The 225,209-nt window shown below is 59.8% G+C and carries 219 protein-coding genes, 2 tRNA genes and 4 pseudogenes (1 of these 225 cut by a window edge); 142 read left to right on the forward strand and 83 right to left on the reverse strand.

All coding sequences use genetic code 11. From position 1 onward, the window contains the following. A protein-coding gene (locus BM174_RS09510; RefSeq protein ID WP_093923624.1) for an Lrp/AsnC family transcriptional regulator crosses the window boundary here: on the forward strand, positions 1 to 290 show its 3' portion. The gene continues 166 nt to the left of window position 1, outside the view; only the last 290 of its 456 coding nucleotides appear in the window; the start codon falls outside the window, past its left edge; the stop codon is at positions 288 to 290. Continuing rightward, a complete protein-coding gene (locus BM174_RS09515) occupies positions 287 to 742 on the forward strand; it encodes an Lrp/AsnC family transcriptional regulator (protein WP_093923625.1) in 456 nt (151 codons plus the stop codon). The genes BM174_RS09510 and BM174_RS09515 overlap by 4 nt, the downstream gene beginning before the upstream one ends. Before the next feature lie 22 nt (positions 743 to 764). On the opposite strand, the gene BM174_RS09520 is transcribed toward BM174_RS09515, so the two are convergent. Beyond that, complete coding sequence (locus tag BM174_RS09520; protein WP_093923626.1) at positions 765 to 1,853, reverse strand: Hint domain-containing protein; 1,089 nt, start codon at positions 1,851 to 1,853, stop codon at positions 765 to 767. Positions 1,854 to 2,064: 211 nt separating this feature from the next. Here BM174_RS09520 and BM174_RS09525 point away from each other — a divergent pair, with 211 nt between their 5' ends. Next, a complete protein-coding gene (locus BM174_RS09525; protein WP_093923627.1) occupies positions 2,065 to 3,192 on the forward strand; it encodes an aminotransferase class V-fold PLP-dependent enzyme in 1,128 nt (375 codons plus the stop codon). Positions 3,193 to 3,210: 18 nt separating this feature from the next. Here the strand turns inward: BM174_RS09525 and BM174_RS09530 are convergent, their stop codons facing one another. Further along, positions 3,211 to 4,407, reverse strand: coding sequence for a UbiH/UbiF family hydroxylase (locus BM174_RS09530; RefSeq protein WP_093923628.1), 1,197 nt, complete (start codon positions 4,405 to 4,407; stop codon positions 3,211 to 3,213). Positions 4,408 to 4,416: 9 nt separating this feature from the next. Then, on the reverse strand, positions 4,417 to 5,064 hold the full coding sequence (locus tag BM174_RS09535) for a pyrimidine 5'-nucleotidase (protein WP_093923629.1): 648 nt from the start codon (positions 5,062 to 5,064) through the stop codon (positions 4,417 to 4,419). Between the two features lie 99 nt (positions 5,065 to 5,163). On the opposite strand from BM174_RS09535, the gene BM174_RS09540 reads away from it, so the two are divergent. Further along, entirely contained in the window at positions 5,164 to 5,817 is a 654-nt protein-coding gene (locus BM174_RS09540) for a GntR family transcriptional regulator (RefSeq protein ID WP_093923630.1), read from the forward strand. An 18-nt stretch (positions 5,818 to 5,835) separates the two neighbouring features. Here BM174_RS09540 and BM174_RS09545 read toward each other — a convergent pair whose 3' ends face one another. Both BM174_RS09545 and carA read right to left on the reverse strand, forming a co-directional pair. Then, a complete protein-coding gene (locus BM174_RS09545; protein WP_093923631.1) occupies positions 5,836 to 7,734 on the reverse strand; it encodes a glycosyltransferase family 2 protein in 1,899 nt (632 codons plus the stop codon). 94 nt (positions 7,735 to 7,828) lie between these two features. After that, positions 7,829 to 9,004, reverse strand: a complete 1,176-nt coding sequence (gene carA / locus BM174_RS09550; RefSeq protein ID WP_093923632.1) for a glutamine-hydrolyzing carbamoyl-phosphate synthase small subunit — start codon at positions 9,002 to 9,004, stop codon at positions 7,829 to 7,831. A 193-nt stretch (positions 9,005 to 9,197) separates the two neighbouring features. Between carA and BM174_RS09555 the strand changes: the two genes are divergently transcribed. Continuing rightward, complete coding sequence (locus BM174_RS09555) at positions 9,198 to 9,656, forward strand: GatB/YqeY domain-containing protein (protein ID WP_093923633.1); 459 nt, start codon at positions 9,198 to 9,200, stop codon at positions 9,654 to 9,656. 35 nt (positions 9,657 to 9,691) lie between these two features. Here BM174_RS09555 and BM174_RS09560 read toward each other — a convergent pair whose 3' ends face one another. From BM174_RS09560 to BM174_RS09575, 4 genes are all read right to left on the reverse strand, one after another. Next, on the reverse strand, positions 9,692 to 10,105 hold the full coding sequence (locus tag BM174_RS09560; RefSeq protein WP_093923634.1) for a response regulator: 414 nt from the start codon (positions 10,103 to 10,105) through the stop codon (positions 9,692 to 9,694). Beyond that, entirely contained in the window at positions 10,071 to 11,501 is a 1,431-nt protein-coding gene (locus BM174_RS09565; RefSeq protein WP_093923635.1) for a sensor histidine kinase, read from the reverse strand. Before BM174_RS09565 ends, BM174_RS09560 begins: the two co-directional genes overlap by 35 nt. Before the next feature lie 179 nt (positions 11,502 to 11,680). Next, positions 11,681 to 12,163, reverse strand: a complete 483-nt coding sequence (locus tag BM174_RS09570) for a DUF2244 domain-containing protein (protein WP_093923834.1) — start codon at positions 12,161 to 12,163, stop codon at positions 11,681 to 11,683. Between the two features lie 156 nt (positions 12,164 to 12,319). Then, entirely contained in the window at positions 12,320 to 15,760 is a 3,441-nt protein-coding gene (locus tag BM174_RS09575; RefSeq protein WP_093923636.1) for a pyruvate carboxylase, read from the reverse strand. A gap of 244 nt (positions 15,761 to 16,004) precedes the next feature. Here BM174_RS09575 and BM174_RS09580 point away from each other — a divergent pair, with 244 nt between their 5' ends. Further along, the gene (locus BM174_RS09580; RefSeq protein WP_093923637.1) at positions 16,005 to 18,440 is read left to right on the forward strand and encodes a UvrD-helicase domain-containing protein; all 2,436 of its coding nucleotides are present in this window, start codon (positions 16,005 to 16,007) and stop codon (positions 18,438 to 18,440) included. Positions 18,441 to 18,728: 288 nt separating this feature from the next. Here the strand turns inward: BM174_RS09580 and BM174_RS09585 are convergent, their stop codons facing one another. Then, positions 18,729 to 18,950, reverse strand: a complete 222-nt coding sequence (locus tag BM174_RS09585) for a DUF1127 domain-containing protein (RefSeq protein WP_093923638.1) — start codon at positions 18,948 to 18,950, stop codon at positions 18,729 to 18,731. 572 nt (positions 18,951 to 19,522) lie between these two features. Between BM174_RS09585 and BM174_RS09590 the strand changes: the two genes are divergently transcribed. After that, entirely contained in the window at positions 19,523 to 20,587 is a 1,065-nt protein-coding gene (locus BM174_RS09590) for an Mrp/NBP35 family ATP-binding protein (protein WP_093923639.1), read from the forward strand. A 2-nt stretch (positions 20,588 to 20,589) separates the two neighbouring features. On the opposite strand, the gene BM174_RS09595 is transcribed toward BM174_RS09590, so the two are convergent. Continuing rightward, positions 20,590 to 21,393, reverse strand: coding sequence for a hypothetical protein (locus BM174_RS09595; protein WP_093923640.1), 804 nt, complete (start codon positions 21,391 to 21,393; stop codon positions 20,590 to 20,592). A gap of 841 nt (positions 21,394 to 22,234) precedes the next feature. On the opposite strand from BM174_RS09595, the gene mraZ reads away from it, so the two are divergent. From mraZ to mraY, 7 genes are read left to right on the forward strand one after another with little or no spacing between them, the layout of a single operon-like run. After that, positions 22,235 to 22,726: a division/cell wall cluster transcriptional repressor MraZ gene (gene mraZ, locus BM174_RS09600; RefSeq protein ID WP_093923641.1), complete on the forward strand. Its 492-nt coding sequence runs from the start codon at positions 22,235 to 22,237 to the stop codon at positions 22,724 to 22,726. Positions 22,727 to 22,731: 5 nt separating this feature from the next. Next, positions 22,732 to 23,742 (forward strand): 16S rRNA (cytosine(1402)-N(4))-methyltransferase RsmH, encoded by a 1,011-nt coding sequence (rsmH, locus tag BM174_RS09605; protein WP_093923642.1) that lies wholly within the window; start codon positions 22,732 to 22,734, stop codon positions 23,740 to 23,742. 2 nt (positions 23,743 to 23,744) lie between these two features. Further along, on the forward strand, positions 23,745 to 24,098 hold the full coding sequence (ftsL, locus tag BM174_RS09610) for a cell division protein FtsL (protein WP_093923643.1): 354 nt from the start codon (positions 23,745 to 23,747) through the stop codon (positions 24,096 to 24,098). Next, positions 24,095 to 25,891, forward strand: a complete 1,797-nt coding sequence (locus tag BM174_RS09615; protein WP_093923644.1) for a peptidoglycan D,D-transpeptidase FtsI family protein — start codon at positions 24,095 to 24,097, stop codon at positions 25,889 to 25,891. The genes ftsL and BM174_RS09615 overlap by 4 nt, the downstream gene beginning before the upstream one ends. Positions 25,892 to 25,907: 16 nt before the next feature. Beyond that, positions 25,908 to 27,389 carry a UDP-N-acetylmuramoyl-L-alanyl-D-glutamate--2,6-diaminopimelate ligase gene (locus BM174_RS09620; RefSeq protein ID WP_093923645.1) on the forward strand — a complete coding sequence of 494 codons (1,482 nt, stop codon included), beginning with the start codon at positions 25,908 to 25,910 and terminating at the stop codon, positions 27,387 to 27,389. Next, positions 27,386 to 28,813, forward strand: coding sequence for a UDP-N-acetylmuramoyl-tripeptide--D-alanyl-D-alanine ligase (locus tag BM174_RS09625; protein WP_093923646.1), 1,428 nt, complete (start codon positions 27,386 to 27,388; stop codon positions 28,811 to 28,813). The genes BM174_RS09620 and BM174_RS09625 overlap by 4 nt, the downstream gene beginning before the upstream one ends. Positions 28,814 to 28,845: 32 nt before the next feature. Next, positions 28,846 to 29,928: a phospho-N-acetylmuramoyl-pentapeptide-transferase gene (gene mraY / locus BM174_RS09630; RefSeq protein ID WP_093923647.1), complete on the forward strand. Its 1,083-nt coding sequence runs from the start codon at positions 28,846 to 28,848 to the stop codon at positions 29,926 to 29,928. Between the two features lie 78 nt (positions 29,929 to 30,006). On the opposite strand, the gene BM174_RS09635 is transcribed toward mraY, so the two are convergent. Beyond that, on the reverse strand, positions 30,007 to 30,918 hold the full coding sequence (locus BM174_RS09635; protein WP_093923835.1) for a glutaminase: 912 nt from the start codon (positions 30,916 to 30,918) through the stop codon (positions 30,007 to 30,009). A 74-nt stretch (positions 30,919 to 30,992) separates the two neighbouring features. Between BM174_RS09635 and murD the strand changes: the two genes are divergently transcribed. After that, entirely contained in the window at positions 30,993 to 32,390 is a 1,398-nt protein-coding gene (gene murD, locus BM174_RS09640) for a UDP-N-acetylmuramoyl-L-alanine--D-glutamate ligase (protein WP_093923648.1), read from the forward strand. Here murD and BM174_RS09645 read toward each other — a convergent pair whose 3' ends face one another. Beyond that, positions 32,391 to 33,566 carry a BaiN/RdsA family NAD(P)/FAD-dependent oxidoreductase gene (locus tag BM174_RS09645; RefSeq protein WP_093923649.1) on the reverse strand — a complete coding sequence of 392 codons (1,176 nt, stop codon included), beginning with the start codon at positions 33,564 to 33,566 and terminating at the stop codon, positions 32,391 to 32,393. It lies immediately after the preceding gene. Between the two features lie 119 nt (positions 33,567 to 33,685). On the opposite strand from BM174_RS09645, the gene BM174_RS09650 reads away from it, so the two are divergent. From BM174_RS09650 to BM174_RS09730, 17 genes are all read left to right on the forward strand, one after another. Beyond that, positions 33,686 to 34,213, forward strand: a complete 528-nt coding sequence (locus BM174_RS09650) for a peroxiredoxin-like family protein (protein WP_093923650.1) — start codon at positions 33,686 to 33,688, stop codon at positions 34,211 to 34,213. A gap of 279 nt (positions 34,214 to 34,492) precedes the next feature. Next, entirely contained in the window at positions 34,493 to 35,662 is a 1,170-nt protein-coding gene (gene ftsW, locus BM174_RS09655) for a putative lipid II flippase FtsW (RefSeq protein ID WP_093923651.1), read from the forward strand. A gap of 25 nt (positions 35,663 to 35,687) precedes the next feature. Continuing rightward, on the forward strand, positions 35,688 to 36,788 hold the full coding sequence (locus BM174_RS09660; RefSeq protein WP_093923652.1) for a UDP-N-acetylglucosamine--N-acetylmuramyl-(pentapeptide) pyrophosphoryl-undecaprenol N-acetylglucosamine transferase: 1,101 nt from the start codon (positions 35,688 to 35,690) through the stop codon (positions 36,786 to 36,788). After that, complete coding sequence (murC, locus tag BM174_RS09665) at positions 36,785 to 38,203, forward strand: UDP-N-acetylmuramate--L-alanine ligase (RefSeq protein WP_093923653.1); 1,419 nt, start codon at positions 36,785 to 36,787, stop codon at positions 38,201 to 38,203. Before BM174_RS09660 ends, murC begins: the two co-directional genes overlap by 4 nt. After that, positions 38,200 to 38,439: a hypothetical protein gene (locus BM174_RS09670; RefSeq protein WP_093923654.1), complete on the forward strand. Its 240-nt coding sequence runs from the start codon at positions 38,200 to 38,202 to the stop codon at positions 38,437 to 38,439. Before murC ends, BM174_RS09670 begins: the two co-directional genes overlap by 4 nt. After that, the gene (locus BM174_RS09675; RefSeq protein WP_093923655.1) at positions 38,436 to 38,687 is read left to right on the forward strand and encodes a DUF2484 family protein; all 252 of its coding nucleotides are present in this window, start codon (positions 38,436 to 38,438) and stop codon (positions 38,685 to 38,687) included. The genes BM174_RS09670 and BM174_RS09675 overlap by 4 nt, the downstream gene beginning before the upstream one ends. Next, entirely contained in the window at positions 38,684 to 38,950 is a 267-nt protein-coding gene (locus BM174_RS09680) for a DUF2484 family protein (RefSeq protein WP_093923656.1), read from the forward strand. The genes BM174_RS09675 and BM174_RS09680 overlap by 4 nt, the downstream gene beginning before the upstream one ends. Next, positions 38,947 to 39,237, forward strand: a complete 291-nt coding sequence (locus BM174_RS09685; protein WP_245766316.1) for a hypothetical protein — start codon at positions 38,947 to 38,949, stop codon at positions 39,235 to 39,237. Before BM174_RS09680 ends, BM174_RS09685 begins: the two co-directional genes overlap by 4 nt. Positions 39,238 to 39,329: 92 nt before the next feature. Then, positions 39,330 to 40,277 carry a UDP-N-acetylmuramate dehydrogenase gene (gene murB / locus BM174_RS09690; protein ID WP_093923657.1) on the forward strand — a complete coding sequence of 316 codons (948 nt, stop codon included), beginning with the start codon at positions 39,330 to 39,332 and terminating at the stop codon, positions 40,275 to 40,277. Positions 40,278 to 40,340: 63 nt separating this feature from the next. Beyond that, on the forward strand, positions 40,341 to 41,261 hold the full coding sequence (locus BM174_RS09695) for a D-alanine--D-alanine ligase (protein WP_093923658.1): 921 nt from the start codon (positions 40,341 to 40,343) through the stop codon (positions 41,259 to 41,261). Beyond that, positions 41,249 to 42,130: a cell division protein FtsQ/DivIB gene (locus BM174_RS09700; RefSeq protein WP_093923659.1), complete on the forward strand. Its 882-nt coding sequence runs from the start codon at positions 41,249 to 41,251 to the stop codon at positions 42,128 to 42,130. The genes BM174_RS09695 and BM174_RS09700 overlap by 13 nt, the downstream gene beginning before the upstream one ends. Before the next feature lie 19 nt (positions 42,131 to 42,149). Continuing rightward, complete coding sequence (gene ftsA, locus BM174_RS09705; RefSeq protein WP_093923660.1) at positions 42,150 to 43,484, forward strand: cell division protein FtsA; 1,335 nt, start codon at positions 42,150 to 42,152, stop codon at positions 43,482 to 43,484. A gap of 173 nt (positions 43,485 to 43,657) precedes the next feature. After that, complete coding sequence (ftsZ, locus tag BM174_RS09710) at positions 43,658 to 45,304, forward strand: cell division protein FtsZ (protein WP_093923661.1); 1,647 nt, start codon at positions 43,658 to 43,660, stop codon at positions 45,302 to 45,304. 208 nt (positions 45,305 to 45,512) lie between these two features. Beyond that, positions 45,513 to 46,436 carry a UDP-3-O-acyl-N-acetylglucosamine deacetylase gene (gene lpxC, locus BM174_RS09715; protein ID WP_093923662.1) on the forward strand — a complete coding sequence of 308 codons (924 nt, stop codon included), beginning with the start codon at positions 45,513 to 45,515 and terminating at the stop codon, positions 46,434 to 46,436. 231 nt (positions 46,437 to 46,667) lie between these two features. After that, the gene (locus BM174_RS09720; protein WP_093923663.1) at positions 46,668 to 47,552 is read left to right on the forward strand and encodes an outer membrane protein assembly factor BamD; all 885 of its coding nucleotides are present in this window, start codon (positions 46,668 to 46,670) and stop codon (positions 47,550 to 47,552) included. Between the two features lie 40 nt (positions 47,553 to 47,592). After that, a complete protein-coding gene (gene recN, locus BM174_RS09725; RefSeq protein ID WP_093923664.1) occupies positions 47,593 to 49,242 on the forward strand; it encodes a DNA repair protein RecN in 1,650 nt (549 codons plus the stop codon). Positions 49,243 to 49,291: 49 nt separating this feature from the next. Next, on the forward strand, positions 49,292 to 50,977 hold the full coding sequence (locus tag BM174_RS09730) for a chloride channel protein (RefSeq protein ID WP_093923837.1): 1,686 nt from the start codon (positions 49,292 to 49,294) through the stop codon (positions 50,975 to 50,977). Positions 50,978 to 50,985: 8 nt separating this feature from the next. Here the strand turns inward: BM174_RS09730 and BM174_RS09735 are convergent, their stop codons facing one another. The 3 genes from BM174_RS09735 to cobT are packed head-to-tail and all read right to left on the reverse strand — an operon-like array spanning position 50,986 to position 55,077. Then, positions 50,986 to 51,330 (reverse strand): DUF427 domain-containing protein, encoded by a 345-nt coding sequence (locus BM174_RS09735; RefSeq protein WP_093923665.1) that lies wholly within the window; start codon positions 51,328 to 51,330, stop codon positions 50,986 to 50,988. A gap of 33 nt (positions 51,331 to 51,363) precedes the next feature. Beyond that, a complete protein-coding gene (locus BM174_RS09740) occupies positions 51,364 to 53,154 on the reverse strand; it encodes an aminopeptidase P family protein (RefSeq protein WP_093923666.1) in 1,791 nt (596 codons plus the stop codon). A 45-nt stretch (positions 53,155 to 53,199) separates the two neighbouring features. Then, positions 53,200 to 55,077 carry a cobaltochelatase subunit CobT gene (gene cobT, locus BM174_RS09745; protein ID WP_093923667.1) on the reverse strand — a complete coding sequence of 626 codons (1,878 nt, stop codon included), beginning with the start codon at positions 55,075 to 55,077 and terminating at the stop codon, positions 53,200 to 53,202. A gap of 328 nt (positions 55,078 to 55,405) precedes the next feature. On the opposite strand from cobT, the gene BM174_RS09755 reads away from it, so the two are divergent. Then, positions 55,406 to 56,368, forward strand: coding sequence for a PRC-barrel domain-containing protein (locus BM174_RS09755; protein ID WP_093923669.1), 963 nt, complete (start codon positions 55,406 to 55,408; stop codon positions 56,366 to 56,368). A gap of 92 nt (positions 56,369 to 56,460) precedes the next feature. Here BM174_RS09755 and cobS read toward each other — a convergent pair whose 3' ends face one another. Further along, positions 56,461 to 57,447 carry a cobaltochelatase subunit CobS gene (gene cobS, locus BM174_RS09760; RefSeq protein ID WP_093923670.1) on the reverse strand — a complete coding sequence of 329 codons (987 nt, stop codon included), beginning with the start codon at positions 57,445 to 57,447 and terminating at the stop codon, positions 56,461 to 56,463. Between the two features lie 157 nt (positions 57,448 to 57,604). Then, positions 57,605 to 58,489: a 2-dehydro-3-deoxygalactonokinase gene (locus tag BM174_RS09765; RefSeq protein WP_093923671.1), complete on the reverse strand. Its 885-nt coding sequence runs from the start codon at positions 58,487 to 58,489 to the stop codon at positions 57,605 to 57,607. Between the two features lie 157 nt (positions 58,490 to 58,646). Here BM174_RS09765 and BM174_RS09770 point away from each other — a divergent pair, with 157 nt between their 5' ends. The 14 genes from BM174_RS09770 (at position 58,647) to BM174_RS09835 (ending at position 72,873) form a co-directional block, all read left to right on the forward strand. Next, the gene (locus tag BM174_RS09770; protein ID WP_093923838.1) at positions 58,647 to 60,938 is read left to right on the forward strand and encodes a bifunctional salicylyl-CoA 5-hydroxylase/oxidoreductase; all 2,292 of its coding nucleotides are present in this window, start codon (positions 58,647 to 58,649) and stop codon (positions 60,936 to 60,938) included. Beyond that, entirely contained in the window at positions 60,935 to 61,654 is a 720-nt protein-coding gene (locus BM174_RS09775; protein ID WP_093923672.1) for an SDR family NAD(P)-dependent oxidoreductase, read from the forward strand. The genes BM174_RS09770 and BM174_RS09775 overlap by 4 nt, the downstream gene beginning before the upstream one ends. Continuing rightward, a complete protein-coding gene (locus BM174_RS09780) occupies positions 61,651 to 62,109 on the forward strand; it encodes a MarR family winged helix-turn-helix transcriptional regulator (RefSeq protein ID WP_093923673.1) in 459 nt (152 codons plus the stop codon). Before BM174_RS09775 ends, BM174_RS09780 begins: the two co-directional genes overlap by 4 nt. Then, positions 62,102 to 62,902, forward strand: coding sequence for an enoyl-CoA hydratase family protein (locus BM174_RS09785; RefSeq protein ID WP_093923674.1), 801 nt, complete (start codon positions 62,102 to 62,104; stop codon positions 62,900 to 62,902). Before BM174_RS09780 ends, BM174_RS09785 begins: the two co-directional genes overlap by 8 nt. 66 nt (positions 62,903 to 62,968) lie before the next feature. Continuing rightward, positions 62,969 to 64,114 (forward strand): acyl-CoA dehydrogenase family protein, encoded by a 1,146-nt coding sequence (locus BM174_RS09790; RefSeq protein ID WP_093923675.1) that lies wholly within the window; start codon positions 62,969 to 62,971, stop codon positions 64,112 to 64,114. 2 nt (positions 64,115 to 64,116) lie between these two features. After that, a complete protein-coding gene (locus BM174_RS09795) occupies positions 64,117 to 65,733 on the forward strand; it encodes an AMP-binding protein (RefSeq protein ID WP_093923676.1) in 1,617 nt (538 codons plus the stop codon). Then, positions 65,730 to 66,557: a tryptophan 2,3-dioxygenase gene (locus BM174_RS09800; RefSeq protein ID WP_093923677.1), complete on the forward strand. Its 828-nt coding sequence runs from the start codon at positions 65,730 to 65,732 to the stop codon at positions 66,555 to 66,557. Before BM174_RS09795 ends, BM174_RS09800 begins: the two co-directional genes overlap by 4 nt. Continuing rightward, the gene (gene kynU / locus BM174_RS09805; protein WP_093923678.1) at positions 66,558 to 67,748 is read left to right on the forward strand and encodes a kynureninase; all 1,191 of its coding nucleotides are present in this window, start codon (positions 66,558 to 66,560) and stop codon (positions 67,746 to 67,748) included. It begins immediately after the preceding gene. 82 nt (positions 67,749 to 67,830) lie between these two features. Beyond that, positions 67,831 to 68,976 (forward strand): ABC transporter substrate-binding protein, encoded by a 1,146-nt coding sequence (locus BM174_RS09810; RefSeq protein WP_093923679.1) that lies wholly within the window; start codon positions 67,831 to 67,833, stop codon positions 68,974 to 68,976. A gap of 95 nt (positions 68,977 to 69,071) precedes the next feature. Beyond that, positions 69,072 to 69,989, forward strand: a complete 918-nt coding sequence (locus BM174_RS09815; RefSeq protein ID WP_093923680.1) for a branched-chain amino acid ABC transporter permease — start codon at positions 69,072 to 69,074, stop codon at positions 69,987 to 69,989. 3 nt (positions 69,990 to 69,992) lie between these two features. After that, positions 69,993 to 70,976 (forward strand): branched-chain amino acid ABC transporter permease, encoded by a 984-nt coding sequence (locus BM174_RS09820; protein ID WP_093923681.1) that lies wholly within the window; start codon positions 69,993 to 69,995, stop codon positions 70,974 to 70,976. Further along, complete coding sequence (locus tag BM174_RS09825; RefSeq protein WP_093923682.1) at positions 70,969 to 71,754, forward strand: ABC transporter ATP-binding protein; 786 nt, start codon at positions 70,969 to 70,971, stop codon at positions 71,752 to 71,754. The genes BM174_RS09820 and BM174_RS09825 overlap by 8 nt, the downstream gene beginning before the upstream one ends. Continuing rightward, the gene (locus BM174_RS09830; protein ID WP_093923683.1) at positions 71,751 to 72,440 is read left to right on the forward strand and encodes an ABC transporter ATP-binding protein; all 690 of its coding nucleotides are present in this window, start codon (positions 71,751 to 71,753) and stop codon (positions 72,438 to 72,440) included. Before BM174_RS09825 ends, BM174_RS09830 begins: the two co-directional genes overlap by 4 nt. A 31-nt stretch (positions 72,441 to 72,471) precedes the next feature. Further along, on the forward strand, positions 72,472 to 72,873 hold the full coding sequence (locus BM174_RS09835) for a RidA family protein (protein ID WP_093923684.1): 402 nt from the start codon (positions 72,472 to 72,474) through the stop codon (positions 72,871 to 72,873). Positions 72,874 to 72,905: 32 nt separating this feature from the next. Here the strand turns inward: BM174_RS09835 and BM174_RS09840 are convergent, their stop codons facing one another. The 3 genes from BM174_RS09840 to BM174_RS09850 are packed head-to-tail and all read right to left on the reverse strand — an operon-like array spanning position 72,906 to position 74,919. Then, positions 72,906 to 73,700: a metal ABC transporter permease gene (locus BM174_RS09840; protein WP_093923685.1), complete on the reverse strand. Its 795-nt coding sequence runs from the start codon at positions 73,698 to 73,700 to the stop codon at positions 72,906 to 72,908. After that, the gene (locus BM174_RS09845; RefSeq protein ID WP_093923686.1) at positions 73,700 to 74,443 is read right to left on the reverse strand and encodes a metal ABC transporter ATP-binding protein; all 744 of its coding nucleotides are present in this window, start codon (positions 74,441 to 74,443) and stop codon (positions 73,700 to 73,702) included. Before BM174_RS09845 ends, BM174_RS09840 begins: the two co-directional genes overlap by 1 nt. Then, on the reverse strand, positions 74,440 to 74,919 hold the full coding sequence (locus BM174_RS09850; protein ID WP_093923687.1) for a transcriptional repressor: 480 nt from the start codon (positions 74,917 to 74,919) through the stop codon (positions 74,440 to 74,442). Before BM174_RS09850 ends, BM174_RS09845 begins: the two co-directional genes overlap by 4 nt. 81 nt (positions 74,920 to 75,000) lie before the next feature. Here BM174_RS09850 and BM174_RS09855 point away from each other — a divergent pair, with 81 nt between their 5' ends. Continuing rightward, positions 75,001 to 75,954: a zinc ABC transporter substrate-binding protein gene (locus BM174_RS09855; protein ID WP_093923688.1), complete on the forward strand. Its 954-nt coding sequence runs from the start codon at positions 75,001 to 75,003 to the stop codon at positions 75,952 to 75,954. 119 nt (positions 75,955 to 76,073) lie between these two features. Here BM174_RS09855 and BM174_RS09860 read toward each other — a convergent pair whose 3' ends face one another. The 5 genes from BM174_RS09860 to BM174_RS09880 form a co-directional block, all read right to left on the reverse strand. Then, positions 76,074 to 78,089: a PhoX family protein gene (locus BM174_RS09860; RefSeq protein WP_093923689.1), complete on the reverse strand. Its 2,016-nt coding sequence runs from the start codon at positions 78,087 to 78,089 to the stop codon at positions 76,074 to 76,076. Positions 78,090 to 78,154: 65 nt separating this feature from the next. Continuing rightward, positions 78,155 to 79,213: a YeeE/YedE family protein gene (locus BM174_RS09865; protein ID WP_093923690.1), complete on the reverse strand. Its 1,059-nt coding sequence runs from the start codon at positions 79,211 to 79,213 to the stop codon at positions 78,155 to 78,157. Next, positions 79,206 to 79,541, reverse strand: a complete 336-nt coding sequence (locus tag BM174_RS09870) for an ArsR/SmtB family transcription factor (RefSeq protein WP_093923691.1) — start codon at positions 79,539 to 79,541, stop codon at positions 79,206 to 79,208. Before BM174_RS09870 ends, BM174_RS09865 begins: the two co-directional genes overlap by 8 nt. Positions 79,542 to 79,550: 9 nt before the next feature. After that, the gene (locus tag BM174_RS09875; protein WP_093923692.1) at positions 79,551 to 80,057 is read right to left on the reverse strand and encodes a GlcG/HbpS family heme-binding protein; all 507 of its coding nucleotides are present in this window, start codon (positions 80,055 to 80,057) and stop codon (positions 79,551 to 79,553) included. Beyond that, entirely contained in the window at positions 80,054 to 80,413 is a 360-nt protein-coding gene (locus BM174_RS09880) for a thioredoxin domain-containing protein (RefSeq protein WP_093923693.1), read from the reverse strand. The genes BM174_RS09875 and BM174_RS09880 overlap by 4 nt, the downstream gene beginning before the upstream one ends. An 85-nt stretch (positions 80,414 to 80,498) precedes the next feature. Here BM174_RS09880 and BM174_RS09885 point away from each other — a divergent pair, with 85 nt between their 5' ends. The 12 genes from BM174_RS09885 (at position 80,499) to BM174_RS09940 (ending at position 91,045) form a co-directional block, all read left to right on the forward strand. Then, positions 80,499 to 81,236: a cytochrome c biogenesis CcdA family protein gene (locus BM174_RS09885; protein ID WP_093923694.1), complete on the forward strand. Its 738-nt coding sequence runs from the start codon at positions 80,499 to 80,501 to the stop codon at positions 81,234 to 81,236. A 36-nt stretch (positions 81,237 to 81,272) separates the two neighbouring features. After that, positions 81,273 to 81,848 (forward strand): thioredoxin family protein, encoded by a 576-nt coding sequence (locus BM174_RS09890; protein WP_093923839.1) that lies wholly within the window; start codon positions 81,273 to 81,275, stop codon positions 81,846 to 81,848. A 131-nt stretch (positions 81,849 to 81,979) separates the two neighbouring features. Continuing rightward, the gene (gene soxX, locus BM174_RS09895; protein ID WP_093923840.1) at positions 81,980 to 82,450 is read left to right on the forward strand and encodes a sulfur oxidation c-type cytochrome SoxX; all 471 of its coding nucleotides are present in this window, start codon (positions 81,980 to 81,982) and stop codon (positions 82,448 to 82,450) included. A 104-nt stretch (positions 82,451 to 82,554) separates the two neighbouring features. Continuing rightward, positions 82,555 to 82,974 carry a thiosulfate oxidation carrier protein SoxY gene (gene soxY, locus BM174_RS09900; protein ID WP_093923695.1) on the forward strand — a complete coding sequence of 140 codons (420 nt, stop codon included), beginning with the start codon at positions 82,555 to 82,557 and terminating at the stop codon, positions 82,972 to 82,974. A gap of 33 nt (positions 82,975 to 83,007) precedes the next feature. Further along, positions 83,008 to 83,337, forward strand: a complete 330-nt coding sequence (soxZ, locus tag BM174_RS09905; protein ID WP_093923696.1) for a thiosulfate oxidation carrier complex protein SoxZ — start codon at positions 83,008 to 83,010, stop codon at positions 83,335 to 83,337. 43 nt (positions 83,338 to 83,380) lie between these two features. Further along, positions 83,381 to 84,235 (forward strand): sulfur oxidation c-type cytochrome SoxA, encoded by an 855-nt coding sequence (gene soxA, locus BM174_RS09910; protein WP_093923697.1) that lies wholly within the window; start codon positions 83,381 to 83,383, stop codon positions 84,233 to 84,235. A gap of 93 nt (positions 84,236 to 84,328) precedes the next feature. Further along, positions 84,329 to 86,029, forward strand: a complete 1,701-nt coding sequence (gene soxB, locus BM174_RS09915) for a thiosulfohydrolase SoxB (protein WP_093923841.1) — start codon at positions 84,329 to 84,331, stop codon at positions 86,027 to 86,029. 73 nt (positions 86,030 to 86,102) lie between these two features. Next, positions 86,103 to 87,359 carry a sulfite dehydrogenase gene (soxC, locus tag BM174_RS09920; protein WP_093923698.1) on the forward strand — a complete coding sequence of 419 codons (1,257 nt, stop codon included), beginning with the start codon at positions 86,103 to 86,105 and terminating at the stop codon, positions 87,357 to 87,359. Continuing rightward, a complete protein-coding gene (locus BM174_RS09925) occupies positions 87,343 to 88,428 on the forward strand; it encodes a c-type cytochrome (RefSeq protein WP_093923699.1) in 1,086 nt (361 codons plus the stop codon). The genes soxC and BM174_RS09925 overlap by 17 nt, the downstream gene beginning before the upstream one ends. Positions 88,429 to 88,557: 129 nt before the next feature. After that, the gene (locus tag BM174_RS09930) at positions 88,558 to 89,214 is read left to right on the forward strand and encodes an ATP-dependent Clp protease proteolytic subunit (RefSeq protein WP_093923700.1); all 657 of its coding nucleotides are present in this window, start codon (positions 88,558 to 88,560) and stop codon (positions 89,212 to 89,214) included. Between the two features lie 123 nt (positions 89,215 to 89,337). Further along, positions 89,338 to 90,603: an ATP-dependent Clp protease ATP-binding subunit ClpX gene (clpX, locus tag BM174_RS09935; protein WP_093923701.1), complete on the forward strand. Its 1,266-nt coding sequence runs from the start codon at positions 89,338 to 89,340 to the stop codon at positions 90,601 to 90,603. A 76-nt stretch (positions 90,604 to 90,679) separates the two neighbouring features. Further along, entirely contained in the window at positions 90,680 to 91,045 is a 366-nt protein-coding gene (locus BM174_RS09940; protein ID WP_177209457.1) for a RidA family protein, read from the forward strand. A 20-nt stretch (positions 91,046 to 91,065) separates the two neighbouring features. On the opposite strand, the gene BM174_RS09945 is transcribed toward BM174_RS09940, so the two are convergent. Continuing rightward, entirely contained in the window at positions 91,066 to 92,841 is a 1,776-nt protein-coding gene (locus BM174_RS09945) for an FkbM family methyltransferase (RefSeq protein ID WP_093923702.1), read from the reverse strand. Positions 92,842 to 93,089: 248 nt separating this feature from the next. Between BM174_RS09945 and BM174_RS09950 the strand changes: the two genes are divergently transcribed. After that, on the forward strand, positions 93,090 to 93,473 hold the full coding sequence (locus tag BM174_RS09950) for an NADH:ubiquinone oxidoreductase subunit NDUFA12 (RefSeq protein ID WP_093923703.1): 384 nt from the start codon (positions 93,090 to 93,092) through the stop codon (positions 93,471 to 93,473). Positions 93,474 to 93,535: 62 nt separating this feature from the next. After that, positions 93,536 to 93,892 (forward strand): DUF2155 domain-containing protein, encoded by a 357-nt coding sequence (locus BM174_RS09955; protein ID WP_093923704.1) that lies wholly within the window; start codon positions 93,536 to 93,538, stop codon positions 93,890 to 93,892. On the opposite strand, the gene aat is transcribed toward BM174_RS09955, so the two are convergent. From aat to accB, 3 genes are read right to left on the reverse strand one after another with little or no spacing between them, the layout of a single operon-like run. Continuing rightward, positions 93,856 to 94,491 (reverse strand): leucyl/phenylalanyl-tRNA--protein transferase, encoded by a 636-nt coding sequence (gene aat / locus BM174_RS09960; RefSeq protein ID WP_093923705.1) that lies wholly within the window; start codon positions 94,489 to 94,491, stop codon positions 93,856 to 93,858. The genes BM174_RS09955 and aat overlap by 37 nt on opposite strands. An 8-nt stretch (positions 94,492 to 94,499) precedes the next feature. Next, positions 94,500 to 95,852: an acetyl-CoA carboxylase biotin carboxylase subunit gene (gene accC / locus BM174_RS09965; RefSeq protein ID WP_093923706.1), complete on the reverse strand. Its 1,353-nt coding sequence runs from the start codon at positions 95,850 to 95,852 to the stop codon at positions 94,500 to 94,502. 10 nt (positions 95,853 to 95,862) lie between these two features. Continuing rightward, positions 95,863 to 96,366: an acetyl-CoA carboxylase biotin carboxyl carrier protein gene (gene accB / locus BM174_RS09970; protein ID WP_093923843.1), complete on the reverse strand. Its 504-nt coding sequence runs from the start codon at positions 96,364 to 96,366 to the stop codon at positions 95,863 to 95,865. A 145-nt stretch (positions 96,367 to 96,511) separates the two neighbouring features. Between accB and BM174_RS09975 the strand changes: the two genes are divergently transcribed. Next, entirely contained in the window at positions 96,512 to 98,032 is a 1,521-nt protein-coding gene (locus tag BM174_RS09975; RefSeq protein WP_093923707.1) for an AMP-binding protein, read from the forward strand. An 87-nt stretch (positions 98,033 to 98,119) separates the two neighbouring features. Here the strand turns inward: BM174_RS09975 and BM174_RS09980 are convergent, their stop codons facing one another. From BM174_RS09980 to BM174_RS10000, 5 genes are all read right to left on the reverse strand, one after another. Further along, positions 98,120 to 98,872 carry an ABC transporter ATP-binding protein gene (locus BM174_RS09980; protein ID WP_093923708.1) on the reverse strand — a complete coding sequence of 251 codons (753 nt, stop codon included), beginning with the start codon at positions 98,870 to 98,872 and terminating at the stop codon, positions 98,120 to 98,122. 27 nt (positions 98,873 to 98,899) lie between these two features. Continuing rightward, the gene (locus tag BM174_RS09985; protein WP_093923709.1) at positions 98,900 to 99,664 is read right to left on the reverse strand and encodes an ABC transporter ATP-binding protein; all 765 of its coding nucleotides are present in this window, start codon (positions 99,662 to 99,664) and stop codon (positions 98,900 to 98,902) included. 10 nt (positions 99,665 to 99,674) lie between these two features. After that, a complete protein-coding gene (locus tag BM174_RS09990; RefSeq protein ID WP_093923710.1) occupies positions 99,675 to 100,898 on the reverse strand; it encodes a branched-chain amino acid ABC transporter permease in 1,224 nt (407 codons plus the stop codon). 3 nt (positions 100,899 to 100,901) lie between these two features. After that, the gene (locus tag BM174_RS09995) at positions 100,902 to 101,930 is read right to left on the reverse strand and encodes a branched-chain amino acid ABC transporter permease (RefSeq protein ID WP_093923711.1); all 1,029 of its coding nucleotides are present in this window, start codon (positions 101,928 to 101,930) and stop codon (positions 100,902 to 100,904) included. A 114-nt stretch (positions 101,931 to 102,044) separates the two neighbouring features. Continuing rightward, positions 102,045 to 103,391 carry a substrate-binding protein gene (locus tag BM174_RS10000; RefSeq protein WP_093923712.1) on the reverse strand — a complete coding sequence of 449 codons (1,347 nt, stop codon included), beginning with the start codon at positions 103,389 to 103,391 and terminating at the stop codon, positions 102,045 to 102,047. Between the two features lie 226 nt (positions 103,392 to 103,617). Here BM174_RS10000 and BM174_RS10005 point away from each other — a divergent pair, with 226 nt between their 5' ends. The 4 genes from BM174_RS10005 to BM174_RS10020 all read left to right on the forward strand — a co-directional run bounded on the left by BM174_RS10005 (position 103,618) and on the right by BM174_RS10020 (position 108,447). Then, positions 103,618 to 104,910, forward strand: a complete 1,293-nt coding sequence (locus BM174_RS10005) for a helix-turn-helix domain-containing protein (RefSeq protein ID WP_093923713.1) — start codon at positions 103,618 to 103,620, stop codon at positions 104,908 to 104,910. A gap of 157 nt (positions 104,911 to 105,067) precedes the next feature. Next, positions 105,068 to 105,448 carry a response regulator transcription factor gene (locus BM174_RS10010; protein WP_093923714.1) on the forward strand — a complete coding sequence of 127 codons (381 nt, stop codon included), beginning with the start codon at positions 105,068 to 105,070 and terminating at the stop codon, positions 105,446 to 105,448. A gap of 3 nt (positions 105,449 to 105,451) precedes the next feature. Then, positions 105,452 to 105,748 (forward strand): hypothetical protein, encoded by a 297-nt coding sequence (locus tag BM174_RS10015; RefSeq protein ID WP_245766317.1) that lies wholly within the window; start codon positions 105,452 to 105,454, stop codon positions 105,746 to 105,748. Continuing rightward, positions 105,748 to 108,447 carry a sensor histidine kinase gene (locus tag BM174_RS10020; RefSeq protein WP_093923715.1) on the forward strand — a complete coding sequence of 900 codons (2,700 nt, stop codon included), beginning with the start codon at positions 105,748 to 105,750 and terminating at the stop codon, positions 108,445 to 108,447. The genes BM174_RS10015 and BM174_RS10020 overlap by 1 nt, the downstream gene beginning before the upstream one ends. Positions 108,448 to 108,450: 3 nt before the next feature. Here BM174_RS10020 and BM174_RS10025 read toward each other — a convergent pair whose 3' ends face one another. Together BM174_RS10025 and BM174_RS10030 are read right to left on the reverse strand one after the other, a co-directional pair. Next, positions 108,451 to 108,873 (reverse strand): TIGR01244 family sulfur transferase, encoded by a 423-nt coding sequence (locus BM174_RS10025; protein WP_093923716.1) that lies wholly within the window; start codon positions 108,871 to 108,873, stop codon positions 108,451 to 108,453. Between the two features lie 138 nt (positions 108,874 to 109,011). Beyond that, a complete protein-coding gene (locus tag BM174_RS10030; protein ID WP_093923717.1) occupies positions 109,012 to 109,251 on the reverse strand; it encodes a hypothetical protein in 240 nt (79 codons plus the stop codon). A gap of 99 nt (positions 109,252 to 109,350) precedes the next feature. Here BM174_RS10030 and BM174_RS10035 point away from each other — a divergent pair, with 99 nt between their 5' ends. From BM174_RS10035 to BM174_RS21365, 4 genes and pseudogenes are all read left to right on the forward strand, one after another. Beyond that, positions 109,351 to 109,638 carry a DUF2312 domain-containing protein gene (locus BM174_RS10035; RefSeq protein WP_093923718.1) on the forward strand — a complete coding sequence of 96 codons (288 nt, stop codon included), beginning with the start codon at positions 109,351 to 109,353 and terminating at the stop codon, positions 109,636 to 109,638. Positions 109,639 to 109,753: 115 nt separating this feature from the next. After that, positions 109,754 to 110,692 carry a calcium/sodium antiporter gene (locus tag BM174_RS10040; protein ID WP_093923844.1) on the forward strand — a complete coding sequence of 313 codons (939 nt, stop codon included), beginning with the start codon at positions 109,754 to 109,756 and terminating at the stop codon, positions 110,690 to 110,692. Between the two features lie 128 nt (positions 110,693 to 110,820). After that, a complete protein-coding gene (tig, locus tag BM174_RS10045) occupies positions 110,821 to 112,152 on the forward strand; it encodes a trigger factor (protein ID WP_093923719.1) in 1,332 nt (443 codons plus the stop codon). A gap of 302 nt (positions 112,153 to 112,454) precedes the next feature. Then, a pseudogene (locus BM174_RS21365) lies at positions 112,455 to 112,867 on the forward strand (DUF1569 domain-containing protein). Between the two features lie 72 nt (positions 112,868 to 112,939). Here the strand turns inward: BM174_RS21365 and BM174_RS10060 are convergent. The 4 genes from BM174_RS10060 to rpsF all read right to left on the reverse strand — a co-directional run bounded on the left by BM174_RS10060 (position 112,940) and on the right by rpsF (position 114,932). Next, positions 112,940 to 113,428, reverse strand: a complete 489-nt coding sequence (locus BM174_RS10060; RefSeq protein WP_093923722.1) for a transglycosylase SLT domain-containing protein — start codon at positions 113,426 to 113,428, stop codon at positions 112,940 to 112,942. A 230-nt stretch (positions 113,429 to 113,658) separates the two neighbouring features. Beyond that, positions 113,659 to 114,294: a 50S ribosomal protein L9 gene (gene rplI / locus BM174_RS10065; protein ID WP_093923723.1), complete on the reverse strand. Its 636-nt coding sequence runs from the start codon at positions 114,292 to 114,294 to the stop codon at positions 113,659 to 113,661. A 12-nt stretch (positions 114,295 to 114,306) separates the two neighbouring features. Further along, complete coding sequence (rpsR, locus tag BM174_RS10070; protein ID WP_005852865.1) at positions 114,307 to 114,534, reverse strand: 30S ribosomal protein S18; 228 nt, start codon at positions 114,532 to 114,534, stop codon at positions 114,307 to 114,309. Between the two features lie 29 nt (positions 114,535 to 114,563). Beyond that, positions 114,564 to 114,932 carry a 30S ribosomal protein S6 gene (rpsF, locus tag BM174_RS10075; protein ID WP_093923724.1) on the reverse strand — a complete coding sequence of 123 codons (369 nt, stop codon included), beginning with the start codon at positions 114,930 to 114,932 and terminating at the stop codon, positions 114,564 to 114,566. Between the two features lie 338 nt (positions 114,933 to 115,270). Here rpsF and BM174_RS10080 point away from each other — a divergent pair, with 338 nt between their 5' ends. Then, positions 115,271 to 115,765: a hypothetical protein gene (locus BM174_RS10080; protein WP_093923725.1), complete on the forward strand. Its 495-nt coding sequence runs from the start codon at positions 115,271 to 115,273 to the stop codon at positions 115,763 to 115,765. Between the two features lie 121 nt (positions 115,766 to 115,886). After that, the gene (locus tag BM174_RS10085; RefSeq protein ID WP_093923726.1) at positions 115,887 to 116,456 is read left to right on the forward strand and encodes a YceI family protein; all 570 of its coding nucleotides are present in this window, start codon (positions 115,887 to 115,889) and stop codon (positions 116,454 to 116,456) included. An 80-nt stretch (positions 116,457 to 116,536) separates the two neighbouring features. On the opposite strand, the gene BM174_RS10090 is transcribed toward BM174_RS10085, so the two are convergent. Further along, a complete protein-coding gene (locus BM174_RS10090) occupies positions 116,537 to 117,733 on the reverse strand; it encodes a cytochrome b/b6 domain-containing protein (protein WP_093923727.1) in 1,197 nt (398 codons plus the stop codon). A 143-nt stretch (positions 117,734 to 117,876) separates the two neighbouring features. On the opposite strand from BM174_RS10090, the gene fabD reads away from it, so the two are divergent. The 26 genes and pseudogenes from fabD to cysE all read left to right on the forward strand — a co-directional run bounded on the left by fabD (position 117,877) and on the right by cysE (position 139,399). Beyond that, entirely contained in the window at positions 117,877 to 118,809 is a 933-nt protein-coding gene (gene fabD / locus BM174_RS10095; RefSeq protein ID WP_093923728.1) for an ACP S-malonyltransferase, read from the forward strand. Beyond that, positions 118,809 to 119,375: a hypothetical protein gene (locus tag BM174_RS10100; RefSeq protein ID WP_093923729.1), complete on the forward strand. Its 567-nt coding sequence runs from the start codon at positions 118,809 to 118,811 to the stop codon at positions 119,373 to 119,375. The genes fabD and BM174_RS10100 overlap by 1 nt, the downstream gene beginning before the upstream one ends. 22 nt (positions 119,376 to 119,397) lie before the next feature. Continuing rightward, positions 119,398 to 120,135 (forward strand): 3-oxoacyl-[acyl-carrier-protein] reductase, encoded by a 738-nt coding sequence (gene fabG, locus BM174_RS10105; protein WP_093923730.1) that lies wholly within the window; start codon positions 119,398 to 119,400, stop codon positions 120,133 to 120,135. 205 nt (positions 120,136 to 120,340) lie between these two features. Beyond that, a complete protein-coding gene (locus BM174_RS10110) occupies positions 120,341 to 120,574 on the forward strand; it encodes an acyl carrier protein (protein WP_025048350.1) in 234 nt (77 codons plus the stop codon). Positions 120,575 to 120,747: 173 nt separating this feature from the next. Then, positions 120,748 to 121,281 carry a GNAT family N-acetyltransferase gene (locus BM174_RS10115; protein ID WP_093923731.1) on the forward strand — a complete coding sequence of 178 codons (534 nt, stop codon included), beginning with the start codon at positions 120,748 to 120,750 and terminating at the stop codon, positions 121,279 to 121,281. Between the two features lie 118 nt (positions 121,282 to 121,399). Further along, a complete protein-coding gene (gene fabF, locus BM174_RS10120; RefSeq protein ID WP_093923732.1) occupies positions 121,400 to 122,659 on the forward strand; it encodes a beta-ketoacyl-ACP synthase II in 1,260 nt (419 codons plus the stop codon). Continuing rightward, on the forward strand, positions 122,659 to 123,843 hold the full coding sequence (mltG, locus tag BM174_RS10125) for an endolytic transglycosylase MltG (protein ID WP_093923733.1): 1,185 nt from the start codon (positions 122,659 to 122,661) through the stop codon (positions 123,841 to 123,843). The genes fabF and mltG overlap by 1 nt, the downstream gene beginning before the upstream one ends. Before the next feature lie 256 nt (positions 123,844 to 124,099). Further along, positions 124,100 to 124,426 (forward strand): hypothetical protein, encoded by a 327-nt coding sequence (locus BM174_RS10130; protein WP_245766318.1) that lies wholly within the window; start codon positions 124,100 to 124,102, stop codon positions 124,424 to 124,426. Next, complete coding sequence (locus BM174_RS10135) at positions 124,347 to 125,717, forward strand: terminase large subunit domain-containing protein (protein ID WP_177209462.1); 1,371 nt, start codon at positions 124,347 to 124,349, stop codon at positions 125,715 to 125,717. The genes BM174_RS10130 and BM174_RS10135 overlap by 80 nt, the downstream gene beginning before the upstream one ends. A 197-nt stretch (positions 125,718 to 125,914) precedes the next feature. Next, the gene (locus BM174_RS10140; protein WP_093923736.1) at positions 125,915 to 127,093 is read left to right on the forward strand and encodes a phage portal protein; all 1,179 of its coding nucleotides are present in this window, start codon (positions 125,915 to 125,917) and stop codon (positions 127,091 to 127,093) included. Further along, positions 127,086 to 127,310 (forward strand): GTA head formation protein, RCAP_rcc01685 family, encoded by a 225-nt coding sequence (locus tag BM174_RS10145; RefSeq protein WP_093923737.1) that lies wholly within the window; start codon positions 127,086 to 127,088, stop codon positions 127,308 to 127,310. Before BM174_RS10140 ends, BM174_RS10145 begins: the two co-directional genes overlap by 8 nt. A 41-nt stretch (positions 127,311 to 127,351) precedes the next feature. Continuing rightward, positions 127,352 to 127,960 (forward strand): HK97 family phage prohead protease, encoded by a 609-nt coding sequence (locus BM174_RS10150; protein ID WP_245766325.1) that lies wholly within the window; start codon positions 127,352 to 127,354, stop codon positions 127,958 to 127,960. 32 nt (positions 127,961 to 127,992) lie between these two features. Beyond that, a complete protein-coding gene (locus BM174_RS10155) occupies positions 127,993 to 129,162 on the forward strand; it encodes a phage major capsid protein (protein ID WP_093923845.1) in 1,170 nt (389 codons plus the stop codon). Positions 129,163 to 129,322: 160 nt separating this feature from the next. Continuing rightward, complete coding sequence (locus BM174_RS10160; RefSeq protein WP_093923739.1) at positions 129,323 to 129,922, forward strand: head-tail connector protein; 600 nt, start codon at positions 129,323 to 129,325, stop codon at positions 129,920 to 129,922. Further along, positions 129,919 to 130,257 carry a head-tail adaptor protein gene (locus BM174_RS10165; RefSeq protein ID WP_093923740.1) on the forward strand — a complete coding sequence of 113 codons (339 nt, stop codon included), beginning with the start codon at positions 129,919 to 129,921 and terminating at the stop codon, positions 130,255 to 130,257. The genes BM174_RS10160 and BM174_RS10165 overlap by 4 nt, the downstream gene beginning before the upstream one ends. Then, positions 130,254 to 130,664, forward strand: a complete 411-nt coding sequence (locus tag BM174_RS10170) for a DUF3168 domain-containing protein (protein ID WP_093923741.1) — start codon at positions 130,254 to 130,256, stop codon at positions 130,662 to 130,664. The genes BM174_RS10165 and BM174_RS10170 overlap by 4 nt, the downstream gene beginning before the upstream one ends. A gap of 41 nt (positions 130,665 to 130,705) precedes the next feature. Beyond that, complete coding sequence (locus BM174_RS10175; protein WP_093923742.1) at positions 130,706 to 131,128, forward strand: phage major tail protein, TP901-1 family; 423 nt, start codon at positions 130,706 to 130,708, stop codon at positions 131,126 to 131,128. Positions 131,129 to 131,130: 2 nt separating this feature from the next. Next, entirely contained in the window at positions 131,131 to 131,445 is a 315-nt protein-coding gene (locus BM174_RS10180; RefSeq protein ID WP_093923743.1) for a gene transfer agent family protein, read from the forward strand. Next, positions 131,442 to 131,657 carry a rcc01693 family protein gene (locus BM174_RS10185; RefSeq protein WP_281244851.1) on the forward strand — a complete coding sequence of 72 codons (216 nt, stop codon included), beginning with the start codon at positions 131,442 to 131,444 and terminating at the stop codon, positions 131,655 to 131,657. Before BM174_RS10180 ends, BM174_RS10185 begins: the two co-directional genes overlap by 4 nt. Next, positions 131,644 to 132,303, forward strand: coding sequence for a phage tail tape measure protein (locus BM174_RS10190; protein ID WP_093923745.1), 660 nt, complete (start codon positions 131,644 to 131,646; stop codon positions 132,301 to 132,303). Before BM174_RS10185 ends, BM174_RS10190 begins: the two co-directional genes overlap by 14 nt. 15 nt (positions 132,304 to 132,318) lie before the next feature. After that, positions 132,319 to 132,951 (forward strand): DUF2460 domain-containing protein, encoded by a 633-nt coding sequence (locus BM174_RS10195; RefSeq protein WP_093923746.1) that lies wholly within the window; start codon positions 132,319 to 132,321, stop codon positions 132,949 to 132,951. Beyond that, positions 132,951 to 133,837 (forward strand): annotated as a pseudogene (locus BM174_RS10200) (DUF2163 domain-containing protein). Before BM174_RS10195 ends, BM174_RS10200 begins: the two are co-directional and overlap by 1 nt. Further along, positions 133,834 to 134,280, forward strand: a complete 447-nt coding sequence (locus BM174_RS10205; RefSeq protein ID WP_093923747.1) for an NlpC/P60 family protein — start codon at positions 133,834 to 133,836, stop codon at positions 134,278 to 134,280. The pseudogene BM174_RS10200 and the gene BM174_RS10205 overlap by 4 nt, the downstream one beginning before the upstream one ends. Next, positions 134,280 to 138,209, forward strand: a complete 3,930-nt coding sequence (locus BM174_RS10210) for a baseplate multidomain protein megatron (RefSeq protein ID WP_093923748.1) — start codon at positions 134,280 to 134,282, stop codon at positions 138,207 to 138,209. Before BM174_RS10205 ends, BM174_RS10210 begins: the two co-directional genes overlap by 1 nt. Continuing rightward, entirely contained in the window at positions 138,202 to 138,480 is a 279-nt protein-coding gene (locus BM174_RS10215; protein WP_093923749.1) for a DUF7742 family protein, read from the forward strand. The genes BM174_RS10210 and BM174_RS10215 overlap by 8 nt, the downstream gene beginning before the upstream one ends. A 103-nt stretch (positions 138,481 to 138,583) precedes the next feature. Then, positions 138,584 to 139,399, forward strand: coding sequence for a serine O-acetyltransferase (gene cysE, locus BM174_RS10220; RefSeq protein WP_093923750.1), 816 nt, complete (start codon positions 138,584 to 138,586; stop codon positions 139,397 to 139,399). Between the two features lie 128 nt (positions 139,400 to 139,527). Here cysE and BM174_RS10225 read toward each other — a convergent pair whose 3' ends face one another. The 5 genes from BM174_RS10225 to BM174_RS10245 form a co-directional block, all read right to left on the reverse strand. Further along, a complete protein-coding gene (locus tag BM174_RS10225; protein WP_093923751.1) occupies positions 139,528 to 140,826 on the reverse strand; it encodes a pyruvate dehydrogenase complex dihydrolipoamide acetyltransferase in 1,299 nt (432 codons plus the stop codon). Positions 140,827 to 140,837: 11 nt separating this feature from the next. Next, a complete protein-coding gene (locus BM174_RS10230) occupies positions 140,838 to 142,220 on the reverse strand; it encodes a pyruvate dehydrogenase complex E1 component subunit beta (RefSeq protein ID WP_093923752.1) in 1,383 nt (460 codons plus the stop codon). 3 nt (positions 142,221 to 142,223) lie between these two features. Continuing rightward, complete coding sequence (pdhA, locus tag BM174_RS10235) at positions 142,224 to 143,231, reverse strand: pyruvate dehydrogenase (acetyl-transferring) E1 component subunit alpha (RefSeq protein ID WP_093923753.1); 1,008 nt, start codon at positions 143,229 to 143,231, stop codon at positions 142,224 to 142,226. A gap of 159 nt (positions 143,232 to 143,390) precedes the next feature. Then, positions 143,391 to 143,690 (reverse strand): FtsB family cell division protein, encoded by a 300-nt coding sequence (locus BM174_RS10240; RefSeq protein ID WP_093923754.1) that lies wholly within the window; start codon positions 143,688 to 143,690, stop codon positions 143,391 to 143,393. 134 nt (positions 143,691 to 143,824) lie between these two features. Then, complete coding sequence (locus tag BM174_RS10245; protein ID WP_093923755.1) at positions 143,825 to 145,027, reverse strand: phosphoglycerate kinase; 1,203 nt, start codon at positions 145,025 to 145,027, stop codon at positions 143,825 to 143,827. A 132-nt stretch (positions 145,028 to 145,159) separates the two neighbouring features. Between BM174_RS10245 and BM174_RS10250 the strand changes: the two genes are divergently transcribed. Next, a complete protein-coding gene (locus tag BM174_RS10250) occupies positions 145,160 to 145,666 on the forward strand; it encodes a peptidylprolyl isomerase (RefSeq protein WP_093923756.1) in 507 nt (168 codons plus the stop codon). Further along, positions 145,659 to 146,213, forward strand: coding sequence for a peptidylprolyl isomerase (locus tag BM174_RS10255; RefSeq protein WP_093923757.1), 555 nt, complete (start codon positions 145,659 to 145,661; stop codon positions 146,211 to 146,213). The genes BM174_RS10250 and BM174_RS10255 overlap by 8 nt, the downstream gene beginning before the upstream one ends. 172 nt (positions 146,214 to 146,385) lie before the next feature. Here the strand turns inward: BM174_RS10255 and BM174_RS10260 are convergent, their stop codons facing one another. The 4 genes from BM174_RS10260 to BM174_RS10275 all read right to left on the reverse strand — a co-directional run bounded on the left by BM174_RS10260 (position 146,386) and on the right by BM174_RS10275 (position 149,667). Further along, positions 146,386 to 146,898 carry a bactofilin family protein gene (locus BM174_RS10260; protein ID WP_093923758.1) on the reverse strand — a complete coding sequence of 171 codons (513 nt, stop codon included), beginning with the start codon at positions 146,896 to 146,898 and terminating at the stop codon, positions 146,386 to 146,388. After that, positions 146,888 to 148,213 (reverse strand): M23 family metallopeptidase, encoded by a 1,326-nt coding sequence (locus tag BM174_RS10265; RefSeq protein WP_093923759.1) that lies wholly within the window; start codon positions 148,211 to 148,213, stop codon positions 146,888 to 146,890. Before BM174_RS10265 ends, BM174_RS10260 begins: the two co-directional genes overlap by 11 nt. A gap of 180 nt (positions 148,214 to 148,393) precedes the next feature. Beyond that, a complete protein-coding gene (locus BM174_RS10270; protein ID WP_093923760.1) occupies positions 148,394 to 149,209 on the reverse strand; it encodes a ferritin-like domain-containing protein in 816 nt (271 codons plus the stop codon). Then, positions 149,206 to 149,667 (reverse strand): peroxiredoxin, encoded by a 462-nt coding sequence (locus BM174_RS10275; protein ID WP_093923761.1) that lies wholly within the window; start codon positions 149,665 to 149,667, stop codon positions 149,206 to 149,208. Before BM174_RS10275 ends, BM174_RS10270 begins: the two co-directional genes overlap by 4 nt. Before the next feature lie 97 nt (positions 149,668 to 149,764). Here BM174_RS10275 and BM174_RS10280 point away from each other — a divergent pair, with 97 nt between their 5' ends. The 8 genes from BM174_RS10280 (at position 149,765) to uvrA (ending at position 162,856) form a co-directional block, all read left to right on the forward strand. Further along, the gene (locus BM174_RS10280; protein WP_245766319.1) at positions 149,765 to 153,217 is read left to right on the forward strand and encodes a YhdP family protein; all 3,453 of its coding nucleotides are present in this window, start codon (positions 149,765 to 149,767) and stop codon (positions 153,215 to 153,217) included. Positions 153,218 to 153,341: 124 nt separating this feature from the next. Next, on the forward strand, positions 153,342 to 154,394 hold the full coding sequence (queA, locus tag BM174_RS10285; protein WP_093923762.1) for a tRNA preQ1(34) S-adenosylmethionine ribosyltransferase-isomerase QueA: 1,053 nt from the start codon (positions 153,342 to 153,344) through the stop codon (positions 154,392 to 154,394). Positions 154,395 to 154,480: 86 nt separating this feature from the next. Beyond that, the gene (locus tag BM174_RS10290) at positions 154,481 to 155,752 is read left to right on the forward strand and encodes an MFS transporter (RefSeq protein ID WP_093923763.1); all 1,272 of its coding nucleotides are present in this window, start codon (positions 154,481 to 154,483) and stop codon (positions 155,750 to 155,752) included. 99 nt (positions 155,753 to 155,851) lie between these two features. Next, positions 155,852 to 156,430 (forward strand): DUF924 family protein, encoded by a 579-nt coding sequence (locus BM174_RS10295; RefSeq protein WP_093923764.1) that lies wholly within the window; start codon positions 155,852 to 155,854, stop codon positions 156,428 to 156,430. A 99-nt stretch (positions 156,431 to 156,529) separates the two neighbouring features. Continuing rightward, entirely contained in the window at positions 156,530 to 157,924 is a 1,395-nt protein-coding gene (gene lpdA, locus BM174_RS10300) for a dihydrolipoyl dehydrogenase (RefSeq protein ID WP_093923765.1), read from the forward strand. 198 nt (positions 157,925 to 158,122) lie between these two features. Beyond that, positions 158,123 to 158,659, forward strand: coding sequence for a methyltransferase domain-containing protein (locus BM174_RS10305; protein WP_245766320.1), 537 nt, complete (start codon positions 158,123 to 158,125; stop codon positions 158,657 to 158,659). A gap of 62 nt (positions 158,660 to 158,721) precedes the next feature. Continuing rightward, the gene (locus BM174_RS10310; RefSeq protein ID WP_093923767.1) at positions 158,722 to 159,885 is read left to right on the forward strand and encodes an MFS transporter; all 1,164 of its coding nucleotides are present in this window, start codon (positions 158,722 to 158,724) and stop codon (positions 159,883 to 159,885) included. Positions 159,886 to 159,967: 82 nt separating this feature from the next. Next, positions 159,968 to 162,856: an excinuclease ABC subunit UvrA gene (gene uvrA / locus BM174_RS10315; RefSeq protein ID WP_093923768.1), complete on the forward strand. Its 2,889-nt coding sequence runs from the start codon at positions 159,968 to 159,970 to the stop codon at positions 162,854 to 162,856. A 107-nt stretch (positions 162,857 to 162,963) separates the two neighbouring features. Here the strand turns inward: uvrA and BM174_RS10320 are convergent, their stop codons facing one another. The 5 genes and pseudogenes from BM174_RS10320 to BM174_RS10335 form a co-directional block, all read right to left on the reverse strand. Beyond that, on the reverse strand, positions 162,964 to 163,983 hold the full coding sequence (locus BM174_RS10320; RefSeq protein WP_245766321.1) for a transketolase: 1,020 nt from the start codon (positions 163,981 to 163,983) through the stop codon (positions 162,964 to 162,966). 191 nt (positions 163,984 to 164,174) lie between these two features. Beyond that, the gene (gene mmsB, locus BM174_RS21655) at positions 164,175 to 165,059 is read right to left on the reverse strand and encodes a 3-hydroxyisobutyrate dehydrogenase (RefSeq protein ID WP_342742060.1); all 885 of its coding nucleotides are present in this window, start codon (positions 165,057 to 165,059) and stop codon (positions 164,175 to 164,177) included. A 72-nt stretch (positions 165,060 to 165,131) separates the two neighbouring features. Continuing rightward, a pseudogene (locus tag BM174_RS21660) lies at positions 165,132 to 166,100 on the reverse strand (enoyl-CoA hydratase/isomerase family protein); the annotation flags it as partial. Continuing rightward, positions 166,097 to 167,239, reverse strand: coding sequence for an acyl-CoA dehydrogenase family protein (locus BM174_RS10330; protein ID WP_093923770.1), 1,143 nt, complete (start codon positions 167,237 to 167,239; stop codon positions 166,097 to 166,099). The pseudogene BM174_RS21660 and the gene BM174_RS10330, both read right to left, overlap by 4 nt. Before the next feature lie 192 nt (positions 167,240 to 167,431). After that, positions 167,432 to 168,931, reverse strand: coding sequence for a CoA-acylating methylmalonate-semialdehyde dehydrogenase (locus tag BM174_RS10335; RefSeq protein WP_093923771.1), 1,500 nt, complete (start codon positions 168,929 to 168,931; stop codon positions 167,432 to 167,434). 110 nt (positions 168,932 to 169,041) lie between these two features. On the opposite strand from BM174_RS10335, the gene BM174_RS10340 reads away from it, so the two are divergent. From BM174_RS10340 to coaD, 3 genes are all read left to right on the forward strand, one after another. Beyond that, on the forward strand, positions 169,042 to 169,938 hold the full coding sequence (locus tag BM174_RS10340) for a LysR family transcriptional regulator (RefSeq protein ID WP_093923772.1): 897 nt from the start codon (positions 169,042 to 169,044) through the stop codon (positions 169,936 to 169,938). Between the two features lie 63 nt (positions 169,939 to 170,001). Next, positions 170,002 to 170,436: a CBS domain-containing protein gene (locus BM174_RS10345; protein ID WP_093923773.1), complete on the forward strand. Its 435-nt coding sequence runs from the start codon at positions 170,002 to 170,004 to the stop codon at positions 170,434 to 170,436. Positions 170,437 to 170,503: 67 nt separating this feature from the next. After that, a complete protein-coding gene (gene coaD, locus BM174_RS10350) occupies positions 170,504 to 171,001 on the forward strand; it encodes a pantetheine-phosphate adenylyltransferase (protein WP_093923774.1) in 498 nt (165 codons plus the stop codon). A gap of 62 nt (positions 171,002 to 171,063) precedes the next feature. Here coaD and BM174_RS21060 read toward each other — a convergent pair whose 3' ends face one another. Together BM174_RS21060 and gap are read right to left on the reverse strand one after the other, a co-directional pair. Continuing rightward, positions 171,064 to 171,207 carry a hypothetical protein gene (locus BM174_RS21060; protein WP_177209459.1) on the reverse strand — a complete coding sequence of 48 codons (144 nt, stop codon included), beginning with the start codon at positions 171,205 to 171,207 and terminating at the stop codon, positions 171,064 to 171,066. A gap of 97 nt (positions 171,208 to 171,304) precedes the next feature. Then, positions 171,305 to 172,306, reverse strand: coding sequence for a type I glyceraldehyde-3-phosphate dehydrogenase (gene gap / locus BM174_RS10355; RefSeq protein ID WP_093923775.1), 1,002 nt, complete (start codon positions 172,304 to 172,306; stop codon positions 171,305 to 171,307). Between the two features lie 198 nt (positions 172,307 to 172,504). Between gap and BM174_RS10360 the strand changes: the two genes are divergently transcribed. Continuing rightward, a complete protein-coding gene (locus tag BM174_RS10360) occupies positions 172,505 to 173,491 on the forward strand; it encodes a DUF808 domain-containing protein (RefSeq protein WP_093923776.1) in 987 nt (328 codons plus the stop codon). 108 nt (positions 173,492 to 173,599) lie between these two features. Here BM174_RS10360 and BM174_RS21065 read toward each other — a convergent pair whose 3' ends face one another. Then, positions 173,600 to 173,776, reverse strand: coding sequence for a hypothetical protein (locus BM174_RS21065; protein ID WP_177209460.1), 177 nt, complete (start codon positions 173,774 to 173,776; stop codon positions 173,600 to 173,602). A 210-nt stretch (positions 173,777 to 173,986) separates the two neighbouring features. After that, positions 173,987 to 176,002 (reverse strand): transketolase, encoded by a 2,016-nt coding sequence (gene tkt / locus BM174_RS10365; RefSeq protein ID WP_093923777.1) that lies wholly within the window; start codon positions 176,000 to 176,002, stop codon positions 173,987 to 173,989. A 266-nt stretch (positions 176,003 to 176,268) separates the two neighbouring features. On the opposite strand from tkt, the gene BM174_RS10370 reads away from it, so the two are divergent. Genes BM174_RS10370 through BM174_RS10380 form a run of 3 tightly spaced genes read left to right on the forward strand, consistent with a single transcriptional unit; the run spans position 176,269 to position 177,526 of the window. After that, a complete protein-coding gene (locus BM174_RS10370; protein WP_093923778.1) occupies positions 176,269 to 176,793 on the forward strand; it encodes a hypothetical protein in 525 nt (174 codons plus the stop codon). After that, on the forward strand, positions 176,793 to 177,185 hold the full coding sequence (locus tag BM174_RS10375) for a cell division protein ZapA (protein WP_093923779.1): 393 nt from the start codon (positions 176,793 to 176,795) through the stop codon (positions 177,183 to 177,185). The genes BM174_RS10370 and BM174_RS10375 overlap by 1 nt, the downstream gene beginning before the upstream one ends. Beyond that, positions 177,182 to 177,526: an MliC family protein gene (locus BM174_RS10380; protein ID WP_093923780.1), complete on the forward strand. Its 345-nt coding sequence runs from the start codon at positions 177,182 to 177,184 to the stop codon at positions 177,524 to 177,526. Before BM174_RS10375 ends, BM174_RS10380 begins: the two co-directional genes overlap by 4 nt. 62 nt (positions 177,527 to 177,588) lie before the next feature. Here BM174_RS10380 and grxD read toward each other — a convergent pair whose 3' ends face one another. The 3 genes from grxD to BM174_RS10395 are packed head-to-tail and all read right to left on the reverse strand — an operon-like array spanning position 177,589 to position 178,546. After that, complete coding sequence (grxD, locus tag BM174_RS10385; protein ID WP_093923781.1) at positions 177,589 to 177,954, reverse strand: Grx4 family monothiol glutaredoxin; 366 nt, start codon at positions 177,952 to 177,954, stop codon at positions 177,589 to 177,591. Further along, positions 177,951 to 178,304, reverse strand: a complete 354-nt coding sequence (locus tag BM174_RS10390; protein WP_093923782.1) for a hypothetical protein — start codon at positions 178,302 to 178,304, stop codon at positions 177,951 to 177,953. Before BM174_RS10390 ends, grxD begins: the two co-directional genes overlap by 4 nt. Before the next feature lie 5 nt (positions 178,305 to 178,309). Further along, a complete protein-coding gene (locus BM174_RS10395) occupies positions 178,310 to 178,546 on the reverse strand; it encodes a BolA family protein (RefSeq protein ID WP_093923783.1) in 237 nt (78 codons plus the stop codon). 344 nt (positions 178,547 to 178,890) lie between these two features. On the opposite strand from BM174_RS10395, the gene BM174_RS10400 reads away from it, so the two are divergent. The 6 genes from BM174_RS10400 to BM174_RS10425 all read left to right on the forward strand — a co-directional run bounded on the left by BM174_RS10400 (position 178,891) and on the right by BM174_RS10425 (position 187,016). Next, complete coding sequence (locus tag BM174_RS10400; protein WP_093923784.1) at positions 178,891 to 179,856, forward strand: XdhC family protein; 966 nt, start codon at positions 178,891 to 178,893, stop codon at positions 179,854 to 179,856. Then, complete coding sequence (locus BM174_RS10405; RefSeq protein WP_093923785.1) at positions 179,853 to 180,842, forward strand: molybdopterin-binding protein; 990 nt, start codon at positions 179,853 to 179,855, stop codon at positions 180,840 to 180,842. Before BM174_RS10400 ends, BM174_RS10405 begins: the two co-directional genes overlap by 4 nt. 137 nt (positions 180,843 to 180,979) lie before the next feature. Then, positions 180,980 to 181,465 carry a (2Fe-2S)-binding protein gene (locus BM174_RS10410; RefSeq protein ID WP_093923786.1) on the forward strand — a complete coding sequence of 162 codons (486 nt, stop codon included), beginning with the start codon at positions 180,980 to 180,982 and terminating at the stop codon, positions 181,463 to 181,465. Between the two features lie 297 nt (positions 181,466 to 181,762). Then, positions 181,763 to 184,132 carry a xanthine dehydrogenase family protein molybdopterin-binding subunit gene (locus BM174_RS10415; RefSeq protein WP_093923787.1) on the forward strand — a complete coding sequence of 790 codons (2,370 nt, stop codon included), beginning with the start codon at positions 181,763 to 181,765 and terminating at the stop codon, positions 184,130 to 184,132. Positions 184,133 to 184,245: 113 nt separating this feature from the next. After that, positions 184,246 to 185,034, forward strand: a complete 789-nt coding sequence (locus BM174_RS10420; RefSeq protein WP_093923788.1) for an FAD binding domain-containing protein — start codon at positions 184,246 to 184,248, stop codon at positions 185,032 to 185,034. A gap of 194 nt (positions 185,035 to 185,228) precedes the next feature. Next, the gene (locus BM174_RS10425; protein WP_093923789.1) at positions 185,229 to 187,016 is read left to right on the forward strand and encodes an OmpA family protein; all 1,788 of its coding nucleotides are present in this window, start codon (positions 185,229 to 185,231) and stop codon (positions 187,014 to 187,016) included. Between the two features lie 149 nt (positions 187,017 to 187,165). On the opposite strand, the gene infC is transcribed toward BM174_RS10425, so the two are convergent. Beyond that, a complete protein-coding gene (infC, locus tag BM174_RS10430; protein ID WP_093923790.1) occupies positions 187,166 to 187,768 on the reverse strand; it encodes a translation initiation factor IF-3 in 603 nt (200 codons plus the stop codon). A gap of 147 nt (positions 187,769 to 187,915) precedes the next feature. Between infC and BM174_RS21070 the strand changes: the two genes are divergently transcribed. Continuing rightward, positions 187,916 to 188,905 (forward strand): hypothetical protein, encoded by a 990-nt coding sequence (locus BM174_RS21070; RefSeq protein WP_093923791.1) that lies wholly within the window; start codon positions 187,916 to 187,918, stop codon positions 188,903 to 188,905. A 105-nt stretch (positions 188,906 to 189,010) separates the two neighbouring features. Here BM174_RS21070 and BM174_RS10440 read toward each other — a convergent pair whose 3' ends face one another. From BM174_RS10440 to cysG, 6 genes are all read right to left on the reverse strand, one after another. Beyond that, on the reverse strand, positions 189,011 to 189,859 hold the full coding sequence (locus BM174_RS10440; protein ID WP_093923792.1) for a ferredoxin--NADP reductase: 849 nt from the start codon (positions 189,857 to 189,859) through the stop codon (positions 189,011 to 189,013). 61 nt (positions 189,860 to 189,920) lie between these two features. After that, positions 189,921 to 190,319 carry a DUF934 domain-containing protein gene (locus tag BM174_RS10445; RefSeq protein WP_093923793.1) on the reverse strand — a complete coding sequence of 133 codons (399 nt, stop codon included), beginning with the start codon at positions 190,317 to 190,319 and terminating at the stop codon, positions 189,921 to 189,923. Continuing rightward, positions 190,316 to 191,059, reverse strand: a complete 744-nt coding sequence (locus BM174_RS10450) for a phosphoadenylyl-sulfate reductase (protein ID WP_093923794.1) — start codon at positions 191,057 to 191,059, stop codon at positions 190,316 to 190,318. The genes BM174_RS10445 and BM174_RS10450 overlap by 4 nt, the downstream gene beginning before the upstream one ends. Next, a complete protein-coding gene (locus tag BM174_RS10455; protein ID WP_093923795.1) occupies positions 191,049 to 192,713 on the reverse strand; it encodes a nitrite/sulfite reductase in 1,665 nt (554 codons plus the stop codon). The genes BM174_RS10450 and BM174_RS10455 overlap by 11 nt, the downstream gene beginning before the upstream one ends. After that, positions 192,713 to 193,012: a DUF2849 domain-containing protein gene (locus BM174_RS10460; RefSeq protein ID WP_093923796.1), complete on the reverse strand. Its 300-nt coding sequence runs from the start codon at positions 193,010 to 193,012 to the stop codon at positions 192,713 to 192,715. Before BM174_RS10460 ends, BM174_RS10455 begins: the two co-directional genes overlap by 1 nt. Next, positions 193,012 to 194,406, reverse strand: coding sequence for a siroheme synthase CysG (gene cysG / locus BM174_RS10465; protein WP_093923797.1), 1,395 nt, complete (start codon positions 194,404 to 194,406; stop codon positions 193,012 to 193,014). The genes BM174_RS10460 and cysG overlap by 1 nt, the downstream gene beginning before the upstream one ends. Positions 194,407 to 194,550: 144 nt before the next feature. On the opposite strand from cysG, the gene BM174_RS10470 reads away from it, so the two are divergent. After that, complete coding sequence (locus BM174_RS10470) at positions 194,551 to 195,012, forward strand: Lrp/AsnC family transcriptional regulator (protein ID WP_093923798.1); 462 nt, start codon at positions 194,551 to 194,553, stop codon at positions 195,010 to 195,012. 81 nt (positions 195,013 to 195,093) lie between these two features. On the opposite strand, the gene BM174_RS10475 is transcribed toward BM174_RS10470, so the two are convergent. Further along, entirely contained in the window at positions 195,094 to 196,269 is a 1,176-nt protein-coding gene (locus tag BM174_RS10475; protein ID WP_093923799.1) for a cytochrome P450, read from the reverse strand. A gap of 61 nt (positions 196,270 to 196,330) precedes the next feature. On the opposite strand from BM174_RS10475, the gene BM174_RS10480 reads away from it, so the two are divergent. The 5 genes from BM174_RS10480 to BM174_RS10500 all read left to right on the forward strand — a co-directional run bounded on the left by BM174_RS10480 (position 196,331) and on the right by BM174_RS10500 (position 202,750). After that, positions 196,331 to 198,079: a sensor histidine kinase gene (locus BM174_RS10480; RefSeq protein WP_425442354.1), complete on the forward strand. Its 1,749-nt coding sequence runs from the start codon at positions 196,331 to 196,333 to the stop codon at positions 198,077 to 198,079. Beyond that, complete coding sequence (locus tag BM174_RS10485; protein WP_093923800.1) at positions 198,076 to 199,305, forward strand: sigma-54-dependent transcriptional regulator; 1,230 nt, start codon at positions 198,076 to 198,078, stop codon at positions 199,303 to 199,305. The genes BM174_RS10480 and BM174_RS10485 overlap by 4 nt, the downstream gene beginning before the upstream one ends. A gap of 237 nt (positions 199,306 to 199,542) precedes the next feature. Further along, complete coding sequence (locus tag BM174_RS10490; RefSeq protein ID WP_093923801.1) at positions 199,543 to 200,544, forward strand: DctP family TRAP transporter solute-binding subunit; 1,002 nt, start codon at positions 199,543 to 199,545, stop codon at positions 200,542 to 200,544. Between the two features lie 75 nt (positions 200,545 to 200,619). Further along, positions 200,620 to 201,333: a TRAP transporter small permease gene (locus BM174_RS10495; protein ID WP_245766323.1), complete on the forward strand. Its 714-nt coding sequence runs from the start codon at positions 200,620 to 200,622 to the stop codon at positions 201,331 to 201,333. A 4-nt stretch (positions 201,334 to 201,337) separates the two neighbouring features. Continuing rightward, positions 201,338 to 202,750, forward strand: a complete 1,413-nt coding sequence (locus BM174_RS10500) for a TRAP transporter large permease (RefSeq protein WP_093923802.1) — start codon at positions 201,338 to 201,340, stop codon at positions 202,748 to 202,750. 103 nt (positions 202,751 to 202,853) lie between these two features. Here the strand turns inward: BM174_RS10500 and tpiA are convergent, their stop codons facing one another. Next, on the reverse strand, positions 202,854 to 203,603 hold the full coding sequence (tpiA, locus tag BM174_RS10505; protein ID WP_093923803.1) for a triose-phosphate isomerase: 750 nt from the start codon (positions 203,601 to 203,603) through the stop codon (positions 202,854 to 202,856). Positions 203,604 to 203,686: 83 nt separating this feature from the next. On the opposite strand from tpiA, the gene BM174_RS10510 reads away from it, so the two are divergent. Continuing rightward, positions 203,687 to 204,595, forward strand: coding sequence for an isopenicillin N synthase family dioxygenase (locus BM174_RS10510; protein WP_093923804.1), 909 nt, complete (start codon positions 203,687 to 203,689; stop codon positions 204,593 to 204,595). On the opposite strand, the gene BM174_RS10515 is transcribed toward BM174_RS10510, so the two are convergent. The 7 genes from BM174_RS10515 to BM174_RS10545 all read right to left on the reverse strand — a co-directional run bounded on the left by BM174_RS10515 (position 204,592) and on the right by BM174_RS10545 (position 210,294). After that, positions 204,592 to 204,921: a TfoX/Sxy family protein gene (locus tag BM174_RS10515; protein WP_093923805.1), complete on the reverse strand. Its 330-nt coding sequence runs from the start codon at positions 204,919 to 204,921 to the stop codon at positions 204,592 to 204,594. The two genes, BM174_RS10510 and BM174_RS10515, sit on opposite strands and share 4 nt — an antisense overlap. Then, positions 204,918 to 205,280 (reverse strand): HesB/IscA family protein, encoded by a 363-nt coding sequence (locus tag BM174_RS10520; protein WP_093923806.1) that lies wholly within the window; start codon positions 205,278 to 205,280, stop codon positions 204,918 to 204,920. Before BM174_RS10520 ends, BM174_RS10515 begins: the two co-directional genes overlap by 4 nt. Before the next feature lie 107 nt (positions 205,281 to 205,387). Further along, positions 205,388 to 205,750, reverse strand: coding sequence for an SUF system Fe-S cluster assembly protein (locus tag BM174_RS10525; RefSeq protein WP_093923807.1), 363 nt, complete (start codon positions 205,748 to 205,750; stop codon positions 205,388 to 205,390). 154 nt (positions 205,751 to 205,904) lie between these two features. Further along, entirely contained in the window at positions 205,905 to 207,299 is a 1,395-nt protein-coding gene (gene rimK / locus BM174_RS10530; protein WP_093923808.1) for a 30S ribosomal protein S6--L-glutamate ligase, read from the reverse strand. 63 nt (positions 207,300 to 207,362) lie between these two features. Beyond that, on the reverse strand, positions 207,363 to 209,039 hold the full coding sequence (locus tag BM174_RS10535) for a mechanosensitive ion channel family protein (protein WP_177209461.1): 1,677 nt from the start codon (positions 209,037 to 209,039) through the stop codon (positions 207,363 to 207,365). An 86-nt stretch (positions 209,040 to 209,125) separates the two neighbouring features. Then, a complete protein-coding gene (locus BM174_RS10540) occupies positions 209,126 to 209,401 on the reverse strand; it encodes an NfeD family protein (RefSeq protein WP_093923810.1) in 276 nt (91 codons plus the stop codon). Next, a complete protein-coding gene (locus tag BM174_RS10545) occupies positions 209,401 to 210,294 on the reverse strand; it encodes an SPFH domain-containing protein (protein ID WP_093923850.1) in 894 nt (297 codons plus the stop codon). The genes BM174_RS10540 and BM174_RS10545 overlap by 1 nt, the downstream gene beginning before the upstream one ends. Before the next feature lie 116 nt (positions 210,295 to 210,410). Between BM174_RS10545 and tgt the strand changes: the two genes are divergently transcribed. The 9 genes from tgt to BM174_RS10590 all read left to right on the forward strand — a co-directional run bounded on the left by tgt (position 210,411) and on the right by BM174_RS10590 (position 218,040). Next, a complete protein-coding gene (tgt, locus tag BM174_RS10550; RefSeq protein WP_093923811.1) occupies positions 210,411 to 211,538 on the forward strand; it encodes a tRNA guanosine(34) transglycosylase Tgt in 1,128 nt (375 codons plus the stop codon). 111 nt (positions 211,539 to 211,649) lie between these two features. Beyond that, the gene (locus tag BM174_RS10555; protein ID WP_093923812.1) at positions 211,650 to 212,756 is read left to right on the forward strand and encodes an alkene reductase; all 1,107 of its coding nucleotides are present in this window, start codon (positions 211,650 to 211,652) and stop codon (positions 212,754 to 212,756) included. A gap of 235 nt (positions 212,757 to 212,991) precedes the next feature. Beyond that, a complete protein-coding gene (locus BM174_RS10560) occupies positions 212,992 to 213,297 on the forward strand; it encodes a hypothetical protein (RefSeq protein ID WP_093923813.1) in 306 nt (101 codons plus the stop codon). A gap of 194 nt (positions 213,298 to 213,491) precedes the next feature. Next, on the forward strand, positions 213,492 to 215,903 hold the full coding sequence (lon, locus tag BM174_RS10565; RefSeq protein WP_093923814.1) for an endopeptidase La: 2,412 nt from the start codon (positions 213,492 to 213,494) through the stop codon (positions 215,901 to 215,903). A gap of 145 nt (positions 215,904 to 216,048) precedes the next feature. Next, positions 216,049 to 216,522, forward strand: coding sequence for an HU family DNA-binding protein (locus BM174_RS21370; RefSeq protein WP_245766324.1), 474 nt, complete (start codon positions 216,049 to 216,051; stop codon positions 216,520 to 216,522). 88 nt (positions 216,523 to 216,610) lie between these two features. After that, positions 216,611 to 216,685, forward strand: a tRNA-Val gene (locus BM174_RS10575). 85 nt (positions 216,686 to 216,770) lie between these two features. Continuing rightward, on the forward strand, positions 216,771 to 217,361 hold the full coding sequence (locus BM174_RS10580) for a histidine phosphatase family protein (RefSeq protein ID WP_342742059.1): 591 nt from the start codon (positions 216,771 to 216,773) through the stop codon (positions 217,359 to 217,361). Then, positions 217,358 to 217,930, forward strand: a complete 573-nt coding sequence (locus BM174_RS10585; protein ID WP_093923815.1) for a histidine phosphatase family protein — start codon at positions 217,358 to 217,360, stop codon at positions 217,928 to 217,930. Before BM174_RS10580 ends, BM174_RS10585 begins: the two co-directional genes overlap by 4 nt. A 34-nt stretch (positions 217,931 to 217,964) precedes the next feature. Next, positions 217,965 to 218,040, forward strand: a tRNA-Val gene (locus BM174_RS10590). A 52-nt stretch (positions 218,041 to 218,092) separates the two neighbouring features. Here the strand turns inward: BM174_RS10590 and BM174_RS10595 are convergent. The 3 genes from BM174_RS10595 to BM174_RS10600 all read right to left on the reverse strand — a co-directional run bounded on the left by BM174_RS10595 (position 218,093) and on the right by BM174_RS10600 (position 219,750). Continuing rightward, positions 218,093 to 219,085: a tyrosine-type recombinase/integrase gene (locus BM174_RS10595; protein ID WP_425442355.1), complete on the reverse strand. Its 993-nt coding sequence runs from the start codon at positions 219,083 to 219,085 to the stop codon at positions 218,093 to 218,095. After that, positions 218,971 to 219,252: a helix-turn-helix domain-containing protein gene (locus BM174_RS21725; RefSeq protein WP_143092441.1), complete on the reverse strand. Its 282-nt coding sequence runs from the start codon at positions 219,250 to 219,252 to the stop codon at positions 218,971 to 218,973. The genes BM174_RS10595 and BM174_RS21725 overlap by 115 nt, the downstream gene beginning before the upstream one ends. Before the next feature lie 174 nt (positions 219,253 to 219,426). Next, positions 219,427 to 219,750, reverse strand: a complete 324-nt coding sequence (locus BM174_RS10600; protein ID WP_143092442.1) for a hypothetical protein — start codon at positions 219,748 to 219,750, stop codon at positions 219,427 to 219,429. Positions 219,751 to 220,237: 487 nt separating this feature from the next. On the opposite strand from BM174_RS10600, the gene BM174_RS10605 reads away from it, so the two are divergent. Both BM174_RS10605 and BM174_RS10610 read left to right on the forward strand, forming a co-directional pair. After that, positions 220,238 to 220,474: a helix-turn-helix transcriptional regulator gene (locus tag BM174_RS10605; protein WP_093923818.1), complete on the forward strand. Its 237-nt coding sequence runs from the start codon at positions 220,238 to 220,240 to the stop codon at positions 220,472 to 220,474. Next, on the forward strand, positions 220,471 to 222,756 hold the full coding sequence (locus BM174_RS10610; RefSeq protein WP_093923819.1) for a DUF5906 domain-containing protein: 2,286 nt from the start codon (positions 220,471 to 220,473) through the stop codon (positions 222,754 to 222,756). Before BM174_RS10605 ends, BM174_RS10610 begins: the two co-directional genes overlap by 4 nt. Before the next feature lie 701 nt (positions 222,757 to 223,457). Here BM174_RS10610 and BM174_RS20805 read toward each other — a convergent pair. Further along, positions 223,458 to 223,916 (reverse strand): hypothetical protein, encoded by a 459-nt coding sequence (locus tag BM174_RS20805; protein ID WP_143092443.1) that lies wholly within the window; start codon positions 223,914 to 223,916, stop codon positions 223,458 to 223,460. Between the two features lie 1,017 nt (positions 223,917 to 224,933). On the opposite strand from BM174_RS20805, the pseudogene BM174_RS10630 reads away from it, so the two are divergent. Beyond that, a pseudogene (locus BM174_RS10630) lies at positions 224,934 to 225,209 on the forward strand (hypothetical protein); the annotation flags it as partial.

The following is a 225,209-nucleotide window of genomic DNA, read 5'->3' on the forward strand; positions in this document are numbered from 1 at the left end:
ACTGGGCAGCCTTGGGCTATGCGGTCGAAGTGTCCTTGCGGATCACACTGGATAAGACGCAGGGCAATGCCTTTGACGCCTTTCTGGCAGCAGCGCGTCTGGTACCAGAGGTGATCGAGGTGCAGACGTTTCTGGGGCGGGTTGATGTGCGTTTGTCGATTATCGCGCGGGATATGGCGGATTATCAGCGGGTGTACCGTGAACATATCCTGACCCTGCCGCATATCGCCGACATTGAGGCTTTAATGCATGTGGCGCGGATCAAATCTGCGGAAGTGCTACCAATATGATCGAACTTGATGATCTGGATCGGCAAATCTTGCGAGCCTTGGTGCGTGATGCGACCCAAAGCGCCAGTGCGCTGGGACGGCGTATTGGTCTGTCGCAGCCTGCAACATGGCGCCGGATCAAGCGACTGGAGGAGGCGGGCGTGATCCGCGGGCGGCAATTGCGGGTCAATGCCGAAGCTCTGGGATTTGGCGTCACTGTCTTCCTAGGGGTGAAGCTGGCCACTAAAGGCCGTGTCAGCCTGGAGGATTTCGAGCGGGCCGTTTCAGCCATCCCCGAGGTGCAGACGGTCGAACATGTTCTAGGGCTTTATGACTACCGGTTGCGGATCGTGGCGCGGAATCTGGCGGATTTCGAGCGGGTTTTGCGGCGCCGCATCATGACGCTGCCCGGCGCGGGGCAAGTGGAGGCGAATGTGCTGCTGAGTGAAGAGCGGCTCGCGGGGCCGATCTAGGCGCTGCGAAGAGGTCAGCGCGTCACGCTGCTGCGTGCAGAGCTGCAGCCTCGTAGCCGCGCAATTCGTAGCGCGATACCGGCATTGCAGCGCCGCTCCTGAACTGCTCGGGCAGCAGATGGCGGATCTCGTCGCATTCGCTGTCGGGCAGGGTGCTCAGAGTTTGCGCACCGGGATAGAGACTCTCGGCGGGGCACCCTTCGGCAAAAACGATCTGGTGGTTCTCGAACATAAAGTGGTGGTAGCTGACTTCAGCGCAGGGACGGATCTGGATATTTCTGTTGTTCACCAGGTGTTTGGCCGCGATCAGGACTTCTGATTGGCCGAACAGGATTTCAGCGCGGGCGCCGCTGACCAGCATCCGGTGGTTCTGCGAGACAACCAGCGGGCGAATGTTGCCCAAAGCGCCGCGTGCAATGTGTACAGGGGCGGTCGGGCCGGTGCCTGAAACGGTCTGGACGCCTGCCCAACGCACAGGTTGCAGACCATCATCCAGCGTCATCACCAGATCACCGGCAGCAATCGTTTCAACGGCGCGCAGGCCGGTTGCGGTTTCGATCAGCGTGCCACTGGCAAAACAAACCACCAGCAGCAGGTTAAGATCGTCCGAGAAGGCAGCATCAGCGTTTTCGAGACCATCAATGCTGCCGTCGCCGTTGGCATCAATGTCTTCGTAAGTGGCAACTTTGAGCGGACCGTTCGTAGTGGCAAGCGTGCCCAGAATGTCGACACCTGCAACGACCGTCAGTTCGCCCAGGACCGGAGCGTTAGCGTTGGTGGACACCAGACTGCTGGCGTCAAATTCCAGATAGCGGTCGCCCATATGGGCACGGCCATTGCCAATTTTGGCACTGCCGGAATAGGTATAGGCGGGGGTATCGTTGTAGTAATCTGTGGCATTGTTGTAGACCGTAACGCCGGTTACGATTGATTTGCCGGACAGCGTACCATTGGCGTCCACATTTGTGACGGTGAAGACAACAATATCGTCACCCTCAAACACCGCAGTGCCATTATGGATGAGCAAATTGCCGCCCTTACTGGCGCTAGTGTTCGTATGCGGATCGCCGATAATGCTGAAGCCGTTCAGCAAAAGTGTTGTCTCTGCCATATGCCTGCCCGTCCGGTCTATTGCCGGCCTTGATCTACTCGCGCGGCTGTTTTCGCCGCTTTACGGCAGTATCAAGGCGAAATGTGGCGAATTTTAGGCACTGTTTAAATGTAGTTGTCTTAAACCCGATATATCTCGGCCAAACGTGGGCCCACTTCCCCCACGCAGGCAAAGCCGTTAGGTCTGTGGCAACGCATTTAGGAGACGATTCATGCCCAAGCAGCACACGCCCGTTGATCCCGATGGTCTGATGGAGTTTTCGGTGGTGTTTACCGACCGCTCACTCAACCATATGTCTGCGGTTTTTCAAGAGGTTATGCGCGATATCTCCAGCATGCTGCGCGAAGTTTATAATGCGCAGGCGGTGGCCGTGGTGCCCGGTGGCGGGACCTACGCAATGGAGGCCGTGGCGCGGCAGTTCGCGCGGGGCAAGGATGTTCTAATGGTGCGCAATGGATGGTTTTCCTACCGCTGGAGCCAGATCATCGAGACTGGCGGGCTGACGGCCAGTGCCACAGTGATGAAGGCACAGATGCAGGACAACGAGCCAATCGCGCCTTTTGCGCCAGCCCCAATCGAAGATGTGGTACAGGCGATCCGAACGCAGAAGCCGCAGGTGGTTTTCGCCCCGCATGTGGAAACCAGCGCAGGGATGATCCTGCCCGATAATTATATCACCGAGATGGCGGAGGCCGCGCATGAGGTCGGCGCGTTGGTCGTGCTTGATTGTATCGCCTCGGGCTGTGCTTGGGTCGATATGAAGGCGCTTGGGGTCGATGTGTTGATTTCCGCGCCGCAAAAGGGCTGGTCGGCATCGCCATCGGCAGGGTTGGTGATGATGTCGGCGCGCGCCGAGGAGATGTTGGCCCAGACCCAGTCCGACAGCTATGCCATCGATCTGGGCAAATGGCGCAGTATCATGAAGGCCTACGAGGACGGCGGCCACGCCTATCACGCGACCCTGCCGACCGATGCGCTGCGCGGTTTTCGCGATGCGATGCGCGAAACCATTGACCACGGATTGGCGCGTCTGAAGGAGGCGCAGTGGCGGCTGGGCGATGGCGTGCGTGAAATGCTGGCGGACAAGGGTGTGACCTCGGTCGCGGCGGCGGGTTTTGGCGCGCCGGGTGTTGTGGTGTCTTATACCAGTGATCCGGATGTGAAATCGGGCAAAGCATTTGCCGATCAAGGCATGCAAATCGCCGCGGGGGTACCTTTGCAGGTGGATGAGCCTGCCGGTTTCAGCACCTTCCGTCTGGGGCTTTTTGGCCTCGATAAACTCTATGACGTTGATGCCACGCTGGCGCGGTTGAAGGCCGTGGTCGATAAGGTCCTTTAAACAGCGCGGGGCTGCGCGTCAGCGCATCCCTAACCCCATCTGCATCAACATCCGGCGCACGGGCGGTAGTGCATAAAGCGCATTGAGCGCCAGCGCACGGGCGTCGCGGCCCAGCATGCTATCGGCCTGCGAGGCGCGGTTGAGCAGGTCAATGCCGCGCACCCGCAGCTGAATATCGGCGTGGCGGGCTTTGTGATAGGCCGCCATCATCACGGCGTCGCCGAGGGTATCGGGGCTGGCTTGCGCCAGATCTACTAATGTGGCGAGATCGGCCAGTGACATGTTCAATCCCTGCGCCCCAATCGGCGGTACCACATGCGCAGCCTCGGCAATCAACGCCAGCCGCTCACCGGATAAGCGATCCGCATGCTGGCTGATGATCGGCCAGAGTGCGCGGGGGCTGGCCAGCTTCAGCGGCCCGAACAGATGGCACGCGCGGTCGGACATCTCGACCTCGAACGCGGCCACGTCGAGCGCCGCGCGGGCGGCCTGATCGGGACCATTGTCCATCCACACGACAGCGGAGCAGGGCAGCCCGTCACGGTCGGGCAAAGGCACCAGTGTAAAAGGCCCACCTGTACGGTGGATTTCGGTCGAGACATTCAGGTGTGGCACCGGATGGGTGACGGTAAAGGCCAAGGCTTTTTGCCCGAAACGGCGGGTTGTGACGCCGATGCCTGCGGCGCGACGCATCGGGCTGCTGCGTCCGTCGGCGGCAACCACCATCCGTGCGCTGATTTTGCTGCCATCGCTGAGGCCGACGCGGGCCGATGCGGTGCGGGTAAAAAGGGTCGTGGTGCCGGTACCGGGGCGAAAATCGACGAGCGGCAGTTCGGCCAGCCGCGCCACCAATTCACGGCGCAACAGCCAGTTTGGGAAATTCCAGCCGAAAGGCGCATCTGAAATCTCGGACGCATCGAATTCGCAAGTTACGCGAGGGTCCGGCAGATCACCGCCCGCATCGACGATCCGCATGATTTGCAGGGGCGCGGCATGGGGGGCGAGGCGAGACCACAACCCTGCGCGTTCCAACATTTCGCGTGCTGGCTGTAGCATCGCGGTGGAGCGCATGTCGGCGTTTTCTTGGCCCGCGTCCGTCACGGGCGGCGTTGGATCAACGCAGATGGTCGAGAAACCCGCGCTGCCAAAGGCAGCAGCAGCGGTCAGCCCGGCGATGCCGCCGCCGGAAACCAATATGTCACAATCAAACTTCATCGCCCTGATCTAGCCCGCCAAAGTGCCAAGGAAATGGGCCAGATCATCAGTATGGTAGTGAATGTGATCACCCGCCGCGCGCGTCGGGGCGACATGCACGGTGCGCATGCCCAGAGCGTGTGGCGCGGCAAGATTGCGCGGATCATCCTCGAACATCGCGGCGCGGGTCGGGCTCAGCCCATCAAGTGAGATGACTGTGTCAAAAGCGCCGCGTTCCGGCTTGGGGAGGAAATTGGCATGCTCCACGCCGTAAATAGCATCGAACAGCCCGCTCAGCCCACGCGCCTCCAACACCCGCGTCGCATAGGGCGCACAGCCATTTGTATAGACGATGCAGCGCCCCGGCAGCGCTTTGATGGCTTGGGCAAGCGGCAAATCCGGTGTCAGGCTGTCCATCGAGATATTATGCACGTCCTCAAGATAGGGCGTGGGGTCAACATCATGTTCGCGCATCAACCCCGCAAGGGTGGTGCCGTAGGTCTGCCAGTAATGCAGGCGCATCCGGTTAGCCTCGGCTTCTTCAATGCCCAATGTCTGCATGACCCAAGCGACCATGCGGACCTCGATCAGGTCAAAAAGCCGCGCCGAGGGCGGATAAAGCGTGTTGTCCAGATCAAAGATCCAGGTTTCCACATGAGAAAAAGCATCGCGTGACATGGCAACTTGGTAGGGTGTCGCGCAGGGTGCTGCAAGGGCTCAGGCTTGCGAAACCGGTCGCGGTGGGTAAGGTGGCGCGACTTTAAGGAATACTGCCTGATGCCCGCCCCCAGACCCGGCCCCACTGACGCCTATTCGATGATCCTCGATGCGATTGACATCGGCACCTATCGCCCTGGCGACCGCCTTGTAGAAAGCGAGCTTGCGGATCGCTTTGGCGTCTCGCGCACCCCGATACGCGAAGCATTGCAGCGGTTGGAGACGCAGTCCCTGCTGGCCCGCGACGGGCGCAGCCTGATTGTGGCCTCGCTGGATCACAACCAGATGGCCGAGCTTTACGTGGTGCGTGGTGAATTGGAGGGTTTAGCTGCGCGGCTGGCCGCGCGTCACGCCACGGTGGAGGAGGCGCGGGTGCTGCGCGAGATGGTCGAGGCCGACAATGCGCTAACCGAAACGCCCGCCGCGCTTGCGCGCGCCAACCGGCGGTTCCACAAACAGATCCACTTGGCCTCGCACAATCGGTATCTGGTCCAGCAACTTGACCTTGTGTACCGCTCGATGGCGCTGATGGCGACCTCGTCGCTGGCAGCACAAGGGCGCGGGGCGATTGCCCAGCAGGAGCACGACCGGATCGTTGCGATGATCGAGGCCCGCGATGAAGACGGGGCGGATGCCGCATTGCGCACCCATATTTCAGTGGCCTTTACCACGCGCCTGAAACAAGACGCGGCGCGGCGCGAAGAAGAAGCCTAAGACCCATGCGAGCGAACGCTACTTTTGCGCGGCACCGTTTTCTTCAGTCGCAAGGCTGACGCCGTGCTCGGTCTTGTCCCAGAAAAACGGGCGAAGGACAAATTCGTGCAGCCCTTTATAGGCTGCGAGAACGCCAAGCGGAAAATAGAACGGCAGGGTCGGGATCCATCCAAGCAGGGCGCGGTGCTCTCGGCCCGAGACGGCGGCAGCCGAGATTCCAAGGTTTAAAAGCCCGGAGAAAATGAAGCAGCCGATCATGAACCACATCACCGGCGTGCCAAGTGTCAGCGCGATGGGGTGCGTCACGCCAAACAAGGTGAGCCAGAACGACCACAACAGCGGGGCGCAGGCAAATTGGCTGAACGTGGCGAGAAACATCGTCTGGATGCCAAGAAAGCGCACCAATCCCAGATCGGCCATCAATTTGCGCGGGTCGCGCATGTGCACGCACCACGTGATCAAAAACCCTTTCAGCCACCGCGACCGTTGCCGGACCCAAGGCCATGTGCGGCAGTTTGCTTCCTCATAAGTAACGGTCTGGATCAGCTCGGTTATATAACCGTGGCGGGCCAGTCGCAGACCAAGGTCGGCATCTTCGGTGACGTTATGGGCATCCCACCCCCCCAGCTTTTCCAGAATACTGCGTCTGAAAAACAGTGTAGTTCCGCCCAGTGGTACCACCAGCCCCAACCGCGCTATGCCCGGCAGGACAACCCGCCACCAAGTAGCGTATTCGATGGTAAAACAACGAGATAGCCAGTTTTCCTGCGGGTTGTAGTAGTCCAGAATGCCTTGCAGACAAGCGACATTGGCGGGTGCGGATTGAAAGCGCGTGACCACCCTTTCGATTTGGTCAGGTTGGGGGCGGTCTTCGGCATCCCAGACGCCGATGATACTGCCGCGACAGAAATCCAGCGCGTAGTTCAAGGCGCGGGGCTTGGTGGTTAGCTTGTTGGCAGCGGGCACCTCGATCACGGTGATCCAGTCGGGCAACTTGGTACGGGCGATCGTGTCGCGGGTGATCTGGTCTTGCTCCTCCAGCACCAGTACCACGCTCAACAAGGATTTCGGGTATGTCAGCCGCGACAGACGCGCGATGAGAGCCGCGGCAATCTCTTTCTCTTTGAGGAGCGGCACCAGAACCGAGACATGCGGCAGCCGGAAGGGCGGACAGTTGCGCGGGTCAAATGTGAGTCCACTGGTGCCGCGGCCTGAGAGGTGCGCCCAGCATGCCGCCGCTTTCAGGCCTGTGGTCATCATCAGCGTTACGAAAGCCCAAAGCATCGCAATGCTCAACGTCCACATCGGTGCGAGCAACAATGCCAGACCGAGGGCCAAGAGGATGACAATTGCGCTCCACCTTCTGGATTCTGTGTTGACGGCCCACCCTCGGCAGCTTTCGGCAACCGGCACCCGCGTCGAGGCGCGTTGCGCGTATTCGCGTCCGTAAAGCCGCCCCAACTGGTGTTTAATCTGTGCAGGATCTGCCAGCACCGGCATCATCTTCTTGCCTGCCGACCCCATGCACATACGCAAATTTGCAAAGTCATCGGGCGTGTTGGTCGCCACCATCAGGCGGTCGCCGATCTTGAGCCATGGTACCACGCGGTGCGCTAGGCAAACCGAAGCCGGCAGACTATTTGCAAGGCTAAGAAGCGGCGGCGAGCGCGCCAAATCAACCACTTCGGCACGGTGCTGTTGCGCCATCGCCTGCAGCACATCACTTTGGCTGGCCAGCCCTTCAGACACCATAATCTCGCCCAAGGGGGCGTCGATATGACGTTGAAGTCCGAGCGCGTGGACCAGATCCAGCTGGTCGATGATCCCTGCATTGACCAGATAGCGGCCCAACGGCAGATGCAGCACATCAGCAGTCGTCAGGCTTGGCTCTGGCAGGTGCAGACGAAGGTTGCTCATCCGTTGAATATCCGTCGCAATAACTGCGACGCAGACTGACAGATGCAGAGTTAACGTAAGGTTAAGGAACCTAACCCGAGGTAACCATCACGCTTTAAGCAGTCGCAAGCTCGGTCTTTTTTGCCGCCATCGCTTCGGCGAAACGCTCGAACAGATAATAGCTGTCTTGCGGGCCGGGGGAGGCTTCGGGGTGGTGCTGCACCGACCAGACAGGACGCCCGTCCACGCGGATACCGCAGTTGGACCCGTCAAACAGCGACACATGGGTTTCGATAACGCCGGCAGGCAGGGACTGCGCATCCACCGCAAAGCCGTGGTTCATCGAGGTGATCTCGACCTTGCCGGTATCGCGGTCCTTAACAGGGTGGTTGGCACCGTGGTGGCCGTGGCTCATCTTGATGGTGCGGCCGCCCAAGGCGAGCGCCAGCATCTGGTGGCCAAGGCAAATGCCGAACACCGGCAGATCGGTCTTGTTCAGCACATCCTTGATCATTGGCACGGCATATTTGCCAGTCGCTGCCGGATCGCCGGGGCCGTTGGACAGAAAAACGCCGTCGGGGTTATGGGCCATTATCTCGTCAAAAGTCGCCTGCGCGGGAAGCACAGTCACTTCGCAACCCGCCGAAGCAAGGCAGCGCAGGATGTTGCGTTTTGCGCCGTAATCGATGGCCACAACCTTGTGCAGCGGGGCATTCTGCGGCGTGAAACCTTCGGGCCATGCCCACCGCATCTCGTTCCAGCGGTAGGATTGCGCGCAGGTCACGTCGAGCGCCAGATCGACCCCCTCTAGACCCGCAAAGCCACGCGCGGCGGCGATCAGCGCCTCAATGTCGAAGTTACCATCGGGGTCATGGGACAGCGCCACATGTGGCGCGCCGGACTGGCGGATCGCCCGCGTCAGGCGGCGGGTATCAACGCCGCCGATGGCAATGCGCCCACGAGCCGCCAGCCACTCCGACAGCGGCTGCACAGTGCGCCAGCTTGAGGGGTCGGTCGGCATCCACTTCACCACCATCCCTGCGGCAACCGGATCGCCGGTTTCATCGTCTTCGGGATTGGTGCCGGTATTGCCGATATGCGGGAAGGTGAAGGTCACAATCTGCCCGGCATAGGACGGATCGGTCATGATTTCCTGATAGCCGGTCATGGATGTGTTGAAGCACAACTCGGCGACAGTCTGGCCTATGGCTCCAAATCCGGACCCATAGAATAACGATCCATCTGCAAGGGCAAGGCAGGCGGTCGGGCGGGGATCTACGGGTGCGGGCATGGGGAGCCTCCGGACAGTGCTGGCGGGATAAACGGGTGCAACCTATCCACACGGGGGTGCAGGGTCAAGGTGATCACGAAAATCAGATTGGCTTAAATACCAGTGGGTTACTACAAGTCATCCCCCATTGCCTGTCAGTGGTGGCGGCGTTATGGTCCGCAACTCATTCTGACGCAAGAGACGGGGTCACTTCATGGCATTGCGCACACGCATCTCTGATGCATTGAAACAGGCGATGAGAGACAAGGCTGCCGACCGGCTGTCAACGCTGCGGCTGGTAAATGCTGCGATCAAAGACAAAGATATCGCGGCGCGGGCCACCGGTAACGATGATGGCGTCAATGATGAGGAAGTGTTGGCGATCCTGAGCAAGATGGCCAAGCAGCGGCTTGAAAGCGCGCGCGCTTACGAAGAGGGCGGCAGGCTGGATCTGGCCGACCGCGAGCGGGCTGAGATCGTCGTAATCGAAGAGTTTTTGCCAAAACAGTTGAGCGAAGATGAAGCCGCTGCCGCAGTGGACGCCGCGATTGCCGAAATCGGTGCCAGTTCGATCCGCGACATGGGCAAGGTCATGGCGATCCTGAAAGGTAAATATACCGGACAAATGGATTTTGGCAGCGTCGGACCGACTGTGAAAAACCGTCTGAGCTAAGCAATCCACCACGGAAAAACTGCAGGTCAGCGCCTTTATGCGCGCTGGCTGCTCGCCATCTTGTCGATCACCTGACGCAACTCGTTGGGCAGCAATGGCTTTGACAGCATCGCAATAGGCTGGATGATAGCGCGTTCATCTGCGGTGACGTGATGCAGGCTACCACTCACGATAATCGAGGGAATCTCGAGCTCGGTTCTCAGATGCTCGGCGGCATCCTGACCTCGGCTGCCGTCAGCAAGTTGCAAGTCGACAATCGCAAGATCGGGCCGATGCTGGTTCGACATTTCGATGGCCGAACTGGCGGTCATGGCGATGCCGACAACCACATGGCCCATGTCCTGAATTTGCGCTTCAAGATCGAACGCGATGAACACGTTATCTTCGACGACAAGAATCCGCAGAGCGGGTTCCTTATCCGGGGAAGATAATGCGCGTTCGCCACCCATCTGTGTGATCTTCCTCTATCTTGCCATTAAGCTGCGCCGCCATTCCGGCGATCAGGCGCGTGCCCAGGCCCGATGGTGTGGTCTCACGAACTAACGGTCCGTCGGCGCGTTGTGTTCCATTATCAATTACATCCAAGGCGATTTTATTGTTGTCGTGTCGTCGCAACCATACTTTGACGGTGCCTTGGCCATCCGCCCACGTGCCATGTTTAAATGAATTGGTGACCAATTCGTTTACGGCGAGCGATAGGGTGACAGCCTTGTCGGTAGAAAGGCGGATCGGCTCCACGTCGAGTATGATCCGCATCTGCGTGCCTTCCGAGGACAGCGACGTGATCAGATGCTCTTTCAAACGCTCCAGATAGGTATCGAGGCGCACGGACTCCAGATCCTCCCCGTCGTAAAGCGAGGCGTGAATGGCAGCCACCGCATGGACCCGCGCCGTCGCGGCCCGCAAAACATCGCGCGCCACCGCGTCTTTGGTTTGCTGTGCCTCAAGGTTGAGGATGCTCGACACCATCTGCAGCGAGTTTTTCACGCGGTGGTTCACTTCGGACATCAACAGGTTCTGCGTATCCAGCGCGGATTGCAGGCGCGCTTCGTTTAGTTTGAAGTCGGTGACATCCAAGACGACGCCGACGATTAAAATGCTTTGGGTTTGGGGGTCGCGGATCGATTCACCGCGGCCCATCAGCCAGCGGACCGTGCCGTCGGGCCAAAGGGAGCGGTAATCATTTTGGTAATTTGATCCGACCGTGCGCACCACCCGCTCGATCTCATCGTTTATGGCTGGCAGGTCGTCAGGGTAGATGCGCTCAAAAAATGGTTGAACGTCATTTCCGGTCTCGTTGTGATCAAACCCGAACATCGCATCAAGCTGCGGAGTGCGTTCTAGCGTGTGGTTTGCATAATCGAATTCGAAATAGGTGATGTCTGTACCGCGCATCGCCGCACGCGATTTGGCTTCGTTGATACGCAGGCCCAAGACAGCCTTGGTCACGTCTTCAACGCAAATGAGAGCGTGGGTGGTAACATCAGGTTTGGTGCTGTCCGTGAACACAGGTGAGACGGTCAGTTGCCAGTGCCGCACAGTATAGTGGCCGTCGGCATCCTGAATGTCATGCTGGTGCGGGGTCATCTCTTCAGCCACGCCAGTGCCGAGAACACGCAAAACAGTGGCCTGCAATGCCGCCTCGTTGTCGGCGTCGGGATCATCGGGGTTTGCCTTGAAAATCTCATAGGCGTTCTTGCCGATAAGCTCCTCACGGCCACGTCCTATCATCGCACAGTAGGACAAATTTGCAGCCACAATATGCAGATCGGAATCCAGCACAATCTGTGCAATCGGTGCTGCATCAAACAGCAGTCCCACGTCTATAAGCGCGTCTACGGCCATTTAGCCCCCAGTTTTGACGGCCGAGAGGGCGTCACTCATTAATACAATACAATTCCGTTTCGATTGCGCCAAGGTAAAGCGCTGTAGCACCGATAAAAACCATTCGTCCGTATGGGAACAAAAAATGGCAATCTTTCGCTTGTCGGGGAAGGCTCGTGAGGGTTTGTCGCAAGCGCAGACTAACGAAACAGGGCGCGCGTCAAATCATCAAACAACGCGATGCGTTCTTCCTCGCTTAGAAACGCGCCGATTTCCACTTCGCGACCTTCACCGCGCAGGGTAACGTAGTGCGGCACCGGACCGCCTTTTTCGTATTTCTCAAGGCGGATCCAATGGCGGTTACAGGCCCATTCCTTGACGCTGCCGTCAGGACCCTTGCGCCGAAGGCGGGCGTGGGTCTCGTCCAGCGTCAGTATTTCTTCGATCTGGCGGGCGCGGAAATTACGTTGCAACGCCAAATACATGCCGCCCACTGCTAGCAGCACAAACGGCAGCAGAGCCCAAAGCAGGATGGTGCCCAACATCGACAGGATCGGGATCAGAATCAGCACGAAGGTAATCAGGATAAATGCCGCAAACCCGCGCGGCGGCAGCGATTGATGCGGCCAGAGGCGCATCTGCTGCGGCGTTGCATCGGGGGCGGTGGTCCACTCGTACGGCATGGCGCAAAGATAGCTGCGCGGCGCTGACTGGCAATGCGACATCGCGCCCGCTTTCGTGCTTCGTCTGCGCGAGCAACGAAGGGACAGTAGCCAAAAGTAGCTACGGCCAGCCCCGAATGAGGACTGGCCGCAATGCTGAGCCGCGGCGCTTGAGTGTTACTCCAACTCCACCAGCAGGTCCTTAGCGTCGATCTGCCCGCCGGGTTGCACATGAACGGCCTTCACCACCGCATCGCGCTCGGCGTGGATGCCGGTTTCCATCTTCATCGCTTCGATGGTCAGCAATAGATCACCCGCACTAACTTTCTGCCCGACGACCGCGCCCACGGAGGCAACAACCCCCGGCATCGGTGCGCCGATATGGTTGTCGTTGCCGGCTTCGGCCTTGGGGCGCTGTGCAGTGGTTGCTTTCACCAAACGGTTCGCCACACGGATCACCCGGGGCTGGCCGTTGAGTTCAAAGAACACTTTGACCTCGCCGTCCTCGTTGGTTTCACTAGCAGCTTGCAGGCGGATTTCCAGCGTCTTACCGGGATCAATCTCGGCGCTGATTTCCTCCGATGGCTCCATGCCGTAAAAGAAGGTCGGCGTCGGCAGGGTGCGCACAGGGCCATAAGTCCGGTGGCGGCCCATGTAATCAAGGAACACCTTGGGATACATCAGGTAGCCGCAGAGGTCCTCATCATCGATGGGCATCCCTTCGAGTTCTTTGGAAAGCTTGGCGCGTACTGCCTCGAGATCGACAGGCGCGAGGTGCTTGCCCGGGCGTTCCAGATTGGGCGCTTCGCCTTTCAGCACCTTCTTGACGATGCCTTCGGGAAAGCCGCCCGGAGGCTGGCCCAAATTGCCGCGCATCATGTCGATTACACTGTCGGGAAAGGAAACTTCGGTCTTGGGGTCCTCGACCTCGGCGCGGGTCAGGCCTTGGCTCACCATCATCAGCGCCATGTCACCGACAACCTTGGAGGAGGGGGTAACCTTGACGATATCGCCAAACATCTGGTTCACATCTGCGTAGGTGCGTGCCACTTCGGGCCAGCGATCATCCAGCCCCAGCGAGGCGGCCTGCGCCTTGAGGTTAGTGAACTGCCCGCCAGGCATTTCGTGCAGATATACCTCCGACGAAGGCGCCTGCATGCCGGTCTCGAAGGCCGCATATTGGGTGCGGACCTCTTCCCAATAGTCTGAGATTTCGCGCACGGCTTTCATATCAAGGCCGGTGTCGCGGTCAGTGTGGCGCAGCGATTCAACCACGGTGCCCAAGGTCGCCTGCGAGGTATTGCCCGAGAATGCATCCATCGCGCAATCCACCGCATCAACGCCCGCCTCGGAGGCCGCGAGGATCGTGGCGACAGCACTGCCTGCAGTATCATGGGTGTGGAAGTGGATCGGCAGGCCGACCTCGTTTTTCAGCGCTTTTACCAAGACCCGCGCCTGAGAAGGTTTCAAAAGCCCCGCCATGTCCTTAAGGCCCAGAACATGGGCGCCAGCCGCCTTCAGTTCTTTGCCCATCGCGACATAGTAGTTGAGGTCGTACTTGGCCCGCGCCGGATCAAAGATATCACCGGTATAGCAGATCGTGCCTTCGCAGACCTTGCCCGCTTCAATCACCGCGTCCATCGCAACGCGCATGTTTTCGACCCAGTTCAGACTGTCGAACACGCGGAACACATCGACGCCGGTATTCGCAGCCGTCGCGACAAATTTCTGCACCACATTGTCGGGGTAGTTGGTATAGCCGACGCCATTCGAGGCACGCAGCAGCATCTGGGTCATCAGGTTCGGCATCCGCTCGCGCAGATCACGCAACCGCTGCCACGGGCATTCCTGCAAAAAGCGGTAGGCCACATCGAAGGTCGCACCGCCCCAGCATTCAACCGAGAAAAGCTGCGGCAGATTAGCGGCATAGGCGGGGGCGATCTTGATCATATCATGGCTGCGCATCCGCGTTGCCAACAAGGACTGGTGCCCGTCGCGCATGGTGGTGTCCGTGATCAGCAACTGGCGCTGCTGGCCCATCCAGTCGGCCACGGCCTGCGGGCCTTTTTGTTCCAGCAGGTTGCGGGTGCCCATGCTCGGTTCGGCTTTGGTCTGCGGCGCACGGGGCGCGCGCACGGAGGCGGCGGGGCGTGGGTGGCCCTTGGTCTCGGGATGCCCGTTGACGGTGATATCGGCGATATAGGTCAGCACCTTGGTGGCGCGGTCGCGGCGCTTCTTGAAGTGGAACAGCTCCGGCGTCTCGTCGATGAATTTGGTGTGGTAGGTATTATCGAGGAAGGTCGGGTGCTTCAGCAGATTCTCGACGAAGGCGATGTTTGTCGAAACGCCGCGCACGCGGAATTCGCGCAAGGCACGGTCCATCCGCGCGATGGCCATTTCCGGCGTTGGTGCCTTGGCGGTAACTTTGGTTAGCAGGCTGTCGTAGTAGCGCGTAATCACGCCGCCCGCATAAGCCGTGCCACCGTCCAGGCGGATGCCCATGCCCGTCGCCGAACGGTACGCAGTTATGCGACCGTAATCGGGGATGAAGTTGTTCTGCGGGTCTTCGGTGGTGACGCGGGTTTGCAGTGCGTGACCATTTAGGGTGATCTGCGACTGCTCGGTCTTGCCGGTTGCCTCGGCCAGCGTCTTGCCTTCGGCGATCAGGATTTGCGCACGCACGATATCAATGCCGGTGACTTCTTCGGTGACGGTATGTTCCACCTGCACACGCGGGTTCACTTCGATGAAGTAAAATTTGTTGTCGTCCATATCCATCAGGAATTCGACAGTACCGGCACACTCATAGTTCACATGGGCGCAGATCTTGCGGCCTAATTCGCAAATCTCGGTGCGTTGTTCTTCGGTCAGATAGGGCGCGGGAGCGCGCTCCACGACCTTCTGGTTGCGGCGCTGGACCGAGCAATCCCGCTCGAACAGGTGATAGATTTCACCGTGTTTGTCGCCCAGAATCTGAACTTCGACATGACGGGCCTTGAGGATCATCTTCTCCAGATAGCCTTCGCCATTGCCAAAAGCGGCCTCGGCCTCGCGACGGCCTTCCATGATCTTTTCGGGCAGTTCTTTTTCGTTCATGACCGCGCGCATGCCGCGCCCGCCGCCGCCCCATGACGCCTTGAGCATCAACGGATAGCCAACCTCGGCTGCTTCTTTTCTGATCGCGGCCATATCATCGCCGAGCACTTCGGTGGCAGGGATGACCGGCACGCCTGCCTGTACCGCGACGCGGCGGGCCGAGGCCTTGTCGCCAAGCGCGCGCATGGTTTCAGCGCGCGGTCCGATGAAGGTAATGCCGTTTTTTTCGCAGGCATCAACGAACTCGGGGTTCTCCGACAGCAGCCCATAGCCGGGATGGATCGCATCCGCGCCCGAGGCTTTGGCGACGCGTATCATCTCGTCAATCGAGAGGTAGGCGGCCACGGGGCCAAGGCCTTCGCCTATGCGATATGCTTCATCTGCCTTGAACCGGTGCAGGCCGAGCTTGTCTTCTTCCGCATAGACCGCGACCGTGCGTTTGACCATTTCATTGGCAGCACGCATGATGCGAATGGCGATTTCACCACGGTTGGCGATCAGGATTTTGCGGAATTCAGTCATTAAGACCCCCTAAGGTTAAGACATGAGCAGTACTCTAGGGATGCTGCGATGCGGCGCAATGCCGAATTGCGGTGAATTCTGGCGAATTTGCGCCAGAATTTCGCAGATGGCAGGATCGGCGACCGTAAGTTTGTCCGGACCGTCAAGGCATCACGCGGATCGCCGGGGTTTATTTGGCCAATTGAAGGGGAACAGGTGTAGAACACGGGTTTTCCTTTCTGTGCGATCTGGCTAGACTGCGAGGATGAGCAGTTTCGATGAAATGGACGCCTTTGAAGGGGCCTCGCTGTCGGCGCGGGCGATGGCCGCGCGGCCACAGCCTTATCTTGACGGGTTGAATCCGGCGCAGCGCGCGGCGGTAGAGCAAATGGACGGGCCGGTGTTGATGCTGGCAGGCGCGGGCACGGGAAAGACCCGCGCATTGACCGCGCGGATCGTGCATTTGATGGTCACAGGGCGGGCACGGCCGAACGAGGTTTTGGCGGTAACATTCACCAACAAAGCAGCACGCGAGATGAAGAATCGTGTGGGCCAAATGTTGGGCCAGCAGGTTGAGGGCATGCCGTGGCTTGGCACCTTCCATGCGATTTGTGTGAAGCTGTTGCGGCGTCATGCGGAGTTGGCGGGGCTCAAATCGAACTTCACCATTCTGGACACAGATGATCAGCTGCGTTTGCTCAAACAGTTGGTGGCGGCGGAGGGCATTGACGATAAACGCTGGCCCGCGCGGATGCTGGCGGGGATCATCGATGGCTGGAAGAACCGCGCCTTGACGCCGGATAAGGTGCCTGCGGCGGATGCCGGGCATTACAATCATCGTGGCACCGAGATTTATGCGCAGTACCAGAAGCGGTTGATCGAGCTGAACGCCGTCGATTTTGGCGATTTATTGCTGCATATGGTGACGATTTTTCAGAAATTTCCCGATGTGTTGGGGCAATACCAGCGTTGGTTCAAATACATCCTCGTCGACGAATACCAAGATACCAACGTGGCGCAATATTTGTGGCTACGGCTGTTGGCGCAGGGCCACCGCAACGTCTGTTGTGTCGGCGATGACGATCAGTCGATCTATGGCTGGCGCGGGGCCGAGGTCGGCAATATCTTGCGGTTTGAAAAGGATTTTCCCGGCGCGCATGTGGTGCGGCTTGAACAGAACTATCGCTCGACGCCGCATATTCTCGCCGCTGCTTCCGGTGTGATCGCAGGCAACGAAGGGCGTCTGGGCAAAACGCTATGGACCGAAGAGACCGAGGGCGAGAAAGTGCGCCTGATCGGCCATTGGGACGGCGAAGAAGAAGCGCGCTGGATCGGGGATGAGGTCGAGGCGATGCAGCGCGGCACCCGCGGGATGGACGCGATGTCGCTGGACGGTATGGCGATTCTGGTGCGGGCGAGCCATCAGATGCGCGCCTTCGAAGACCGGTTTCTGACCATCGGGCTGCCCTACCGCGTGATCGGCGGCCCGCGCTTTTACGAGCGATTGGAGATTCGCGACGCGATGGCCTATTTCCGCGTTGTCACCAGCCCTGATGACGATCTGGCGTTCGAGCGGATTGTGAACACGCCAAAACGTGGTTTGGGCAACGTGGCGCAGCAGAAAATCCAGCGGTCGGCGCGGGAGCATGGCACCAATCTGGTCGAAGGTGCGCGAATTTTGCTGGCAGACGCTGGTCTGGGCGGCAAGGGCGCTGCGCAGTTGCGGCTGCTGGTTGAAGGGATTGATCGCTGGAGCGCCATGTTACGCGGTCCGGTGGTCGAGGCGATCAACGATGACAGCGTGCTGGAAGACGACCCGCAGGACCAAGGCAACTTCGGTGTCGGGCGCATTGAATACGGCCCGCCCGAGGTCAGCCATGTTGAACTGGCGCAGATCATCCTTGATGAGAGCGGCTATACCGGCATGTGGCAAAACGAAAAAACGCCCGAAGCGCCGGGGCGGCTGGAAAACCTCAAGGAGCTGGTCAAGGCGTTGGAGCAGTTCGAAAACCTGCAAGGGTTTCTGGAGCACGTCAGCCTGATCATGGACAATGAGAGCGATGATGGCGGGGCGAAGGTCTCGATCATGACGCTGCACGCGGCCAAAGGTCTGGAATTTCCGGCGGTGTTCTTGCCGGGGTGGGAAGACGGTTTGTTCCCCTCGCAACGTTCGATGGATGAAAGCGGTATCAAGGGGTTGGAGGAAGAGCGACGGCTGGCCTATGTCGGGATTACCCGCGCCGAACAGCTGTGCACGATCTCCTTTGTTGGCAACCGCATGGTCTTTGGCCAGTGGCAATCGGCGATGCCGTCGCGGTTTATCGATGAACTGCCGCAAGAGCATGTCGAGGTGCTGACACCGCCCGGGCTTTATGGCGGTGGCTTTGGCGCAGCGATGCCTAAAAGCAACCTGTATCAAAAGGCCGCCGATGCGAATGTCTACAACTCGCCCGGATGGCGCCGTTTGCAGGCGCGCAGCAGCGAGCGTGGCGTCAGCCAGCCGCAGGAGAGCCGCAACCCGGTGATCGACATGACCGCCGTCAGCAGCTTTTCAGTCGGGGACCGCGTGTTCCACCAGAAATTCGGCTACGGCGAGATTAGCGGCATTGAGGGCGACAAGCTGGAGGTCGCGTTTGACAAGGCGGGCGTTAAAAAGGTCGTCTCGCGTTTTGTAAGCACAAGCGACGACGTACCGTTTTAAAGCGGCACGTTGTTTGTGGGCGTAACGGCGCAGCGGCAGCCCCGAGACGGCGCGGACCACGCCCAAGCCCACAGGCTGTTAGATTTTTCTGAGGTAAAATAGAAAACGGCGGCACCTAGGGAGGTAGGCGCCGCCGCTCTCATGGCGGCCCGAAGCATCGAGGGAGGGTCGGCTTCGGGTCGGTCCCTACCCGCGCACCATCAGGGAGGAGGAGAATGATGCGGAGGCTGGGTTACGGACGGCTGCTCTGCGATACGCGGCTGCCGTCCGATCTGATATGCAGTGGGCTTAGTCAGCCTGGCTGCGTGAAGATTCCCAGGCCACAAAGCGCAGCTCGGAGCGGTTGAGGCCCAGATCGGCCAGCTCGCGATTGCTCAGCGCGCTGAGACCATCAAATGTCTGACGGTACATGCGGTGCTGCTTATAGCGGGTTGCCATTGCGTCGAACGCTGTGCCGATGCGGGCAAAGAAAGAAGGGGTCGTTGCGGATGTCGTGTTTACATATGCCATTAGGGCGCCTCTTGAATTCGGATCAGATCGTTTTTGATCATTTCGATTGAGGGGTATGTACGCCTTTAAATCGTCAGGACAACGGACGTATCGGCAATGCTGCTATGCAGCAATCGCATGAGTGACGTAACGTACACTTCCCTTGAAATCAACTTTGGTAACACCACAAGAATTTTTCGCGCGTAAAGATCTGGGCAGGGTTGGCACACAGGACGTACGGCAGCGCGATACGCATCAACTTCGGGTTGTAAGGGCGGGGAATGGTTCGGGAAAAAATGCGGCGACATCTGGGAGGAGGACGATGCCGCCGCTTAAAACAGACTCACTCGGGAGGAGGATGAGCTTGTCTGGTCTTTCCGTAGAGATGCCTGTTGGCCTCTCCATGACCCTATATTTGGGTATTTGCTGCGTATGCACAATGCGGAATTTTGCAATGCTGCTATGCAGCAAAAACATAGGGCATCTGGTTAATCGCGCGGCAGCTTTGCCTAAGGATTACGCGCAACTGCCCAGCCCCTTGCGCTTTGTGTATAACCTGCCATTTCAGGGGCCGGAATGAGGAGAAATGAAGCATGTCTGTAACCCGCTCCGATGTAGAGATCGCTCTGGCCCGCGTCACCTTGCCCGACGGCAGGGACCTGATGGCCCATGATCTGGTCCGCGCCTTAAGAATCGAAGGCGATGTGGTGCATTTTGTTATTGAGGCGCCAAATGCCGACGTGGCGCGGCAGATGGGGCCCCTGCGCGATGCTGCCGAAAAGGTTGTGTCTGAAATCGCCGGTGTCGCCAAGGTCCAAGCGGCGCTGACGGCGCATGGTCCGGCAGCCAAACCGCCAAGCCTGAAAATCGGCGGCCATCCCAAACCCCAAGACGGTCCGACCAAGCCCAAAGGCGTTGCGCGTGTCGTGGCGATTGGCTCTGGCAAGGGCGGTGTTGGTAAATCGACGGTAAGTGCGAACCTCGCGGTGGCGCTGGCGCGGGCAGGGCGCAAGGTCGGGCTGCTCGATGCTGATATATACGGTCCCAGCCAGCCGCGCATGATGGGGGTGAGCAAACGCCCCGCCAGCCCCGATGGCAAAACCATTATTCCATTGCAGGCGCATGGCGTCACGATGATGTCGATCGGCCTGATGATGGAGGAGGGCAAGGCGATTGTCTGGCGCGGGCCGATGCTGATGGGGGCATTGCAGCAGATGTTGGGGCAGGTTGAATGGGGCGAGCTGGACGTGTTGCTCGTCGATCTGCCGCCAGGCACCGGCGATGTGCAATTGACGCTCTGCACCAAAACCGAGCTCACCGGCGCGATTGTGGTGAGCACCCCGCAGGACGTGGCGCTGATCGATGCGCGCAAGGCGCTGGACATGTTCAAAACGCTGAAGACGCCTGTCTTGGGCTTGATTGAAAATATGAGCCTGTTTGTTTGCCCTGACTGCGGTGCGCAGCATCAGATCTTTGGCCATGGCGGTGTGGCCGCCGAGGCCGATGCATTAAACCTGCCGCTGCTTGGATCCTTGCCGATTGATCTGGAAACGCGGTTGGCCGGCGATGGCGGCACGCCGATTGCCGCTGGTGATGGCCCGATGGCCGAAGCCTATGCCCGCATTGCCCAAGATTTGATCGAACGCGGCGTCGCCTGAGGTTACTCTTCGGTGGGCTGGTGGAGGGGACGTCCCTCGACCAGATGGCCATAGAGCGTGGTCAGCACCGAGATGAAAACCAGACCTTCGAGGGCATAGATTACCGTCTCGATCACCAGTCTGATCCCGGGGGCATCAGGCAACAGGGTTGTGGCCGCCAGCGAGATCACACCATTCAGCAGTGCCAGGATGAGCGCCGCGCCCAGAATGGGAGTGGCGGCGCTGGCGGTGATCTGCCAGCTTTCGGCGATCCGCATCTTCTGGCCCATCGCGGCGGCAGGCAGCACCATGCTGATCCGCAAAGCGACCCAGAGAAACAAAACGCCAGACAGCACGCCCAGAACAACGAATATCAGCAAGCTCGGCGAAGCGCCGGTTGACAGGGCCGCACCGCCGACCAGCGCCATGGCAAAGGCAATCGGGATAGAGACCAGCATTTGCACCAATCCAACGAGCGTGGCGCGCCATAGGTAGCTGAACACAGTCGGCACATCGGGGCGCAGCGCGGCAGAGCGGGCATCGCCGTTCAGCAACACATGGCGGTGCCACAAGATCGCCATCAGCGCATAGCCGGTTAGCCCGATGATCCCCAAGCCCAGCAAAACAGCCAAGCTGGCCACGGTTGGCAGGTCGTCGTTTGGCACTTGTATATAGAGAAGGTGCAGGGCCGAGGGCGCAAGCACCGCCGCCGCAGCCGCCGAGCCGACGACCAGCGCCAATGGCGGCAATAATATCTGCAGGGTGGTGCGGGTGTCGTAGGTCAGCATGCGCACCGCATGAGAAATGATCGCCATCGCCGTGTTCATGATGCTCTCCGCCCTGTCCTTGCGACAACTTTCTGGCGGGAGCGGGGGGGAAGTTCAATGGCAAAGGGGGTGAGGGGTACTGTCAAAGGGCGTTGGCGGGCCCGATACGGGCGGGATCGGGAAATCATGGGCCGTGGCGTGGGAAAACGTGGGCATTGTGGGAAATGATGGGCCAAACGGGACGACATGCCACTGCGCTGCCCGAATCTCGCGGTTTTGATTCGGCCAAATTCAGCCGATTTGTCTCCCGAGCCGCGCCGCAGGCTTGAAAATACTTGATTCCTACAGTTCGATGTAAGAACAAGCAACGAACACCGCCTGTGGATAACTCTGTGCACGAACTTTTCTGGGAATTTGGGGGAATTGTCACACCCATCAGGGTGTGCGCAATATATTGTGTCTGATTTAACAGGTACTACCATTTAGGGTAATAATTCGTATTTATTTTGCACCACATTTTGTTTTAGAAGCCTGTGCAAAACCAGATATTGAGAAAATTCATCAAAAAATATGTAGACGCCCATGAATTCCCGTGGCATCCCTAGTGCATCGGATGAGAACGGGACACGGGGCAGCAAACGACCCCAAATAATAATAAAACCTAGCAGGTTTCATACAGGCACCTCGCTTTCATCAGACCAACGAGATCCGGCGCGCGGGCGAGCAGACATCCCCCCAGGTGGCGCGCGCAGTCGGACTTCCCCCGCCAAGCTGCGGGACTGGGCGGCGGGTTGATCAGTGGCAGCAGATCAACCCGCCGTTTCCACGTTTAAAGACCCGAAATCAACGGGAACGGCACAAAACGATAACAGCGCACAAACGCGCAGGCAGGGACAGACAGGTGAGCCGCAGGTTCAGAGGCGAAAGCCAACACAAAGTCGATAATAAGGGGCGGGTATCTATTCCGGCCTCTTTTCGGCGTGTTTTGGAAGCCGGTGATCCGAACTGGAAGAGCGGCGATAACCCTGAACTCGTCATCGTTTACGGTGACCACCGCCGCGATTATCTTGAATGCTACACCATGGAAGCGATCGAAGAGGTCGAAGACAAGATCAGCCGCATGCCGCGCGGCTCGATCCAGCGTAAAGCCTTGCAGCGCCTGATCAACGGCCAGTCCCACCCCACCACAGTGGACGAGACCGGACGTCTGGTGCTCCCGGCCAAACTGCGCAGCAAGATCGATCTCGAAGGCGAGGCGTTCTTTATTGCCGCCGGTGATACCTTCCAGATATGGAAACCTGAAACCTACGCCAAGGAAGAGGAAGTCTGGGCCGATGCCCTGCCGGATGACGTTGATCCGCTTGCCTTCCTGGATGGCGATATCGAGGAGTGAGACCCATGGCTGACGCGGCCTCCTCCAAACCTTCCGCCCCCCATACTCCCGTTTTGCTGCGCCCCTTGTTGGCCGCGGTCGCCCCAGTCTCTGGGGTTTGGCTCGATGGCACCTTTGGTGCTGGCGGTTATACCCGTGGATTGCTGGAGGCTGGTGCCGAGCGGGTGATCGCGGTTGACCGTGATCCGCTCGCCTTTGAAATGGCCGCCGATTGGGCGGGTGACTTTGGCGACCGCATCACCATGCAACAGGGCGTTTTCTCCAAAATGGACGAATATGCGCAGGACCTAGACGGGGTCGTGCTCGACCTTGGCGTGTCCTCGATGCAGCTTGATCTGGCAGAACGCGGCTTTTCGTTCATGCGCGACGGGCCACTCGACATGCGGATGAGCCAGGACGGGCTCTCGGCGGCGGATATTGTCAACGAGGCCGAAGAAGAAACGATTGCCAATATCTTGTATCAATACGGCGAAGAACGCGCGAGCCGCCGCATCGCCCGCGCCATCGTGCGCACCCGCGAAGAAGTACCGATCACCCGCACACTGGAATTGACCCAGATTGTCGAAAGCTGCCTGCCACGCTCCAAGCCGGGGCAATCCCATCCGGCGACGCGCAGCTTTCAGGCGCTGCGGATTGCGGTGAACAACGAATATGGTGAATTGTTCGAGGGGCTTATGGCCGCCGAACGCGCGCTTAAACCCGGCGGCATGTTGGCGGTTGTGACCTTCCATTCGGTGGAGGACCGCATGGTCAAACGGTTCCTTACGGCACGCACGGGGACAGGGGGCAATGCCAACCGCTTTGCGCCCGAATTCGAGCAAGACACGCCGCAATTCACGATCAAATCACGCAAGGCCATCGGCCCCGACGCCGAAGAGCTTGAAGAAAACCCGCGCAGCCGCTCTGCCAAGCTGCGCGTCGCGACCCGCACCGATGCGCCGTCAGGTGACGTCGATGCGAAATCCATCGGCATGCCGATGGTCAAAGGCGGGTTGCCGCCAGCCAAGGGACAGTAACGATGCGCGCCGTACTTTATATTCTGACCTCGCTGGCCGTCATCGGCCTTGCGTTCTGGGCCTACCGCGAGAATTACGCGACCCAGCAAACCCTCAATGACGCCGACAAACTGCGCCAGGGTATCCGCTCCGCCCATGCACGGCTTGCTGTATTGCGCGCCGAATGGGCGTTTCAGAACCGCCCCGACCGCCTCCGCGATCTGGCCGAAATCAATTTTGAGCGGTTGGAACTGTTGCCCCTGCATCCCGGCCAATTCGGGCAGGTCGATCAGGTTGCATATCCGCCCGCGCCGCTGTTGCCGATCACTGATCCTGTTGATGTCTCTTCCATGAATGCCACCGAGGAACCGCTATGATCCGCACGCCGCTTCGTCCTCTGGCCCGCATTCTGCAAGCCCGCGCCAAAGGTGAAAACCCCGACGCGATCGAGCGTGAGAACAAGCGCATTCGTCATGAGCAGATGCGCGATCACGCCCGCCAACGTGCCGAAGGCCGTCTGTTGGTCTTGGGCGTGTTTTTTTTCTGTGCTTTTGCCGTGGTTGGCGGGCGCATGGCCTTGCTGGCGACCTCCGATCCGGTCGAGCCGCGTGCCCACGCCCCCGGTGCGGTAATTTCGGCCTCACGCGCCGATATCGTCGATCGCAACGGCAATATTCTGGCGACCAACTTCGACACTCACGCGCTCTATGCGCAACCGGCCAATATGATTGATCCGGTCAGTGTGGCGAAAAAGCTGGTCGAGATTTTCCCCGATCTGGAGCAAGACCGTCTGGTCAAAGACTTCACCGGCAAGCGTAAATTCCTGTGGATCAAGAAAAAAATCAGCCCTGAACAGATGCAGGCTGTGCATGATGTCGGCGATCCGGGCTTGATGTTTGCGCCGCGCGATATGCGCCTATACCCCAATGGCACGCTGGCCGCGCATGTGCTGGGCGGTGCCAGCTATGGCAAGGAGGGCGTCCATGCCGCCGAGGTGATCGGTGTGGCGGGCGTCGAGAAATACTTCGACGACTATCTGCGTGATCCCTCGAACGGGGCCAAACCGCTGGAGCTGGCACTCGATCTCACCATTCAGGCAGCGTCCGAGCGTATCCTCTATGGCGGCATGAAGCTGATGAATGCCAAGGGTGCGACATCGGTGTTGATGGACGTGCATACCGGCGAGGTGATCAGCGTTGTCTCCCTGCCGAGCTTTGATCCCAATGATCGTCCGCGCCCTGCCGTGAAGGGCGACCCATCTGATAGCCCGCTGTTTAACCGCTCGGTGCAGGGGGTGTACGAGCTTGGATCGACCTTCAAGATTTTCGCTGCCGCACAGGCAATGGACTTGGGGCTGGTCAATGAAAACACGATGATCAATACAGCCGGCCCGATGCGCGTTGGCGGCCATGCGATCGGCGAATTCAAAAACCACAACTATGGGACCATCACGGTCTCCGACATTATTATGAAGTCGTCGAACCGTGGAACGGGCCGGATGGCGCTGATGATCGGCGGCGAGCGTCAGCAGGAATTCCTCAAGTCATTGGGCCTGTTCGACATCACCCCTTTCGAGATCATTGAAGCTTCGGGTGGCAAGCCCTTGGTGCCAAAGCGCTGGACTGAGTTAAGCGCTGTCACCATCTCTTACGGGCACGGTATTTCAACCTCTCCGATGCACCTCGCGGCGGCCTATGCGGCGATTGCCAATGGCGGCACAATGGTTAAGCCGACCCTGATGAAGCAAAACGGCCCTGTTGTTGGCCCACGCGTTATCACCGAGCGCACCGCCCGCGAGGCGCGCAAGATGTTGCGCCGCGTGGTCTCCGAAGATGATGGCACGGCGAGTTTTGCCGAGGTGCCCGGCTATATGGTCGCGGGCAAAACCGGTACGGCAGACAAGCCCAAGCCACGGGGCGGCGGCTATTACAAAGACAAGGTGATCGCGACCTTCGCCAGCATGTTCCCGGCCGACAATCCGCGCTACGTATTGATCGTGACGCTGGACGAGCCGGTTGAAACTTCCGGTGCGCAGCCGCGCCGCACAGCAGGTTGGACCGCCGTGCCCGTGGCCGCCGAGATGATCCGCCGCGTTGCACCGCTGCTTGGTGTGCGACCAGCTGTTGAACCCCTTGACCCAGACATGATAACGCTGACCAGCAGCAACTGATAAAAGACATGTTGATATGGGCAGCCGGGCCGTTTCGTTATCCTCTCTTGGCCTGACGGGCCGGGGGGGCGCCAACCCTGACATCACCGGCATCGCCGTGGACAGCCGCGAGGTGAAAGAGGGGACCCTCTTTGCCGCGATGCCGGGCAGCAAGGTGCACGGCGCCGAATTTATCCAATATGCCCTGCGCATGGGCGCTGCTGCTGTTTTGACCGACGCCAAAGGCGCGGCCATCGCTGCTGATCTGATGGCGGATGCAGGCGTCGCCGTGGTGATCTCCGACGCCCCGCGCGAGGCGCTGGCGCTGACTGCCGCGCTGTGGTTCGGCGCCCAGCCCGCCACGATGATCGCTGTCACCGGCACCAATGGCAAAACCTCGGTTTCAACCTTTGTGCGGCAAATCTGGATCGAAATGGGGTTGTCAGCCGTCAACCTTGGCACAACCGGAGTTGAGGGTGCATGGTCCGCACCATTGGCCCATACCACGCCCGAGCCGATTACCTTGCACCGGACACTGGCCAAGGCCGCTGCCAATGGCATCACCCATGCCGCGATGGAGGCATCAAGCCACGGATTGGATCAGCGGCGGCTGGACGGGGTGACTTTGCGCGCGGCGGGCTTCACTAATTTCACGCAAGACCATCTGGATTACCACGCCACATTTGATGCCTATTTCGACGCCAAGGCGGGGCTTTTTGCCCGTGTGATGCCCGAGGGCGGCACGGCGGTGATCAATATCGATGACCCCAAGGGCGTCGATATGGTCGCCATCGCCAAGGCGCGCGGCTGTGAGGTGATTACAGTGGGCCGCGATGGTGGCGATCTGCATCTGACAGGCCAGCGCTTTGACGCTACGGGGCAGGACTTGCGCTTTGCGTGGCGCGGCAAAACCTATCAGAAACGGCTGGAGTTGATCGGCGGCTTTCAGGCCGAGAACGTGTTGCTCGCGGCTGGCCTAGTGATCGCCTGTGGGGCCGACCCTGCCGAGGTTTTTGACACGCTGCCGCATCTGGTGACGGTGCGGGGCCGGATGCAACTGGCCGCCACCCGTGACAATGGCGCGGCAGTGTTCGTGGACTACGCCCATACGCCTGATGCCGTCGCCACCGCCCTTAAGGCGATGCGCCCGCATGTTATGGGACGCCTGATCGCCATCGTTGGAGCGGGCGGCGACCGTGATCGCGGCAAGCGGCCGTTGATGGGGCAGGCTGCGGCGGAGAATGCTGATATGGTCATTGTGACCGACGATAATCCGCGCTCCGAAACACCTGCCGACATCCGCGCAGCGGTGATGGCGGGCGCGCCCGAGGCGATGGAGGTCGGCGACCGTGCCGAGGCAATCTTGCGCGGTGTTGATGCGCTAGAGGCGGGCGATGCCCTGCTGATCGCAGGGAAGGGCCATGAAACCGGCCAGACCATCGGCGACGATGTGCTGCCCTTTGATGATGTAGAACAAGCCAGTGTCGCGGTGGCGGCGCTGGACGGGAGATTGGCATGAGCTTGTGGACAGCAGCAGAGGCCGCCGCGGCGACCGGCGGGAAGGTTGTGGGCGATTGGGCCTGTGACGGGGTTTCGATCGACACGCGGACCTTACAGCGCGGTGATTTGTTTGTAGCGTTGACAGACCTTCGCGACGGGCATGAATTTGTCGCCGCCGCATTGGAAATGGGCGCCGGCGCCGCGCTGGTCAGTCATATCCCTGACGGGGTTGCCGCCGATGCGCCTTTGTTGATTGTGCCAGATGTGCTGGCGGGGCTGGAAAAGCTGGGTGCGGCGGCGCGGGCGCGGACCAAGGCCAAAGTGGTGGGTGTGACCGGCAGCGTCGGGAAAACTTCGACCAAAGAGATGCTGCTGGCGATCTTGTCCGATCAGGGCCGCAGCCATGCCTCGGTGGACAGCTATAACAACCATTGGGGGGTGCCGCTGACGCTGGCGCGGATGCCGGTGGATACAGAGTATGCGATCATCGAGATCGGCATGAACCACCCCGGAGAGATCGCGCCGCTGGCCAAGCTCGCCCGCCCCGATGTGGCGATGGTCACCACCGTGGCCGCCGTGCATCTTGAGGCGTTTGACGACGTATCGCAGATTGCCATTGAGAAGGCCGCGATTTTTGAAGGCGTGCCTGCAGGCGGCACAGCGGTGATCAATGCCGATATCGAACATGCGGCGATTTTGATGGCCAAAGCGGTGGATTGCCGATTGCGCGATCTGGAGTTCGGGGTACACGGGCACCATTTCAAGTTGGGCGATGTGCAGGTGCAGGGCGACACGACCGTGGCGCAGGCTGATGCCGACGGCACACCGCTGATGTTCAGAATCGCCAGCCCGGGAAAACACTTTGCGATGAATGGCTTGGGCGCGCTTGCTGTGGCCAAGGCCTTGGGTGCTGATCTGGCGCTGGCGGCGCAATCGTTAGGCCGTTGGACGCCTTTCAAAGGGCGCGGCGTGCGTGAAACCATCGTGGTCGATCCGGTTGAGACCCATTTGGCGCTACAACTCATCGACGACAGCTATAACGCCAATCCGACCTCGGTCGGCGCAGCCCTTGACGTGCTGGCAGGTGCAACCGTCACCGATGGGATCGGGCGGGTCACCAAAGGCCGCCGCATTGCGATACTAGGGGATATGAAAGAACTCGGCCCCGATAGTATCGCCCTGCATGCGGGGCTGGCGCATCTTGAGGCGACCAAATCGGTCGATGTGGTGCATTGTGTCGGACCGTTGATGAAGGCGCTTTTCGAGAACCTGCCCGAGCATAAACGCGGCTCGTGGCATGAAACATCGGCTGAATTATTGAGCGGGCTGCGCAACCGGCTCGATTCTGGCGATGTTGTGCTGGTAAAGGGCTCACTCAGCATGAAGCTGGGCGTGGTCGTTGACGCGATCCGTAAAATGGGCCATCCGCAACACGTGGGGTAGGCTCCGCAAGATTATGAGTAAGGACACGACGAATGCTCTACTGGTTGACCCTGCTGTCGGATGGTGGCGACTTTTTTAACCTGTTTCGCTACATCACTTTTCGCGCGGGCGGGGCCTTTCTGACGGCGCTGATCTTCGGGTTTCTGTTTGGCAAACCGCTGATTGCCGTGCTGCGCCGCACCCAAGGCAAGGGCCAGCCGATCCGCGGCGACGGGCCACAGCAGCATTTCGCCAAGGCCGGCACGCCGACCATGGGCGGGCTGCTGATTGTGGGCGCTTTGTTGACCTCGACATTGATGTGGGCGCGGCTGGATAACCCGTTCATCTGGCTGGTGCTGTTTGTCACCATGAGCTTTGCCGCCATCGGTTTTGCCGATGATTATGCCAAGGTCAGCAAGCAGAACGTCAATGGTGTATCCGGTAAGGTCCGGCTTTTGCTGGGGTTTTTGATTGCGGGCATCGCAGGTTATTGGGCGGCGCAGTATCATCCAGCCGACTTGCAGTACCAACTGGCGCTGCCGGTGTTCAAGAATACGCTGGTTAATCTGGGCTTTCTCTTCGTGCCCTTTGCGATCATCGTGATTGTCGGTTCGGCCAATGCGGTGAACTTGACCGATGGTCTGGACGGGCTGGCGATTATGCCGGTGATGATCGCTGCTGGCGCTTTGGGGGTGATCTCCTATGCGGTCGGGCGGGTCGATTTCACCGAGTATCTTGATGTGCATTACGTGCCCGGCACTGGCGAAATTCTGATCTTTACGGCGGGTCTGTTTGGCGGTGGCTTGGGTTTCTTATGGTACAACGCGCCGCCTGCGGCTGTGTTTATGGGCGATACCGGATCGCTTGCTCTGGGCGGTGCGCTGGGGGCGATTGCCGTGGCAACCAAGCACGAGTTGGTTTTGGCGATTGTCGGGGGGCTGTTTGTGGTCGAGGCGATGAGCGTGATCATTCAGGTGCTGTACTTCAAACGCACCGGCAAGCGGGTCTTCCTGATGGCACCGATCCACCACCACTATGAAAAGAAGGGCTGGGCGGAGCCGACAATTGTGATCCGGTTCTGGATCATTTCGCTGATCCTCGCGATGATTGGTCTGGCAACGTTGAAGGTACGGTAGGCATATATTGAGTGGGGCGGGGGCGCTGCCCCCGTCCTGCGTACTCGTCCTGGGTACTATTGGCCAAAAAGAGCTTGGTTAGAAGACGGACCAGCTCATCTCGCGGGCGAGGATGGCGAGGGCTTTGGTGCCTTTAAGCGAATTGCCATAACGATTGAGGCCCGGCGACCAAACGGCGATGGAAGCGACATTGGGCACGATGGCGAGGATGCCGCCGCCGACGCCGCTTTTGCCGGGCAGGCCGACGCGATAGGCAAAATCGCCCGAACCGTCGTAATGACCGCAGGTCATCATCAGAGCATTGAGGCGGCGGATGCGTTGCGGCGAGATCATGCGCGGCAGCGCGGGTGCGTCGACGAGGAAGCGGCCTGCCATGGCGAGTTGCTTTGTCGTCATCTCGATCGCGCAGTGGTGAAAATAGGTGCCCAGCGTCAATTCGGGCGCGTTCAGCAGGTTCCCAAAAGAGGCGAGGAAATGGGCCAGCGCATAGTTGCGGTGGCCGTAGGCGTTTTCCGAAGCGGCAACGGTTTCATTGATGTGGATATCATCAGTGCCAGCGGCGTGGCGCACAAACTGGACAATCTCCGCCAGTGCATCGCGCGGCGCGCGGGTGCCGAGCACCTCATCGGTAGTGACAATGGCACCGGCGTTGATGAACGGATTGCGCGGGCGGCCTTGCTCCTGCTCAAGCTGCACAATGGAATTGAAGGCGCGGCCCGAGGGTTCGCGGCCCACACGCTCCCAGAGTTGATCTCCTGACCGGCCAAGCGCGATGGCGAGGGTAAAGACCTTGGTGATGGATTGCACCGAGAACTGGGTGTCGCAATCGCCTGCCGAGTGGCAAGTACCATCGGCGAGCACCACAGAGATGCCGAATTGTTCAGGATCAACGCCCGCCAACTCGGGAATATAGGTCGCGACCGCGCCCCAATCGGGATCGGCGCGCATCTCGTCGGTCAACCGCGGCAGGATTGCATCTAGGGTCGGCATCTCGCGGTGCTCCGGCTTGTGGCGGGCGCGCAATCCGCCCATGTTATGCGCCACGAGGTAACAGGGGTTTGGCAATGATTCCAGTGCAGGGATTGAACGGGGCGGTTGTTGCCGTGCTCGGGTTGGGACGTTCGGGGCTCAGCGCGTCGCGGGCATTGGCTGCGGGTGGCGCCGTGCCGCGCTGTTGGGACGACAACCCCGAGGCGCGCGAGAAGGCGGCAACCGAAGGGTTCGACTGTGTCGACCTCAAGCGTGATGGCGCGTTCGAGGGAGTGGCGCGGCTGATCGTCAGTCCCGGTATCCCGCATCTCTATCCGGCCCCCAATCCGGTGGTGTCGGCCGCCCTCGCGGCGGGCGTGCCGGTGGACAATGACATCGGGCTGTTCTTTCAAAGTTTTGCCGACGATAGCTGGGATGAGTTTGACACGGCGCCGCGGGTGATTGCGGTGACGGGGTCGAATGGCAAATCCACCACCTCGGCGCTGATCCACCATATCATGGAGCATGTCGGCCGTCCCAGCCAGTTGGCGGGCAATATCGGGCGCGGGGTGCTGGATATTGATCCGGCGGTGGATGGCGAGGTGGTGGTGCTGGAACTTTCGAGCTACCAGACGGAACTTGCGCGGGCGTTGACGCCTGATATCGCTGTTTTCACCAATCTCAGCCCTGATCATCTGGACCGTCATGGCGGCAAGGGCGGGTATTTCGCGGCCAAGCGACGGTTGTTCGCCGAAGGCGGGCCGGACCGCGCGGTAATCGGCGTGGACGAGGCCGAAGGGCGGTTTCTGGCGGGGCAATTGAGCGAGGGCGCGGTGGATGATCGGGTGATCCGGATCAGCGTCGCCGAAAAGCTGACCGGCCCCGGCTGGCAGGTTTTTGCGCGCAAAGGATTTTTGTCGGAGTATCGCAAGGGCAAGCAGGTCGGCTCGATTGATCTGCGCGGCGTTGCAGGGCTGCCGGGGGCGCATAATCATCAAAACGCCTGTGCCGCCTATGCCGCCTGTCGCGCGCTGGGGTTGGCACCCAAGGTAATCGAGGCTGCGTTTCACACATTTGGCGGCTTGCCGCACCGCTCGCAGACAGTGGGCGAGGCGGGCGGCGTGCGCTTTGTCAACGACAGCAAGGCGACGAATGTTGACTCGGCGGCCAAGGCGCTGGCGGCATTTTCTAACATCCGCTGGATTTGCGGCGGGCTGGAGAAAGAGGGCGGCTTGGGCGGGCTTTCGGGGGCAACGGCTGCGGTACGCAAGGCCTATGTGATCGGGCGTGAGGCGGCACAATTTGCCATGCAATTGGATGTGGAAGCCGAGGTCTGCACCACCATGGCGGCGGCGGTTGCGCGGGCATGGGAGGATGCAGAAGAGGGAGATGTGATCCTGCTCGCCCCCGCCGCAGCATCGTTTGATCAATACGATAGTTTTGAGCGGCGCGGCGAGGATTTCGTTGCGCAGGTCAAGAAGTTTGCGCCCTGATCAGCCTGCGATAGCGCGTGCGGCGGCCATGCCAGACGACCAAGCCCATTGGAAGTTATAGCCGCCAAGCCAGCCTGTGACATCGACCGCCTCGCCGATGAAATAGAGGCCTTGTGTTGTTTTGCTCTCCATCGAGCGGGAGGAGAGCGCGTCGGTATCGATGCCGCCGAGGGTGACTTCGGCGGTCCGGTATCCTTCGGTGCCCGAGGGGTGCAGTTCCCAAGCTTGCAGGGTGGTGCACAGATATTGCAAGCGGCTGTCGGACCAATCGGCGAGGTTGCCGGAAAGATCAATCTGTCCGGCGAGATGCTCCACGAGACGCGCAGGCAGCAAATGGGCAAGCTCGGTCGTTAAGTTACGGCGTCCGGCGGTCTGGCGCTGGGTGCGAAGCGCGGTGAAGATATCCGTGGTCGGGGCCAAGTTCACGGTGATCGGTTGACCCTCGTGCCAATAGGACGAGGCTTGCAGCACTGCTGGGCCGGAGAGGCCACGATGAGTGAACAGCAGCGCTTCCTCGAATGTCGTGCCATTCGCGGTGACTTTGGCTGGGGTCGCGACGCCGGATATCGTGGCAAAGCGGCCTTCGGCAAAGGTGAAGGGCACCAGTCCTGCGCGGGTCGGGGTGACGGGCACGCCAAACTGCGCGGCGATGTCATAGGCAAATCCCGTGGCGCCCATCTTGGGGATCGATTTGCCGCCCGTCGCGATCACCAGATTGCGAGTGGCGACTTTTGTTGTGCCGTCAGGGGTTTGCAGATCAAAGCTATAGCCGTTTTCGGTCTTGGCAAAGTTGCTGGCATTGCTCTGAAGGCGCAGATCGACACCGGCTTTTTGCATCAGGCCACGCAGCATCGCCACGATCTCTTTGGCGGAGGTGTCACAGAACAGCTGGCCGAGGGTCTTTTCGTGCCAAGCGATGTTATGTTGGTCCACCAGCTCGATGAAATCCCATTGGGTGTAGCGTGCCAGCGCCGATTTGGCGAAATGCGGGTTGCCGCTGAGAAAGGCGCTGGCGGTGCAGTGCATGTTGGTGAAATTGCAGCGCCCGCCGCCGGAAATGCGGATCTTTTCGCCGGGCGTGCGGGCGTGATCGACGATGAGTACGCGTCCCTTGGAATGGGCGGCGCACATCATGCCTGCGGCCCCTGCGCCGATGATTGCTGTATCAATCTGCATCTTGCGGCTGTGCCCTGTCATGCCCGCGCGGTCAAGATGGTGTGAGAATTGGCAGCCGCACCTTGAGATGCGCAGCGGTCCGGTTAGGTAGTTCGGGACACAGTCAAAAGGAAAACGCTATGACATCACTGACAGCCGGACAGGCATTCCCCGATATCAAAGTTAAAACACTCGGCGGCGACACCGTGGCCCTAGGCAAGCCCCAAGGCGGGCATGACTGGAAGCTGGTCGTGTTCTACCGCGGGCTGCATTGCCCCATCTGCAAGAAATACGTCGCGCAACTTGATGGCATGGTTGAGAAATTCAATGATATCGGCGTCGATGTTGTCGCCGTTTCGGGTGATCCTGAAGGCAAGGCGAAAGACTTCGTGGACGAGACCGGCGTCACCCTGCCTGTCGGCTATGGCCTGACGTTAGGCGAGATGGGCCAACTCGGCCTTTATATCTCCGACCCGCGCAGCCCGCAGGAAACCGATCAGCCATTCGCGGAGCCCGCGCATTTTGTGATCAATGGCGACGGTAATATCCAGATCCTCGATATCTCGAACGCGCCTTTCGCGCGGCCTGATCTGGAGATGTTGTTGGGCGGAATAAAATTCGTGCGCGAAAAGGACTATCCGATCCGCGGTACCCACAAAGCGGCATAGAGATTTCCCGCGATTTGAGCATTGCCGAAACGCAGACAACCGCAGGTTATTCGATCAGACAGAAGAGGCACCGCTGCCGGAATGCGCATATTCCGGCAGCGGCCGCAACGGGCGGCTGGGGTACTATCGAATCCCGTCCACCCGACTGCCCAGCGTTTTAACGCTCCGAGAGTTAAATTACGGTAGCTTGAGCCAACGTAATTGGTTATGCTCGCGCCTGAGACCCCGCAAAGGGGCCACCCGGAAACGGGCAATCGAGGCAGTGCAAGGCAGATATCCATGACAGAAATGGTCTATGGCGCGGTTCCCGTTCGGGATGGTGAGCCAATTCTCCCAAAATGGTGGCGGACGGTCGACCGATGGTCGCTGTCTTGTGTGCTGATGCTTTTTGCCTTGGGCATGTTGCTGGCACTCGCCGCATCGCCGCCGCTGGCCGCGAAAAACGGCTTTGATCCTTTCCACTATGTACAGCGTCAGGCGTTCTTTGGCGGGCTGGCGTTGATCGGCATGATTTTAACATCGATGATGTCGCCCACTGTGGTGCGGCGTCTGGCCATCGTCGGATTTATCGGGGCGTTTCTGGCACTGCTGATGTTGCCGTTCTTTGGCACCGATTTTGGCAAAGGCGCGGTACGCTGGTATTCGCTGGGCTTTGCCTCGGTGCAGCCGTCCGAGTTCCTCAAGCCCGGTTTCGTCGTTGTGGCCGCTTGGATGATGGCCGCCTCGCTTGAAATTAACGGCCCTCCCGGCAAGACATGGAGCTTTGCGATGTGCCTTGCCATCGTGTTCATGCTGGCAATGCAGCCCGATTTCGGTCAGGCCTGTCTGGTCCTGTTCGGCTGGGGCGTGATGTATTTTGTCGTCGGCGCGCCGACGATCCTCTTGGTTGGTATCGGCGGTTTGGTCGTGCTCGCCGGGACTGTCGCCTATTCAAGCTCCGAACACTTTGCCCGTCGTATTGACGGGTTTTTGAACCCCGATGTCGATCCTACCACCCAGCTTGGCTATGCCACTGATGCGATCCGCGAAGGCGGCTTGTTTGGTGTGGGTGTGGGCGAGGGCGCAGTGAAATGGTCGCTCCCCGATGCGCATACCGATTTTATCATCGCCGTTGCCGCCGAGGAATACGGGCTGGTTTTGGTGCTCTGTGTGATCTTGCTTTATACTGGTGTGGTCGTGCGCTCTCTGCTGCGTTTGGTCCGCGAACGGGATCCGTTCATCCGCCTTGCAGGGACGGGGCTGGCCTGCATGTTCGGTGTGCAGGCGATGATCAACATGGGTGTGGCCGTACGCTTGCTGCCCGCCAAGGGCATGACCTTGCCGTTTGTCAGCTATGGCGGCTCGTCGGTGATCGCCAGCGGGATCGCTGTTGGCATGTTGCTGGCCTTTACCCGCAGCCGACCGCAGGGTGAGATTTCTGATATACTTGGCCGGGGACGGGTGCGTTGAAGCAGCCCGCCCTGCGGAGGATGCCATGACCAAACCACTTCTTATCATCGCGGCAGGCGGCACGGGCGGGCATATGTTTCCCGCCCAAGCGCTTGCCGAGGTGATGCTGGCGCGGGGCTGGCGGGTCCGGCTCAGCACTGATGCCCGTGGCGCGCGCTATACCAGCGGCTTTCCCGATGAAGTGCAGATCGAACAGGTGGCTTCGGCGACGTTTGCGCGGGGCGGGATCGCGGCCAAGGCGATGGTGCCGTTTCGGATCGGTGCAGGCACGCTGGCAGCGGTCGCGCGTATGCTGCGGGACCGGCCTGCGGCAGTCGTGGGGTTTGGCGGCTATCCGTCAATTCCGGCGCTGTCGGCGGCAACACTGTTGCGCCTGCCACGAATGATCCATGAGCAGAACGGCGTGCTGGGCCGTGTGAACGAAATCTTTGCCCGCCGTGTCGATGCGGTGGCTTGCGGCACTTGGCCCACAACATTGCCCGAAGGGGTCGAGGGCCATCATGTCGGCAATCCGGTACGCGGCTCGGTGCTGGAGCGCGCTGGGGCAGGCTATATCCCCCCCGGTGATTACCCGATGGAAGTCTTGGTGATGGGCGGCTCGCAAGGTGCGCGGATCCTGAGCGATGTCGTGCCTCCGGCGATCGCGGAGCTGCCGATGGTAATGCTAAAGAACCTGCGTGTCAGTCATCAGGCCCGCGACGAAGATGGCCAGCGTGTGGCCGATTACTATGCCCAAGCCGGTATTGATGCGGATGTGCGCCCGTTTTTTGATGATGTGCCGCGCCGCATGTCCGAGGCGCAATTGGTGATCAGCCGCGCCGGTGCCTCCAGCGTCGCTGATATCTCGGTGATCGGGCGGCCCTCAATTTTAATTCCCTTCGCTGCCGCCACCGCAGATCACCAAACCGCCAATGCCCGTGGGCTGGTAGAGGCAGGGGCCGCGATTCTAGTCCCCGAAGACGCCGCAAGCCCGGCAAGTTTGTCGGAACAGATCGAGATGGTTCTGAGTAACCCTGACGGGGCGTTGCAAATGTCGCGGGCTGCGATGTCTGTCGCCAAGCCGGAAGCGGCGGAAGCATTGGCCCAAATGGTCGAAGAGCTTGCCCAAAGAGGAACCAAACAATGAACGCTGCTGCCACCAAACTGCCCACTGATGTCGGCCCCATTCACTTCGTCGGTATTGGCGGCATCGGCATGTCGGGCATCGCCGAAGTTTTGTTAAATCACGGCTACCGCGTGCAGGGCTCGGACCTCAAGACCAGCAAGATCACCGACCGTCTGGTTGAGTTGGGGGCAACTGTTTTCGAAGGCCAGCAGGCCGAAAACATTAAAGATGCCGAAGTGGTGGTGATCTCCTCCGCGATCAAGCCAGGCAATGCCGAGCTAGACGCCGCACGCCGTGCGGGCCTGCCGATTGTGCGCCGCGCCGAGATGCTGGCCGAGCTGATGCGCCTGAAATCCAACATCGCCGTGGCGGGGACACATGGCAAAACCACCACGACCACGCTGGTCGCCGAATTGCTGGTCGCGGGCGGGATCGACCCGACTGTGGTGAACGGCGGTATCATCCACGCTTACGGCTCTAACGCGCGGATGGGGCAGGGCGAATGGATGGTCGTAGAGGCTGATGAGAGCGACGGCACCTTTAACCGTCTGCCCGCCACGATCGCCATCGTCACCAATATCGACCCCGAGCATATGGAGCACTGGGGCGATTTCGATACTCTGCGCAAAGGCTTCCTTGATTTCGTTTCCAACATTCCGTTCTACGGGCTGGCCGTGTGTTGCACCGACCATCCCGAGGTGCAGGCGCTGGTCGGCAAGATCACTGACCGCCGCGTGGTGACTTACGGCTTCAACGCCCAAGCCGATGTGCGCGCGACCAATCTGCACTACGAAGCAGGCGTGGCGAAGTTCGATATTTTGCTACAGGCCGAAGACAAGGTGATCCGAGATTGCAGCCTGCCAATGCCCGGCGACCACAACGTTTCCAATGCCTTGAGCGCTGTGGCAGTTGCTCGGCATCTTGGTATGAAACTTGAAGAAATTCGCACAGCCCTCGCGGCCTTCGGCGGTGTTAACCGTCGCTTTACGAAAGTCGGCGAAGTTGATGGTGTGACGATTATTGATGATTACGGCCACCATCCGGTGGAGATTGCTGCCGTGCTGAAAGCTGCACGCCAAGCTTCGCAGGGCCGCGTCATCGCGGTGCATCAGCCGCACCGCTACACGCGGCTCAGCCATCATTTCGAAGAGTTTTGTGCCTGTTTCAACGATGCTGACGTGGTTGGCATTGCCGAAGTCTATGCCGCAGGCGAGGAGCCGATTGCAGGGGCCAGCCAGAATGACCTGATCGCCGGGCTGATCCGCCACGGGCACCGCCATGCGCGCGGCGTCGAAAGTGAAGATGATCTGGTGCGTCTGGTGCGCGAGCAGGCCCGACCGGGCGATATGGTTGTCTGCTTAGGGGCAGGTACTATCAGCGCATGGGCCAACGCTTTGCCCGAGAAGTTGGAAAAAGCAAAAGGAGCGGCCGCATGACGCCGTTGGTACCGCTGATCGCCGTCTGGATTATCGGACTGTTTTTGGCGGTGCCCCCTTGGAAGCCGGTGGCGATCATGGTCGCCGTCGTTGCTGCGCTCTGGTTCGGGTACTGGATGTTTTTCACAACTGCAGAGATTGGGGAGCTGAACAAGCTACTGGGGCCAGCGTTACTGCTGGGTTGGGCGGCAGGGCTGTTGCTCAAGCGCACATTGAACGAACGGCAGGACGAATGATCGTGCTTTGGCTCAGCATCCTATGGGTCTTTGCCTCGGTCGCCGTGGCATGCCTGCCGATGCGCTATCAATATATTCCCGGCGTGGCGCTGTTGATCGCGGCACCGGTCTTGATCGTCGCGATTGGTTTGCACGTGGGCTGGATTGCGGCGGCCTTGGCCTTGGCTGCGGTTGTCTCCATGTACCGCAACCCGCTGCGCTACTTCATCGGCAAACTAAAGGGTGAAGATCCCAAGGTGCCGCAATGAGCACGTCTATCATTCTTGCTTGCATTTGGGCTGTGGTTGCGAATGTGCTCGCGATGACGCCGAGCAAAGATAACCACTGGCGCAACGCTTATGTGCTGATCGCCCTTGGCATCCCGATTGTCGGTTTTGTGACCGCGCAGCACGGGCCTTGGATCGGGTTGCTGATCTTGGCGGCCGGCTGCTCAATCCTGCGCTGGCCTGTATATTTCCTCGCCCGTTGGCTGCGCCGCAGCACCAGAATTTCGCGCGGTCCGGCCGAGTGAGCCCGCTGGTCATGGCGATGATCGGCGTGTTGATCTGCTGGATGGCGGTTTGCGCGTGGTGTGGATTTACCCGCCGTTTCGGTGTTTTCGTGCTGGTGCTGCTTGTCGGGCTGGGGCTGAACATGGGCTGGATGGTCATTGGCCTCGCCGCAGACCCGTTCGAGCCGCATCTGATCATGGCGCTGATGGCGATGGCGCTTTACGGATTGGTCGCGTTGGGCTGTGGCTGGTTGGCGGGTCGTTTGGCCCAGCATTGGCGGGCCAGCCGCGTCGATCCGGACGACTAACCCAAGCCGCACAGCCATGAGGCAAGAGCATCGTTCGAGTTAGAGCGCGGCAAGTATTTGACGCCGCTTGGCTTTACGATTACCTCGATGCCATGACTGAAATAACCCTCCCCGAAGTGCGCGGCACCTTGACCCCGCGTCGCCCCTTGAACGAGCTGACATGGCTGCGCGTTGGCGGCCCTGCGGATTGGCTGTTTCAGCCTGCCGACCCTGACGACCTATGCGATTTCCTGTACAACTTAGCGCATGAGATTGCGGTTTTTCCGATGGGGGTCGGCTCCAACCTGATTGTGCGCGATGGTGGCCTGCGGGCCGTGGTCATCCGCCTCGGACGCGGGTTCAATGGAATTGATATTGCCGAGGGCCGCGTTACCGCAGGGGCGGCGGCGCTGGATGCGCATGTGGCGCGCAAGGCTGCGGATGCGGGGTTGGACCTCACCTTTCTGCGCACCATTCCAGGCAGCATTGGCGGCGCAGTGCGGATGAACGCAGGCTGCTATGGCAGCTATACCGCCGATCATTTCGTCAGCGCCCAAGCTGTGACGCGGGCAGGCGCGGTGATTACGCTCACTGCCGATGATTTGAACTTCCGCTACCGCGAGACCGATCTGCCCGAAGGCACTGTGATCATCTCGGCCACCTTCGCGCCACCTGCGGGCGATCCGGCTACGCTACACGCTTTGATGGAGGACCAGCTTGCTAAACGCGACGCCTCCCAGCCTACCAAAGATCGCAGCGCGGGCAGCACTTTTCGCAATCCCGCAGGCTTTTCCTCGACGGGGCGCGACGACGATGTGCACGACCTCAAAGCGTGGAAACTGATCGATGACGCGGGAATGCGCGGCGCGCGGCGCGGTGGGGCGCAGATGAGCCCGAAACATTCCAACTTTTTGATCAACACGGGCGAGGCAACCGCCGCTGATCTCGAAGGATTGGGCGAAGAGGTGCGAAAAAAGGTTTACGATTCGAGTGGATTGAGGCTAGAATGGGAAATCAAGCGCATCGGTGAATTCGTTGGGAATGCACTGCGCGAAAAATAAGCCGCAAAGCGGTACATAAGAACAAGCAAGGGCCGAAAAAGGTCCGGGACAAGAGGCACTCCGGTGGGTACGTCGAGCAGGACATCCCCGACAGTGGTGGTATTATTGGGTGGCCCCTCCGCAGAGCGTGAGGTGTCTCTCTCCAGCGGGCATGCCTGCGCCGCCGCATTGCGGGAACGAAATTACAACGTGGTCGAGGTCGATGCTGGCCGCGACCTTTGTGCAATTTTGACAGAGATCAAGCCGGACGTTGTCCTCAATTGCCTGCACGGGCGTTGGGGCGAAGACGGCTGCGTGCAGGGGTTGCTCGAATGGATGGGCATCCCTTACAGCCACTCAGGCGTATTGGCCTCGGCACTGGCGATGGACAAGCAGCGCAGCAAGGACGTTTACCGCGCCCATGGCCTGCCCGTGGTCGACAGCAAGATTTGCAGCAAAGCCGATGTGATGGCAGCCCATGTGATGGCACCACCCTATGTGGTTAAACCCAATAGCGAGGGGTCGTCGGTCGGGGTTTATCTGGTCGCCGAAGAGAACAACGGCCCGCCGCAGCTTGACGCCTCCATGCCCGACTATGTGATGGTCGAAACCTATGTGCCGGGCCGCGAGTTGACGACAACCGTGCTGGGCGACCGCGCGCTGACCGTCACCGATATTCTGACGACTGGCTGGTATGATTACGATGCCAAGTACAAGGTCGGCGGTTCGCGCCATGTGGTGCCTGCGGATATTCCAGCCGAGATTTTCGAGCTTTGCATGGACTATGCCCTACGCGCCCATAAGGCGTTGGGCTGTCGCGGTGTCAGCCGTACCGATTTTCGCTGGGACGAGGCGCGCGGTGCTGCGGGTCTGTTCCTGCTCGAAACCAACACCCAGCCCGGTATGACGGCCACGTCGCTGTCGCCCGAACAGGCGCAGGCCGGTGGCATGGCGTTTCCCGACCTCTGCGCTTGGATGGTGGAGGACGCATCATGCTCGAGATGATCCGCTGCAAACAGTCCGAAAATCGCGGGGATCCGGCGCCGTCCCGCTGGGCATGGCGCATGCAGCGTTTGATGCTGACGCCGGGCTTCCGGTTTGGACTGCGTGTCGGGTTGCCGTTTTGTCTGACGCTTCTGGCGGGGACGATCTATCTGTCTGACGAAGACCGCCGTACCGCGATCATGGCCTCCATCGCCGATGCCCGCCGCAGCGTCGAAGCGCGGCCCGAATTTATGGTCAAGCTGATGGCGATCGACGGGGCCGAAGACCGCCTTGCCGCCGAAATCCGCGCCACGATACCGTTGAACTTCCCGCTTAGTTCCTTCGATCTGGACCTGCCCGCCTTGCGCGACCGTATTGCCCAAATTCACGGCGTGCGTGCCGTGGGGGTGCGCATCCGACCGGGCGGGATTTTGCAACTTGATGTGACGCCGCGCACGCCGGTGGTGATCTGGCGCAGCGCCGAAGGCTTGGCGATGATCGACGCCGAAGGTGCGCATGTCGCCGACATCGCAAGCCGCGCCGAACGTCCCGATCTGCCGATGATCGCAGGCGAGGGGGCCGCATTGCATGTGGCCGAAGCGATAGAATTGCTCCGCGCCGGTAGTGCCTTGGGCAACCGGATGCATGGCTTGGCCCGCATGGGCGAACGCCGTTGGGATGTGGTGCTGGACCGTGACCAGCGCATCATGTTGCCCGAAGAAAACGCGCTTCAGGCGTTGGAACGGGTGATCGCGCTGGACGGCGCACAGGAATTGCTCGGGCGCGATGTTGCCCGTGTCGACATGCGGTTGGCAGAACGACCAACCGTAAGAATGAACGAAGAGGCCACCCGCGAATGGTGGCACGTCAGGCAGCTTTCAGGCCAATGAGCATTGGGACAGTAACAAAATGATGGACCTATACGACACACAGAGATCCATGCGGCAGATGCGCAAGCTGGCAATGCAGCGCGGCGTGGTGGCTATTCTGGATGTGGGCAGCTCCAAGATTGCCTGTCTGGTTCTGCGCTTTGACGGGGCAGGGCAGTTGGGTGACGAGGGCGAGATCGGCTCGCTGGCCGGACAGTCGGGCTTTCGCGTCATTGGTGCCGCGACCACGCGTTCGCGCGGTGTGCGTTTTGGCGAGATTGTCGCCATGGGCGAGACCGAGCGTGCGATCCGCACCGCGCTTCAGGCCGCGCAAAAGATGGCGGGTATCCGTGTCGATCACGTGATTGCCTGTTTCTCGGGTGCCGAGCCGCGCAGCTATGGCCTTGATGCGCAGATCGAGCTGGAAGGCGATGTCGTCACCGAACAAGACGTGGCGCGGGTTCTGGCTGGCTGCGATGTGCCGGACTACGGCGAAGACCGCGAAGTGCTGCACGCGCAGCCGGTGAACTTTGCGCTGGATCACCGTTCAGGGCTCAGCGATCCACGCGGGCAGTTGGGCAATATCCTGTCGGTCGATATGCATATGTTGACGGTCGATGCCGATGCGGTTCAACACCTCGCCCATTGTATCAAGCGCTGTGACTTGGAACTCGCGGGCATTGCCTCGTCATCCTACGCCTCTGGCATCTCGGCGCTGGTCGAGGATGAGCAGGAGCTGGGTGCGGCTTGTATCGATCTGGGCGGCGGCTCCACCGGCATTTCGATCTTCATCAAGAAGCACATGATTTATGCCGATACCGTCCGGATGGGCGGCGATCACATTACATCCGACATTTCGATGGGTTTGCAGGTGCCGATGGCCAATGCCGAACGCATCAAGACTTTCTACGGCGGGGTGCATGCCACCGGTATGGACGACCGTGAAATGATCGAAATTGGCGGTGACACCGGCGATTACGAACATGATCGTCGCACCGCCAGCCGTGCCGAGCTGATCGGCATCATGCGACCACGGGTCGAGGAAATTCTCGAAGAGGTTCGTGTCCGTTTGGATGCAGCCGGATTTGACCACCTGCCAAGCCAGCAAATCGTACTGACCGGCGGCGGCAGCCAGATCCCGGGCCTCGACGGGTTGGCCAGCAGAATTCTCGGCCAGCAGGTCCGTCTGGGCCGCCCGCTGCGTGTTCACGGTCTGCCGCAGGCGGCAACCGGCCCCGGATTTGCCTCGGCGGTGGGGCTATCGCTGTTCGCGGCACATCCACAAGACGAGTGGTGGGATTTCGAAATTCCCGCCGATCGCTACCCTGCACGGTCGCTCAAGCGTGCGGTCAAGTGGTTTAGAGATAATTGGTGACCGCTAAATACGGTAGCGTGACCCAAATAGAGCAAAAACGGCAAGAAATCGCCCATATATTGCGGCGAAATGACGTTTTTTAGGTGACGATACGGGCACACCCCGTTAAGATAATGGGAAATCGAGACCAAAAAACCCCGCGGGACGTGGGCAACAAAACAGGCGGACAGCACATGACACTCAACCTCTCCTTGCCAGGTCAGGATGACCTCAAGCCCCGGATCACTGTTTTTGGTGTCGGCGGCGCCGGCGGCAACGCGGTCAACAACATGATCGAAAAGAAACTCGACGGGGTCGATTTCGTTGTTGCGAACACGGACGCGCAGGCGCTTCAGCAGTCGCGCTCCGAAAATAAGGTCCAGCTTGGCATCAAAGTGACCGAAGGTCTGGGTGCCGGTGCCCGCGCGTCCGTGGGTGCTGCTGCTGCCGAAGAATCCATCGAACAGATCGTTGACCATCTGGCGGGCGCACACATGTGCTTTATCACCGCTGGTATGGGCGGCGGCACCGGTACGGGTGCTGCGCCGATCATCGCACAGGCCGCGCGTGAGCTGGGCGTTCTGACCGTGGGCGTTGTCACCAAGCCGTTCCAGTTTGAGGGTGCCAAGCGCATGCGTCAGGCCGAAGACGGTGTGGAGGCGCTGCAAAAGGTCGTTGATACGCTGATCATCATCCCCAACCAGAACCTGTTCCGTCTGGCCAATGAAAAGACCACCTTTACCGAAGCCTTCTCGCTCGCCGATGATGTGCTTTACCAAGGTGTTAAAGGCGTGACCGACCTGATGGTCCGTCCCGGCTTGATCAACCTCGACTTTGCCGACGTTCGCGCCGTGATGGACGAAATGGGCAAGGCGATGATGGGTACAGGCGAGGCCGAGGGCGAAGATCGCGCGATCCAGGCTGCCGAAAAGGCCATCGCCAACCCGCTGCTCGACGAAATCAGCCTGCGCGGCGCCAAGGGGGTGTTGATCAACATCACCGGCGGCACCGATCTGACTCTGTTCGAACTTGACGAAGCGGCCAACCGCATTCGCGAAGAGGTCGACCCAGAGGCGAACATCATTGTCGGCTCCACGCTGGACGAAAGCCTTGGCGGCATGATGCGCGTCAGCGTTGTGGCCACAGGTATCGATGCGACCGATGTGAACACCGAAATGCCTGTGCCCCGCCGCTCGATGAGCCAGCCTTTGAAGCAGCAGGTTGTTGCCGAGAAGCCCGCCCCGGCGCCTGCACCTGTCGCCGAGCCGATTGCGGCCACAATGGCGAATGAAATGCGCATTCAGGAAGAGCAGCAGCCGTTGTTCGAAGATATGGATGACCAATACGCCGCCGAAGCAAACCAGTCCGACGAATACTACGAAGAAGACGTTCTGGAAGACAGCGACGGCCTGCCACCTCCGGCCTACCAGCCTCAGGTTGCAGCGTTCGAGCCGCGCTATGACGAGCGGATCGAAGCCGAGCCGGAAGAGTTTGTCGCTCCGCGCGCCCCGGCACCCGGCACACCTTCGCCCGAAGCGATGGCCCGCCTGCGTGCCGCCGCGCAAAAGGCCAGCCCCGAGCAGCAGCGTGCCCCCGTCCAGCAGCAGCGTCAGCCACAAGCTGGCACCGCAAATGCCGAGAAACCACGCTTCGGGATCAACTCGTTGATCAACCGGATGACCGGCCACGGTGAGGGTGAAGCCCAGCCACAGCGCCCTGCGCGCCAGCAGCCACCGGTGCAAACCCGCGCCACGGCAGCAGCACCGCAGCCGCAAGATCACAACGACCCTGACCAGGAGCGCATCGAAATCCCCGCCTTCCTGCGTCGTCAAGCGAACTGATCCAGTCACTTATTACAACGCAAGGGCCGCCTTAGGGTGGCCCTTTTGCGTTTGTATTCAAAGGGTTGAAAAATAGCGTTTCAAACGGGGCAGGATTGTTACGGGGATGTTTCAGACCGTAGCAATGATTGAGTTGAGCATTTGGACCTACCCGCTTACTTCAGAATTCAACTTAGACAATGATCTTTGAAGATTGAGGAAAGCCCCCGTGCAGACCACCATCAAAACACCGATCAGCTTTACCGGTAAAGGGCTGCACTCTGGCACGCCGGCAACGGTAACTGTGCGTCCGGCGGGTGTGCATCATGGCATCTGGTTCTCGCGCAGCGATGTGGCTGTCGGCGACCGCCTTATCCCGGCGCGTTGGGATGCGGTCAACCGCTCACCTCTGTGTACCAAGTTGGAAAACCAGACCGGTCTGTCCGTCTCCACCGTTGAGCATTTGATGGCGGCACTTGCGGGCTGTGGCATCCACAACGCATTGATCGAGATTGACGGCCCCGAAGTGCCGATCCTTGATGGGTCCTCCCTGCCTTTCGTGCGCGGCTTCATGCAGCGCGGTTTGCGCCGTCTGGATGCGCCGGTAATGGCGTTCGAAGTGCTCAAGCCGGTTACCGTGACCGATGGCGATGCTTCTGCCACGCTGTCGCCTGCCGACACACTGCGCATTGATTTCGAGATTGATTTTGCCGATGCCGCAATCGGACACCAGAGTAAATCTTTGGTGATGAACAATGGCTCCTTTGCACGGGAACTGTCTGACAGCCGCACTTTCTGCCGTCAGGCCGATGTGGATGCTATGCAGGCCAATGGCCTCGCGCTTGGCGGCGCTCCGGGTGTAAACGCGGTGGTTTTCGACGGCGATCACGTCTCCAGCCCCGGTGGTTTGCGCCACGCGGACGAGCCTGTGCGCCATAAAATGCTGGACGCTTTGGGCGATCTGGCGCTGGCGGGTGCCCCGTTGCTCGGGCATTACAAAGGCATTCGTGCCGGCCACTCTCTGACCAATACGCTGCTGAGAAAATTGTTCGCCACACCTGGTGCGGTGCGCATGGTGACGTGTGATGCAGATATTGCGGTACGGCTGCCCGGCTATGGCTTGGCATGGGACGAGGTGCCGCAGGTCGCCTGACCTGCACCCTTCGTGCCACAGCCAATTCACCCGTTCGTCAAGCAGCCATTGAATGACGCGGGCATACTCTGTATTTCATTAACCAGACACGGGCCCGATAGTATCGGGCAAGTGGGCGCGGCTGGGGGGCCGCGAGTGGTGGAATGGGCGTTTTGCAACGCAAAATAATTGTGCTAACGAATGGCGCAAGAGGCAAGAGACCATGGGATTAACGATGCAAGAGATGCAGGCATGACGGCGGCCAACAAAGGCCCCAAGCCACGCGGGCGGCTAATCGTCGCTGTGATGGTGGTGGCGGCATTGTCGGCCTGTGGTGGTGCCAAAAACCCCGGCCGGTTTACCAAGAATTTTTTCAATCCAGAGGAAATTCCACTTGAGACCTATTCGGCCGAGCAGATTTTCGAACGCGGCGAGTTCGAGTTGAACCGCAAGCGTCCCGAAGATGCGGCGTTCTATTTCGCCGAGATCGAGCGGCTATACCCCTATTCTGAATGGGCCAAACGCGCGCTGATCATGCAAGCTTTTGCCTTCCATCAAGACAAAGATTACCCCAGCAGCCGCTCCGCCGCGCAGCGTTTCATCGACTTTTTCCCCGATGATGACGATGCCGCCTATGCGCAGTATCTGCTGGCGCTGAGCTACTATGACCAAATCGGTGAGATCGGACGCGATCAGGGGCTGACCTTTCAGGCCCTGCAAGCGCTGCGCGAGGTTATCGAGGTTTATCCCGAGAGCGAATACGCCCGTGCGGCGGTGCTGAAATTTGACCTCGCCTTCGACCATCTGGCGGGCAAGGAAATGGAGATTGGCCGCTACTATCTGCGCCGCGATCACTATGCCGCTGCGATCAACCGGTTCCGCGTCGTGGTGGAGGAATTCCAGACTACGACCCACACCGCCGAAGCCTTGCACCGTTTGGTCGAAGGCTATCTGAGCCTTGGCCTGACCCGTGAAGCGCAGACTGCTGCAGCAATTCTGGGCCATAACTACCGCTCGTCGGAGTGGTACGAAGACAGCTACAAGCTGTTGACAGGCCGTGGTTTGCAGCCGGCATTTTACGAGAACAACTGGCTCGGTGCCGTTTACCGCCAGACCATCAAAGGCGAGTGGCTCTAGATAAAGGGGCGGGCTTTGCCGCGCCCTGCGGATAACAGACATGCTGCGCGGGCTGGATATTTCTGACATGCTGATCATTGACCGGCTGGAACTTGGGTTCCAGCCGGGGCTCAATGTTCTGACCGGTGAAACCGGGGCTGGCAAATCTATTTTGCTGGATTCCTTGGGCTTTGTTCTGGGTTGGCGTGGGCGTGCCGATCTGGTGCGCCAGGGCGCCGAGCAAGGCGAAGTGACCGCGTGGTTCGACCTGCCTGAAGGTCATCCGGCCCACGCTGTGCTGGAAGAAGCCGGACTGCCCGGTGGGGCTGAACTGATCTTGCGGCGTATTAACAATGCCGATGGGCGCAAGACCGCTTGGGTCAATGACCGGCGCTGTTCGGGTGAGGTTCTAAGGGCGCTTTCTGAGACGCTGGTTGAATTGCACGGTCAGCATGATGACCGCGGCCTGCTCAATCCGCGCGGCCACCGCGCCATTCTGGATGACTTTGCGGGCAATGCCGCGCAGGCCTGCGAGGTGCGCGATGCGTGGCAAGCGCTTGCGGCAGCGCGTAAGGCCGCCGCCCGCGCCGAAGCCGAGCGGGAGGCGATCCGCGCCGAAGAAGAGTACCTGCGCCATGCTGTGGCCGAGCTTGATAAGCTTGATCCGCAAGCGGGCGAGGAGGCGGAGCTTGATACCCGCCGCCGTCTGATGCAGGGCGCCGAGAAAATCCGTACCGATGTGGTCAACGCCTATGAGATCATGGGGCAGGGCGGGGCCGAAACCGCGCTCGGCGACGCACTGCGCTGGCTCGATGGGGTCGCCGACAAGGCTGAGGGCGCGCTTGAGGAGCCACTGGCCGCATTGAACCGCGCGATGGTCGAATTGGATGAGGCGATGTCCGGTGTGGCCAATGCCATCGACACCATGTCGTTTAATCCCCTGGAACTGGAAGAGGCTGAGGAGCGGCTGTTTGCAATCCGCGCCTTGGCCCGCAAGCATGATGTTGGCCCCGATGAACTGGCCGGTTTTGCGACAACGCTGCGCGACAAGCTTGAGGCGTTGGATGCGGGTGAGGCGGCACAGGCTGCCCTCGCCACGGCCGTGGACCAGGCACAGGCGAAATACGATAGCGCGGCCACGGCCTTGTCAACGCGCCGCGCGGAAGCCGCCGCGCGCCTTGATACTGCTGTGTCGGGAGAGCTCGCGCCGCTCAAGATGGAGCGTGCGGTGTTCGAGACCCTGATCTCGCCCGAAGAGCCGGGGCCGGAAGGCCGCGATGCGGTGTCCTTTACCGTTGCCACCAACCCCGGTGCGCCAGCGGGGCCGTTGGGCAAGATCGCATCTGGCGGGGAACTCAGCCGCTTCCTGCTGGCCCTTAAGGTTTGTTTGACGCGGGGCCAACCGGGCCTGACGCTGATCTTTGACGAAATTGACCGCGGCGTCGGGGGGGCGACTGCCGATGCGGTGGGCCGCCGCCTGTCATCGCTCGCCGATGGCGGTCAGGTGCTGGTCGTGACCCATTCGCCGCAGGTCGCGGCCCTTGGTGCGCATCACTGGCGCGTGGAGAAAGCCGTGCACAACGGGATCACAACTTCGACCGTGGTGCCGCTGAACGCGCCTGATCGGGTGGACGAGGTGGCGCGGATGCTCTCGGGCGATCAGGTCACCGATGCTGCCCGCGCCGCCGCCCAAGCGTTGCTGGCTGGCTGATGCAGCGGCGCGCGCATATCTCTGCACGGCCAAACGGCCCGCAGCTCTGATGAGCACCCCGCCCCCTTCCTTCCTGTCCCAGCAATGGACCCTCGCGGTGACGTCCTGCCAGACAGGTTTGCGGGTGCTGCGCCATCAAGGGCCGGGCAAGGTCACGTTCTGGTTTATCGCCCTGTTGATCGGCATCGCGGCAGGCTTTGCCGCGCTGCTGTTCCGCAAGGGCATCGAATGGTTGCAGGGCACGCTTTACGGCACGGATGATGTGCAGTTTCTGCATAGTTTTGTGGTTGGCCTGCCGTGGTATTGGGTGGTGATCATCCCCACCGTCGGCGGCCTCGTGGTCGGGCTGATCTTGCATCATTTCACCCGTGACGCGCGGGTCCGCTCGGTCGGAGATGTCATTCTGGGCGCGGCGATGCATGACGGGCGGGTGGAGACCCGCGCGGGCATCGCCTCGGCGCTGGCGTCATGGATCACGCTCAGCACAGGTGGCTCATCAGGTCGCGAAGGGCCGGTGGTGCATATGGCGGGGGTGATCGCCACATGGGTCAGCCGACGGATCAACGCCGATGGCATAACCGGGCGTGATTTGTTGGGCTGTGCCGTCGCGGCCGCAGTCTCGGCCAGTTTTAACGCTCCGATTGCGGGGGCATTGTTTGCGCTGGAAGTCGTGCTGCGGCACTTCGCGGTGCACGCCTTTGCGCCCATCGTCATCGCGAGCGTTGCGGGAACGGTGATCAACCGTTTGGAATTTGGCGGCGTCACCGAGTTCACCTTGCCGAGCTATGGTGACATGCAATTTTATGTCGAGCTACCCGCTTTTCTGCTGTTGGGGCTGACCTGCGGCCTTGTTGCCGTGACGTTGATGCGAAGCATTTTCTGGGCCGAGGATTTTGGCAATTATCTGCAAGCCCGCACTGGTCTGCCGCGCTGGTTGCGCCCGACTGTGGCGGGGATGTTGCTGGGCATCATCGCGCTGTGGTTTCCCCATATCATCGGGGTGGGCTATGAGACGACCTCGCTTGCGCTGACCGCCGAACTGGGCCTGCACGAGGCGATTGTCTTTACTGTGCTCAAGGTGGTGGCGGTCTCGATCACGCTGGGCGGTCGCATGGGCGGCGGGGTGTTTTCGCCCTCGCTGATGATCGGCGCGATGACCGGCTTGGGGTTTGGTTTGATCGCTACGGGCGTTTTCCCAGATGTGTCAGGGTCGTCGTCGCTTTATGCTTTAGCAGGGATGGGCGCGGTAGCGGCGGCGGTTCTGGGCGCGCCGATCTCGACAACGCTGATCGTGTTTGAACTTACTGGCGATTGGCAGACCGGCCTTGCGGTCATGGTCGCGGTCAGCATGTCAACGGCGCTGGCATCGCGCATCGTTGACCGCAGTTTCTTTCTCACCCAGATGGAGCGGCGCGGCGTGCATCTGGCGGCAGGGCCGCAGGCGTATCTATTGTCGATGTTCATGGTCGCGCGGATCATGCGCCGACCAGAGGATGAATTTGCCGCGCCCGAGGACGAATGCTGGGCCTTGATCGACGCGGGCACCTATATCGACGGCACCGCCACGCTGGAGGCTGCGCTGCCGATGTTCGAACAATCCGGTGCGCGGTTCATCCCCGTGGTGACCCTGTCGGCAGATGCCCCACCCGAATTGCTAGGGGCATTGTTTCATGTCGATGCGCTCAAGGCCTATAACCGCGCCCTGGCGGCCACCGCCGCCGAGGAGCATTCCTGAGCGCTGGCTCAGATTTGTTCGACCGCGATTTCTTCCATCGGCATGAATGCAAGGTGGCCCTTGATCGCAGCGACAGTGTCTTTGGGGGTCTCATAGGACCAAACCGCGTCGTTCAGGGTCCGGCTTTTTGTGACGACAGAGAAATAGGTGGCGTCGCCTTTGTGCGGGCAATGGGTGGTCTTGTTGGAGGCATCGAGAAACGCCATCGCGATATCCTCGCGCGGGAAATACACCACTGCGGGGTAATCCCCCTCGCTCAAGATCTGCGCGTTGCGCGTCTCGCCTAGGATAGCGCCGCCTGCACGCACGACCCAAGTTCCGTCGGAGGCTTCTATTTTGATGTGATCAGCCATGATTTTACCCTGCGAATTATTATGATGTTGCGCTTAAATCGGCGCGGTTGCCGTATCCAACCACAGTTTTGCGGAAGCTGATAGACGGGAGCCGATTTTTTGTGCGACCTGCGCGTGGTAGTCGTTGAGCCAGTCGCGGGCGGCATCGTCCAGCATCGCGGTGACGATCAGGCGGCGGTCGATCGGGGCAAAGCTCAAGCAGCGCCAGTCGAACATTTTGCGGTGATCATCGCCACCCGCCATTGCAGAGGCGACCTGCACCACGGCGAGGTTCTCCAGCCGGATGCCAAAGGCACCTTCGCGGTAATATCCCGGTTCGATGCTCAGGACCATACCCGCTTCCAAAGGCACGGTGCTGAGCTTGCTGAGGCGTTGTGGGCCTTCGTGAACGCTGAGGTAGGCACCTACACCGTGGCCCAAGCCATGATCAAAGTCCTGTCCCGCCAGCCACAGCGGCATGCGGCCAATCGCTTCAATGTCACGCCCTGCCAACCTTGCGGGCCAACGCAGCCGGCTCATCGCGATCAGCCCTTGCAGCACGCGGGTGAACGCCGCGCAGGCTTCCTCGGGCGGGGTGCCGATGGCCACGGTGCGGGTGATATCCGTGGTACCGTCAAGATACTGGCCGCCAGAATCGAGCACCAGCAGATGGCCATCTTGCAGGACTGTGTCGGTATCCTCGGTCACGCGGTAGTGCATGATCGCGCCGTTAGGGCCGGTGCCTGCGATGGTCTCGAAGCTGATGTCGCGCAGGGCGTTGTCCTTGCGCCGCTCGGTCTCCAGCGCGCGGACTACCTCGGTCTCGCGCACCGTCCCTGCGGGCTGCGCGTCAAGCCACGCGAGCAATTCGCACAAAGCGGCCCCGTCACGCAGATGTGCCTGCTCGCTGCCTTTGATCTCGGCGTCATTCTTGCGGGCTTTCGGCAGCGCGCAGGGATCATCCCCCCAGACGATCTTGTCACCTAAAGTATCACCGACGATGACCGGCAGCGACAGGGCTTCGCAACGTACGGGGCCTGCAAGCTTGCCTAAACGGCTGAGGAATTGCCCGGGCTCAAAGGTTGTGACCCCCGCGCCGAGGTGGTCGCGCACATCGCCAAGCTTGGCGTCCTGCATGAACAGATCAACCGCGCCAGTATCGTGTAGAATGGCAAAGCCCTGCGCCACAGGATTGCGCGGGATATCGGCGCCGCGCAGGTTCAGCAGCCAGCAAATGCTGTCGGGCAGGGTGATAACGGCGGCCTTATGACCCGCCTTGCGCAGGTCCGCTGAAAGCCGCGCGCGTTTATCCTCATGCCGCTCGCCCGCGAATTCAAGCGGGTGTACTTTCGCAGGGGCTGACGGTGGGGCTGGCTGGTCTGTCCAGATTTGATCCACCAGATTGGTATTGCGGCGCAGGGTGATGCCGCTGCCCGCCAGTTCAGCCTCCAGCTTTTGCATCTGCGCAGTGGTGTGCAGCCAAGGATCAAAGCCGACAACGCCGCCTTTCGGCAGATTTTCCTTCAACCACTCCCCAAGGCCAACCTCGGGCCATGGTACGGGGGTGAATTCGGCGGCAACCTGCGCCTTGACCTGCGTGCGATAGCGCCCGTCGATGAAAACACCAGCGACCTCCTGCAAGGCAGCGCAAAACCCGGCAGATCCGGTAAAACCGGTGAGCCATGCCAGCCGGTCGTCATGCGGGGCAACGTATTCGCCTTGGTGGGCATCAGCGCGTGGCACCAGAAAGCCATCCAGTGCGTCTTTGACCATCGCCAAGCGTAGATCAGCCAGACGGGGCGGGCCCTGCTCTGGGCGCGCGGTGACCTCGAAACTCTGAAACATGGCTCTCTTCCGTCAATTTTGATATTTGCAAAACCCGCAAGCGGATCAGCCGACCCGCTTCATGCCCATCACCCGGGCGCGTTTGCGCGGGTCGCTGTCAAAGAGCGCGGCCAATTGTTCGGTCATCGCTCCGGCCAGTTGGTCAACATCGGTGATGGTCACGGCGCGGTCATAATAGCGGGTCACGTCATGGCCGATACCGATCGCCAAAAGCTCGACGGCCTTGCGCCGCTCAACCATGGCAATCACATCGCGCAGATGCTTTTCAAGGTAGTTGGCGGGGTTCACCGACAGGGTGCTGTCATCGACGGGGGCGCCGTCACTGATCACCATCAGGATTTTGCGCGCTTCATTGCGTGCCATCATCCGGCGGTGCGCCCACTCCAGCGCTTCGCCGTCTATGTTTTCCTTCAACAGGCCTTCTTTCATCATCAGGCCGAGATTTTCGCGGGTGCGGCGCCACGGGGCATCGGCGGATTTATAGATGATATGGCGCAGGTCATTGAGGCGGCCGGGCTGCACCGGGCGGCCATCATTCAGCCATGCCTCGCGGGCTTGGCCACCTTTCCACGCGCGGGTGGTAAAGCCGAGGATCTCGACCTTGACGTTGCACCGCTCCAGCGTGCGGGCCAGCACATCGGCACAGATAGCAGCAATTGAAATGGGCCGCCCGCGCATCGAGCCGGAGTTATCCAGCAGCAGCGTCACGCAGGTATCGCGAAACTCGGTGTCTTTCTCGACCTTGAAGCTGAGCGGCGTGGTCGGGCTGGCCACGACCCGCGCCAGACGGCCCGCATCCAGCGTGCCTTCCTCAAGGTCAAATTCCCACGACCGGTTCTGTTGCGCCTGCAAGCGGCGCTGCAATTTGTTGGCCAAGCGGCTGACAGCGCCTTTCAGCGGCTCCAACTGCTGATCAAGGTAGGCACGCAACCGCTCCAACTCGACCGGATCGGCAAGGTCTTCGGCGCCAATTATCTCGTCATGGGTGTCCTTATAGACCAGATAATTCGGATCGGCGTCGGAGACCGGCTGCGGGGCGGGCGGCTCCATCGGGGCGTCGCCTTCGGGCATTTCAGCCTCGTCGCCAAGGTCTTGGTCGTCGGCCTCATCCATCGAGACTTGCGCCTGACTTTGGTCCTGCTGCTCTTCCTGACTTTGCTCGGGAGATCCTTCGGCTTCGTCCTCGTCCTGATCATCCTGACCGGTGCTGTCGGGATCCTGCTCCTCTTCGCTGCCTTCTTCGGCCTCGTCTTCGCGGTCGTCATCCATCGAGTCGGGGTCGTCGCCCAACTGGTCACCATAGCCGAGGTCGGAGATCATCTGCCGCGCGAAGCGGGCGAAATTTGCCTGATCGTCAAGCTTGTCGCCCAAGTTTTCCAGCGTGTCGCCTGCGCTGTTCTCGATAAACCCGCGCCACAGTTCCATGGCGTTATCTGCGCCGGCAGGCAGCGGACGACCTGTGGCCAGATGGCGCACAAGATAGCCCGCCGCTGTCGCCAGCGGAATGTCGCTGGCCTGTTTGGCCTGATCATAGCCTTTGCGCAGGGCGTCATGTTTGATTTTGACGTCGATGTTGCCCGCTGTGCCGGGCATGTCGCGCGCGCCTACCGCTTCGCAGCGTGCGGTCTCCATCGCTTCATAAAGGTCCCGCGCCATCTCCCCTTGCGGGGCATAGCGGGCGTGGGTCTGGCCGTTGTGATAACGCCGGTTCAGCGCCAGCGCATCTGCGGTGCCCCGCGCCAGCATCACTTCCTCGCGGGTCATCCGGCGGGTCACCTGCGGCAGGCGCATCGCTTCGCCCGTCAGGCCTGAGGGATCGACCGAATAGCTGACCGTCAAATCGGGGTCATTCGCCATCACCTTGGTTGCCTCAGCCAAAGCCTTTTTGAACGCGTCGGCGGGGTTGTCGGATCTCTGGCTCATCTGGGGCACTCGTCGGTGAGGAATGGTATCTGCGGTAACCTAGGGCCATTCTATCGCAATGACCAGTAATCCACGCCCCAAATTGGGGACAGTTTTTCGCCGCAAAAACGGGACTTTTAGACGCTGGGTTTCACGCCCGCTGATCGCGATGCCGCAGGCATCACCGGGGTGGCGCCTGCCGTTCGGCGGATATTGGCCGCAATGCACGGGATGCGGGAACGAAACCGCTGCCATGCGCATTTTATCTTCACAACCACCACAACACAGGACGCGCGGAGCCGAGGTGTTCTTGACCCCGATCACGTCTTGAAAGCGAAGGAGTTTTGACATGACCAACGTAATGCAGACTGCCAGCCGACTTGCCCTGATCGCGACTTTGAGCGCATCCCCCGTTGTCCTGCTGGCCCAAACCGCCACGACTGACACTGCCGGAACTACCGATGCCGCCGGAACCGTGGACACCTCCACCGGAGATGCGGCTGCCAAGATGACCACGGACGCAAACACCAGTGCAAACACCGAAGGGAAGACGGAACTGGCCGATGATGCTGTCAGCACCTCGCCCGATGCCGAACCTTCGGCGAGCGCAGATGCCTCTGGCAGTGCCAGCACCGATGACACTGAAGTGACTGCTGAAACAGAAGGGTCGGATGATCCATCTGCCACCACAGACATGACAGCAGATAGCGATGCCGCAAGCGCCACTACGCAGACCGAAACCACCGCAGAAGGTGCCACCACCGAGACCGACACTAACGTCGCGACTGAAAGCACTGACCCCGCCGCGACAACCGACACCACGGCCACCGCGCAAGGGTCAAGTGATACGGTGACAACAGAGCCGACAGCGGAAGCCCAGACCGATATGGCCGCTGACGCGCCTGCCAAACCCGTGCCCGGCCAGATCGTAATGCAAAGCGAGAACACTGTGCTGGCCCGTGACCTGTTGGGCAGCAGCGTCTACTCCGAAAACGGCGAATCCATCGGCGATATCAACAACCTGATCGTGAGCCTCGATGGTAAAATCGACGGCGTGGTGATTGGCGTGGGGGGCTTCCTTGGGCTTGGTGAAAAAGACGTCGCCATCGAAATGGCCAGCCTCAAAGTCTCGACTGACGACCGCGAAAGAACGCAACTGGTGACTTCGGCCAGCAAAGCCGATCTGGAGGCTGCCGAAGCCTTTGTCACCGCCGACGCCCAGCGTGCGGCTAGTCAGTCACTGCAGACCATGCCTGCCACTGACACAGGCGTGAGCAACACTGACGCGACGCAGCCTGCTGTGACTGAATAAGGTCTAGCGACAAGCTGCAAAAAAGGGGCCGGTTGAAACTGGCCCCTTTTTTTATGTCTGATAGATTTTGCGCTGCGCCAAGATGGCGGGCTTCACCCCAAGCTGAGGCTGGCAGCGCTTTCCGGCAATTCTTCGTTGAACAAACGCTGATAGAACTCGGCGACCGTCTGACGCTCAAGCTCGTCACATTTGTTGAGGAACGACAGGCGGAAGGCATAACCGACATCGCGGAAGATCTCGGCGTTTTGTGCCCATGCGATAACCGTACGCGGTGACATCACGGTGGACAGCTCGCCGTTCATAAAGGCGGTGCGCGTGAGGTCGGCCACGGTGACCATCTGCTTGATCTTCTTGCGACCTTCGGAGGTGTTGTAATGCGGGTTCTTTGAAAGAACGATCGCGGTCTCGGCGTCGATGCTGAGGTAGTTCAGCGTCGCCACGAGGCTCCAACGGTCCATCTGGCCTTGGTTGATTTGCTGGGTGCCGTGATAAAGGCCGGTGGTGTCGCCGAGGCCAACGGTGTTCGCGGTGGCGAAAATACGGAAATAGGGGTGCGGTGTGATCACCTTGTTCTGGTCGAGCAGGGTGAGCTTGCCGTCCACTTCCAGAACGCGCTGGATGACAAACATCACATCGGCGCGACCCGCATCGTATTCATCAAACACGATCGCGGTCGGGTTGCGCAGCGCCCACGGCAGGATGCCTTCTTGGAACTCGGTTACCTGCTTGCCGTCTTTAAGCTTGATGGCGTCTTTGCCGATCAGGTCGATCCGGCTGATGTGGCTGTCGAGGTTGACGCGCACACAGGGCCAGTTCAGCATGCTTGCGACCTGTTCGATGTGGGTCGATTTACCCGTGCCGTGGTAGCCTTGGATCATGACGCGACGGTTGTGCGAAAAGCCTGCGAGGATCGCGAGCGTGGTGTCAGGATCAAATTTATAGGTGGAATCGCGCTCCGGCACCCGCGCGGTGCGCTCGGCGAAGCCTTTAACCACCATATCGGTGTCGATCCCAAAGACGTCGCGAACGGAAATCTCTTCAGTGGGTTTCGTGTTGAGTTCCAATGCGCCGTCGGCCATTTCGTATCCTCTCATCTCTGCGCCGCAAGGGGTGCGGCGCGCATCTGTCGTGCAACATATCGTTGCGGTGCGCAAGGGAAAGGGGCAATCGGCTGTTTCGCGCGAGAATGCCCGCCGCGCGGTGCGGATGCGTGCGGATCGGACGGGGGTGGCTGCCTCAGGCCTTGGCACCCAACAGGCGATAGGCAGCGCAAAGACCTGCCAATGTCATGCGCTTGGCACTGGCGCGGGTCGCTGGCACGCCTTGCGCGGCAAGGGCGGCAACATAGGGCGCTGCCAGATCATCCCCGCCGATCACAGCGATCTGCTGGCCCAGCCAGTAAGCGCGCGCAGCGGCCAGTTCAGCCCCGCTCAGATAGCCCAACAGCCGCCCGCGGGAGGTGGCGCTGGACTCGCCAAGCATACTATGCGCGTGAATGCCATAAAGCCGGGCGGCCAGCTTTTCGGGGCGCGACACGGTTTCGGCCAGTGCTTCGGTGAAGGCGGCTTCATCCCATGTGTCGGTTGCAATAGCGGGTTGCAGGGTCGAGCGGTCGCTGAGCAAAGCCGCCAATTCGCCCGTCATGAAGGTCTGAAAGCTGACAACTTCGCCCGCGCTGATCTGCACCCAACGGCTTTGCGGTCCGGTTAAACAAATCACCCCGCCCCAATCAGGATGGAGCGACAAAAATCCGGCGATGCGGGTCTCGTCGCCCTGCATCAAATCGGGTGGCGTGGCCTGCCGCAATCCGGCGATGCGCAGGGGGGACGTGGCAGGGGCAGCAGCAAGGGGGGCGCAGGGCACAGCGCGGAAATCGGTCATGTCACGCGGCGGTGCGGCAGCGCCACAGGTGATGATCTGTGTGCCATCCTCGATCTGCCAATCCGAAATCAATCCGCGCAAATGGTCGGCAAGATCGGCCTCGCCAGTATTTGCGCCAGCGCTAACGCCAGTCGCAAGCTCACGGGTTGCCAGCACCTCGGTGCCGCGCATCGCCCAGACCGACGCGCTGTCAGCGCGGTGGTCGATGCCGATCCATTCGGGTGAAATATCTTGTGCCATTTTTCTCTCCGCGTTCCTGCGGGCCTTTTTAGGGCATTGGCACACGATCATCTAGCAACCCGCCGCCCTAATTTAGTTTATACTTAAAATATTTTTACTTGAACGAAAACACGACTCAGCCTAGGCTCCCCTTAATGGAATATTTTGGGGGATGACTATGCGTGCGATCTGTCTGGGGGGCGGGCCTGCGGGGCTCTATTTCGCGATCTCTCTGAAGCTGCGGCAGCCGGACGCCGATGTCACCGTGATGGAGCGTAACAAGCCCGACGATACTTTCGGCTGGGGCGTGGTTCTGTCCGATGAAACGTTGGATAATCTTGAGGTCAACGATCCGGTTTCGGCCAAGGAAATCCGCAGCCATTTTGCCTATTGGGACGATATCGCGCTGCATTTCAAAGGCCAGTCCATCCTCTCTACCGGCCACGGCTTTTGCGGCATCGGGCGCAAGCGGCTGCTGATGATCCTGCAAGAGCGCGCGCGGGAGCTAGGCGTGAACCTGCAGTTCGAAGCGGAGGTCAAAGCCGCCTCCGACTATATGGCCGACTATGATCTGGTGGTTGCCTGCGACGGGCTGAACTCCAAGACGCGGATGGAGTTTGAAGAGACCTTTAAGCCCGATGTGGACGTGCGCCGCTGCCCCTTTGTCTGGATGGGCACGCATCAGAAATTCGACAATGCCTTTACCTTCATCTTCGAAAAGACCGACAAGGGCTGGCTTTGGGTGCACGCCTACCAGTTCGACAAGGACACCGCGACGTTCATCGTGGAATGCTCGCAGAAAACCTTTGATGCCTACGGCTTTGGCGAGATGAGCCAGCAAGACAGCATCGCGATCTGCGAAGAAATTTTCAAAGACCACCTCGGCGGCCACAAGCTGATGACCAATGCGGGCCATATTCGTGGCTCGGCGTGGATCAAGTTCCCTCGCGTGCTCTGCGAGAAATGGAGCCATGAGAACGTCGTCCTGCTCGGCGATGCCTCGGCCACGGCGCATTTTTCCATCGGGTCAGGCACCAAGCTGGCGTTGGAGTCCGCGATTTCGCTGGCCAAACACGTGACCGATGATGCCGACCTGACGACCGCCTTCGAGAAATACGAGGACGCGCGGCGGCTGGAGGTTTTGCGCCTGCAATCGGCGGCGCGCAACTCGGTCGAGTGGTTTGAGGATGTGGAGCGTTATCTCGATCTTAATCCGGTGCAGCTTAACTATTCGATGCTGACCCGTTCCCAGCGGATCAGCCATGAAAACCTGCGCGAACGCGATCCCGAATGGCTCGAGGGCGCGGAAAAGTGGTTTATGGAGCAAGCGGGTGCGGGGGCCAACGGGCCGGTGCGCGCGCCCATGTTCGCGCCTTTCAAGCTGCGCGATATGGCGCTGACCAACCGCGTCGTCGTCTCGCCGATGGCACAGTACAAGGCCGTGGATGGCAGCCCGACCGACTGGCATCTGATCCACTATGCCGAGCGTGCCAAGGGCGGCGCAGGATTGGTTTATACCGAGATGACCTGCGTTTCCCCCGAGGGGCGGATCACGCCGGGTTGTCCGGGGCTATACTCGCCCGAGCATGAGGCCGCTTGGCAGCGTCTGACCGATTTCGTTCATGCCGAGACCGAGGCGAAAATCTGCTGCCAGATTGGCCATTCTGGGCGCAAAGGGTCCACTCAGGTCGGGTGGGAGACGATGGACGCGCCGCTGAATGCGGGCAACTGGCCGATCATCAGCGCCTCTGACATCCCATGGTCGGAGAATAACGAGACGCCCAAAGCCGCGACACGCGAGGACATGGACCTTATCCGCGACGAATTCGTCGCAGCGGCCCAAATGGCGGGGCGGGCAAATTTCGATATGATCGAGCTGCATGCGGCACATGGTTATTTCATCTCGTCCTTCATCTCGCCGCTGAGCAATACGCGCAGTGATGAATATGGCGGCAGTCTGGAAAACCGGATGCGTTATCCGCTGGAAGTTTTCACCGCGATGCGTGCCGTCTGGCCCGCGCAAAAGCCGATGTCGGTGCGGATTTCAGCCAGCGATTGGGCCGGCGATGATGGCGTCACGCCCGAAGAAGCCGTTGAAATCGCGCGGATGTTCAATGACGCGGGCGCGGATATCATCGACGTCTCGGCGGGTCAGACTTCTAAAGAAGGTCAGCCGGTTTACGGGCGGATGTTCCAGACGCCGTTCTCGGACCGGATCCGCAACGATGGCGGCATCAAGACGATGGCGGTTGGCAATATCTATGAGGCCGATCACGTCAATTCAATCTTGATGGCGGGGCGGGCCGATCTGGTCTGTGTCGGGCGGCCGCATCTGGCCGATCCATATTGGACCTTGCATCAGGGCGGTGCCATCGGCGACCGTCACGCCAAATGGCCGCAACCCTATGAGGCGGGCCGCGATCAAGCGTGGCGACTGGCCGACCGTGCGGCGGAAATGGAGAAAGTATGAGACAGGTTTTGGTAACGGGCGGTGGCTCGGGCATCGGCCGCGCCATCGCACAAAGCTTTGCCGCTGCCGGCGACCAAGTCACCATTGCGGGGCGCCGGATGGACGCGCTTGAGGAAACCAAGGGCGACAGCACCATGATCTGCCGCACGCTGGATGTGACGGATGAGGCTTCGGTCGCTGCACTTTTCGATCAACCTTATGATGTGGTGATCGCCAATGCGGGCGGCGGCGCGGCAGGCAAGGTCAAAGACCTGTCGCTGGACGATTGGAACAGGGTGATCAACGTTAACCTCACGGGCGTCTTCCTGACCTTCCGCGCGGCGTTGCAGAATATAGGCGAGGGCGGGCGGCTGGTTGCTGTGGCCTCCACCGCGAGTTTGCAGGGTGGGAGCAACATCGGCGCCTATTCCGCGTCCAAACATGGCGTGCTGGGGCTGGTCCGGTCGATCGCGGTCGAGGTCGCAAAGGCGGGCATTACCTGCAACGCGGTGTGCCCCGGTTTTGTCGACACACCGATGGCGGATGACGCGGTGCAAGGCGTGATGAAGCGTTTTGACATCCCACGCGAAAAAGCCTCGGCAATGATCACCGCGAACAACCCGATGAAGCGGATGATCCGGCCCGAAGAAGTTGTGGCAGCGGTGACATTCCTGGCTTCGGAAGGCGCGTCGATGGTCAACGGCCACGCGTTGGCGGTTTCAGGCGGGGAGATATGAGCAGCGGCTCGAAAGAACGGTTGCGGCTGTGGCTGCGCCTGCTGAAAGTGGTGCGCGGCATCGAGGCCGAGCTGCGCGACCGGCTGCGGCAGGAATACAGCACGACCCTGCCGCGCTTTGACATGCTCGCCGCGCTCTCGCGCAATCCCGAAGGGCTGAAGATGAGCCAGCTTTCGGGGGTGTTGCGGGTGTCAGGCGGGAACGTCACAGGGCTTGCCGACCGGCTGGCCGAAGAGGGGCTGGTTGAGCGGGTGCCCGTGCCCGGTGATCGCCGCGCGATGCTCTTGCGGGTGACTGAGGCCGGATTAGTGCAATTTGAAGAACAAGCCCGCGCCCATGAGGCGTGGATCGATGCAATGTTGAGCAATGTGAGCGCTGCTGACGCCCGCGATATGGCGGCACGGCTCACCGCCTTCGCCCAAAGAAAGACAGAGGAGAAAACCGCCCATGCGTAGTGACGTGACCCATTTCATTTGCGACATCACAGACCGGATCGCCACGGTGCGGCTGGACCGCCCCGAGCGCAAGAACCCGCTGACCTTTGAAAGCTATGCCGAGATGCGCGACTGGTTTCGCGATCTTGTTTATGCCGATGATGTCGATGTGGTGATTTTCGGCTCCAACGGCGGCAATTTCAGTTCGGGCGGGGATGTGCACGATATCATCGGACCGTTGACGCGGATGAACATGAAAGAACTGTTGCGCTTTACCCGCATGACCGGCGATCTGGTCAAGGCCATCGTGAATTGCGGCAAACCGGTGATTGCGGCGGTGGACGGGATTTGTGTGGGCGCGGGGGCGATCATTGCGATGGCCTCGGACCTGCGGCTGGCCACACCGGAGGCGAAGACCGCGTTTCTGTTTACCCGTGTTGGCTTGGCAGGCTGTGACATGGGCGCTTGTGCGATCCTGCCACGGGTGATCGGCCAGACCCGCGCGGCGGAACTGCTCTATACGGGGCGCTCGATGTCGGCTGATGAGGGCGAGCGTTGGGGGTTCTTCAACCGCTTGGTGGCGGGCGATGCTTTGGAGGATGAGGCAATGAAGCTGGCACGGCAAATTCAGGCCGGGCCGAATTTTGCCCATATGATGACCAAGACAATGTTGGCGCAGGAATGGTCGATGTCGATTGAACAGGCGATTGAAGCCGAGGCGCAGGCGCAGGCGATATGCATGCAGACCGGCGATTTCGAGCGGGCGTATAAGGCGTTTGTGGCGAAAGAGCGCCCTGTGTTCGAGGGGGATTGATTTTGGTGACTGTAGAAGCCTCCGGCGGGAGTTTGACGGACCAACTGAAGCTGGCGGGGTGTAGGCATGGCTGATCGGACGTTTTTGGCTTGGCCGTTTTTTGAAGAGCGGCATCGTGAGTTGGCCGAGGCGCTGGACGCTTGGGCCGGGCGCGAGCTTGGCGCGGTGGATCACGGCGACACCGATGCGGCGTGCCGTAAGTTGGTGGCAATGTTGGGCGGGGGCGGTTGGTTGCGCCATTCGGGCGCGGAAGCAGGCGAGGCGCTGGATGTGCGCAGCTTGTGCCTGATCCGCGAGACCTTGGCCCGCCATGACGGGTTGGCGGATTTTGCATTTGCGATGCAGGGGCTGGGCACGGGGGCAATATCGCTGTTTGGCTCGTCCGAGCAGCAGGCGGAATGGTTGCCGAAGACGCGAACTGGTGCGGCGATTTCGGCCTTTGCTCTGACCGAACCGCAGTCGGGCTCGGATGTGGCGAATTCCACGATGACGGCGACGGTGGATGGCAACGGCTTTGTGCTCGACGGGCGCAAGACGTGGATTTCCAATGGCGGGATTGCCGACGTTTATACCGTATTTGCGCGGACCGGAGAGGCGCCGGGGGCCAAGGGGCTTTCGGCCTTTGTGGTGCCTGCGGACACGCCGGGATTAAAGATTGAGGAGCGGTTAGAGGTGATTGCACCTCATCCGCTGGCGACATTGCATTTTGATCAGGTGCGGGTGCCCGGCTCGGCGTTGATCGGCGGGGCGGGGCGTGGCTTTGGCATCGCGATGTCGGTGTTGGATGTGTTCCGCTCGACCGTGGCGGCGGCGGCGCTGGGATTTGCCCGCCGTGCGCTGGACGAGGCGGTCTCGCGGGTCACCACGCGGCATGTGCAGGGGGCACCGCTGAGTGATTTGCAGATGGTGCAGGGGCATATCGCCGATATGGCGGTGGATGTGGATGCCAGCGCCTTGCTGATTTACCGCGCTGCATGGGCCAAGGATTCAGGCGCGCCGCGGGTGACGCGGGAGGCGGCGATGGCCAAGCTTTTTGCCACCGATCAGGCGCAAAAGGTCATTGACCGCGCTGTGCAATTGCATGGCGGTGACGGGGTCAAGCACGGTGAGACTGTGGAGCGGCTCTACCGCGAGATACGCGCCTTGCGGATCTATGAGGGTGCGTCGGATGTGCAGCGCGTGGTGATCGCACGCCAGACTTTGGGGAGATAGAAATGTTCGCGAGTGGCCATGTCGATAGCTTTGCACGGGACAACCTGCCGCCCGAGGCCGCGCTGCCCGAATTCCGGTTGGAGGGCTTTGAGTATCCCGAGCGGTTGAACCTCGGGGTGGAGCTGACCGATGCGATGGTGGCGCGCGGCTTTGGCGACCATACTGCGCTCATCGGGAACGGGCGGCGGCGGACCTATAAGGAGCTGTCCGACTGGACCAATAAACTCGCGGCGGCTTTGGTGGAAAACCTCGGCGTGAAGCCGGGCAACCGCGTGTTGATCCGTTCGGCCAATAACCCCGCGATGGTGGCCTGCTGGCTGGCGGCGACCAAGGCGGGCGCGGTGGTGGTCAATACGATGCCGATGCTGCGTGCCGGAGAGTTGGCGGCGATTGTCGACAAGGCCGAGATTAGCCATGCGCTGTGCGATACCCGCCTGATGGACGAGATGGCTGCCTGTGCGAAAACCTCGAAGTATCTCAAAACGGTGGTGGGGTTCGACGGCACCTCGAACCACGATGCAGAGCTGGACCGGCTGGCGCTGGAAAAGCCGGTGCGATTTGCCGCCGTGGACACGGCGCAGGATGATGTGGCGCTGTTGGGCTTCACCTCGGGCACCACGGGCAACCCCAAGGCGACGATGCATTATCATCGCGATTTGCTGATCATCGCGGACGGCTATGCCAAAGAGGTATTGGGCGTGACGCCCGAGGATGTTTTTGTTGGCTCCCCGCCCTTGGCCTTTACCTTTGGCTTGGGTGGTTTGGCGGTCTTCCCGCTGCGCTTTGGCGCGGCGGCGACCTTGCTGGAGACGGCAAGCCCGCCCAATATGATCGAGATCATCGAGAAATATCGCGCCACTGTGTGCTTCACCGCGCCCACCGCCTATCGCGCGATGTTGCAGGCGATGGAGCAGGGGGCGGATCTGTCGTCCTTGCGCGCGGCTGTCAGCGCGGGAGAGACTTTGCCCGCACCTGTGTATCATGACTGGAAGGAAAAGACCGGCAAACCGATGCTGGACGGGATCGGCTCGACCGAGATGCTGCATATCTTTATCTCCAACCGGTTTGACGACCATAAGGCCGCCTGCACGGGCAAACCTGTCACCGGCTATGAGGCCAAGATCATTGACGAAAACGGCGATGAGGTGCCTGATGGCGAGGTCGGGCGATTGGCCGTGCGCGGGCCAACAGGGTGTCGTTACCTCAATGATCCACGGCAGGGCGAATATGTCAGCGGCGGATGGAATATCACCGGCGACAGTTTCTCCAGGGATGCCGAGGGCTATCTGCATTTTGCCGCCCGCAATGATGATATGATCATTTCGGCGGGCTATAATATCGCGGGGCCGGAAGTGGAGGCGGCTTTGCTCAGCCATGCGTTTGTCAGCGAATGTGGCGTGGTGGCGGCACCGGACGAACAGCGGGGCGCGATTGTGCAGGCGCATGTGGTGCTGGCCGAGGGCGTGGCGCGGGATGCGTTGACCGTGAAGATACTGCAAGACCATGTGAAGGCGACCATCGCGCCTTATAAATACCCGCGAGACGTGGTGTTTATTGACGCACTGCCCAAAACCGCGACGGGTAAAATCCAGCGCTTTGCCTTGCGAACAAAGTCATGAGCGAGTTTGACAAAGCTGCGCAGGGGGCCAAGATGGATTTTGCCAAGGACATGTCCTATGGCGATTATTTGGGACTTGATGCGATTCTGAACGCGCAGCACCCGCTGTCGGATGCACATGACGAGATGTTGTTTATCGTGCAGCACCAGACCTCGGAATTGTGGATGCGCTTGGCAATCCACGAGCTGCAGCAGGCGCGGCGGGTGATGCTGGCGGGCGACCTGAAACAGGCGTTCAAGATGTTGTCCCGCGTGGCGCGGATATTCGAGCAGTTGAACGGCGCCTGGGACGTGCTGCGCACTATGACGCCGAGCGAATACACTCAATTCCGCCCGTCGCTTGGCAATTCTTCGGGCTTTCAATCGCACCAGTACCGTCTGGTGGAATATCTGCTGGGCAACCGAAACGGCGCCTTGATGAAACTGCATGAGCACCGCGATGCCGCCTATGCGGCATTGAAAGACGAATTGGCGCAGCCGAGCCTCTATCAGGTGGCGATTGGTGTGCTGACCCAGCGGTTGGGCGTACAAGACCATGCAGGTGCTGCGGCAACCACAGCTTGGCAGGCGCAGGACGCGGTTCAGGATCTGTGGCAAAAGGTTTATGAAGACCCCGCAACATATTGGGATCTTTATGAATTGGCCGAAAAGCTTGTCGATCTGGAAGACTACTTCCGGCGCTGGCGGTTCAACCATGTCACCACTGTGGAACGGATTATCGGGTTTAAACGCGGCACCGGCGGCACATCGGGCGTGGCCTATTTGCGCAAGATGCTGGAAGTTGAGCTTTTCCCAGAGTTATGGAACGTGAGAGGAGCCCTGTAAGTGGCTGAAGTATTGAACAAAGATGCGTTTATCCTGCCTGAGGGCGTGATTTACTTGGATGGTAATTCGCTGGGGCCAATGCCCAAGGTGGTGCCCGCCCGCGTGCAAGAAGTTATGACCGGCGAATGGGCGCAAATGCTGATCCGCGCGTGGAATGCGGCGGGCTGGATGGCGATGCCCGAACGGGTCGGCAACAGTGTTGGCCGCTTGATCGGCGCGCCCGAAGGCTCGATCGTGATGGGCGATACCCTGTCGATCAAAGTGTTTCAGGCGCTGTCCTCGGCGGTGAAAATGCGCCCAGATCGCAAGGTGATACTAAGCGATACGGGTAACTTTCCGAGCGATCTTTATATGGCCGAAGGTTTGGTCGGGCTGCTGGAGCAAGGCTATGAGCTGCGCACCGTGGCGCCCGAGGACGTCGCGGGATCAATGACCGATGATATCGCCGTGGTGATGCTGACGGAGGTGGATTACCGCACCGGCCGCATGCACGATATGGCGGCGATCACCAAGCTGGCGCAGGACAACGGCTCGGTTATGGTCTGGGATCTTGCCCATTCGGCGGGCGCGATCCCTGTTGATCTGGCGGGATCAAACTGCGAATTCGCGGTGGGCTGCACCTATAAATACCTCAACGGCGGGCCGGGCGCGCCAGCGTTCATCTATGTCCGTCCTGATTTGGCCGATGGCGCCACGCCCGCGCTCAGCGGGTGGCTGGGCCACCGCCAGCCCTTTGACTTTGACATCAACTACACCCCTGCCAAAGGGATTGAGCGGATGCGCGTTGGCACCCCGCCGATCTTGCAGATGGCCGCCCTGGAGGCCGCGATGACGGTTTGGGAGGGCGTCGATATGCACGACCTGCGCCGCGACTCGCTGGCCTTACAGGAACAGTTCATCACCGAGGTCGAGCGCGACGTTCCACAGCTCACGCTGGCCAGTCCGCGGGACGGGGCAGTGCGTGGATCACAGGTGTCTTTCCGGTTCGAGCAGGGCTACGCTGCGATGCAGGCGGTGATCGACCGCGGCGTGATCGGCGACTTCCGCGCGCCCGACATCATGCGCTTTGGCTTCACGCCGCTTTATATCGACGCGGCCGACGTGAGCGCGGCCGTGGCCATCATCAAAGACGTGATGGACAACGCGTTGTGGGATACCGATAAATACAAAACCCGTTCAAGGGTTACATAGAAATTCGCCTGCTGCGGGAGTGGCGGCAGGCGCATCAAGGCGGGCCCGTTTCACGAGGCCCATCACACCAAGGGAGAGAAGAATGAAACTGAAATCACTGATAACAGCTGCGGCGATTACCGCGCTTTCGGCGGGCGGCGCGCTGGCTGATGCGCATGGCGGCAAGCTCAAGGTCGGCATGATCACCACCCTGTCGGGCGGCGGCGCTGGTCTTGGCATCGACGTGCGCGACGGCTTTATGCTGGCGATCAAGGGCAACGACCAGATCGAGGTTGTCACCGAGGACGACCAGCAGAAACCCGATATCGCGGTGCAACTGGCCGACAAGATGATCCAGTCCGAAAAGGTCGATGTGCTGACCGGCATTATCTGGTCCAACCTCGCGATGGCGGTTGTACCTGCGGCCACGGCACAGGGTAAGTTCTACCTCTCGCCAAACGCAGGCCCCTCGGCGCTGGCAGGCAAGGGCTGTAGCCCGCTTTATTTTAACGTCTCATGGCAGAACGACGCCTTCAACGAGGCTGCGGGCGCTTGGGCCAACGAGAACGACATCAAGAAGGTTTTCCTGATGGCGCCGAACTATCCTGCCGGTCAGGATATGATCGCGGGCTTCAAACGCTTCTATAAAGGTGAAGTCGCCGAAGAGGTTTATACCAAGCTCGGCCAGACCGACTATGCCGCCGAGATCGCGCAAATCCGCGCCTCGGATGCCGATACGCTCTATTTCTTCCTACCAGGCGGCATGGGGATTTCCTTTATGAAGCAATACGCAGGCTCGGGCGTCGAGAAAAACCTGATGGGTCCGGCGTTCAGCTTTGACCAAGGTATTCTAGGCGCGATTGGCGATGCGGCTGTGGGCGTGAAGAACACCTCGCATTGGTCCAAGGACATCGACAACGAAGCCAACAAGAAGTTCGTCGCCGATTTCCAAGCCGAGTACGACCGTCTGCCCTCGCTCTATGCGGCACAGGGGTATGACACAGCATTGCTGCTGGTTTCGGCCATGGGCAAGGCTGACGTGAATGACGCGGCTGCGTTTCAGGCAGCGCTTGAAGAAGCCGATTTCGCCTCGGTGCGTGGCAAGTTCAAGTTTGGCCCGAACCACCACCCGATCCAGGACATCTTCATGCGTGAAGTCGTCAAGGAAGGCGACATCGTGACCAACAAGATCCTTGGTGTCGCGGCGACAGACCACACCGACGTCTATGGCGCCGAGTGCAAAATGTGATGTGACCGGCTCCGGCATTTGTGCCGGAGCCACCCTTAACGATTAATTCGGGCCATGATCCGGCGCATCCACCGGACAGAGGAACCATTCCCCCCATGTCACCCATTCTTTTTATCGAACAAGTCCTGAACGGGCTGCAGTCAGGGATCATGTTGTTCCTGATGGCCGCCGGTCTGACCCTTATTTTCGGGGTGATGGGGCTGATCAATCTGGCCCACGGCTCTCTTTATATGGTTGGCGCTTTCGCAGCGGCGGCTGTGGCGGGCTGGACGGGGTCGTTTGTGCTGGCACTGGCCGGTGCATTGGCGGCTGCGGCGGCGGCGGGCGCTGTGATCGAATTGCTGGTGATCCGCAGGCTTTATGACCGCGATCACCTTGATCAGGTACTGGCGACTTTTGCGCTGATCCTCATATTTTCCGAAAGTACACGGTGGCTCTTCGGCTCTTTCCCGCTTTATCTTGACGTGCCTGCTGCGCTTTCCGGTCCGGTGCGCTTGCCCGGGGGCATTTTGTATCCTGCCTACCGTCTGCTGATCATCGCCGTCGGGCTGGTGGTTGCGGCGGGGCTTTTCGCGCTGATTGCCCGCACCCGCATTGGCATCCAGATCCGCGCGGGCGAGGCCGACCGTGAGATGATCGGCGCGCTCGGCGTCGATATCTCCAAGCTCTATACATTGGTCTTTGCCCTTGGTGCCGCGCTGGCGGGGTTGGCGGGGGCGCTGGTTGGCGCGATCCAGTCGGTGCAGGTCGGGATGGGTGAACCTGTTTTGATCCTTGCCTTTGTGGTGATCGTGATCGGCGGCATCGGCTCTATCAAGGGCGCGTTGGTCGGTGCCTTGCTGGTCGGGCTGACAGATACGCTTGGCTCGGTGCTGCTGCCGATCTTCTTTTCCAGCTTTTTGGAGCAATCGTCGGCCACCGCCGTGGGCTCGGCGTTGTCGTCGATGTCGATTTATATTTTGATGGCGGGGGTCTTATTGTTCAAGCCCACCGGCCTGTTCGGGGAGGCATAGGCCATGCGGCGTGAAACCTTGCTGAACATCGTCCTCTTTGCCCTGCTGCCTGCCACCGCGCTGGCCGCATGGATGCTGGACGAACCCTTTATCATCACGTTGGCCACCAAGGCCGCAATCCTCGCACTGGCGGGGGTCGGGCTGAACATCGCGTTGGGGCTGGGCGGGCTGATCAGCTTTGGCCATGCCGCATTTTTCGGACTGGGCGGCTATGCCATGGGCATCCTCGCCAGCCACGCGCAAAGCTATGCGCCGCTGATGGAAAGCCCGTTTTTGATTGAAGGCACCAAATCGATGCCGGTGATCTGGCTGGTGGCGATTGTGACCAGCGCGCTTGCGGCTTTGGCAATCGGCGCGCTCAGCCTGCGGACCTCGGGCGTCTACTTCATCATGGTGACCTTGGCCTTTGGCCAGATGCTGTTTTACTTCACCATTTCCTGGCCTGCCTATGGCGGCGAAGATGGCCTGTCGATCTATGTGCGCAATGGCTTTCCGGGGCTCAATACGCTTGATCCGCTGACCTTTTTTGGCGTGGCTTTCGCGGTGCTGGCGCTGGTGCTTTGGGGTGCGGGACGGCTGGCGAAATCGGCCTTCGGATTGGCGCTGAGTGCCGCACGGCAAAACCCCGAGCGGGTCGAGACTGTGGGCCTTGCACCCTATCGTTTGCGGCTGGTGGCTTTCGTGATTTCGGGTGCGATCACCGGATTGGCGGGCGCGCTTTTTGCCGATCTCAACCGCTTTGTCAGCCCGACGATGTTCAGCTGGCAAACCAGTGGCGAGATCATGGTTTTCGTCATTCTCGGCGGGGTGGGGCGGTTGTTTGGCCCTGTCGCGGGGGCGGCGCTGTTCATCCTGCTGGAGCATGTCTTGGGCGGCCTTAGCGAATTCTGGCACATTTATCTGGGGCTGATCCTGCTGCTGGTCGTGCTCTTTGCACGCGGCGGTATCGTCGGCACCATCGCCGGACGGGAGGTGGCGCATGACTGATCCGGTAGGCCAGAACCCGACAGCCGAACCAGCGATCCTGCAGCTTAAAAATCTGCGCAAAAGCTTTGGTGCGCTCAAGGCGACCGATGATGTCTCGCTGACCCTGCGGCGCGGTGAGATCCATGCGCTAATTGGGCCGAACGGGGCGGGAAAATCGACGCTGATGCGACAGATCGCAGGCGGCATGAAATCCGATTCCGGCACTGTGCATTTCGCGGGCCATGATGTGACGCCGCTGTCCACAGTGGCGCGGGCGCGGGCCGGGCTGGGGCGCACCTTCCAGATCTCCTCGCTGGCGATGGAATATACCGTGCTGCAAAACGTGATGCTGGGGGCTTTGGGCCACGAAGGCGGCGCGATGCGATTTTTCCGCCCCGTCATGGCGCGCACGGACCTTATTGAGCAGGCAATGCAGGCTCTGCAACGCGTGGGTCTTGAGAATCACGCCGCCAAACGCACTTCCGACCTCAGCCACGGCCAACGCCGACAGCTAGAGGTCGCGGTGGCCCTGACCCTGTCGCCCAAGGTATTCTTGATGGATGAGCCGATGGCAGGCTTGGGCGCCAGCGGATCAAAACGCATGACCGGCTTTCTCGACGGGCTGCGCAGCGAGGCGCCAATTCTGCTAGTGGAACACGACATGGATGCGGTTTTCGCTCTTGCCGACCGGATCAGCGTGCTGGTTTACGGGCGCATCATCGCCAGCGGCACTGCCGAACAGATCAAGGCCGATCCGGTGGTCCGCGAAGCCTATCTCGGCGCGGAGGATGTGGCATGAGCTTTCTGACCCTCGACGGGATCACCGCTTCTTACGGCCCGACGCAGGCGCTTTTTGGTGTCGATCTGACGCTGGAGGCGGGCGAGGTCTGTGCTCTGATGGGGCGCAACGGCATGGGCAAATCCTCCACCATTAAGGTGATTTGCCGCTTGCTGAAGCACTCCGGCGGGACCTTAACGTTTGACGGCCGCGATATTGCCAGCCTTCCAGCCTACAAGGCCGCGCGTGCGGGGTTGGGGCTGGTGCCTGAGGGGCGGCGCTGTTTCGGTCCGCTCACGGTGCATGAAAATCTGCACGCCGCCGCCCGCCCGGGCGAGTGGGATTTTGCGCGGGTGTGCAAATTGTTCCCGCGTCTGGGCGAACGGCGTGATCAGGTTGCCGCCTCGCTTTCAGGCGGTGAACAGCAGATGCTGGCGATTGGCCGTGCGTTGATGACCAACCCGACGCTGCTGATCCTTGATGAAGCGACCGAGGGGCTTGCGCCCGTCGTGCGGCAGGAGATTTGGGCCGCCGTTGCCTCCCTCAAGCGTGACACTGGCCTGTCGCTGCTGGTGGTGGATAAATCACTGGCCGAGTTGCGGCAGGTCGCTGACCGCGCCGTGATACTTGAACGTGGTCGGACCGTCTGGGCCGACCGGATGGACGCGCTCGATCGGGGCGTGGCCGACACATATCTGGGCGTCTGACCCGCTAATTTACCAAAGAAGGAGCCGCATCATGGCGCATCGTACAATTCAACCCGAAGGCTGGCTGCCCGCCAAAGGATACGCCAATGGCATGCTCAGCGACGACGGGCATCTGTTCGTCGGCGGCCAGATCGGCTGGACCGCCGAACAGAAGTTCGAGGCGCATGATTTTATCGGCCAGATGACCCAAGCCCTGCGCAATATCCGCGCTGTTGTCGAGGCTGCCGGCGGCACGCCCGAGGATATCACTCGCCTGACATGGTACGTCACCGACAAGGCCGAATACGTCGCCGCACAGGGCGAGGTGGGCCGCGCTTACCGCGAGGTCATGGGGCGGCATTTCCCTGCCATGGCGATGGTTGTGGTCGCGGGGCTGGTCGAGGATGAGGCGAAGGTCGAAATCGAAGCAGATGCGGTGATTTCTAAAGGGTAAAGATGCCGGGGCGGCACCGGATACCGCCCCCGTCAGCCCCGCCGCAACAACGGTGCCAGCGCGGCTGACAGCGCAAAAAGCCCAGCGGCCAGCGTTACGATGCTTGGCCCCGTGGGGGTATCGAAGGTAAATGATCCGGCCAACCCGCCCAATGCGGCCACAGCGCCGACTGCAACCGCCCAGAACGCCATCGCCTCGGGCGTGCGGGCAAAGGGGCGGGCGGTGGCGGCAGGGATCACCAGCATCGCGGCGATCAGCAACGCGCCGACGACCTTGATCGCGACCGCCACGGTGATTGCCAGCGCCAGCGTCAGGATCAGTTGCTCACGTTTCGGATTGCCGCCCGAGGCCGTGGCCAGATCGGGGCTGAGTGTGGCCGAGAGCAGCGCCTGCCAACGCCAGATCAGCAGCAGGGCAACCATCACCGCGCCGCCCCAGATGGTGATGAGATCGGTCTGCGTCACGGCGAGTATCTCGCCGAACAGATAGGCCTGTAAATCCACCCGCTGCCCCGGCAACAGCGAGACCGCAACCAAACCAACCGCCAGTGCGGCATGGGCCAATACGCCAAGCAGGGCATCGGTGCTGACGTGCCGCTCTGACAGGCTGCTGACGATCAGCGCCATCACCAGCGCCACGACCAACACACCGGCAAAGACCGGCAGATCGACTGCCAGCGCCAGCGCCACGCCCAGCAACGCGGCATGGCTGGTCGCATCGCCGAAATAGGCCATGCGCCGCCAGACCACGAAACACCCCAAAGGGGCCGCAGCCAGCGCCACGCCGAGGCCCGCAAGGCCCGCGCGAATTGCGAAATCGTCCAGCATCAGTGGCCCCCGTGGGAATGGTCGTGATCGTGATCCGCGTGATCATGGTCGTGGTGGTGGCGGTACATCGCCAGCGCCCCTTGGGTGCCGGTGCCGAAAAGTGCGCGATATTCCGGCGCGTCGGCGACCACTTCGGGCGTACCCTCGCAGCAGACATGGCCATTAAGGCACAGCACGCGGTCGCTCGCGGCCATCACCACATGCAAATCATGGCTGACCATCAGGACGGCAACGCCCGTCGAGGTGCGGACCTCTTCGATCTGGCGGTAGAAGGCGGCGGCACCGGGTTGGTCGAGCCCTTGGGTCGCCTCATCTAGGATCAGAATATCGGGCTCGCCCAACAAGGCGCGGGCCAGCAAGACGCGCTGGAACTGCCCGCCCGAAAGGTCTGCCATCTGCCGCGCCGCGAGTTCCGGCACGCCGGCGCGGGCGAGGGCGGCGCTGATTGCCTCGGGCTTGCGGCGCTCCGGCAGGTTGAGAAACCGCTGCACGGTCAGGGGCAGGGTGCTGTCGATCTGCAGCTTTTGCGGCACATAGCCGATGCGCAGCGCCGGCGCGCGCGTAACTGTCCCCGCAGCAGGGCGCAACGCGCCGATCAGCGCCCGCAGCAGGCTGGATTTCCCCGAACCATTCGGGCCGACGATGGTGACGATCTCACCGCGATCTATAGCGAAATCAACGTCATGGAGAATGGTTTGCGCAGCGTAGCGCAGGCTCAAGCCGCGGGTCTCGATCAGGCTCATGGCGCGATTTCCTGACAGGCGGGGCAGAGGCCCTGCGCCTCGACCACTGTGTGTTCAATCTTAAATCCCGCATCACGCGCGGCGTCGCCCAGACGGCCCTGCGCGGGGGCGGTATCGGCCTCGGCGACGGAGCGGCAACTGCGGCAGATCAGAAATGCAGGGGTATGGTCAGCGCCCAGATGGGCACAGGCGATATAGGCGTTCAGCGCTTCGATCTTATGGGCAAATCCGGCTTTCACCAGAAAGTCGAGCGCGCGGTAGGCGACAGGCGGTTGGCTGCCCAAACCTTCCTCGGCCAACACCGCCAGAAGATCATAGGCCCCAAGCGCGCGATGCTCGGCCAGCAGAATCTCGAGCGCACGGCGGCGCACGGCGGTCAGGCGCAATCCGGTGTCGGCGCAGCTTGCCTCGGCCTTGGCGAGCGTATCGTGGATACATGCGCCGTGATCGTGTTTTTCGAATCCGATGGTCTGCATGGCGCTCTCCTGAAGTCGCAACTTGATATGTTATAACATCTGCAATATCAACTGATACATTATAACAAAAAGGCTCTGTCGATGATTCGTATATCCGCCCCGCTTATCGTGGCTACCCTCTTTGCCCAAACCGCCCGCGCCGAGGTGCCGCAGGTGGTGACCGACATCGCGCCGGTGCAGGCGTTGGTGGCGCAGGTGATGGCCGGGGTGGGGGTACCGGAAACGATCATCCCGCCCAATGCCTCCCCGCATGACTATGCGATGCGCCCTTCCGAAGCGCGCAATATGGCAGGGGCCGATCTGGTCGTTTGGGTCGGGCCTGCGCTGACGCCTTGGTTGGCAGGTCCGTTGGTGGCGCTGTCGGGGGATGCAGTGCATTTGAGCTTGATGGGATTGCCGGAAACCAAACTTTTGCCGTTCCGCGACGGGGCAGCCTTCGCGGGCCATGCCCATGCAGCGGAGGGCGATGTGCATGTGGAGGAGGGTGGCGAAACCCATGCGGAGGAGGAGCATGGCGCGGGCTTTGATCCCCATGTCTGGTTGGACCCGCAGAACGCCGCCGCTTGGTTGCCGGTGATCGCGCAGACGCTGGCCGAGCTTGATCCGGAGAATGCGGCGATCTACCGCGATAATGCCCAAACGGCACAGGCGGATTTGGCGCAGTTGGAGGAGGACATCAGCGCACAACTTGCCCCGTTTGCGCAGGCACGTTTTATTGTGATGCATGACGCCTACCACTATTTCGAGGCGCGTTTTGGTGTTGAGGCGGTGGGCGCTGTCAGCGAAAGCGATGCCACCACCCCGGGCCCTGCGCGGATCACCGAATTGCGGGCCGAACTGGCGCAGGCCAAGGCAGTCTGTGCCTTTGCCGAGCCGCAAATGAATGCCGCCTTGATGGCAACCGTGACCGAGGGCCAGCAGGTGAACACGGGCATTCTGGACCCTATGGGCACGATCCTGACGGCGGGCCCGTCGCTCTATGGGGGTATGTTGCGCGGGATGGCCGATAGCATGGCGACCTGTCTTAGCCAGTAGCCCTGCCTTGGGCGGCAACCCGACAACAGCCGAAAAACCCTTATACTATACGCCAAGAAAATAGGGCCCCGCCGGAATGAGGCGGGGCCCGATGCTGTTTCGAAATCGCACGGCTTAAATTACAGTGCAATCTTACCGCCCGATTGTTTCGTTATCACGACAATCGACGGACGCGGCGGCATGGCGGGATCGAAGTCGGGCCAGCGGGTCGCGGGGTCGGCGAAGGTCGAGGCGCGCTCAAACCCGCGCAGGTTCTTGGTGCCGTCAGTGCCAGGATGCTGGACCGCGAGGAACAGGGTTTCACCATCGGGGGTGAAGGTGGGGCCGCACATTTCGCCCCCCACGGGGCAGCGAAAGAACAGCTTGGAGGTGCCGCGTGCAGCCCCTTCGGTTTCCACCGCGTATAGCCCGTCAGACTTGCCGGTTTTGTCCCACTTACTGCCCTGATCGGTGGCCACCCAAAGCCGCCCCTGCGCGTCGAATGCGCAGTTGTCGGGGCTACCGAACCAACCGCTTTCCGAGGTGTCGGGATGCCATTCTGCCCCGATATCGGCAACAGATGGGTTGCCGCATTTAACCAGTATCGACCACATAGCGCTGGTTGCCGCATGGTCGCCGCCCGTCTCCTTAATCTCGATAATATGGCCGAAATCATTGTCGGCACGCGGGTTGGCTGGGTCGGTCTCGGTGCGGCGGCTGTTGTTGGTCAACATCACATAGGCGGTGCCATCGCCGCGCGGTTGTGCGTCTTCGGGACGGTCCATCGGCGTAGCCCCCAAAAGATCCGCGGCAAGGCGGGTGTCGATCAACACGTCGCCCTGATCGTCAAAGCCGTTTTCGACCGTGAGCGGCCCCGTTCCATGGACCAGCGGCAACCATGCGATACTGCCATCGGCATCGAATTGCGCCACGTAAAGCGTCCCTGCGCTCAGCAGAGTGGCATTGGCCGCAGAGTCTTCGTTCACAGCATCGTCAGAGACATATTTGTAAAGATATTCAAAGCGGGCATCGTCGCCCATATAGACAACGAGCTTGCCACTGCTGCTGACGGTCGTCTCTGCACCTTCGTGGCTGAAGCGGCCAAGGGCGGTGTGTTTGACGGGAGTTGATGTCGGGTCTTTCGGGTCGACCTCGACGATCCAGCCAAATTTGTTGGGTGCGCGGGGTTCTTTGTCGACGTTGAAACGGTCGTGGTATTTGCCCCAATCATACCAGCCGCCGGGCAGGCCATAGCGCTTCCATGAGCGGGCTTCGCGCTGGGTTGTGCGGTCGAGCGGCGCGTCTTCGGCGCGGTCTGACCAGTAGTAGCCGTGGAAGTTTTCCTCGGCCATCAGCCAGGTGTCCCAAGGGGTCATACCGCCAGCGCAATTGTTGAGCGTGCCGATGACACGGGTACCGCTGGGGTCGTCGCGGGTTTGCAGGCGGGTGTGACCAGCGGCCGGGCCATCAAGGGTCATCGCCGTGTCGAGCGGGGTAATGCGGCGGTTCATCGCCCCATCGCGGTCCACGCGCCATTTGCCGCCCGCATCCTTGGCGATCTCTACGACTGTGCCGCCATGCGCGGCCATCTCGATATCAACGCGGGCACGCAAAAGGTCGGCGAGGGCGTCCGCATCCAAATCGCCTGCTTCGGGGAACATCACCTCTTCGCTGGTGTATTCGTGATTCACGCAGAGCAATCCGCGCGCGCCCTTCGCATCCAGCGGCACAAAGCCGACGTAATCGTTGTTGTAGCCAAACTGTTTAAGCTGGGCAGCGGCGCTTTGCTTCATCACGTCGAATTCGGGCGCGTCGGCGGTGATCGGATCGCCCCAGCGCAGCAAGATTTCGGCGTCATAACCTGCCGCGACATGGTGGGTCTCGTCGTTGCCCCAAGCCAGTTCGTCAAACGTGAAAGTGGCGGAAGTGGTGGCCGCTGCAGGGGCAGGGGCGATCAGCGCAGCCGAGCCAAAAAGCGCCGTGCTCGCCGAGACTGCAAGCGCGCCGCGCAGCACGTCGCGGCGGTGGTACCGCGTGTTAATCAAGTCGCCGATGGTGTGGGAAAGATGCGGATTGGTGGGGATGTCATCGAGCGCTTCATAGGCTTCGGCACGGTTGCCGATGGCGGGGTCATTCGCGAGGCGGCGGCGGGGCATGATGCATCCTTTCGGCGAGGGGTCAGCGCAGCAATGATCGGGAAACATCAGGGCCTGATGATAGCTTACTCTGCAGGCTGACCAAATCCGACGATAAGTTGCCGCAGGCCGAAGGTCGCTCCGGCAAAGATCGCGGCAAGCGTAACCGGCGCGCTATAGGCCAGTGTCGAGGCGGCGGAGATACCTTGGCCGACCGTGCAGCCCATAGCGATCACCGCACCGATGCCCATTAACCCTGCGCCAAGAATTTGACGGCGCAATTCGCGGGGGTCTTCGCAGGCTTCCCAGCGGAAGTGACCCTGCCAGAACGCGCCCAAAGCCGCACCGACCATCACGCCGACGACCGATCCGATACCAAAGCTCAGCGCGCGCACCGAGCCTTGCATGATATAGAGCACGGATTCGCCCACAGGAGCGGCATAGGTGTGCGAGATCAGGCGCTGCGGGTCGAACCCGTTGGCGGCAATCCACGCGGTTGCGGCCCAACCGGACACGACCGCCAGCCCGACAGCACCGGCCCAGAGAAACGACACATAGTCGCGCCGCAGGTTCACCCGCCACAGCATCGCTGCAGAGAGAACCAGCCCCAGCCCTCCGCCGATGATAGAAACCGGAAGCCCCGTCAGCGCCCGCAGGTCATGGGCCAAACCATCAGGGCGCAGGAAATTGGCGGCACGGGGAAAGAGCATCTCACGCAGGGGGGCGAGCGGGCCGGTCAGCGTGGCATAGGCCGAGAGGCCCAGCATCACCACGATGATGAAGGCGCGCAAATCGCCGCCGCCCGCCCGGGCCAGCGCGCCAAAGCCGCACATGCCCGCCAGTGCCATGCCGTAGCCGAAGATCAATCCACCCGCCACGGCGGCGGTCCACGAGAACTCGACCTGTAGATAAAGCGCATTTTCCAAGGCGATGACGCCCGCACCCTCCAGCGCAAAGGTGCCGAGGATCGCGATGCCGATGGCAAAGCCCCACATCCGCAAGCGCAGATTGGAATCGCCATAAAGCGCGTCTTCGATACCGCCGAGCGTGCAAAACCGCCCCAGACGCGCAGCAAGACCCAAGACCACGCCACCAAGACCGCCCAAAAGGGCCGTGCTCAGTTGCTGGCCCAAAAGGTCAATCATCGGTGCAAAACAGCTCGTACACCAGCTCGAGCATTTTGCGCGGACGGTCGTCAGCCAGACGGTAATAGATCGTCTTGCCATCGCGCCGCGGCACCACCAGCCCTTCGAGCCGCAGCCGCGACAATTGTTGGCTGACCGCCGCCTGACGCGCCGACATCAGCGCTTCAAGCTCGGTCACAGATTTCTCGCCGGAAACCAAATGGCACAGGATCATCAACCGCCCCTCATGGCTGATCGCCTTGAGGAAGTTGGACGCGATGACCGCATTGTTGAGCATCCGGTCCATGTCTTCGTCAGAGATGTCGGCTGAAAGTACGGGAAGGGCCATTAAACGTCCTTAAAAAGCGATGGCATCGGCAATAGCATCAATGCCTGCCTGTGCGCAAAGATCATCAGCATCGCCACCGGGCGCCCCCGAGACGCCGATCCCTGCGACCAGAGCACCGTCACCGTCTTGTACCATCATGCCGCCGCCCAGTGGCAAGGCAAGTGACAATTCGCGGATACCCGACGCGGGCATGCCGGCCTGGGTCGTTGCCGCGAGATCGGTGGTGTTGGTGCGAAAGCTCACGGCGGTCCACGCTTTGCGGTACGAGGTTTCATAGACATGGCTGCCCGCGAAACGGTGGCGCAGATAAACCTGTGGCACGCCGGATTTGTCGACCACGGTCACGCCGACCTGAAAGCCTTGCTCCTTACAGCTGTCCATCGCGGCTTGGGCCATCTGCAACGCGACTTCGGGCTTGAGGCTGCGAAACTCGACGAAGGCATCATCGGCACCCGCCCAGGCCGCCGATCCGCCAAGTGTGCACGCGGCGATGAAGGCAGGGAGAAATCTGGTCATTGCGAAGCCTCTTCAAAATCTGTGGTTTCTTGTAGCATCTCTGTCAGCAGCGGCCAAAAAAATTCATCCCCTGCATAACCTTCCATGCGGGCAAGCTCGGCGCCGTCCTCGACGACCAGAAACGTTGGCGTGAAAATCACCCGCCGCGTGACGTCGATCTCGTCCTTCACGTCACCGATATCAATGCGGCGCAGCGGCGCGAATTTGCCCTCGGCAGTCTTGGGGTAAATCGGGCCAATATCCTCGTTCCAGCGTTCGCAGTAGATGCAGCCGACCTGCTCGACCATGACCAGTTCGACTGCCCAAGCAGGCAGGGCCGTCAATGCAAGAAAGCAGAGGCCGACAAGTGCGCGCATGATCTGTGGTATCCCGATTGACGAAGCGATAACACTCAACGTAATTTGAATATGTGAATTGTTCAAGAAGGGACGCAGGCAGGAAATGTTCGACATCACCTACCTTGGCGCATTGCTGGCCGGAGCCCTGAGCTTTTTCACCCCCTGTATCCTCCCGATGGTGCCGTTTTACCTGTCCTATATGGCGGGCCTCAGCGTGCTGGAGCTGCGCGGGGAGGGCGAGATTGCCCCCGGTGCGCAGCGGCGGTTGGTGCTGTCCTCGGTGCTGTTTGCCGCGGGGGTCACTACGATCTTTGTGCTGCTCGGCATGGGGGCTACGGCGCTGGGGCAGCTATTTACCCAATACCTTGATCCACTTAGCTGGGTCGCGGCGGCGATCCTGACCGTATTCGGGCTGCATTTTCTCGGCGTGATCAAAGTGCCGCTGCTTTACCGTGAAGCCCGAATGGACGGTGGCGGCAAGCCGACCTCGGTTTGGGGTGCCTATGTGATGGGGCTGGCCTTCGGCTTTGGCTGGACGCCTTGTGTGGGTCCGGCGCTGGCGGCGATTCTGATGATGGCCTCGGGCATGGGCGATATCTGGCGCGGCGGGTTGCTGTTGATGTTTTACGGTGTCGGCATGACCGCGCCCTTTATCGTAGCAGCATTCTTTGCACGGCCGTTCCTAAATTGGGCGGCACGACACATGGCGCTGGTGGCCAGGGTCGAAAAAGTCATGGGCGCGCTGCTGATTCTCTTTGCGATCCTGATCGTGACGGGCGGGGTAAACTGGATGGCGCAGGCGATGATCGAATGGTTCCCGTCCTTCGCCACATTCGGATAGGTTCAAACAAGCTGAAAGGGGTTTGTGATGAAACAGATGCTAAGACTTTTAACTGTACTGCTAGGGTTGGCGGCACTGCCCGTAGGGGCCACCGAGTTGGGGCCGGACGGGCTGCACGAGGTCCCTTGGGTGCGCGAAACCTTCAAGGACCTGCGCGAGGATCTGGCCGAGGCCACCGCTGAGGACAAGCGCCTGCTGATCATGGTAGAGCAGCGCGGCTGTATCTATTGCACCAAGATGCACGAAGAAGTTTTCCCGCGTCCCGAGATCACCCAAGCCATCGAAGACAACTTTTTCGTGGTTCGCCTTAACCTGCACGGCGCCGTTGAAGTCACTGATTTCGATGGCGAAACCTTGAGCGAGAAAGACATGGCCCGCAAGTGGGGTCTGCTGTTTACACCGACGATGATGTACATCGCCAAAGAGGTGCCCGAGGACGTCGCCGCACCACAAGCCGCCGTGGCGCTGGTGCCGGGTGCTTTCGGGCCGGGGACGACGCTGGACATGATGACCTGGGTTGTCGAGGAGCGCTATGCGCTTGACGGTGACGAGGATTTCCAGCGCTACCACGCCCGCCGCATCACCGAACGCAACACCGGCAAAACTGAGTGAGCAGGGGATTCTGCACAATAGCTATTCAAATAAGTGAATTTGTTCTTGCGTGTTGATAACCGCCTGTCTAGGCTCCTCACAACAGAGGTTACACAAAGATGTGACCCCCAAGGGAGGAGACATTGCCGATGATGAAATGGATCGCAATCGCCGCACTTTCCAGTGTTGCAGGAATGGCCAGTGCCGAGGCCGTCGCGCCGGCAGATGTCCAGTTTGACGATTACGGAGCCGTCGAGGTCTCGTTGAGTGGCACGCCTGGCGATGCGGCAAACGGGGCTGCCATCGTCGGCGACAAGAAGCAGGGTAACTGCGTGGCCTGCCATCAGGTTGGCGCCTTGGCTGACATCCCGTTTCAAGGCGAAATCGGACCGGCGCTGAACGGGGCTGGCGATCGCTGGACCGAAGCAGAGCTTCGCGGCATCGTGAGCAACTCGAAAAAGACTTTCGAAGGCTCGATGATGCCCTCCTACTACAAAACCACTGGCTATATCCGGCCGGGTGATGCGTTCACCGGCAAAGCCGCGTCAGAGCCTCTGCCGCCGCTGATGGATGCCCAGATGATTGAAGATGTTGTGGCGTTTCTCGCGACACTCAAGGAATAAGCGTCGCGTTTTTCGCGACACTCAACAGATAGGCGCGGCGGCATTCGACCGCGCCATATGAGCACAGGTGCCGCTGGCACCTCACGAACATGAAGGAGAGAATGATGGATTTCTCAAGACGTGAGACATTTGGCTTGGGCCTTGGTGCGCTTGCACTGATGGCACTGCCGGTTGGCGCTTCGGCGTCGACGATTGAAGAAATGATTGCCGAGTTCACCGGTGGGGCCGATATGGCCGATACCGGCGTCACGCTGACAGCGCCGGAAATTGCCGAAAACGGCAACACCGTACCAATCGCGGTGTCCGCAGAGGGCGCTTCGTCCATTCTGGTGCTGGCCACCGGCAACCCGACACCTTCGGTCGGCACGTTCACCTTTGGCCCGCTTGCAGGGGCCCGCTCGGCCTCTACCCGCATCCGGCTTGCCAAAACGCAGGAACTGGTCGCCATCGCCAAGCTTGAGGACGGCACATTCGCGCGCACCTCGGCAGAAGTAAAAGTAACAATCGGGGGCTGTGGCGGCTGATCCCGCCCACCCATATTATTCAGGAGATACAACATGGCAGAAGGTGTAACCCCTCGCGTCAAAGTGCCAAAATCCGCATCCGCCGGTGAAGTGATCACAATCAAGACGTTGATCAGCCACCAGATGGAATCGGGCCAGCGCAAAGACGACGATGGCAATGTCATCCCGCGGTCGATCATCAACCGCTTTACGTGCGAATTCAACGGCGAGAATGTCATCGACATCAAGATGGAGCCTGCGATGTCGACGAACCCGTACTTCGAGTTCGACGCAACAGTGCCCGAAGCCGGTGATTTCAAATTCACATGGTACGACGACGACGGCTCCGTCTATGAAGAAACAAAATCCATCACGATTGGCTAAGCTGCGGCTGCGTCGGTAACGTGGGGAACAGGGAGGAAACGGTATGAATTTCAAAGCAACGCTGGCATGTGCCGCATTTGTGGCTTCGGTCGCGCCGGCCGCTTTCGCGGGTGAGGACGCGGAACTGGTCCTCAACGGCGAAATCCCGATTGTGACCACGGCACCGGCGCCGGCGCATCTTGATGGTGTTTTGGGCGATGAGATCAAATCCGGCTGGTTATTCCGGTCGGACGAGACACAGGCCACGCAGATGGATGATTTCGATAATCCGGGCATGATCTTTGTCGATCAGGCGCAGGCATCTTGGGATACAGTTGAAGGGTCCGAGGGCAAGTCTTGCGCCTCGTGCCACAACGATCCTGCTGAAAGCATGAAGGGGGTCCGCGCGACCTATCCTAAGTGGAATGAAGAGGCCGGCGAAGTCCGTACTCTGGCCATGCAGATCAACGACTGTCGTGAAAACCAGATGGGCGCCGAGCCTTGGAAGTACGACAAGGGCGACATCGTCTCGATGGAAGCACTGATTTCGGTGCAGTCACGCGGCATGCCCGTCAATGTTGCCATCGACGGCCCTGCCCAAAGCACGTGGGAGCAGGGCAAAGAGATGTATTACACCCGCTACGGCCAGTTCGAGTTGAGCTGTGCCAACTGCCACGAAGACAACTTTGGCAATATGATCCGTGCGGATCACCTGAGCCAAGGCCAGATCAACGGCTTTCCGGTGTACCGTCTGAAAAACACCAAGCTGAACGGATCACACTCCCGTTTCAAGGGCTGTATCCGTGACACCCGCGCCGAAACATTCAACCCCGGTAGCCCCGAGTTCGTGGCGCTTGAGCTGTATGTGGCAAGCCGCGGCAACGGTCTGTCGGTCGAGGCACCCTCAGTCCGCAACTGATTGCTAAACTAACTTAACAAGTTTTTGTACTTAACGATGAAACGGCCCCGCTACGGCGGGGTCGCCCTTTCCTCATGACCGGAGCCTATGCAGATGCTGTCTCGTCGCGATTTTCTTCAGATGTCCATGGCCGCCGCCTCGATCACCGGCGCATCGGGTTTTGGTAACTGGGCGCGGCTTGCTGCGCAGGACAAGTTCGACCAAAGCAGCCTGTTGGATTTCGAAACCTTCGGCAATGTGACCCTGATGCATGTCACGGACATTCATGGTCAGCTCAAGCCGATCTATTTCCGCGAGCCTTCGGTAAACATTGGCGTCGGCGAGAACCGTGGCGAGGTCCCGCACCTGACAGGCGAGGCGTTCCGCACCCGCTATGGCATCGGTGGCGGCACACCGCTTGATTATGCGCTGACCTACGAAGATTTTGTGGCGCAGGCCCAAGCCTACGGCAAGGTTGGCGGACTGGACCGTGTCGCCACTGTGCTGAACGCGATCCGCTCGGACCGCCCTGACGCGCTGTTGCTGGATGGCGGCGACACGTGGCACGGCTCAATGACCTGTCTCAAGACCGAAGGTCAGGACATGGTCAATGTGATGAACGCGCTTAAGCCTGACGCGATGACATTCCACTGGGAATTCACCCTCGGCTCCAAACGTGTTGAAGAAATTGTTAAAGGCTTGCCCTTTGCCGCGCTTGGTCAGAACATATTTGACGCCGAATGGGACGAACCATCGGAATTGTTCAAGCCTTACGAGTTTTTCGAACGTGGCGGCGTAAAAATTGCTGTCATCGGACAAGCCTTCCCCTACATGCCAATCGCCAATCCCGGCTGGATGTTCCCAGAATACTCCTTTGGTATCCGCGACGAGCATATGCAGGAGATGGTCAACGAGGTCCGCGCCGCCGGCGCTGAACTGGTCGTCTGCCTGAGCCACAACGGCTTTGACGTCGACAAGAAGATGGCCGGTATCGTGACCGGCATCGACGTGATCCTGTCGGGTCACACCCACGATGCGCTGCCTGAGCCGGTGCTGGTCGGGCAGACCCATATCATCGCCTCCGGTTCGAACGGTAAATTCGTCAGCCGTGTTGATCTGGACGTGCGCGATGGCAAGATGATGGGCCTGCGCCACAAGCTGATTCCGATCTTCTCCGATCTGATCACACCGGACCCTGAGATTGCCGCGCTGATCGACGCGCAGCGCGCGCCGTTCCTTGAGGATCTGACCCACGTGGTCGGCAAGTCGGATGCACTGCTTTACCGCCGTGGCAACTTCAACGGCACGTGGGATGATCTGATTTGCGATGCCTTGCTGAGCGAGCGTGATGCGCAAATCGCGCTGTCACCCGGTGTGCGTTGGGGGCCGTCGATCCTGCCGGGCCAAGACATCACCCGCGAAGACATTTTTAACGTCACTTCAATGACCTATCCGAATGTCTACCGGACTGAGATGACAGGCGAGTTCCTGAAAGTCGTGTTGGAAGACGTGGGCGACAACCTGTTCAATCCTGATCCTTATTACCAACAGGGCGGCGATATGGTCCGCGTTGGCGGGCTTGGTTTCAAAATGGATATCGCCAAGCCGCAGGGCGAACGGGTCAGCGAAATGACGCTGCTCTCTACGGGCGAAGTAATTGATCCGTCACATTCTTATGTGGTGGCGGGCTGGGCTTCGGTCAACGAAGGCACCGAAGGGCCACCGGTCTGGGATGTGCTGGAAAGCCACATCAGCAAGCTGGGCACTGTCGGGCAGGGCACGGCCACGCCGGTCGAGGTCGTATTGCCTGAATAAATTCGCATAAAGGGGCTTCACTGACCGATATAAATTCAATAAGTTGAATTTGTACATATGTTGGAGGGCGTCGATGTCGAATCCTGATAAAACCACTAAACCCAGCCGGCGGGCATTTCTTGCCGGCGCAGGGGTGGCCGGCGCCGGTCTGGCCACCGGCGCTTTTGCCCAAGATAGCGCAATCACGGTTCAGCCGTGGATGCAGGAATTAGGGGATGGCGTTGATGCCGCACCCTACGGCATGCCGTCACCTTATGAGAAAGACGTCAAGCGCCGCACGGTGGAATGGCTGACGGCGGATAACGCCTCGTCGATCAACTTCACCCCGCTGCATAACCTTGATGGCATTATCACCCCGAACGGGTTGTGTTTCGAGCGTCATCACAGTGGCGTTGCCCGCGTTGATCCTGCCGAACACCGGTTGATGATCCACGGTCTGGTGGACAAGCCCTTGGTCTTCACTATGGACGACCTCAAACGCTTTCCGCGCAGCAACCATGTCTACTTTTTGGAATGCGCCGCGAACTCCGGCATGGAGTGGCGCGGGTCGCAGCTCAACGGGGTGCAGTTCACCCACGGCATGATCCACAACGTCATGTACACCGGTATCCCGCTGCGCCTTTTGCTTGAACAAGCGGGCGTAAAGCCTTCGGGCAAATGGATTTTGGCGGAAGGTGCCGATGCGGCAGCGATGACCCGCTCGATCCCGATGGAAAAAGCGCTCGATGATTGTCTGGTCGCCTTCGCGATGAATGGCGAAGCGCTGCGGGCCGAACAGGGCTATCCCTTGCGTCTGGTTGTGCCGGGCTGGGAAGGCAACATGTGGATCAAGTGGCTGCGCCGCTTGGAGATCGGTGACGAGCCTTGGCATCACCGCGAAGAAACCAGCAAATACACCGACCTTCTGGCCGATGGCACTGCGCGACGCTTCACCTGGGAGATGGACGCGAAGTCGGTCATCACCTCACCCAGTCCGCAGGCACCCATCACCCATGGCCCAGGCCGTACAGTGATCAACGGTGTCGCATGGTCTGGTCGTGGCACGATCCCGCGGGTCGATGTGACCGTGGATGGTGGCATGAACTGGCACGAGGCACGCATGGATGGCCCGTCTTTGGACAAATCGATGCACCGCTTCTACTTCGAGTTTGACTGGGACGGGAAACCGCTGCTGCTGCAAAGCCGCGCCCACGACAGCACCGGCTATGTGCAGCCGACGAAAGAAGCTCTGCGCAAGCTGCGCGGCCTTAACTCAATCTATCACAACAATGGCATCCAAACCTGGTCGGTTGATGCAGACGGGAGGGCCGAAAATGTCGAGATTTCCTGAACTAACTCTGATCGCGACACTGCTCGCAACGCCGCTTTGGGCCGAAAGCCCGGGCCGCACCGCGACGCCGGAAGAGATCGCCACTTGGGACATTGATGTGCGTCCTGACGGCATGGGTCTGCCCGAAGGCAGCGGCTCTGTCGCTGACGGCGATAAGATCTTTCAGGCGCAGTGTTCGGTCTGTCACGGTGTGTTTGGCGAAGGCACTGGCCGTTGGCCGGTGTTGACAGGCGGCCAAGGCAGCCTGAGCGACGACCGTCCGGTGAAAACGATCGGGAGCTACTGGCCTTATCTTTCAACAGTTTACGACTACATCTACCGTGCAATGCCGTTTGGCAACGCGCAGTCGCTGGAGCCGGATCAGGTTTATGCGATCACCGCCTACCTGCTTTATATGAATGACGAAGTTGACGACGATTTCGTTCTGTCGAGCGAGAACTTCCTGGAGGCGCGTCTGCCCAACGAGGACGGGTTTGTCATGGACAACCGCCCCGAGGTCGAACTTGCACAGTTCAGCAAAGAGCCTTGCATGACCGATTGTAAGCCCGAGGTGAAGATCACCATGCACGCCGCCGTGCTGGATGTGACGCCGGAAGAAACGGCTGCCAAATCGGCAGAAGCGGCAACCAAGTCCGGCACCGAAGGTGAAACCGCGTCCGAGCCTGCAGCAGAACCGGAAGCCGCAACTGCGCCCGCCACCGAAGAAACCCCCGCAGAGGCGCCAGCGCCCGTGCAGGCCGCCATCGACCCTGAAATGGTCAAAGCCGGCGAAAAGGTGTTTCGCAAGTGCAAGGCCTGCCATCAGGTTGGCGACGGGGCGAAAAACCGCGTTGGTCCGATCCTGAATGGTGTGGTTGATGCGCCTGCAGGTGCGGTCGAGGATTTCAAATATTCCAAGGCGCTGAAAGCAGCCGCCGACGGAGGTTTGGTCTGGTCCGAGGAAGCATTGGGTGAATTCCTGCGCGATCCCAAGGGCTTCTTGAAAGGCACCAAGATGTCTTTTGGCGGTTTACGCAAAGACAGCGACGTCGCCGAAGTCATTGCATACCTGCGTGCAACGGCTGAATGAGGTAAATGTCTAAGGCTTGATGTGCAGTTCGCGGCTTTGTGCCCTTGAACCCCTAATCTCGGGTGACTAATCTGGGGGTAAGAGTTTTGCGGGTATGGTCCTGCGAACAGGCACATCAGGCAGGCACATATGAACGATCCTATTGACACATACATGAACACGCTCGTCCCTATGGTGGTTGAACAGACCAGCCGGGGCGAGCGTGCCTACGACATCTTCTCGCGATTGCTGAAAGAACGGATTATTTTCTTGTCCGGTCCGGTGCACGACGGCATGTCATCGCTGATCGTGGCTCAGCTTTTGCACCTCGAGGCGGAAAACCCCTCCAAAGAAATCTCCATGTATATCAACAGCCCCGGCGGTGTCGTGACCTCTGGCCTGTCGATCTATGACACCATGCAGTACATCAAACCCAAGGTTTCCACGCTGGTGATCGGGCAGGCGGCTTCGATGGGTTCGCTGCTTCTGACTGCGGGCGAAAAAGGCATGCGGTTCTCGCTGCCTAACAGCCGCGTCATGGTGCACCAGCCATCGGGCGGGTATCAGGGTCAGGCGACCGATATCATGATCCACGCGCAAGAAACCCAGAAGCTGAAAGACCGGCTGAACGAGATCTATGTCAAGCATACCGGTCAGAGCCTGAAAAAGGTTCAGGACGCTTTGGAGCGGGACAATTTCATGTCACCGCAAGACGCTAAAGAATGGGGTCTGATCGACGAAATCGTCGAGAGCCGTGGCAAGGCTGATGATCCCGATGCCCCTCAAAAAGGCAAGAAAGACAAGTAAAGACTGACCCCGACGCTGGCGATTTTGCGATTGTAGCGTCGGGACCACTGACTTAGGGTCGGTACAAAGGACAGCGTCCCGGGCGAGGGGCGCGCAACACACGGCACACCTGAAAGGGTAGAGATGGCGAATAATTCCGGCGGCGACAGCAAAAATACTCTTTACTGCAGCTTTTGCGGCAAGAGCCAGCATGAGGTTCGCAAGCTGATTGCTGGGCCGACCGTGTTCATCTGTGATGAATGCGTCGAGCTTTGCATGGACATCATCCGCGAAGAAACCAAAGCGTCGGGGCTCAAGGCCACTGACGGCGTGCCGACGCCCAAGGACATCTGCGATGTTCTGGACGACTATGTGATTGGTCAGGCGAACGCGAAAAAGGTGCTCTCGGTTGCGGTTCACAACCACTACAAGCGGCTCAATCACGCCCAAAAGGGCGGCGATATCGAACTGTCAAAATCCAACATTCTGCTGATCGGTCCAACCGGTTGCGGCAAGACGTTGCTGGCGCAGACTTTGGCGCGCATTCTTGATGTGCCATTTACGATGGCCGATGCGACAACGCTGACCGAAGCGGGCTATGTCGGGGAAGATGTTGAAAACATCATTCTCAAGCTGTTGCAGTCGTCGGAATACAACGTCGAGCGGGCGCAGCGCGGCATCGTCTATATCGACGAAGTCGACAAGATCACGCGCAAGTCCGAAAACCCGTCGATCACCCGTGACGTATCGGGTGAGGGCGTGCAGCAGGCATTGCTCAAGTTGATGGAAGGCACCGTGGCTTCGGTGCCGCCGCAGGGCGGGCGCAAGCATCCGCAGCAGGAATTCCTGCAAGTGGACACGACCAATATCCTGTTCATCTGTGGCGGTGCTTTTGCCGGGCTCGACCGGATCATTGCCGCACGCGGCAAGGGCTCGGCTATGGGCTTTGGCGCGGATGTGCGCGACAAGGATGCCCGCGGTATCGGCGAGATCTTTACCGATCTGGAGCCGGAAGACCTGTTGAAGTTCGGCCTTATTCCGGAATTCGTCGGTCGTCTGCCGGTTCTGGCGACGCTCGAAGATCTGGACGAAGACGCATTGGTGACGATCCTGACGCAGCCCAAGAACGCTTTGGTCAAGCAGTACCAGCGTCTGTTCGAGATTGAGGACACACAGCTGACCTTTACCGATGATGCGCTGTCGGCAATCGCCAAGCGGGCGATCCTGCGCAAGACCGGTGCACGGGGTCTGCGGTCGATCCTCGAAGATATCCTGCTCGACACGATGTTCGTCTTGCCGGGGATGGACAGCGTCACCGAGGTTGTGGTGAACGAAGAGGCCGTCAACTCCGACGCGGCACCTTTGATGATCCACGCCGAAGCGGACAAGGAATCCGCGACTGCCGGTTAAGCCGGAAGACGCAGAAGACCAATGAGCAAAAGGCGGGGATTTTCCCCGCCTTTTCTTTTGCGAATGGGGCAGGGAGATGGGGGCTGATATGCAGCGGATATATTCAGGCGGGCCGTTTGAAGAGAAGATCGGTTATTGCCGTGCCGTCGTGGCGGGCGGAATGGTCTATGTTTCCGGCACCGTGGGGCAGGGCGATGACGTGGTGGCGCAATGCCGCGCCGCTTTGGCGACGATTACCAAGGCATTGGAAGAGGCCGGTGCCGGCTTGGCGGAAGTCGTGAGGGTCACCTACATGCTGCCTGACCGCGCCGAGTTTGAGCCTTGCTGGCCCGTTTTACGCGAGGCGTTTGGGGCGCATCCGCCCGCCGCGACGATGATCGAATGTGGGCTGATCGACAGCATCTACCGGATTGAGATCGAGGTCACGGCGTTACTGCCCTGACAGGCGCGCCAATGCGCCGGTCAACTCTTGGCGGGCACGACTTCGAACTTGGCACCCAATACCTTGCGGACCTGCGCTTCCTCAAGTGCTGGCCATTTTTCTTTGGGTTTTGTGATGAATTTCGCGGCGGCGAGCGCTGTTTGCAAGGCGGGCATGTCGAGCTCCCCCATCCACAACCGCGACTTCGCGGGGCCGAGCGGTTTCCAGGATCGCGTAAGGTGGCTCATTGTATGCGGCGTGATCCCGGCAAAGGCTTCGAAGTGAATTTCGATCTGCCGCGTCGCGCTGGAGGGGCGGCGCACAATAATGGCGACCTCTTGCTCTGGCTGCGCGACCATCGCAAGCAAATGCAGGGCCGAGCCTTCGGCGGCGATGATTTTTTTGGCGGCCTTATAGGTCGCGATCTGGCTGGTCAGCCCGTGCTTTTCAGGGTGATAGATCGTGTACCCTTGGGTCTCTAGTTGCGCCTCTAACTCCGGCTCGCCGATCAGATTGCCGCGCCCTGAAGGCAGTTTGCTACGGCTGACATAGAGTTTTTTCGGCCCGTCAGCCGCAATGTCTTTTGCAAAATCGGCAGCAACTGCAGCGCGAAACTCTGGCGTTGCTTCGATCATCGGCCCAAGGCCAAAACCTTGCCCGGGCACGATCAGCCGCTCTACGATCTCAGGCTCGGCGGCACAGACGATCGGGATGTCGTGGCCCAGAAGGTTTATGAATTCTTGCTGAAATTCCGCGACTTCGCTGCCGTTTCTAGGGCGTTTGGGAACAAAAAGAATACCGTCGATCTGTTGTTCCGTCCCGTGCAAAGCCCAAAGCCGCGCAGCGCTTTCGACCAGAAAATGTCCGAAATGGATCCACAGAACGCCGCCCCAAAGCCATGTGCCCTTGCGCGTTTGCACCGGCTTCTCAGGCATTGGTGGTTGTGTCGTGAGAGCGCGGCGGTTGCGCCACAATGCACCCGTGGCGCAATAGCGGCCATCGGCGTGGAGCACCCCTGCCGCTTGCACCAATGTCTGTTCGGTCGGGGGAACAACAATGGCACCGGAGAGGGTCTGCTGCTCGCGAGACCAGCCCGACGCGGGGGCGGGCGCACGGCGGCTTGCATCAAAAATACAGGTCCAGACGTGACGGGTGCAATAGCCCTCAACTTTGGTGAAACCGGCAGCTTCGAGAATGGATTTGCATTCGCGCATCCCCTTCTTGCCATAGGCCTCGGGGTGAAACTCGACCACGATCGCCCGCACGCCTTCAAGACTGGCATGGCGCAGAAATTCAAGCTCGCCACCCTCGATATCCATTAAAATGACATCGGGCTGAAAGGTTTCGTGCACCTGCGTGTAACTGGCGGTCGGAACATCGACCTGCGTGGTGGCACGTTTGTCAGTGTCGATCAATGAGGACCCCAAATAGGAGTTGCGCACATGAAACGGCATTGTGGCGGGCGCATCCGGCGCGCTGATCAACACCTCGTTGCGCAGAGTGATCAACCCGCTCAAGCCATTGAGCTTGTAGAGCGCCTCAATATGCTCGATCAGGTTTGGATTGGCCTCGAATGACATCACCTGCGAGGGCTGGCCGTTTTTGGCGGCAATCGCGCCTACCAACCCGAGACCCGCGCCCATCTCCAGCACTTTGTCACCAGTCTTGATCACCGCAAGCGCGCCTGCGATCTCTTGGCCCTCATATTGCGCTGCGTTTATGCGTTCGGCGCGCTGCGGGGTCATCATCGGGCTGTCGGGCACCTTGACGCCGTGGCATTCGGCTACAAACGCGGGCGGACTGGGCTGGACGGTCATAACTGCTGTCTCCGTTTTTAAAACATTAGGTGTGCGGGGGCTGCAGGCCAAGCGCGAAGAAGTGCCCGCTATTAGTGATGCAGCTGAGAGTCTATGGCGCAGCCCTCGGGCAGGTCCGCGTGGCGCGTTGGCAAACGGGCAGGGGGCCGCCGAAAACATCGCGCCCTTGCGGCTTTGGGCGCGGGCGCAACCTAGACGCCGCCGCAACCTTGGTGCATAACGCGGGGGACACTGACCGGAGGCCGTCCATGGGTATTCTCAACACATTGTTCCGCGCGTTGACGTGGTGGGACGGACAGACATTGAACACGCAGTTGTTCACCTGGCGCCGTGGCACCAGGGTCGGCGAAGACGAGCAGGGCAATATCTATTACCGCAACGTCGATAACACCCGTCGCTGGGTGATTTTCAACGGCGAGATGGAAGCCAGCAGGGTCAATCCCGATTGGCATGGTTGGCTGCACCACACCTGGGACGAACCGCCGACTGACCGACCGATGGTGCATAAAGCCTGGGAAAAGCCGCATGTTGAGAACCTGACCGGCACCGCGCTGGCCTATGCGCCCGCAGGTTCGATCCGCCAGCCTAAGCCGGCTGACCGGTCGGACTATGAGGCATGGAAGCCTGAATAATCCGCCCGCAACCGGGGGATGGATCATGGCGCGTTTGCGATGATCGCAAAGGATCGATAGCAATGTTGAAGTATTTGAGCCTGATGATGATCTGTGCCGCTGCCCCGTTGGCAGCGCAGCAGGCCAGCAACGCCCCAGCCGGCGTGTTGCGCGCATTGGACAAGACATCGGGTAATACCGCAGATGTTGAACTGCGCGAAGGGCAAACCGCGCGGTTGGGCCTGCTCAGCATCACCATGAACGAATGTCGCTATCCCGAAGGCAACCCATCGGGCGATGCCTATGCGGAGCTTACAATTACCGAAGAAGGTGAGACGAGGCCGGTGTTTTCCGGCTGGATGATCGCGTCATCGCCTGCTTTGTCGGCGATGGAGCACCAGCGTTATGATGTTTGGGTCATCCGCTGCGTCACCTCGTAAAGTGGCACCACCGCTGAAGGCATAATCTGCGCATCACCGACAAGGGCCGCGTCCAGTCGCGTATGATAGGCCGCGCGGCTGATCTCGACCGCGCCAAGGCTGGCCAGATGCGAAGTCAGGAATTGCGTGTCAAACAGGGTAAAGCCCGAGCGTTTCAGCACATCCACCAACCCCGCCAGCGCCATTTTGGAGGCGTTGTCACGGCGCGAAAACATGCTTTCGCCAAAAAAGGCGGTCCCTAGCGAGACCCCGTAAACACCGCCCACCAGCGTGTCACTCTCCCAGATTTCATAGGAATGGGCGCGGCCTTGTTCGTGCAGGGCTTGGTAAAGGCGGGTAATCTCGGCGTTGATCCATGTATCGGCGCGATCTGCACAGGCGGCGACCACTTGCGCGAAATCAAAGTTGAGCCGCGGTTGAAACGGGGTGCGCCGCAGGGCGCGGGCCAAAGAGCGCGAGATGTGAAAGCCGTCCAGCGGCAAAATCCCCCGCCGCCGCGGATCGACCCAGAAAATCTCCGGGTCGTCGCGGTGTTCGGACATCGGGAAAATCCCGACGGCATAGCCTTGGAGCAGCAGGTCCGGTGTTAGCTCGGACATGGGTCAGCTCAGGCGCTGCCGAGATGGGTTTCCAGCCAGTGTTCCAGCCAGTGGATATTGTAGTCCCCGCTCTGGATTTCCGGCTCGGCGAGCAGGGCATGGAACAGGGGCACTGTGGTATCGACGCCGTCCACGATCAACTCTCCCAAGGCGCGGCCCAAGCGGGCCAATGCTTCGGGGCGGTCGCGACCATGCACGATCAGCTTGCCGATCAGGCTGTCGTAATAGGGCGGTATCCGGTAGCCGTCATAGAGCGCGCTGTCCATCCGCACACCCAAACCACCCGGTGCGTGATACTGGGTGATCCGCCCCGGACAGGGCGCAAAATTCGGCAGCTTCTCAGCGTTGATTCGCACTTCGATGGCATGGCCGTTGATTTTGAGGTCGTCCTGCACAAAGGACATTTCCATGCCGGAGGCAACGCGGATTTGCTCGCGCACCAAATCGACGCCAAAGATGCCTTCGGTTACAGGGTGCTCGACCTGCAGGCGGGTGTTCATCTCGATGAAATAGAACTCGCCGTTTTCATAAAGAAACTCGATCGTGCCGGCGCCAATGTAGTTGATGTCGGCCATCGCGTCGGCACAAACCTTGCCGATACGGGCGCGTTCTTGGGCGGTGATGGTCGGGCCGGGGGCCTCTTCGAAAACCTTCTGGTGACGGCGCTGAAGCGAGCAATCCCGCTCACCCAAATGCACGGCGCGGCCTTTGCCATCGCCAAACACCTGAATTTCGATGTGGCGCGGGGTGGTGAGGTATTTCTCGATATAGACTTCGTCGTTGCCGAAGTTGGATTTGCCCTCGGCGCGTGCGGTCTGGAAGGCCCGCTCCATGTCCTTGGCGGTCTGGGCGACTTTCATGCCCTTGCCGCCACCGCCAGCCGTGGCTTTGATGATGACCGGATAGCCGACCTCTTCGCCGATGCGCTTGGCATCCTCCAACGTGGCGACGCCGCCATCACTGCCGGGCACGCAAGGCACGCCAAGCGCCTTCATCGTGTCTTTGGCGGTGATCTTGTCGCCCATCACGCGGATATGCTCGGCTGTCGGGCCGATGAAGGTCAGGCCGTGGTCTTCGATCACCTGCACAAAACCCGCATTTTCGCTGAGAAAGCCGTAACCGGGGTGGATTGCCTCGGCGCCAGTGATTTCACAAGCGGCGATGATCGAGGGGATCGAAAGATAGGACAACGCCGAGGAGGGCGGGCCGATGCAAACGCTTTCATCGGCCATGCGCACATGCATGGCGTCACTGTCGGCGGTCGAGTGGACCGCGACCGACTGGATGCCCATTTCGCGGGCGGCGCGGATGACCCGCAGCGCGATCTCTCCGCGGTTGGCGACAAGGATCTTTTTGAACATGGGGGACGCCTTATTCGAGGATCACAAGGGGCGCGCCGAATTCGACTGCATCGCCGTCAGCCACCATGATGCGCTTGATCGTACCGGCGCGGGGGGCGGGGATGTGGTTCATGGTTTTCATAGCTTCGACGATCAGCAGGGTGTCGCCTTCGGCAACCAACTGGCCGACGCTGATGAATGCAGGAGCGCCCGGCTCGGCTTGGGAATAGATGGTGCCGACCATCGGCGACGTAACCGCACCGGGGTGATCGGCAGGATCGGCGGGCGCATCGCTGGCACCGGCACCGGTGGCCTGCATCGGCGCAGAGGCGGCGGCGGACATCTGCGCAGGTGCTGCCTGCATCTGTTGGGGAGCGATGATCTGCTGTGGCGGTTTGCGGCTGACGCGGACATTGAGGCTGTCGTCTTCGGCGTAATCGCGTTTGACCTGCAATTCGGTCAGATCGTTTTCGTTCAGTAATTCCGCCAGAGCACGGATAAAGGCGACGTCGGCGTCATGGGTGTTTTTAGTCATATGTTCCTCGACCATTCCAAGAAGGTGGGCGTGTGCCTGTCATTATATTTGGCACGTTATAGGACATGGGATACCCCAAGGAAAGCCAACTGTTGCGGGGCTAAATTTGTGCGGGCATGGTGGCGCCAAAATAGAGAGGCTTCTTATGAACATTGCACATTGGCTGGTCCGGCGCGCGGCTTTGGCGGGGGCGGCACCGGCATTGTTCTCAGGTCAAGCGCAGGTTGCGGATTATGCGGGTTTTGCGCGGCAGGCGGCGGCCGTGGGTGGCTGGTTGCAGGCCCAAGGCATTATTGCGGGCGATCGTGTGGCGATCTTCAGCCAGAATGTGCCGGAATATCTGGTGGCGCTTTACGGGATCTGGATGGTGGGGGCGGCAGCGGTGCCGGTCAATGCCAAGCTGCATACCCGTGAGGCCGCGTTTATTCTGGGTGATGCGGGCGCGCGGGTTGTCTTTGCTTCGCCTAGTCTCGCGCAGGGTTTGCGGGTTGAGGCAGTTGCGGCGCAGATCGTTACAATGGCGGGGCCGGAGTTTGAGACGGTGCTGGCAGCGGCACCTTTAGCGGCAGTTGTGGATCGCAGCAGCGAGGATTTGGCGTGGTTGTTCTACACCTCCGGCACCACGGGGGCGCCAAAGGGGGTGATGATCACCCACGGCATGTTGGCGTCCATGGCGTTGAGCTACACGGCAGATGTGGACAGCGTTCGGGCCGGGGACACCACGATTTATGCAGCCCCGATGAGCCACGGCGCAGGTCTTTATAATGTGATGCATGTGCAGGCAGGCGCGCGGCATGTGTGTCCCGTCTCGGGCGGGTTTGACGCGGCAGAAGTCCTTGATCTGGCGGCCCATTTCGGCGCGGCGCATCTGTTTGCCGCGCCAACGATGGTGAAGCGGATGACCGAGTACGCGCAAGCTGCGGGGCAGCGCGGTGCAGGGCTGCGCAGCGTGATCTATGCGGGCGGGCCGATGTATAACGCCGACATCATTGCGGCGGTGGCATGGTTCGGGCCGGTGTTTGTGCAAATTTACGGATTGGGTGAGTGTCCGATGGGGATTACCGTTTTGCCGCGTGCCGATGTGGCGGATCGTAGTCGACCGGACTGGCAGGCGCGGCTGGCTTCGGTCGGCTATCCGCAGGCGGCAGTCGAGGTGCGCATTGGCGATGCGCAAGGCAGGCCGTTGGAGGTAGGCGCGCAGGGCGAGATCATGGTGTGTGGCCGGACGGTCATGTCGCAGTATTGGAATAATCCGCAAGCCACACAGAAGACCCTGATCGACGGGTGGTTGATGACCGGTGATCTGGGATTTGTCGATGCGCAGGGCTATGTCACGTTGCAGGATCGCAGCAAGGATTTGATCATCACCGGCGGCTCCAACGTCTATCCACGCGAGGTGGAGGAGGTGCTGTTGACCCATCCGCAATTGCGCGAAGTATCCGTCGTCGGGCGGGTCCATCCGGAATGGGGCGAGGAGGTGGTGGCCTTTGTTGTCGGCGATGCGCCGGAGGCTGAGCTGGACCAGTTGTGTCTAGACAATATCGCGCGTTTCAAGCGGCCCAAAGAATACATCCGGCTTTCGGAATTGCCGAAGAATAATTATGGCAAGGTACTGAAGACGGAACTGCGGGCGATCTTGGCCGCGCGGGGGGAGGGATCCGCGTAAACGCGGGGACCGCGATTTCGGGTTGGGGGGCTGGGGGATTTCCTCCCCCGGCCCTGCCTCGGATATTTATGGCTAAAAGAGCCGGCGTTAGATGGCGAGGTATTCAGCGCGCAGAGCGGCGTTGTTGAGGACCTCGGCGGCGGTGCCGTCAAAGACGATGCCACCGGTATCGAGGATCACCGCGCGGTCGGCGAGTTTAAGGGCGCGGACGGCATTTTGCTCGACAAGGATCGTGGTGATACCCTGCTCTTTGATCAGGGCGAGGGTTTTTTCGATCTCGTCGACGATCACCGGCGCGAGGCCTTCGTAAGGTTCATCGAGCAGCAGGACTTTGACATCGCGGGCCAGCGCGCGGGCGATGGCGAGCATCTGCTGTTCCCCGCCCGACAGGGTGATGCCTTCCTGGGCTTTGCGTTCGCCCAAGCGCGGGAAAAGTTCGTAGAGGCGGCTGAGGGGCCAGCCGATCGGCGGCGCGATTTGGGCGAGTTTGAGATTTTCCTCGACGGTGAGGCCCGCGATGATGCGGCGGTCTTCGGGGACCAGCGCCATGCCAAGCTGGGACGCCTGATGGCTGGCCATCGTGTGCAGGGGCTGGCCGTTCATCCAGATTTCGCCCTGCTTGGCCTCGGGGGAGGACAGCCGCGCGATGGCCCGCAAAGTCGAGGTTTTGCCCGCTCCGTTGCGACCCAGAAGCGCGACGATCTCGCCTTCGCGCACGTCAAAGCTGACGCCTTGGACGATATAGCTTTCGCCGTAATAGGCATGCAGGTCACGGATCGAAAGATAGGCGGGGGCGCTGTCGGCGGTGGCTGCGCTGTGGTCGAGTGTGGCTGTGGTCATGAACTTGGTCCTTTAGCGGGGGCGCGGTTACGCGGCATCCTGGCTTTCGCCGAGGTAGGCTTCGCGCACTTTGGGGTGGCCCTTGATCTTTTCAGGTGTGTCTTCGACCAGCGGGGTGCCTTGGGCCAGAACGGTGATGCGTTCGGCCAGCGAGAATACCACATGCATATCGTGTTCGATGATCGCGATGGTGATGTTGCGTTCCTCTTTGATCTGCTTGAGCAGGTCGATGGTGTTGTTGGTATCAGCCCGCGCCATCCCGGCGGTGGGTTCATCCAGCAGCAGCAGGCGCGGGTCTTGCGCCAGACACATCGAGATTTCCAGACGACGTTTGTCACCGCGGGACATGGCGGCGGCGTGCATATGCCTTTTGTCCATCAGCTTCATGTCTTCCAACATATGCTCGGCTTTTTCGATCACGTCGCGCTGGCTGGCGACGCTGGCCAGCGCGTTCAGCTCAAACGCGCCATCACGTTTGGCAAAGCACGAGATCAGCATGTTTTCCATCACCGTCAGATCGCCGAAGATCTCGGGTGTCTGGAACACGCGGCTGATGCCCATCTGGTTGATCTCAAAGGGTTTGCGCCCCAGCACCGATTGCCCGTCGAACATGACCGATCCGGTGTCAGGGATCAGCTTGCCGATCAGGCAGTTGAGCAGGGTGGATTTTCCGGCACCGTTGGGGCCGATGATCGCGTGAACGGTGTTCTCCGCGATGCTGAGGTTGACGTTATCGAGTGCCTTCAACCCGCCGAAGCGTTTGCCGACATTTTTGACTTCGAGAATGGCCATGTCAGGCTCCTTATTCTGCGGCGGGGTTGCGTTGTTTCGCGGCGTCAGCCTCAACCGAGCCTGCGTTGCGATCACGGCGGCGGAAGACGCGACCGATACGTTGGCCGCCCTCGACCAACCCACCGGGCAGGAAGATCACAACCAGCATGAACAGCAGGCCCAAAGTGAGGTTCCAGCCTTTGCCGACGAAGGGGTGCACGATTGTGACCATGAAATCCTCCATCCCGTCGGGCAGGATGGCAAACCAGCTGTGCAGCACGTTGTCGTTGATTTTGGCAAAGATGTTCTCGAAATACTTGATGAAACCTGCGCCAAGAACCGGCCCGATCAGGGTGCCTGCACCGCCGAGGATGGTCATCAGAACGACTTCGCCGGAGGCGGTCCATTGCATGCGCTCGGCACCAGCCAGCGGGTCCATCGAGGCCAGCAAACCGCCAGCCAGACCTGCATACATGCCCGAGATCACGAAAGCTGCGAGCGTATAGGGGCGGGTGTTGAGGCCGGTGTAGTTCATCCGCTGCTGGTTGGATTTAACCGCGCGCAGCATCATGCCGAAAGGCGAGCGGAAGATGCGGATCGCGAGGTAGAACATGATCAGCAGGATGACCGCGCAGAAATAGTAGCCTGCGTTGAAGTCAAATGACCAAGCCCCCGCATCCAGCGTATAGGTCGAGCGCATTTCGACGATGCCCAGTAGGTGCGGTACGCTTTCCCAGTCGTCGATCAGGATTTGCGGGTCGGAAGTATAGACCTGCAAGCCGGTTTCGCCATTGGTGATGGTGGTGCCCAGAAAGCGGCCAATCAGGTCGGAATAGGAGATGGCGAACATCATCTGCGCAAAAGCGAGGGTGAGGATCGAAAAGTAAATCCCAGATCGCCGCAGACTGATAAAGCCGATGGCCAGCGCAAAGATTGCCGATACGATCACCGCAAGGAACAGCCCTGGAATGACGTTGTAATCCAGCAGCTTGTACATCCAGACCACGGCGTAGGAGCCAATGCCCAGGAAGGCCGCGTGGCCGAAAGAGAGGTAGCCTGTCAGACCAAACAGCAGGTTAAACCCGATGGCGAAAATGCCAAAGATCACAAAGCGCTGCATGAGGTCGGGGTAGCCCGCGTTAAACTGCGCCATGGCCGATCCGGTCGGAAAGGGGTTGAGGATGAAGGGCGCAAAAAGCGCCATTATCGCGACGATGATCAGCAGGGTGCTGTCTCTTTTACCGATACCGAACATGGGTTATTCCTCCATCACGCCCTTGCGACCCATCAGGCCGCGCGGACGCGTCAACAAGATCACAATAGCGACCACATAGATGATGATCTGGTCGATGCCGGGCAGTACGGCCTTGACCTCATTCAGCGAGGCGAGGCTTTCCAGAATGCCGAGCATAAAGCCCGCCAGCACCGCACCGGGCAGCGAGCCCATACCGCCGACAACCACGACCACAAAGCTCAGCACAAGAAAGTCCATGCCCATGTGGTAGTTGGGCGAGTTGATCGGTGCGTACATCACCCCCGCGAGCCCTGCCACGGCGGCAGCAATGCCGAACATGATGGAGAAGCGTTTGTCGATGTCGATGCCGAGCAAGCCTACGGTCTCACGATCTGCCATACCCGCACGCACGACCATCCCGAAGGTGGTGAACTGCAAGAAGGCAAAGACCGCGCCGATGATCAGCGTCGAGAAGCCGAAGTAGACCAGCCGCCAGTAGGGGTAGGCCAGCGAGGTATCGAGGCCCAACAGCGGGGCAAAGTCAAAGCTGCCGACAAAGGCAGAAGGCGCCGGTGTGGGGATCGGGTTGGCGCCGTAAAAATACTTGATGATCTCCTGCAGCACGATGGCAAGCCCAAAGGTCACGAGGATCTGGTCGGCATGGGGGCGCTTGTAGAAGTGCTTGATCAGCCCGCGTTCCATCACATAGCCGATAAACAGCATGACGGGGATCGCAAAGAGGATCGCGAGCGGCACCGACCAATCGATGATCAGGCTGCCGGTTTCAGGGCCGAACCAGCTTTCTACATAGGGCGTCTTGATCTCCAGCGGGCGACCCAGAAAATCTTTCTGTGTTTCATCCAGAGTTATGGTGCTGAGGCTTAGCAGCTTTTGCACCGTGACGGCGCAGAATGCGCCCAGCATGAACAATGCCCCGTGGGCAAAGTTCACCACGCCAAGCGTGCCGAAGATCAACGTCAGGCCAAGCGCGATCAGCGCATAGGCAGACCCCTTGTCGAGACCGTTCAGAATTTGGAGTAGGATTGCGTCCATCGTCCCCACCTTGTGGAAAGTTCAGTCTGCCGCGCGCCACAATGGGCGGGCCTGCGCGAAAGGCAGGGCGTGCGATGAACGCGCGCCCTGCCACTGCATTTTCATGCGGTCGGTTTAGGCACCTGGGTTACACTGACCCAGTTCGCCCCCGGCAAACATCGGATGGTCAGGTGCATATTCGACCTGCGCACGCGGTGTCTGCTCAACGATTTCGAGCGTGTCGTATTCGTTGGTCGGGTTCTCTTTGCCCTTCATGACCAGCACGTCTTTGAAGCACTGGTGGTCTTCGGCACGATAAAGCGTTGGACCGTTGCCCATGCCATCGAACTCAAAGCCCTCAAGCGCTTCGCCGACGCCGCAAGGGTTGAAGGTGCCGGCACGTTCCACGGCATCCGCATACAGCAGTGTCTGGACGTAGCAGGTGTGCGCCGAGTTGGAGGGCGGACGACCGTACTTTTCACCGAAGGATTTGGTGAAGGCTTTGGAGCCTTCATCCTGCAGCTGCCAGTTCCAGTTCATCGACCCGATGACGCCTTGCACGTTGGCACCGGCACCGGCTGCCATCAGCTCGGAGTAGAGCGGCACGACGATCTCGAACTTCTTGCCGTTCACTTCCTTGTCGAGCAGGCCGAACTGCACCGCGTTGGTCAGCGAGTTGACCATGTTCCCGCCGTAGTGGTTCAGAACCAGCACGTCGGCACCGGAGTTCAGAACTGGCGCGATATAGGAGGAGAAGTCGGTTGAGGCGAGCGGCGTCAGCACGTTGTTGACGGTCTCCCAGCCCACAGCTTCGGTGGCCGCAGCGATGGATTCCTGCTGGGTCCAGCCCCATGTGTAATCCGCGGTCAGGTGATAGGCGCGACGGTCGGCACCGTACGCGCTTTTCAGCACTGGCGCGAGGGCCGCAGCCGACATGTAGGCGTTGAAGAAGTGGCGGAAACCGTTGGCTTTTTTGTCTTTGCCGGTGGTGTCGTTGGAGTGTGTCAGACCGGCCATGAAGATCACGCCTGCCTCTTGGCACAGACCCTGAACCGCCACAGCCACGCCAGAAGACGAGCCGCCGTTGATCATGATCGCGCCGTCTTTTTCGATCATCGATTTGGCCGCCGCGCGGGCCGCATCGGATTTGGTTTGGGTGTCGCCAGTCACGAATGTGACTTTCTTGCCCAGAATACCGTTCCCTTTCAGCGCCTTGGAGCTGAAGGTGTTCATCATGCCGCCGTCGCCTTCGCCGTTCAGGTGCTGAACTGCCAACTCCTGCGCGCGCAATTCATCAAGCCCTTCCTCCGCGTAAGGGCCGGTTTGCGGTACGTTAAAGCCGAGTGTGACGGTGTTGCCCGTAGGGGCGTTCGTATAGCCCGCGTGCGCATCGGCCCGCAGATACGTCGGCAGCGCCAATCCCGCACCGGCAACCGCGCCGGTTTGGATCAGACCACGACGTGTCAGATTCAAAAATGACATTAAATTCCTCCCGTGTTGGTTCCATCCATGCATCTGAAGCGCATTGGATGACGCACAATGTGCAAAGAAACTATCGCGCTGAATCAGAAAATTATTCAATAACCCCCTTGATCAGTTGGATTATTCTGTAAATAACTTCGCAAAGGACTGGGTTGGATTGTAAATTATATGATGTTGCGGTGCAGAAAGCCTTTGATAAAGAACCATAATACTTGGCGTTTGCCTCATGGCGCGTGAGGTCCTGACCGGCAGTCGCATCCGCGAACGCCGCGTGATGGCGGGAATGAAGCAGGCCGAGCTTGCACGGCAGAGCGCGATCTCGGCCAGTTACCTCAATCTGATCGAACACAACCGCCGCAAAATCGGGGGCAAACTGCTGCTGGCGATTGCCCGCGCCTTGGGTGTGGAGCCACAGACCCTGACCGAGGGGGCCGAGGCGGCGTTAATCTCCAGCCTGCGCGAAGCGGCGGTGGATGCAGGGCTGAGCGGGCCGGAAGCCGAGCGCGCAGATGAATTTGCGGGGCGCTTTCCGGGCTGGGCGGAGGTTTTGGCGGGCGCCCGCCGCAGGATTGCCGCGCTGGAGCATACCGTCGAGGCGCTGACCGACCGGTTGGCGCATGACCCGCATCTGGCGGCCTCAATGCACGAATTGCTCAGCACCGCTGCGGCGATTCGCAGCACCGCCGCGATTCTGGCGGAGACCAAGACGCTTGAGCCGGAATGGCGCGACCGCTTTCACGCCAATATCAACGAAGACAGCCGCCGCCTCTCCAACAGTGCGCAAAGCCTTGTCGCCTATCTTGAGGCCGACCCCGACGCCACCGATGCAGGGATTTCGCCGCAAGAGGAAGTGGAGGCGTTTTTATCGCGGCACAGTTATCACTTCGAGGCGCTGGAGGCTGGGCGGGAGGATGAGATCGACAGTCTGGTGCGTGCTGCGTCTGATCTGCGCTCGGCTGCCGCGCGCCATATCGCAACGGCCGTGCTGCACCAATTGGCGCGGGATGCGGCGCGCCTGCCGCTGGCGCAGCTTGTCGCGGCGGTGGAGGATTTGGGCCCTGATCCGGCAGCCTTGGCGCAGCGCATGCACCAACCTGTGGGGCGGGTGATGCGGCGCATGGCTACGCTGCCAGAGTTGCAATCGGGGCTGGTGGTCTGTGATCGCTCCGGCACGGTGATTTTTCGCAAGTCGATAGAGGGGTTCACCGTGCCGCGTTTCGGGGCCTGCTGCCCGCTCTGGCCGCTGTTTGGCGCGTTGGGGCAGCAAGGGCAGGTGACCGCCGTGCGGTTGGCGCAACTGGGCGGGGCGGAGGCCGAGTTTGACGCCTTTGCCGTGTGTGAGCCGCAATCGGCGCCGGCCTATAACACCGCGCCTTTGGTGCAATCGGTGATGTTGCTGTTACCCGCTGCGGCGGGGGCCAGCGGGCCGGTGGCGCAGGTCGGATCGACCTGCCGTGTTTGTTCAAAGGATAACTGTCCGGCGCGGCGCGAACCCTCGATCCTGAGCGCGGGTATCTGACGCATGGGGGCCAACTCGCGCAGCCCGTGTCCTCCGCCGAGCCATTTCACTTTTTGACAGCCCTGACTTTCCGATGCATCGTAGCGCTCGGGCATACGCAGATCCGGCACCAAGACCGGCAAGGGCGCAGCCAACTAAGGGGGGAGAACCACTGTCCATGGGCAAACACGTCGTGCTGGTCGAGGATGAACTGAATATCGCCGAGGCGATCCGATTCCTGCTGACCAATGATGGCTGGCGCGTCGAAACGCTCGCGAATGGTGCGACGGCGGTGGAGGTGATCCGCAAGTCGGCGCCTGATCTGGTAATGCTGGATGTAATGCTGCCGGGGCGCAGCGGGTTTGATATTTTGCATGATCTGCGGGCAGATCCCGCGCTGGCGCATCTGCCAATCCTGATGCTGACCGCACGCGGGCAGGCCCGTGACCGCGAGATGGCCGAGAAGGCCGGTGTCAGCCGTTTCATGACCAAACCGTTTTCAAATACCGAAATGCTGGACGCCGTGCGCGATCTGTCCCGCCACCTGACCGCAAGCTGAGCCATGGCGCGCAGCCCGATCTTTCTGGAGCGGCGCAGCTATCGTGTCCGGCGGATGATGGATGCGGTGCGGCTTTTGCCGGTGCTGGGGCTGGCGCTGTTTATGGTGCCGCTGATTTGGCCAGTACCTTCTGATGACCCGAGCGAGACGATGCCGATGTCGACGGCTCTGGAATATCTGTTTGGCGCGTGGATGTTTCTGGTGCTGGCGGGGTGGCTGCTGTGGCGGCGCACGGGCGCGCATGCCGCTGACCCAGCAAGCGATCCAGCCGCCAAACCACCCGTGACCGAGGCGCGGTAGTGGTTTCGTTAAATCAACTGGTTATCGTGTGCCTGACCTATGTGGCAGGGCTGTTCTTTGTGGCCTTCATGGCCGAACGCGCAGCGCTGCGCGGGCGCGGCGGCTGGCTTTTGCATTCACCGTTGGTCTATACGCTGTCTCTATCGATCTACTGCACGGCTTGGACATTCTATGGTGCGGTGGGCTATGCTGCGCGGTCGGGGCTGGAATATGTCACCATCTACCTTGGCCCTAGTCTGGTGATGTTTGGCTGGTGGTGGGTGCTTCGGCGCTTGGTGCGGATCGGCCGCAGCCAGCGCGTGACTTCGGTCGCCGATCTGATTTCCTCGCGCTATGGCAAGTCGAACTTGCTGGCGATTATTGTCACGGTGATGGCTGTGGTCGGGGTAACCCCCTATATTGCCTTGCAGTTACAGTCAGTTGTGCTGTCGCTGTCGATCTTTGCCGCGCCCGAAGCGATACCGGGGGCTGAGGTTGGTGCGGGCATCAACGCAGGTCGCGCGGCGCTTTGGGTGGCTTTAGGGCTGGCGCTTTTCACCGTGCTTTTCGGGACCCGCAATCTCAACGTGAACGAGCGCCATCACGGGGTGGTCATCGCCGTCGCCGTAGAGGCTGTGGTGAAGCTGGTAGCGCTTTTGGCAGTTGGTATCTTTGTGGTCTGGGGGGTAGCGGGCGGGCTTACCGAAACGATGACGCGGATTGATGCCTCCGAGATTGGCGCGTTTCGTGTGCAGGGCAGCCGCTGGGCGGCGCTGACCGCGCTTTCAGGGGCAGCACTTTTGTGTCTGCCGCGGATGTTTCAGGTGATGGTCGTCGAGAATGACGACGAGCGCTATCTGCAAATCGCCTCATGGGCTTTCCCGCTATATATGCTGCTGATGAGCCTCTTCGTTGTGCCGATTGCAGTTGTTGGGCTGGATTTGCTGCCGGAAGGATCAAACCCCGATCTCTTCGTGCTGTCGCTGCCGCTCAGCCAAGGGCAGAACGGTCTGGCGATGTTGTCTTTCCTGGGCGGCTTTTCCTCTGCCACCTCGATGGTGATCGTGGCGACGCTGGCGTTGAGCACGATGGTGTCGAACCATATCGTCATGCCGATCTGGCTGGCGCTGCGCCGCGACGGGGCGACGCAATCGGGCGATGTGCGCAATGTGGTAATTCTCGCGCGGCGGCTGTCGATCTTGCTGATCATCGGGTTGGGGTTTCTCTATTATCGCAGTTCGGGGGGCAGTGGCGCGCTGGCGGCAATTGGCACGATCTCCTTTGGCGGGGTGGCGCAGTTTTTGCCCGCAATGTTGGGCGGAATTTTCTGGCGCGGGGCAACACGGATGGGCGCGCTTTGCGGGTTAAGCCTTGGTTTCGCGCTATGGCTTTTTACCATGCTTTTGCCCAGCTTTGGCATGGATACGGTGCTGTCGCAGGCGGTGTACGAGACGGGGCTGATGGGATTGGGCTGGCTACGCCCGCAGGCGCTGTTCGGGATTGAGGGGTTGGATCCGACCGTGCATGCGGTGGTGTGGAGCCTGTCGCTGAACGCGATCATTTTTGTGGTCGTCTCGCTGTTTACCTTCCCCGATCCGGTGGAGCGCTTGCAGGGCGCGCAGTTTGTAAATGTTTTCGATCACTCCAGCCCCGCGCGCGGCTGGACCGCGTCGGTCGCGGGCAGCGAAGATCTGATGATCATGGCGCAGCGCATCTTGGGCGCGCGTGAGGCGCAGGCGTTTTTCGCGGGGGAGGCACGCAGGCAGGGCTTTGCCGACGGCCTGCCGCAGCCGACGCCGCGCTTTGTGCAGGCTTTGGAGCGGGAGTTGGCGGGTGCGGTGGGGGCCGCCACGGCCCATGCGATGGTGGCGCAGATTGTCGGTGGCACCTCGGTTTCGGTGCAGGACCTTTTGGCGGTGGCCGACGAATCGGCGCAGATGCTGGAGTATTCCAGCCAGCTGGAGGCGAAATCCCGAGAGTTATCGCAGACCGCCGCGCAGTTGCGCGAAGCTAACGAAAAGCTGACGCAACTGTCGCTTCAAAAGGATGGGTTTCTCAGCCAGATCAGCCATGAATTGCGCACGCCGATGACCTCGATCCGGTCGTTTTCGGAGATTTTGCGCGATGCAAAGGGGATCAAGGCAGCGGACAAGACCCGCTATGCTTCGATCATCCATGACGAGACGATTCGCTTGACGCGGCTGCTGGATGATCTGCTGGATCTGTCGGTTTTGCAGAACGGGCAAGTGACGCTGAATGTGCAAAGCGCGCCGCTGTCGCGGGTGTTGGATCAGGCGATTACGACGGCTTTGGCGGGCAGGAACGGAGCGCTGGCAATCTGCCGTGATCCACTTACCGAAGCGCTGCCGCTGACCACCGATCTGGACAGGCTGGGGCAGGTGTTCATCAATCTTGTGGCCAATGCCGCGAAATACTGCCGTGCAGCCGAGCCGGAGCTTTCGATAAAGGTGCAGGAAAGCGACGGGCCGTTGGTGATTGATTTTGTCGATAACGGCGCGGGGATCGCGGAGGACGCGCAGGCGGTGATTTTTGAGAAGTTCTTTCGCGTGCACGGCGTTGAGGGCGAAGGTGCGGGTCTGGGCCTTGCCATCTGTCACGAGATCATGACGCGGCTGGGCGGTGGCATCCGGTACCTGCCGCAGGGGGCGGGAACCGGATTTCGCATTTGGCTGCCTGCAGAGCGCGAGGCAGGAGTCTGACGCTCAGGTAAAGGGCTGCGCCAGCGCGGGGCGCAGGTTCTCGATGTCATAACCGGCTTTGCTGGCAGAGGAGATAATCTCGTCCACAGGCAACTCGCCCGCATTACCCAAGGCCCAAGCGATGGTGGAGCGGGTGCCCGAGGCACAATATGCCAGCACGACATCATCGGTTGCCGCACCCTTGGCGCGGTTCTCGGCGATGTTCTCTGGCACCATGGTTTGATGGGTCAGCGGCTGTTCGGCAAAGCTCAGCCCAGCAGCCTCGGCGGCGGTGCGAATGGCAGCGGCACTATGGCTCGGCGGGACTTCGGCATCGGGGCGATTGCACAAAATGCGGGTGATGCCACGCGCCTTGAGCGCGTCCATGTCAGCCGGATCGATCTGCGGGCTGACGTAATAGCGGGGGGTGAGTTCGCGAATATCCATGGGCTGATTTAAGCACAGCCTTGCAGTCTGTCCAGCATGGGTTTTGCAGACAGGCGGGGGCAGGGGCGAATAGGAGAGGAATTATCGGCGGGTTTTTGCGGTCGGTGGGGGGCAACTCACGCACCAACGGGCGCACAATCAGGTCAGGAACACGCCCAAAATCACCAGCATCAGCCCGATGACCGACAAAAACAGCGCCCCGAGGTTGAGCGGAATCGCCTTTTTCAGCACCAACCGCATGGCGTCGTCATCCAGCTTGGCGCGTTTGGCACGGCTGACGCTGAAGATGCACCAGACCAGCCCGGCAAGGCCGATAAGCGACAAAGTAGCGCCGATCCAGATCAGCCATTCCAGCGGGGAGGAGGTCATATTTTCCATGGCGGCATCGCTACGCCAAAGCCGCGCATCCTGCAAGACCCGCTTGCGGGCCGCTGGGCGGGGGGGTAGTCAGGCGCAAAACCATGTCAGGAGCGCAGCATGAGCGATACGTCAACCAACCCCGATATCACCGAAAGCAGCCCCGGCGACGCGACCTATCGAGTCACGGCGAACGAATTGCGCCAGTTTGTGGAGCGGATCGAGCGTTTGGATTCGGAGAAGAAGGACCTCGCCGAGCAGCAAAAAGAGGTCATGGCCGAGGCGAAATCGCGCGGATACGACACCAAGGTACTGCGCAAAGTGATCGCGCTGCGCAAGCGTGACAAGGACGACATCGCCGAAGAAGAAGCGGTGTTGGAGATGTACAAGGAAGCACTGGGTATGTGACCCGAATGGCGGGCTGTGAAATATAGCCCGCCCCACGCCTTGAAGGCGTGATCGCGCAGCGCCACCTGCGTGTAGCCGGATGCGCAAAGCCGCATCGGTCAACAAGGGTTTATTCATGGATTACGTGTTAATTGCGGGGGGCTTGCTCGGGCTGGTGCTGGGCGGCGAGCTTTTGGTGCGCGGTGCAGTGGCGCTGGCACAGCGGATGGGTCTGTCGCCCTTGTTTATCGGACTGACGATTGTGGGTTTCGGTACCTCGATGCCCGAATTGGTGACGTCGCTGCAGGCAGCCTATGTAGGCGCGCCGGGAATCGCGCTGGGCAACGTAATCGGCTCCAACATCGCTAATATTTTGCTGATCCTCGGGGTCGGGGCGGTGATGGCGCCGATGGTGGTACAGCCTGCTGCCTTTAAACGCGATGCAAGCGTTCTGGTTGCGTCATCCCTGATGTGTCTGGCCGTCGTGTTGACGGGGCAGGCGGGGCGGGTGAGCGGGCTGGTGTTTCTTGGCGCTCTGGCCGCCTATCTGGCTTTCACGCTGCACGGCGAGCGGCGCAGCTCCCCCACGGCGCTGCCTGTCCCGCCCGAGACTGCGGGCGCCATGTTGTCGGCGGTGCAATTGGCCGGTGGTCTGGCGCTAACGCTGTTGGCGGCACGGTTCTTGGTCACGGGTGCGGTGGCTGTAGCGCAGGACTTGGGGCTATCGGATACGGTGATCGGGCTGACCATCGTTGCGGTTGGCACCTCGATGCCCGAGTTGGTCACTTCGGTCATCGCGGCGCGCAAAGGCCAAAGCGATGTGGCTTTGGGCAATATCGTGGGCTCGAACATTTTTAACATTCTGGGAATTCTGGGGATCACGGCAGTGGTGCTGCCGTTGGAGGTGCCTGCGCAGATTGCCAGCTTTGACATCTGGATCATGTTGGCAGCGACGGCGGCTCTGGTCGCTGTGGCGGTGACCGGATGGCGCATCAGCCGCCGCGAGGGGACAGCACTTTTGGTGGGCTACGGCACCTATCTGACGGTGCTGCTGGCGCGCAACGGGGTGTTCTGAGCGCGAAACCTTGCGATAGGCCCAAAGCCGTCGGCCTGACCCCCTTGCGGACAGGCGCGGTGGCGCATAGAAGGGCGGAAATTTTCGGCTGCGTGCGTTCGTGCGCGGCATTACGCTATGGAGCAAACATGCAGGTCAATGAGACGCTGAACGAAGGTCTGAAACGCGGCTACGCCATCACCGTGACGGCCGCCGAGCTGGAAGCCAAGGTCAACGAAAAACTGGCCGAGGCCCAGCCTGACGTTGAAATGAAGGGTTTTCGCAAGGGCAAGGTCCCGATGGCGCTGCTGAAAAAGCAGTTCGGCCAGCGCGTAACTGGCGAAGCGATGCAGGAAAGCATCGATGGCGCCATGTCAGAGCACTTTGAAAAGTCTGGCGACCGCCCTGCGATGCAGCCAGAAGTCAAAATGACCAACGAAGACTGGAAAGAAGGCGACGACGTCGAGGTCACCATGACCTACGAAGCACTGCCCGAGATCCCCGAGCTCGACATGGGCAAGGTCAAGCTGGAAAAGATGGTTGTCAAAGCCGATGACGCCGCTGTTGAAGAAGCACTCAGCAACCTCGCGGAAACCGCGCAGGACTTCAAAGCACGTAAGAAAGGCTCCAAAGCCAAAGACGGCGACCAGATCGTGATCGATTTCGTCGGCAAGGTTGACGGCGAGCCTTTTGAAGGTGGTGCGGCGGAAGATTACCCGCTGGTACTGGGTTCGAACTCCTTCATCCCCGGCTTCGAAGAGCAGCTGGTTGGCGTGAAAGACGGCGAAGAGAAGCAGGTTACCGTTTCCTTCCCAGACGATTATCAGGCCGAGCACCTGAAGGGCAAAGAAGCGACCTTTGACTGCACCATCAAAGAGGTGAAGGAACCCGTTGCTGCCGAGATCAACGACGAGCTGGCGAAGAAATTCGGCTCCGACGATCTGGCCGCCCTCAAGTCGCAAATCTCCGAGCGTCTTGAAGCTGAATATGCCGGCGCGTCACGCGCTGTAATGAAGCGGGCGCTGCTTGATGCCTTGGACGAGATGGTCGATTTCGATCTGCCACCGTCCTTGGTCGAAGCCGAAGCAGGCCAGATCGCGCACCAGTTGTGGCACGAGGAAAATCCTGAGGTTCAGGGCCATGACCACCCCGAGATCGAAACCACCGACGAGCACAACAAGCTGGCAAACCGCCGCGTGCGTCTGGGCCTGTTGCTGGCCGAGATTGGCCAGAAGGCCGAGATCGAAGTGACCGATGCCGAGATGACCCAAGCGATCATGAACCAGGCGCGTCAGTATCCTGGTCAGGAGCGTCAGTTCTTTGAATTCGTTCAGCAGAACCAGCAGATGCAACAGCAGATGCGCGCGCCGATCTTTGAAGACAAAGTGATCGATCATATCGTCGAAAAAGCCGACGTGACCGAGAAAGAGATCACCAAAGAAGAGCTTCAGAAAGCTGTTGAAGAGCTTGAAAACGAATAATCTTTTCGATTTTCGATAAGAATTTAAGGCGCTCCGGTTTCGGGGCGCCTTTTTCGTTTGGGGTGGGCGCTGGCCCACCTGAGGCTCTCCCAGCAGTTTGCCAAACGCACCGTTTTCTCGACACAGGGACCCAATTCGCCTAGATTTTTCACAAGTTGAGCATTTCTGCAGTAAGTTTGGGATCAGATGGATAGGCGCATGTTCACTAGATATATCGTTTCTGGTGCGTTTCTGGGTGTTGCTGGCGGGGGGTATTATTGGCTCAATGCGCGGCGAGACCAAAGCCATCCCAGTGTGATTTGATGCTGGATAAGCTGGACACCCTCGCAAGATCGCCGATCGAGACGTCGGGAGGCTGGGATGCGTCGAGGACGCTTAACCATCTCGCGCAATCGGTCGAGTTTTCGATGTCAGGCTACCCAGAGCACAAGCCGCCGATATTTCAGAAAACTGTCGGAAGCTCGCCTACAAGGTGTTTAATGCCCGCGGGGCCATGTCTCACGGGTTAGACGAAGTCATTCCCGGCGAGGTTGTCACAGACGATGGCCAGACACAGGACGCGTTGCTGCGTTTGAAAAACGCTCTAGTGACGTTCAAAGGCTATGGCTCGGAGATGAAAGCACATTTCGCCAATGGTCAGCTCAGCAAAGACGATCATGCGATTGCGCATGTCTTGCACATCAACAATCATCTGGAAGAGTTCCGGATGGTCTGAGCCGCCCCGCCCGCTATTAAGGCGCCGACCCGCCGCCAGCTAATAGGCGGCAGCGGGTGGGGAATTGTGGGGTCAGCCGCTGCGCAGGCCGGTCTGGACCAACATGCCACGACGCTTGGCTTCGTAGTAGTAGCCGCTGGCGTACCATTTGATCGCGGTGTTCTGGTTGCCGTCTGCCAGCAGCCAAGCACCACGTAAATATTTCAGCGCATATTTCAGATTGGTATCGGCATCCAGCAAGTCGCTGGAGGCGCCGCGAAAGCCCATGGTGCGGGCCGTGGCGGGCAGGATTTGCAGTAGGCCGTAGTAGGGGCCGTTGCGCGCAGAGGGGTTGTGGGTGCTCTCGCGGATTGCAAGGCGGTGGACCAGCGGGCGGGGAACTTCGTAGTAGTCGGCCCAGTAGTTGATCTTTTGACGCAGCTCGGGCGTTTCATTGGGATGTAGCGGCAGGCGCGTCGATGTCGGTTTGGAGCCATGGGCCTCGATGGGAGGCGCAGTGCAGGCCGTCAGGGCGGTTGCGGCGATCAGGGTAAGAAACGCTCGGCGTGTTGTCTGGGGCATGTTTGGATTCGCATGTTGTGGCAACTGCGGCCAATTTACGCAGAGTTCCCCTAAGGGCAATCGCCGTGGACCTGGCTGCGCGGCTATCCGCGCGAGGGGCGGCGGAAGGCCGCGCAGAGCGTCGTTGGAGGCGCTTGGCGGTGCTGCCCTGCCGTATCGACTCATCGCAAACAAAAGCCCCGCGCAGAGGGCTCTGCGCGGGGCTTTTTAGCGTATATCAGACCTGCAAATCAGTCGCGAGCAGCAGCGTCGTCCTGATCGTCCGAAGCGGCGGCGGAGCGGTTGTCGCCCGCGTCGTCGTCGTCCGAAGCAGCGGAGCCGAGATCGTCGAAGAGTTCGGAGATTTCGAATTCTGCTTCGGCTTCTTCTTCGGCGGCGAGTTCCTGAATGGACTTGCCGGAAGCCTGCAATTCGGCTTCCTCTTTCGAGCGCGCTACGTTGATCATGATCTTGGCTTCGACTTCAGGGTGCAGGACCACTTGCACTTCGTGCAGGCCCAGTTCCTTGATCGGTGCGGTGAGCACGACCTGTTTGCGGTCTACGGTAAAGCCCGCTTCGGTAGCAGATTCGGCCGCGTCACGGGTGGTGACGGAACCGTAAAGTGCGCCCGCATCGGAGGCCGAACGAATCACGATGAACTGCTGGCCGTCGAGGGTAGCAGCCATTTTGTCGGCTTCTTTTTTGGACTCGAGGTTTTGTGCCTCAAGCTGGGTCTTGCGGCCCTCAAAAGCTTCGATGTTGGCCTTGGACGCGGAAAGCGCCTTGCCTTGTGGCAGCAGGTAGTTGCGTGCGTAGCCGGACTTTACGTCGACGACTTCGCCCATTTGGCCCAGCTTGGCCACACGTTCCAGAAGGATTACTTGCATCTGCTTTGCTCCTTATTTCACGGCGTAGGGCAGCAGGGCGAGGAAGCGGGCGCGTTTGATGGCACGGGCCAGTTCACGCTGCTTTTTCGCAGACACTGCGGTGATACGGGAAGGAACGATCTTGCCACGCTCAGAGATGTAGCGCTGAAGCAGACGTGTGTCCTTGTAGTCGATTGCCGGTGCGTTGTCGCCCGAGAAGGGGCAGACCTTGCGGCGGCGGAAAAATGGTTTTGCAGCCATGGTTTATATCCTTTTCTACAAGCTGATGATCAACGACGATCGCCGCGGTCGGGGCGGGGCCCACGCTCGCGTTCGTCACGCTTTTGCATCTGAACCGATGGCAGTTCTGCATGCTCGTCGACCTTGATGGTCAACACGCGCATCACGTCATCATGCAGGCGCATCAGGCGTTCCATCTCGTGCACGGCAGTTGCCGGAGCGTCCGAGCGCAGGAAGGCATAATGGCCCTTGCGGTTCTTGTTGATCTTGTAGGCCATCGTCTTGACGCCCCAGTACTCGCTATCCACGAGTTTGCCGTCGTTGTCGGCAAGGACAGTGCCAAAATGTTCGATAAGGCCTTCGGCCTGCGTGTTGGACAAATCCTGACGCGCAATCATGACATGCTCATATAGCGGCATGCGAACTCCTATTTATATCAAGGCGCATTTCATAGGTAGGGCATGATCCTTTGCGGCCCCACCACGAGAGTCTGCGCGGTTCATCAACAGTGCAAAGGAAGCGCCGATATACACGGTTTGGGCGGGGGCGCAAGGTGCCGCGCTGGCAGGGTGGCAAAAGGCACGGATTTGCGGGGCGTGCAAAGGTAAGAGTGGCGCGTATCGGTGCCGCCTTCACGCAAAGTATTCCACGATGGCCTCGCGTCTGCCCCGGACTTGCCGCTTTATCGTCTCTTTTGCTTCGCAAGGTTGGGGATAGAAAATGATTTAGTTTAATAAATGGTAAAGGAAATCTTGTCATGTCAGCATCAGCCGACGTCGTGGCCGCCAGCACTTCGATCCATGAAGCCATCCGGATGGTGGGAGGCGCGCGGTGGGTTGTAAGGGGTATCCAACGGATTTTCGGTGTCGCGTTGGTATGTGCTGCGGTCGCTCTTTGGCTAATGCCAGGGGCAGGTTGGCAACAGGACAAAATGCTTTTCAAGCTGGTCTTGTCGGTTGTTGCGCTGGGTGCCGGTATCGGATTGTTGCAATCAAGTGCGCGACCGCCTGCGCCGGCCGTCGAGATTGACAGTATTCGCCGCGAAATCCGTCTGGTGCGGCTGGCAAAGCGTGGCAAACCGACCATTTTGCAACGCTGTGCCTTCAAGGACCTTGCCCGTGTGGAGCAGAACGGCGCACATCTGCGGTTTTGGGGGGCGGATGGCGGGTTATTTGCCGAGTTCACGATTTCCGATCGGGGCGCGCTTGATGGTTTGATGGCGTGGCTGCGCGATGCTGGAAAGCTGGCCTGATTTTGAGGCGCACAAAAGCTTCTGTTCAATGGCGCGCATAGGCTGTTCGGGTTGACGGGTTGTTTCTGCTGCGCCGCGACGCACATGGTGGGACATGTAACGCAACACCGGAGCACTTTTTATGAAGCCTATCCTTTTCGCCGCCGCCCTTGCCATGACTGCAAGCAGCGCCTTTGCCGCTGACAAATACGTGCTGGATGCGAGCCACAGCCAAGTTGTGTTCAGCTATCAGCACCTCGGTTTTTCGACGACAACCGGCATGTTCTCGGGCTTTGAAGGCGAAATCATGTTTGACGAAGCCGATCCGGCCAAGTCTTCAGTGACGGTATCAATGCCGACGACATCGATGTTCACCGGCTGGGAAGCGCGTGAAGAGCACTTCATGTCGGATGACTTCTTTGGTGCGAAAGAGGGCGACATGGTCACCTTCACGTCCACTGGGATCGAAGTGACGGGTGAGAATACTGCCAAAATCACCGGCGACCTGACAATGAACGAGATCACCAAGCCTGTTGTGCTGGATGCCAAGCTGAACCAGATGGGCGATCACCCGCAGGCGGGTAAGCCTTGGGTCGGGTTCGATGCCACAACAACGCTGCTGCGCTCGGATTTCGATATGGGGATGTTTGCGCCCTATGTTGGCGACGAGGTACAGGTGAATATTTCACTAGAGGCGATGAAGGCCGAATAAGCCCGCTTCTCCACAAAATTAGAAAGGCCGCCAGAGCGATACTCGGGCGGCCTTTTTTTTGTTGCGGTGCAAAAGAGTGCTTATTCGCCGCGTTGCGCGGTCAAGGTGATCTTGACTGTAACGGCAAAGCCCAGTGTGTTTTCATCATTCACGTTGTCGCCGATGCCAAAGTCAATCCGGTCGAGCGTCAGGTCGGCGCGCATTTCAGCGGCGTCGCCGTTGACGGCAAGGCTGAAGGGAAAGGCGAAAGGCAGGCTTTGGTCTTTGATCGTCAGCGTGCCTTGCGCGATATAGCCGTCGCTACCGTGCAGGATGTCGGCGGTAAAGCGCGCGGTTGGGAACGTAGGCGCGTCAAAGAAGTCGGGGGCGAGCGCTTGGCCGGTAACGGATCCCAAAGTCAGCGACGGGATCGCGATTGTGGTGGTGACCGTGCCGGCTTTGCCCATGTCGGAAGTTTCATCAAAGTCGATCTCGGCGGTCCAGTCGGCAAACTGGCCTGTGACGGTGGATCCGAACTGGTTGACCGAAATCTCGATCTGGCCTTGCTGGACCTGCCATTCGGAGGAAACCTGCGCCAAGGCTGGCGCTGTTGCCGGTTCAGCGGCGTCACCGCGCGAGACAACAGCGGCGAAACCGAATGTTGCGGCCCAAAGGGCGACTGCGGCGAGCAGGGGCGCTTTGCTGCGGTGCTGTGGCGGGAGCGTGCCGATCACCGGCGTGCCGGGCAACATGCGGCGCAGGGTGGAATCGCGGTCAATGATGTGGTGTTTGAGCGCGCCTGCAATGTGCAGAAAGATTGCGCCAATCAATACACGACCAGCGGCCCAATGCAGGGCGCCAAAGAAATGCTCGACGTTGGTGTCTTTCGGGACCAGCGGAAGGTTCTGGCCCAGAGGCCACCAGATTGGCGCAAAGCCCGAGGCAGCCGCATGGCCTATCCAGCCCGACAGCGGCACAATCACCAATGCGCCGTAAAGCAACCAGTGCACTAGCGAGGCCAGAAAGCTTTCAAGCCGTCTGTCGGCGTTGAGCAAGCCCGGATGTGGTTGCGACAGCGCCCAAAGTATCCGCGCCACGGCGACGAAAAACGCAGCCACGCCGAGGGTTTTATGCAGCGAGAACAGCCATGCCTTGCGGGCCAGTTCGGTGTCGGTGTCGAAGGGCAGCTCATCAGCGATCCAGCCGAGCGGGATCAATGTGAGGATCAGCAGCGCAGTCAGCCAGTGGAAGGTCTTGGTCACACCGCCGTAGCGCTGGTGGGTATTGGTCAGGGGCATGATCGTACTCCGTTAGCTTTGACTGCGCAGTTAATCGGGCCAGAACGCAGCCACAATGGCGATCCTTGCACAGGGCCGGTGCGGACTTGTTACAACCGGCGCCACGGGCTACATCTTGGGCAAACGAAAACCGAGAGGCCAGCATGAGCATCGCATTTATATTTCCCGGGCAGGGCGCCCAGACCATCGGCATGGGCCGCGAGCTGGCCGAGAGCTATCCGGCGGCGCGGGCCGTGTTCGACGAGGTCGACGCGGCACTGGGGCAAAAGCTGTCCGAGCTGATTTGGGAGGGCGACATCGAGACCCTGACCCTGACCGAGAACGCCCAGCCCGCGCTGATGGCGACATCAATGGCCGCGATGGCGGCATTGGGGGCCGAAGGCATCACCGTGGACCGTGCCGCTTTTGTGGCGGGTCACTCGCTGGGGGAATATTCGGCGCTTTGTGCGAGTGGGGCGTTGTCGCTGGCGGATACGGCGCGTTTGCTGCGCATTCGTGGCCGCGCCATGCAATCTGCTGTTCCGGTGGGTGAGGGCGCTATGGCGGCAGTTCTCGGGCTCGACATCGATCAGGTGATCAAGGTCGCGCAGGAAGCTGCGCAGGGCGAGGTTTGCGAGGTCGCCAACGAGAATGATCCCTCTCAGAACGTGGTTTCCGGCAATGCTGCGGCTGTGGAGCGGGCCACGGTGCTTGCCAAGGAAGCCGGAGCGAAGCGCGCGTTGATCTTGCCGGTGTCGGCACCTTTCCATTGCTCTTTGATGGGCCCTGCGGCCACGGCGATGGCGACAGCGCTGAGTGAGGTCGAGATTAAGGATCCGCATGTGCCGTTGGTTGCAAACGTATTGGCGGAGGCGGTGACCTCGGCGACGCAGATTCAAGGCTTGCTGGTGGATCAGGTTACCGGACGGGTGCGCTGGCGGACGTCGGTCGAGTGGATGGTTGCGCAGGGCGTCACCGAGTTTTGGGAGATCGGCGCAGGCAAAGCGCTCTCGGGGATGATCCGGCGGATTAGCAAAGACAGCACCTGCCGCACCTTCGGCACGCCCGCAGAGATTGCCGCAGCGGAAGACGCCTGATGATGCGCGGGCTGGTTTTGGCGCTGGCGCTGTTGGTTTCGGCCTGCGGCGTGGTGGAAAATGCCAGCGATGGCACACAGATGGTGGTGCGCGGCGATCAATTGATCCTGTCGGGCACGATTACCAGCCGGACCCCTGCCAATTTCGCCCGCGTATTGGCAGCCAACCCGCAAGTCCGGACAGTTGTTGAGACCCAGATTGACGGCTCGATCGACGGGGCGGCGACGATAGAAATGGGGTACCGTTTGCGGGCCTTGGGGCTTGGCACCCATTTGCGCGCGGATAGCGTTGTAGATTCGGGCGGGGTGGATCTGTTTCTGGCAGGTCGGCGGCGCACGATGGAGCGGGGTGCGAGCCTCGGCGTGCACAGCTGGCGCAACGGTTACCGCGAGGGCAGCAGCTATCCACGCCACGCACCCGAGCATCAAATGACGCGGCGCTATGTGGCTGATATGCTGGGCAGCGATGCGTTTTACTGGTTTACTTTGGGGGCGGCGCCCTCGGACTATATACATGAAATAACAGCGGCGGAAATCGCCCGCTTTGGGTTGCTGACACAGCCCTGACGGAAAAAGGCAGGAGAGACAGATGTTTGATTTGACAGGGAAAAATGCGTTGGTTACCGGAGCGTCCGGCGGTATCGGTGCCGAGATTGCCCGCAGCCTGCATGCCCGTGGCGCGACTGTGGGCCTGTCCGGCACCCGCACCGAGCCTTTGGAGGCGCTGGCCGCTGAATTGGGTGAGCGCGCGTATGTGCTGCCCTGTAACCTGAGCGATATGGAAGCTGTCGAGGCGCTGCCGAAACAGGCGGCAGAGGCGATGGGATCGGTGGATATTCTGGTCAATAACGCAGGTATCACCCGCGATAATCTTTTCATGCGGATGTCGGATGACGAATGGAACAGCGTGATAAACGTTAACCTCACGGCGACCTTCAAGCTGTGCAAGGGTGTCATGCGCGGCATGATGAAGGCGCGTTGGGGCCGGATTGTGAATATCTCGTCGGTGGTGGGTGCCACCGGTAATCCTGGGCAGGCCAACTATGCGGCCTCCAAGGCAGGGATGATCGGGATGTCGAAGTCGTTGGCCTATGAGGTCGCGAGCCGTGGTATTACCGTTAATGCGGTCGCACCGGGTTTTATTACCACCGCGATGACCGACAAGCTGACCGCTGACCAGAAAGCCGGTATCATGGGGCAGATTCCCGCTGGCCGGATGGGGGATCCCGCAGAGATCGCGGCGGCTGTTGTTTATCTGGCAAGTACGGAAGCGGGCTATGTCACCGGAACGACCTTGCATGTGAACGGCGGCATGGCCATGCTATAGAACAATCCGTAATAACATTTGCGCCCTTTGCGTCATATGCTAAAGGGGGCGCAGAATCGAGGCAATGGGCGCTTGATCGCCCCGCAAACCTTGTGCAAACAAGGATCAGAGCCGCCCCTGACCACGGGGCATCCTCCAACCGCCGAGATCGGTGCGCGGAAATATTATTGGGTCCAGTCAGACCCGGAAGAAATGAGGACTTATTATGAGCGACGTCGCAGACCGCGTGAAAAAGATCGTTGTTGAGCACCTTGGTGTTGAAGAGGATAAAGTGACCGAGAATGCGTCGTTCATCGACGATCTTGGCGCAGACAGCCTTGACACTGTTGAGCTGGTCATGGCCTTCGAAGAAGAGTTCGGCATCGAGATCCCTGATGACGCGGCTGAAAACATCCAGACGTTCGGCGATGCGGTCAAGTTCATCAAGGAAGCTTCCTGATAGACTGCTGCCGCCTGCAAACCGCAGGCGTGGCGATAAAAACTGAACGGCGTTGTTCCCTTGCGGAATAACGCCGTTTTTCGTTTGAACAGACATCTGTGGGTTGAATGGCAGGCGCGGGCGGCGCAAAAGTAACGCTGAATATTCCAGCCTGAAGGCATCCTGAATTTCTTATGTCGCGCACCGTTCCTACGATAAATACGCCGCGCGTCACGCTGCGGGCCATGCGGGCCGAAGATTTTCCACGCTTTGCCGAGCTTTGGATAACCCCGCCCCTTGAAGCCGAGGTTCTGGGCGAGCCGCGCAGTAAAGCGCAGTCGTGGGATGCATTTTTACGGATTGCCGGGCACTGGCAGATCGTAGGTTTTGGCCAATGGGCAATCCAGTTGCGAGGCGCCAAGCCGATGGCGGGGCAGACAGGATTTTTCTTTGGATCGCGTGGCCTCGGCGATGATTTCGATCCCTTTCCAGAGGCAGGTTGGCTGTTGGATCCTGTGCGCCAAGGGGCGGGGATCGGGCTGGAGGCGGCACGCGCCGCGCATGACTGGTTTGACAGGGTGGTGGCAGGGCGCACGGTATGCATGGTCCAGCCAGATAACACGCCCTCGCTCGTGATAGCTGAGGCCTTGGGATATGCGGCGCTGCGCGAGATTGAATATGACGGGGCGCTGATGCGCATTATGACGCGCAAGGGTCCGCCGATCTGAAGGCAGGCGGCAATGCAGGACCGGGCTGTGACAAGGGTAAGAGGCTCAGCACCCTTGAACAATTGGCCTTTCGCAAGGTATAGCCGAGCAAAGCGACAAGATACCAAGGGGCTTGGATATGCGTAGAGTTGTAGTGACAGGGCTGGGTCTGGTGACACCGTTGGCCGATGGGGTCGAGGCCAGTTGGTCGCGGATTCTTGACGGTCAGTCGGGCGCGGGACCAATCACCGGATTTGATCCATCGCGGTTGGTGACACAATACGCCTGTGAAGTGCCTTTGGGCGACGGCACCGACGGCACCTTTAATGCCGATACCTATATGGAGCCAAAAGAGCAGCGTAAGGTCGATACCTTTATTCTGTTCGGTATGGCTGCTGCCCAGCAGGCTGTTGAGGATTCCGGATGGAAGCCCACAGACAGAGAAGACCTTGAGCGCACAGGTGTGCTGATCGGGTCGGGCATCGGCGGGCTGAATTCCATCGCCAACACCGCGATCATGATGAATGAAAAGGGCCCGCGCCGCGTGAGCCCGTTCTTTGTGCCAGGTGCGTTGATCAACCTGATCTCGGGCCAGGTAAGCATCCGTTATGGCTTTCGCGGGCCGAACCATTCGGTCGTGACGGCCTGTTCGACGGGCGCACATGCGATTGGCGATGCCAGCCGTTTGATCATGCACGGCGATGCCGATGTGATGGTGGCGGGCGGCGCCGAGGCGGCGATCTGCGAGATCGGTATTGCGGGCTTTAATGCTTGCAAGGCGCTGAGCACCAAGCGGGGCGACGACCCCAAGAAAGCCAGCCGCCCTTACGACGCCGACCGTGATGGTTTTGTCATGGGCGAAGGCGCAGGCATTGTCGTGCTGGAAGAATACGAGCACGCCAAGGCGCGCGGTGCGAAAATTTATGCCGAAGTGTTGGGTTATGGTCTGTCGGGCGATGCCTATCACATCACCGCTCCTTCCGAGGATGGTGACGGCGCGGAACGCTCGATGCGTTCGGCGTTGAGAGGCGCAGGGCTGGAGCCGAAGGACGTGGATTACATTAACGCGCACGGCACATCGACCATGGCGGACGTGATCGAATTGCGCGCTGTTGAGCGGATGATGGGCGAGCACGCCGATAAGGTGACAATGTCATCGACAAAATCCGCTACGGGTCACCTGTTGGGGGCTGCGGGCGCGATTGAAGCGATCTTTAGCATTCTGGCGATCCGCGATCAGGTGGCACCGCCCACAATCAACCTTGATAACCTCGCGGTTGAGACCAAGATTGACTTGGCAGCGAACAAAAAGGTCGAGCGTAAGATCGACGTGGCGTTAAGCAATTCATTCGGCTTTGGCGGCACCAATGCCAGCGTGCTGTTCGGGAAACTCTCCTGATGTGGCGAAATATTGCGTCGAACGCCATCACCTTTCTGATGGTGGGGTTCTTCCTTTTGGGGGGTGTTATTCTGTGGGGTAAGACCCAATACACCGCCGAGGGACCGCTTGATCAGGCGATCTGCGTTCAGGTTGAGCGTGGATCGAACATGCGCAAGGTCAGTCGTGATCTTGAAGAGCAAGGCGCGGTGACATCGGCGGCGATTTTCCGGATCGGCGCGGATTATTCCGAGATGACCGGCAACCTCAAGGCTGGGAGCTTTCTGGTACAGCCTACGACCTCGATGGAGGGGATCGTTGATGTGATCACGCGCGGCGGTGCCAGCACCTGCGGGACGGAAGTTGTGTACCGTATCGGGGTGAACCGTGTGAGCGTACAGGTGCGCGAGCTTGATCCGGTGACCAATAGATTTGTCGAGCGTGCCGAGTTTGAACCGGGTGTCGAAGAGACACCGGAAGTCTACGGCGAGATGAAGGAAAAGGCGGACACCCGTCTGCGTGTTGCCATGGCCGAAGGCGTGACAAGCTGGCAGGTGGTTGAGGCACTCAAGGGCATCGAGGTACTGGCAGGCAAGGTCGAGACCGTGCCGGAGGAAGGCACGCTGGCGCCCGACAGCTATGAAGTGCGGCCCGGTGATGACCGTGCTGAATTGCTGGCCCAGATGGCTGCGGCACAAGCCAGAGCACTTGCAGATGCGTGGGAAAACCGCGCGCCCGGATTGCCTGTAAGCTCGCCTGAGGAGCTGCTGATACTGGCCTCGATCGTGGAGAAAGAGACCGGCGTGCCGGAAGAGCGCAAGCAGGTCGCGAGCGTTTTTGTTAACCGTCTGAACCAGGGCATGCGGTTGCAAACTGACCCGACGGTGATTTACGGTGTGACCGAGGGTAAGGGCGTCTTGGGCCGTGGTCTGCGCCAGTCCGAGTTGCGCAAAGAGACGCCGTGGAACACCTATGTGATCGCTGGATTGCCGCCAACACCGATTGCCAATCCGGGACGTGCAAGCCTGATGGCCGCAGCGCAGCCTGATACATCGGAGTTCATATTCTTTGTTGCCGATGGCACGGGTGGCCATGCTTTTGCCGAGACATTGGACGAGCACAACAAGAACGTGGCGAACTGGCGGAAGATCGAGGCAGAGCGCGGCGCGGAGGCGGCTGGCAATGCGTCAACTGGCGGGAACTAGGCCGGAAATCCCGATGTTTGGAGAGGCGGAAGTCGCGAGCTTTTCCAGCTCTCTTAGTCGAATTTTTAGGATTTTATTAAGTATCGTAAGGGGTTGGAAGGTTTCGTTAACCTCTTGACACTTGACTTTGCGAACGATCCACCCTAGTAATTATGGCATGCTAGAAGAGATGGGCAAACGGCCCCGGATGAAAATCCGGCGGTCGTTTTTTCATGTCTGCTCGGTTTGGAGACCCCAAACGAGAGGTATCACCACCATGATCACCACGGAGCAAGAGATTGCCGCGAGCGAAGAACTTTTGTCCTCGCTCAAGAGCGCCATCGGCGACTTACGCCGAGAAATAGAAGGTCTGAAATCACAGGCCCAATCCGGGGAGGAGATCACGGAAACTGCAACGTCCAAGGCGGTTGGCAAGATCGCCGGCATGGTCGGGACGTGCATCAAAGTGGAGAACTATCTGAATGAGTGCAGAAACAGGCAGGCAGGCATCGCCCGAGGCGGCTATGCCCTCGACCTTGAGCAAGCGCGGACTGAGATCGGGTGCAAGTTGGATAAGCTGCGCTGCTCGCTTTATCCAAAATGACTTTTTGGCGGGACTAGATGAGGGAGAGCTTCGCGCTCTCCCTTTTTTATTCGAGTTCTGGGCGATGGAGCACCAGCTACCCCCGGACGGCGATTGGCGGGCCTGGGTAATCATGGGCGGCCGTGGTGCAGGCAAGACGCGCGCGGGGGCGGAATGGGTGCGGTCGGTCGTGGAGGGGGCGCGGCCGCTGGATGCGGGGCGCTGTAAACGGGTGGCGCTGGTCGGTGAGACGATTGAGCAGGTGCGCGAGGTGATGATTTTTGGCGATAGCGGCATCTTGGCCTGTTCGCCCGAGGATCGGCGACCGGATTGGGAGGCGACGCGCAAGCGGTTGGTTTGGCCCAATGGGGCGGTCGCGACGGTACACACGGCGCATGACCCTGAAGGGTTGCGGGGGCCGCAGTTTGATGCCGCATGGGTGGATGAACTTGCGAAGTGGAAGCGCGGGCAGGAGGCTTGGGACCAGCTGCAGTTTGCGCTGCGTTTGGGGGATCAGCCGCAGGTTTGTGTGACGACAACGCCGCGCAACGTCGGCGTGTTGAAAGATTTGCTGAAGGTGCCGTCGACCGTGGTGACCCATGCGCCGACCGAGGCCAACGCGGCCAATCTGGCGGCGAGCTTTCTGGAGGAAGTGCGGGCGCGGTACCGGGGCACGCGGCTTGGGCGGCAGGAACTGGACGGGGTGTTGCTGGCGGATGCCGAAGGGGCGCTGTGGACCAGTGTGATGCTGGAGGAAGGCCGTGTACGCGCCGTGCCGGAGTTTGATCGCATCGTCGTGGGGCTTGATCCGGCGACGACGAGCGGCGCTGCGTCGGACGAATGCGGGATCGTTGTGGTGGGGGCGCAGACCAAAGGGCCACCGCAGAACTGGCGCGCCGTGGTTTTGGCGGATTGCACGGTGCAGGGGGCCACGCCGAGTGGCTGGGCGCGGGCGGCGATTGCGGCGATGGAGCAATTTGGCGCGGATCGTTTGATTGCCGAGGTCAATCAGGGCGGGCAGATGGTGGGCGAGGTGATCCGCGGGATTGATCCATTGGTACCGTTGAAGTCGGTGCATGCGAGCCGTGGAAAGGTGGCCCGGGCCGAGCCTGTCGCGGCGCTTTATGAGCAGGGGCGGGTCGGGCACGTCGCGGGGATGGATGCGCTGGAGGACCAGATGTGCCGGATGACAGCGCGGGGCTATGAGGGCGGCGGCAGCCCGGACCGCGTTGATGCGCTGGTTTGGGCGCTGCATGAGCTGATGATCGAACCAGCGGCGACATGGCGCAGCCCGGGTGTGCGGTCGTTGTGAGCGGGCGCTTGCAGAGGAGCCGTGGATTTTAGGTCGGGGTTGGCATGAGTTTACTTCGCAAAATGAAATTGGGATTTTGAGGTGTTGCGCGGGGGTGCGGGCGCTGTGGTTTCGAGACGTTAAAGGTTTGGTGAGAAATTCAATACCGAGCCAAGGGGTAACCCTTGCGGGATGCGGCGGATCTGAGGAGCAACGGCATGGTATTTGACTTTCTGCGACGTGGAGCGGCGGCGGATGTGCCGGAGCAGAAGGCTTCGGCGACAGGGCCTGTGGTCGCGTATCAGACATCGGGCCGGGTTGCTTGGAGCCCGCGCGATGCGGTGAGTCTGACGCGGGTCGGGTTTTGTGGTAATCCCGTTGGGTTCCGGTCGGTGAAGTTGATCGCGGAAGCGGCGGCAGCGTTGCCCTTGGTAGTGCAGGACGCGGCGCAGCGATTTGACAGCCATCCCGTCATTGATTTGCTGGCCCAGCCGAACGGGGCGCAGGGGCGGGCCGAATTGCTGGAAGCGCTGTATGCGCAGTTGTTGTTGTCGGGCAATGCCTATGTCGAGGCAGTGGGCGGCGATGCAGGGTTGCCGATGGAGTTGCATGTGTTGCGCAGCGACCGGATGAGCGTGGTGCCGGGGGCAGATGGCTGGCCGGTGGCATTTGAGTACGCGGTAGGCGGGCGCAAGCACCGGTTTGATGCCAGCGGGTCGGCGGTGCCGATTTGCCATATTCGCAACTTCCATCCGCAAGATGATCACTATGGCTTTAGTCCGTTGCAGGCGGCCGCGATGGCGATGGATGTGCATAACGCGGCGTCGCGCTGGTCCAAGGCGTTGTTGGATAACGCCGCAAGGCCCAGCGGGGCGATCATCTATCGCGGTGCCGAGGGGCAGGGCAAGCTTAGCGAAGACCAGTACGACCGCTTGGTCAACGAGATGGAGAGCCATCATCAGGGCGCGCGCAATGCCGGGCGGCCGATGTTGTTGGAGGGCGGGCTGGATTGGAAGCCGATGGGGTTCTCGCCCTCGGACATGGAATTTCAAAAAACCAAGGAGAGTGCGGCGCGCGAGATTGCACTGGCCTTCGGGGTGCCGCCGATGCTGATCGGGATCCAGGGCGATGCGACCTATGCCAATTATCAAGAAGCGCACCGAGCGTTTTACCGGCTGACAGTTCTGCCATTGGCGACGCGGGTGACGGCGGCGTTGGCGGTATGGTTGTCACGGTTCTCAGGGGAACGCGTCGAGGTGCGTCCTGATCTGGATCAGGTGCCGGCACTGGCGGGCGAGCGCGATGCGCAGTGGCAGCGGGTAAGCCGCGCGGAATTCCTCAGTGATGCGGAAAAGCGGCGTTTGCTGGGGTTGCCTGGGGAGGCGTCAGATGGGTGAGACGCCTTTGATGGAGCGGTTTGAATGTGCGCCGGGTCTGCGGCTGCAGGCGCATGAGAGGGTCAGTGAAATCCACCATGCCAATCTGCTGGAACGGCTGGACCGGTTGGAGCAGGTGATGGAGCGGCTGGAGCGGCGATTGTGGTTCACGGTTTACGGGGTGGTCGCGGTGATTTTGGCGCAAGCGGTTGAATCCTTTGTAATCGCCGTACCGTAACGGGCTGAATTCTTAAGGAGAGTGCCATGCAAATGGATATTATGAACCTCGGCCCTGCGCCGGGGAGCGGCGGAGGCTTGTCCGGGGACGGGCGCGAACTGGAGCATAAATTTGCGCGGTTCGAGGATGTCACCGATGTGAAGGACGGCGTCGAGATCAGCGGCTATGCGAGCTTTTTCGGAGACGCGGATCAGGGCGGCGACGTAGTTCTGGCCGGAGCTTATGCCGAAAGCCTGAAGACGGTCGCGGCGGCGGGGCGCAGCATTAAAATGCTGTGGCAGCATGATCCGGCCCAGCCGATTGGAGTTTGGGATGAAGTGCGTGAAGATGCGCGCGGGCTTTGGGTGAAGGGGCGGATACTCAGCTCGGTCGCCAAGGGCCGCGAGGCGGCAGCGCTGATCGCGGCAGGGGCAATAGACGGGCTGAGCATCGGCTATCGCACCGTCAAGGCAAGTAAGAACACCAAGGGGCAACGGCTGTTGTCGCAATTGGAGCTTTGGGAAGTGTCGTTGGTGACCTTCCCGATGCAACCGACAGCGCGGGTCGCGGCCAAGGCGGATTGGATCGCCACGGGAGAGGCGCTGCGCGAGATGGCGGCGGCTTTGGAGGAGGCGCGGATCGGGCTTACGCAAAGAGGAGACGCGTCATGAAATGGGCACATGCAGCAGAACAAGGGAAAGCGATGGGCAAGACCGAGGAACGGGAAAGTGAGATTTCTCCGGTAGAGGAGGTTCGGCGGGCGGTGACGGGGTTTGCCACTGATCTCAAGGGCTTTCAGGCTGAGATGGATACCAAATTGCAACAAACGGAAGAGCGAATGACCATGTTGGATCGCAAGATGACACTGCCTGCGCGCACACCTTTGGTCGGCGCCACAGACTACGCCGCGCCGCATCAGAAGGCATTTAACGCCTATGTACGCAATGGCGATGACGACGGCTTTCGGGGGCTGGAGATGGAGAGCAAGTCGCTATCCTCGGCGGTCAATTCGGATGGCGGATATCTGGTAGACCCGCAGACCGCCGAGCGGGTGAAGTCTGTACTGAAGGCAACGGCTTCGGTGCGTGCGATCGCCTCGGTCGTGCAGGTAGAATCGACGTCCTATGATGTGCTGGTGGACTACACTGACATCGGTGCTGGATGGGCGACAGAAGCGGGGCCGACCTCTGAGACGGGCACGCCGCAAATCGACCGGATCACCATACCGTTGCATGAGTTGAGTGCCTTGCCGAAAGCATCCCAACGTTTGCTGGACGATGCCGCGTTTGACATTGAGGGCTGGTTGGCCGGACGTATTGCCGACAAGTTTGCCCGGGCGGAGGCGGCGGCCTTTATCAATGGCGACGGTGTCGACAAGCCAACCGGCTTTCTCACCCACACGCAGGTGCATAATGACAGCTGGGCTTGGGATGCGCTGGGATATGTGCCGACCGGTGTAGACGGAGATTTGACGCCCGATGCGGTTGTCGATCTGATCTATGCGCTGGGCGCGCAGTACCGTGCAAATGGCTCGTTCATCATGAACTCCAAGACGGCCGGCCGGGTGCGCAAGCTCAAGGATCTGGATGGCCGGTTCCTGTGGTCTGACGGGATGGCAGCAGGCGAGCCTGCGCGCCTCATGGGATATCCGGTGCTGGTGGCAGAAGACATGCCTGATGTGACGACAGATGCTGTCGCCATCGCTTTTGGCGACTTCGCGGCGGGCTATACCGTGGCAGAGCGACCTGATCTGCGCATTCTGCGCGATCCGTTCAGCGCCAAGCCGCACGTGCTGTTCTATGCGACCAAGCGGGTCGGCGGTGACGTGAGCGATTTTGCCGCGATTAAGTTGCTGAAATTCGGCCTGGCGTAAGCCAGTGCCGAAGCCGGGGCTGGGGCGATCTGGCCCCGGTCCGGGCGCGCGCCCCCGTGAATTGCATTGTCTAGCTGCTCCCCTCCGACCGAGCAATGCAGTGGGGGCCGCGCGTCCGTGACCTGAATGCGGGCGGGGAGATGAAATCTGGAGACATCTGATGATGCTGATCGAAGAAACTACTGTCGCTGACGACGCATTGCCGGTGGAGGCGTTCAAGGCGCATCTGCGGTTGGGCAGTGGCTTTGGTCAGGATACAGTGCAGGAGCCAGTGCTGCGTTCTTTTCTGCGGGCTGCGATGTCTGCCATCGAAGCCCGCACCGGAAAGGTTTTGATGCAACGCAGCTTTAGCCTGTCGCTGACATTCTGGCGTGATGCTGAGGCGCAGCCACTGCCTGTTGCGCCGGTCACCGAGGTGACCCGTGTGGCACTGGTGGCGCGGGATGGCGTGCAGACTGATGTTGCGGAAGCGACCTATTGGCTGGAGCGCGACAGCCAGCATCCCAAGGTTCGCGCCGCGAGGGCGTGTTTGCCGCAGGTACCGACGGCGGGGGCGGTGTTGATTGCATTCGATGCCGGATACAGCGCCGCCTGGGACGGATTGCCGAGTGATTTGCAGCAGGCGGTTCTGATGCTGGCAGCGCATTTTTACGAGTACCGCGACGACACCGGCCTGAGTGCGGGCTGCATGCCATTTGGCGTCAGCAGCATGATCGAGCGGTATAAGATACTGCGATTGGGCATGGGGGCGGGTCAATGACAGCGCCGAGGCTAAACCGCGCGCTTGTTCTGGAGGCACCCATCTTTGCGAGTGATGGGGCGGGTGGGTTTAGCGAGACTTGGGCTGCTCTTGGCACGCTATGGGCGCAAGTAGCGCCACGGTCGGGGCGGGAAACCGCAACAGGCGGCGTAGCTGTCAGCCGAATGGGGTACAAAATCACGGTCCGTGCAGCGCCGGAGGGCAGTGCTGCCCGCCCCGCGCCGCAACAGCGGTTTCGGATAGGCGTGCGGGTTTTCAACATTGAAGCTGTGACAGAGCAAGACACGGATGCGCGGTATTTAATTTGCTTTGCACATGAGGAGTTTGCGACATGAGTTTTGCGCTTTCAGGGCCTTTGCAGGCAACCGTGTTTAATCACTTGAGTGCGGACGCGCCGCTGGCAGCGTTGGTGGGCGATGCGATCTATGATGCGATGCCCGCAGGCACGGTTCCCGACACCTACGTCCAGTTGGGCGGCGAGACGGTGCGTGATGCATCGGATGGCAGTGGTGACGGGGCAGTGCATTTGTTCACTGTTTCCGTCTTCACCACCGTCGCTGGATTTGCAGGAGCGAAAGCGGTGGCAGGGGCCGTTAGTGACGCATTGCAAAATGCCGATTTGGCGTTGAGCCGGGGCAAGCTGGTGTCGCTGCGCTTTGACCGCGCCAGTGCCAAACGGATCGAAAGCGCAAGTTTGCGCAAGATCGAATTGCGGTTTCGGGCACGGGTTCAAGACGACTGAGCAGTGTCCAATTTTTCGACAGATAAATCAGGAGAGACAAGATGGCAGTACAAGCGGGTAAGGACCTTTTGGTCAAAGTGGACATGACGAGCGACGGACAGTTTGAAACGATCGCAGGTTTGCGGGCAACGCGGGTGAGTTTTAACGCTGAGGCGGTGGATGTCACATCGCTCGAGTCTGCAGGAGGCTGGCGCGAGTTGCTGGCGGGCGCGGGCGTGCGCTCGGCCGCGATCAGCGGTTCGGGAGTGTTTCGCGACGCGGGAACCGACGAGCGGGCGCGCCAGCTGTTCTTTGAGGGCCAGACACCGGATTTCCAGATTATCATCCCCGATTTCGGGACAGTGGAAGGGCCATTTCAGGTGACGGCGCTGGAGTATGGTGGGTCACTGAATGGCGAGGCGACGTTTGAGCTGAGCCTGCTGTCGGCCGGTGCGCTGGTGTTCGAGCCGGCAGTGGCGGTTTGAGCATGGCAAATGCTTGGCGCGGAGAGGTGGCGATTGTCGTTGACGGGCAGCGCCATCTGGCGCGCTTGACCTTGGGGGCGTTGGCAGAGCTGGAGGAAAAGCTCTGTGAAGGATCGCTTATCGCTTTGGTCGAGCGGTTCGAGAGCAACAAATTCTCCAGCCGCGATGTTCTGGCGCTTTTGAGCGCAGGGCTGCGCGGCGGGGGATCAAAGCTTGCAGAGGGGGCCTTGCTTCATGCCGAGATCGAAGGGGGCCCCATGGCAGCGGCGCGGGCAGCGGCAGAGTTGTTGGCGCGTGCCTTTGTGGTGCCGGAGTGACGCAGACAGGCAGGCTTGATTGGCCAGCGCTGATGCGGGCAGGGATCAAAGGGTTTGGCCTGCGCCCGGATGAGTTTTGGGCGCTGACACCGGCTGAATTGAATTTGATGTTGGGTACCTCCAAGGCGTCAGCGCCGCTGCTGAGCGATGGGTTGTCGGCTTTGATGGCGGCCTATCCGGACAAGTTGAAAGGGGAGAATGATGGATTTTGAGGATTTTGAAAGCTTGGAGGGTGCTGCTGAGGGGCTGAACGTTACCTTGGCGGGTACAAGCACATTGGTATCCGGGTTTGACAGCGAATTGCGCCGTATGCGGGCGTCGCTGGCGGAGACCGGCAAGGATGCGGCAGCACTTGAAAAAGGGTTGGGCAGGGGGCTGCGCAAGGCTTTTGACGGCGTGGTGTTCGACGGGCTGAAGCTATCGGATGCGCTGCGCACGGTGGCGGAGACTATGGTGAACACGACCTATAACGCGGCGATCCGGCCGGTGACAGATCACTTTGGCGGGTTAGTGGCGCAGGGGGTTGGATCGGCGGTGCAAGGCATTTTGCCATTTGCGAACGGGGCGGCATTCTCGCAAGGCCGTGTAATGCCGTTTGCAAATGGCGGCGTGGTCAGCGGTGCGACGCCGTTCCCGATGCGGGGCGGCATAGGGGTAATGGGAGAAGCCGGTCCGGAGGCAATCATGCCACTGGCGCGGGGCAGTGATGGCAAGCTGGGTGTGCGCGGCGCGGGAGGCGGCGGGACGACTGTTGTCATGAATATCACCACGCCGGATGTGCAAGGTTTCCAACGCAGCCAAAGCCAGATCGCGGCCCAAATGAGCCGCGCGCTGAGCAGCGGCAATCGCAACAGATAAACAGGAGCAGGATCAGTGGCATTTCATGAAATTAGGTTTCCCGCTAGTCTGAGCTTTGGCGCGCTGGGGGGGCCGCAGCGCCGCACAGACGTTGTCACGCTCGCGAATGGTCATGAGGAACGTAACACGCCTTGGGCCCATTCACGGCGTGTATATGACGCTGGTCTGGGAATGCGGTCTATTGACGATCTACAACGGCTGATCGGATTCTTTGAAGCTCGGATGGGACAGATGCACGGCTTTCGTTGGAAAGATTGGGCCGACTATAAATCCTGTGCGGCCTCGGCGGAGGTAGCGTTTGACGATCAGAGTATCGGCTATGGTGACGGAGCGACGTCCGAGTTCCAGATCGTGAAGCTCTATCGCTCCGGTGAACAAAGCTATGCGCGGCCGATCTCGAAGCTGGTTAAGGGCTCCGTCCGGGTCGGGGTAGAGCAAGACGAGCTGCGCGAAGGGGTGGAGTACGAGGTAGATGTGACCCGCGGGGTGATCGTCTTTGCCCATCCGCCAGATCCGCAAATTGAAATACTGGCTGGCTTTGAATTCGATGTGCCTGTCCGGTTTGACACAGACCGCATCCTGACTTCGGTCGCGAGTTTTCAGGCAGGGCAGGTGCCTGATGTGCCGGTGATCGAGGTGCGTGTCTGATGGCGGAATTTAATGAAACGTTGAACGCACACCTTGCGGGCGGCATTACCACGCTTTGCCGTGCGTGGCTGATCACAAGGCGTGATGGTGTTATCCATGCCTTTACTGATCATGACCTGCCGTTGGAATTTGACGGGATTACATTTCGCGCGGACAGCGGGCTGAGCGCACGGGCGATCGCGCAGTCTACGGGTCTTTCTGTGGACGATACCGAGACAATGGGGCGCTCAGCGATGCATCAATCCGTGAGGACGAGATTGAGCAGGGGCGGTTTGATAGCGCGGCGGTGCAGGCTTGGTTGGTGAACTGGTCGGACCCGAGCATGCGTTGGCTCCAGTTTCGCGGGACGATTGGGGAGCTGCACCGCGTTGACGGAGCATTTCGCGCTGAATTGCGCGGGTTGACCGAGGCGCTAAACCGGCCGTTGGGGCGGGTATATCAGAAGCCCTGCACAGCCGTGTTGGGCGACAAGACATGTCGGTTTGCCGTGGAGACGGACGGGTATAGCCATGATTTGACCGTGGCGTCCCATACGCGCGGGCAGGAGTTTCGCTGGACCGACTTCTTGGGGTTTGACGAAGGTTGGTTCGCGCGCGGGCGGATGGAGGTCTTGGCCGGTCCGGCTAAAGGGCTGTGGAGTGTGATCAAGAATGATCAGACCCGGAGCGGCGAGCGTGTCATTGAGCTTTGGGAGCCGATACGGGGCTCCTTGGAGGCAGATACACCAATTAGATTGATTGCCGGATGCGACAAGCGGCTCGAGACTTGCCGTTTGAAGTTCAACAATCTCGTAAACTTTCAGGGATTTCCAGATTTGCCTGCGGAGGATTGGGTGATGTCTGTGCCGCGATCAAGCTCGGCCAACAGCGGTGGATCGCGCCGATGAGTGATCAGGGAGCACGGATCATAGCGATTGCGCGCCGGTGGATAGGAACGCCATATGTGCACCAAAGTGCGCGGCGCGGGGCGGGTAGTGACTGCCTTGGTCTGGTGCGCGGGGTTTGGCGTGAATTGTTTGACGCCGAACCCGAAGCCGTGCCGGCCTATTCATTGGATTGGTCAGAAACGCAGGCGGAAGAGCGTCTTTGGCACGCCTCTTTGCGGCACCTCATTTCCAAGCCCTTGGAGCTTGAGGCGATGGGAGACGTGCTGCTGTTTAGGATGCGGCAGGGGTGTGTGGCGAAGCATCTGGGCTTGCAGGCAGAAACCGGTCAGCAGGGCAGCTTTATTCATGCTTATGCGCGACATGGCGTTGTGGAGAGCCCGCTGAGCAGGCCGTGGCAGCGCCGGATTGTTGCAAGATTTGAATTTCCAGAGGAGACGACCTGATGGCGACGATACTTCTTTCATCGGCTGGAGCGGCGATTGGCGGATCGGTAGGCGGAACACTTGCCGGATTGTCGTCGGTTGCAATCGGTCGAGCTGTCGGGGCGACATTGGGGCGAGTTCTAGATCAGCGGTTGCTGGGGCAGGGTGGGCAAGCTGTAGAGACCGGTAACGTGGACCGGTTCCGGTTGACGCGCTCTGGTGAAGGGTCTGCAATTGCGCGCGCTTACGGACGCGTGCGCTTGGGCGGGCAGGTCATCTGGGCCTCCGATTTTCAGGAATCGTCAACAGTTTCGGGTGGCGGTAAGGGCAGTCCGCCAACACCAAAGACGACGGAATATAGCTATACGGTCAGCCTTGCTATTGCGCTGTGTGAAGGGGAAATCACACGGGTTGGCAGGGTCTGGGCGGATGGTGAGGAAGTTGCCGCAGATGACCTGAATATGCGGGTCTATACGGGAAGCGCCGAGCAAATCGCTGATCCGGCTATGGAGGCAGTTGAGGGGGTTGGCAAGGTGCCAGCCTACCGCGGAACGGCTTATGTGGTTTTGGAAGATTTGCCGTTGTCGGCCTACGGTAACCGCGTGCCGCAGTTTTCCTTCGAGGTGCTGCGCCCCGAACAACGCAGCGCTCCAGAGGCGGCAGCTGCGCCCGTATTTGGACTGCGGGGCGTCGCATTGATACCTGGGACTGGCGAGTATGGGTTGGCCACGACGCCGGTGAACTACCAAGAGGGGCCGGGCGCCCGGTGGAGCGCCAACATCAACACACCAGCAGCAAAAACCGATTTCGCCGTGTCGTTGGAAAGTTTCGACGAAGAACTGCCAAATCTGGAGGCCGCAAGCCTTGTCGTCTCTTGGTTTGGCGATGATCTGCGGTGCGGGGAGTGCCGGATACGCCCTAAGGTCGAAAGTGCGGTAATTGAAGGCGAGAACATGCCTTGGCGCGTTTCGGGGCTGAGCCGTGGTGCGGCGCAGGTAATCGCACAAGACAACGACCGGCCTGTATACGGCGGCACGCCGACTGATGCATCTGTTGTCGAAGCGGTCCGCGCCATGCGGGACGCTGGCAAGGCAGTCATGTTTTATCCGTTCATTCTGATGGATCAACTGTCCGGCAATGCATTGCCCGATCCCTACAGCGATGCTGAAACCCAACCTCAACTGCCGTGGCGGGGACGGGTAACGCTTTCGATCGCACCCGGGCGTGCGGCCAGTCCCGACGGGTTGCTTGCTGCGGAGGCGGAAGTTGCTGCATTTTTCGGGACGGTAACAGCGTCGGATTTTTCGATCACGGGCGAAACTGTCACTTACAGCGGGCCCGACGAATGGACCTTATCGCGATTCATTCTCCATAACGCGGCACTTTGTGCGGCGGCTGGGGGGGTCGAGGCTTTTTGTATCAGCTCGGAGATGCGCGGGCTCACCCAAATTCGTGGGGCGGGCGGCCAGTTTGTGAGCGTCCTGCATTTTCAGGCTCTCGCGGGCGAAGTTCGCGCCCTGTTAGGAGTCCAGACCAAGATCGGATACGCCGCTGACTGGTCAGAGTATTCCGGCTATCAGCCGCAAGACGGCAGTGGGGACCGTTATTTTCATCTCGATCCGCTGTGGGCTGACCCGAACATCGATTTTATCGGCATCGACAACTATATGCCAGTGTCCGACTGGCGAGACGAAGACGGGCATCTGGACGGGCGCGAGGTAAAGTCGATTTATGATCTCGATTATCTGCAAGGCAATATCGAAGGGGGCGAAGGCTACGACTGGTACTACCATTCACCGGAAGCGCGCGAGGCGCAGATCCGCACTCCGATCACCGATGGCGCCCACGATGAGCCATGGGTTTATCGATATAAGGACATTCGGAACTGGTGGGGAAACGCCCATCACGACCGTATAGACGGTGTAAGGCAGGCGGCACCGACCGTTTGGGTGCCAATGTCGAAACCCGTCTGGTTCACCGAGTTTGGCTGCGCCGCTATTAACAAAGGTACCAACCAGCCAAATAAATTCCTTGATCTGAAAAGTTCAGAAAGCAATTTGCCGCGTTACTCGAATGGGGCGCAGGACGACCTGATGCAGGCGCAATACTTGCGTGCGTTCATGAGCTACTGGGAAGACCCAGACCATAATCCTGTGTCGCCTGAATACGAGGGCCGGATGCTGGATATGGGGCGGGCGTTCGCATGGGCTTGGGACGTACGGTCCTATCCGTTTTTCCCAAACAACCAAGAGCTGTGGAGTGATGGCAAAAGCTATGCCCGTGGGCACTGGTTGAATGGGCGGGTATCGTCCCGAACCTTGGCTTCAGTTGTCGGGGAAATTTGCCGCGACGCCGGTTTGGAAAGCTATAGCACGGAAGGGCTTTACGGGCTCGTGCGCGGTTATGCCGTTGAGCAAGTTGCAGCGGCACGCGGGTCTTTACAACCGTTGCTGCTGCGCTACGGATTTGACGCGATAGAGCGGGACGGTATGCTGCAATTCAGGCAGCGGGACGGGGTCGAACCCGTAGCCCTTGATCCCGATTTTTTAGCGATCAGCGACGCGCTTGAGGGAACAGTTGAGCAACTGCGCGAGGCCGAGGCGGAGATTTCCGGTCGCGTCCGGTTGGCCTTTGTGCAAGCGGATGGAGATTTTGCCACAATCGCGGAAGAAGCGGTTCTGGCAGATGAGGCTACGCACGCGGTTTCAGCCTCGGAGTTGAACATGGTGATGACCCGGTCGGAGGGCCGGCAAGTCGCGGAGCGTTGGCTGATCGAATCCCGTGTGGCGCGTGAAAGCGTTCGATTGGCTTTGCCTCCGTCCCAACTGGGGCTCGGTGCTGGCGACGTGATCGAACTGCCGGCTCAGGGCGGTGAAGGGCCCGCCAGGTATCGCATCGATCGGGTTGAGCACTCTGATCTGCAGGTTATTGACGCGGTCCGGATCGAGCCCGAGGTCTATGATCTGGCATTTTTGGATGATGAACTGGCGGCATTGCGACCCTTCGTTGCACCGGTCCCCGTCGTGCCGCAGTTTCTAGACCTTCCGTTGCTGCGCGGCGATGAGGTGCCCCATGCGCCCTATATCGCAGCGGCTGCACATCCTTGGCCGGGGTCTGTGGCGTTGTATCAGTCCACCAGCGATTCAAATTATACTCTAAACAGCATTCTGCCTCGGCGTGCGACGATTGGTCAGACGCAAAACGCGATGTTTGCCGCCCGCTCCGGCTTGGTTGATCGAGGCGATGTGCTAGAGGTTAAGTTGATCTCCGGCCAATTGGAGAGCGTATCGGAAGAGGCGTTGCTCGGCGGGGCAAATGTGGCTGCTATCGGGGACGGCAGCTCGGGCAATTGGGAAGTCTTCCAATTCAGCCATGCAGAGCTGGTGGCAGAGGGCACCTATTGGCTGAGTGATCGTCTGCGCGGGCAGGCTGGGTCGGATGGTCTTATTCCCGAAACATGGCCGGCTGGATCAACGTTTGTACTGTTGAACGGTGCGCCGTCGCAAATTGAGATGAGCCCGAGCCTGCGACAGGTAGTGCAGCATTTCAGGATTGGTCCCGCGCGGCGGGGTCCAAGTGATCCGTCCTATCGATATCTCGCGGAAGCGTTTGCAGGCAATGGGTTGCGGCCCTACTCACCGTGCCATCTGCAGGTGTCGGGATCGTTTGGCACGGACCTTGGAATTAACTGGGTCAGGCGCACCCGAATCGAAGGTGATAGTTGGGAGGGGCCGGATGTCCCGCTTGGCGAAGAGAGCGAAAGCTATCTGGTCAGAGTGATGCAGGGAGCAACGATTTTGCGGGAGGCGATCATAGCAAGTCCGCAATGGAATTACACGTCCGCCCAGCAGTCCGCAGACGAGGTAACAGTGCCGTTCGAGATATCAGTGGCGCAAATATCAGCCTCTTATGGTGCGGGCCTTGAAAATCGGATCACCATTAGTGCGTAAAGTTTACCATAGTGATCTGGTTGCTGTGGTTGCGACCTTGGCCAGCGTCCCCCCCGCAGAGCGTGACAGGCTCTGCGGGCTTTTGCTTTGCGACGCGGACTGGGCCGACCGTTATACGCGTCGATTGGGCAAGGCACATCCAAAGTGGGGGAACGGTACGTTGCGGGCAGCGGCACGTGCTTACAAGCAGGTAAATGTGCCTACGATCCAGCTTGCTGATTGTCGCGATTGCCTCAAGGTGTTAACGACGCATTTTGATTTCCCCTTGTAACTTTTCTGCGCGGACCCAATTTTAGTATACAGGTATCTCGGGTTTGCGTTTAAGCCGCAGATGCTGCAAGACGTTATACCAAACCGTTTAAAGGATGCTCATCATGCTCGAGCCGCGCAGAAATATCGCGAATGTTGATCCCGTCTGGGATCAGATCCAACGTGAGGCACAGCAGGCCGTCAAGGACGAACCGCTGATTGGCGGCTTTGTTCATGCCTGTATCCTGCACCATAAATCGGTCGAGAAAGCGCTTTCCTACCGCATCGCGGCCAAGCTGGCATCCAACGAGATGTCCATGGTTGTGGTGCGCGAAATAGTCGATGAGGCCTATGCGGCCGAACCAGCGTTAATTGAAGCCGCGCGTGCCGATTTGGTCGCCGTTTACGAACGCGACCCTGCTTGCCACCGCTTGCTGCAGCCGATCCTGTATTTTAAAGGCTATCAGGCGGTGCAGGCGTACCGCGTCGGGCACCACCTTTGGATGCGCGGAAAGCGTGATCTGGCCTATTTCGTGCAGATGCGCGTGAGTGAGATTTTTGGCGTAGATATCCATCCAGCTGCGAAAATCGGCAAGGGCATCATGATCGACCACGCACATTCCATCGTGATCGGCGAAACTGCAGTGGTTGGCGACAATGTGTCAATGCTGCATTCTGTGACGCTCGGCGGTACCGGCAAAGAGGAAGAGGACCGTCATCCGAAGATCGGTGACGGCGTCTTGATCGGCGCGGGGGCGAAGGTGCTGGGCAATATTAAAATTGGTCATTGCAGCCGTATCGCTGCAGGTTCGGTCGTGCTGGAAGAAGTGCCGCCCTGTAAGACAGTTGCGGGCATTCCTGCGCGGATTGTTGGAGAAGCGGGTTGTGAGCAACCTTCCGTTTCGATGAACCACATGCTTGGGCCATGGGAACAGAAGTAACCACGAAAATGTCGAGAAATGTTTAAAAGCCGGGGAATGTCCCCGGCTTTTTTTGTTTTGCGCCCCCTGCGGGGCTTAGTGAGAGCTGTCAGCCCTCACACTCCCGAGAGTTTATTGGCCAACTGAAATCAGGCGAGCATTGCCATTGGGTTTTCCAGATTGTCCTTGATCGCGTTCAGCAATTGCGCGCCGAGTGCGCCATCGATAACACGGTGATCGACCGAGAGGGTCACGGACATTACCGTCGCGACGCCCAACTCACCGTCTTTTCCGACAATCGGTTTCTTGACGCCAGCGCCAACCGCAAGGATCGCCCCGTGTGGTGGGTTGATGACCGCGTCGAAGTTATCGATGCCAAACATTCCGAGGTTGGAGATTGCAAAGCTGCCGCCTTGATATTCATGCGGGGCAAGTTTGCGGTCCCGCGCGCGGGCAGCGAGGTCTTTCATCTCCGCCGAGAGAGTGGAGAGTGATTTGGTCTCCGCATCCTTCAGCACAGGCGTGAACAGACCGCCTTCAATGGCCACGGCGACGGCCACATCCGAGGGCTTGAGTTTCAGCGTGCGATCCCCTGCCCAGACCGAATTGGCGTCCGGCACTTGCTGGAGGGCCAAGGCGCAGGCTTTGATAATGAAATCGTTCACGCTGAGCTTCACGCCGCGATGCTCAAGCTGTTTGTTCAGGTCTGCACGGAAGGACATCAACGCATCGAGTTGAATGTCGCGGCGCAGGTAGAAATGCGGGATCGACTGCTTCGCCTCGGTCAGACGCGCGGCAATCGTTTTGCGCATCCCGTCGAGCTTGACCTCTTCAAACTCGCGGCCTTGATACATTTTTATGACAGCATCGGCCGAAACAGGCGTTGGCGTAGTCGGGGCAGCTGGTCGGGCGCCAGCGCCGGCGGGCATCGGGGCATCAGCCTTGGCGTTTTCGACATCTGCTTTAACGATACGACCATGCGGACCACTGCCTTTGATCCGGCTCAGGTCCAGTCCTTTATCTGCTGCGATCCGCCGTGCGAGGGGGGTTGCAAAGATACGCTCCCCGTCTTTCTGGGGCGCAGCAGACGCTTTTGTCGCGCTGCTTTCGGCTTGGGCAGGGGCATCAGCCTTGGGGGCTGCGTCGGCTTCTTTCGGCTTAGCATCCTGTTTGGAGGGGGACTTGCCGATATCGTCAGCGCTTTCGCCTTCTTCCAGCAACATCGCAATGGGGGTGTTAACGGCCACCCCTTCGGTGCCATCTGCAATCAGAATTTTGCCGATAACACCTTCGTCCACGGCTTCGAACTCCATCGTCGCCTTGTCGGTTTCGATCTCGCACATCACATCGCCAGAGGAGACGGTATCGCCTTCCTTGACCAGCCATTTTGCCAGCGTGCCTTCTTCCATCGTAGGCGAAAGGGCGGGCATGAGGATTTCTATGGGCATCTGCCGCTCCTTTACTTGTAGGTTACTTTTTTCACAGCTTCGATCACCTCGTTGGTGGTGACCAATGCGTGTTTCTCAAGGTTTGCCGCATAGGGCATCGGTACGTCTTTGCCCGTGCAGTTAATCACCGGCGCATCCAGATAATCAAAGGCCTCCTGCATGATCACCGAAGAGATATAGCTGCCGACAGAGCCCTGCGGCCAGCCTTCTTCCACGGTAACACAGCGGTTGGTTTTCTTCACCGACCGTAGGATGCTTTCAGTGTCCATCGGGCGCAGGGTACGCAGGTCGATAACCTCCGCTTCAATCCCTTCCTCGGCCAGCTTGTCAGCCGCTTCGAGAGCATAGGACATCCCGATGCCAAAGCTGACGATGGTCACATCAGAACCTTCACGCCAGATCCTCGCCTTGCCGAAGGGAACAGTGTAATCATCCATATCAGGCACATCGAAACTGCGGCCATAGAGGATTTCGTTCTCAAGGAAGATAACCGGATTAGGGTCGCGGATCGCGGTTTTCATCAGGCCTTTGTAGTCGCTCGCCGAATAGGGCATCGCCACCTTTAAACCGGGGATTTGCATGAACCATGCAGCGTAGTCCTGAGAGTGTTGCGCGCCAACACGAGCCGCGGCACCGTTGGGACCACGGAATACCATCGGTGCGCCCATCTGGCCACCCGACATATAAAGCGTCTTGGCCGCCGAGTTGATGATCTGGTCCATCGCCTGCATGGCGAAGTTGAAGGTCATGAACTCGACAATCGGGCGCAAGCCGCCAAAGGCCGCGCCGACACCGATGCCGGCAAAGCCGTGTTCGGTGATTGGCGTGTCGATCACCCGCTTGGCGCCGAACTCGTCCAGCAACCCTTGGGAAATCTTATAGGCACCCTGATACTCGGCAACCTCTTCGCCCATCAGGAACACATTCTCGTCGCGGCGCATTTCTTCGGCCATTCCGTCCCGCAATGCTTCGCGGACGGTCTGCTGCTTCAGCGTGGTGCCTTCGGGCCAGTCGGGGGTGGCATCGGCAGGGGCGGCGGGCTTGGGCTGACTATGACCTTGGGCCGCCGGCGCCTTGGCGTCGTCCGACGCAGCCTGATCCTTGCTTTCCGCCTTGGCGGGAGCCGATGTGTTCATGTCGTCCGCGCTGTCGCCTTCTTCGAGCAAGACGGCGATGGGGGTGTTTACTTTCACACCTTCGCTGCCTTCTGCGATCAGGATCTTTCCGATCGTGCCTTCATCGACGGCTTCGAATTCCATCGTCGCCTTGTCGGTTTCGATCTCGGCCAGAATATCGCCAGAGGAGACAGTGTCGCCTTCCTTGACCAGCCATTTCGCCAATGTGCCTTCTTCCATCGTCGGGCTCAGGGCGGGCATCAAAATTTCAATCGCCATGGGTCAAGCCTCCTGCGGAACTTCGGTTGCATAGATGTCGGTCCAAAGCTCGTCGAGATGCGGCTCGGGGCTGTCCTTGGCGAATTCGGCGCTTTCGTTCACGACTTTTTTAATCTCCTTGTCGATGGCCTTCAGGTCATCTTCGGTTGCGTGATTGCCTTGCAACAGCAGGCTGCGCACCGCTTCGATCGGGTCGCGCTCATCGCGCATTTTCTGCACTTCCTCGCGGGTCCGGTACTTGGCGGGGTCGGACATGGAGTGGCCACGATAGCGGTAGGTCTTAATCTCGAGGATATAGGGGCCGTCCTTGCGGGCGTGGGCCACGGCCTTTTCGCCCGCTTCCTTCACCGCTAGCACATCCATGCCGTCAACAGCTTCACCGGGGATGCCAAAGGCCTTGCCGCGCTCATAAATCTCTGCCGAGGAGGTCGAGCGTTGCTGCGATGTACCCATCGCGTACTGGTTGTTCTCGATCACGAAAATACAGGGCAGTTTCCACAGAGCGGCCATGTTGAAGGCCTCGTAAACTTGACCTTGGTTGGCCGCGCCGTCGCCAAAATAGGCAAAGGTGACGCGCCCGTTATCTTTGTACTTGTCCGAGAACGCCAGCCCCGCACCCAATGGTACCTGTGCTGCAACGATGCCATGCCCACCATAGAAATGTTTCTCTTTCGAGAACATATGCATGGAGCCGCCTTTGCCTTTGGAATATCCGCCCTCGCGGCCCGTCAATTCGGCCATGACGCCGTTCGGGTCCATGCCACAGGCCAGCATATGGCCGTGATCACGGTAGGAGGTGATGCGCTTGTCGCCCTCTTCGGCGGCGGCCTCAAGGCCGACAACAACAGCCTCTTGCCCGATATAGAGGTGACAGAACCCCCCGATCAAACCCATGCCATAAAGCTGGCCGGCCTTTTCTTCAAACCGCCGGATCAACAGCATATCGCGGTAATAAGCCTTCAACTCCTCCGCCGAGACATTGGGTTTCTTGGTGGGTTTTTTAGCCGCCATGGGCATATCCTCCGTCAGCTCAAATGCAGGCGCGCATATCAATTGCGCAGATAGTTTAGCGTTAAACTATCTTTTATCGCATTCGGGAGAGGATGGGTAGAGGGTTTCGCGACCCACCGCCATTAGGGTCGAAAATTGCCGAATTGGCGGAGCAGAAGATTAGCGGATCACGATCTCGTCGGAACGGACCATGCCCAATACGCGGCGTGCCCGTTCATCAAGTAGATCAAGGTCGAGGTAATCGTCCGACAAACGATGTGTCAGGTTTTCCATCCGCTTCACGTCTGCACGCACAGCGGCAAGCTGAACGCGTAGGTCCTGACTTTCTCCAACGATTTCGGCACGCCGAAACAGGCCGAAATCTCCCTGCACAGCGGCAAAGGTGAAATACAGGCTCAACGCAAAAGCGATGGCGAAAAACAACAGGGTGCCAAAGGCGGGGCGTACTACGCGGTTCATGATCTCGGGCCTCAATGCGTCTCTTGGTGGACGTAAGCGTGACTATGACACAGCTGATTTCACTTGGGAATCCCTTGATTCGGTCGGGATCAACAACCGTTGCAGCCGCGCCGCGCTAACGCGACGCGGTTGCTTCAGGCCGGTTGACCTTCCAGCGCGGCGACGCCGGGCAAGATTTTGCCCTCCATCCATTCCAGAAAGGCACCGCCTGCCGTGGAGATATAGGTAAAATCATCCGCAGCGCCCGCTTTGTTGAGTGCGGCGACGGTGTCCCCCCCGCCTGCGACCGAGATCAGGCTGCCGTTGCGGGTCAGGTCTGCGGCACAGCGCGCGGCGGCAACTGTTGCAGTATCAAATGGCGCAATCTCGAAGGCACCCATCGGGCCGTTCCAGATCAAGGTTTTCAATCCTTTAAACGCACTTTCTAGCACGGCGATGCTATCGGGACCTGCGTCCAGGACCATCTGGTCGGCAGCCAGTTTGGTATCCGGCCCAAGTTGCACAACGACATGATCTGCGTTTTCCGCAAACTCGCGGGCCACCAACCCATCCACTGGCAACAAAACCCGGCATCCAGCGCGGTCGGCCTGTGCCATGATATCTTTTGCGGTCTCGAAATAGTCAGGCTCCATCAAGGATTTCCCCAAATCCGCCCCAAGCGCTGCAAGGAAGGTATTCGCCATTCCGCCGCCAATCACCAACAAGTCCAACCGGTTCACCAAGTTCTCCAGCAACTCGATCTTGGTCGAAACCTTGGCCCCGCCGACCACTGCCCCAACAGGGCGCTCAGGGCGGGCGAGGGCGGCTTCCAGCGCGCTCAACTCGGCTTGCATCAACCGGCCAGCACAGGCGGGCATCATCCGCGCCAAGGCTTCGGTCGATGCATGGGCGCGGTGCGCGGCAGAAAATGCATCGTTGCAATAAATATCACCCAGTGCGGCCAAACGGCGGGCGAAAGCTTCGTCATTGGCTTCTTCACCGGGATGAAAGCGGATGTTCTCCAGCAAGAGCACTTCGGCAGCAGTTGCTTCTTCGGTGAGGGTGGTCGCGTTCTCCAGCGTTTGTACCAATACGACGTCACGCCCCAAAGCTTTGCGCAGGGCCGGCACCACCTGATCAAGGCTCATATCGAGGTTCACCTTGCCTTTCGGTCGTCCGAAGTGCGCCAGCAGGATAGGCTTGCCGCCGCGGGCCAGGATGTCATTCACCGTGGGCACAATCCGCTCGATCCGCGTGGTATCGGTGACGCGGCCGTTTTCAACCGGCACATTGATGTCGACCCGCAACAAGACACGTTTTCCCGCAAGGTCCATGTCGTCCAGTGTTTTCCAACCCATCTCGAATGCTCCGCCAGTTCAATTCATTGCGCTGTGTTTTGCCGTTCTGGGCGGCCACGTCAATGCATGCGCTTGGCAAATGCGTTGAACCCGCCTAGGTATCTCGCAACCAAATTTTATGAGGAGATCGGCATGGCCGAAATCAAAGACCCCGAAAATACAATTCTGATGGAATTGAAAGGCGGCACCGTCACAATCCAACTGCTGCCCGATCTGGCACCCAAGCACGTGGCGCGGATGAAAGAACTGGCACGCGCTGGCAAATACGACAACGTCGCTTTCCACCGCGTAATCGAAGGTTTTATGGCCCAGACCGGTGATGTGGAACATGGCAATATGGAAAACGACTTTAACCTGGGCCGCGCGGGCACAGGCGGGTCGAACCTCGGCAATGTACCTGCCGAATTCTCCAAAGTGCCCCATGCACGCGGTTCCATCGGTGCGGCCCGTTCGGCCAATCCCGATAGTGCCAACAGCCAGTTCTTCATCAACTTCAAAGACAATGATTTCCTGAACGGTCAATACACCGTTTACGGTCAGGTCGTGTCGGGGATGGAACATGTCGATGCGCTGACCCGTGGCGAGCCACCAGCGAGTCCTGACCGGATGATCAGCGTTAAGGTGGCCGCAGATGCGTAATCTCGTGGCAAGCGGCCTCGTCGCCGCTCTTTTCGGTACAGCCGCAGCAGCCTCCGGTCTTCAGATCGAGGTTGCGGGCGAAGCCAACGGCACGATCACCATCGACCTGCTCGAAGACGTGGCGCCCCAGCATGTGGCACGCATCACCGAACTGGCCGAGGCCGGTGCCTATAATGGCGTCGTATTCCACCGCGTGATTGACGGCTTCATGGCCCAGACCGGCGACGTACAGTTCGGCAAGCAGGGCGACGACACCAGCAAAGCTGGCATGGGCGGCTCCGACATGCCGGACGTTCCGGCCGAGTTTTCGGACATCCCCTTTGACAAGGGTGTCATCGGCATGGCGCGCAGCCAGAGCCCTGACAGCGCCAACAGCCAGTTCTTCATTATGTTCGACGCAGGTCACTTCCTGAACGGCGAGTATACTGTGGTTGGCAAAGTCACTGACGGGCAGGATATCGTTGACGCGATCAAGCGCGGCACAGGACCCAACGGCGCCATCGTCGGCGAACCCGATGTGATGACAAAAGTTACCGTCACCGAATAATCTGCGCTTGGTAAATTACAGATTAAGGGCGTCCCTACGGGGGCGCCCTTTTTTATGCAGCGATGTGGCAGGTGCGTTGAGCGCCGTAAAATGGCCCGCCAAAGCAAAAGGCGCCGCAGAACATTGCGACGCCTTTTAAAATCATTCTGCTGTGGGGCAGGGGCGCTATGCCTCAGGAGGCGGGATTCGGCTTCTGCGCAGGGGCGGATTTAGCGCCTGGGTTAAGCGGATCGTCCTGGCGCTGTACAGAGCCTTCGAAATGCGCACCGGATTCGATGGCGATGGTCTTGTGGATGATGTCACCCTCGACCCGCGCAGTCGAAGTTAGGCGGACCTTGAGACCACGGACACGACCGACGATACGGCCATTAATCACCACGTCATCGGCAATAACTTCGCCTTTGATGGTCGCGGTCTCACCGATGGTCAGCAGGTGAGCACGAATGTCGCCTTCGACAGTGCCCTCGACCTGAATGTCACCGGTTGTTTTCATGTTGCCGGTCACATGCAGATCAGCCGAGAGGACCGATGCAGGCGGCTTGGCCTTCGGCGCGCTGGCCTTGAATTCATTGGGCTTTGGCGCAGATGATCCACCGCTTTGTGGCTGGGCCTGTGGCACAGCCGGCTTGGACGCATCAGCATCCTTATTAGGGGCGGGATCGTTGATTTTGCTCTTAGAAAACATCGTTTGCAGCCTTGATATAGATCATGGGGTTAACAGCATTCCCGCCAACGCGGACTTCATAGTGGAGGTGGACACCGGTCACCCGTCCTGAGGCTCCCATATCACCAATGTGCTGTCCGCGCGAGACTCTTTGTCCAACTTTTACGCGCAGCTTCGACATATGGGCATATCGTGTCTCGATGCCGAAATCATGCTGGATCTTGACCAGACGCCCATATCCTGACTGCCAGCCAGAGTGCACCACAACACCGTCTGCCGTCGCGTAGAGCGGGGTGCCCATACCGGCGGCGAAATCGACGCCCGAGTGCATCCGGCGACCACCGGTTTTAGGGTCGCGGCGATAACCGAACTGACTGGTGAAACGGAAGGAATTCTTGACCGGATTCGCGAAGGGCGCTTTTTGCGCGGCGATCCGGTAGAGGTTCAACTTGTCCATCTGGCCCAGCAGACGGTTGGCGCGCAGCGTATCTGCGGTAGGGTCTTCGCCACGGGTGGTAAAGCTCAGCGGCGTCATCGGGCCGCCTTGGCCGGAATAACCGCGCTTTACGGTGGCCAGAATACGGTCGGTCGGCATGCCTGCATTGCGGAACATCTTGTCGAGCGGCGCAACCGAGACGGTCATCGCTTCTTCAAGCTGGCGAAATATCGCGTCGTTCTGGTCGCGCATCAGGGCAATTTTCTGGGTCAGCTCGTCGGCTTGCAGCAGCGCATCCTGTGCATCAAGCACCACCTGATCACGCTCTTCGGCGGTGCGCGCCAAAGCGGCAGACAGAAAGTCGATTGGCACATTGCTGGTGCTGGTCTGAACCGCACCGGCCCCGTTGTCGCCGCTCTCTTGAATGGCGGCCAACTTGTTGCGCGCGGTTTCGCGGTCTTTCATGGTGCTGCGCAGAGTGGTCTGGATCACGTCGATCCCTGTTTCCAGCTCGCGGCGGCGTGTCTCTGATTCGAGCAGCTCCGATTGCATCACCGAAATCTGCTTCAGTGCGGCGTTAAAGCGTTCTTGTGCAGCCAGCGCTTCTTCGGCGCGGCCATCGCGTTGCGAGGACAAATCGTTCAACCGCGCCTGATAGGTACGCTGATCACGTTTGGCCTGCTCGCGGAAATTGCCCGAGCCGATACTGTCCATCAAAATGATCGCCGTGGCGACAATTGACCATGAAACCAAAGCGGTACAACCCGCAAAGGCGATAAGCTGTGTGCCGGCCCGCAACCGGATGAATCGGGTATCGTTGTCAGATTTCAGGAATACGCGTCGTTCTGGAAAGTACGATTCCAGCAAGGAATGTACTTTGATAGCGAGCCTTGTACGCACGTGATTTTTTCCTTCTTCCGTCCCGTCAGACCGGCCAAACTCCCCTTTGGCATATCTGCATTTGCATTGTCCTTAGCCACTGAACCCTCATCGGGCAACCCTGTTGACCTATCACGCTGCGGCATTCAGCCGGTTTGTGACCATTGGGCAAATATCCGCCGATACCAAGACCTTGCCGGATTACGTTGATCCTTCGGCGGTCAACGGCCAGTAAAAATCGGGAGGAATCCCTGCTTCTGCACGCTTTTCCTCGTTGAAGGGCGGCTTGAGATCGCCGTGGAAATACTTGCGCACTAAGGTATGAAAACGCTCCTTGGGGTCTTCGTCAAAACGCCCGCACAAAAAGTGAAACCACTTGCTGCCATAGGCAACATGGGCAACTTCCTCGGCGTAGATCGTCTCCAAGGCAGCCACCGCGCCGGTGTCCTTGGCGCGTTTGAAAACCTCGATCATGCCGGGGGTCACATCGAGGCCACGGGCCTCCAGCACCATCGGCACCACGGCAAGCCGGCCCATCAGATCATCTGCGGTATCCTCGGCGGCGCGCCACATGCCAGCATGGGCTGCCAGCGCCCCGTAATGGCTGCCCGCCGCTTCAAGACAATCGCTCATCAGATTGAAATGTTTGGATTCTTCATCCGCAGCTTTCACCCAGTCGTCATAAAACCCCATCGGCAGTTTCACATCGCAAAACCGCGCGATGATATCCCAATGCAGGTCGACGGCGTTCAATTCGATATGTGCGACCGCGTGCAGCAGCGCGATGCGCCCCTCTGGCGTGCCGGGCTTGCGACGCGGCACTTCACGCGGGCTAAGCAACTCGGGCTTCGCGGGCCGTGCCGGATGTAGCGGCGGATCAGCGCGGCCAATTTCTGGCGTCTCACCCGTCGCGCGTGCGGCCTGCCATTCAGCGGCAAACCCGCGTGACAGGGCAGTTTTTTCGCGACCTTCTGCCGTGCGCAAAACCGCTTCGGCCATTTGGGCAAGCGCAATCACAGCGCGCGTACCGCTTCCAGTACCTCATCGACGTGCCCGTCCACTTTCACCTTGCGCCAAATCCGCACGACGTCACCGCGCGGGCCAATCAGGAAGGTCGCACGCTCGATCCCCATCGACTTTTTGCCGTAGAGGTTTTTCTCGACCCAAACGCCGTAATCCTCGGTCACCGTGCCCTCGCTATCCGACAGCAGCGGCACTGTTAGCGCATGCTTGGCAGCAAATCGGTCATGCTTTTCCATCGTATCGCGAGATATGCCAAAGACCTTGGCGCCTGCGGTCTCAAACGCCTCAAGCTGCTCGGAAAAGCCGATGCCTTCTTTGGTGCAGCCCGGCGTATCGTCACGCGGATAGAAAAAAAGCACCACAATACTGCCGCGCAAACCAGCGAGGTGAACCTCGCCCCCGCCGGTGACGGGGAGGGTAAAGTCGGGCGCGGTCTGATGGATCTGGGGCATGGTCACTTTCTATTCACTTAGGAGCGTCTATATTGCCCTGACATAGTAAGGCGAAATTGGCGAGGGCCAAGGCCTCAGAGGCGAATCCACCAGACTCATGACACAAATTCCCCCCCGGTCTTCAGCGCCGCCCCGCCGCCGCCGGCTTCGCCGCGCAGGGATGTGGCTTTTGGCCGTCGTGCTGGTGCTGAGCACGGCGACTGCGGGTGGCATAATTTATCTGACAGGGCGGCCGATCACCACGCCAGAGTGGTTGCAGCAGCGCATCGAGACCCGCATCGCCGAAGCCCTGCCGCAAGTCCGTGTGCAGTTTGGCGAGATGACGCTGGTGGTGGACAAGGGCTGGCGCCCGCGTGTGCGGCTGCGCGATGTGGCGGTCAATGCCGCTTCGGGCGCCGAGATTGTACGGTTTAACGAACTCAAAGCCAGCTTTGCCATGCGCCCCTTGCTCGACGGACTGGTGCAGCCGCGCGATATCGCCCTCTCGGGGGTCTTTGTCACTTTGAGGCGGGGAACGAACGGGCGTGTGTCGCTGACCGCAGGTACCGGCACCGCCGCACCGGCGAGCGAAGCCGCCAGCATTCCGCAACTGATCGGGCAGGTGGACCGTTTGCTGGCCACGCCTGCGCTCAGCGCATTGGCCCGCGCCGAAATTCGCGCCTTGACCATCCGTTATGAGGACGCGCGGTCCAAACGGGCATGGACCATCGATGGCGGGCGGCTGTTGCTGGCGCGAGAAGGCGACGATTTGACCATCGGGGCGGATCTTGCCGTGCTCAGCGGCGGAGCCGAAGCGGCGACGCTCTCTGCCAATTACACCAGCCGGATCGGCGAACATGCCGCCGAGTTTGGCGTGTCCTTCGAAGGGGTTGCTGCCAGCGATATCGCCGCCCAAGCCCCTGTATTTGCTTGGCTCGACGTCTTGCGTGCGCCGATCTCGGGCGCGGTGCGCAGCGGGATCGAGCCATCGGGACGGTTTGCGCCGCTCAACGCGACCTTGCAGATCGGCGCGGGCGTGGTGCAGCCCAACAATCAGACCACGCCGATCCCGTTTGATGGCGCGCGCAGTTATTTCAGCTATGACCCCGCAGATCAGGTTTTGCAGTTCGATGAGGTTTCGGTGCAAAGCAAGTGGATCACCGGACTGGCCAGTGGCAGCGCCGTGCTGGGCACCGCTGGCAAGGGCGGCCCGCTCACCGATCTGGTTGGCCAGTTCAACCTGCGTGATCTTGTCGCCAGCCCGCGCAGCTTTTACGCCGATCCCGTAACGCTTGAGGAAGCGGATGTTGATTTTCAACTCAGCCTCAATCCGTTTCGGGTGCAATTGGGGCGTTTGCAAATTTCCGATCAGGGCCAGACTCTGCTGGTCGATGGTGAATTGGCGGCGGAGCCCGCGGGCTGGCGCATCGCGCTGAATGGCTGGATGGATGGCATCCGGCCCGAGCGTATCCTATCGCTCTGGCCCGAAGGCATCGGTTTCAAAACCCGCAAGTGGCTGACCGAAAATCTGATCGAAGGCACTTTGCAGGATATCGACGTCGCTCTGCGCCGAACCCCCGATGCCGCGCCCGAAGTCTATCTGGCTTTTGATTATCAAGACGCCAGCGTGCGGTTTATGAAAACGATGCCGCCGGTGACCCAAGGCCGTGGCCACATGAGCATCGTCGACAAGCGTTTGGTGGTTTCGCTCGATTCGGGGCAGGTGGTTGCGCCGCAGGGCGGGGCGGTGACGCTGGCAGGCAGTTCGTTCATCATGCCGGACATCACCGTCAAGGATGGCCCGCCGGCAGTCATCCGGCTTGAAACCCGTTCAACCGTAACCGCGACGCTGGCATTGCTGGACGTGGAGCCGATGCGCGTGATGCAAAAGGCCAAGCTGCCGATCGATCTGATGAACGGTCGTGCGGCGATGGAGGGGACCATCGCTCTGCCCCTGAAAAAAGGCACCAAGCCTGATGCAATCAACTATCATTTCACTGGCGATCTGACGGCGGTTAAGACCGAAAAACTTATCAAGGGCCGCAGGCTGACCGCCTCGAAAATCGCAGTGAATGTGGATAATCGCGCGCTGAATCTTTCGGGGGCTGCGCAGCTTGACGGCGTCGATGTAAAGGGTGCTTGGGCGCAACCGATCGGACCCGGAGCCAGCAAAAGCCGGCTGGAGGGCCAGCTTGCCCTTGGTCCCGACGCCCTTGAGGCTTTCAACATCAGCTTGCCGCCGGGCACGATCGCCGGGGCGGGCACGGCGGATATAACCCTTGATCTGCAAAAAGGCAGCGTCCCGCGTTTTGCGCTCTCCTCTAATCTGCGCGGGCTGAAAGTGGCTGTGCCGCAACTGTCGTGGGTGAAACCTGCCGCCAGTGCTGGCAAGTTTGAGCTGTCGGGCACCCTTGGCCCGGTGCCGCAGGTCGAGCGGTTGCATGTCGAGGGCGCGGGCCTCAGCGCCACGGGGTCGGTCTCTCTCGGGGAGGGCGGCACGATGGAGCGGCTCCGCTTTGACAGGGTGCGGCTGGGTGACTGGCTCGATGTGCCGGTTGATCTGGTCGGGCAGGGCAAAGGGCGTCCGGTGCAAGTGGTGCTGCGCGGCGGTGCGCTGGATCTGCGCCGCGCGGAGTTTGGCAAATCCAAGCCAACGGGCCAGAAAACCCCGCCGATGCAAGTCACACTCGACCAGCTTCGCATTACCGACACCATCGCCCTGACGGGTTTGCGCGGCAATTTCGATACCGCCCGAGGGCTCGATGGCAGCTTTGAGGCGCGGATCAACGGAACGGTGCCGGTGCAGGGCAGGGTGCTGCCGCAAAACGGGCGCAGCGCAGTCCAGTTGCTCTCCTCAGATGCGGGCGGCGTCCTTCGCGGAGCAGGGCTGCTCAATCAGGTGGCCGGCGGACAGTTATCGTTGATCCTGCTGCCAGTCGGCACCGGCGGTGCATTTGACGGGTTGCTGACAGTGGGCGACGTCGCAGTCAAAGACGCGCCCGGCATCGCGGCTTTGGTCAATGCGGTGTCCGTGGTGGGGTTGGTTAACGAGCTTAATGGCGACGGGATATATTTTGACGAGGTCGAGGCCAAGTTCCGGCTCACCCCGAACCGGCTGACCTTGACGGAGGCAAGTGCTGTCGGCGCATCGTTGGGGCTGTCGATGGATGGCGTCTACGCGCTTGATAGCGGGATGATCGACATGCAGGGCGTTATCAGCCCTGTGTATTTGCTCAATGGAATTGGCTCGGTGCTGACCCGCAAGGGCGAAGGCCTGATTGGATTCAACTATGGCCTGACTGGTCCGGCCAAATCGCCGTCGGTGTCGATCAACCCGCTGTCGGCGCTGACGCCGGGCATGTTTCGCGATATCTTTCGCCGGCCCCCGCCCAAATTGCCAAATGTGGAGGGGGCGGCACCTGCGCCAACCTCCCCGACGCTTGCAACCCGGCCGCCCTCAAACAGCCCGCAAACCACAGCACCAGCCCCCTCCACGGCGCCCACAACCGCGCCTGCTGTGTCCCAGCCTGCGCCAACACCAGCTACCCCTTTTGATTTCGAAGGTCGGTAGGCGGTTCGACACCCGTGCCTGCACGTTTTTGACGGTGGACGCGCCCTAGCGCGGTGCGATAGCAGGCCGCATCGCCAAAGGTGCGCTGCGTCGCACCAACCCGCCGCCCAACGGAGCCGCCATAGTGAAGCTTTCGGATTTCGACTTTGACCTGCCGGAACGGCTGATTGCCACGCGCCCTGCGGTACCGCGCACCTCGGCGCGGATGCTGGTCGCCGATGGTGATACGATCCATGACGCCCGCGTAAGCGACCTGACCGACTGGCTGCGCGCCGGTGATCTGTTGGTGCTGAACGATACCCGTGTGATCCCCGCACGGCTAAGCGGCCAGCGCCGCCGCGACAGCAAACAAGGCCCCGTCACCGCCAAAATCGAAGTAACTTTGCTGGAGCCGCGCAGCGATGGCACGTGGTCCGCGCTGCTCAAACCGCTGCGCAAGGTCCATGAGGGCGAGGAAATCGTCTTTAGTGACCAATTAAGCGCCACCTTGGAGGGCACCGCCGACGGGCAGGGCCACTTGCGGTTTAATTGCGCAGGCGAAGATTTTGACACTGCGCTGGCCGGGGCAGGTTCGATGCCGCTGCCGCCCTATATCGCGGCGAAACGTCCCGCCGATGCGCAGGACATGACCGATTACCAAACCGTGTTCGCCCGAAATTCCGGTGCCGTAGCGGCCCCGACAGCTTCGTTGCATTTCGATGACGAACTGTTGGCGCGGCTGCAAGATCTGGGCGTTGAGTTTGTTCATGTCACCCTGCATGTCGGCGCGGGGACGTTTCTGCCGGTCAAGGTCGATGACGTTAGCCAGCACAAGATGCACGCCGAATGGGGGCAGGTGAGCGAGGACGCAGCGGCGCGCATCGCCGCCGCAAAGCGTCAGGGTCGTCGGGTGATCCCTGTCGGCACCACCGCGCTGCGGCTGATTGAAACCGCAGCGCGTGGCGGTGAGATTACCCCTTGGCAGGGCGACACCGATATTTTTATCACGCCGGGGTTCGAGTTTCGGGTCGCTGACGCGCTGATGACTAATTTCCACCTGCCAAAGTCGACACTGATGATGCTGGTCTCGGCGCTGATGGGCCCTGCGCCTATCCGGGCGATCTATGCCCATGCTATTGCGGAAGAATACCGCTTCTTCTCCTACGGCGATTCATCGCTGCTTTTGCCAAAGGCGTAAACGTGCCCGCAAACGTCGTCCCAAGGGGGTGACTTGATCGGGCAAGACGTTCAGGGAGGGACCTGACCGGTATAAGGATTCGGGCGATGTTTCAGGTTCTGTCGAGCGCATGGGCGCTGCTGTTGGGGATGTGTCTGCTGATGGTGGGCAACGGCATGCAGGGCACCTTGCTGGGTATCCGCGGCGGCATTGAACAATTTTCGACGTTCCAGATGTCGATCGTCATGTCGTGCTATTTTGTCGGCTTTCTCGGTGGCTCGCGCATGGCGCCGAGGATGATCCGTCGGGTCGGCCACGTGCGGGTTTTTGCAGCGCTCGCCTCGATGATCTCGGCGGTGATGATTCTCTACCCGACATTCCCGAACGTGGTGGTCTGGTCCTTGGGCCGCGTGCTGATCGGGTTTTGCTTTTCTGCGGTTTATGTCACGGCGGAAAGCTGGCTCAACAACGCGGCGACCAATGAAAACCGCGGGCAGGCGTTGTCGCTCTATATGATCGTGCAAACGCTGGGGATCGTCATTGCGCAGGCCCTACTGCTGACGGCTGATCCCTCCGGCTTCGTGCTTTTCGTCATCCCGTCGATCCTTGTGAGCCTTGCCGTGACGCCGATTTTGCTGTCGATCAGTCCGACGCCGGCCTTCGATACCACCAAACCGATGAGCCTGCGGGCCTTGATGGATTTTTCGCCTTTGGGATGTGTCGGCATGTTCCTGCTGGGCGGCGTGTTTTCGGCGCAATTCGGTATGGCATCGGTCTATGGCGCCGAAGCGGGGCTGAGCGTCGCGCAAATTTCGATGTTTGTGGCAATGTTTTTTGTGGGTTCCGTGATCTTGCAATATCCCATCGGTTGGGTGTCGGACCGGATGGACCGGCGCGGGCTGATTGTAGTCGCCTCATTGGTCGGGGCGGGCGGCTCGATCCTCGGGATGATGATGGGGCATGAATTTCCCATCCTCCTCGTCTCCGCCTTTATTGTGGGGGGCATGTCCAATCCGCTCTATTCGCTGCTGATCGCGCACACCAACGACTTTCTGGAACACGAAGACATGGCCGCAGCATCAGGCGGGTTGATATTTATCAACGGCTTAGGGGCGATTTTGGGGCCAATTATTACCGGCTGGATGATGGGCACCGCGCTTGGGCCGGGCGGGTTTTATCTGTTCACGGCGGTGCTTTTTGTCGCGCTGGCGGGCTACGGCGCCTACCGCTCGACCCGCCGTGCCGGTGTGCCTGTGGATGAAACTGGCAACTATGTGCCGATTTATCCCTCCGCCACTGCCGTTGCGGTTGAAATCGCACAGGAATACAGCATTGAGACAGAGAACGACCAAGAGCAAGAAACCGAAAACACCGCTTGACCTTAGGGCATATGTCATTGCTGATATAAAACGTGAGTTTTTTGTAAGGTGGACATGCGCTTAGGGTGAATTAACCGCGCTAATAGAACAGGAAAGACTATGGCAGGCCCTGAACAGATTTTGCAATTCTGGCTTGATGAGGTTGGCCCCAAGGGCTGGTATGACGTACGCGAGGATCTGGACCAGACCATTCGCGACCGCTTCTTGCCGATGTGGGAGGAAGCCTGCGAGGGCAAATACTCCCTCTGGCTGACCTATCCCTCTGGCGCGTTGGCCTATCTGATTCTAACAGACCAGTTTTCGCGCAATATGTTTCGTAATTCGGGGCGCGCCTTTGCCAGTGACGGTATCGCGTTAGCGGTGGCGAAATCGGCAATCCACAAGGGGTGGGATATGAAGATCGACCCGCCTGCGCGGCAGTTCTTCTATTTGCCGCTGATGCATTCGGAAAACCTTTGTGATCAGGAGCGTTGCGTGCGGCTGGTTTGCGAACGGATGCCAAAAACCAGTACCAACCTGCTCCACGCCCGTGCGCACCGCGAAGTGATCCGCCAGTTTGGCCGCTTTCCCTACCGCAATAGCGCCTTGGGTCGCCATGCTACCGCAGCCGAAGCCGCCTATGTTGACAAGGGCGGATACGGCAGCACCCTGCGCGATTTCCAAAGCGTCGCAGCCTAAGCGCGCCGATTTCCAGCCAGACACGCAGACGGGTTTTCAACCCCGCAGAACTAGTTTACCGTTAAACTAGTTCTGCAACGCCTGCTGCGAGGTCCTCATATGGCTGCGAAATCGTTTGATCTGATTGTCATTGGTGCGGGGCCGGGAGGCTATGTCGCGGCGATACGCGCCGCACAACTCGGCATGGCTGTCGCAGTGGTCGAGCGCGAGCATTTAGGTGGCATTTGTCTCAACTGGGGCTGCATCCCGACCAAAGCGCTGCTGCGCTCTGCCGAAGTGTTCCACCTGATGCACCGCGCCAAGGAATTCGGGCTGAAGGCGGACGGCATCGATTTTGATCTGGATGCGGTGGTCAAGCGCTCACGTAAGGTGGCCAAGCAACTGACCAGCGGCGTTGGCGGCCTGATGAAAAAAAACAAAATCACCGTTGTGATGGGCGCGGCGAAACTGATCGGCAAAGGCAAGGTCAGTGTTAAGACCGAAGCGGGCACCGACGAGTTAACTGCCAAAAACGTGATCCTCGCCACTGGCGCCCGCGCGCGTGAATTGCCGGGTTTGGAGGCCGACGGCAAACAGGTCTGGACCTATAAACACGCCTTGCAGCCGCCGCACATGCCCAAGAAGCTTTTGGTCATCGGATCGGGCGCAATTGGCATCGAATTTGCCAGCTTTTACAATACGCTCGGGGCCGACACGACAGTTGTCGAAGTGATGGACCGGGTGCTGCCCGTCGAGGACGCCGACATTAGCGCCTTCGCCAATAAGGCTTTTGAGAAGCAGGGCATGAAAATCATGCAAAAGGCGATGGTCAAGCAGCTTGACCGTGGCAAAGACAAGGTCACTGCCCATATCGAAGTGGGCGGCAAGATCGAAAAGCATGACTTTGATACAGTGATTTCTGCCGTAGGTATCGTCGGCAATGTCGAAGATCTGGGGCTTGAGGAATTGGGCGTGAAGATCGACCGCACCCATGTGGTTACCGACGCCTACTGCCGTACCGGCGTCGACGGGCTTTATGCCATCGGGGACATCGCGGGCGCGCCCTGGCTTGCCCATAAGGCCAGTCATGAGGGCGTTATGGTTGCCGAGTTGATCGCTGGTAAACATCCCCATCCGGTAAAGCCCGAATCGATTGCAGGCTGCACCTATTGCCACCCGCAGGTCGCCTCGGTCGGGTATTCCGAAGCTAAGGCGAAAGAGCTTGGCTATGAGATTAAGGTCGGGAAGTTCCCCTTTATTGGTAACGGCAAAGCCATCGCTTTGGGCGAAGAAAGCGGGATGATCAAAACTATCTTCGACGCCAAAACCGGCGAGTTGCTGGGCGCGCATATGATAGGCGCGGAAGTGACCGAACTGATTCAGGGCTATGTCGTCGGGCGCCAGTTGGAAACCACTGAAGAAGACCTGATGAACACCGTGTTCCCGCACCCAACGCTGAGCGAAATGATGCACGAATCCGTCCTCGATGCCTATGGCCGCGTCATCCACATGTGAGACCTGCCTTGGCGTGATCCAATAGACGCGCCAAGGCGCGACGCCATTTCTGGTGCGCGTTGCGGATGATGGTCTTTTCAATGGGCAAAGCGTATTTCCGGGCTCCGCCGGACAGGGTGCTGCGCAGGGTTCAAGATACTAGACGGTGCCGAATTATGGTGTCATACCAGCGGGATGGTCAGTCTTAATCGCGTCGTCATGCAACCCTCGAGCCGCCGGATGATTCAGGCGCTACAGCCGCCTTTGCTGGAGGTGGCCGAGATTTCAGGCAAATGGGGTCAGATGTTTGACTTCAAATCCTATGAGCAATTTCGCTATCCCGAATATGACATCTGCGAAGGGCCGTACCGCAATGAGGCGGGCGAGACGCGTGCCTTTGATCTGATCATGGCCAATCAGGTTTGGGAGCATCTCGACCGGCCCTATGCGGCAACGCGCCATGTCTACGAGATGCTGCGCGTCGGAGGATATTTCTGGATCGCGGTGCCATTTTTCGTGCCGCTTCATGCCGCACCGCAAGATAATTCACGCTGGTCGGCGCGGGGGCTAAAGAACCTCTTGATCGAAGGCGGGTTTAGCGAAGAGGCGATTGTCGCGGAGCAATGGGGCAACCGCCATGTCGCACAGCGCAATCTCGAAGAGCCGTGGCCGCCGACATATGACAAAGAAACCGACAATATCAAGAATGACCCGAAGATGCCGATCTGCGCATGGGCCTTGGCTCAGAAAATCTGATCTCGTGTCGGGTCATGCTTCGGTGCTCTGCTTTTCGCCGCAAGCGTCCCTGAAACCTTAACATGACAGCACCTTCGTACACATCTTTCCCACTTGTGTTTGCCCTTTGGGGCGCCGGTCTCGGTGCCGCGGCGCAGTACGGCAAGATGAGCGTCGTCTTTGACCTGCTGCCGCAAGTCTATCCGGATCAAGGGCAAGCGCTCGGATTTGTCGTCTCACTGGTCGGTTTTGTGGGCATCCTTCTTGGCGTCGTTGCGGGGCTGGTCGTCGCGCGGGTCAGGTACCGGCGGGCGCTGCTTTGGGCGCTGTGGGGCGGGGCGGTTGTGTCGGCATTTCAGGCGACACTGCCATCGCTGGAGTGGATGCTGGCCTCGCGGGTGATAGAGGGCGCGTCGCATCTTATGATCGTGGTTGCCGCGCCTACGCTGATCGCGCAGCTCAGCGCGGATCGGCACCGCGGCTTTACCTTGACCCTGTGGGGGACGTTCTTTGGCGTCGCCTTTGCCATCCTTGTTTGGGCTGGGCGACCCCTAGCGGTTGCTTATGGCTTGCCCGTGTTGTTCGCCGCGCACGCGGCTTATATGGCGGTCTTTGCGATCCATTTGTCGTCACGGTTGCAGGCGCTACCGCGCGAAGCCGCGCAACCTGCGTTTTCCTTCGCTCAAATCATCCGCGATCACCTCACAATCTATCGCTCCCCGCGCCTCAGTGCTCCTGCGGCGGGATGGCTGTTTTACACTTTCAGCTTCGTATCAATCCTCACAGTCCTGCCGCCATATCTGCCCGAAGGCAGCCGCGCGATGATCATGGGGGCCATGCTGTTAACCAGCATGGCCGTTTCCATGACGCTCGGGGTCATACTGTTGCGGCACCTGCCAGCGGTGCGGGTCGTTCAACTAGGCTTTGGCTTTTCCGCCCTCAGTGTGCTGTGGCTTTGGGCCGCCCCCAGTGCACTGCCGGCCTGTCTGGCACTCGCCGCGGCAATGGGTTTGATCCAAGGTGCAAGCTTTGCTGCCGTGCCGCAGCTAAACACCACGCCAGCGGCACAGGCCCAAGCCAACGGGGCGATGGCGCAGATGGGCAACATCGGCAATACGCTCGGCACGCCCGTGATGGCGGCCGGACTGGCAGCAATTGGCTACAACGCGCTACCGCTTTTTGCAGGGATCGCGTTTATGGGGGGCCTTGCGGCGCACTTGATACTGGGTATTTTCCGCCGGAGATAGGCATGTTCACTGTTGGTTCTCAATTTGCCATTGGAGAATCCCTATCAGCACCCTATGTACGATGCGTTAACGGGGGCATGTGATGGCTGAGCAGAAGTTTATCGAGGTACGCGGCGCGCGCGAACATAACCTCAAAAATATCGACGTAGATATCCCGCGCGACCAGTTGGTTGTGATCACCGGCCTGTCGGGGTCGGGGAAATCTTCGCTCGCGTTTGATACAATTTACGCCGAAGGGCAGCGGCGCTATGTCGAATCGCTGTCGGCCTACGCCCGTCAATTCCTTGATATGATGCAGAAACCCGATGTAGATCACATCTCGGGTCTTTCTCCTGCGATCTCGATTGAGCAAAAGACCACCTCGAAAAATCCGCGTTCGACGGTCGGTACCGTGACCGAGATCTATGACTATATGCGGCTGCTGTTTGCCCGCGTGGGCACGCCTTATTCCCCGACGACCGGCAAGCCGATTGAGGCCCAGCAGGTGCAGGATATGGTCGACCGTGTAATGGCGATGGAGGAGGGCACGCGCGCCTATTTGCTCGCCCCCATCGTACGCGACCGGAAAGGTGAGTACCGCAAGGAATTCATCGAGTTGCGTAAAACCGGCTTTCAGCGCATCAAGGTTAACGGGGAATTTCACGACCTTGACGAGCCGCCGACGCTGGATAAAAAATTCCGCCATGACATCGATGTTGTCGTTGACCGGATCGTGGTCCGCGAGGGGCTTGAAACCCGTCTTGCCGACAGTCTGCGTACCGCGCTAGACCTTGCGGACGGCATTGCAATTCTGGAGACCGCGCCTGCTGAGGGCGAGCCGGAACGCCACACATTCTCTGAAAAATTTGCCTGTCCGGACAGTGGATTTACCATTCCCGAAATCGAGCCACGTCTGTTCTCGTTCAACGCGCCCTTCGGGGCGTGCCCCGTGTGCGATGGGTTGGGGGTCGAGCTATTCTTCGACGAGCGTCTTGTGGTGCCCGACCAGAACCTAAAAATTTACGACGGTGCCTTGGCCCCGTGGCGCAAGGGCAAATCGCCCTATTTCAAGCAAACCATTGAAGCCATCGCCAAGCATTACCAGTTCGACCAGCAGACTCGCTGGAAAGACCTGCCCGAGAAGGTGCAGGAGGTGTTTCTGCGTGGATCCGGCAAGGAAGAGATCAAGTTCCGCTATGACGAGGGCGGGCGGGTCTATGAGGTCAGCCGTGTGTTTGAGGGCGTGATCCCGAACATGGAACGCCGCTACCGCGAGACCGATAGCAACTGGATACGTGAAGAATTTGAGCGCTATCAGAACAACCGTCCCTGCGGGGCCTGTGAGGGCTTTCGCCTGCGCCCCGAAGCTCTGGCGGTCAAAATCGGCCCGTCGAACGCTGGTGCCGATAAGCTGCTCCACGCCGGACATGTTGTGCAGATGTCGATCAAGGAGGCCTATGATTGGTGCACGGCAGTGCCGGACTACCTGACTCACCAAAAAAACGAGATTGCCCGCGCCATTTTGAAGGAAATTCGTGAGCGGCTCGGGTTCCTAAATAATGTTGGTTTAGAATACCTTACACTCGCCCGTTCAAGCGGCACCTTAAGCGGTGGCGAGAGCCAGCGTATCCGTTTGGCGAGCCAGATCGGCTCTGGTCTCACTGGGGTTCTTTACGTGCTCGACGAACCTTCCATCGGGTTGCACCAGCGCGACAATGATCGCCTGTTGCTGACGCTGAAGAACCTTCGCGATCAGGGCAATACCGTGATTGTAGTCGAGCATGACGAAGAGGCGATCCGCGAGGCGGATTACGTCTTCGATATTGGTCCGGGTGCGGGTGTGCATGGGGGACAGGTGGTCAGCCACGGCACCCCGTCACAGGTCGCTGCCGATCCCAATTCGGTAACCGGACAGTACCTGACCGGCGTGCGGGAAATCGCTGTTCCTGCAACCCGCCGCAAAGGCAAAGGCAAGGCCAAGAAAATTCAGGTGGTGAAGGCCACAGGCAACAACCTGCAAAACGTCACGGTCGATTTTCCGCTGGGCAAGTTTGTCTGTGTGACGGGCGTTTCAGGGGGCGGCAAATCAACGCTGACCATCGAAACGCTGTTCAAAACCGCCTCGATGAATCTCAACGGCGCGCGTCAAACACCGGCCCCCTGCGAAACGATCAAAGGGCTGGAACATCTCGACAAGGTCATCGACATCGACCAGCGCCCGATTGGCCGTACGCCGCGCTCGAACCCTGCGACCTATACCGGTGCCTTCACCCCGATCCGTGATTGGTTTGCCGGACTGCCGGAGTCGAAGGCGCGCGGCTACAAGCCCGGACGCTTCAGCTTTAACGTCAAGGGCGGGCGCTGTGAGGCGTGTCAGGGTGACGGGGTCATCAAGATCGAGATGCACTTCCTGCCGGATGTCTATGTCGAATGTGAGACCTGTAAAGGCGCGCGCTATAATCGCGAGACGCTGGAGATTAAGTTCAAGGGGAACTCAATCGCGGATGTGCTGAATATGACGGTGGAAGACGCGCAGGGCTTTTTCGCCGCGGTGCCGTCAATCCGTGACAAGATGGATGCGCTGATGCGGGTCGGGCTGGGCTATATCAAGGTCGGTCAGCAGGCGACGACCCTTTCAGGCGGCGAGGCGCAACGCGTCAAGCTCTCCAAGGAGCTGAGCAAACGTTCAACCGGACGTACGCTCTATATTCTCGACGAACCGACGACTGGGTTGCATTTCGAGGACGTGCGTAAGCTGTTGGAAGTGTTGCATGAGCTGGTCGATCAGGGCAACTCGGTCATCGTGATCGAGCATAACCTCGATGTGGTAAAGACAGCCGACTACATCATTGATATCGGCCCGGAGGGCGGCGATGGCGGTGGTCAGGTCGTGGCCACTGGGACACCCGAAGAAGTCGCAGAAGTGCCGGAGAGCCACACGGGCAAGTACCTGAAACCGATGCTTAAGAAGCGTCAGGTCGCAGCGGAATAAACGCTTTCCTCTCTATCGAAAGTTAAGAAAGGCCGCGTAGCATATGCTACGCGGCCTTTCTTTAAGTGGCATAGCAGGCACTTAGTGCCCGTCTTAGGTATCAGATGTTATAGAAACGCTCTTGCGACGCGGATCATCTGCAGCGTTTCGTACGCACTGTCCTCCAAGGTGATCAACTGGCCGTTCAATACCGCGTAATTGTGACCCGTTGCTGGCTCGGGCAGGCGGTACAGGCGACGCAGTTCTTCCTGCGTGAGCGCGGCTGTCGGTGCCACAGTCAAGCCGGGCTCAAGGTCGGATACACCCGCCAGTTCATTGATAAGCAAAAGTGAATCGTAGTCCTTTTCCTCAAGCAAGACGGGCATCCCGTCGATCAGCCCATAGCGCTGGCCTTGCGGTGCAGGGGAGATGTTGAACAGCGTGGCGATTTGTTCGGAGGTCAGCAACAGTGTGTCGACATCCTCCAGTTCGCGCACCTCGCGGTCTTGTAAATAGGTCTCGCGTTGATCGTGCCAGACGCCGTCGATTTTGTCCTCGTCATAGGCGACCCATTCCTCGTAGGTGACACCCTTTTTCGCGAGGCCAGGCGGTACGCAGGGTGGGTCCATCTTCGCAAGGCCCGGAGGGCAATTGCGATAGGTAACCAGTTGATCTGGTTCAACGTCTGTGATCAGCACGTCGCGGCCCAGAAATCCGAGAGCGGCAGCGCCGGCGAGCAAGGCCATATCGCGACCTTCGGGTGCTTTCGCTTTCAGTACATCATCAATCCGTACGCGATATTCATCGCTATCACGGTCAATCTTCACTTTTTTATAGTTTTTTGAAGCCTCTTTCAGCGTTTTCTCAACATGCTTTTCGTCCTTGGACTTCTTTTTCTTGGCGTCTTTATGCTTGGCGTCTTTATGCTTGGCGTCTTTATGCTTTTGCTTATCTTTTTTCTTATGCTTCTTTTTGTCTTTCTTATCCTTTTTGCCCTTATCGTCTTTGGCGAGCCAGATCTGCGCGTCCTGCGCTGTTAGTTCGGACGCAAAAAAGTTTGCGCCCTGCGAGGGAGCGGAAAGCGGCGCGGCAAAGGATGCGGTGGCGAGGCTGGTGGAAACCAGTGCAGTTGTCAAAAGATGACGCATGGAAAAATTCCTTGAACAGGGGGCGTTATCATTCAACAAATCCAAACTGCATTGGTTCCGTCAGGGACGTCAGCCAACGATCTAACGGCGCAGACCCGCCGATGCTGCATCCCCGCTGCGAAATGCCACTTCGCATAGATCCCTCCAGTTCTGCAGACTGCCGCCAGCGACTACCCTACGCCCGTCTGAAATTACCCGTTGCGGCTACGTTTCTCAAAGCGCGGCAGCATCGCAGAGAAATCACGGCCCTTGCCGTCTTCTTCGTCTACAAACCGCTTATAAAGCTCCAGCGCCAGCGCCCCCATAGGCGTATCGGCGTCTACAACTTCGGCAGCCTGCTGGCTCAGACCTAAATCTTTGAGCATCAATTCCGCAGCAAAACCGGGCGTATACCCGTTGTCTGCAGGAGATTTCGGCCCGACACCGGGGGCAGGGCAATAGGCATTCATTGACCACGAATAGCCCGACGAGGTGCTCACCACGTCAAACATGCGTTCGCGGTCCAACCCTAGTTTATCTGCCAAGGCAAAGGCTTCGCAGGTGGCGATCATTGTGGCGCCGAGGATCATGTTGTTGCAGATCTTAGCAGCCTGTCCCGCACCCGCGTCGCCGCAGTGCACGGCTTTCTGGCCCATGATGTCAAACAATGGCTTGGCTTTGGCAAAGGCAGCTTCGGTCCCGCCAGCCATAAAGGTTAACGTGCCACCCGAAGCGCCGCCGATGCCACCTGATACCGGTGCATCAACTGCCAGTATCCCAGCGTTCTCAGCAGCTTGGGAGGTGTTGCGTGCACTTTCCACATCCACTGTGGAGCAGTCAATGAACAAGGCACCTTGGGCCATATGCGCGATAGCCTGCGCTGCCACCTGCCGCAGGATGGACCCATTGGGCAGCATTGTGATCACCACATCCGCGCCTTTTGCGGCGGCTTCGATGTCGGCGACAGCCTCAACCCCCTCGGCGGTCGTACCTGCGACGTCATAGCCGCGCAGCTTGTGGCCCGCTTTCGCCAGATTAGCGGCCATCGGCGCGCCCATGTTGCCCAGACCGATAAAGCCGATTGTCAAATTTTTCATGCCGGTGTCCTTCAAGTTCAGGGCATTCTTGCCCAGTGGTTGCAGCATCTTACCCACGGCGGCAGTGGGCACGTCTGTGCCAGCGAACTGCCACTGCGGCGTGCGATCTTTGTCGATGATAGCGGCGCGGATGCCTTCGAGGAAATCCCCATGCTCTGTCGCGCGGTAGGTAAATCGGTACTCCAGATCCAAGGCCTTCTCCATCGTGAGGGAGGGGCCGCGCAGGCGGTGGAGCATCTCGATCGTGCAGGCCATCGAAAGGGGCGCATTGCGTTGCAGCTTTTTCAGCGCGTCGGCGGCGAAGTCGCTGTCGTCGTTGCGCAGGTCGGTAAGGACATCGCTCAAAGCTTCGCCGGCAAAGAGCGCGTCGATCTGTGCCTGCTGGTCGCGCAATGTGCCATTGGGTGGGGATTTTTCGGCAGCAGTGATGGCATCCGCCACACCCGTTTCTTCCAGTGATTTGATGATGTCAGGCCATTGATCTTGCAGGATAAAATGATCGGCGAATCCTGCAAAGATAGCATCATCCGCATCCATACGGACGGCCGTGATACCTAGGTATTCGCCCAAGCGCCCGGGAGCGAGCGCCAAAAGCAAGCTGCCGCCCACGTCAGGAACCAGGCCGATGCCACATTCCGGCATGGCAATCTGGCTGGTTTCACCAACAATACGGTGTGAGCCATGGCAGCCGATGCCAACCCCGCCGCCCATCGTAAATTCCTGAAGAAACGACACGAAAGGCTTGGGATAGCTGAATATTTTGTAGTTCAGCCGATACTCGTCCGCCCAGAATTTCTGGCCATAGGCGAAATCCCCAGCGCGCCCGCGTTCATAAAGCTCGGCGATGTCGCCGCCCGAGCAAAAGGCCCGGTCGCCCTCGGCGTCGATCACGACGAGTGCTACAGCCTCATCATCGCGCCATTGATCGAGCGCTGCTTCAATGGCGAGGCACATCTCATAGGTCAGCGCATTCAAAGCTTTAGGGCGGTTCAGGGTGATGCGCCCCGCACGGCCGACATTGCGGATCGAAATATCGCTCATCGGTTTTTCAGCATGTCACGGGCAACGATCACGCGCATGATCTCGTTGGTGCCTTCAAGAATTTGGTGTACCCGCAAGTCGCGCACCAGCTTTTCGATGCCATAATCAGCCAGATAGCCATAGCCACCATGCAGCTGCAGGCATTGATCAACGATTTTGCTGCCTGCTTCGGTGACAAACTTCTTAGCCATCGCGCAAAATTTGGTCGCATCCGGCGCGCCGGTGTCGAGCTTCCATGCCGCGTGGCGCAGAAAGGTGCGGGCCGCCTGAAGCTCGATCTCCATATCCGCGAGCCGGAATTGTAGCCCCTGAAACTGATCGATGGGTTTGCCGAATGCCTGCCGCTCGCCCATGTATTGCAGTGTCGCGTTCAATGCGGTCTGTGCAGCACCCAGCGAGCAAGCGGAGATATTCAAACGGCCGCCATCCAGCCCCATCATCGCATATTTGAAACCTTTTCCCTCTTCTCCAACCAGATTACCCGCAGGAATGTCGCAATTGTCAAACTGCACCTGCGCGGTCGGTTGGCTGCGCCAGCCCATTTTATCTTCCAGACCACCGAAGCTGAGCCCTTTGGTGCCGTCCTCGACGTAGACTGTGGAGACGCCCGCTGCCCCGTCGTCCGAGGTGCGTACCATCGTGACATAGGCGTCGGAATAGCCGCCGCCGGAGATGAATGCTTTGGTGCCGTTCAGGCGGTAGCCTTCGTTGGTACGCTCGCATTTGGTCTTGAGGGCTGCGGCGTCAGAGCCGGAGCCGGGTTCAGTCAGGCAATAGCTCAGCACCGTGCTCATGCTCAGCACATCCGGCATGATCCGCGCTTTCAATTCTTCGCTGGCGAAATTATCGAGCATCTTGGCGCACATGTTGTGGATCGACAGGAACGCAGCAACGGACGGGCAGGCCATGCTGAGCGCTTCGAAAACGAGGGTCGCATCAAGGCGCGAAAGCCCCGAACCGCCCGCATCTTCAGAAACATAAAGCCCACCAAACCCAAGCTCGGCTATCTGCGGCCACAACTCCTTCGGGATGGACTCGTTCTTTTCCCATTTCTGCGCATTGGGTGCGATATGTTCCTGACCAAAGGCATAGGCCATGTCAAAAATTGCGGTTTGTTCGTCGCTCAGCGCGAAATCCATCGGTGGTTCCCCCTCAAAGTTCATAGAAATGAACACTTGTTTAATTATAGCAATGCCTGCCCATTGCTACAACAGCTTTGGCGGGATGACCGCTCGCGGCGCAGTGCAATTATCATCCGGTTTGTTGACGGGCAGCCGCCTATCACCGCGCAGTCGTAAAAAGGGGCGAACATTGCTGCCCGCCCCTTGGATTTATTCCATCACGGGGATGGAGAATTCACCGCCCTCTTTAATGCCCGAAGGCCAGCGGGCTGTTACGGTCTTGGTGCGCGTGTAGAACTTGAAGGCATCGGGGCCGTGCTGGTTCAAATCGCCAAACACTGATTTCTTCCAGCCGCCGAAGGTGTGATAGGCCAGCGGCACGGGGATTGGCACGTTGATGCCGACCATGCCGACATTGATCCGGTTGGCAAAATCGCGTGCCGCATCGCCATCGCGGGTATAGATTGCGGTGCCGTTGCCATACTCGTGGTCCATCGCGAGGCCAATCGCCTCCTCGTAGCTCTGGGCACGCACGCAGGTCAGCACGGGGCCAAATATTTCCTGCTTGTAGATGTCCATGTCTTTGGTGGCGCGGTCAAACAGGTGCGGGCCTACAAAGAAACCGTCCTCGTAACCTTGCAGTTTGAAATCGCGCCCGTCGACAACCAGCTCGGCGCCTTGGTCGATGCCGGTCTGTACCAGACGTTCGATATTGGCCTTGGCTGCGGCGGTCACGACGGGGCCGTAATCCACGTCATTGCCGGAAGTGTAGGGGCCGACCTTCAGCGCTTCGATCCGTGGGACCAGCTTGGCGATCAGACGGTCGGCAGTATCGTCACCGACAGGGACGGCCACCGAAATCGCCATGCAGCGTTCGCCCGCCGCGCCGTAGCCGGCACCGATCAAAGCATCAGCGGCCTGATCCATATCCGCATCGGGCATGATGATCATGTGGTTCTTGGCGCCACCGAAACATTGCACGCGCTTGCCGTTGGCACAGCCGGTTGCATAGATATATTCCGCAATGGCGGTGGAACCGACGAACCCGATCGACTGGATCACATCGTGGTGCAGGATCGCGTCGACCGCTTCCTTGTCGCCGTTCACCACCTGAATGATGCCCTTGGGCAGACCGGCTTCCTCAAGCAGTTCTGCCAGCATCAACGGCACGGATGGATCACGCTCGGACGGTTTGAGGATGAACGCGTTGCCGCAGGCGATGGCAGGCGCAAACATCCACATCGGGATCATCGCAGGGAAGTTGAAGGGCGTGATGCCCGCCGTGACGCCTAAAGGCTGGCGCATGGAATACATGTCGATGCCGGGGCCGGCGCTGTCGGTGAAATCGCCCTTGAGCAGTTCGGGCGCACCGATGCAATATTCCACCACTTCAAGCCCGCGCTGCACGTCACCGGCAGCATCGGGGAGGGTTTTGCCATGCTCGCGGCTCAGCGCTTCGGCGAGCTTGTCCATATCGCGGTTCAGCAGAGCGACAAACTTCATCATCACCCGTGCGCGGCGCTGCGGGTTGGTAGCGGCCCAAGCGGGCTGCGCGGCGGCGGCATAGGCCACGGCCTTGTCCATTTCTTCGCCATTGGCCAGCGGCACGCGGGCCTGCACTTCGCCTGTGGCGGGGTTCATTACATCGGCAAAGCGGCCCGAGGTGCCTTTGACGTGTTCGCCATTGAGATAGTGGGTCAGTTCTTGCATGAGGCTCTCCATTCCTGTTGAGCGCAGGATAGGCTTGCAAAAAGGCAGGGGGAAGGGGCAAGGTTTCAAAACGGCTTTGCATTTTTGCAAAGCATAGTGGGGCAGGGCGCATGGAGCGAAACTGGGATGATTTACGGCTGTTTCTGGCGGTCGCGCGCGAGCAGAGCCTATCAGCGGCAGGCAAACTGCTGCGGCTGGACCCTGCCACATTAGGGCGGCGGATGGCACGGCTGGAGAAATCGCTGCAAACTGGTTTGTTCGTGAAATCCCCGCAGGGTTATGCGCTGACCGATGCGGGCGTGCAATTGTTGGCGCGGGCCGAGGCGGCAGAACAGGCGATGCGCATCGCCTCCGCCGGTGTCGCGGCGCCGAGTGACCGGCTGAGCGGGCAAATCCGCCTTGGTGCGCCGGACGGTTGCGCGAACTTTCTGCTGCCGCAGGTCTGCGCGCGGATCGTGACAGACAATCCTGATCTCGACATCCAGATCGTCGCACTGCCACGGGTGTTCAACCTGTCACGGCGCGAGGCGGATATGGCCATTGGCGTCAGTGCGCCGACTGCGGGCAGACTGCTGGTGCAAAAGGTCACCGACTATCACCTGCATCTGGCGGCGTCCGAGAGCTATCTGGCGGCGCATTCGGCGATCGCTTCGGTAGATGATCTCGCGGCGCATCGCTTGGTCGGCTATATTCCCGATATGATTTTTGACCGCGAGTTGGATTACCTTGCGGAACTTGGCGTGTCGCGGGTGCCGCTGGCCTCCAACTCGGTCTCGGTGCAGGTGCAGATGATCCGGCAGGGTGGCGGGGTCGGGGTGGTGCATGACTTTTGCTTGCCTGCTGCACCCGGTATCCGGTTGATCCTTGAGGATGCGGTCAGCCTGACGCGCAGCTTCTATCTGATCCGCCACATGGATGATCAACGCAATCTGCGGCTGACCCGGTTTGCCGAAATGCTCAGCGCCGGATTGCGCGCCGAGGTTGGACGCGCCGAGGCAAAGACTTGACAGAATTGACTTTCGCGGTGACGCTGGACCTTCTGGGGGCGTCCATTCAAAGGAGAGCAGTGCATGCTTGTGTCGCAAATTCTCAAGTCCAAATCCGATGATGCGGTGGTCACATCGCCGCCGACGATGCTGATCTCTGAGGCGGCCAAGATATTATCGGACAAGCGCATCGGTACGCTGGTGATCTCCCGCGATGGCAAAACTCCTGACGGTATCCTGTCAGAGCGCGATATCGTGCGTGAGCTGGGTAAGCAGGGCGGCGGCTGCCTGACCATGACGGTCGACAAGCTGATGACCTCCGAGTTGGTGACCTGCAAGCGCGATGACCGTGCCGACCAGATTCTGCTGCAAATGACAGAAGGCCGTTTTCGCCACATGCCCGTGCTGGAAGACGGCGTGATGGTCGGGCTGATTTCGCTTGGCGACGTCGTCAAAGCGCGCCTGACCGAGCTGTCGATGGAAAAAGACGCGCTCGAAGGCATGATCATGGGTCATTGAGCGGTTGCGCCTGCGGGCGCGGCATGCTTCCTAGTACCGACCAAAACGAAAAGACAGGACCGCCTTTATGCGCGTTGGCCTCTACCCCGGTACGTTTGACCCCATCACCTTGGGGCATATCGACATCATCAGGCGCGCCGCGACGCTGGTGGACAAGCTGGTAATCGGCGTTGCGATCAACCGCGACAAAGGCCCGCTGTTTACCCTCGAAGAGCGGGTGGAGATGGTCGAGGCCGAATGCGCCAAGCTATCCGCCAAGTCTGGCATCGAGATTGCCGTACATCCTTTCGAAAACTTGCTGATCGATTGCGCCCGCGATGTTGGTGCCCAGATGATCATCCGTGGCCTGCGGGCTGTGGCAGATTTCGAGTATGAATATCAAATGGTTGGCATGAACCGCCAGCTAGACGATTCCATCGAGACAGTGTTCCTGATGGCCGAGGCGCAACATCAGGCAATCGCCAGCAAGCTGGTCAAGGAAATCGCGCGGCTCAACGGCGATGTCAGCAAATTCGTGACGCCCGAGGTGAACGAGGCATTGCTGGCGCGGTTCGGCAAGCCCTGAGCTGACGGGTTCGGCGGCGCAGATAGGCGAGTGGGGCAAGGCGGCAAGATCTGCCGCGCCCGTTACCGCCAGAAGGCCATCCATTCGATCAATTCGAACAGTTTTTTGCCAAGAAACAGCAAATGGTCGGTGCCGTTATAAACGACATCAATGGTCAGCGCCAAAAGCAAAATCAGTCCCAGACAGATAGCAATGCGGTTGGTCACGAGAGGGCTTTCTCCGTTTCAAGCAAGCCCGAGTAAGGACCGCAGTCTGCGCGTCAGGCTGGCCTGATATGGCAGGGCTGCGGCCCTCGCGCAAGTCTCAGCCCAGTTTGCCCATCGCAACGGCCACATCTGCCATCCGCACGGAAAACGCCCATTCGTTGTCATACCACGCCAGCACGCGCACGGTGCGGCCTGCCACGACGATGGTCTGGTCGGGCGCAAAAATGCAGCTTTCTTCGGTGTGGTTGAAATCGATGCTGACCTTCTGTTCGGGGTCATAGCCCAGCACGCCTTTAAGCGGGCCGATCGCGGCGGCACGGGCGGCGGCGTTAACCTCTTCGACCGTCACATCGCGCGAGGCGGTGAAGGTCAGGTCCACGGCGCTGACATTGGGCGTTGGCACACGCATCGCGGTCCCGTCGAGCTTGCCTTTAAGCGCGGGCAGTACCTCGCCCAAGGCTTTCGCAGCACCGGTCGAGGTCGGGATGATCGCCATGGCGGCGGCGCGGGCGCGGTAAAGATCGCTATGGCGGCGGTCCAGCGTCGGCTGATCGCCAGTATAGCTGTGGATCGTGGTCATCAGTCCGCTTTCGATGCCGATTGCGTTGTTCATCACCATCGCCAGCGGGGCCAGACAGTTGGTGGTGCACGACCCGTTGGAGATCATCGTGTCGGATTTCTGCAGCGTGTCGTGGTTCACGCCATAAACGATGGTGCGGTCGACATTCTTGCCCGGTGCTGACAGCAACACGCGCTTGGCGCCCTGTTCCAGATGAACCCGCGCCTTGTTGCCGTCGTTAAATTTGCCGGTACATTCCAGCACGACGTCACAGCCGGACCAGTCCAGCTCTTCGAGGTTGTAGGTCGACATCATCTCGATATCGTTCTGGCCGAGGTTGATATAGCCGTCGTCGACAGTGATCTCGCCCGGAAAGCGGCCATGCACCGAATCGTATTTGATCAGATGCACGGCAGTGGCGAGCGGCCCTGTCGCGTTGATCTTGACGACTTCGATATCCTTGCGGCCCGAGGCGGCGATATGGCTGAGCGTGCAGCGACCGATCCGGCCAAAGCCATTGATGCCAACTTTGATTGTCATGGGAGCGGTCCTTTTACTGCGGGGCGTTGCGCGCTCTATATCGGGGGCGGGCAAAGGGGTTAAAGGGGCAAACGGCCCTTGGCTCCGGATGTTAGCGATAAAGGTTTGTGTTAGCGGTAAAGGCTTGCGCGGGATCAACAGTTTGCCCTTGGCGCGTTGAGTGCTACCTGTGGGAAGGATTTGCGAAAGGAAGATACATTGAGCGGTTTGATTGCCCTGTTGGATGATGTTGCAGCGATTGCCAAAGTGGCGGCTGCTTCGGTGGATGATGTGATCGGGCAGGCGGCCAAGGCCGGCTCCAAGGCCGCGGGTGCGGTCATTGATGATGCCGCCGTGTCGCCAAAATACGTGCAAGGCTTCGCCGCCGAGCGGGAATTGCCGATCATCTGGCGGATCACCAAAGGGTCTTTGAAGAACAAACTGGTGTTCTTGCTGCCTGCCGGTCTTGCGTTGTCCAACTTTGCGCCTTGGGCGATCTCACCGCTATTGATGCTAGGCGGCGCTTATCTGTGTTTTGAGGGCGCCGAAAAGGTCGCCCATGCCTTAGGGCTGAGCGAGGGCCATGAGGATTACCCTAAAAAGGACGCAAAGCCCAAAGACCCTGCGCACCTTGAAGAAGAGAAAGCCAAGGGTGCGATCAAGACCGACTTTATCCTTTCAGCCGAGATTATGACCATCGCGCTTGCCGCGATCCCGCCCAGCAATTTCTGGATGGAGGCTGCGACGCTGGCCGCCGTGGCGGTGATGATCACCGTGGCCGTTTATGGCGCCGTGGCGCTGATTGTGAAGATGGACGATCTCGGGTTGGCGATGGTCGATCACGGGCGGTTCAGCGTAACCCGCGCCATCGGCGGCGCCATCGTCAAGGCGATGCCCGGATTCTTGAGGCTGCTGACTCTGGTGGGTACGGCTGCAATGCTGTGGGTCGGGGGCTCGATCATCATCCACGGGCTGGAGGAAATGGGTTTTGGCACGCTTGGCCACTGGATTGAGAATGCGGCTGTTGCTGTCGGCCATCTGGTCCCTGAAAGCTTTGTCGGCGCAGTGGAGTGGATTGTTACAGCGGCGCTTGATGGTGTCTTTGGCGTGGCACTCGGATTGCTCCTGATCCCGATTGGCGAAAAGATCATCACGCCAATCTGGCGCAAGATTTTCAACCGCGAAGAAGCCGTGCATCCGGCATAAGATTTGAGAATCCGGCCAGTCCTGCAAGGCGGGGCTGGTCTTTTTTATGCGAAGGCTCAGGCGCCGGCGAAAACCGATGCACGGGCAAACTCCGGGCGAAGGCTGAACCTAGTCTTCGCGCAGATGCGCAGCACGGGCCTGCCGGAACGCGAGGCTCATCACCGCAATCTGGCCAAAGGCTGAATAGACCAGCAATCCTGAGAGCGGCCCATTGCCCTGCACCATCCAGGCCAGTGCCGCCACCAATCCTGCCGAAACGCCAATCAGCAAATAAAAAACAGGCATGATGATCCTTTCAGGCAAAGGGGGGACCGCATGCGGAAACAGGACAATACCCTGCACGCTACAGTCTAGTGTGTTCAACCATAGGTCACTGTGGTGCATAAATCTATAAGGGGGGCGAGGTGACGACCAAAAAGGCGAATTGCGGCCCATAAGACGCGTAAAGGCCGCAGCGGTGTGTCCGCTGCGGCCTTTGTCTCGAAAGGGCTGAAGTTACAGCAGCGCTTTGGCTTTATCCGCGATGTTTTGCGCGGTGATGCCGAACTTCTCAAACAGCTCTTCGGCGGGGCCAGACGCACCAAACCGGTCCATGCCGACAAAATCGGCTTTGCCGTATTTGCCACGCTCCCCGAGCAGCCAGCGATCCCAACCCTGACGCACGCCAGCCTCGACACCGACACGCACCGCACCACCGGGCAGAACCCGCTTGCGGTAAGCATCGTCTTGGGCCGCGAAAAGCTCCATGCAGGGCATCGACACGACGCGTACGCCAATGCCTTCGGCCTGCAACAGATCGCGCGCTTCCATTGCAAGATGCACTTCGGAGCCGGTGGCGATCAGGATGACCTGACGCTTGCCCTCGGCATCGGCCAGCACATAGGCGCCTTTTTCCGACAGGTTGGTGTTTTTGTGCTCAAGCCGCACGGTGGGCAGGCCCTGACGGGTCAGCGACAGCACCGATGGCGTCTTTTTCGAGGTTAGCGCGATTTCCCAAGCTTCGGCGGTTTCAACGCTGTCGGCAGGGCGGAACACATAGGTGTTCGGGGTCGAGCGGCTGATCGCCAGATGCTCGACCGGCTGGTGGGTAGGGCCATCTTCGCCAAGGCCGATTGAATCGTGGGTCATCACAAAAACTGTCGGAATTTGCATCAAGGCCGCAAGGCGCATTGAGGGGCGGGCGTAGTCGGTGAAACACATAAACGTGCCGCCGTAAGGCCGGATGCCGCCATGCAGCGCCATGCCGTTCATTGCCGCCGCCATACCATGTTCGCGGATGCCCCAATAGACATAGCGCCCGGCACGGTTATCAATGTCAAAGACCCCCAGATCGCCGGTTTTGGTGTTGTTGGAACCGGTTAGGTCCGCCGAGCCGCCAACGGTTTCTTCCATGATCGGGTTAATCACTTCCAAAGCCTTTTCGCTGCTGGCACGGGTGGCGAGCTTTGGCGCGGATTCGGTCATCTGCTTTTTAAACGCCTTGATCGTGGCGCTCAGCTTCTTAGGGACATCCAGCGCAAAGGCACGGTTAAAGGTTTCGCGCTTGCCGCGCGGCATCTTGTCAAACCGCTCTTCCCAATCACGGCGGGTCTCGGCGCCGCGCTTGCCGATGTCTTCCCATGCCGATTTCACGTCCGCAGGCACTTCGAAGGGGCCAGTGGTCCAACCGTAGGCTTCCTTGGCAGCGCTCATCTGGGCCGCGTCGGTCAAGGCGCCGTGGCCTTTCGAGGTATCCTGCGCCGCATGGCCAAGGGCGATATGCGTCTTGCAGGCGATCATGGTGGGCTTGTCGGACTTGCGTGCCTCGGTCAGGGCGGCGTCGATCTCGGCGGGGTTGTGGCCGTCGATCTCGATGGTGTGCCATTTGGCAGCGGCAAAACGCGCGACTTGATCGGTATCGTCAGACAGGCTGACCGGACCGTCGATGGTGATGTTGTTGTTGTCCCACATCAGCACCAGCTTGGAGAGCTTGTGGCGGCCCGCAAGAGTGATCGCCTCTTGGCTCACACCCTCCATCAGACAGCCGTCGCCTGCGATGACGTAGGTGTGGTGATCCATAACCTTCTCGCCGTACTGGGCGCGCAGCATTTCTTCGGCCATCGCGAAACCAACGGCATTGGCAATGCCCTGACCCAGCGGGCCTGTGGTGGTTTCAATGGCATCAGCGAGGAAGTTCTCGGGGTGGCCCGCGGTGCGCGCGCCGATCTGGCGGAAATTCTTGATCTCTTCGAGCGGGAACTGTGCATAGCCTGTCAGGTGCAGCAGCGAATAAAGCAGCATCGAGCCATGGCCCGCCGAGAGAATAAAACGGTCGCGGTCCGGCCAGAGCGGGTTGGCGGCATCGAACTTGAGGTGCTTTTCAAACAACACGGTGGCCACATCGGCCATGCCCATCGGCATGCCGGAATGCCCGGAATTTGCGGCAGCAACCGCATCAAGGGTCAAGGCGCGAATGGCCGTAGCTTTGGACCAGTGGTCCGGATTGGCGGTGCGCAGGGCGGTCAGATCCACGGGGTCTATATCCTTGTAAGGGCAGGGGCAGATTGCGGGTCTGAATACCATCCGCGTGTCAAAGTTCAAGCCAAAGGCGGTTTGGCTTGGGCGCTAAGCTGCGCGCAGGATCAAGTTTGCCGTTCAAGTGGCTGATCTGAAAGGGGGGCGCATTTGGCATTCTCTTTGGATAGGATTAACAAAACACATTGGCACAGGCGATTCGCGCCGCAGCCGTGCCAGATACCAATGCTGTGCAACACGCAGGTGGAGGGACCAGACAGGTCATGAAAGATATTGATGAATTGCAGCGCCGGATCACGGCCGCGATGGACCGTGTGGCGCAGGGGCTCGAGAAGATCGGGAATGCTCCTGCGGAAGATCCGCAGACTGCCCAAGCGCTCGAAGACGAACGCACCGCCAATGCGCAACTCACCGATCGGGTGCGGATACTGCGCAACCGGCTGGAGAACGAAAAGGCCAAATCCGAAAACGAGATGGGCGCGCTGCGCAAGCAGGTTGAGGATAATCTCGCGCAGGTCACCCAGCTTGATATCGAATTGCAGCGGGTGCGCCGCACCAATACTCAACTTAGCGACAATTGCGAAGCGCTGCGCAAAGCCAACCTTGAAGGTGTCGGCAACGCACAGCTGATCAACACCGCCATGCTCACCGAGCTGGAGAGCCTGCGTGCCGCGCGCGCCGCTGATGTGGCCGAAGCCAGTGCCATTGTCGCAGTCCTGACACCGCTGATCGAAGACGCGACGGCCGCCAATGACGCGAACACCCCTGAAAACGAGGAGAAAGCCTGATGCCCGAGGTTCAGATCACAATCGGCGGACGGCAGTTCGAGGTCGCGTGTCAGGAAGGCGAGGAAAGCTATCTGCATGCTGCCGCGAAAATGCTCGATGACGAAGCACAGGTGCTTAGCGATCAGGTGGGGCGGATGCCCGAAGCGCGAATGCTGTTGATGGCGGGTCTGCTCTTGGCAGATAAAACTGCCAGTGTTGAGGACCGGATTGCCGATGTGCGGGCCGAACTGGCCGAACGCGAGGCCGAGCTGGCAGGGCTGCGCAACCGCGTGGTCGAGCCTGAGCGTATCGAGGTGCCGGTGGTGCCGCATGCTGTCACCGAGACGCTGGCCGAACTGGCCGCACGGGCCGAAGCTCTGGCCGCCGAGGTTGAAGAGAAGGCTGCCGGATGATCCGGCAGGCTATTCTTGCGCTGGCGTCGGTTTGTGCCGCAGGGGCTGCTGTCGCAGATATTGCAGTGCAGGCGACGCACTATCTATGCGAGCGTAGCGTCGACGTGCCGGTGGTTTATATCAATGCTGATGGGGAGCAGGGCGTGGCCGTGCTGCTGGTCGAGGGCGGGATGTTCAACCTTCTTGCGGAACCTGCCGCTTCGGGCGTGCGCTATGGCTATCCGTCCGACGGGTCGCATTATATCTGGTGGGCAAAGGGACGTGGTGCGACGCTGTTTTGGCGCGATGGCGCCACGGGGGTGGAAACACCGGTTTACCGCGCGTGTATGCGTCAGAGCTGAGCATTAGGCTCAGTTGTTTAGAATGTGCAGAGCGGCCCCGAAGGGCCACCCTGCACATTCTCTCAGCCGTTGTTGGCTTCGCGGATTTTCTCGGCGGCATCTTTGTCGAAGGTCACGCCGCTTTCGGTAAAGAGCGTATCAAGCTCGCCGGACATGGTCATTTCGGTGATGATGTCACAGCCGCCGACGAATTCGCCTTTGACATAAAGCTGCGGGATTGTCGGCCAATCGGAAAACTCCTTGATGCCTTGGCGCAGGCCGTCGTCGGCCAGTACGTTCACATCGGAAAACTGGACGCCCATATAGTTGAGCACGCCCGCGACACGGCTGGAAAAGCCGCATTGTGGCATCTCTTTGGTGCCCTTCATAAATAGGACAACGTCATTGCTGGTGATGGTTTCTTTGATTTTGGAGACTGCATCAGTCATTTTGGTGACTCCTTGGAAGTGTCTTTGAAAAAGGCGGCGTGATAGCGCGCGGCGTAGGTTTCGTCGTCGTCCCATGCGGCGACGTCGGTATCGGTGGACCTGCCGGCAAAGCTGCCGCCCAGACGGCGTGACCAGTTGGTGCTGCCACGCTCAAGCGTTTCGTTGCGCCGTGCGGCGCGCGCGACATGGGCCAGGTCGGTCGCCTCCATCCCGAGCGGGGTTTTGGTGCCGGAGGCGCGGTGCGGCTGACGGCTGGCAAGCGGCTGGTAGGTGTTCCGGCGTGCACGGTGTTGCAGCCAGATGACCGCGACCAATGCGGCCAGAAATGCCCCTGCGATCCAGCCCGCCATCCCGATCAGTCCGGCGCGCGGGTGGTCAGGGCGAGGGCGTGAAGTTCGCCGTTGCTGCCATCCATTTTACCCTTAAGGGCAGCATAAACGGCGCGCTGTTGCTGGACCCTGTTCATACCCCGAAATGACGCGTCGACGACCATGGCGGACATATGCACACCGTCGGTGCCTTCGACAGTAATTTGGGCATTCGGGAAGGCCTCGCGGATCAGGTCTTCGATTTCGCTGGTTTGCATTGGCATTTGGGACTCCGGAGTAGTGTGTCTTGCCGTGGTAGATGTAGTGATGGCGGGCGCTGGGCGCAAGTTGTCTAGGGGGCTGTCTTGATGCCCCTGATCCAAAGGAGCGCCTGCGGCGCATTACATTCTTTTGATTTGCAGCGCTCGGGCTCTCCATCCCAGATGGTCTGGTGCCACCCTTGACTGATCCGGCGTCTTGGCAGAGCCGCCGGCGCAGGTTCAAGCGAAATAGCCGCATCCCCGCGCTGCGGGGCCCCTCGGCGATTTCCCTTGAACCTGCGCCAACGCTCGGCCCATCCTGTGATCAGGCAAGGGCGGCTCCAGACCAGAACCGAGAGGACGAGATCATGCAGGCGGAAATGGCACCGGAACAGGCGCTGGAATGGTTTGATGCGGGCAAAGGCGCGGCATTGGCGACGGTGATCGAGACTTGGGGTTCGGCGCCGCGGCGGGTTGGCGCGCAATTGGTGGTTTCGGGCGATGGCGAAATGCAGGGATCGGTTTCGGGTGGCTGCGTCGAGGGGGCTGTGGTCGTCGAGGCTTTGGAGGTTTTGGCGCAGGGCGGCGTGCGGGTGCTGGAGTACGGCGTCAGTGACGGGGACGCTTTCTCTGTCGGTTTGGCCTGTGGTGGTACGATCCGGATTTTGGTTGAGCCGATTGGGGATGGCGGCATGCCGGTGCAAATGCTGCGGGAGTTGGTCGCGGCGCGGGCGGCGCGGCAGGCGGTGGCCTATGAGGTCGCCCTTGATGGTACGGCGCGGCAGTTGGTGCATGAAGGGCACGATCAGCGGTTTCGGATGGACCGCTCCGGATTGGAGCGGGAGGGAGTGCTTTTCGTGGCGATCCACAATCCGCCGTTGCGGCTGATCGTGGTGGGCGGCGTGCATATCGCGCAGGTTTTGGTGAGCATGGCGGCGGGCGTCGGGTTTGATCCGGTGGTGGTGGACCCGCGCGAGGCTTTTGGCTCGGCGGCGCGGTTTCCGGGTGCACGGCTTATGAATGACTGGCCGGACGAGGCGCTGGAGGAGATCGGGTTGGACGCGCGCTGTGCTGTGGTGTTGTTGACCCATGATCCCAAGCTTGATGATCCGGCACTGATGCGGGCGCTGGCCTCGGAGGCGTTTTATATCGGGGCGCTGGGCAGTTCGCGGACCCATGCAGCAAGGCTGGGGCGGATGCGGGAGGCAGGTTTTTCTGACGCGCACATCGCGCGCATCCACGGGCCGGTGGGTTTGGATATTGGCGCTGCAGGACCTGCGGAGATCGCAGTATCGATTCTCGCGCAAATGATTATGACGTTGAGGAAGCCGTGAAGTTCGGTCCGGTACCGGTTGCGCAAGCGGCAGGGGCAGTTCTGGCGCATTCGGTGCAACTTGCGGCCGGGCGTTTGCGCAAGGGTCGCGTGCTTAGCGACGCCGATGTTGCAGCGCTGAGGGCGGCGGAGATTGCGCAGGTGATTGTGGCGCGGCTGGCGGACGAGGATGTCGGCGAAGACCATGCGGCAGCGCGTTTGGCGCAGGCGGTGTTGGGCGCGGGCACGGGGTTGCACGTGACAGCGCCGTTCACGGGGCGGGTCAATCTGTTGGCCGAGGGGGCGGGAGTAGTGGTGCTGAACGTGGCCGCGTTGGAAGCGGTGAACGCGGTGCATCCGATGATCACCATCGCTACGGTTTCCCCTTTTCAGCAGATGGCGCAGGGCGGGATGGTCGCGACGATCAAGATCATTTCTTACGGTGTGCCGGAAGCGGATCTGGCGCAGGCCTGCGCTGCCGCAGGGGCAGGCGCAATCCGGCTGGCGATGCCAGTGCTGCGCAGTGCCACATTGATCATCACCGAGATCGAGGGCGGGGTCGGCTACAAGGGGCGCAAGGCCATCGAGGCGCGGCTGGCTGCCTTGGGTGTGACCTTGGAAAGCGTTGTGATGACCCGCCATGAGACAAGCGCATTGGCTGCGGCGATTGCGGATGCCGCGAGCGAGCTGGTGTTGGTTTTGACCGGCTCGGCAACCTCGGACCCAGAAGATGTGGCTCCTTCGGCCTTGCGGGCGGCGGGCGGCGAGGTGACGCGCTTTGGTATGCCTGTCGATCCCGGTAACCTATTGTTTCTGGGCCATATAGGCACACAGCAAGTCATTGGCCTGCCGGGCTGTGCGCGGTCGCCCGCTTTGAACGGGGCCGATTGGGTCATGAGCCGGATCATTTGTGGCATCGCCGTTGCGGGGGCGGATATCGCGGCAATGGGTGTCGGGGGATTGCTCAAGGAAATCCCGACCCGCCCGCAGCCGCGCCGGGGCCGATGAGCGTGCCGCAGTGCAGCGTGTTCCGGGAGTTAATGCACTATGATGCCGCAACTGTGAGAATTGCAAAAAGACGGTTCTCAACCGCGCGAAGGCGTGCTTAACTCGCTTATAACAAGAATGAAAACGGGGAGGATATCATGCCACAGGTCAAGATGACCGTGAACGGAAAGGCCGCATCTGGCGAAGTGGAGGGCCGTACCTTGTTGGTGCAGTTCCTGCGCGAGGATCAGGGGCTGACCGGCACGCATGTCGGATGTGATACCAGCCAGTGTGGGGCTTGTGTGGTGCATGTGAACGGCGAGGCAGTGAAATCCTGCACGATGTTCGCCGTCGAAGCGGATGGCGCCGAGGTCGCCACGATTGAGGGACAGGCCGCGCCGGATGGCACCTTGAATGTGATCCAGCAAGCATTTCAGGATCACCACGGTTTGCAGTGCGGATTTTGCACCCCCGGTATGGTGATGTCGGCAGCAGCGCTGTTGAAAGACAATCCCAAGCCGACCGAAGCCGACGTGCGCCATTATCTGGACGGCAATATCTGCCGCTGCACGGGCTACCATAATATCGTCAAGGCGATCATGGCTGCTTCGGGGCAGGACGTCGGCGCGATTGCTGCCGAATAGGCATGAAGAATAGTCCCGATCTGACCCTCAGTACCGCTGCTGTACCGTGTTTTTGGTGCAGCCGTGGCGAGGTATCGGGACTGCGTTAGGGAGGCGGTGGGGGTCGGTTCGCGAGGAGGCGATCTGACCCTATGAGCCGCAATAGGGGCGCCCCGCAGCGTGGCGCCTTGCCACCCCGACCAACCCGCGCGGCGTGCGGAGCGGATACCTTCGGGGCAGAAATACGCCAGACAGGAAGCGCGCCCGCCTGCGATGAATAGCAGGGGAATGTGACTTCGCCACAGGGAGGACGACACGATGCCTAAGGACGGTGGAATTGGTGCCAGCAGCAAGCGGCGCGAGGACATCCGGTTTTTAACCGGTGTGGGGAATTACACGGACGACATCAATCTTCGGGGGCAGGCGCATGTGTTCTTCCTGCGATCCGATGTGGCGCATGGCACGTTAAGCAATGTCGATACCTCGGCGGCAGAAAGCATGCCCGGCGTGGTCAAGATTTTCACCGGCGCGGATTTCGAGGCGATTGGCGGTATTCCGTGCGGCTGGCAAATTACCGACCGGCATGGCCAACCGATGCAAGAGCCCAAGCACCCTGTATTGGCTCATGGCAAGGTGCGCCACGTTGGCGAGCCGATTGCGGCGGTGGTTGCCGAAACGCTGGCGCAAGCCCGCGATGCGGCCGAGGCAATTGTCGTTGACATCGACGACCTGCCTGCCGTGGTTAATATGAAGGACGCCGTTAAAGAGGGTGCCACCAAGGTCCACGACGATCTGACCTCGAACCTGTGTTACGACTGGGGTTTCGTGGAGGAGAATAAGGACGCGGTGAACAAAGCCTTTGAAGAGGCCGCCCACGTCACGACGCTTGAACTGGTCAACAACCGTTTGGTGGCCAACCCGATGGAGCCGCGCGTTGCGGTGGGCGATTACGCCCGTGGCACCGGCGACCACACACTTTATACCACCAGCCAGAACCCGCATGTCATCCGCCTGCTGATGGGGGCCTTTGTTCTGGGCATCCCCGAGCACAAGCTGCGCGTTGTGGCACCGGATGTCGGCGGTGGTTTTGGCACCAAAATCTTCCACTATCAGGAAGAGGCGTTTTGCACATTCGCGGCCAAAGCCTGTAACCGTCCGGTTAAATGGACATCAAGCCGGACCGAAGCGTTTATGTCTGATGCGCATGGCCGAGACCACGTAACCAAGATCGAACTGGCGCTGGATGCTCAGAATAACTTTATGGCGATCCGCACCGATACCTATGCCAACATGGGCGCTTACCTCAGCACCTTCGCGCCATCGGTCCCGACATGGCTGCATGGCACCTTGATGGCGGGCAACTATAAGACGCCGCTGATCTATGTGAACGTGAAGGCAGTGTTTACCAATACGGTGCCGGTCGATGCCTATCGCGGCGCTGGACGGCCGGAGGCGACTTATCAGTTGGAGCGGCTGGTCGATAAGGCCGCGCATGAATTGAAGATCGATCCGATTGCGCTCAGGCGCCAGAACTTCATCACCGAGTTTCCCTATGCCACGCCTGTGGCCGTGGAATATGACACCGGTGATTACATCGCCACAATGGACAAGCTCGAAGAGATGGCCGACCACGGCGGTTTCGCCGCACGGCGGGCGGCGTCCGAGGCCAAAGGCAAGCTGCGCGGCTTTGGTGTGAACTGCTATATCGAGGCGTGCGGTATCGCACCCAGCAATCTTGTCGGCCAGCTGGGCGCGCGTGCGGGTCTGTATGAAAGCGCCACGGTACGGGTCAATGCGACTGGCGGGCTTGTGGTGATGACCGGCAGCCACAGTCACGGGCAGGGGCATGAGACCGCCTTTCCGCAGGTGATCGCTGATATGATCGGGATTCCCGAGGACATGATCGAGATCGTGCATGGCGACACGGCCAACTCGCCGATGGGGATGGGCACCTACGGGTCGCGCTCTCTGGCGGTCGGTGGCTCTGCGATGGTGCGGGCGACGGAAAAGATTATCGCCAAAGCCAAGAAGATCGCCTCGCACCTGCTCGAAGCCTCGGAAGGGGATATCGAGTTGAAGGACGGTGCGTTCAGCGTGGCGGGGACTGACAAGTCAGTAGCTTGGGGCGATGTGACACTCGCGGCCTATGTGCCACACAACTATCCGTTGGAGGATCTGGAACCCGGTTTGGAAGAGACCGCGTTTTACGACCCCTCGAACTTCACCTACCCCTCGGGCGCCTATGCCTGCGAGGTTGAGTTGGACCCTGAAACCGGCCATGTCGCGATTGAACGGTTCTGGGCGGCGGATGATTTTGGCAATATCGTGAACCCGATGATCGTGACCGGTCAGGTGCATGGCGGCTTGGCGCAGGGCATTGGTCAGGCGCTGATGGAGAACTGCGCCTACGACAGTGACGGGCAATTGCTGAGCGCCTCCTATATGGACTATGCGATGCCCCGGGCCAGCGATCTGCCGTTCTATGACGTCGATCATTCGTGCCAGACGCCTTGCACGCACAACCCCTTGGGCGTGAAAGGCTGTGGCGAGGCGGGGGCGATCGGGTCGCCACCGGCGGTTGTTAACGCGGTTCTGGATGCGATGCGGTCGGGCGGGCATGACATCGCCCATATCGACATGCCGGTCACGCCGTCGCGGGTTTGGAACGCGATGAACGGCCAAGGATAAAGGTATGGGACCGGGGGGCCATCCCCCCGAAGCCCCCCGGAGTTTGTCCGGCCAAATGAAGCAGGGTGTCGGCTTGTTTGCACAGCCGGACATGCCAACCGAGAGGAAGAACAATGTATAATTTCGATATAGAGCGGCCCGGCACGGTTGCGGATGCTGTTTCTGCTTTGGGGCGCGAGGAAGCGCAGCCTTTGAGCGGCGGCCAGACGCTGATCCCGACACTCAAGGCGCGGCTTGCAGCGCCTTCGGTGCTGGTGTCGTTGAGCGGCATTGAAGAGTTGAAGGGCGTCCGGATGGAGGGCGGCAAGCTGTGCATCGGTGGTGGCACCACGCACGGGCGCGTGGCGCGCGAAGCTGAGGCACACTATCCGGGGTTGGCATCGCTGGCCGCGCGGATTGGCGACCCTGCGGTGCGCAACCGCGGCACCATTGGCGGGTCGCTGGCCAATAACGACCCGTCGGCCTGTTATCCTGCCGGTGCCTTGGGCAGTGGTGCGACCATCTTGACCAACAGCCGTGAGATTGCGGCGGATGATTACTTTCAGGGCATGTTCAGCACGGCGCTGGAAGAGGGCGAGATTGTCACCGAAGTCAGATTTCCGGTGCCCAGTGCCGCGCGCTATGAAAAGTTCATCCAGCCTGCCTCGCGCTTCCCGCTGGTTGCAGCCTTTGTGGCGCGGTTCGAGGACGGCGTGCGGGTGGCGATTACCGGTGCCTCCAACAACGGCGTGTTCCGCTGGCCCGAGGCCGAAGTGGCGCTTTCGTCGAGCTTTACCGCCGATGCGTTGGAAGGGCTAACGTTGTCGGGCGACGAGATGATCAGCGATCTGCACGGATCGGGCCAATATCGTGCCCATCTGTGCGGTGTGATGACCAAACGGGCGGTTGCTTCCCTGGTCTAAGGATACAGTAAGCGCCTGTCTGCGTTGAAGTAATGCCGCGCCTGTCTGATCGGGGGCGGCATTTTTCGTTTGATATCGGATAGCAGGGTTATTGCGGGGGCGTTGATATAGGATAGCGGAACTCTTGTGGCTTAAATGCGTTGTACGACAAGCGCTGCCCGAACGGCGTTCAAATGAACCGTGAGGACTAATCCATGAAGAAGATTCTGAAATCAACCACCTCGTTGGGGCTGAGCATCGCGCTCGCGCTGCCGACCGCTGGTTTCTCCCAGACGGCTGAGTGTAACCCGAAGATCAAAAAAGCCGAGTTCCCCTGTGAGTTCCAGGGTGAGACGGTAAATAACACGGAAGAATACCGGCTGCTGAAAGGCCTGATGGCTGACGAAGCGGAAGCAGAGACAGAAGCGGACGTTGATGCCTCTGCTGAAGCGACCACCGAGGCCGATGCAGCTGCTGCTGCCGATGCGCAGACAACTGCCGAGAAGCAGATTGAAGCGCTGGCCGACGCCGTGGCGAAAGAGCAAGCTGACGCGGATGCCAAAGCTGCTGCTGCTGACGCACAAGCTGTTGCTGACGCGCAGGCCGCTGCCGACGCTCAGACGGCTGCTGATGCGCAGGCTGCGACTGACGCACAAGCTGCTGCCGATACGCAGGCCGCTGCCGACGCTCAAGCGGCTGCTGATGCGCAGGCTGCGACTGACGCACAAGCTGCTGCCGATACGCAGGCCGCTGCCGATGCGCAGGCTGCGACTGACGCACAAGCTGCAACAAATGCTCAAGCTGCTGCTGACGCACAAGCTGCCGCTGACGCACAGGCTGCCCAGAGTGCCGCCACCCAAGCGGACACAGATGCTGCCGCAGCTGAGGAAGCCCAGCAGGAGGCCCGCCGCGCGGAGCGCCGTGAGGAGCGCCGCAAAGAACAGGCTGCAGAGCGTGAAGCGCTGGCAGAAGCTGCTGCTGCTGCCGAAGCCGGCACCTCTGAAGGCGAAGTTGTGACTGAAGAAGTCACCGATAGCGACGTGCGTACCTCCGACGAAGAGTTCGCCACTAAAGTTACCGCAACTGGCCAGACTGCCGAGCCTGCTGCAAAAAGCGACGACGGGCTAAGCAAGTTTGAAAAAGCTCTGCTGGTAGGTTTGGGGGCAGTTGCTGTCGGATCGTTGCTCAAGAACGGTGACAAGATCGTCAGCCGCTCGGGCGACCGTGTGGTGATCGAAGACCCAAATGGCGATCTGCGCGTGCTGAAAGACGATGATGCGCTGATCCGTCGCCCCGGTGACGAAGTGCGGACCGAAACCTTCAACGACGGCTCAACCCGCACTGTTGTGGTGAAGCCTGATGGATCGCAGATTGTTACCATTCGCGGTCGCGATGGATCAGTTCTGCGCCGCGTGAACGTCGATGCGCGCGGCCAGGAATACATCTTGTTTGATGATCTGGTTGAAGAGCGTGAAGTGATCGTGAATGATCTTCCACAGGTCCAGCGGACCGCCGCGGTTTCCGTGGGCCAGCAGGACGAAGCTGCGCTGCGTGCCGCTTTGCAGTCCCAGCGGAACGGAGATCAGGCGCGTACCTTCTCGCTCCGTCAGGTGCGTGAAATTACTCAGGTTCGCGCAATGGCGCCCGAGCTTGAACTCGACGCAGTCCGCTTCGATACCGGGTCCGCTGCTATCCGTCCTGAGCAGGCACGTTCGCTTGCGCGGATCGGTAACACGCTGAGCCAGATGATCGCAGAAGATCCACGTACGGTGATTTTGGTCGAAGGCCACACCGATGCGGTCGGCGATGCGTCCTACAACCTGTCGCTGTCTGACCGTCGTGCCGAGACTGTAGCACTGGCGTTAACCGAATACTTTGATGTGCCGCCAGAAAACCTGATCACTCAGGGTTACGGCGAATCCAGCCTCAAAGTGCCGTCACAGACTGCCGAAGTAGCAAACCGTCGCGCCGTTGTGCGCAACATCACCAACCTGCTGCGGTAAGTCCCGAATAGTTTGGTTAACGAGTATGAGGCCTCCGTTTTGCGGGGGCCTTTTTCGTGGGATGCTCCGCAAGGGCTGCGTATCCCAAGACATAAAAAAACCGCCCCCAACAATGTCGGGGGCGGTTTCTTGTATCAATAGGGGAGGCGTTATTTGTTCGGCATCGGGCCGATCAACATCACCATCTGGCGGCCTTCCATCTTGGGAAAGTTCTCTACCCGACCATGCTCTTTGGTATCTTCGGCAACCCGCTCAAGCAGTTCGCGCCCCAAATTCTGGTGCGCCATTTCGCGGCCACGGAAACGCAGGGTGACCTTCACCTTGTCGCCATTTTCCAGAAATTTGAACACGTTACGCATTTTGACTTCGTAATCGTTGGTGTCAGTGTTCGGACGGAACTTGACCTCTTTGATCTCGATAATCTTTTGCTTTTTGCGGGCCTCGGCCTCGCGCTTTTGCGTCTCGTATTTAAACTTGCCAAAGTCCATAATTTTACAGACGGGCGGGCTGGCGTTTGGCGAAATCTCGACCAGATCAAGTCCCGCTTCCTCGGCCATTTCCATGGCGCGGGCGGGAGTGACAACACCCGCATTCTCGCCGTCAGCACCGATCAGGCGGATTTCGGGTGAGCGAATACTGTCGTTGACGCGAGGGCCGGTGTCGCGGGTCGGCGGCGCGTTGTGTGGTCTGCGAGCGATGGTGAGTGTCCTTTGATTGTTGAGTAATTCGAAGCTGCAATCTAGACCCCGTATAGGGGTTCTTCAAGTCGCTAATTCCACTCTCTAGGGCCACTACAGTGGATTTTATGCTTGAAATCGGTGTGCATGAGCCGCATTTGATCTTTAATTGACGATATCGGCCCCCATACGGGCCTTGGCCTTTGGCATAAGGAATACGCCATGAAGAATTTGATCTGGATTATCATTGCGGCGGTGATCGCATTGACCGGCTATTGGCTGTGGTCCGGCCAGTCGCCCAAAGAGCTTGCATCAGAGGTTTCCGACGCTGTTGACGCGCCCGCTGCGTTGGAATCTGCCAGCGAGGCGGTTGGTGAGGCCGCGATCGTAGTCGGCGATGCGGTGGACAGTGTTGTTGATGCGGTTGACGGCGATGATGTCGTGGTGACCGACGAGACAGTCGTCGCGGGCGAGACGATGGCTGAAGGCACTGGTGATGCCACCGGTCCCGTGGATGCGGGCCCGATCTCCGAAGATGTTGCTGTTAAAGCGCTTGAGGGGATTGAGCCTGTCGTGATCGAAGAAGTGACCGAAGCGGACACGGCGGAAACCACCGAACCTGCTTCCGATGGGACAAAAACTGTAGCGCCTGAAGCGTCGGAGCCCGAGACAGTAGCGCCAGTTGCGGCGGAGCCTGCTCCTGCGGAAGCGCAAACCACAGAGGCTGCTCAGAATGATGCGACGGTTGCCACACCAGCAACGCCTTCTGCTTCTGACGCCGAGGTAGAGGAACCTGCACCAGCAGCGGACGCAACAACCGAGACCGAAGCGGAGGCATCAGCGCCAACGACCGAAGCGACCGAGGCTGACACTGCACCTGAAGAAGCGACGCCATTGGCAGGTACGGCTACTGAAGGTTCGGATAGCCAAACAGCAACCGCAACCGAAGCAACCGCAACCGAAGCACCTGCAACCGAAGCAACCGCAACCGAAGCACCTGCAACCGAAGCACCTGCAACCGAAGCTGTGGCACCTGCGCAATTGTTCACGGTCGAAGGCTTCGATCTGGCGCAGGCAACTGCCTTTATCGAAGCGGCGGAACTGACGACGCTGGAACGCACCACCTACATCAAATACCTCGGTGCGGCTCAGGAAAACCCCGAAGCTCTGGCGGCTTTGCTGGCGAAGGTACGGGTGGCGCTGGGTCTGTAACCCGCGGCACAGCAAAATACGAAAAAAGGACCGCGCTCAAACGAGTGCGGTCCTTTTGCTTTTGGGGCACAGGCTTTCAGAAACCTGCAAAACTTTAGAAATCTTTCAGCCGACGAAGGCTTTTTCCACGACAAAGGTCTTGGGATCGGAATTTGCGCCTTCCTCTAGGCCGAAGCCCTCAAGAACCTTGGTGATGTCCTTGTTGAAGTCCAAACTGCCGCAGACCATCGCGCGGTCGGTTTCCGGCGTGATCGGCGGAATGCCCAGATCGGCAAAGACGCTGCCGACTTCCAGCAGATTGGTGATCCGGCCCATCTTGGGGCTTTGTTCGCGCGTTGTGGTGGGGTAATAGCGGATTTTGGCGAGGTTTTCCGCGCCGATCAGCTCCTGCATCAGGTCGTCAGATTGCAGGTTCTCGATCAGCTCGCGACCATAGGCCAACTCCGCCACATCGCGGACGGTGTGGGTGATCACAACCTCTTCGAACTTCTCATAGGTCTCCGGCTCGCGCAGCAGCGAAGCGAAGGGCGCAAAGCCGGTGCCGGTCGCGAAGAACCACAGCCGTTTGCCGGGCAGCAGCGCATCGTGCACCAGCGTGCCAACGGGCTTGGGCCGCAAAATCAGCTCGTCGCCCGCTTTGATGTGTTGCAACCGCGAGGTCAGTGGGCCGTCCTGCACCTTGACCGAATAGAACTCCAACTCGTCGTCCCAAGCGGGCGAGGCGATGGAATAGGCGCGCAGCAGCGGCTTTTGCTTGCCGGTCTCGGGGTGCGCTTCGCCCATCAGGCCGATCATCACAAACTCGCCCGAGCGGAACCGCAACGAGGCGGGCCGCGTCACCCGAAACGAGAACAGACGATCGGACCAATGTTTGACAGAGGTCACGGTCTGCGCGTCGGGCAGGGTCGGTACGGGTTTGGCGGTGATCTGGTTCACGGGGGTCGCTTCTGTCATGTCAAATATCCGCAAGGCGGGCTTGCGGCCTCTACTTAAAGAAAGGAAGGGGCGAGGGCAATCAGCCGCGCAACCGCGACTGGTAGTTGTGCTCTTGCCAGTTGGCGCGGGCCAGCCATTGCGGCTCGGTTTGGCGGGCGGCGAGGGCATCATCGATCTCGACCTCGTCAAAGCCGCTGCGCCGCGCCATCGCGTATTGGTCAGCCAGCAGACGGCCGTGCGCCCGCAGGCGTCCCTGATAGCCGCGCAGGCGCAAGGCCCGCGCGATGGTAAAGCCGCGCCCGTCCGCCGAGGAGGGGAAATCGATGCGGATCATCTTGAGCCCCTCAAGCGCCACATCTTCGGGTTGGGTGTCGGACGGCAGGTGTAGTGCCACGCAATCGTTGGCGGCAGGCTGGGCGCAAAACCCACGGGTCCAGTCTTCGGTCACAAAACCTGTGTCGTTAATCAGTTGTGTCATATCGTGCCTCCTGTGCGGACCATTTTGCCATCGACAAAATGAATGCCGCATTCGTCTTTTTGCGTGTTGCGCCAACGGCCTGAGCGCGGGTCTTCACCTTCCGCCACTGGCGAGGTGCAGGGCGCGCAGCCGATGGAAGGATAGCCCCGTGCCACCAGCGGATGCCGTGGCAGGCGGTTTTCAGCGATATAGTCGCCGATGTCAGACGCGTTCCAATAGGCCAGCGGATTGACCTTGATCCGAGCCGGCGCACCGGCGGGGGTCTCGACCTCGAAATGCTCCAATGCGGCGCGGGTGCCAGACTGGAAGCGTTTGCGCCCTGTGATCCAGCCGCCCACGTCCCGCAGGGCAGCATTCAGTGGTACGGTCTTGCGCAGCGCGCAGCAGGCATCGGTATCGCGCTGGTGCAGATCATTCAGCGGGTCTTTCTCCGCCAAATCCGCGGCGCGCAGCAATCGCACATCGCGCAGGCCCAAGCGTTCGGTCAATTCCTGCTGATAGACAAGCGTCTCGGCAAACAGCATCTCGGTGTCGATAAACAAGACCGGCAGATTGCGCTCTACCATTGATGCCAGATGCAGCAGTGCCACTGATTCCGCGCCAAAGCTGGAGACCAGCACGAGGTCCGGCACCTCTGCCACCGCCGCGCGCAGCACGTCGGTGGCAGAGTGGTGCCGCATCCGCGCGTTCAGGTCCGCGACCTTGGCGTTTAGATCGACAGTTGCATGATCAAGCGGCATTTGCCTGTGCTTCCGGATAAAGCGCGGCTTTGAACGGGGCGAGGCCCAGCCGGCGGTAGGTTTGCAAGAAGGTCTCGGCAGGCTCGGTGCGCAGATCAAGATAGGCCAGCACGATACGCTCGATCGCGGGCACGATCTGCTCGGCAGAGAAACCGGGACCCGCACGCTCCCCGATGGTCGCGTCTTCGGTACCGTCGCCGCCCAGCGTGATCTGGTAGTTCTCCACGCCTGCACGGTCGAGGCCCAGGATACCGATATGGCCGACGTGATGGTGCCCGCAAGCATTGATGCAGCCCGAGATTTTGATCTTTAGCGGGCCGACGTCATGCTCCAGCTTCAGCTCATCAAAGCGGAGGGCAATCTCCTGCGCAATCGGGATCGAGCGGGCCGTTGCCAGCGCGCAGTAATCCATGCCGGGGCAGGCGATGATATCGCTGATCAGCCCGATATTGGCGGTGCCTAGGCCTGCCGCTTTCAATGCTGCATAGACCGAGGGCAGATCGCCGCGATGCACGTGCGGCAGGATCACGTTCTGCTCGTGGCTGATGCGCAATTCATCATGGCCATAGCGCTTTGCCAGATCAGCCATCAGACGCATTTGCGCCGAGGACGCATCCCCCGGTGTCGCGCCATGTGCCTTGAGGCTGATCGAGACGATGCCGTAGCCATCAGCGCGGTGCGCGGCGACATTGGTATCGGCCCAACTGCGGAACAGCGGATCATGCTGATAGGCGTTGTGATAGGGCGCCTCGCTCGCGGTTTTGAACGCGGGTGTGGCAAAATCGGCCTCGATGCGCGCCAGCATCTGCTGGTCGACGCCGCCAAAGCTCTCGCGGATCAGGGCAAAACGTTCTTCTACACGGACGCGGATGTCCTCGATACCGTTCTCGTGCACGGTAATCTTGATGCGCGCCTTATACTTGTTATCGCGCCGACCCAGCAGGTTATAAACGCTGACAATGGCTTCGAGATAGGGCAGCAGCTCGGCTTGCGGCAGGAAGTCCCGCAGCACTTTGCCGATCATTGGCGTGCGGCCAAGGCCACCGCCCACGATCACCTCATATCCGGCCTCGCCATCGCGTTTGACCATGCGCAACCCGATGTCATGTGCCTTGGTCACGGCGCGGTCATTGGGCGATCCGGTTACGGCGACCTTGAACTTGCGCGGCAGGAACTGAAATTCGGGGTGGTCGGTGGACCATTGACGGATCAGCTCGGCCACAGGGCGCGGGTCGGCGATCTCGTCACCTGCGGCACCGGCAAAATGGTCTGCCGTCACGTTGCGGATGGTATTGCCCGAGGTCTGGATCGCATGCATGTCCACTTCGGCCAGCGCATCGAGCATATCGGGCACATCGCGCAGTTGCGGCCAGTTGTACTGGATGTTCTGCCGCGTGGTGAAATGGCCATAGCCCTTGTCCCACTTGTCCGCGATCTCAGCGAGCTTGTGCATTTGGCGGCTGTTGAGTGTGCCGTATGGGATCGCCACGCGCAGCATATAGGCGTGCAGCTGCAGGTAGAGCCCGTTCATCAGGCGCAGCGGTTTAAACTCGTCCTCGGTCAGCGCGCCATCAATACGGCGCTCGACCTGTGCGCGGAACTGGGCGTTGCGTTCTTTAAGGAAGGCATCATCGAAATCGGTATAGTGGTACATCAGAATTGCTCCTGTTTGCCGTGGGCGTAGTTGGACGGGCCCTTGGCACGAAAGGCTTCGCGGAAATGGGCGGGCTGGGCTTTGCCGTCGGCCACCTTGACGTCGGCGAGATAGGCCCCAACGACGGTGGCGACTTCGGCGCTGGCCTCGATCAACTGCAACTCGGCGTCGGCTTCATCGGTGAGGATCTCGGCCTGAGAAAGATCGCGGGTCCAGCCTGCGGCGGCCGTGCGGTAGATCACGTCGCCTTCCAAAAGCGCATTGGCGGTGAGGACTTTGGGGGTGAAAGGTTTGGGCATTATGCAAATTCCTCAAGTCTGAGATCGGTGGAAGCCGCCGCCGCCGCGCGGGGGGCAAGGCCGTAAAACATCAAGGCAGGGCCGGAGAATTCCGCCGCGGCAAGATCGGTGGCCAGACAGTCCAGCGTGGTGGCCAGAATGCGCTGTTCGGGGCGGGAGGCGTGTTCGATCACGGTTACGGGGGTGGCCCGCTCGGCGCCGTGCATGATCAACCGGCCCTGCACAAAACGCGCGGATTTCTTGCCCATATAGATCGCAGCGACCTCATTCGGGCGGGCAAGGGCGGCCCAGTCGTGATCGGCAAAGCCTTGCATGTCGTGGCCAGTGAGAAACCGCACGGAGGCATTGCGTCCGCGCCGCGTCAGGCTCTGGCCAATGCTGGCCACGGCGGCAGACGCCGAAGTAATCCCCGGCACGATATGCCAACCGATGCCATGGGCGTCGACCGCGTCAATCTCTTCATCGAGACGGCCAAACACAGTGGCATCGCCCGATTTCAGCCGCACAACCTGCGCACCCGCCAGACCGTGTTCGATCAACAGATCGTTAATCGTTTCTTGCGAGGTCGAGGGGCCAAAGCCCTCCTTGCCCACATCAATCATCGTGGCCTCACGGCGGGCAAGCTCAAGTATCTCGGGGCTGATCAGCCGGTCATAGATGACCACATCGGCCTCGTCCAAAGCGCGGCGGGCCTTGAGCGTCAAAAGCTCCGGATCGCCCGGACCGCCGCCAACAAAAGCGACGTGGCCCGCTCGTGTACTGCGGGTCAGATGTGCGTCGAGCAGGGCATCCAACGCGGGGCGCACAGCCTCTTGGCCCTCCTGAACCGCACGCGGGCCGGAGGTGAAATAATAATCGCGCCAGAAATCGCGGCGTGCGCGGCCAAAGGGCAGCGCATCGGCGAGGTGACGAAAGCCTTTCCCGATCCGCGCCAGCGTGCCCAAAGTGCTGGGTAGGCGTTCTTCAAGATCGGCCTTGATCGCGCGCGCCAACACAGGCGCCGCCCCTTCGGTGCCGATGGCAATGGTCACCGGATCGCGGTCGACAATGGCGGGGGTGATAAAGGCGCTGTCGTGCAGGTTATCGACGATATTCACCAACGCCCCTTCGGCACGCCCAATCGCGGCAGTGCGGGCATCTTCGGTCGCGTTCTCGTCGGCCGCATAGAACAGTGCCGTACCAGTCACGTCACCCGATGCGAGGGAGCGAGCATGGTGGGTCAACTTGCCTGCCGCCGCCCAAACAGTGATCTCAGGCGCTGCATCAACGGCGAAGACCTCGATCCGCGCTTGGGTCTTCAGCAACAGCCGCAGCTTGGCCAATGCCGCATCACCGCCACCGGACAGCACAATGCGCTGGCCTTTGGTGGAAAGAAAAATTGGAAAATGATCCATGCTGCGACCCGTTTGTCTGGTTTACTTGAGATGCAATATAGGAAATATTCCCGATATTGCGCTAGATAGGCGCATAGATAAGAATAAGCGTTCCAATGTATCCGCAATGCAGAACATTGGGCCCTGAAAGAGGAAGTACGTAGGATGAGCGTTCGGATAGATGAGACAGACCGGAAAATTCTGGCAGAGCTACAACGCGACGCCAGCCAGTCACTGGACGATATTGCCAAGAATGTCGGCTCTTCCAAGACCCCGGTATGGAACCGGATTCGCAAATTGCGCGAGGCGGGAGTGATCGGCCAGCACACGGTAATGCTCGACGCCGAGGCGCTGGGGTTCGAGGCCTGCTTCTTCGTGTTGATCCGCACGTCCGAGCATGAGGCAGACTGGCAGGCAAAATTTCTCAAAGCCCTGAAAGACCGCCCCGAGGTGCAAGAAGCCCACCGCCTTGCAGGCGATATCGACTATATCCTGAAGGTCCGCGTCAAGAACGCCCGCGCCTACGACGCCTTCTATCAGGCGCTGATCTCAGAGGTCAGGGTCCACAACGTCACCGCACTCCTGTCGATGGAAGAAATTAAATCCACCGTCATGCTGCCGCTCTGACCAAACCCAAATTTCATTGTGCAAGAAAAACTCCCGCCGGAGGCTCCCGCACCATCCAAGTGGTCCAGCCGCACGCGGCCCCTAGCGAACCACCATCAACCGATCAAGCTTGTGAAAATGATAGCTGTCCGCATAGCGCGGCGCCTCAGCCAATTGCATCTCCGGCATTGCGGCAAATAAAGCAGGCAGGGCGATCTGCATCTCCAACCGCGCCAGTGGCGCCCCGACACAGAAATGCAGCCCGCCGCCAAAGGCCGCATGGGCCTTCGCAGGGCGCGCGGGATCAAAGCGGTCGGGATCGGCAAAGGCCGTGGGGTCACGCCCTGCCGCGCCCAATACCAGCGCGATCTCTTCCCCCGCCTTCAGGGTGATCTCGCCAATCTGCATGTCCTGCCCTGCAAAACGGGTAAAGACATGCAAGGGCGGATCGAACCTCAGCAATTCCTCTACCGTCGCGGCGACATTTTCAGGCGCGAGCGCGGCACCGGGCGTTTGATGCTCCAACAGGCATTTCACGCTGTTGCCAAGTGCGTGGACCGTTGCCTCATGCCCTGCGTTCAACAGCAAGATGCAGGTGCCGATCAATTCGTCGGTATCAAGCTTTTCGCCGTCTTCCTCCGCCGCAATCAGATGGGTGATCAGATCATCGGCAGGGGTGGTGCGGCGCTGTTCGATATAGGCGCGCAGGAAGGCACTGAACTCGACCGCAGCCGTATTGGCCGCGACTTCGATACTGCGGTCACGTCCCGTCTGGTACATCGCCACCATGGCATTCGACCAGCGCAGCAGATCAGGCCAGATGTTCTCTGGCACGCCCAACAGCCGCGCGATAATGCGCACCGGCAGTTGAGTGCAGAACGCGGGGATCAAATCAAAAGGCTCGTCTGGCAGCTTCGCAATCAACTCGGCTGTCACAGCCTCTATATCAGGGCGCAGGGCAGCGATACGGCGCGAGGTGAAGGCGCGCAGCACAAGGCCCCGCAGGCGGGTATGGCGCGGAGGCTCCAACTCGAGCATCGAGTTGCGTTCGGTTACGGCCCAAGCGGCCAAATGGGCAGGATAATTGTGCGGGACGGGCGGCTCGCGACCCAGCGACCGGTCACGCAGCAGCGCTTGCACCGTTGCTGCGTCAAAGGCTGCCAACATGCCATAGTCTTGCCAATAGAGCACAGGGCCATCAGCGCGGACTTTGGCATAGGCCGGATAGGGGTTTTGCACAAAATCGGGATCGCGGGGCGAGAGGGAAAGCGTTTTCATGGCGCCACAAAGCGCAGGGGCACTGGTCAATGCAAGGGGGCATGTGCAATCTGGCCCGATGATGAGGGAATTGCGAGGTCGGGCGGCGGTGGTGCTGGCCTTTCTGGGCGTCGTGCTGGTGCTTGCCGGTGCGGTCTGGCGCTATGGCTATGTGCAGGGGCTCGATCAGCTTGCCGCGCGGGGTCAGGCCGATCTGGCGCTGGCGGGGGACCGTCTGGTCGGCCAGTTGCAGCGCTACCGCGATCTGGCCGTGGTGCTGGCAGATCATCCCGACGTGCGCGCAGAGCTTGAGGGCAGCGCTACCAATACAGAAGCGGTTTTGCTGGAGGTGGCCGATAAATCCGCAGCCCTCGATATCGCCGTGCTGGACCGTCAGGGCCGTGTCCGTGCGGCCGCCAAAGGCAGTCTTGCACGGGAGCTGGGACAAGAGCGCTTTGTGCAGCGGGCCTTGCGCGGGGCGCTGGGATGGGGGCACGGGCCGGGGTTGCCATTGACGCCACGGGCATTTTATCAGGCCGCACCAGTGTTTGATGACGCCGGCAAGGTGATGGGCGCGGTGCTGGTGGTGACCGACCTTAACGGCATCGATTACAACTGGCGCGGCACCAATCCGGCGGCGTTTTTCACCGATGCGCAGGGCATCGTCTATATCTCCAACCGCTCGGAGCTTTTGTTCTGGCAGCGGCCCGAAAGCGGCGAGGGGCTGTCACCTCCCGCCGCCGAGACGCCTGAATTTTCCATCACATGGCCCGGCGGGCATGAAATCTGGCATCTGGGCTGGGGGCCATACCTGCCGCAAGAAGCGTTGCATATGACGCGGATGCTGCCGGTGATCGGGATGCGCGGCGAGGTTTTGCTGGACGTTGCACAGGCGCGGCGCTTGGCGTGGTCTCAGTCCGCCGCCGTTGCAGCGCTCTGTCTGGCTTTCGGCTCGCTCTTGTTTCTGGCGGCCGAACGGCGGCGCGCGCTGGCCGAGGCGAATATGAAGCTGGAGGGCAGGGTGGCAGCGCGGACCGTAGCCCTGCGCGATACCAATGCGCAATTGCTCCGCGAAGCGCGGGATCGTGAAAAGGCACAGGCTGCTTTGCAACAGGCACAGGCTGATCTGGTGCAGGCCGGAAAGCTTAGCGCGCTGGGCCAGATGTCGGCGGGCATCAGCCATGAGCTGAACCAGCCCCTGATGGCGATCCGCTCCTTCGCAGAAAACGCTGTGCAATTCATGGAGCGCGACAAACCTGAACGCGCCGCCGAAAATCTGGCGCGGATCTCCGACATGGCGCGGCGGATGGGGCGGATTATCCAGAACCTGCGCGCCTTTGCCCGTCAGGATAGCACGACGCGCGAGCGGGTTGATCTGGGGGCGGCGCTCCACTCGGCGCTGGAACTGACGCAGACACATGTGCGCGAGGCGGGGGTTGAAATGGAATACGCGCCCGCCGATGGGCCGCTGTGGGTGCGCGGTGGCGAAGTCCGTCTTAGCCAGGTCTTTGTCAATCTGATCACCAATGCCGTCGATGCGATGGCGGCAAGCGATATCAAGGTGTTGCGGGTCGATGTTGACCAGTCCGAAGTGATCACCGTCAATTTCCGCGACACCGGACCGGGGATAGAGATGCCGGATAAGGTATTTGACCCATTCTATACCACGAAATCGGTCGGGCCGACGGGGGGGATGGGGCTTGGCCTGTCGATCAGCTATGGCATCGTCCAAAGCTTCGGCGGGCAAATCCGCGGCAGCAATCTGAAAAGCGGCGGCGCGTGGTTTCGCGTGACGCTGGAGCGCGCAGCGACACAAACGGAGGCGGCATGAGCCAGACGGTCCTTTTGGTGGATGACGACGCAGCAGTGCGCGAAGCCTTGGCGCAGACACTGGAATTGGCAGAGATCACCGCGATCACCGCCTCGTCCTTTGTGGCAGCCAAGGACCGGATCAGCGCGGGCTTTGACGGGGTTATCCTGTCCGACATCCGCATGCCGGGGCGCGACGGGTTCCACCTGCTGGATTACGCCCGTGCCCAAGACCCCGACCTGCCGGTGATTTTGCTGACAGGCGAGGGCGATATTCCGATGGCTGTGGCGGCAATGGCGCAGGGCGCATTTGGCTTTCTGGAGAAACCCTGTGCGCCCGCTGAATTGCTGGCCGTACTGGAACGGGCCTTGAAAACCCGCGCATTGGTTCTGGAAAACCGCCGCCTGCGCGAGTTGGTGAAGACCGGCGATGCAGCGGCGCGGATGATCTTTGGCACCTCGGAAATGGCGCAGGGCGTGCGGCGGCGGGTGCGTCTGGTGGCGCAGGCCGAGGGCGCAGTGCTGGTCAATGGTGCACCGGGGACGGGGATTTCCAAGGTGGCTGAGGTCGTCCACCTCAGCTCATTGCGCTCCAAATCGCCATTCGTCAAACGCGCGGCGCGAGGGCTGACGCCTGGTGATCTCGATACCGCGCTGGCTGAAGCCACAGGCGGCAGCTTGTTTATCGACGAAATCGCGCTGTTGGAGCCGCAGGTGCAGCTGACGCTGAGCGGCGCGATGGACGAAAACACGCCCGCGCGGCTGATTGCAGGCAATACCCGCGACCTGAGTGCCGAGATGACGGCGGGGCGGTTCAATGCCGATCTTTACTACCGTTTGGAGGCTTTGAGCCTGCGCTTGCCATCGCTGGCAGAGCGGCCCGAAGACATTCCGGTGATGTTTCGCCGCTATGTTGATCAGGCGGCAGAGCAAGCGGGGCTGCGCGCGCCGGAGGTAACGCCAGCGGTGATTGCAGGGCTGATGGCGCGGGACTGGCCGGGCAATGCGCGGGCGCTGATGTCTGTGGCGATGCGCTTTGTCATGGGGTTGCCCGACGAGATTGCCCCCGATCCCGGACTGGGGCTGGCCGACCAGATGGCGCAGGTTGAACAGTCGCTGGTGGAAGCGGCGCTACGCCGTGCAGGCGGTCAGGCGTCGGCAGCCGCCGAAGCGCTAAGATTGCCGCGCAAAACATTCTACGACAAATGCGCCCGCTATGGAATCAAGCCCGAAGATTTCCGCAGCTAGGCTGTGCGGATTTCCGCACAGAGGCAGGTTTGCCTGTGTGGAATTTCGCACTAAGGTTCGCGGCGCGGTGAATCCTGTCGCGCGATATCGATCATAAGTTATTGATCTTTAATTATAATCCGTGGATTCATTCTTGTGGTGAACACGCACTTGTGAGGTAGGCGCTCCCACCGTCACACTGCGGCAGCGCATCTTGAGGATGCCGAAACCGATTCTATTCTCTGGGAGGAGACATCCATGAAATTCCTGACTGCTGCCACTGTGGCCCTGACCCTGTCCGTAAGCGCCGGCGCTGTTGCCGCGGCTTGTGACGATGGCGAAATGGTAATCAAGCTGAGCCATGTCACCAACACCGATAAGCACCCAAAAGGGATCGCTGCATCGTTGTTGATGGAACGTGTGAACGAAGAAATGAACGGCACCGCCTGCATGGAAGTGTTCCCGAACTCGACACTTTATGACGATGATCAGGTGCTCGAGGCGATGCTGCAGGGCGACGTCCAGATGGCGGCCCCTTCGCTGTCCAAGTTCGAAGCCTTCACCAAGCAATTCCAGATTTTCGATCTGCCCTTCATGTTCCTGAACATCGATGCTGTGGACAAGTTCCAGCAGGGCGAGACTGGCGAGAACCTAAAGAACTCCATGCAGCGTCGTGGTCTGCAGGGTCTGGCGTTCTGGCACAATGGCATGAAGCAGATGTCGTCCAACAAAGCGCTGGAAATGCCCGGCGATGCCAAAGGCCTCAAGTTCCGCGTTCAGCCTTCTGACGTGATTGTAGCCCAGTTCGAGCAGCTTGGCGCCTCGCCACAGCCTATGGCCTTCTCCGAAGTTTACGGCGCGCTGCAAACCGGCGTTGTCGACGGACAAGAGAACACATGGTCCAACATCTACGGCCAGAAATTCTTTGAAGTTCAGGACGGCTCCACAGAGACCAACCACGGTGTGCTGGATTACCTGCTGGTGACCGGTTCCGACTGGTGGGACAGCCTTGAGCCCGCCGTACGTGACCAGTTGGCCACGATCATCGAAGAAGTCTCGACCGAGCGCAACGCGGCTGTCAACGACGTCGATATGGAAGCGCGTCAGGCGATCCTGGATGCAGGCGGCGTGATCCGTGAGCTGACACCAGAGCAGCGTCAGGCCTGGGTTGACGCGATGAAGCCGGTTTGGTCGCAGTTCGAAGAAGGTGTCGGCGCCGATAACATCGCTGCCGCACAGGAAATCAACGAGTCCATGTAAAAGGACCGACGGGGAGGAAAAGGGTCGGGGCGCTGCGGTGCCCCGACCCAAACTTTATCACAAGGGGGGACGACCGTGAGCGCCAAACGATACGCGCCAAAAGGGGCCTTTGGCCGTTTTGTGCACAGCTTTGAAGAGACCGCCATCGCCTTTTTACTGGGCATGATGACGCTGGTCACTTTTGTAAACGTCGTGCTGCGGTACGGGTTCAATATTTCCCTCATATGGGGGTTGGAACTGACGCTGGTGCTGTTTGCATGGTTGGTTCTGTTCGGGATCAGCTATTGCGTGGAGGTCACAGCGCATCTGGGCGTTGACGCGATCACCTCGCTGCTGCCAACCAAAACCAAACGGGTTCTGGCAATCATCTCGGGGCTGATCTGTATCTTCTACGCAGTGCTTTTGATGAAGGGCGCTTGGGATTTCTGGGCCCCCTTCGCCGGATTTGAGCGCACCAGCGGACGCTGGTTCCCGACCGGTTTCGCCAACACACGCTCGAACGCCTTTTACGAGAGCGACCAGATCCCGATCCCCTTTGACTGGTTGAACGCTGTGCTGTCGAACACGTTCAATTCGTTCACCGAGAACGGCAAGGTGGTTGTTGAGACTTACGAAAAAATGCCGCGGCTGGTGCCTTATCTGATCCTGCCCTTGGGCGTGGCGCTGCTGTTGTTTCGCTTTATCCAAGCGACACTCGGCGTGATTGCGGGCACCCGTGAGAGCCTGATCGTGAGCCATGAAGCCGAAGAAGCAGTCGAACGCGCTGCTGCCGAAGACGCGAAGGTATAAACGAATGGATGTTGCACTTCTTTTCCTGATGGTTGTCGGGCTGATGCTGATCGGCGTGCCGATTGCGGTGTCGCTGGGTCTGAGCTCCATGCTGTTCTTGTTGGCGCTGTCCGACACGTCGCTGGCCGCAATCGCACAGAGCCTTTATGGGGCGATGGCCGCACATTACACCCTGCTGGCGATCCCGTTTTTCATCCTTGCCTCGTCGTTTATGTCGACGGGCGGGGTGGCGCAGCGGATCATCCGTTTCTCCATCGCCTGTGTGGGCCACCTGCGCGGTGGTCTGGCGATCTCGGGCGTGCTGGCTTGTATGATGTTCGCGGCCCTTTCAGGCTCGTCACCTGCAACGGTGGTGGCCATCGGCTCTATCGTGATCGCAGCGATGCGGCAGGCGGGCTATACCAAGGATTTCGCCGCAGGGGTGATTGCGAACGCAGGTACCTTGGGCATTCTGATCCCGCCCTCCATCGTGATGGTGGTCTATGCTTCGGCCACGGATGTATCAGTCGGGCGGATGTTTCTTGCCGGCGTTATTCCAGGGATCATGGCGGGCGTCATGCTGATGCTGACGATCTATGTCATGGCCGTGCTGCGCGATATGCCTAAAGGCGTATGGGCCGGTTGGGGCGAGATTTGGACCAGTTTCCGCGAAGCGTTCTGGGGCTTGATGCTGATCGTGATCATCATGGTCGGAATTTACGGTATTCCGGGTGTGACGGGGGCGATCTTTACGCCGACCGAAGCGGCGGCTGTGGCCTCGGTCTATGCCTTTTTGGTGGCGATGTTTGTCTACCGCGACATCGGCCCATTGCGGGCAGTAGAAGGCGACGCAGGGCAGCCCTCACGGCCGCGCGCCAGCCTGCTGACGAAGCCTTGGGCCTTGGTGACGGCATTTGTGCACCGTGATACCCGCGATACCTTGTTTGATGCGGGCAAACTGACCGTGACGTTGATGTTCATCATCGCCAACGCGCTGATCCTCAAACACGTGCTGACCGACGAGCAAATCCCGCAGCAGATTTCGGCAGCGATGCTGGATGCGGGTTTCGGGCCGATTATGTTCCTGATTATTGTCAACGTGATTTTGCTGATTGGCGGGCAGTTCATGGAGCCGTCGGGGCTGTTGGTGATCGTCGCTCCGCTGGTGTTCCCGATCGCGATAGAGCTGGGGATTGATCCGATCCATCTGGGCATCATCATGGTGGTGAACATGGAAATCGGGATGATCACGCCGCCGGTGGGGCTCAACCTCTTTGTCACTTCGGGCGTGGCGAATATGCCCATGATGAATGTGGTGCGGGCGGCCCTGCCGTTCACGGCGGTCCTCTTCGTGTTCCTGATCATCGTAACTTATGTGCCTATCATTTCGACATGGTTGCCGACGCTGATGATGGGGCCGGAGATTATCACCAAATAGCAGTGATCACTTGGATTAAAATTTGCAAAAGGGCGGCGTGCCAGAGAGGCGCGCCGCCCTTTTGCATGGGGCTGTGCAGTGAGTTTACCTAGCCAAATGAAGCTTAGGATTGCGCCAGAGCTGCGACGATGGGGGCAAAGTCGGCGGCCTTGAGAGACGCGCCGCCGACCAGCGCGCCGTCGACGTTTTTGGCGCGGAAGATGGTGGCGGCGTTGTCGGGCTTGACCGAGCCGCCGTAGAGCAGCGGGATTGCATCGCCGATAGTGTCGCCAAAGCGGGAGATCAGCTTTGCGCGGATGAAATCATGCACTTCTTCGATCTGCTCAAGCGTCGGCACCTTACCGGTCCCGATGGCCCAGATCGGCTCATAGGCGATCACGATATTAGTCGCGGTCGAGTCGTCGGGCAGAGAACCGGACAGTTGGCCTGCGATGATATCGAGGGTATTGGCGGCCTCGCGGTCCTCTAGGCTTTCGCCGATGCACAGGATCGCAGTGAGGCCAGCGGCCCATGCGGCACGGGCTTTGGCGCGGACATCGCTGTTGGTTTCCTCATGGGCATCGCGGCGCTCCGAATGGCCGACGATGACGTACCGCGCGCCAGTGTCGGCGATCATCGGGGCGGAGATATCACCGGTAAAAGCGCCCTTGTCCTCCGCGTGGCAGTCCTGGGCGCCGATGCCGATGCCATGGGGGCGGGCGATTTCGCAAGCCCGGTAAAGCAGCGGCGCGGGAGGGCAGATCACCACATCTGGTGCGTCATCAGGCAGCATCTCAGCAAGCGCGCCGAGTTCTGCCAGCGCTGCCGCTGTGCCGTTCATCTTCCAGTTGCCTGCTGCCATTTTCCGTCGCATGGGATACCTTGTGTAAAAGGGTGTTCTTCGTGTTAACACCGTGACTGCTGCGCGGCAACGCAGTGAGGCGACAGGAGCAGGCTTTGATTCCGAGAATTGATTTAGCGGCCCTAGAGGCACGTGACCCCGATGCCTTGGCGACGATGGCTGTGGCCGCGCGCGAGATCGGCTTTGCGACCATATACAACACCAGCATTACTCCTGTCCGGATGGAGTTGGTGTTGGCGATCTATCGCGCGTTTTTCAAACTGCCCGAGGATTTGAAAGCATCAAGCAATATGGCGGTGACCGGATCGAACCGGGGGTGGGGCGCGCCCGGCTCAGAGCAGGTCGATCCACAGGCCAATCCTGATTACAAACAGGTTTTTGACAGCGGGGTGAGCCTTGCCGAAGGAGATCCGCGTCTGGAACAGACGTTTTATGCACGCAATATCTGGCCGCAGCAGCAAGCCGGCTTTGCTGAAGTGATCCGTGCCTACTATACCGATGCCTGTGCAGTGGCGATGCAGGTTTTGGGTGGCGTGGCGGCTGCTATCGACACGCCAGATGACGCTTTTGATGGCGCGTTCGAAGTGCCGATGGCCTTGCTGCGCGGCAACTATTATCCGTCGCGGCCCGCGTGGGCAGGGGCCAAGGATTTTGGCATCGCAACGCATACCGACTATGGCTGCTTAACCCTGCTCGCAACCGATGGTTCGCCCGGGCTGGAGGTGCGCAAACGCGGGGGCGGCTGGATTCCGGTGAGCGCACCGCCGGGGGAGTTCGTGATCAACTTCGGCGAGATGATGGAGTTGTGGAGCGATGGTGCCGTGCGGGCCACGCCACACCGCGTTGTCGGCGGCGCAGCCGAGCGGATATCAGCGCCGCTGTTCTTCAACCCTGCCCATGATACCAATGTCGCACCGGTAGGATCTGGCGAAGTGGTTCTGGCGGGCGAGCATCTGGCGCGCCGCTACAACGAGACCTATCTGCACCTCAAAATCGGCAGCTAACGCAAATGAGCCAGTGCACGGTGTGCGAGCGTGGTGGCCAGATCAGGATCGTCCAGCGCAGCTTCGGGCAAGGTCCAATATGGCATTGCAGCGCTGGCACCGTTCTTGCGGGTATAGGTCCATTTTTCGGAACCGTACCCGGCGAGTTCTGCGGCGAAAACATTGGCCTGCGCCTTGAGCAGAATTACCCCGTCAGAGCGCAATAGCGCAAAGATTGTGCCATCAGAATAAAGCGCCATGCCGCCGAACATCCGGCGGCAGGTCAGGTCGGGCAAGGTTGAGAATAGTTCGGTCGCAAAGGCGATATCTGCCTCGGGCAGGCTCACTTGGCGCCGAGCGTCTCATCGAATTTGATCGATTCCCCGCAACCGCAGCTTTCGGTCACATTTGGATTTCGGAATTTAAAGCCTGATTCCAACAGCGAGGTTTCATAGTCTATTTCGGTCCCGAAAAGGAACATTTGGGCCATTGGCGCTATCATCACCCGGGCACCGTCAAACTCGACAACCTCGTCATTGGGGTCGGTCGCCTCGACGTATTCCATGGTATATTCCATACCCGCACAGCCGCCTTTTTTGACACCAATGCGCAGCCCTGCATGACCTGCAGAACCCATCAGTCGCGCAATTTGATGCGCGGCCTTTGGCGTAATCGTCACTGCTTGCTTACCGGGAATGCCGAACATTGCTGGTCTCCTTTGGTGTCAAGATAGGGGCGCAGGGCCACAATCTCAAGCGGTCTGCGCGGTCACGTGAGATTTGCTGGTATGCAGGCTAGGGCCGACCCGTGCGTTCACATGAACCCGAGTTCGAGCCGTGCCTCATCGGACATCATATCCATGCCCCAAGGCGGCTCCCAAACCAGATCAACATCGACATGCTTTACGCCGGGTAACGGCTCCACGGCATCGGCCACCCAGCCGGGCATTTCACCGGCCACAGGGCAGCCCGGAGCGGTGAGAGACATCTTGATCGCGACTTCATTTTCCGCATTGATATCAATGGTGTAAATCAGCCCCAGCTCGTAGATATTGACCGGGATTTCAGGGTCGTAAACCGTACGGCAGGCCTCGACCACTTGTTCATACAAGGGGTGATCTGTCGTCGAGGGGGCGATAAGTGGCGTGCCCTCAAGTGGCTGTGTCGGTTGGGTCATTGCGGCCTCAGTTCTGTTTCTGACTGTTTATATAGGGATTAGACGGCCCAAGGTCCAGTGCCACCATCCCTTGAAGCGTCCGAACGTTTCATCCGCCCGCCAAACCCCTTTTTGACCGGTAGATCCCGGGCGCGCGCGGGGGGCTGGCCCCCGCTTAACCGTCGCTTGTCGTTTTGCGTTTACGGCCCGGTTGTGGCTTCACCCGCGCTTCAATCTCGTCATAAAGCTTGCCCACAATGTCTTTGCCTGTCGCCTTCTCGATCCCTTCGAAACCGGGGGAGGAGTTAACCTCCAGCACTTTGGGCCCACTGTCAGAGCGCAACAAATCGACGCCCGCCATGCCGAGCCCGAATGACCGCGCCGCGCGTACTGCAGTATCACGCTCAAGTTTGGAAATGCGCACGACTTCGGCGGTGCCACCACGGTGCAAATTGGAGCGGAAATCGCCGTCCGCACCCTTGCGCTTCATCGACGCCACAACTTTGCCCGCGATGACCAGACAACGGATATCTTCGCCAGCGGCTTCCTTGACGAAATCCTGCACCAGAAAGTTCGCTTTCAAACCGCGAAAAGCGTCGATGACGGATTCGGCAGCCTTCTTGGTTTCGGCCAGCACCACACCTTTGCCTTGGGTTGATTCCAGCAGTTTCACGATCAGCGGCGCGGTCCCGACCAGGGCCATCAAATTCGAGGTATCCTTGGGCGAGGCAGCGAAGGCCGTGGTTGGCATCCCGATTTTCTTGGAAGCCAACACCTGATGGGCGTGCAGCTTGTCGCGGCTGGCGGTGATACCAGCACTACCATTCACGCTATAGGTTCCGATGGTTTCGAACTGCCGAACCACTGCCGTGCCATAGGGCGTGATCGAGGCGCCGATGCGCGGGATTACCGCGTCATAGCGCGGCAGGCGCTTGCCGTCGTAATGCACTTCCGGTGCCAGCGCGTTGATCGCCATGTAGCATCGCGTTGTGTCGATCACTTCGACCGTATGGCCCCGCGCTTCGCCGACCTCTACCAGACGCCGCGTTGAATAGGTGCCCGGCTCACGGCTCATCACCGCGATGCGCAGCGCCCGTTGCGGCGCGGTGCGGCGCACAGTGGGTGAATGGTAAACATCATAGGACAAATCGGGCTGCAAACGGCGGGAGGTGGCGGTGATGTTGATGTGTTCGTTCAACGCCTGGCGGCCTAAAAGCATCCGGCTGGCCATGCCCGCGCGGTTGGTCAGCGTCACGTCAATCGGCCAGCTTTGGCCGCCAACTTCGAGCATTGTCGAGATCACAAACCGCTGTTCGGATTCGCCGTTGGAGGAGGTAACTTCGCGTCGGTCGATGATCGGCGCGGAGCAGGTTATCGTGATGTCTTCTCGACCGGGGATCGGGTGAATGTTGAACCGCACCTTGGGCTTAGACGGCGGGCCAAAAACCTCAATATCATGGGCATGCAGCGCCGATGTGCGCGCGCCGGTATCAACCTTGACCTTAAGGGCGGGCAGGCCGAGTTCGGGCAGGGCAATCCATTCTTCCCAGCCGAAAGTTAGTTTAGTCATTGCCTGCTCCTGAATAGCATGATGGGACGAAGGTGCGTCCCCTATAGTGTTGCCTGTGCCGCATCAAGCCTCGGTACGGTCGGCGGGCACTGCGGGTAAAATCGGGGTATCGCGGTCACGTTGCAGTTGCGCGGCAGCGGCGAGCAATTTCTCCCGAACACGGCATTCGATGTCCCAGAACGTCGCGGGGTTCGAGCTTGGCATCTCGAACCGGACCTTGATGCCAAAGGCGTCCTGATCGGTGACATGGACTTTGGCGCGGTCAATCGGCTGGATGTCTTCCTGCTTTTCTTGCGACAGCAGGTCAAAAAACACCTCTCGCAGTTTTTGCACGTCTGCTGTTTGCGCCAGCGTAAGAAAAATTGGTCGCACCATTTCGGGTTCTTCGATCGACCAGTTTTCGAAAGCGTCAGAGACGAAATAACTGACTGGTACGATTAGTCGCGTGCCGTTCCAGATCAGCAACTGAACATAGGTAAAGTGGATGCGCTCGACAGTGCAAAAATGTCCTTCGAACAACAGCTGATCCCCAATCCGCGCCGAGCGGTTAAGCGCAATCTGCACGGAGGCGAGGATATTTCCCAGCACCTCGCGCGCCGCAAAGCCAAGCACGATGGTCAGCGCACCGGCAGAGGCCAGCAGCGAGAAGCCGATGGTGTTGGCCGTACTCAATGACACCAGCACGACGCCGGTCGCGGCCAGCACCGCGATCACGATCACCCCTTTGCGGGCCGCCGAAATCGTCGTCGCTACTGCGCGCATGTGCGAATTCTCGGGGTCGGCCAAGGCAAGCGGATCGCTGGGGCTGATCCGGTCGAAAATCTCGTCAAAGACCATGACAATCGCCATGGTTCCAGCGACCACATAGGCGATCAACAAAACCGGGCTGAGCACCGCGTCGATCATCCCTGAAACCACCAGCACGCGGCTGGTAAAAGTTCCGATAATGACGGCGCCGATAACGATGGCCGCAGGCCAGCAGAGTGACCGATAAACAAAGCGCATCCAGCGTTGGCTGGCGCTATCACCAAGATAGCGCATGGTGCGAAACGCGGTCCAGCCAGCAAGGATTGCCACGGCGAACAGGATCGGCACGAACATGATTTCCCACATGTACATGCCCCAGAACGCCCGCTTCCGTGCCCATTCCGGCAGGGAGGCTTCCAACTGAGTAGGTCCATAAAGATCGAACAGATGTGGGATATTGTCGACACTTTGCCGTGAGATCACCCAAACGGGGGCGGCATCTTCACCGGGTTTGACGCGGTTCAGGCGCAGCGGCACATGGTGGTCGCCTTGCTCAAGCGCGTCGATCAGCAAGGACCGGCGTACGCGTCCGGTGTCGTTGTTTTCGGACGACCCAGAAAGCCAGCCGTCGGGCCGATCGGCGAGCGTGCTCCATGGGATCACCACTTTGCGTTCCAGCACCACTGACAATTGCCGCGCCCGTTCAGTGCCAATCACGGCCTGATCAGCCTGCGGCAGGTCGCTGAGGTCGAGCAAATGAGCGGCTTCGCTGAAGTGGCCCTTGGAGGTGAAGAACAGAAAGTTTTCCATCGCGGCCATCGGAGTGCCACGGTCCAGTGTTTTGGGCGCGGGCGGCAGGCCGGGGTTTAGCTCCTCGGTTTCAAACCACTTCTCCTGCGCGGAGGCAGCGAAACCCGTGACAAGCAAAAGCATCAGCGCCGCGAGCACGGCGCTAAGCGCCACTGCGCGTGAGGGGAGAGATACTTGCCACATAAGCAGTGCAATGTAGCTGCAACTGCCACAGGTCAAGGTTGGGAGGCGCAGATCAATCATCCCCGCCTGTCTAGGCGCTGCAGTGCTTAGTTTTCGTTAATGTCGCGCGTCACGATCCGTGCACCGCTGGATTGGCGGCGAAACACCAGCCGCAGGGCGAACCATGCGACCAGCGACAAGATTGCGAACAGCGCCAGCAAGGCGGGCAGATTGGCGATTGGCAGCACATAGACCACCACCGCCATTGCCAACGCCCCGAGCGCAAATCCCAGAAAGATCGAGCCGGGCACCAAAAGCTCGATCACGCCCAAGGCTAGCGCCGCACAAATCCAGACCCACCAAAGGGTTGCAAACGCCTGCATCAGCTACGGCCTTTCAACAATTTGAAGGCATCGCCAAAGGCTTCGAGCGCTTGGGCGGGGATCACAATGGTCTGGTTGCCCGCTTTCGCGCCCATGGCGTTAATCGCCTCGACCTGTTTCAGCGCGATTTGATACTGCGCCGCTTCAAGCCCGTTTTCATTGATCGCGGTGGCGACAACTTGGGTGGCATAGGCTTCGGCATCGGCGAGCACACGGCGCGCTTTGGCGGTCTGCTCGGAGGCGTAAAGCTCGGCGTCGGCTGAAAGCTCGACCGCGCGTTTCTTGCCCTCGGCCTCGGTCACCTGTGCGCGGCGGGCGCGTTCGGCGTTGAGCTGTTGCATCATCGCGGCGCGGGTGGCGGCATCAAGGTTCACGTCCAGTATCTCGGCGCGGGTGACTTCGATGCCCCAATCATCGACCGCATCTTCAACGGTGGCCTTGATGGTGGTGATCAGCGAGGTGCGGTTGGCCTGCACCTCGTCCAGATCCATCTTGCCAATCTCGGCGCGGACGATCCCCGCAACGGTGGTCGAGATGGCGCTATCGACATCGCGGATCCGGTACACGGTTTTTTCAGGTTCGGTGATGCGATAGAATACCGAGGTATCCACCTGCGTCAGTACGTTGTCGCGGGTGATCGCGTCCTGGCTGGCGGTCGGCAACTGCCGCTCCAGAATAGAGATGCGGTGCGCGACCTTGTCGATAAACGGCACGATGATGTTGATGCCAGGGCCAAGGACAGCGCGTAGCCGGCCAAAGCGCTCGATGACATGCTGTTCGGACTGCGGCACGATCTTGATCGCTTTGAAGATCAGGATGATCACGAGGGCGGCCAGCAGCAGCCACGCAAGACTGTTTTCCAGCAGATCCAGCACCAATGTTTCGATATCCAAGGCCGTCATCCTTCGTAGGTGAAAATTCTGCGATGATCATTGTGCCTTTCGCCGGTTGATTGCAAGTTTCGCGGCTCTGGGCTATCGGCTGGGCCATGCAAAACAGGACACCGGCGATGACTGCATTTTCATTTGAGAAACACGGGCAGGACGGCAAGGCGCGCACCGGCGTGATCCACACCGCGCGCGGTGACATCCGCACGCCCGCCTTTATGCCCGTTGGCACCGCCGCGACCGTCAAGGCGATGATGCCCGAAAGTGTCGCCGCCACCGGCGCGGATATCCTGCTGGGTAATACCTACCATCTGATGTTGCGCCCTACTGCCGAGCGCATCCAGAGCCTTGGCGGCCTGCATAAGTTCATGAACTGGAGCGGGCCAATCCTCACTGATTCCGGTGGCTTTCAGGTGATGAGCCTTGCCGCGCTGCGCAAACTGACAGAGCGCGGCGTGACCTTCAAAAGCCACATCGACGGGTCGCGCCACGAGATCACACCGGAACGGTCGATGGAAATACAGGCAATGCTCGGCTCTGACATCGTGATGTGTTTTGACGAATGCCCCGCGCTGCCCGCCGACCGCGACCGCATTGCCAGCAGCATGGAAATGTCGATGCGTTGGGCGAAACGCTCCAAGGAGGCGTTTGGCGACCGGCCCGGCCACGCGCTTTTTGGCATCCAGCAAGGCGGGTTGGAGCAGGACTTGCGCGGCCAAAGCGCCGAGTCGCTGCGCGAGATCGGCTTTGATGGCTATGCCGTGGGTGGCTTGGCCGTGGGCGAGGGGCAGGCGGCAATGTTCGATTGCCTCGATTTTGCGGCTGATCAGCTGCCGCAGGACCGGCCGCGCTACCTGATGGGGGTCGGCAAGCCCGATGATATCGTCGGTGCCGTAGCACGCGGCATTGATATGATGGACTGTGTGTTGCCGTCCCGCTCGGGCCGTACGGGGCAGGTGTTTACCCGCCGCGGTGTGCTTAACATCAAGAACGCGCGGCATCAGGACGACCCGCGCCCGCTGGATGAAGACTGCGGTTGCCCAGCCTGTAGCAACTATTCGCGGGCCTATCTGCACCATGTCTATCGCAGTCAGGAGATCATCTCCTCAATGCTGCTGACATGGCATAATCTACGCTTTTATCAGGATCTTATGGCAGGGATGCGCGATGCCATCGCGGCGGGGGAGTTCACCCAGTGGCAGGCCAAGTTCCATACTGACCGCGCCGAAGGAGATATCGAGCCGCTTTAAGGGCCGGTCACGAAGCTGTTTGGGTTTTCTCGGCGCGCCCCCCTTGCTGCAGCGCGGCGGCATCTTAGGTGTTGGGACCAATACACAGATCACCCGAAAGGTCTCGACCCAATGACACAGAAGCTCTTTACCGCTATCGACGCGGGCGCAATCAGCGCCAAAAATCGCATCGCCATGGCCCCGCTAACCCGCAACCGTGCCGACAACGACACTGGCGAAGTCAGCGACATGCATGTTGATTATTACCGCCAGCGTGCGGGCGCGGGCATCATCATCACCGAAGCCACGCAGATTTCTCCCGAGGGGAAAGGTTATTTCCAGACCCCCGGTATTCACACCGAAGGTCAGGTTGCTGCGTGGCGCAAGGTCACCGATGCGGTGCATGAAGCGGGCGGCAAGATCGTCCTCCAGCTGTGGCACGTTGGCCGGATCAGCCACACCAAATTGCAGCCCAACAGTCAGGCTCCTGTCGCGCCTTCCGCGATCAGCGCGGGTGTGAAGACCTTCACCGCTGACGGGTTCGAAAACACTTCCGATCCACGCGCGTTGGATCTCGACGAGATGCCAAGAATCGTTGCCGATTACACTCATGCCGCCGAGATGGCCAAAAAGGCCGGTTTTGACGGGATCGAAGTGCACGGAGCTAATGGGTATCTGCTGGACCAGTTCCTGAAAACCGGCAGCAATACCCGTGATGATGCCTATGGTGGCAGCGTCGAAAACCGTGCGCGTTTGCTGCTCGAAGTTCTGGAGGCCGTTACCGGCGTTTGGGGCAAGGGCCGCGTGGGTCTGCGCCTGTCGCCGTTCTCCCCTGCCAACGGGATCGACGATGCCGATCCGCAAGAGACATTCGAGTATGTCGTCCGCAAGCTCAACCAGTTCCGCCTGTCCTATTTGCACATGGTAGAAGGTGCCACCGGCGGCTCGCGTGAGCTTGACGAGGGCGAAAGCATTGCGGCGCTGCGCAAGCTCTTTGACGGCGTTTATATGGGCAACAACGGCTATGACCGCGCCTTGGCGGTGAAGGCTGTAGAAGGCGGTGACGTCGATATGGTGGCCTTTGGTGTTCCGTATATCGCCAACCCCGATCTGGCCGAACGGCTGGAGAAGGAAGCCGAACTGAACAAGCCCGACCAGTCCACTTTCTATGGCGGCGGTCGTGAAGGCTATACCGACTATCCAGTGATGGAAAAAGCGAAAAGCTGCTGCTGCGGCTAAGGTCAGGCGCAGTCCCACTGCACTGGTTTGACGGCATAGGGTCGCGTGGTACGAAGGTACTGCGCGGCCCATTTGCTATCCCGATAGGCTTTGCCGAGGGACCGGATAGGCGACCTGCCGCCGTGGCAAAAAAGCAGGATTGTCTGAAAAGCGATTCCGTCCGAATGAGAGACGCGAGCAGGTCCCAAAGGGGCCGCCGTTCAAGCCCGATAAGAGGCACATTTGAGGACCGAATATGTTTGGATTGCGCTTCCATTCGAGGATCAGCCTTGCCGCTGTCCTCGTCACTGCCGCCGGTTTTGCCATCTCTGGCACCAGCGGCCAGAATATCCGCAGTGATTTCGCCGGCTCCGGCAAACACCAAAGCAAGCTGATCACCGGATCGTTCTATCCAGATCTGGTCGCCGAAGACGCCGTGCGCGCGCTGGAACAATCACATTGCCGCGAGATGAACCGTAAACCCGGCGACCAGATCAAGTCGTTCGAGGTGAGCGCATTTGGCTCGGATGGCTGGTACAGCTACAGTGCTACCTGCCGTTAAGGTGCAAGAAACTATGCTGATGCGTTAAAAAGTGCGGTTGCCTCCGGACGGCTCTCGCGCGATGATGGGGCATGACCTGATTTCAACCATTGAAACAGGCGGGAAGGGTGCACAGATACCTAACCCAGAAGAGGAGACGACCGTGGCTGCCGAAACTTGGGGCCGGATCGTCTTGCCAGTAAAAGGAATTGAGCATGTTAGAACCCCTCAACGCGTCATATCCGGTTTTGCCGCTGCGCGATATCGTGGTTTTCCCCCACATGATCGTGCCGCTGTTTGTCGGTCGCGAAAAATCGGTCCGCGCTTTGGAAGAAGTCATGGCGGACGACAAGCAGATTCTGCTGTCGAGCCAGATCGACCCCGGCGAGGACGATCCAGAAGCTGACGGCATCTTCAAAACCGGTGTTTTGGCCAATGTGCTGCAACTGCTCAAACTGCCCGATGGCACCGTGAAGGTGTTGGTCGAGGGGCAGGCGCGTGTGCGCATTACCGAATACCTTGAGAACGATAACTTCTTTGAGGCCCGCGCCGAATATTTGACCGAAATGCCCGGCGACGCCGCGACCACGCAGGCGTTGTTGAAAACCGTCGGTGACGAGTTCGAGCGCTATGCGAAGGTCAAGAAAAATGTGCCGGATGAAGCGCTTACCGCCGTTGGTGAAAGTGCGGAGCCTGCGCGTCTGGCCGATTTGGTTGCCGGACATCTGGGCATCGAAGTCGAGCAAAAGCAGGACCTTCTGGAAACGCTCTCGGTGTCCGAGCGGCTGGAGAAGGTTTACGGCTTGATGCAGGGCGAAATGTCCGTGCTGCAGGTCGAGAAAAAGATTAAAACCCGCGTGAAGTCCCAGATGGAGCGGACCCAGCGCGAGTATTATCTGAACGAACAGATGAAAGCGATCCAGCAAGAGCTGGGCGATGGCGAGGACGGCAAGAACGAAGTAGCCGAACTCGAAGCCAAGATCGCTGCGACCAAGTTAAGCAAGGAAGCCCGTGAAAAGGCCGATGCGGAACTCAAAAAGCTCAAGAATATGAGCCCGATGAGCGCCGAAGCTACGGTTGTGCGCAACTACCTTGACTGGATGTTGTCGATCCCGTGGGGCGTGAAAAGCCGCGTCAAAAAGGACCTTGGCAAAGCCCAGAAGGTGCTGGACGACGACCACTATGGTCTTGAAAAGGTTAAAGAACGGATCGTTGAATATCTGGCCGTGCAGCAACGCTCGACCAAGATGAAAGGCCCGATCATGTGTCTCGTCGGCCCTCCGGGTGTTGGTAAGACCTCGCTGGGCAAGTCGGTTGCAAAGGCCACGGGGCGTGAGTTTATCCGCATTTCGTTGGGTGGCGTGCGTGACGAATCCGAAATCCGCGGCCACCGCCGGACCTATATCGGCTCCATGCCTGGCAAGATCATTCAGGCGCTGAAAAAGGCGAAAACCACGAACCCGCTGATCTTGCTCGATGAGATCGACAAGATGGGGCAGGATTTCCGTGGTGACCCTGCATCGGCAATGCTCGAGGTGTTGGATCCGGAACAGAACTCTACTTTCGTGGATCACTACCTCGAGGTCGAATATGACCTGAGCAACGTGATGTTCCTGACCACGTCTAACAGCTATAACATGCCAGGCCCGCTTCTGGACCGGATGGAGATCATCCCGCTGTCTGGCTACACCGAGGACGAAAAGCGCGAGATTGCCAAACAGCACCTCGTCGCCAAGCAGATCAAGAACCACGGTCTGAAGTCTAAGGAGTTTGCCATTGAGGACAGTGCCTTGACCGGCATGATCCGCTACTACACCCGTGAGGCGGGCGTGCGGAGCCTTGAGCGCGAGATTGCCAAGGTGGCACGCAAGTCGCTGACCAAAATCATCAAGAAAGAAGTCGAAAGCATCACTGTGACCGGCGACAACCTTGATGATTTTCTCGGTGTGCAGAAGTACCGTTACGGTCTGGCCGAGAAGGAAGATCAGATTGGTGTTGTCACCGGCTTGGCCTATACTTCGGTCGGGGGCGAGTTACTGCAGATCGAAGCACTGCGTCTGCCGGGTAAGGGGCGGATGAAAACCACGGGTAAGCTTGGCGATGTGATGAAGGAGTCCATCGACGCGGCAAGCAGCTATGTGCGCTCGATCAGCCCGCGGATCGGGGTAAAGCCGCCCCGGTTCGATGTGCTGGATATCCACGTTCACGTGCCAGATGGGGCCACCCCGAAAGACGGGCCCTCTGCGGGTTTGGCGATGGTAACCTCGATCGTGTCGGTGCTCACGCAGATTCCCGTGCGCAAAGACATTGCCATGACTGGTGAAGTCAGCCTACGCGGCAATGCGATGCCAATCGGCGGTTTGAAAGAGAAACTGCTCGCGGCGCTGCGGGGCGGCATCACCACCGTTCTGATCCCTCAGGAGAACGAAAAGGATCTGCCGGACATTCCGGATAATGTGAAAGCGGGGCTGACGATCATCCCTGTGAGCCACGTGTCCGAAGTGCTTAAGCATGCATTGGTCCGGATGCCTGAGCCCGTTGATTGGGATCAGGACGCCGAAGATGCTGCCGCTGCTGCGGCACTGTCGGCCAGGTCCGGCACTGGCGACGGCGCCACGGCTCACTAAGGCAAAGGCGAAAGCCAACGAAGAAAAGCGCTCCGAAAATCGGGGCGCTTTTGTTGTTGTGAGGCTCCATTATATTTGAATGAGCCGGGGGCAGGGCACCTACGGGGGCTGGATTTAAAAGCACGCGCGACCTACGGTGTCATTAATGAAGAAACCACTCACAGCACGAGGTAGTGATCGGATGTCGAAAGCAGCGTCTTCTAAAGCCCCAACCACGAGCGCCAAAGCGGCTGTTAAATCCGGCGCGATAGGCGCCGCAGCACCGACCTCCGCAACCGGCGCCGGCACAGCGCCATCGACCAAGGCCGCCAAACCCACGGTCGTTGATACCCCGCAAGCAGTTATCCTTGGTCCGGTAATGCGCAAGAAAGAGCTGATCGATGCAGTTGTTGAGCGATCTGCGATCAAGAAGAAGGACGCCAAACCTGTTGTCGATGCCATGCTCGCAATTTTGGGCGAAGCGCTGGCTGACAATCGCGAATTGATCCTACCTCCACTCGGCCGCATCAAAGTCCGCCGCGAAAAGGCTCTGCCGAATGGCCGGGTGATGGTTGTCAAAGTGCGCCAGTCCTCGCAGACGAGTGACGAGGCTTCAGGTGATGACGGCGAGGATATCTGAAGGTTAGGCAAGCTTTCCTTGCGGCACTCTGTTTTTCAGCAGGCGGCCCCTTGCAAGGCAGGCCGCAATTGTCTAGTTCGACCGGCACGGGTGATTAGCTCAGTGGTAGAGCGCTTCGTTCACATCGAAGATGTCAGGAGTTCAAATCTCTTATCACCCACCATACTCCACAGATTTTTCTTCAAGCCGGATCGGCACAGGCTGAATGGTGACTGAGGTGCAGACTGTCTTCTTTGGCATCCAATCGCGTGGTTAAATTGCAGAGCTATCCCCCGATCTGGTTCTTGCGCCATGGCCAAACCGAATGGAACCGCGCCTTCCGGCTGCAAGGGCAGATGGATTCGCCTCTCACGGAGCAGGGGATCGCCGAGGCAAAGGCTCAAGCGGCGTTGATCGGTCCCGTTCTGCTACAATCGCCCGCAGTAATTGTGTCGCCCTTGGGACGTACACGCCAGACTGCAGATATCGTGATGGGCGGCAGGGAATACGCAACTGACCCGCGATTGATGGAGATCGATGCGGGCGCATGGCAAGGCAGGCTGTGCGAAGAGATTATGAGGGAAAGCCCTGATCTGGCTCATACCTCACCAACAGCGCTACAGATTTATCAAGCCGCGCCAGACGGCGAAGGGCTGGAACGTTTCCACAACCGGATCACGGCGTTTCTGGAGGACCTCACGGGGCCCACTGTCATCATCGCGCATGGTTTACTGGGGCAGGTGCTGCGGGCGCAGGTTTGCGGATTGAGCCTTGATGCCGCAGGTCATCTCCCAAACTTGCAGGGCTGCATATATCATTTGGAAAGAGGCCAGGAGCATATTCTGGCCGGAGCGACATGAAGCCCTATCCTGATCTCTATATCTTGCGGCACGGCCAGACCGAGTGGAACGCGACGGGTCGGCTGCAGGGGCATTACGATTCCGCTTTGACGGCGCTCGGCACTGCGCAGGCCACGGCGCAGCATGACATTCTGCGACAGCGGGATCTTACGGGCTTTCGCGCCTTCAGCAGCCCGCAGGGGCGGGCCTTCCGCACGGCGGGCATCGCGCTGTCGGGGCTGATTGCCAATATCACGACCGACGAAGCACTCAGCGAGATCGGGCTCGGCGAATGGGCGGGCGCTGAGCGGGAGCCATTGATGACCGCACATGGCACGCGCGATGGATTTGCGCTTTATGAACTTGCCCCCAACGGCGAAGGTTTTGCGGCGTTACAGGCACGCTGCGCCGAGTTTCTGGACCGCCTGCAAGGTCCTGCCGTGTTGGTTACCCACGGGATCACATCGCGGATGATCCGGCTGATTTTGTCGGACCAACCCCTGTCTTATCTGCCGGAAATCGGCGGCGGGCAGGGGGTGGTTTACTACTTCGCGCAAGGATCACGCAAACAGATGAAGTTTCAGGCTTGAAACCCGTCGCGGCCTTGGATAATACGCAGCCAGCGGGTCGTTAGCTCAGTTGGTAGAGCGCTTCGTTTACACCGAAGATGTCGGGAGTTCGAGCCTCTCACGACCCACCATATTTTCAATAAGTTAGCGTTAATTTTCGAAGTGTTCTTCGGTTCATTGAACCTAGGAGACATTTTTGTCCCGTGTGAAATCAAGGGCCTGCGCTGCTCTCCGCAGGTGGTCTGGCGAAAATCTTGCATAAACACGCTCGGTTACGGTGGTGTTGGAGTGACCCATGAACTGGCTAATCTCGCCCATCGGAATACCTGCCTCGGCCATGTGAACCGCACTGGTGTGGCGTAACACATGCGGAGAGACATCCCGCAGCCCCGCGGCTTGCGCGGCAGATGCGAACCCTCGGGTAATGCTTTTAATGGGCTGACCGGCCCATTCCACAACATGGTCGCTCAAAGCAGCTTGCCGGGCACTGAGGAGCGCCTGGCGCAAACCTTCATTCATCGGAACCACAGCACGGCCTTTCCGAGGACCGGTAGCTGATTTACGCAGATCAATCTGGTTGCGCTCAAAGTCGACGCGGTCCCAAGTTAGTTCCAGTATTGCTGAGACGCGCGCGGCGGTTGAGAACATCAGTCGAATAGCCAGTTTAATGTGGGGCCCTGCTGGTGCGGCGAGTAAGCAATCAATTTCAGGCTGCGTGAGATAGCGATCTTTTGGCGCGGGTTTCGAGGGCCTTTCAATATGGGGAACATGCTCAATCCGCCTCTGTTTCTTCGCCCAGTTCAGCACAGTGCTTAAATGACCAAGCTCTGTCCAAATGGTTCCGGGCTTGACCCCCTCCTTGGTGCGGTTTTTTGTGTAGGCGCGACAGGTCTGTGTATCGATTTGATCTGCGCGAAGAGCCCCGAAGTGCTTGAGGATCGGTTTGCCGGTGTAGCGCATCGTCATGGCCACAGGGCGGCCACTACGCTCCCCCAGATACAGGTGCCAGAGGTCCGTCACCGTGGCTGCGGCTGCGGCCGTAGCCTGGCGCTGGTAGACGTCTAGGGCTTCAGCTTCCGCTTCCTTGGCACTGCGTGCTTTAAGTTGATAACGGCGGCGCTTTCCTTGTTCTTTCCAGTAAACGCAGAAACCTCCGCGGAACCGGCCGATTGTGATCTCTGGCATTCGTAAGCCTCTACATAATGGTGGGGTATTCGGATCATACGTCCGACGAAAAAAGCGCTGAGGTCGCCGCGGTGCACCATCTGGCGAACTGTTTCTGCGGAACAGTCCCAGCGTGCTGCAAGTGTCTCAGGTGTAAACGGGCGTTTTTGTGGTTCCATGATGTGCCTCTGTTGGAGCAACGAAAAGAGAGTTTGGCTCCGCAGATTGTTTGGTTCTACCTTGCGGTGCAGAGGTGATATCGCACAGCTACCGGATTTTTCAGAGCTCTCGCGGGACTTAGTCTGTAGGTTAAAAAACGGTTTTCTTGGGCTTTTTTTTGATGGAGCTCCTGTTTAGCCCCGCATGCTCTCTATGGTCTGGCAGACGTCGAGCTCTATGACCTCCCAGGCCGCGCGCATGTCATCCAAACAGGTTTCCAGCTCAGCTGTTTTTTCTTCGGAATAGTGCGCGGGGAAAGATAAACAGTAAGCATGTTCATAGGCCCTAGAAAACTGAGCAAAAGGATCCCGCGGACCTAAGACTTCGGCGACTGCTTGAATTAACAGTCTGTGGACCGCGACATCCACGGGTTTGAAGAACGGGTTGGCTGGGTCGCTGGGTGGACTGAACCGAGTTGCCACCTCGCGTGCAAACTCTGCGGGGGTAGGGGCTGTCATGGGGGTTACCTTTCTGGTTTCTGGGCCGTCGTGGCGACCTTGCTTCCTGACCAGGACAAAAGGCAGCTGAGGGTCCGTCAATGTCAGTGCTGTGAAGCCCACCAGGCGCGTTTGCATGTAGGGACGCCCAGATGGCCATTATCGTCTGGGCCCGGGTTGTTGGGTGCATCCTTGATCTGGGCTGGGATGAACCCGCGGGTATCGCACCCTGTCCGGGAGATCAGCCGGGGGAGGTCATGCCCCTTTCCGACCAAGATCGGCGGGCTTTGGGCTGCGCGCCCAAAAGCAGACCCGCGGCAATTAGGTTTGGCGGATTTAAAGGCTTAAGTGAGCGCTAGTTTTCAAAATACGTCGTGGAATTATCGGCGCTAAGGCCAGTTTTGAGAATGGTCCCTGGTTAGTCTGTAGGACTACCGATCAGACGCCTTTGAAAGCCAAAGCCAGCGAACACAAGTCACAGTCATTGAAACACCGCTAAGGAAAAATCATGACTGACTCTCCCGAACTTCTGACAACTAAGGACGCTGCCCGCCTGCTTGGCGTGTCTGAACGGACGCTGGCCCGATGGTACAGTGTCCGCACTGGTCCTGCCCGGATCACCATCGGCCGCAAGGTTCTATATCGCCTCCAAGCGATACACGATTGGCTGCGCGCCAATGAAACTCAACCAACAACAACCTTTGCCAATAGCGCGATGCGCTTCACTGAAGGAACTCAAGAATGAACACTTTGGCATCTCTCTACGCAGGCGTGCAGCACGGGTTTATCTCGGTGATCTGCATGTCGCAGGAAACCAAGAGGATCGTCGCCTCCGACTTTTTCGCCGTTACGGATTTGGCCGCAGCAGAAGAGTTTTCTAAGACCCACGCAAAAATAAATCATGTCTACTACTCGTTTAACGTCCTTCGCGCGGAACCGGCTAAAGGACGCGGAGGAGAAGCTGACTTCGTCGCATCCATCGGCGTTTTTCTTGATATCGACATAAGACAGAACGCCGCCAACATTCATGCCGCAGATGAAAGATTGCCGGGGAGCCTCGAAGAGGTGATGACGCTTCTCGAAGAAAACAACCTTCCGAAGCCCACAAGCATCGTGAATTCAGGAAATGGGTATTATTTCCGATACTACTTCCCGGAGCCTATACTGTACCCTTCCGTGCAGGAGCGGAAAAGATTTCTGGCAGCCGCGGGCGGCTTCCACGAGGCCTTCGCCAAGGCTTGGCAAAGCAAAGGCTGGAAACTTGACCCAGTCTGGGACCTGGCGCGTGTCACCCGCATGCCGGGAACGCTGAACCACAAAACCAATCCGCCAAAGCACGTAGAACTGGTCGAACACCTTCCTGAACGCACGCTTTCCCATGGGGAATTCTTCAAATTCGCTAAAAAGGGTTCCTCAGTTGCCGCAGGAGGATTACCTGCAGTACGCAGGTCGTCGGTGGTCGCCGGAGAAGGGGCCGCGGGTTCCGCTAAAGCTGATTTCCGCTCTGTGGTAGCGGCTTGCCGTGCAATAAGGCATTTGATTGAGAACGCCGCGCATCTGGCCTACGTTGAATGGTTTTCATTGGCGGGGGTTCTAAAACATTGTGAGAATGGAGAGGAACTGTTCCATCAGCTTTCTCGGCTGGACCCCAGGTATGATGCCGCCGAAGCAGCGAAAACGTTCACCAATGCGACCGGCCCAACTTCGTGCAGATACTTCGGACTAGATCTGGCATGTAGCCAATGCGGAGGTTGCCCGTTTGCGGGCAACCAACACGTCGGCTCGCCAATCGCCTTTGGTGATCTTTCGAAGGCGACGGCTCAGCTCATCTCTAACACGGTTTACGCCACGTTCCGTGAGAAGTTCTTCGAGTTGGACAGCAAGCAGGCATATACCAAGGGTAACCTCAATGATCAATTCGCGCGGTTTATGCCCAAACCTGCCGCGACGCTCATTGGGGACAAGCGGATGCGGATCGTACACCATGCCGACTATTTCCCAGGGCAGGTCGAACTTTTCGTCGAAAACGAGGGCCAAATCTCCTTCAACACCTGGCGCCCGTCAGAACTGCAGCGCGAGCCTGGAGACGTCTCAATTATTCTGGAGCACTTCGACTATCTCGTGCCCGACCCGGACGAACGTCGTCACGTACTTGATGCCCTTGCCCATTCCGTTCAGCGACCGTCTGAGAAGATCGCGCATTGCGTCTTTTTCATCGGAGGGCAGGGAACAGGGAAGAGCTGGGTAAGCCAACTCCTGATGCTAGTCTTTGGAGCGCACAACGTATTCGTGACGGACAACCAAATGCTGACTTCCAGCTTCAACGCACCGATGGGCAATCGCCAGGTGCTCATCCTCGAAGAAGTTGGTCTGGCGGACAAGGCAGAGGCCTACAATACCCTCAAGATGTGGGTGACGGACGAGAAGGTCACCGTCAATGAAAAGAACGTGCCGCAGTATTTCGCCACCACACCGCGCCTAATGCTGGCCTATTCGAACCGTGATCTACCCCTAAAAATCGAGGAAGGGGACCGGCGATTCATGTTTGTGCAGTCTCCATCAACCCCGAGGGACGCAGAATACTACACCCGCCTTTTTGAACATGGGCTGCCTCAGGCAGGGGCCTTCTTGCAGTGGCTCTTTGATCGCGACATCAGCAATTTCTCCGCCAAGGCGCGTCCGCCCATGACCGGTGTGAAACGGAAGATTATCTCTGAATCGAAACCAGCCGTTAGCAGGGCTATTGAAGATATGTTGTTAGAGGGCGAATGGCCCTTCAACGAAGAGATTTTTACCCTCAGTGACGTAATGACAGAAGTGCTGCCCCGGGTGCCGAACAACGCCAACCGCTCGCCTCAAGAGTTTGCCAAGGTCCTGCAAAAATCGGGATTTGTCCCGGCATCGAAGCACCAGGTGCGTGTCGGGTCCTACAAATATCGTTTCTGGACCAAGGCGGGGTCAAAATGGGAGGGTGCTGACTCTGAATTCTTAAAAAAGCAGTGGGAAAAGCAGGACAAGGCAGCCTGACCAGCATCTGCTGGGGGAGGGTCAACCTCCCCCAGCCACAACAAAACTGTCTCGCGTCTCACAGTCTCAGCACTTTCAAAGTTCTCTGAACGGGGCAGTGGATTGGGGTCGCGGAAAGAGGGGTTGAGTTGTTTTGACTTATCAGCAATTTTTGTTCTAGGAATACTGAGACAGTGAGACACTGAGACACCCTAACCCGACAAACCCCATCCTTCTTCCGGTTTTAAGTCCATCCCTCCTTATCCCACAGACTATTAAAAACCGCGTCAGGGCGACGGCACAGGTCTTTTTAGTACATTTCGAAGGATTATGAGAAACCGCGCGCCAATCCGCTCTCACTTCCGATTACCCGCATACTCCTCCCAGCGACGTCGCGCCTCCGCAGCCCGTTTCTTGGCATGCGGGAACGCGGTCACCTCGGCATATTGGGCCGCACTTTCGTAACTCGTCCAAAGCGCCGCCTGGATGTCGACAGAAACTCGCTCAACCCCACCCTCCTTGACCCGCCTATTCCGACCCCTGATCCGAAACCTCCTCCGGCTGGCCCCATCAACCTGCAGCGCCTTCTGATAATAGGCAGGGCAAAACATGTTCAACATAATCAGTCCTCGTTCTGGCCCTCGGCCCTAGGCCGTGCGAGCGCAGGGCGGTGCCTTTGGTCGGCGCCGAGGTGCTCCAGCGCCGACCCGTGGCAAAGGGCCTCAGGCGGCCGCCTGGAGGTCCTGTGATGTGGCAAGATGCGTGGCCAAGGTGGCCCTCTCCGCTGGGTTCAGGGATTGGACTGCGGTTAGAAGATCGTCGATGCCGATGGCTTTGCCAGAGGCCGCGCCTTTGACAATCCGCAACAGTTGGGCGTCAATCACATCACGGGGGTCTGGTTTCTGCAGGCGGTCGTCCGCCCGCTTTGTGAGGCTCAGGAGCGCCGCCGCAAAATCCATGGGCTTGTATTCGGGCTCAGGCTTGAATTCCCACCAGCGGACGTTTGCCAGCGTTTTGATCGACAGATCCGCATGTCTGGTTGTGCCTGCCTGAAACAGATCGGTCTGTGTCCAGACAAACCCCAGATGCGCCTCGACCCAAGCCTTGATGGCAATTTGACCGCACGCCCTGGGGCAGCGCCTCGATAAGTTTGTTGACCATGCCAACGGCGGGTCGCACATCGCCGGTGCTCGCCCAGCGAGAGGCGACAGCGACCAGAAACAGATGAATATCCAACTGGACCGCGTGGCCCCGCCGTTGGATTGAGGCGATTGCCGCCAGGAATTGATCGTCACTATTGGCCAAGGCCAGCTTTCCAAAATTGACAGGTGCCATGATGTATCCTCCAAAGATGTGATGCTACCGTCAAACCACGCCTGCGGCGTGGCTTGTCAGGTAGCACCCGGGGTCCCAGAGCAGAGGCTCAGACCCGGTTGGCCGGGTTTAGGCCGGGTGCTACCTTTGGAGATTTTCATCGACTGTTGTGACATGTGCCGTGTCGATGGCCGGGGAGACCGGACTTTGAACGCGCAGGCATGTCAGACCTGCCCAGGTTTGCCTGGGTCATGGGGCTCAGACACGCCCGCCCGCCGCATTCCACCAAGATCCGGACCGTCAGGAACCGAAATGTGGCATCAAATGCGGAAGCTGACAGAGTGCCTGCCCCTTCGCTGTCTCTGGCCAGACTGTCCCCCCTGACCCCATGGGGTCAGGCCTTACGGCACTGTCTCATTGGGGGTACGCCAAACCCCACCAATCCGGCATTTTACACCCCGTCTACAACAGGGCAGAGCTATGGCCTGAGTGCCCCATCAAGAGGGCTAGCGAGCGCTTGTTCCGCGTGGGCCTCAGGTGGCCCCACCGAGAGGACATTCGCTGCCTCTCGATAGGTTAACTCTGGCTCAGATTTGAGGTTAAATATAGCAAAGGTGTACACCTTTTTTTGTTTATAAACAAAGTGCTGCGGCTTTAAATAGGGGGGCACAAACTCGGCGGGGTTTTTCAGTTTTGGCTGTGATATCATAGCGGATGGGCGTGCCCGGGAAATGCTCTAGGCCGGGATCAAAGCGCATCTGAGAGCGAAAAGCGTTTAGAAATGTGGAGACAGACAGGAAGCGCCTGTCCGATCCTAGGGGAGGTTCAGATAAAACTAAATCGCAGACCTGGTAACTGCCAATGGGGGATGTAGCCTAATCATTATGATCAAATTCTCACAGCCATCAGATGATCACCCGGATTTATCGTACTCGCCGCTGCTAAGGGCAGCGCTCCTGACGCTGACCCATGCCGCCGACCAGGGACCAATTGGACTGACCAAAACCAAGGCCTTCAAGCGGACCTTTGTGCAGTGGGCCGCAATGCATTTTAACTGGCCTGGCTACAGCTATGAGGAGTTGATGCGCTACCACAAAGTTCTCAATGAATACGATCATCCGCCGCTTGAGCTGCTGCATTTTTTATTGATCCAGCTGAAG

This window comes from Sulfitobacter brevis, from assembly GCF_900112755.1.
Taxonomy (GTDB): Bacteria; Pseudomonadota; Alphaproteobacteria; order Rhodobacterales; family Rhodobacteraceae; genus Sulfitobacter; species Sulfitobacter brevis.

What these genes read in the sequence shown, in the direction of transcription:
- BM174_RS10090 (WP_093923727.1), bottom strand. Translation starts at nt 117,733, where the DNA reads ATGCCCCTGACCAATACCCACCAGCGCTACGGCGGTGTGACCAAGACC.
- mraY (WP_093923647.1), top strand. Translation starts at nt 28,846, where the DNA reads ATGCTCTACTGGTTGACCCTGCTGTCGGATGGTGGCGACTTTTTTAAC.
- BM174_RS10005 (WP_093923713.1), top strand. Translation starts at nt 103,618, where the DNA reads ATGGCGCGTGAGGTCCTGACCGGCAGTCGCATCCGCGAACGCCGCGTG.
- rimK (WP_093923808.1), bottom strand. Translation starts at nt 207,299, where the DNA reads ATGACTAAACTAACTTTCGGCTGGGAAGAATGGATTGCCCTGCCCGAA.
- BM174_RS09520 (WP_093923626.1), bottom strand. Translation starts at nt 1,853, where the DNA reads ATGGCAGAGACAACACTTTTGCTGAACGGCTTCAGCATTATCGGCGAT.
- BM174_RS10440 (WP_093923792.1), bottom strand. Translation starts at nt 189,859, where the DNA reads ATGACAGAAGCGACCCCCGTGAACCAGATCACCGCCAAACCCGTACCG.
- BM174_RS10600 (WP_143092442.1), bottom strand. Translation starts at nt 219,750, where the DNA reads ATGACAGCCCCTACCCCCGCAGAGTTTGCACGCGAGGTGGCAACTCGG.
- BM174_RS09515 (WP_093923625.1), top strand. Translation starts at nt 287, where the DNA reads ATGATCGAACTTGATGATCTGGATCGGCAAATCTTGCGAGCCTTGGTG.
- BM174_RS10010 (WP_093923714.1), top strand. Translation starts at nt 105,068, where the DNA reads ATGGGCAAACACGTCGTGCTGGTCGAGGATGAACTGAATATCGCCGAG.
- BM174_RS09735 (WP_093923665.1), bottom strand. Translation starts at nt 51,330, where the DNA reads ATGGCTGATCACATCAAAATAGAAGCCTCCGACGGAACTTGGGTCGTG.
- BM174_RS09780 (WP_093923673.1), top strand. Translation starts at nt 61,651, where the DNA reads ATGAGCAGCGGCTCGAAAGAACGGTTGCGGCTGTGGCTGCGCCTGCTG.
- BM174_RS10280 (WP_245766319.1), top strand. Translation starts at nt 149,765, where the DNA reads ATGACACAAATTCCCCCCCGGTCTTCAGCGCCGCCCCGCCGCCGCCGG.
- rpsF (WP_093923724.1), bottom strand. Translation starts at nt 114,932, where the DNA reads ATGCCGCTATATGAGCATGTCATGATTGCGCGTCAGGATTTGTCCAAC.
- BM174_RS10485 (WP_093923800.1), top strand. Translation starts at nt 198,076, where the DNA reads ATGAGCCAGACGGTCCTTTTGGTGGATGACGACGCAGCAGTGCGCGAA.
- murB (WP_093923657.1), top strand. Translation starts at nt 39,330, where the DNA reads ATGACTGAAATAACCCTCCCCGAAGTGCGCGGCACCTTGACCCCGCGT.
- BM174_RS09530 (WP_093923628.1), bottom strand. Translation starts at nt 4,407, where the DNA reads ATGAAGTTTGATTGTGACATATTGGTTTCCGGCGGCGGCATCGCCGGG.
- BM174_RS10560 (WP_093923813.1), top strand. Translation starts at nt 212,992, where the DNA reads ATGTTTGGATTGCGCTTCCATTCGAGGATCAGCCTTGCCGCTGTCCTC.
- tpiA (WP_093923803.1), bottom strand. Translation starts at nt 203,603, where the DNA reads ATGCGACGGAAAATGGCAGCAGGCAACTGGAAGATGAACGGCACAGCG.
- BM174_RS10040 (WP_093923844.1), top strand. Translation starts at nt 109,754, where the DNA reads ATGGATTACGTGTTAATTGCGGGGGGCTTGCTCGGGCTGGTGCTGGGC.
- BM174_RS09945 (WP_093923702.1), bottom strand. Translation starts at nt 92,841, where the DNA reads ATGACCGTCCAGCCCAGTCCGCCCGCGTTTGTAGCCGAATGCCACGGC.
- accB (WP_093923843.1), bottom strand. Translation starts at nt 96,366, where the DNA reads ATGACTAAAAACACCCATGACGCCGACGTCGCCTTTATCCGTGCTCTG.
- BM174_RS09570 (WP_093923834.1), bottom strand. Translation starts at nt 12,163, where the DNA reads ATGCCGTACGAGTGGACCACCGCCCCCGATGCAACGCCGCAGCAGATG.
- BM174_RS09890 (WP_093923839.1), top strand. Translation starts at nt 81,273, where the DNA reads ATGCTAAGACTTTTAACTGTACTGCTAGGGTTGGCGGCACTGCCCGTA.
- BM174_RS09575 (WP_093923636.1), bottom strand. Translation starts at nt 15,760, where the DNA reads ATGACTGAATTCCGCAAAATCCTGATCGCCAACCGTGGTGAAATCGCC.
- lpdA (WP_093923765.1), top strand. Translation starts at nt 156,530, where the DNA reads ATGGCTGCGAAATCGTTTGATCTGATTGTCATTGGTGCGGGGCCGGGA.
- BM174_RS10025 (WP_093923716.1), bottom strand. Translation starts at nt 108,873, where the DNA reads ATGGATATTCGCGAACTCACCCCCCGCTATTACGTCAGCCCGCAGATC.
- BM174_RS10525 (WP_093923807.1), bottom strand. Translation starts at nt 205,750, where the DNA reads ATGACCCAACCGACACAGCCACTTGAGGGCACGCCACTTATCGCCCCC.
- BM174_RS10150 (WP_245766325.1), top strand. Translation starts at nt 127,352, where the DNA reads ATGAACCTCGGCCCTGCGCCGGGGAGCGGCGGAGGCTTGTCCGGGGAC.
- BM174_RS10245 (WP_093923755.1), bottom strand. Translation starts at nt 145,027, where the DNA reads ATGGGTTGGAAAACACTGGACGACATGGACCTTGCGGGAAAACGTGTC.
- BM174_RS09885 (WP_093923694.1), top strand. Translation starts at nt 80,499, where the DNA reads ATGTTCGACATCACCTACCTTGGCGCATTGCTGGCCGGAGCCCTGAGC.
- pdhA (WP_093923753.1), bottom strand. Translation starts at nt 143,231, where the DNA reads ATGGCGGCTAAAAAACCCACCAAGAAACCCAATGTCTCGGCGGAGGAG.
- soxA (WP_093923697.1), top strand. Translation starts at nt 83,381, where the DNA reads ATGAATTTCAAAGCAACGCTGGCATGTGCCGCATTTGTGGCTTCGGTC.
- BM174_RS21370 (WP_245766324.1), top strand. Translation starts at nt 216,049, where the DNA reads ATGAAGAAACCACTCACAGCACGAGGTAGTGATCGGATGTCGAAAGCA.
- BM174_RS09720 (WP_093923663.1), top strand. Translation starts at nt 46,668, where the DNA reads ATGACGGCGGCCAACAAAGGCCCCAAGCCACGCGGGCGGCTAATCGTC.
- BM174_RS21070 (WP_093923791.1), top strand. Translation starts at nt 187,916, where the DNA reads ATGAAGAATTTGATCTGGATTATCATTGCGGCGGTGATCGCATTGACC.
- BM174_RS10585 (WP_093923815.1), top strand. Translation starts at nt 217,358, where the DNA reads ATGAAGCCCTATCCTGATCTCTATATCTTGCGGCACGGCCAGACCGAG.
- BM174_RS10450 (WP_093923794.1), bottom strand. Translation starts at nt 191,059, where the DNA reads ATGCCGCTTGATCATGCAACTGTCGATCTAAACGCCAAGGTCGCGGAC.
- BM174_RS10060 (WP_093923722.1), bottom strand. Translation starts at nt 113,428, where the DNA reads ATGCCCCAGACAACACGCCGAGCGTTTCTTACCCTGATCGCCGCAACC.
- BM174_RS10155 (WP_093923845.1), top strand. Translation starts at nt 127,993, where the DNA reads ATGGGCAAGACCGAGGAACGGGAAAGTGAGATTTCTCCGGTAGAGGAG.
- BM174_RS10165 (WP_093923740.1), top strand. Translation starts at nt 129,919, where the DNA reads ATGACAGCGCCGAGGCTAAACCGCGCGCTTGTTCTGGAGGCACCCATC.
- ftsZ (WP_093923661.1), top strand. Translation starts at nt 43,658, where the DNA reads ATGACACTCAACCTCTCCTTGCCAGGTCAGGATGACCTCAAGCCCCGG.
- BM174_RS10140 (WP_093923736.1), top strand. Translation starts at nt 125,915, where the DNA reads ATGGTATTTGACTTTCTGCGACGTGGAGCGGCGGCGGATGTGCCGGAG.
- soxY (WP_093923695.1), top strand. Translation starts at nt 82,555, where the DNA reads ATGGATTTCTCAAGACGTGAGACATTTGGCTTGGGCCTTGGTGCGCTT.
- BM174_RS09535 (WP_093923629.1), bottom strand. Translation starts at nt 5,064, where the DNA reads ATGTCACGCGATGCTTTTTCTCATGTGGAAACCTGGATCTTTGATCTG.
- BM174_RS10080 (WP_093923725.1), top strand. Translation starts at nt 115,271, where the DNA reads ATGTCAGCATCAGCCGACGTCGTGGCCGCCAGCACTTCGATCCATGAA.
- BM174_RS09785 (WP_093923674.1), top strand. Translation starts at nt 62,102, where the DNA reads ATGCGTAGTGACGTGACCCATTTCATTTGCGACATCACAGACCGGATC.
- BM174_RS09855 (WP_093923688.1), top strand. Translation starts at nt 75,001, where the DNA reads ATGATTCGTATATCCGCCCCGCTTATCGTGGCTACCCTCTTTGCCCAA.
- BM174_RS10375 (WP_093923779.1), top strand. Translation starts at nt 176,793, where the DNA reads ATGCCCGAGGTTCAGATCACAATCGGCGGACGGCAGTTCGAGGTCGCG.
- tgt (WP_093923811.1), top strand. Translation starts at nt 210,411, where the DNA reads ATGACTGCATTTTCATTTGAGAAACACGGGCAGGACGGCAAGGCGCGC.
- ftsL (WP_093923643.1), top strand. Translation starts at nt 23,745, where the DNA reads ATGCGCGCCGTACTTTATATTCTGACCTCGCTGGCCGTCATCGGCCTT.
- fabF (WP_093923732.1), top strand. Translation starts at nt 121,400, where the DNA reads ATGCGTAGAGTTGTAGTGACAGGGCTGGGTCTGGTGACACCGTTGGCC.
- BM174_RS09675 (WP_093923655.1), top strand. Translation starts at nt 38,436, where the DNA reads ATGATCGTGCTTTGGCTCAGCATCCTATGGGTCTTTGCCTCGGTCGCC.
- BM174_RS09880 (WP_093923693.1), bottom strand. Translation starts at nt 80,413, where the DNA reads ATGCGCGCACTTGTCGGCCTCTGCTTTCTTGCATTGACGGCCCTGCCT.
- BM174_RS10370 (WP_093923778.1), top strand. Translation starts at nt 176,269, where the DNA reads ATGAAAGATATTGATGAATTGCAGCGCCGGATCACGGCCGCGATGGAC.
- clpX (WP_093923701.1), top strand. Translation starts at nt 89,338, where the DNA reads ATGGCGAATAATTCCGGCGGCGACAGCAAAAATACTCTTTACTGCAGC.
- fabD (WP_093923728.1), top strand. Translation starts at nt 117,877, where the DNA reads ATGAGCATCGCATTTATATTTCCCGGGCAGGGCGCCCAGACCATCGGC.
- BM174_RS09635 (WP_093923835.1), bottom strand. Translation starts at nt 30,918, where the DNA reads ATGCCGACCCTAGATGCAATCCTGCCGCGGTTGACCGACGAGATGCGC.
- BM174_RS10555 (WP_093923812.1), top strand. Translation starts at nt 211,650, where the DNA reads ATGACACAGAAGCTCTTTACCGCTATCGACGCGGGCGCAATCAGCGCC.
- rpsR (WP_005852865.1), bottom strand. Translation starts at nt 114,534, where the DNA reads ATGGCTGCAAAACCATTTTTCCGCCGCCGCAAGGTCTGCCCCTTCTCG.
- BM174_RS10425 (WP_093923789.1), top strand. Translation starts at nt 185,229, where the DNA reads ATGAAGAAGATTCTGAAATCAACCACCTCGTTGGGGCTGAGCATCGCG.
- cobS (WP_093923670.1), bottom strand. Translation starts at nt 57,447, where the DNA reads ATGGCCGACGGCGCATTGGAACTCAACACGAAACCCACTGAAGAGATT.
- BM174_RS09540 (WP_093923630.1), top strand. Translation starts at nt 5,164, where the DNA reads ATGCCCGCCCCCAGACCCGGCCCCACTGACGCCTATTCGATGATCCTC.
- BM174_RS09730 (WP_093923837.1), top strand. Translation starts at nt 49,292, where the DNA reads ATGAGCACCCCGCCCCCTTCCTTCCTGTCCCAGCAATGGACCCTCGCG.
- BM174_RS10015 (WP_245766317.1), top strand. Translation starts at nt 105,452, where the DNA reads ATGGCGCGCAGCCCGATCTTTCTGGAGCGGCGCAGCTATCGTGTCCGG.
- BM174_RS09975 (WP_093923707.1), top strand. Translation starts at nt 96,512, where the DNA reads ATGAACATTGCACATTGGCTGGTCCGGCGCGCGGCTTTGGCGGGGGCG.
- BM174_RS10420 (WP_093923788.1), top strand. Translation starts at nt 184,246, where the DNA reads ATGTATAATTTCGATATAGAGCGGCCCGGCACGGTTGCGGATGCTGTT.
- BM174_RS10535 (WP_177209461.1), bottom strand. Translation starts at nt 209,039, where the DNA reads ATGTGGCAAGTATCTCTCCCCTCACGCGCAGTGGCGCTTAGCGCCGTG.
- recN (WP_093923664.1), top strand. Translation starts at nt 47,593, where the DNA reads ATGCTGCGCGGGCTGGATATTTCTGACATGCTGATCATTGACCGGCTG.
- BM174_RS09800 (WP_093923677.1), top strand. Translation starts at nt 65,730, where the DNA reads ATGAGCGAGTTTGACAAAGCTGCGCAGGGGGCCAAGATGGATTTTGCC.
- mltG (WP_093923733.1), top strand. Translation starts at nt 122,659, where the DNA reads ATGTGGCGAAATATTGCGTCGAACGCCATCACCTTTCTGATGGTGGGG.
- BM174_RS09955 (WP_093923704.1), top strand. Translation starts at nt 93,536, where the DNA reads ATGTTGAAGTATTTGAGCCTGATGATGATCTGTGCCGCTGCCCCGTTG.
- BM174_RS09930 (WP_093923700.1), top strand. Translation starts at nt 88,558, where the DNA reads ATGAACGATCCTATTGACACATACATGAACACGCTCGTCCCTATGGTG.
- BM174_RS10000 (WP_093923712.1), bottom strand. Translation starts at nt 103,391, where the DNA reads ATGTCATTTTTGAATCTGACACGTCGTGGTCTGATCCAAACCGGCGCG.
- cysG (WP_093923797.1), bottom strand. Translation starts at nt 194,406, where the DNA reads ATGGATCATTTTCCAATTTTTCTTTCCACCAAAGGCCAGCGCATTGTG.
- murC (WP_093923653.1), top strand. Translation starts at nt 36,785, where the DNA reads ATGAACGCTGCTGCCACCAAACTGCCCACTGATGTCGGCCCCATTCAC.
- mmsB (WP_342742060.1), bottom strand. Translation starts at nt 165,059, where the DNA reads ATGAAAAATTTGACAATCGGCTTTATCGGTCTGGGCAACATGGGCGCG.
- BM174_RS10540 (WP_093923810.1), bottom strand. Translation starts at nt 209,401, where the DNA reads ATGCAGGCGTTTGCAACCCTTTGGTGGGTCTGGATTTGTGCGGCGCTA.
- BM174_RS09820 (WP_093923681.1), top strand. Translation starts at nt 69,993, where the DNA reads ATGCGGCGTGAAACCTTGCTGAACATCGTCCTCTTTGCCCTGCTGCCT.
- uvrA (WP_093923768.1), top strand. Translation starts at nt 159,968, where the DNA reads ATGGCTGAGCAGAAGTTTATCGAGGTACGCGGCGCGCGCGAACATAAC.
- BM174_RS09565 (WP_093923635.1), bottom strand. Translation starts at nt 11,501, where the DNA reads ATGGCCGTAGACGCGCTTATAGACGTGGGACTGCTGTTTGATGCAGCA.
- BM174_RS10290 (WP_093923763.1), top strand. Translation starts at nt 154,481, where the DNA reads ATGTTTCAGGTTCTGTCGAGCGCATGGGCGCTGCTGTTGGGGATGTGT.
- BM174_RS09670 (WP_093923654.1), top strand. Translation starts at nt 38,200, where the DNA reads ATGACGCCGTTGGTACCGCTGATCGCCGTCTGGATTATCGGACTGTTT.
- BM174_RS10335 (WP_093923771.1), bottom strand. Translation starts at nt 168,931, where the DNA reads ATGCAAGAACTGACCCACTATCTCAATGGCGAACACGTCAAAGGCACC.
- BM174_RS09995 (WP_093923711.1), bottom strand. Translation starts at nt 101,930, where the DNA reads ATGGACGCAATCCTACTCCAAATTCTGAACGGTCTCGACAAGGGGTCT.
- aat (WP_093923705.1), bottom strand. Translation starts at nt 94,491, where the DNA reads ATGTCCGAGCTAACACCGGACCTGCTGCTCCAAGGCTATGCCGTCGGG.
- BM174_RS10115 (WP_093923731.1), top strand. Translation starts at nt 120,748, where the DNA reads ATGTCGCGCACCGTTCCTACGATAAATACGCCGCGCGTCACGCTGCGG.
- accC (WP_093923706.1), bottom strand. Translation starts at nt 95,852, where the DNA reads ATGTTCAAAAAGATCCTTGTCGCCAACCGCGGAGAGATCGCGCTGCGG.
- BM174_RS09660 (WP_093923652.1), top strand. Translation starts at nt 35,688, where the DNA reads ATGACCAAACCACTTCTTATCATCGCGGCAGGCGGCACGGGCGGGCAT.
- BM174_RS09940 (WP_177209457.1), top strand. Translation starts at nt 90,680, where the DNA reads ATGGGGGCTGATATGCAGCGGATATATTCAGGCGGGCCGTTTGAAGAG.
- BM174_RS09925 (WP_093923699.1), top strand. Translation starts at nt 87,343, where the DNA reads ATGTCGAGATTTCCTGAACTAACTCTGATCGCGACACTGCTCGCAACG.
- BM174_RS10295 (WP_093923764.1), top strand. Translation starts at nt 155,852, where the DNA reads ATGGCAGGCCCTGAACAGATTTTGCAATTCTGGCTTGATGAGGTTGGC.
- BM174_RS09790 (WP_093923675.1), top strand. Translation starts at nt 62,969, where the DNA reads ATGGCTGATCGGACGTTTTTGGCTTGGCCGTTTTTTGAAGAGCGGCAT.
- BM174_RS09755 (WP_093923669.1), top strand. Translation starts at nt 55,406, where the DNA reads ATGACCAACGTAATGCAGACTGCCAGCCGACTTGCCCTGATCGCGACT.
- BM174_RS09835 (WP_093923684.1), top strand. Translation starts at nt 72,472, where the DNA reads ATGGCGCATCGTACAATTCAACCCGAAGGCTGGCTGCCCGCCAAAGGA.
- BM174_RS10415 (WP_093923787.1), top strand. Translation starts at nt 181,763, where the DNA reads ATGCCTAAGGACGGTGGAATTGGTGCCAGCAGCAAGCGGCGCGAGGAC.
- cobT (WP_093923667.1), bottom strand. Translation starts at nt 55,077, where the DNA reads ATGAGCCAGAGATCCGACAACCCCGCCGACGCGTTCAAAAAGGCTTTG.
- BM174_RS09850 (WP_093923687.1), bottom strand. Translation starts at nt 74,919, where the DNA reads ATGCAGACCATCGGATTCGAAAAACACGATCACGGCGCATGTATCCAC.
- BM174_RS10610 (WP_093923819.1), top strand. Translation starts at nt 220,471, where the DNA reads ATGAACACTTTGGCATCTCTCTACGCAGGCGTGCAGCACGGGTTTATC.
- BM174_RS10210 (WP_093923748.1), top strand. Translation starts at nt 134,280, where the DNA reads ATGGCGACGATACTTCTTTCATCGGCTGGAGCGGCGATTGGCGGATCG.
- BM174_RS10310 (WP_093923767.1), top strand. Translation starts at nt 158,722, where the DNA reads ATGACAGCACCTTCGTACACATCTTTCCCACTTGTGTTTGCCCTTTGG.
- BM174_RS09560 (WP_093923634.1), bottom strand. Translation starts at nt 10,105, where the DNA reads ATGGGTGGCGAACGCGCATTATCTTCCCCGGATAAGGAACCCGCTCTG.
- BM174_RS10410 (WP_093923786.1), top strand. Translation starts at nt 180,980, where the DNA reads ATGCCACAGGTCAAGATGACCGTGAACGGAAAGGCCGCATCTGGCGAA.
- fabG (WP_093923730.1), top strand. Translation starts at nt 119,398, where the DNA reads ATGTTTGATTTGACAGGGAAAAATGCGTTGGTTACCGGAGCGTCCGGC.
- BM174_RS10460 (WP_093923796.1), bottom strand. Translation starts at nt 193,012, where the DNA reads ATGCCCAAACCTTTCACCCCCAAAGTCCTCACCGCCAATGCGCTTTTG.
- BM174_RS09585 (WP_093923638.1), bottom strand. Translation starts at nt 18,950, where the DNA reads ATGGCATATGTAAACACGACATCCGCAACGACCCCTTCTTTCTTTGCC.
- BM174_RS10395 (WP_093923783.1), bottom strand. Translation starts at nt 178,546, where the DNA reads ATGCCAATGCAAACCAGCGAAATCGAAGACCTGATCCGCGAGGCCTTC.
- BM174_RS09650 (WP_093923650.1), top strand. Translation starts at nt 33,686, where the DNA reads ATGACATCACTGACAGCCGGACAGGCATTCCCCGATATCAAAGTTAAA.
- BM174_RS09990 (WP_093923710.1), bottom strand. Translation starts at nt 100,898, where the DNA reads ATGTTCGGTATCGGTAAAAGAGACAGCACCCTGCTGATCATCGTCGCG.
- BM174_RS10345 (WP_093923773.1), top strand. Translation starts at nt 170,002, where the DNA reads ATGCTTGTGTCGCAAATTCTCAAGTCCAAATCCGATGATGCGGTGGTC.
- BM174_RS09615 (WP_093923644.1), top strand. Translation starts at nt 24,095, where the DNA reads ATGATCCGCACGCCGCTTCGTCCTCTGGCCCGCATTCTGCAAGCCCGC.
- BM174_RS09815 (WP_093923680.1), top strand. Translation starts at nt 69,072, where the DNA reads ATGTCACCCATTCTTTTTATCGAACAAGTCCTGAACGGGCTGCAGTCA.
- BM174_RS10135 (WP_177209462.1), top strand. Translation starts at nt 124,347, where the DNA reads ATGCCCTCGACCTTGAGCAAGCGCGGACTGAGATCGGGTGCAAGTTGG.
- BM174_RS09680 (WP_093923656.1), top strand. Translation starts at nt 38,684, where the DNA reads ATGAGCACGTCTATCATTCTTGCTTGCATTTGGGCTGTGGTTGCGAAT.
- coaD (WP_093923774.1), top strand. Translation starts at nt 170,504, where the DNA reads ATGCGCGTTGGCCTCTACCCCGGTACGTTTGACCCCATCACCTTGGGG.
- BM174_RS09875 (WP_093923692.1), bottom strand. Translation starts at nt 80,057, where the DNA reads ATGACCAGATTTCTCCCTGCCTTCATCGCCGCGTGCACACTTGGCGGA.
- cysE (WP_093923750.1), top strand. Translation starts at nt 138,584, where the DNA reads ATGCTCGAGCCGCGCAGAAATATCGCGAATGTTGATCCCGTCTGGGAT.
- BM174_RS10225 (WP_093923751.1), bottom strand. Translation starts at nt 140,826, where the DNA reads ATGCCCATAGAAATCCTCATGCCCGCCCTTTCGCCTACGATGGAAGAA.
- BM174_RS09980 (WP_093923708.1), bottom strand. Translation starts at nt 98,872, where the DNA reads ATGACCACAGCCACACTCGACCACAGCGCAGCCACCGCCGACAGCGCC.
- soxZ (WP_093923696.1), top strand. Translation starts at nt 83,008, where the DNA reads ATGGCAGAAGGTGTAACCCCTCGCGTCAAAGTGCCAAAATCCGCATCC.
- ftsA (WP_093923660.1), top strand. Translation starts at nt 42,150, where the DNA reads ATGATGGACCTATACGACACACAGAGATCCATGCGGCAGATGCGCAAG.
- BM174_RS09950 (WP_093923703.1), top strand. Translation starts at nt 93,090, where the DNA reads ATGGGTATTCTCAACACATTGTTCCGCGCGTTGACGTGGTGGGACGGA.
- BM174_RS10455 (WP_093923795.1), bottom strand. Translation starts at nt 192,713, where the DNA reads ATGTACCACTATACCGATTTCGATGATGCCTTCCTTAAAGAACGCAAC.
- BM174_RS09590 (WP_093923639.1), top strand. Translation starts at nt 19,523, where the DNA reads ATGTCTGTAACCCGCTCCGATGTAGAGATCGCTCTGGCCCGCGTCACC.
- BM174_RS10160 (WP_093923739.1), top strand. Translation starts at nt 129,323, where the DNA reads ATGATGCTGATCGAAGAAACTACTGTCGCTGACGACGCATTGCCGGTG.
- BM174_RS09580 (WP_093923637.1), top strand. Translation starts at nt 16,005, where the DNA reads ATGAGCAGTTTCGATGAAATGGACGCCTTTGAAGGGGCCTCGCTGTCG.
- BM174_RS10100 (WP_093923729.1), top strand. Translation starts at nt 118,809, where the DNA reads ATGATGCGCGGGCTGGTTTTGGCGCTGGCGCTGTTGGTTTCGGCCTGC.
- BM174_RS10110 (WP_025048350.1), top strand. Translation starts at nt 120,341, where the DNA reads ATGAGCGACGTCGCAGACCGCGTGAAAAAGATCGTTGTTGAGCACCTT.
- BM174_RS10305 (WP_245766320.1), top strand. Translation starts at nt 158,123, where the DNA reads ATGCAACCCTCGAGCCGCCGGATGATTCAGGCGCTACAGCCGCCTTTG.
- BM174_RS10490 (WP_093923801.1), top strand. Translation starts at nt 199,543, where the DNA reads ATGAAATTCCTGACTGCTGCCACTGTGGCCCTGACCCTGTCCGTAAGC.
- BM174_RS09860 (WP_093923689.1), bottom strand. Translation starts at nt 78,089, where the DNA reads ATGCCCCGCCGCCGCCTCGCGAATGACCCCGCCATCGGCAACCGTGCC.
- BM174_RS09795 (WP_093923676.1), top strand. Translation starts at nt 64,117, where the DNA reads ATGTTCGCGAGTGGCCATGTCGATAGCTTTGCACGGGACAACCTGCCG.
- carA (WP_093923632.1), bottom strand. Translation starts at nt 9,004, where the DNA reads ATGCCCGCACCCGTAGATCCCCGCCCGACCGCCTGCCTTGCCCTTGCA.
- BM174_RS10145 (WP_093923737.1), top strand. Translation starts at nt 127,086, where the DNA reads ATGGGTGAGACGCCTTTGATGGAGCGGTTTGAATGTGCGCCGGGTCTG.
- soxC (WP_093923698.1), top strand. Translation starts at nt 86,103, where the DNA reads ATGTCGAATCCTGATAAAACCACTAAACCCAGCCGGCGGGCATTTCTT.
- BM174_RS09740 (WP_093923666.1), bottom strand. Translation starts at nt 53,154, where the DNA reads ATGTTTCAGAGTTTCGAGGTCACCGCGCGCCCAGAGCAGGGCCCGCCC.
- BM174_RS09830 (WP_093923683.1), top strand. Translation starts at nt 71,751, where the DNA reads ATGAGCTTTCTGACCCTCGACGGGATCACCGCTTCTTACGGCCCGACG.
- BM174_RS09645 (WP_093923649.1), bottom strand. Translation starts at nt 33,566, where the DNA reads ATGCAGATTGATACAGCAATCATCGGCGCAGGGGCCGCAGGCATGATG.
- lon (WP_093923814.1), top strand. Translation starts at nt 213,492, where the DNA reads ATGTTAGAACCCCTCAACGCGTCATATCCGGTTTTGCCGCTGCGCGAT.
- BM174_RS10035 (WP_093923718.1), top strand. Translation starts at nt 109,351, where the DNA reads ATGAGCGATACGTCAACCAACCCCGATATCACCGAAAGCAGCCCCGGC.
- BM174_RS10250 (WP_093923756.1), top strand. Translation starts at nt 145,160, where the DNA reads ATGGCCGAAATCAAAGACCCCGAAAATACAATTCTGATGGAATTGAAA.
- BM174_RS09555 (WP_093923633.1), top strand. Translation starts at nt 9,198, where the DNA reads ATGGCATTGCGCACACGCATCTCTGATGCATTGAAACAGGCGATGAGA.
- BM174_RS09840 (WP_093923685.1), bottom strand. Translation starts at nt 73,700, where the DNA reads ATGCTGGACGATTTCGCAATTCGCGCGGGCCTTGCGGGCCTCGGCGTG.
- BM174_RS09770 (WP_093923838.1), top strand. Translation starts at nt 58,647, where the DNA reads ATGCGTGCGATCTGTCTGGGGGGCGGGCCTGCGGGGCTCTATTTCGCG.
- BM174_RS10190 (WP_093923745.1), top strand. Translation starts at nt 131,644, where the DNA reads ATGATGGATTTTGAGGATTTTGAAAGCTTGGAGGGTGCTGCTGAGGGG.
- tig (WP_093923719.1), top strand. Translation starts at nt 110,821, where the DNA reads ATGCAGGTCAATGAGACGCTGAACGAAGGTCTGAAACGCGGCTACGCC.
- BM174_RS10480 (WP_425442354.1), top strand. Translation starts at nt 196,331, where the DNA reads ATGAGGGAATTGCGAGGTCGGGCGGCGGTGGTGCTGGCCTTTCTGGGC.
- grxD (WP_093923781.1), bottom strand. Translation starts at nt 177,954, where the DNA reads ATGACTGATGCAGTCTCCAAAATCAAAGAAACCATCACCAGCAATGAC.
- soxX (WP_093923840.1), top strand. Translation starts at nt 81,980, where the DNA reads ATGAAATGGATCGCAATCGCCGCACTTTCCAGTGTTGCAGGAATGGCC.
- BM174_RS09870 (WP_093923691.1), bottom strand. Translation starts at nt 79,541, where the DNA reads ATGGCCCTTCCCGTACTTTCAGCCGACATCTCTGACGAAGACATGGAC.
- soxB (WP_093923841.1), top strand. Translation starts at nt 84,329, where the DNA reads ATGCTGTCTCGTCGCGATTTTCTTCAGATGTCCATGGCCGCCGCCTCG.
- murD (WP_093923648.1), top strand. Translation starts at nt 30,993, where the DNA reads ATGATTCCAGTGCAGGGATTGAACGGGGCGGTTGTTGCCGTGCTCGGG.
- BM174_RS10275 (WP_093923761.1), bottom strand. Translation starts at nt 149,667, where the DNA reads ATGCCCCAGATCCATCAGACCGCGCCCGACTTTACCCTCCCCGTCACC.
- BM174_RS09765 (WP_093923671.1), bottom strand. Translation starts at nt 58,489, where the DNA reads ATGGCACAAGATATTTCACCCGAATGGATCGGCATCGACCACCGCGCT.
- BM174_RS09845 (WP_093923686.1), bottom strand. Translation starts at nt 74,443, where the DNA reads ATGAGCCTGATCGAGACCCGCGGCTTGAGCCTGCGCTACGCTGCGCAA.
- BM174_RS10400 (WP_093923784.1), top strand. Translation starts at nt 178,891, where the DNA reads ATGCAGGCGGAAATGGCACCGGAACAGGCGCTGGAATGGTTTGATGCG.
- BM174_RS09545 (WP_093923631.1), bottom strand. Translation starts at nt 7,734, where the DNA reads ATGAGCAACCTTCGTCTGCACCTGCCAGAGCCAAGCCTGACGACTGCT.
- BM174_RS10240 (WP_093923754.1), bottom strand. Translation starts at nt 143,690, where the DNA reads ATGAACCGCGTAGTACGCCCCGCCTTTGGCACCCTGTTGTTTTTCGCC.
- BM174_RS09625 (WP_093923646.1), top strand. Translation starts at nt 27,386, where the DNA reads ATGAGCTTGTGGACAGCAGCAGAGGCCGCCGCGGCGACCGGCGGGAAG.
- BM174_RS10170 (WP_093923741.1), top strand. Translation starts at nt 130,254, where the DNA reads ATGAGTTTTGCGCTTTCAGGGCCTTTGCAGGCAACCGTGTTTAATCAC.
- BM174_RS09825 (WP_093923682.1), top strand. Translation starts at nt 70,969, where the DNA reads ATGACTGATCCGGTAGGCCAGAACCCGACAGCCGAACCAGCGATCCTG.
- BM174_RS10330 (WP_093923770.1), bottom strand. Translation starts at nt 167,239, where the DNA reads ATGGATTTCGCGCTGAGCGACGAACAAACCGCAATTTTTGACATGGCC.
- BM174_RS10500 (WP_093923802.1), top strand. Translation starts at nt 201,338, where the DNA reads ATGGATGTTGCACTTCTTTTCCTGATGGTTGTCGGGCTGATGCTGATC.
- BM174_RS10030 (WP_093923717.1), bottom strand. Translation starts at nt 109,251, where the DNA reads ATGGAAAATATGACCTCCTCCCCGCTGGAATGGCTGATCTGGATCGGC.
- BM174_RS10230 (WP_093923752.1), bottom strand. Translation starts at nt 142,220, where the DNA reads ATGGCGATTGAAATTTTGATGCCCGCCCTGAGCCCGACGATGGAAGAA.
- BM174_RS09620 (WP_093923645.1), top strand. Translation starts at nt 25,908, where the DNA reads ATGGGCAGCCGGGCCGTTTCGTTATCCTCTCTTGGCCTGACGGGCCGG.
- BM174_RS09985 (WP_093923709.1), bottom strand. Translation starts at nt 99,664, where the DNA reads ATGGCCATTCTCGAAGTCAAAAATGTCGGCAAACGCTTCGGCGGGTTG.
- BM174_RS10320 (WP_245766321.1), bottom strand. Translation starts at nt 163,983, where the DNA reads ATGCGTCATCTTTTGACAACTGCACTGGTTTCCACCAGCCTCGCCACC.
- BM174_RS20805 (WP_143092443.1), bottom strand. Translation starts at nt 223,916, where the DNA reads ATGTGCGACCCGCCGTTGGCATGGTCAACAAACTTATCGAGGCGCTGC.
- BM174_RS10085 (WP_093923726.1), top strand. Translation starts at nt 115,887, where the DNA reads ATGAAGCCTATCCTTTTCGCCGCCGCCCTTGCCATGACTGCAAGCAGC.
- BM174_RS09595 (WP_093923640.1), bottom strand. Translation starts at nt 21,393, where the DNA reads ATGAACACGGCGATGGCGATCATTTCTCATGCGGTGCGCATGCTGACC.
- BM174_RS09700 (WP_093923659.1), top strand. Translation starts at nt 41,249, where the DNA reads ATGCTCGAGATGATCCGCTGCAAACAGTCCGAAAATCGCGGGGATCCG.
- BM174_RS10605 (WP_093923818.1), top strand. Translation starts at nt 220,238, where the DNA reads ATGACTGACTCTCCCGAACTTCTGACAACTAAGGACGCTGCCCGCCTG.
- BM174_RS10520 (WP_093923806.1), bottom strand. Translation starts at nt 205,280, where the DNA reads ATGTTCGGCATTCCCGGTAAGCAAGCAGTGACGATTACGCCAAAGGCC.
- BM174_RS10255 (WP_093923757.1), top strand. Translation starts at nt 145,659, where the DNA reads ATGCGTAATCTCGTGGCAAGCGGCCTCGTCGCCGCTCTTTTCGGTACA.
- BM174_RS09775 (WP_093923672.1), top strand. Translation starts at nt 60,935, where the DNA reads ATGAGACAGGTTTTGGTAACGGGCGGTGGCTCGGGCATCGGCCGCGCC.
- BM174_RS10445 (WP_093923793.1), bottom strand. Translation starts at nt 190,319, where the DNA reads ATGACACAACTGATTAACGACACAGGTTTTGTGACCGAAGACTGGACC.
- ftsW (WP_093923651.1), top strand. Translation starts at nt 34,493, where the DNA reads ATGACAGAAATGGTCTATGGCGCGGTTCCCGTTCGGGATGGTGAGCCA.
- BM174_RS21065 (WP_177209460.1), bottom strand. Translation starts at nt 173,776, where the DNA reads ATGCCTGTTTTTTATTTGCTGATTGGCGTTTCGGCAGGATTGGTGGCG.
- BM174_RS10175 (WP_093923742.1), top strand. Translation starts at nt 130,706, where the DNA reads ATGGCAGTACAAGCGGGTAAGGACCTTTTGGTCAAAGTGGACATGACG.
- BM174_RS10260 (WP_093923758.1), bottom strand. Translation starts at nt 146,898, where the DNA reads ATGTTTTCTAAGAGCAAAATCAACGATCCCGCCCCTAATAAGGATGCT.
- BM174_RS09865 (WP_093923690.1), bottom strand. Translation starts at nt 79,213, where the DNA reads ATGATTGACCTTTTGGGCCAGCAACTGAGCACGGCCCTTTTGGGCGGT.
- BM174_RS10340 (WP_093923772.1), top strand. Translation starts at nt 169,042, where the DNA reads ATGGAGCGAAACTGGGATGATTTACGGCTGTTTCTGGCGGTCGCGCGC.
- gap (WP_093923775.1), bottom strand. Translation starts at nt 172,306, where the DNA reads ATGACAATCAAAGTTGGCATCAATGGCTTTGGCCGGATCGGTCGCTGC.
- BM174_RS10180 (WP_093923743.1), top strand. Translation starts at nt 131,131, where the DNA reads ATGGCAAATGCTTGGCGCGGAGAGGTGGCGATTGTCGTTGACGGGCAG.
- BM174_RS09525 (WP_093923627.1), top strand. Translation starts at nt 2,065, where the DNA reads ATGCCCAAGCAGCACACGCCCGTTGATCCCGATGGTCTGATGGAGTTT.
- BM174_RS10130 (WP_245766318.1), top strand. Translation starts at nt 124,100, where the DNA reads ATGATCACCACGGAGCAAGAGATTGCCGCGAGCGAAGAACTTTTGTCC.
- BM174_RS09810 (WP_093923679.1), top strand. Translation starts at nt 67,831, where the DNA reads ATGAAACTGAAATCACTGATAACAGCTGCGGCGATTACCGCGCTTTCG.
- rsmH (WP_093923642.1), top strand. Translation starts at nt 22,732, where the DNA reads ATGGCTGACGCGGCCTCCTCCAAACCTTCCGCCCCCCATACTCCCGTT.
- BM174_RS10380 (WP_093923780.1), top strand. Translation starts at nt 177,182, where the DNA reads ATGATCCGGCAGGCTATTCTTGCGCTGGCGTCGGTTTGTGCCGCAGGG.
- BM174_RS10390 (WP_093923782.1), bottom strand. Translation starts at nt 178,304, where the DNA reads ATGGCGGGCTGGATCGCAGGGGCATTTCTGGCCGCATTGGTCGCGGTC.
- BM174_RS10470 (WP_093923798.1), top strand. Translation starts at nt 194,551, where the DNA reads ATGAGCGTTCGGATAGATGAGACAGACCGGAAAATTCTGGCAGAGCTA.
- BM174_RS10475 (WP_093923799.1), bottom strand. Translation starts at nt 196,269, where the DNA reads ATGAAAACGCTTTCCCTCTCGCCCCGCGATCCCGATTTTGTGCAAAAC.
- BM174_RS10205 (WP_093923747.1), top strand. Translation starts at nt 133,834, where the DNA reads ATGAGTGATCAGGGAGCACGGATCATAGCGATTGCGCGCCGGTGGATA.
- rplI (WP_093923723.1), bottom strand. Translation starts at nt 114,294, where the DNA reads ATGCAAGTAATCCTTCTGGAACGTGTGGCCAAGCTGGGCCAAATGGGC.
- BM174_RS21725 (WP_143092441.1), bottom strand. Translation starts at nt 219,252, where the DNA reads ATGGAACCACAAAAACGCCCGTTTACACCTGAGACACTTGCAGCACGC.